General features: G+C 60.6%; 196 protein-coding genes, 1 tRNA gene, 6 pseudogenes and 1 riboswitch (2 of these 204 cut by a window edge). Of the genes and pseudogenes, 116 read left to right on the top strand and 87 right to left on the bottom strand.

All coding sequences use genetic code 11. The features are described from left to right. Together livG and OKW98_RS08050 are read left to right on the top strand one after the other, a co-directional pair. Window positions 1-567, top strand: partial view of a high-affinity branched-chain amino acid ABC transporter ATP-binding protein LivG gene (gene livG / locus OKW98_RS08055; RefSeq protein WP_122536637.1) — the 3' portion only. The gene continues 201 nt to the left of window position 1, outside the view; 567 of the gene's 768 nt are visible here — the last part of the coding sequence; its start codon lies off the left edge, out of view; its stop codon occupies window positions 565-567. Further along, a complete protein-coding gene (locus tag OKW98_RS08050) occupies window positions 568-1269 on the top strand; it encodes an ABC transporter ATP-binding protein (RefSeq protein WP_065992624.1) in 702 nt (233 codons plus the stop codon). It begins immediately after the preceding gene. 562 nt (window positions 1270-1831) lie between these two features. On the opposite strand, the gene OKW98_RS08045 is transcribed toward OKW98_RS08050, so the two are convergent. Beyond that, window positions 1832-2740, bottom strand: a complete 909-nt coding sequence (locus tag OKW98_RS08045) for a LysR family transcriptional regulator (RefSeq protein ID WP_265388692.1) — start codon at window positions 2738-2740, stop codon at window positions 1832-1834. Between the two features lie 104 nt (window positions 2741-2844). Between OKW98_RS08045 and OKW98_RS08040 the strand changes: the two genes are divergently transcribed. The 3 genes from OKW98_RS08040 to OKW98_RS08030 all read left to right on the top strand — a co-directional run bounded on the left by OKW98_RS08040 (window position 2845) and on the right by OKW98_RS08030 (window position 6017). After that, the gene (locus tag OKW98_RS08040; protein ID WP_265388691.1) at window positions 2845-3444 is read left to right on the top strand and encodes a short chain dehydrogenase; all 600 of its coding nucleotides are present in this window, start codon (window positions 2845-2847) and stop codon (window positions 3442-3444) included. 62 nt (window positions 3445-3506) lie between these two features. Further along, window positions 3507-4187 carry a COG3650 family protein gene (locus tag OKW98_RS08035; RefSeq protein WP_265388690.1) on the top strand — a complete coding sequence of 227 codons (681 nt, stop codon included), beginning with the start codon at window positions 3507-3509 and terminating at the stop codon, window positions 4185-4187. A 216-nt stretch (window positions 4188-4403) separates the two neighbouring features. Continuing rightward, window positions 4404-6017, top strand: a complete 1614-nt coding sequence (locus OKW98_RS08030; RefSeq protein WP_265388689.1) for an NAD(P)/FAD-dependent oxidoreductase — start codon at window positions 4404-4406, stop codon at window positions 6015-6017. Window positions 6018-6134: 117 nt separating this feature from the next. Here the strand turns inward: OKW98_RS08030 and OKW98_RS08025 are convergent, their stop codons facing one another. The 6 genes from OKW98_RS08025 to dinG form a co-directional block, all read right to left on the bottom strand. Next, window positions 6135-6599 carry a glycine zipper 2TM domain-containing protein gene (locus OKW98_RS08025; RefSeq protein ID WP_037012225.1) on the bottom strand — a complete coding sequence of 155 codons (465 nt, stop codon included), beginning with the start codon at window positions 6597-6599 and terminating at the stop codon, window positions 6135-6137. A gap of 193 nt (window positions 6600-6792) precedes the next feature. Next, window positions 6793-7440: a pyridoxamine 5'-phosphate oxidase gene (gene pdxH, locus OKW98_RS08020; protein WP_265388688.1), complete on the bottom strand. Its 648-nt coding sequence runs from the start codon at window positions 7438-7440 to the stop codon at window positions 6793-6795. A gap of 48 nt (window positions 7441-7488) precedes the next feature. Continuing rightward, window positions 7489-8607 carry an OmpA family protein gene (locus OKW98_RS08015; RefSeq protein ID WP_265388687.1) on the bottom strand — a complete coding sequence of 373 codons (1119 nt, stop codon included), beginning with the start codon at window positions 8605-8607 and terminating at the stop codon, window positions 7489-7491. Window positions 8608-8757: 150 nt separating this feature from the next. Next, the gene (locus OKW98_RS08010; protein ID WP_265389673.1) at window positions 8758-9906 is read right to left on the bottom strand and encodes a serine hydrolase domain-containing protein; all 1149 of its coding nucleotides are present in this window, start codon (window positions 9904-9906) and stop codon (window positions 8758-8760) included. Window positions 9907-9980: 74 nt separating this feature from the next. Then, window positions 9981-12359 (bottom strand): beta-galactosidase, encoded by a 2379-nt coding sequence (locus OKW98_RS08005; protein WP_265388686.1) that lies wholly within the window; start codon window positions 12357-12359, stop codon window positions 9981-9983. A gap of 111 nt (window positions 12360-12470) precedes the next feature. Continuing rightward, window positions 12471-14615: an ATP-dependent DNA helicase DinG gene (dinG, locus tag OKW98_RS08000; protein WP_065992603.1), complete on the bottom strand. Its 2145-nt coding sequence runs from the start codon at window positions 14613-14615 to the stop codon at window positions 12471-12473. Between the two features lie 129 nt (window positions 14616-14744). Between dinG and OKW98_RS07995 the strand changes: the two genes are divergently transcribed. Then, entirely contained in the window at window positions 14745-15209 is a 465-nt protein-coding gene (locus OKW98_RS07995; RefSeq protein WP_265388685.1) for a CopD family protein, read from the top strand. Window positions 15210-15306: 97 nt separating this feature from the next. Here OKW98_RS07995 and OKW98_RS07990 read toward each other — a convergent pair whose 3' ends face one another. The 3 genes from OKW98_RS07990 to OKW98_RS07980 form a co-directional block, all read right to left on the bottom strand. Then, window positions 15307-16080 (bottom strand): collagen-like protein, encoded by a 774-nt coding sequence (locus OKW98_RS07990; protein WP_265388684.1) that lies wholly within the window; start codon window positions 16078-16080, stop codon window positions 15307-15309. Continuing rightward, the gene (locus OKW98_RS07985) at window positions 16073-16348 is read right to left on the bottom strand and encodes a DUF1145 domain-containing protein (protein ID WP_265388683.1); all 276 of its coding nucleotides are present in this window, start codon (window positions 16346-16348) and stop codon (window positions 16073-16075) included. Before OKW98_RS07985 ends, OKW98_RS07990 begins: the two co-directional genes overlap by 8 nt. A 608-nt stretch (window positions 16349-16956) precedes the next feature. Then, the gene (locus tag OKW98_RS07980; protein ID WP_265388682.1) at window positions 16957-17658 is read right to left on the bottom strand and encodes an OmpA family protein; all 702 of its coding nucleotides are present in this window, start codon (window positions 17656-17658) and stop codon (window positions 16957-16959) included. A gap of 245 nt (window positions 17659-17903) precedes the next feature. Here OKW98_RS07980 and OKW98_RS07975 point away from each other — a divergent pair, with 245 nt between their 5' ends. Beyond that, window positions 17904-18401 (top strand): DUF6231 family protein, encoded by a 498-nt coding sequence (locus OKW98_RS07975; protein WP_265388681.1) that lies wholly within the window; start codon window positions 17904-17906, stop codon window positions 18399-18401. 10 nt (window positions 18402-18411) lie between these two features. Next, the gene (locus OKW98_RS07970; protein WP_265388680.1) at window positions 18412-18891 is read left to right on the top strand and encodes a YchJ family protein; all 480 of its coding nucleotides are present in this window, start codon (window positions 18412-18414) and stop codon (window positions 18889-18891) included. A gap of 45 nt (window positions 18892-18936) precedes the next feature. On the opposite strand, the gene OKW98_RS07965 is transcribed toward OKW98_RS07970, so the two are convergent. Continuing rightward, complete coding sequence (locus OKW98_RS07965) at window positions 18937-19542, bottom strand: hypothetical protein (RefSeq protein WP_265388679.1); 606 nt, start codon at window positions 19540-19542, stop codon at window positions 18937-18939. A 114-nt stretch (window positions 19543-19656) separates the two neighbouring features. Here OKW98_RS07965 and OKW98_RS07960 point away from each other — a divergent pair, with 114 nt between their 5' ends. From OKW98_RS07960 to pdeM, 13 genes are all read left to right on the top strand, one after another. After that, window positions 19657-20142: an LEA type 2 family protein gene (locus OKW98_RS07960; protein WP_265388678.1), complete on the top strand. Its 486-nt coding sequence runs from the start codon at window positions 19657-19659 to the stop codon at window positions 20140-20142. A gap of 4 nt (window positions 20143-20146) precedes the next feature. Then, window positions 20147-20353 carry an SEC-C metal-binding domain-containing protein gene (locus OKW98_RS07955; protein ID WP_265388677.1) on the top strand — a complete coding sequence of 69 codons (207 nt, stop codon included), beginning with the start codon at window positions 20147-20149 and terminating at the stop codon, window positions 20351-20353. 122 nt (window positions 20354-20475) lie between these two features. After that, window positions 20476-21120, top strand: coding sequence for a glutathione binding-like protein (locus OKW98_RS07950; protein WP_265388676.1), 645 nt, complete (start codon window positions 20476-20478; stop codon window positions 21118-21120). 261 nt (window positions 21121-21381) lie between these two features. Next, window positions 21382-23865, top strand: coding sequence for a penicillin acylase family protein (locus tag OKW98_RS07945; protein WP_265388675.1), 2484 nt, complete (start codon window positions 21382-21384; stop codon window positions 23863-23865). A gap of 565 nt (window positions 23866-24430) precedes the next feature. Next, the gene (locus OKW98_RS07940) at window positions 24431-25483 is read left to right on the top strand and encodes a ligase-associated DNA damage response exonuclease (RefSeq protein WP_265388674.1); all 1053 of its coding nucleotides are present in this window, start codon (window positions 24431-24433) and stop codon (window positions 25481-25483) included. Further along, a complete protein-coding gene (locus OKW98_RS07935) occupies window positions 25480-27195 on the top strand; it encodes an ATP-dependent DNA ligase (protein WP_265388673.1) in 1716 nt (571 codons plus the stop codon). The genes OKW98_RS07940 and OKW98_RS07935 overlap by 4 nt, the downstream gene beginning before the upstream one ends. A 379-nt stretch (window positions 27196-27574) precedes the next feature. Further along, on the top strand, window positions 27575-28357 hold the full coding sequence (locus tag OKW98_RS07930; RefSeq protein WP_265388672.1) for a transporter substrate-binding domain-containing protein: 783 nt from the start codon (window positions 27575-27577) through the stop codon (window positions 28355-28357). A gap of 79 nt (window positions 28358-28436) precedes the next feature. Next, window positions 28437-29165: an ABC transporter permease gene (locus tag OKW98_RS07925; protein WP_265388671.1), complete on the top strand. Its 729-nt coding sequence runs from the start codon at window positions 28437-28439 to the stop codon at window positions 29163-29165. Next, window positions 29162-29872, top strand: coding sequence for an ABC transporter permease (locus OKW98_RS07920; protein WP_265388670.1), 711 nt, complete (start codon window positions 29162-29164; stop codon window positions 29870-29872). The genes OKW98_RS07925 and OKW98_RS07920 overlap by 4 nt, the downstream gene beginning before the upstream one ends. 9 nt (window positions 29873-29881) lie before the next feature. Beyond that, on the top strand, window positions 29882-31000 hold the full coding sequence (locus tag OKW98_RS07915; RefSeq protein WP_265388669.1) for a succinylglutamate desuccinylase/aspartoacylase family protein: 1119 nt from the start codon (window positions 29882-29884) through the stop codon (window positions 30998-31000). A 12-nt stretch (window positions 31001-31012) separates the two neighbouring features. Next, entirely contained in the window at window positions 31013-31777 is a 765-nt protein-coding gene (locus tag OKW98_RS07910; RefSeq protein ID WP_192171578.1) for an ABC transporter ATP-binding protein, read from the top strand. A gap of 243 nt (window positions 31778-32020) precedes the next feature. Next, window positions 32021-34513 carry a ligase-associated DNA damage response DEXH box helicase gene (locus tag OKW98_RS07905; RefSeq protein ID WP_265388668.1) on the top strand — a complete coding sequence of 831 codons (2493 nt, stop codon included), beginning with the start codon at window positions 32021-32023 and terminating at the stop codon, window positions 34511-34513. Further along, a complete protein-coding gene (gene pdeM / locus OKW98_RS07900) occupies window positions 34510-35166 on the top strand; it encodes a ligase-associated DNA damage response endonuclease PdeM (RefSeq protein WP_265388667.1) in 657 nt (218 codons plus the stop codon). The genes OKW98_RS07905 and pdeM overlap by 4 nt, the downstream gene beginning before the upstream one ends. A gap of 120 nt (window positions 35167-35286) precedes the next feature. Here the strand turns inward: pdeM and OKW98_RS07895 are convergent, their stop codons facing one another. Then, on the bottom strand, window positions 35287-35508 hold the full coding sequence (locus OKW98_RS07895; RefSeq protein WP_074889014.1) for a hypothetical protein: 222 nt from the start codon (window positions 35506-35508) through the stop codon (window positions 35287-35289). Between the two features lie 109 nt (window positions 35509-35617). Then, complete coding sequence (gene dcd / locus OKW98_RS07890) at window positions 35618-36184, bottom strand: dCTP deaminase (RefSeq protein WP_074889011.1); 567 nt, start codon at window positions 36182-36184, stop codon at window positions 35618-35620. A 310-nt stretch (window positions 36185-36494) separates the two neighbouring features. Here dcd and OKW98_RS07885 point away from each other — a divergent pair, with 310 nt between their 5' ends. Then, window positions 36495-36704 (top strand): cold-shock protein, encoded by a 210-nt coding sequence (locus OKW98_RS07885; RefSeq protein WP_002554837.1) that lies wholly within the window; start codon window positions 36495-36497, stop codon window positions 36702-36704. 165 nt (window positions 36705-36869) lie between these two features. Here OKW98_RS07885 and apbC read toward each other — a convergent pair whose 3' ends face one another. Beyond that, window positions 36870-37964 (bottom strand): iron-sulfur cluster carrier protein ApbC, encoded by a 1095-nt coding sequence (gene apbC, locus OKW98_RS07880; protein WP_265388666.1) that lies wholly within the window; start codon window positions 37962-37964, stop codon window positions 36870-36872. A 183-nt stretch (window positions 37965-38147) separates the two neighbouring features. Here apbC and metG point away from each other — a divergent pair, with 183 nt between their 5' ends. The 4 genes and pseudogenes from metG (at window position 38148) to OKW98_RS07860 (ending at window position 42041) form a co-directional block, all read left to right on the top strand. Next, entirely contained in the window at window positions 38148-40196 is a 2049-nt protein-coding gene (gene metG, locus OKW98_RS07875) for a methionine--tRNA ligase (protein ID WP_265388665.1), read from the top strand. Window positions 40197-40263: 67 nt separating this feature from the next. Beyond that, a pseudogene (gene rsxB, locus OKW98_RS07870) lies at window positions 40264-41091 on the top strand (electron transport complex subunit RsxB); the annotation flags it as partial. A 23-nt stretch (window positions 41092-41114) separates the two neighbouring features. Further along, window positions 41115-41753 carry an endonuclease III gene (nth, locus tag OKW98_RS07865; protein WP_265388664.1) on the top strand — a complete coding sequence of 213 codons (639 nt, stop codon included), beginning with the start codon at window positions 41115-41117 and terminating at the stop codon, window positions 41751-41753. A gap of 105 nt (window positions 41754-41858) precedes the next feature. Further along, window positions 41859-42041, top strand: a complete 183-nt coding sequence (locus OKW98_RS07860) for a PA3496 family putative envelope integrity protein (RefSeq protein WP_265388663.1) — start codon at window positions 41859-41861, stop codon at window positions 42039-42041. A gap of 100 nt (window positions 42042-42141) precedes the next feature. Here the strand turns inward: OKW98_RS07860 and OKW98_RS07855 are convergent, their stop codons facing one another. Continuing rightward, complete coding sequence (locus OKW98_RS07855) at window positions 42142-42768, bottom strand: response regulator transcription factor (RefSeq protein WP_037012286.1); 627 nt, start codon at window positions 42766-42768, stop codon at window positions 42142-42144. Between the two features lie 1146 nt (window positions 42769-43914). Here OKW98_RS07855 and OKW98_RS07850 point away from each other — a divergent pair. Further along, window positions 43915-44469 (top strand): hypothetical protein, encoded by a 555-nt coding sequence (locus OKW98_RS07850; RefSeq protein WP_265388662.1) that lies wholly within the window; start codon window positions 43915-43917, stop codon window positions 44467-44469. Between the two features lie 168 nt (window positions 44470-44637). On the opposite strand, the gene OKW98_RS07845 is transcribed toward OKW98_RS07850, so the two are convergent. Next, the gene (locus tag OKW98_RS07845; RefSeq protein ID WP_265388661.1) at window positions 44638-45855 is read right to left on the bottom strand and encodes an argininosuccinate synthase; all 1218 of its coding nucleotides are present in this window, start codon (window positions 45853-45855) and stop codon (window positions 44638-44640) included. A gap of 130 nt (window positions 45856-45985) precedes the next feature. Next, on the bottom strand, window positions 45986-46972 hold the full coding sequence (locus OKW98_RS07840; protein WP_265388660.1) for a flagellar protein MotY: 987 nt from the start codon (window positions 46970-46972) through the stop codon (window positions 45986-45988). Between the two features lie 144 nt (window positions 46973-47116). On the opposite strand from OKW98_RS07840, the gene pyrC reads away from it, so the two are divergent. The 4 genes from pyrC to bfr all read left to right on the top strand — a co-directional run bounded on the left by pyrC (window position 47117) and on the right by bfr (window position 50360). Next, on the top strand, window positions 47117-48163 hold the full coding sequence (gene pyrC, locus OKW98_RS07835) for a dihydroorotase (protein WP_265388659.1): 1047 nt from the start codon (window positions 47117-47119) through the stop codon (window positions 48161-48163). After that, window positions 48160-48837: a ribonuclease T gene (gene rnt / locus OKW98_RS07830; protein WP_074888982.1), complete on the top strand. Its 678-nt coding sequence runs from the start codon at window positions 48160-48162 to the stop codon at window positions 48835-48837. Before pyrC ends, rnt begins: the two co-directional genes overlap by 4 nt. 627 nt (window positions 48838-49464) lie before the next feature. Then, complete coding sequence (locus OKW98_RS07825) at window positions 49465-49683, top strand: bacterioferritin-associated ferredoxin (RefSeq protein WP_265388658.1); 219 nt, start codon at window positions 49465-49467, stop codon at window positions 49681-49683. A 200-nt stretch (window positions 49684-49883) separates the two neighbouring features. Next, a complete protein-coding gene (gene bfr, locus OKW98_RS07820) occupies window positions 49884-50360 on the top strand; it encodes a bacterioferritin (RefSeq protein WP_065992554.1) in 477 nt (158 codons plus the stop codon). An 87-nt stretch (window positions 50361-50447) separates the two neighbouring features. On the opposite strand, the gene grxD is transcribed toward bfr, so the two are convergent. The 3 genes from grxD to OKW98_RS07805 all read right to left on the bottom strand — a co-directional run bounded on the left by grxD (window position 50448) and on the right by OKW98_RS07805 (window position 53452). After that, window positions 50448-50777: a Grx4 family monothiol glutaredoxin gene (gene grxD, locus OKW98_RS07815; protein WP_074888979.1), complete on the bottom strand. Its 330-nt coding sequence runs from the start codon at window positions 50775-50777 to the stop codon at window positions 50448-50450. A 116-nt stretch (window positions 50778-50893) separates the two neighbouring features. Next, window positions 50894-53002 (bottom strand): molybdopterin oxidoreductase family protein, encoded by a 2109-nt coding sequence (locus tag OKW98_RS07810; RefSeq protein WP_265388657.1) that lies wholly within the window; start codon window positions 53000-53002, stop codon window positions 50894-50896. Between the two features lie 147 nt (window positions 53003-53149). Further along, window positions 53150-53452, bottom strand: coding sequence for a hypothetical protein (locus OKW98_RS07805; protein ID WP_265388656.1), 303 nt, complete (start codon window positions 53450-53452; stop codon window positions 53150-53152). 450 nt (window positions 53453-53902) lie between these two features. Between OKW98_RS07805 and argF the strand changes: the two genes are divergently transcribed. Both argF and OKW98_RS07795 read left to right on the top strand, forming a co-directional pair. Next, window positions 53903-54823 carry an ornithine carbamoyltransferase gene (gene argF / locus OKW98_RS07800; protein ID WP_265388655.1) on the top strand — a complete coding sequence of 307 codons (921 nt, stop codon included), beginning with the start codon at window positions 53903-53905 and terminating at the stop codon, window positions 54821-54823. Next, window positions 54820-55899: an ABC transporter ATP-binding protein gene (locus tag OKW98_RS07795; protein ID WP_265388654.1), complete on the top strand. Its 1080-nt coding sequence runs from the start codon at window positions 54820-54822 to the stop codon at window positions 55897-55899. Before argF ends, OKW98_RS07795 begins: the two co-directional genes overlap by 4 nt. Window positions 55900-55957: 58 nt before the next feature. Here the strand turns inward: OKW98_RS07795 and OKW98_RS07790 are convergent, their stop codons facing one another. Both OKW98_RS07790 and ybaK read right to left on the bottom strand, forming a co-directional pair. Beyond that, window positions 55958-56746 (bottom strand): PhzF family phenazine biosynthesis protein, encoded by a 789-nt coding sequence (locus OKW98_RS07790; RefSeq protein WP_265388653.1) that lies wholly within the window; start codon window positions 56744-56746, stop codon window positions 55958-55960. Window positions 56747-56854: 108 nt separating this feature from the next. Beyond that, entirely contained in the window at window positions 56855-57325 is a 471-nt protein-coding gene (gene ybaK, locus OKW98_RS07785) for a Cys-tRNA(Pro) deacylase (RefSeq protein ID WP_074888961.1), read from the bottom strand. Between the two features lie 298 nt (window positions 57326-57623). Here ybaK and glpK point away from each other — a divergent pair, with 298 nt between their 5' ends. The 9 genes from glpK to OKW98_RS07740 all read left to right on the top strand — a co-directional run bounded on the left by glpK (window position 57624) and on the right by OKW98_RS07740 (window position 68823). Next, window positions 57624-59129 (top strand): glycerol kinase GlpK, encoded by a 1506-nt coding sequence (gene glpK / locus OKW98_RS07780; protein WP_265388652.1) that lies wholly within the window; start codon window positions 57624-57626, stop codon window positions 59127-59129. Window positions 59130-59224: 95 nt separating this feature from the next. After that, window positions 59225-59980, top strand: a complete 756-nt coding sequence (locus tag OKW98_RS07775) for a DeoR/GlpR family transcriptional regulator (RefSeq protein WP_265388651.1) — start codon at window positions 59225-59227, stop codon at window positions 59978-59980. Between the two features lie 216 nt (window positions 59981-60196). Then, window positions 60197-61759, top strand: coding sequence for a glycerol-3-phosphate dehydrogenase (gene glpD / locus OKW98_RS07770; protein ID WP_265388650.1), 1563 nt, complete (start codon window positions 60197-60199; stop codon window positions 61757-61759). 395 nt (window positions 61760-62154) lie between these two features. Continuing rightward, window positions 62155-63069, top strand: a complete 915-nt coding sequence (locus OKW98_RS07765; RefSeq protein WP_265388649.1) for a glutamate/aspartate ABC transporter substrate-binding protein — start codon at window positions 62155-62157, stop codon at window positions 63067-63069. A gap of 118 nt (window positions 63070-63187) precedes the next feature. Then, window positions 63188-63934, top strand: a complete 747-nt coding sequence (locus tag OKW98_RS07760) for an amino acid ABC transporter permease (RefSeq protein ID WP_265388648.1) — start codon at window positions 63188-63190, stop codon at window positions 63932-63934. After that, window positions 63931-64599: an amino acid ABC transporter permease gene (locus OKW98_RS07755; RefSeq protein ID WP_265389672.1), complete on the top strand. Its 669-nt coding sequence runs from the start codon at window positions 63931-63933 to the stop codon at window positions 64597-64599. The genes OKW98_RS07760 and OKW98_RS07755 overlap by 4 nt, the downstream gene beginning before the upstream one ends. Then, complete coding sequence (locus tag OKW98_RS07750) at window positions 64596-65330, top strand: amino acid ABC transporter ATP-binding protein (protein ID WP_065992531.1); 735 nt, start codon at window positions 64596-64598, stop codon at window positions 65328-65330. Before OKW98_RS07755 ends, OKW98_RS07750 begins: the two co-directional genes overlap by 4 nt. Window positions 65331-65420: 90 nt before the next feature. Beyond that, window positions 65421-67319 (top strand): sensor histidine kinase, encoded by a 1899-nt coding sequence (locus OKW98_RS07745; RefSeq protein WP_265388647.1) that lies wholly within the window; start codon window positions 65421-65423, stop codon window positions 67317-67319. Between the two features lie 226 nt (window positions 67320-67545). Further along, complete coding sequence (locus OKW98_RS07740; RefSeq protein ID WP_265389671.1) at window positions 67546-68823, top strand: sigma-54-dependent transcriptional regulator; 1278 nt, start codon at window positions 67546-67548, stop codon at window positions 68821-68823. A gap of 191 nt (window positions 68824-69014) precedes the next feature. On the opposite strand, the gene OKW98_RS07735 is transcribed toward OKW98_RS07740, so the two are convergent. From OKW98_RS07735 to OKW98_RS07705, 7 genes and pseudogenes are all read right to left on the bottom strand, one after another. Continuing rightward, window positions 69015-69956: a PfkB family carbohydrate kinase gene (locus tag OKW98_RS07735; RefSeq protein ID WP_265388646.1), complete on the bottom strand. Its 942-nt coding sequence runs from the start codon at window positions 69954-69956 to the stop codon at window positions 69015-69017. Then, the gene (locus OKW98_RS07730) at window positions 69946-71415 is read right to left on the bottom strand and encodes a purine-cytosine permease family protein (protein WP_265388645.1); all 1470 of its coding nucleotides are present in this window, start codon (window positions 71413-71415) and stop codon (window positions 69946-69948) included. The genes OKW98_RS07735 and OKW98_RS07730 overlap by 11 nt, the downstream gene beginning before the upstream one ends. A 159-nt stretch (window positions 71416-71574) precedes the next feature. After that, the gene (locus OKW98_RS07725) at window positions 71575-72591 is read right to left on the bottom strand and encodes an ADP-ribosylglycohydrolase family protein (RefSeq protein WP_265388644.1); all 1017 of its coding nucleotides are present in this window, start codon (window positions 72589-72591) and stop codon (window positions 71575-71577) included. Next, window positions 72588-73301, bottom strand: coding sequence for a GntR family transcriptional regulator (locus tag OKW98_RS07720; protein ID WP_265388643.1), 714 nt, complete (start codon window positions 73299-73301; stop codon window positions 72588-72590). Before OKW98_RS07720 ends, OKW98_RS07725 begins: the two co-directional genes overlap by 4 nt. 171 nt (window positions 73302-73472) lie before the next feature. Then, complete coding sequence (locus OKW98_RS07715) at window positions 73473-74141, bottom strand: DsbA family oxidoreductase (protein WP_265388642.1); 669 nt, start codon at window positions 74139-74141, stop codon at window positions 73473-73475. A gap of 110 nt (window positions 74142-74251) precedes the next feature. Continuing rightward, window positions 74252-75244 (bottom strand): alpha/beta fold hydrolase, encoded by a 993-nt coding sequence (locus tag OKW98_RS07710; protein ID WP_265388641.1) that lies wholly within the window; start codon window positions 75242-75244, stop codon window positions 74252-74254. 156 nt (window positions 75245-75400) lie between these two features. Continuing rightward, window positions 75401-76009: pseudogene (locus OKW98_RS07705) on the bottom strand (5-methyltetrahydropteroyltriglutamate--homocysteine S-methyltransferase); the annotation flags it as partial. Between the two features lie 207 nt (window positions 76010-76216). On the opposite strand from OKW98_RS07705, the gene metR reads away from it, so the two are divergent. Then, the gene (gene metR / locus OKW98_RS07700; protein WP_065992512.1) at window positions 76217-77134 is read left to right on the top strand and encodes a transcriptional regulator MetR; all 918 of its coding nucleotides are present in this window, start codon (window positions 76217-76219) and stop codon (window positions 77132-77134) included. A 386-nt stretch (window positions 77135-77520) separates the two neighbouring features. Here metR and OKW98_RS07695 read toward each other — a convergent pair whose 3' ends face one another. The 3 genes from OKW98_RS07695 to OKW98_RS07685 all read right to left on the bottom strand — a co-directional run bounded on the left by OKW98_RS07695 (window position 77521) and on the right by OKW98_RS07685 (window position 79450). After that, entirely contained in the window at window positions 77521-77925 is a 405-nt protein-coding gene (locus OKW98_RS07695; RefSeq protein ID WP_265388640.1) for an NUDIX hydrolase, read from the bottom strand. Window positions 77926-77927: 2 nt separating this feature from the next. Then, window positions 77928-79019, bottom strand: coding sequence for a D-alanine--D-alanine ligase (gene ddlA / locus OKW98_RS07690; protein ID WP_265388639.1), 1092 nt, complete (start codon window positions 79017-79019; stop codon window positions 77928-77930). A gap of 161 nt (window positions 79020-79180) precedes the next feature. Continuing rightward, entirely contained in the window at window positions 79181-79450 is a 270-nt protein-coding gene (locus tag OKW98_RS07685) for a type B 50S ribosomal protein L31 (RefSeq protein WP_265388638.1), read from the bottom strand. Between the two features lie 200 nt (window positions 79451-79650). Between OKW98_RS07685 and OKW98_RS07680 the strand changes: the two genes are divergently transcribed. From OKW98_RS07680 to OKW98_RS07655, 6 genes are all read left to right on the top strand, one after another. Continuing rightward, window positions 79651-80022 carry a hypothetical protein gene (locus OKW98_RS07680; RefSeq protein ID WP_265388637.1) on the top strand — a complete coding sequence of 124 codons (372 nt, stop codon included), beginning with the start codon at window positions 79651-79653 and terminating at the stop codon, window positions 80020-80022. Between the two features lie 275 nt (window positions 80023-80297). Then, window positions 80298-80744: a helix-turn-helix domain-containing protein gene (locus tag OKW98_RS07675; RefSeq protein WP_265388636.1), complete on the top strand. Its 447-nt coding sequence runs from the start codon at window positions 80298-80300 to the stop codon at window positions 80742-80744. Between the two features lie 141 nt (window positions 80745-80885). Next, the gene (locus OKW98_RS07670; protein ID WP_265388635.1) at window positions 80886-82028 is read left to right on the top strand and encodes an OpgC domain-containing protein; all 1143 of its coding nucleotides are present in this window, start codon (window positions 80886-80888) and stop codon (window positions 82026-82028) included. Between the two features lie 135 nt (window positions 82029-82163). Then, complete coding sequence (locus OKW98_RS07665) at window positions 82164-85286, top strand: transglycosylase domain-containing protein (RefSeq protein ID WP_265388634.1); 3123 nt, start codon at window positions 82164-82166, stop codon at window positions 85284-85286. 129 nt (window positions 85287-85415) lie between these two features. Beyond that, window positions 85416-86009 (top strand): PadR family transcriptional regulator, encoded by a 594-nt coding sequence (locus OKW98_RS07660; RefSeq protein ID WP_265388633.1) that lies wholly within the window; start codon window positions 85416-85418, stop codon window positions 86007-86009. Next, entirely contained in the window at window positions 86006-86776 is a 771-nt protein-coding gene (locus tag OKW98_RS07655) for a siderophore-interacting protein (RefSeq protein ID WP_265388632.1), read from the top strand. Before OKW98_RS07660 ends, OKW98_RS07655 begins: the two co-directional genes overlap by 4 nt. A 158-nt stretch (window positions 86777-86934) precedes the next feature. Here the strand turns inward: OKW98_RS07655 and OKW98_RS07650 are convergent, their stop codons facing one another. Continuing rightward, entirely contained in the window at window positions 86935-87597 is a 663-nt protein-coding gene (locus OKW98_RS07650; protein ID WP_265388631.1) for a Pr6Pr family membrane protein, read from the bottom strand. A gap of 33 nt (window positions 87598-87630) precedes the next feature. Next, on the bottom strand, window positions 87631-87858 hold the full coding sequence (locus tag OKW98_RS07645; protein ID WP_074888901.1) for a VF530 family DNA-binding protein: 228 nt from the start codon (window positions 87856-87858) through the stop codon (window positions 87631-87633). A 539-nt stretch (window positions 87859-88397) separates the two neighbouring features. Here OKW98_RS07645 and OKW98_RS07640 point away from each other — a divergent pair. Further along, window positions 88398-89780 (top strand): carbohydrate porin, encoded by a 1383-nt coding sequence (locus OKW98_RS07640; protein ID WP_265388630.1) that lies wholly within the window; start codon window positions 88398-88400, stop codon window positions 89778-89780. 113 nt (window positions 89781-89893) lie between these two features. Then, window positions 89894-92326: a glucose/quinate/shikimate family membrane-bound PQQ-dependent dehydrogenase gene (locus OKW98_RS07635; protein ID WP_265388629.1), complete on the top strand. Its 2433-nt coding sequence runs from the start codon at window positions 89894-89896 to the stop codon at window positions 92324-92326. A 104-nt stretch (window positions 92327-92430) separates the two neighbouring features. Here the strand turns inward: OKW98_RS07635 and OKW98_RS07630 are convergent, their stop codons facing one another. The 4 genes from OKW98_RS07630 to OKW98_RS07615 are packed head-to-tail and all read right to left on the bottom strand — an operon-like array spanning window position 92431 to window position 96780. Beyond that, the gene (locus OKW98_RS07630; RefSeq protein WP_265388628.1) at window positions 92431-92862 is read right to left on the bottom strand and encodes a group I truncated hemoglobin; all 432 of its coding nucleotides are present in this window, start codon (window positions 92860-92862) and stop codon (window positions 92431-92433) included. Beyond that, window positions 92862-93752, bottom strand: a complete 891-nt coding sequence (locus tag OKW98_RS07625; RefSeq protein WP_265388627.1) for a DUF3034 family protein — start codon at window positions 93750-93752, stop codon at window positions 92862-92864. The genes OKW98_RS07630 and OKW98_RS07625 overlap by 1 nt, the downstream gene beginning before the upstream one ends. 14 nt (window positions 93753-93766) lie before the next feature. Next, complete coding sequence (locus OKW98_RS07620) at window positions 93767-96112, bottom strand: bifunctional diguanylate cyclase/phosphodiesterase (RefSeq protein WP_265388626.1); 2346 nt, start codon at window positions 96110-96112, stop codon at window positions 93767-93769. Further along, window positions 96109-96780 carry a methylamine utilization protein gene (locus OKW98_RS07615; protein ID WP_265388625.1) on the bottom strand — a complete coding sequence of 224 codons (672 nt, stop codon included), beginning with the start codon at window positions 96778-96780 and terminating at the stop codon, window positions 96109-96111. The genes OKW98_RS07620 and OKW98_RS07615 overlap by 4 nt, the downstream gene beginning before the upstream one ends. Before the next feature lie 253 nt (window positions 96781-97033). On the opposite strand from OKW98_RS07615, the gene lon reads away from it, so the two are divergent. Next, a complete protein-coding gene (gene lon / locus OKW98_RS07610; RefSeq protein ID WP_265388624.1) occupies window positions 97034-99451 on the top strand; it encodes an endopeptidase La in 2418 nt (805 codons plus the stop codon). A gap of 411 nt (window positions 99452-99862) precedes the next feature. On the opposite strand, the gene OKW98_RS07605 is transcribed toward lon, so the two are convergent. Continuing rightward, entirely contained in the window at window positions 99863-100966 is a 1104-nt protein-coding gene (locus OKW98_RS07605) for an IS110 family transposase (RefSeq protein WP_265385193.1), read from the bottom strand. Window positions 100967-101153: 187 nt separating this feature from the next. On the opposite strand from OKW98_RS07605, the gene OKW98_RS07600 reads away from it, so the two are divergent. Next, the gene (locus OKW98_RS07600) at window positions 101154-101546 is read left to right on the top strand and encodes a protease inhibitor I42 family protein (RefSeq protein WP_265388623.1); all 393 of its coding nucleotides are present in this window, start codon (window positions 101154-101156) and stop codon (window positions 101544-101546) included. A gap of 87 nt (window positions 101547-101633) precedes the next feature. On the opposite strand, the gene OKW98_RS07595 is transcribed toward OKW98_RS07600, so the two are convergent. Continuing rightward, window positions 101634-103430: a methyl-accepting chemotaxis protein gene (locus tag OKW98_RS07595; RefSeq protein WP_265388622.1), complete on the bottom strand. Its 1797-nt coding sequence runs from the start codon at window positions 103428-103430 to the stop codon at window positions 101634-101636. A gap of 252 nt (window positions 103431-103682) precedes the next feature. Here OKW98_RS07595 and cmoA point away from each other — a divergent pair, with 252 nt between their 5' ends. Both cmoA and cmoB read left to right on the top strand, forming a co-directional pair. Continuing rightward, on the top strand, window positions 103683-104426 hold the full coding sequence (gene cmoA, locus OKW98_RS07590; protein ID WP_133772470.1) for a carboxy-S-adenosyl-L-methionine synthase CmoA: 744 nt from the start codon (window positions 103683-103685) through the stop codon (window positions 104424-104426). Further along, window positions 104423-105382, top strand: coding sequence for a tRNA 5-methoxyuridine(34)/uridine 5-oxyacetic acid(34) synthase CmoB (gene cmoB / locus OKW98_RS07585; RefSeq protein ID WP_265388621.1), 960 nt, complete (start codon window positions 104423-104425; stop codon window positions 105380-105382). Before cmoA ends, cmoB begins: the two co-directional genes overlap by 4 nt. A gap of 170 nt (window positions 105383-105552) precedes the next feature. Here the strand turns inward: cmoB and pdxJ are convergent, their stop codons facing one another. From pdxJ to rpoE, 11 genes are all read right to left on the bottom strand, one after another. After that, a complete protein-coding gene (pdxJ, locus tag OKW98_RS07580) occupies window positions 105553-106299 on the bottom strand; it encodes a pyridoxine 5'-phosphate synthase (protein WP_265388620.1) in 747 nt (248 codons plus the stop codon). Window positions 106300-106388: 89 nt separating this feature from the next. Continuing rightward, window positions 106389-107078, bottom strand: coding sequence for a DNA repair protein RecO (recO, locus tag OKW98_RS07575; RefSeq protein ID WP_265388619.1), 690 nt, complete (start codon window positions 107076-107078; stop codon window positions 106389-106391). Window positions 107079-107291: 213 nt separating this feature from the next. Beyond that, window positions 107292-108194 carry a GTPase Era gene (gene era, locus OKW98_RS07570; RefSeq protein WP_265388618.1) on the bottom strand — a complete coding sequence of 301 codons (903 nt, stop codon included), beginning with the start codon at window positions 108192-108194 and terminating at the stop codon, window positions 107292-107294. Continuing rightward, on the bottom strand, window positions 108187-108876 hold the full coding sequence (gene rnc / locus OKW98_RS07565) for a ribonuclease III (protein WP_122536062.1): 690 nt from the start codon (window positions 108874-108876) through the stop codon (window positions 108187-108189). The genes era and rnc overlap by 8 nt, the downstream gene beginning before the upstream one ends. Further along, window positions 108873-109250 carry a DUF4845 domain-containing protein gene (locus tag OKW98_RS07560; RefSeq protein ID WP_265388617.1) on the bottom strand — a complete coding sequence of 126 codons (378 nt, stop codon included), beginning with the start codon at window positions 109248-109250 and terminating at the stop codon, window positions 108873-108875. Before OKW98_RS07560 ends, rnc begins: the two co-directional genes overlap by 4 nt. A 100-nt stretch (window positions 109251-109350) precedes the next feature. Further along, window positions 109351-110205 carry a signal peptidase I gene (gene lepB, locus OKW98_RS07555; RefSeq protein ID WP_265388616.1) on the bottom strand — a complete coding sequence of 285 codons (855 nt, stop codon included), beginning with the start codon at window positions 110203-110205 and terminating at the stop codon, window positions 109351-109353. A gap of 9 nt (window positions 110206-110214) precedes the next feature. Beyond that, a complete protein-coding gene (gene lepA / locus OKW98_RS07550; protein ID WP_265388615.1) occupies window positions 110215-112011 on the bottom strand; it encodes a translation elongation factor 4 in 1797 nt (598 codons plus the stop codon). Window positions 112012-112182: 171 nt separating this feature from the next. Next, window positions 112183-113613, bottom strand: a complete 1431-nt coding sequence (locus OKW98_RS07545) for a DegQ family serine endoprotease (RefSeq protein WP_265389670.1) — start codon at window positions 113611-113613, stop codon at window positions 112183-112185. 298 nt (window positions 113614-113911) lie between these two features. Next, on the bottom strand, window positions 113912-114874 hold the full coding sequence (locus OKW98_RS07540; protein WP_265388614.1) for a MucB/RseB C-terminal domain-containing protein: 963 nt from the start codon (window positions 114872-114874) through the stop codon (window positions 113912-113914). Between the two features lie 8 nt (window positions 114875-114882). Beyond that, window positions 114883-115470, bottom strand: coding sequence for a sigma-E factor negative regulatory protein (locus OKW98_RS07535; RefSeq protein WP_237250383.1), 588 nt, complete (start codon window positions 115468-115470; stop codon window positions 114883-114885). A 33-nt stretch (window positions 115471-115503) separates the two neighbouring features. After that, on the bottom strand, window positions 115504-116085 hold the full coding sequence (rpoE, locus tag OKW98_RS07530; RefSeq protein ID WP_037014368.1) for an RNA polymerase sigma factor RpoE: 582 nt from the start codon (window positions 116083-116085) through the stop codon (window positions 115504-115506). 495 nt (window positions 116086-116580) lie between these two features. Here rpoE and nadB point away from each other — a divergent pair, with 495 nt between their 5' ends. Next, on the top strand, window positions 116581-118197 hold the full coding sequence (nadB, locus tag OKW98_RS07525) for an L-aspartate oxidase (RefSeq protein ID WP_265388613.1): 1617 nt from the start codon (window positions 116581-116583) through the stop codon (window positions 118195-118197). Here the strand turns inward: nadB and OKW98_RS07520 are convergent. Together OKW98_RS07520 and OKW98_RS07515 are read right to left on the bottom strand one after the other, a co-directional pair. After that, window positions 118166-118633 carry a protein YgfX gene (locus OKW98_RS07520; protein WP_265388612.1) on the bottom strand — a complete coding sequence of 156 codons (468 nt, stop codon included), beginning with the start codon at window positions 118631-118633 and terminating at the stop codon, window positions 118166-118168. The genes nadB and OKW98_RS07520 overlap by 32 nt on opposite strands. Next, window positions 118617-118871 (bottom strand): succinate dehydrogenase assembly factor 2, encoded by a 255-nt coding sequence (locus tag OKW98_RS07515; RefSeq protein WP_065992433.1) that lies wholly within the window; start codon window positions 118869-118871, stop codon window positions 118617-118619. Before OKW98_RS07515 ends, OKW98_RS07520 begins: the two co-directional genes overlap by 17 nt. Window positions 118872-119014: 143 nt before the next feature. Here OKW98_RS07515 and OKW98_RS07510 point away from each other — a divergent pair, with 143 nt between their 5' ends. Next, the gene (locus OKW98_RS07510; RefSeq protein WP_265388611.1) at window positions 119015-119956 is read left to right on the top strand and encodes a YgfZ/GcvT domain-containing protein; all 942 of its coding nucleotides are present in this window, start codon (window positions 119015-119017) and stop codon (window positions 119954-119956) included. 97 nt (window positions 119957-120053) lie between these two features. Continuing rightward, entirely contained in the window at window positions 120054-120875 is an 822-nt protein-coding gene (locus OKW98_RS07505) for an HDOD domain-containing protein (RefSeq protein WP_265388610.1), read from the top strand. Between the two features lie 18 nt (window positions 120876-120893). On the opposite strand, the gene OKW98_RS07500 is transcribed toward OKW98_RS07505, so the two are convergent. Beyond that, complete coding sequence (locus OKW98_RS07500; RefSeq protein ID WP_265388609.1) at window positions 120894-122318, bottom strand: sensor histidine kinase; 1425 nt, start codon at window positions 122316-122318, stop codon at window positions 120894-120896. Then, window positions 122311-122982 (bottom strand): response regulator, encoded by a 672-nt coding sequence (locus OKW98_RS07495; protein WP_265388608.1) that lies wholly within the window; start codon window positions 122980-122982, stop codon window positions 122311-122313. Before OKW98_RS07495 ends, OKW98_RS07500 begins: the two co-directional genes overlap by 8 nt. Before the next feature lie 476 nt (window positions 122983-123458). On the opposite strand from OKW98_RS07495, the gene OKW98_RS07490 reads away from it, so the two are divergent. The 4 genes and pseudogenes from OKW98_RS07490 (at window position 123459) to OKW98_RS07475 (ending at window position 127526) form a co-directional block, all read left to right on the top strand. Next, on the top strand, window positions 123459-124439 hold the full coding sequence (locus tag OKW98_RS07490; RefSeq protein WP_265388607.1) for a Bug family tripartite tricarboxylate transporter substrate binding protein: 981 nt from the start codon (window positions 123459-123461) through the stop codon (window positions 124437-124439). A gap of 74 nt (window positions 124440-124513) precedes the next feature. Then, window positions 124514-124972 carry a tripartite tricarboxylate transporter TctB family protein gene (locus tag OKW98_RS07485; RefSeq protein ID WP_265388606.1) on the top strand — a complete coding sequence of 153 codons (459 nt, stop codon included), beginning with the start codon at window positions 124514-124516 and terminating at the stop codon, window positions 124970-124972. A 1-nt stretch (window position 124973) separates the two neighbouring features. Further along, window positions 124974-126488 (top strand): tripartite tricarboxylate transporter permease, encoded by a 1515-nt coding sequence (locus OKW98_RS07480; protein WP_265388605.1) that lies wholly within the window; start codon window positions 124974-124976, stop codon window positions 126486-126488. Further along, a pseudogene (locus tag OKW98_RS07475) lies at window positions 126481-127526 on the top strand (AbrB family transcriptional regulator). Before OKW98_RS07480 ends, OKW98_RS07475 begins: the two are co-directional and overlap by 8 nt. A 141-nt stretch (window positions 127527-127667) precedes the next feature. Here OKW98_RS07475 and ung read toward each other — a convergent pair. Further along, window positions 127668-128363 (bottom strand): uracil-DNA glycosylase, encoded by a 696-nt coding sequence (gene ung, locus OKW98_RS07470; RefSeq protein ID WP_265388604.1) that lies wholly within the window; start codon window positions 128361-128363, stop codon window positions 127668-127670. A 171-nt stretch (window positions 128364-128534) separates the two neighbouring features. Here ung and OKW98_RS07465 point away from each other — a divergent pair, with 171 nt between their 5' ends. Then, on the top strand, window positions 128535-129647 hold the full coding sequence (locus OKW98_RS07465; RefSeq protein WP_265388603.1) for an enoyl-CoA hydratase/isomerase family protein: 1113 nt from the start codon (window positions 128535-128537) through the stop codon (window positions 129645-129647). A gap of 348 nt (window positions 129648-129995) precedes the next feature. Here OKW98_RS07465 and OKW98_RS07460 read toward each other — a convergent pair whose 3' ends face one another. Then, window positions 129996-130544, bottom strand: coding sequence for a hypothetical protein (locus OKW98_RS07460; RefSeq protein ID WP_265388602.1), 549 nt, complete (start codon window positions 130542-130544; stop codon window positions 129996-129998). 277 nt (window positions 130545-130821) lie between these two features. Continuing rightward, window positions 130822-130923: riboswitch (guanidine-I (ykkC/yxkD leader) on the top strand. Between the two features lie 59 nt (window positions 130924-130982). Here OKW98_RS07460 and OKW98_RS07455 point away from each other — a divergent pair. From OKW98_RS07455 to OKW98_RS07405, 11 genes are all read left to right on the top strand, one after another. Beyond that, the gene (locus tag OKW98_RS07455; protein WP_265388601.1) at window positions 130983-132050 is read left to right on the top strand and encodes a putative urea ABC transporter substrate-binding protein; all 1068 of its coding nucleotides are present in this window, start codon (window positions 130983-130985) and stop codon (window positions 132048-132050) included. Window positions 132051-132068: 18 nt separating this feature from the next. Then, window positions 132069-132884, top strand: a complete 816-nt coding sequence (locus OKW98_RS07450; RefSeq protein WP_265388600.1) for an ABC transporter permease — start codon at window positions 132069-132071, stop codon at window positions 132882-132884. Then, window positions 132881-133645, top strand: a complete 765-nt coding sequence (locus tag OKW98_RS07445; protein WP_265388599.1) for an ABC transporter ATP-binding protein — start codon at window positions 132881-132883, stop codon at window positions 133643-133645. Before OKW98_RS07450 ends, OKW98_RS07445 begins: the two co-directional genes overlap by 4 nt. A gap of 12 nt (window positions 133646-133657) precedes the next feature. Further along, entirely contained in the window at window positions 133658-134383 is a 726-nt protein-coding gene (locus OKW98_RS07440; protein ID WP_265388598.1) for an urea amidolyase associated protein UAAP1, read from the top strand. A gap of 10 nt (window positions 134384-134393) precedes the next feature. After that, on the top strand, window positions 134394-135017 hold the full coding sequence (locus OKW98_RS07435; RefSeq protein WP_265388597.1) for an urea amidolyase associated protein UAAP2: 624 nt from the start codon (window positions 134394-134396) through the stop codon (window positions 135015-135017). A gap of 144 nt (window positions 135018-135161) precedes the next feature. After that, window positions 135162-138800, top strand: coding sequence for an urea carboxylase (uca, locus tag OKW98_RS07430; RefSeq protein ID WP_265388596.1), 3639 nt, complete (start codon window positions 135162-135164; stop codon window positions 138798-138800). Between the two features lie 142 nt (window positions 138801-138942). Further along, window positions 138943-142335 carry a dermonecrotic toxin domain-containing protein gene (locus OKW98_RS07425; protein WP_265388595.1) on the top strand — a complete coding sequence of 1131 codons (3393 nt, stop codon included), beginning with the start codon at window positions 138943-138945 and terminating at the stop codon, window positions 142333-142335. A gap of 163 nt (window positions 142336-142498) precedes the next feature. Beyond that, on the top strand, window positions 142499-142717 hold the full coding sequence (locus tag OKW98_RS07420) for a cysteine-rich CWC family protein (RefSeq protein WP_265388594.1): 219 nt from the start codon (window positions 142499-142501) through the stop codon (window positions 142715-142717). Next, window positions 142707-143399: a pseudouridine synthase gene (locus OKW98_RS07415; protein WP_265388593.1), complete on the top strand. Its 693-nt coding sequence runs from the start codon at window positions 142707-142709 to the stop codon at window positions 143397-143399. The genes OKW98_RS07420 and OKW98_RS07415 overlap by 11 nt, the downstream gene beginning before the upstream one ends. Window positions 143400-143482: 83 nt before the next feature. Beyond that, window positions 143483-144367 carry an alpha/beta fold hydrolase gene (locus tag OKW98_RS07410; protein WP_265388592.1) on the top strand — a complete coding sequence of 295 codons (885 nt, stop codon included), beginning with the start codon at window positions 143483-143485 and terminating at the stop codon, window positions 144365-144367. A 184-nt stretch (window positions 144368-144551) separates the two neighbouring features. Beyond that, window positions 144552-144625 (top strand) — tRNA-Gly (locus tag OKW98_RS07405). Window positions 144626-144851: 226 nt separating this feature from the next. Here OKW98_RS07405 and OKW98_RS07400 read toward each other — a convergent pair. Continuing rightward, window positions 144852-145255 (bottom strand): annotated as a pseudogene (locus tag OKW98_RS07400) (transposase); the annotation flags it as partial. 439 nt (window positions 145256-145694) lie between these two features. Between OKW98_RS07400 and OKW98_RS07395 the strand changes: the two are divergent. From OKW98_RS07395 to OKW98_RS07370, 6 genes and pseudogenes are all read left to right on the top strand, one after another. After that, the gene (locus OKW98_RS07395) at window positions 145695-148595 is read left to right on the top strand and encodes a type VI secretion system Vgr family protein (protein WP_265388591.1); all 2901 of its coding nucleotides are present in this window, start codon (window positions 145695-145697) and stop codon (window positions 148593-148595) included. Window positions 148596-148753: 158 nt separating this feature from the next. Further along, window positions 148754-150625, top strand: a complete 1872-nt coding sequence (locus tag OKW98_RS07390) for a phospholipase D-like domain-containing protein (protein WP_265388590.1) — start codon at window positions 148754-148756, stop codon at window positions 150623-150625. Next, entirely contained in the window at window positions 150625-151680 is a 1056-nt protein-coding gene (locus OKW98_RS07385; RefSeq protein ID WP_265388589.1) for a sel1 repeat family protein, read from the top strand. Before OKW98_RS07390 ends, OKW98_RS07385 begins: the two co-directional genes overlap by 1 nt. A gap of 137 nt (window positions 151681-151817) precedes the next feature. Beyond that, the gene (locus OKW98_RS07380) at window positions 151818-152873 is read left to right on the top strand and encodes a sel1 repeat family protein (protein ID WP_265388588.1); all 1056 of its coding nucleotides are present in this window, start codon (window positions 151818-151820) and stop codon (window positions 152871-152873) included. A gap of 171 nt (window positions 152874-153044) precedes the next feature. Further along, window positions 153045-154067 (top strand): DUF6396 domain-containing protein, encoded by a 1023-nt coding sequence (locus tag OKW98_RS07375; protein WP_265388587.1) that lies wholly within the window; start codon window positions 153045-153047, stop codon window positions 154065-154067. Window positions 154068-154243: 176 nt separating this feature from the next. Beyond that, window positions 154244-155443 (top strand): annotated as a pseudogene (locus tag OKW98_RS07370) (phospholipase); the annotation flags it as partial. A 64-nt stretch (window positions 155444-155507) separates the two neighbouring features. On the opposite strand, the pseudogene OKW98_RS07365 reads toward OKW98_RS07370, so the two are convergent. Continuing rightward, window positions 155508-155744: pseudogene (locus tag OKW98_RS07365) on the bottom strand (transposase domain-containing protein); the annotation flags it as partial. A gap of 347 nt (window positions 155745-156091) precedes the next feature. Between OKW98_RS07365 and OKW98_RS07360 the strand changes: the two are divergent. The 4 genes from OKW98_RS07360 (at window position 156092) to OKW98_RS07345 (ending at window position 161827) form a co-directional block, all read left to right on the top strand. Beyond that, window positions 156092-156580 (top strand): cell division protein, encoded by a 489-nt coding sequence (locus OKW98_RS07360; protein ID WP_265388586.1) that lies wholly within the window; start codon window positions 156092-156094, stop codon window positions 156578-156580. Next, the gene (locus OKW98_RS07355; protein ID WP_265388585.1) at window positions 156573-158015 is read left to right on the top strand and encodes a TIGR01777 family oxidoreductase; all 1443 of its coding nucleotides are present in this window, start codon (window positions 156573-156575) and stop codon (window positions 158013-158015) included. Before OKW98_RS07360 ends, OKW98_RS07355 begins: the two co-directional genes overlap by 8 nt. Window positions 158016-158024: 9 nt before the next feature. Further along, window positions 158025-160460 (top strand): alpha/beta fold hydrolase, encoded by a 2436-nt coding sequence (locus OKW98_RS07350; RefSeq protein ID WP_265388584.1) that lies wholly within the window; start codon window positions 158025-158027, stop codon window positions 160458-160460. A gap of 557 nt (window positions 160461-161017) precedes the next feature. After that, entirely contained in the window at window positions 161018-161827 is an 810-nt protein-coding gene (locus tag OKW98_RS07345) for an EAL domain-containing protein (RefSeq protein ID WP_265388583.1), read from the top strand. 57 nt (window positions 161828-161884) lie between these two features. Here OKW98_RS07345 and OKW98_RS07340 read toward each other — a convergent pair whose 3' ends face one another. Both OKW98_RS07340 and OKW98_RS07335 read right to left on the bottom strand, forming a co-directional pair. Then, on the bottom strand, window positions 161885-162655 hold the full coding sequence (locus tag OKW98_RS07340; RefSeq protein WP_265388582.1) for an alpha/beta fold hydrolase: 771 nt from the start codon (window positions 162653-162655) through the stop codon (window positions 161885-161887). A 443-nt stretch (window positions 162656-163098) separates the two neighbouring features. After that, window positions 163099-163575 carry a hemerythrin domain-containing protein gene (locus tag OKW98_RS07335; protein ID WP_265388581.1) on the bottom strand — a complete coding sequence of 159 codons (477 nt, stop codon included), beginning with the start codon at window positions 163573-163575 and terminating at the stop codon, window positions 163099-163101. 406 nt (window positions 163576-163981) lie between these two features. On the opposite strand from OKW98_RS07335, the gene OKW98_RS07330 reads away from it, so the two are divergent. After that, entirely contained in the window at window positions 163982-165016 is a 1035-nt protein-coding gene (locus OKW98_RS07330) for a DUF4917 family protein (protein ID WP_265388580.1), read from the top strand. A 36-nt stretch (window positions 165017-165052) separates the two neighbouring features. On the opposite strand, the gene OKW98_RS07325 is transcribed toward OKW98_RS07330, so the two are convergent. Then, a complete protein-coding gene (locus OKW98_RS07325) occupies window positions 165053-165283 on the bottom strand; it encodes a hypothetical protein (protein ID WP_265388579.1) in 231 nt (76 codons plus the stop codon). A gap of 355 nt (window positions 165284-165638) precedes the next feature. On the opposite strand from OKW98_RS07325, the gene OKW98_RS07320 reads away from it, so the two are divergent. After that, window positions 165639-166538 (top strand): DMT family transporter, encoded by a 900-nt coding sequence (locus tag OKW98_RS07320; RefSeq protein ID WP_265388578.1) that lies wholly within the window; start codon window positions 165639-165641, stop codon window positions 166536-166538. Here the strand turns inward: OKW98_RS07320 and OKW98_RS07315 are convergent. From OKW98_RS07315 to OKW98_RS07300, 4 genes are all read right to left on the bottom strand, one after another. Continuing rightward, window positions 166535-167752, bottom strand: a complete 1218-nt coding sequence (locus OKW98_RS07315) for a class I SAM-dependent methyltransferase (protein ID WP_265388577.1) — start codon at window positions 167750-167752, stop codon at window positions 166535-166537. The genes OKW98_RS07320 and OKW98_RS07315 overlap by 4 nt on opposite strands. Before the next feature lie 276 nt (window positions 167753-168028). Then, on the bottom strand, window positions 168029-168646 hold the full coding sequence (locus OKW98_RS07310; RefSeq protein ID WP_265388576.1) for a TPM domain-containing protein: 618 nt from the start codon (window positions 168644-168646) through the stop codon (window positions 168029-168031). 27 nt (window positions 168647-168673) lie between these two features. After that, the gene (locus tag OKW98_RS07305; RefSeq protein ID WP_265388575.1) at window positions 168674-169462 is read right to left on the bottom strand and encodes a TPM domain-containing protein; all 789 of its coding nucleotides are present in this window, start codon (window positions 169460-169462) and stop codon (window positions 168674-168676) included. After that, window positions 169462-170025 (bottom strand): LemA family protein, encoded by a 564-nt coding sequence (locus tag OKW98_RS07300; protein WP_416148439.1) that lies wholly within the window; start codon window positions 170023-170025, stop codon window positions 169462-169464. Before OKW98_RS07300 ends, OKW98_RS07305 begins: the two co-directional genes overlap by 1 nt. A gap of 340 nt (window positions 170026-170365) precedes the next feature. On the opposite strand from OKW98_RS07300, the gene bglX reads away from it, so the two are divergent. The 7 genes from bglX to OKW98_RS07265 all read left to right on the top strand — a co-directional run bounded on the left by bglX (window position 170366) and on the right by OKW98_RS07265 (window position 180441). Continuing rightward, window positions 170366-172663, top strand: coding sequence for a beta-glucosidase BglX (gene bglX, locus OKW98_RS07295; protein ID WP_265388573.1), 2298 nt, complete (start codon window positions 170366-170368; stop codon window positions 172661-172663). A 43-nt stretch (window positions 172664-172706) separates the two neighbouring features. Continuing rightward, window positions 172707-174470: a sensor histidine kinase gene (locus OKW98_RS07290; protein WP_265388572.1), complete on the top strand. Its 1764-nt coding sequence runs from the start codon at window positions 172707-172709 to the stop codon at window positions 174468-174470. Further along, on the top strand, window positions 174464-175810 hold the full coding sequence (locus OKW98_RS07285; RefSeq protein WP_265388571.1) for a sigma-54-dependent transcriptional regulator: 1347 nt from the start codon (window positions 174464-174466) through the stop codon (window positions 175808-175810). Before OKW98_RS07290 ends, OKW98_RS07285 begins: the two co-directional genes overlap by 7 nt. A gap of 1004 nt (window positions 175811-176814) precedes the next feature. After that, on the top strand, window positions 176815-178137 hold the full coding sequence (locus OKW98_RS07280; protein WP_265388570.1) for an MFS transporter: 1323 nt from the start codon (window positions 176815-176817) through the stop codon (window positions 178135-178137). 248 nt (window positions 178138-178385) lie between these two features. Beyond that, on the top strand, window positions 178386-178850 hold the full coding sequence (locus OKW98_RS07275; RefSeq protein WP_265388569.1) for a hypothetical protein: 465 nt from the start codon (window positions 178386-178388) through the stop codon (window positions 178848-178850). Between the two features lie 407 nt (window positions 178851-179257). Beyond that, complete coding sequence (locus OKW98_RS07270; protein ID WP_265388568.1) at window positions 179258-179581, top strand: hypothetical protein; 324 nt, start codon at window positions 179258-179260, stop codon at window positions 179579-179581. Between the two features lie 236 nt (window positions 179582-179817). Further along, window positions 179818-180441 carry a flavin reductase family protein gene (locus tag OKW98_RS07265; RefSeq protein ID WP_265388567.1) on the top strand — a complete coding sequence of 208 codons (624 nt, stop codon included), beginning with the start codon at window positions 179818-179820 and terminating at the stop codon, window positions 180439-180441. On the opposite strand, the gene OKW98_RS07260 is transcribed toward OKW98_RS07265, so the two are convergent. After that, window positions 180442-180681, bottom strand: a complete 240-nt coding sequence (locus tag OKW98_RS07260; protein ID WP_265388566.1) for a hypothetical protein — start codon at window positions 180679-180681, stop codon at window positions 180442-180444. Window positions 180682-180800: 119 nt separating this feature from the next. After that, entirely contained in the window at window positions 180801-181154 is a 354-nt protein-coding gene (locus OKW98_RS07255; protein WP_265388565.1) for an antibiotic biosynthesis monooxygenase family protein, read from the bottom strand. Window positions 181155-181536: 382 nt separating this feature from the next. Here OKW98_RS07255 and OKW98_RS07250 point away from each other — a divergent pair, with 382 nt between their 5' ends. Further along, a complete protein-coding gene (locus OKW98_RS07250) occupies window positions 181537-182490 on the top strand; it encodes an AraC family transcriptional regulator (RefSeq protein ID WP_416148138.1) in 954 nt (317 codons plus the stop codon). A gap of 45 nt (window positions 182491-182535) precedes the next feature. Here OKW98_RS07250 and OKW98_RS07245 read toward each other — a convergent pair whose 3' ends face one another. Then, the gene (locus OKW98_RS07245; RefSeq protein ID WP_265388564.1) at window positions 182536-184167 is read right to left on the bottom strand and encodes a 5-guanidino-2-oxopentanoate decarboxylase; all 1632 of its coding nucleotides are present in this window, start codon (window positions 184165-184167) and stop codon (window positions 182536-182538) included. Window positions 184168-184312: 145 nt separating this feature from the next. Between OKW98_RS07245 and OKW98_RS07240 the strand changes: the two genes are divergently transcribed. Continuing rightward, on the top strand, window positions 184313-185200 hold the full coding sequence (locus tag OKW98_RS07240; protein WP_265388563.1) for a LysR substrate-binding domain-containing protein: 888 nt from the start codon (window positions 184313-184315) through the stop codon (window positions 185198-185200). 460 nt (window positions 185201-185660) lie between these two features. Then, complete coding sequence (locus tag OKW98_RS07235; RefSeq protein WP_265388562.1) at window positions 185661-187166, top strand: MDR family MFS transporter; 1506 nt, start codon at window positions 185661-185663, stop codon at window positions 187164-187166. A gap of 18 nt (window positions 187167-187184) precedes the next feature. Here OKW98_RS07235 and OKW98_RS07230 read toward each other — a convergent pair whose 3' ends face one another. Together OKW98_RS07230 and OKW98_RS07225 are read right to left on the bottom strand one after the other, a co-directional pair. Then, on the bottom strand, window positions 187185-188045 hold the full coding sequence (locus tag OKW98_RS07230; RefSeq protein WP_265388561.1) for a cache domain-containing protein: 861 nt from the start codon (window positions 188043-188045) through the stop codon (window positions 187185-187187). A 189-nt stretch (window positions 188046-188234) separates the two neighbouring features. Continuing rightward, on the bottom strand, window positions 188235-188879 hold the full coding sequence (locus OKW98_RS07225; RefSeq protein WP_265389668.1) for a TetR family transcriptional regulator: 645 nt from the start codon (window positions 188877-188879) through the stop codon (window positions 188235-188237). Between the two features lie 256 nt (window positions 188880-189135). Between OKW98_RS07225 and OKW98_RS07220 the strand changes: the two genes are divergently transcribed. The 3 genes from OKW98_RS07220 to OKW98_RS07210 are packed head-to-tail and all read left to right on the top strand — an operon-like array spanning window position 189136 to window position 194909. Next, window positions 189136-190308 (top strand): efflux RND transporter periplasmic adaptor subunit, encoded by a 1173-nt coding sequence (locus OKW98_RS07220; RefSeq protein ID WP_265388560.1) that lies wholly within the window; start codon window positions 189136-189138, stop codon window positions 190306-190308. A 3-nt stretch (window positions 190309-190311) separates the two neighbouring features. Further along, window positions 190312-193446 carry an efflux RND transporter permease subunit gene (locus tag OKW98_RS07215; RefSeq protein WP_265388559.1) on the top strand — a complete coding sequence of 1045 codons (3135 nt, stop codon included), beginning with the start codon at window positions 190312-190314 and terminating at the stop codon, window positions 193444-193446. After that, the gene (locus tag OKW98_RS07210; protein WP_265388558.1) at window positions 193443-194909 is read left to right on the top strand and encodes an AdeC/AdeK/OprM family multidrug efflux complex outer membrane factor; all 1467 of its coding nucleotides are present in this window, start codon (window positions 193443-193445) and stop codon (window positions 194907-194909) included. The genes OKW98_RS07215 and OKW98_RS07210 overlap by 4 nt, the downstream gene beginning before the upstream one ends. 88 nt (window positions 194910-194997) lie before the next feature. Here OKW98_RS07210 and pcaD read toward each other — a convergent pair whose 3' ends face one another. The 6 genes from pcaD to pcaR form a co-directional block, all read right to left on the bottom strand. Beyond that, window positions 194998-195786: a 3-oxoadipate enol-lactonase gene (pcaD, locus tag OKW98_RS07205; RefSeq protein ID WP_265388557.1), complete on the bottom strand. Its 789-nt coding sequence runs from the start codon at window positions 195784-195786 to the stop codon at window positions 194998-195000. Between the two features lie 87 nt (window positions 195787-195873). Next, entirely contained in the window at window positions 195874-197163 is a 1290-nt protein-coding gene (locus OKW98_RS07200; protein WP_265388556.1) for an MFS family transporter, read from the bottom strand. A gap of 169 nt (window positions 197164-197332) precedes the next feature. Continuing rightward, a complete protein-coding gene (gene pcaF, locus OKW98_RS07195) occupies window positions 197333-198535 on the bottom strand; it encodes a 3-oxoadipyl-CoA thiolase (protein WP_265388555.1) in 1203 nt (400 codons plus the stop codon). Next, window positions 198532-199311: a CoA-transferase subunit beta gene (locus OKW98_RS07190; protein WP_265388554.1), complete on the bottom strand. Its 780-nt coding sequence runs from the start codon at window positions 199309-199311 to the stop codon at window positions 198532-198534. The genes pcaF and OKW98_RS07190 overlap by 4 nt, the downstream gene beginning before the upstream one ends. Beyond that, window positions 199308-200168, bottom strand: a complete 861-nt coding sequence (locus OKW98_RS07185; RefSeq protein WP_265388553.1) for a CoA transferase subunit A — start codon at window positions 200166-200168, stop codon at window positions 199308-199310. Before OKW98_RS07185 ends, OKW98_RS07190 begins: the two co-directional genes overlap by 4 nt. 163 nt (window positions 200169-200331) lie before the next feature. Beyond that, the gene (gene pcaR / locus OKW98_RS07180; RefSeq protein WP_265388552.1) at window positions 200332-201174 is read right to left on the bottom strand and encodes a pca regulon transcriptional regulator PcaR; all 843 of its coding nucleotides are present in this window, start codon (window positions 201172-201174) and stop codon (window positions 200332-200334) included. A 574-nt stretch (window positions 201175-201748) separates the two neighbouring features. Between pcaR and OKW98_RS07175 the strand changes: the two genes are divergently transcribed. The 3 genes from OKW98_RS07175 (at window position 201749) to OKW98_RS07165 (ending at window position 203907) form a co-directional block, all read left to right on the top strand. Continuing rightward, window positions 201749-201991, top strand: coding sequence for a hypothetical protein (locus OKW98_RS07175; protein ID WP_265388551.1), 243 nt, complete (start codon window positions 201749-201751; stop codon window positions 201989-201991). A 1-nt stretch (window position 201992) separates the two neighbouring features. After that, window positions 201993-202190, top strand: coding sequence for a hypothetical protein (locus OKW98_RS07170; RefSeq protein ID WP_265388550.1), 198 nt, complete (start codon window positions 201993-201995; stop codon window positions 202188-202190). Window positions 202191-202434: 244 nt separating this feature from the next. Further along, window positions 202435-203907, top strand: a complete 1473-nt coding sequence (locus OKW98_RS07165) for an inorganic phosphate transporter (RefSeq protein WP_265388549.1) — start codon at window positions 202435-202437, stop codon at window positions 203905-203907. Window positions 203908-204087: 180 nt separating this feature from the next. Here OKW98_RS07165 and OKW98_RS07160 read toward each other — a convergent pair whose 3' ends face one another. Then, the gene (locus OKW98_RS07160; protein WP_265388548.1) at window positions 204088-205578 is read right to left on the bottom strand and encodes a helicase HerA-like domain-containing protein; all 1491 of its coding nucleotides are present in this window, start codon (window positions 205576-205578) and stop codon (window positions 204088-204090) included. Window positions 205579-205790: 212 nt separating this feature from the next. Between OKW98_RS07160 and OKW98_RS07155 the strand changes: the two genes are divergently transcribed. Genes OKW98_RS07155 through OKW98_RS07145 form a run of 3 tightly spaced genes read left to right on the top strand, consistent with a single transcriptional unit; the run spans window position 205791 to window position 208667 of the window. Further along, entirely contained in the window at window positions 205791-206903 is a 1113-nt protein-coding gene (locus OKW98_RS07155; RefSeq protein ID WP_265388547.1) for a glycosyltransferase family 4 protein, read from the top strand. Beyond that, a complete protein-coding gene (locus tag OKW98_RS07150) occupies window positions 206896-207675 on the top strand; it encodes a polysaccharide deacetylase family protein (RefSeq protein WP_265388546.1) in 780 nt (259 codons plus the stop codon). Before OKW98_RS07155 ends, OKW98_RS07150 begins: the two co-directional genes overlap by 8 nt. Beyond that, window positions 207672-208667 carry a lysylphosphatidylglycerol synthase transmembrane domain-containing protein gene (locus tag OKW98_RS07145; protein WP_265388545.1) on the top strand — a complete coding sequence of 332 codons (996 nt, stop codon included), beginning with the start codon at window positions 207672-207674 and terminating at the stop codon, window positions 208665-208667. The genes OKW98_RS07150 and OKW98_RS07145 overlap by 4 nt, the downstream gene beginning before the upstream one ends. On the opposite strand, the gene OKW98_RS07140 is transcribed toward OKW98_RS07145, so the two are convergent. Together OKW98_RS07140 and purU are read right to left on the bottom strand one after the other, a co-directional pair. Continuing rightward, window positions 208644-208832 carry a hypothetical protein gene (locus OKW98_RS07140; protein ID WP_265388544.1) on the bottom strand — a complete coding sequence of 63 codons (189 nt, stop codon included), beginning with the start codon at window positions 208830-208832 and terminating at the stop codon, window positions 208644-208646. The genes OKW98_RS07145 and OKW98_RS07140 overlap by 24 nt on opposite strands. A 93-nt stretch (window positions 208833-208925) precedes the next feature. After that, window positions 208926-209777, bottom strand: coding sequence for a formyltetrahydrofolate deformylase (gene purU, locus OKW98_RS07135; protein ID WP_265388543.1), 852 nt, complete (start codon window positions 209775-209777; stop codon window positions 208926-208928). 345 nt (window positions 209778-210122) lie between these two features. Here purU and mvaT point away from each other — a divergent pair, with 345 nt between their 5' ends. After that, on the top strand, window positions 210123-210500 hold the full coding sequence (gene mvaT / locus OKW98_RS07130) for a histone-like nucleoid-structuring protein MvaT (RefSeq protein ID WP_065992265.1): 378 nt from the start codon (window positions 210123-210125) through the stop codon (window positions 210498-210500). A 98-nt stretch (window positions 210501-210598) separates the two neighbouring features. On the opposite strand, the gene sbcB is transcribed toward mvaT, so the two are convergent. Continuing rightward, the gene (sbcB, locus tag OKW98_RS07125; protein WP_265388542.1) at window positions 210599-212029 is read right to left on the bottom strand and encodes an exodeoxyribonuclease I; all 1431 of its coding nucleotides are present in this window, start codon (window positions 212027-212029) and stop codon (window positions 210599-210601) included. 235 nt (window positions 212030-212264) lie between these two features. Between sbcB and OKW98_RS07120 the strand changes: the two genes are divergently transcribed. Genes OKW98_RS07120 through OKW98_RS07105 form a run of 4 tightly spaced genes read left to right on the top strand, consistent with a single transcriptional unit; the run spans window position 212265 to window position 216841 of the window. After that, complete coding sequence (locus OKW98_RS07120; protein WP_265388541.1) at window positions 212265-213002, top strand: RDD family protein; 738 nt, start codon at window positions 212265-212267, stop codon at window positions 213000-213002. Beyond that, window positions 212999-213979: a stage II sporulation protein M gene (locus tag OKW98_RS07115; protein WP_265388540.1), complete on the top strand. Its 981-nt coding sequence runs from the start codon at window positions 212999-213001 to the stop codon at window positions 213977-213979. The genes OKW98_RS07120 and OKW98_RS07115 overlap by 4 nt, the downstream gene beginning before the upstream one ends. Continuing rightward, window positions 213966-215624 carry a DUF4129 domain-containing protein gene (locus OKW98_RS07110; protein WP_265388539.1) on the top strand — a complete coding sequence of 553 codons (1659 nt, stop codon included), beginning with the start codon at window positions 213966-213968 and terminating at the stop codon, window positions 215622-215624. Before OKW98_RS07115 ends, OKW98_RS07110 begins: the two co-directional genes overlap by 14 nt. Then, a complete protein-coding gene (locus tag OKW98_RS07105) occupies window positions 215621-216841 on the top strand; it encodes a DUF4350 domain-containing protein (RefSeq protein WP_265388538.1) in 1221 nt (406 codons plus the stop codon). Before OKW98_RS07110 ends, OKW98_RS07105 begins: the two co-directional genes overlap by 4 nt. Before the next feature lie 50 nt (window positions 216842-216891). Here the strand turns inward: OKW98_RS07105 and OKW98_RS07100 are convergent, their stop codons facing one another. Further along, window positions 216892-218559 carry a diguanylate cyclase domain-containing protein gene (locus OKW98_RS07100; RefSeq protein WP_265388537.1) on the bottom strand — a complete coding sequence of 556 codons (1668 nt, stop codon included), beginning with the start codon at window positions 218557-218559 and terminating at the stop codon, window positions 216892-216894. A gap of 300 nt (window positions 218560-218859) precedes the next feature. On the opposite strand from OKW98_RS07100, the gene OKW98_RS07095 reads away from it, so the two are divergent. Next, window positions 218860-219936: an AAA family ATPase gene (locus OKW98_RS07095; protein WP_416148437.1), complete on the top strand. Its 1077-nt coding sequence runs from the start codon at window positions 218860-218862 to the stop codon at window positions 219934-219936. Beyond that, window positions 219933-221288: a DUF58 domain-containing protein gene (locus OKW98_RS07090; RefSeq protein ID WP_265388535.1), complete on the top strand. Its 1356-nt coding sequence runs from the start codon at window positions 219933-219935 to the stop codon at window positions 221286-221288. Before OKW98_RS07095 ends, OKW98_RS07090 begins: the two co-directional genes overlap by 4 nt. An 11-nt stretch (window positions 221289-221299) precedes the next feature. Here OKW98_RS07090 and OKW98_RS07085 read toward each other — a convergent pair whose 3' ends face one another. Both OKW98_RS07085 and OKW98_RS07080 read right to left on the bottom strand, forming a co-directional pair. Then, a complete protein-coding gene (locus tag OKW98_RS07085) occupies window positions 221300-221659 on the bottom strand; it encodes a PilZ domain-containing protein (protein WP_265388534.1) in 360 nt (119 codons plus the stop codon). Between the two features lie 314 nt (window positions 221660-221973). Beyond that, window positions 221974-222348 (bottom strand): tetratricopeptide repeat protein, encoded by a 375-nt coding sequence (locus OKW98_RS07080; protein WP_265388533.1) that lies wholly within the window; start codon window positions 222346-222348, stop codon window positions 221974-221976. A 179-nt stretch (window positions 222349-222527) separates the two neighbouring features. Here OKW98_RS07080 and pyk point away from each other — a divergent pair, with 179 nt between their 5' ends. Continuing rightward, a complete protein-coding gene (gene pyk / locus OKW98_RS07075; RefSeq protein ID WP_265388532.1) occupies window positions 222528-223979 on the top strand; it encodes a pyruvate kinase in 1452 nt (483 codons plus the stop codon). A gap of 173 nt (window positions 223980-224152) precedes the next feature. Here pyk and OKW98_RS07070 read toward each other — a convergent pair whose 3' ends face one another. Then, the gene (locus OKW98_RS07070; protein ID WP_265388531.1) at window positions 224153-224728 is read right to left on the bottom strand and encodes a hypothetical protein; all 576 of its coding nucleotides are present in this window, start codon (window positions 224726-224728) and stop codon (window positions 224153-224155) included. 398 nt (window positions 224729-225126) lie between these two features. Here OKW98_RS07070 and OKW98_RS07065 point away from each other — a divergent pair, with 398 nt between their 5' ends. After that, a complete protein-coding gene (locus OKW98_RS07065; RefSeq protein WP_265388530.1) occupies window positions 225127-226359 on the top strand; it encodes a hypothetical protein in 1233 nt (410 codons plus the stop codon). 38 nt (window positions 226360-226397) lie between these two features. Here the strand turns inward: OKW98_RS07065 and OKW98_RS07060 are convergent, their stop codons facing one another. Together OKW98_RS07060 and OKW98_RS07055 are read right to left on the bottom strand one after the other, a co-directional pair. After that, a complete protein-coding gene (locus tag OKW98_RS07060) occupies window positions 226398-227336 on the bottom strand; it encodes an iron-sulfur-binding ferredoxin reductase (RefSeq protein ID WP_265388529.1) in 939 nt (312 codons plus the stop codon). Next, complete coding sequence (locus tag OKW98_RS07055; RefSeq protein ID WP_265388528.1) at window positions 227329-228450, bottom strand: sensor domain-containing diguanylate cyclase; 1122 nt, start codon at window positions 228448-228450, stop codon at window positions 227329-227331. The genes OKW98_RS07060 and OKW98_RS07055 overlap by 8 nt, the downstream gene beginning before the upstream one ends. Before the next feature lie 327 nt (window positions 228451-228777). Between OKW98_RS07055 and OKW98_RS07050 the strand changes: the two genes are divergently transcribed. Both OKW98_RS07050 and OKW98_RS07045 read left to right on the top strand, forming a co-directional pair. Continuing rightward, window positions 228778-229785, top strand: coding sequence for a hypothetical protein (locus OKW98_RS07050; protein ID WP_265388527.1), 1008 nt, complete (start codon window positions 228778-228780; stop codon window positions 229783-229785). A gap of 81 nt (window positions 229786-229866) precedes the next feature. Beyond that, window positions 229867-230686 carry the start of an RHS repeat domain-containing protein gene (locus OKW98_RS07045; protein WP_265388526.1) on the top strand. 1814 nt of this gene lie beyond the right edge of the window, so 820 of the gene's 2634 nt are visible here — the first part of the coding sequence; the start codon lies at window positions 229867-229869; its stop codon lies beyond the right edge, outside the window.

The following is a 230686-nucleotide window of genomic DNA, read 5'->3' as shown; positions in this document are numbered from 1 at the left end:
CCGATTCAGGGCCTGGCCGGTCATGAAATCGCCCGTAAAGGCGTGGTGCGTACGTTCCAGAACGTGCGCCTGTTCAAGGAAATGACGGCGGTGGAAAACCTGCTGGTCGCCCAGCATCGCCACCTCAACACCAACTTCCTGTCCGGTTTGTTCAAGACCCCGGCGTATCGCAAAAGCGAGCGTGAGGCGATGGAGTACGCCGAGCATTGGCTGGAAGCGGTGGATTTGAAGGAATTCGCCAACCGTCCTGCCGGCACGCTGGCGTATGGTCAGCAACGCCGTCTGGAAATCGCCCGCTGCATGATGACGCGTCCGCGCATCCTGATGCTCGACGAACCGGCGGCCGGTCTGAACCCGAAAGAAACCGAAGATTTGAAAGCGCTGATCGGCGTGTTGCGCAACGAGCACAACGCGACGGTGCTGCTGATCGAGCACGACATGAAGCTGGTCATGAGCATTTCCGACCATATCGTGGTGATCAATCAGGGCACGCCGCTGGCCGATGGCACGCCCGAGCAGATCCGTGACAATCCTGAAGTGATCAAAGCCTATCTGGGGGAAGCGTAAATGCTGCAGTTCGATAACGTTTCCACGTTTTACGGCAAGATCCAGGCATTGCACGGTGTCAGCATCGATGTGCAGCAGGGTGAGATTGTCACGCTGATCGGCGCCAATGGCGCGGGCAAGTCGACGCTGTTGATGACGCTGTGCGGTTCGCCGCGCGCACACAGTGGCAGCATCCGTTATATGGGTGAGGAGCTGGTGGGTCTGGAGTCGTCGGTGATCATGCGCAAGAGTATTGCGGTGGTGCCGGAGGGTCGTCGTGTGTTCGCGCGGCTGACGGTTGAGGAGAATCTGTCGATGGGCGGGTTCTTTACGGACAAGGCCGATTATCAGGTGCAGATGGATAAGGTGCTTGAGTTGTTCCCGCGTCTGAAGGAGCGTTTCAATCAGCGTGGCGGGACGATGTCCGGGGGCGAGCAGCAGATGCTGGCGATCGGGCGGGCGTTGATGAGCAAGCCGAAGTTGTTGTTGCTGGATGAGCCTTCGCTGGGTCTGGCGCCGATTATTATTCAGCAGATTTTCGAGATTGTTGAGCAGTTGCGGCGGGATGGGGTGACGGTGTTTCTGGTGGAGCAGAATGCGAATCAGGCGTTGAAGATCGCTGATCGTGCGTATGTTCTGGAGAATGGCCGGGTGGTGATGCAGGGGTCGGGGGCGGAGTTGTTGGTGGATCCGAAAGTGCGGGATGCTTATCTCGGCGGTTGAATCTCAAGCAAGATCAGGAGCGTCGGCCTAACGGCCTCGGGTTTCGCCTTCGGCGAGTTACTTGGAAAAGCACCCCAAGTAACCAAGGGTGCCTGCTCCTGGTTGGGCCCGACTTCGTCGGGTTCCTTCACTCCGGTCTCGCTCCGTGGGCACGCTGCCATCCGCCATCCATGGCGGGGGGCAGCTCTCGCCGCATCCATGCGGCTCGGCCCACTGCGCGAGACCTGCGTTCAGCCTGCACCCAAGTCGCGATTGGCGGTGACTGGAACTTCTGTGTACGAAGATCAAAAGCAACGGCAACGGCTTCCCGGCTGGAGCCGGTCCTACGGGGTGTAAGCGGTGTCACTGGCGGAATGCATTCCTCTGTAGGAGCCGGCTTGCTGGCGAACGAGGTGTGTCATCCACGGTTGCATCGGCTGAATAGACGCGTTCGCCAGCAAGCCGGCTCCTAAGGGGCCCGCGGTTGCCTGATCGTTCCACACGCTCCGCGTGGGAATGCATCCTGTGACGCTCTGCGTCAGCTCTGTTCTCGCCCCAACAACAAAACCAATCCCCTGCGCCGTCAGAGCTGTTCCAGCGCGGCAGTGCTGCGCTCGAACCATTCATTCAGGTAATCAGCCATGACTTGTACCCGCCTCGGCAGTCGTCCTTCAAAGGGGTGGACCAGGTACAGCGATGACACCGGTGTCTGGTGGTCGCGAAGCAACCAGTGCAGCCGCCCGTCTTTCAGTTCCTCATGCACCATATAAGACGGCAGGCGGGCGATGCCGGCGCCGACGAGGGCGGCTTTTTTCAGGAGGCCGTAGTGATTGCTGGCGAAGGTGCCGCGGACGTTGACGCGGGTCAGTTCGTGTTTCTGGTGGTAGGTCCACGATTCGCGGCCAGTGTGGTGGCTGTTGAGCAGGCATCGGTGGACGCGAAGTTCTTCCGGGGTTTGCGGGGTGCCGTGTCGAGCGAGGTAGTCCGGGCTGGCGCAGGTCAGTTCCTGTAAGGACAACAACGGCTTGGCCACCAGGCGCTCGTCGATGCCCACGCTGGAACGAATGCCCAGGTCGAAGCCGTCACGGCGCATGTCGCGGAAGTGATTGTTGAGGTCCAGTTCCACCTGCACGTCGGGGTAGGTTTGGGCGAATTCGGTGAGCAGGCCTTCGAAGAAGGTTTCGCCCAATGACACCGGCACGGTCAGGCGCACGGTGCCCATCAGGCTTTCGCTCATGTAGGCCATGGCGTCGCGGACGCGGTCACGTTGGGCCAATAGCGCGCGGGCCTCGGGCAGGAGAATGGCGCCCGCCGAGGTCAGCGTCAGGCTGCGGGTGGTGCGATGGAGCAGCGTCACGCCGAAGTTTTTTTCCAGTTTGCTGATGCGCTTGGACAGTTGGCTGGTACTGGTGTCCAGCCATTGCGCGGCCAGGGTGAAGCTATTGGCCTCCACCAGCATCGCAAACGCGGCCAGGTCGTCCATTTCGCTCATGATTGTTTCCTTTCTGACAAACCGGGATTGCCGTTTAGCCCCTGTTTCCGTGGGAAAAGGCGACTCACACTGAGCGCCTGATCCTTACCAGGGGAAACCGCATCATGAAAATTCTATTGATAGGCGCCAGCGGCACCATCGGCTCGGCGATCGAGAAAGAGTTGGCGCCACGCCACGAGATCGTTCGCATCGGCAGAACCGGCGCAGACGAGCACGTCGATATTAGTGACAGCGACTCGATCCGCAAACTATTCGAACGGACAGGTCCTTTCGACGCATTGATTTGCGCCGCCGGGAATGTCACCTTCGCGCCGCTCGGCGAAATGACGGCCGATTCGTTCGCCCTGGGCCTGCGCGACAAGCTGATGGGGCAGGTCAATCTGTTGCTGATCGGCCGGGAATTTGCAAACGACGGCGCCTCGTTCACCTTCACCACCGGCATCACCAGCATCGACCCGATTCGCACCGGCGCGGCTGCCAGCCTGGTCAACGGCGCCATTGACGCTTTCGTGCGCGCTGCCGCCATCGAGATGCCGCGCGGCATGCGCGTCAATTCGGTCAGCCCCAACGTGCTGGTCGAAGCCATGGGCAGTTACGCGCCGTACTTCCGCGGCTTCAAGCCGGTTCCCGCAGCGGACGTCGCATTGGCGTACGCAAAAAGTGTCGAAGGGCTACAAACCGGACAGACGTATCACGTCGGCTAATCGCCCCTTGTGATGAGCGAGCAGGCTGAGTAACGTGGCGGCACTTGTCTGGAGACCGCCCCATGTCCGCTGCTCGTTCCGCCCTGATGTTCGCCTTGTTGCCCCTGTTTGCCGGCTGCCAGTTGATGCCCATGTCTTCCAATGACAGCAAGGTGTCGACGGCCGGCATGATCCGCATGCAGGGCACCCTCAGCGGTGATGGCGGCAAACTGTTCTTCGTCCCGTGCAACGAACAGCGCCGCTATGCAGTGACCGACAAGGGCAACACCGGTGTCTTGCAGGAAGCCGCTTCGGTGGTGGACAAGAATGGCAAGGCGTTCGCCGATGTACGCGGCAACTTCGTGGCGAGCAAAGCCCAGGGCAGTGACGGTCAGGGCGACATTTACCAGCTCTATCGCGTCGAGCGCCCGAGCGGTGCCTGCGAGGACCCCAACTTCAAGCGCCTGACGATTCATGCCAGCGGCAACGGTCCGAAATGGAACCTCAACGCCAGCGGCAAGGGTCTGGTGCTTGAGCGCGAAGGCAAAGAGCCTTTCGCCGTGCCGTACATGGAAGAGCAGATGCCCGAGGGCCGCTTCAACCTGATCACCGACGCCAACAATCAGCACGTCGAACTCTACGTCGCGCCGCTGCGCTGTGTGGACCCGTCGAACGGTTCGGTGCAGCATTTGACCGCCGAGTTGCGGGTCAATGGCCAGGTTCAGCGCGGTTGCGCGTACTTTGGTGCAATGCGCAACGATTGACCGTTCACCCTGGCCCCTTGTAGGAGCGCGCTTGCCCGCGAACGCGTTCTTACAGCCACATCCCGGACAAATGACCCACCGCAATCGCGGGCAAGCGCGCTCCTACACACGTGCGCTCGCACGCTGCGACCACCGCATCACGCGCAATGTGGCTTATAATCGCCCGCTCTTGTAGTGCTGCCGGGCCGATCCTGCGGCCCGAAACCGGATCTTTCAATGTTACGAATCACCGAATTCAAACTGCCGCTGGACCACGCGGATGACGAACTGCGCCCTGCACTTCTGCAACGCCTGGCCATCGGCAGCGACGAGCTTCTGGATTTTACCCTGTTCAAGCGCAGCTACGATGCGCGCAAGAAATCCACCGAACTGCAGTTCATTTACACCGTCGACTTCCAGGTGCGCGACGAAGCCGCCCTGCTCCGCCGCCTGAGCCACGACAAACACATCGGCCCGGCCCCAGACGTCAGTTACAAGGTGGTGGGCCACGCCCCTGCCGGTCTGAGCGAGCGCCCGTTGGTGGTGGGCTTCGGCCCGTGCGGGATCTTCGCCGGCCTGTTGCTGGCGCAGATGGGCTTCAAGCCGATCATTCTGGAGCGCGGCACGGAAGTCCGTCAGCGCACCAAGGACACCTGGGGCCTGTGGCGCAAGAACGTGCTCAAGCCTGAGTCCAACGTGCAGTTCGGCGAGGGCGGCGCGGGGACGTTTTCCGACGGCAAGCTCTACAGCCAGATCAAAGACCCGAAACACATCGGCCGCAAGGTCTTGCACGAATTCGTCAAAGCCGGCGCGCCGGACGAGATTCTCTACGTCAGCAAGCCGCACATCGGCACCTTCCGGTTGACCGGCGTCGTCGAGAACATGCGTCATCAGATCGAAGCGCTGGGCGGCGAAGTGCGTTTTCAGCAGCGCGTCACTGATGTGCTGATCGAAGACGGCCAGATGCAGGGCGTCGTGCTCGACAGCGGCGAGCGCATCGACTCGCGGCACGTGATTCTGGCGCTGGGCCACAGCGCCCGCGACACCTTCCGCATGCTTCACGGGCGCGGCGTGTTCATGGAGGCCAAACCGTTCTCGGTCGGCTTCCGCATCGAGCACCCGCAAGGCTTGATCGACCGCGCACGGCTGGGCAAGTACGCCGGCCACCCCAAGCTTGGCGCTGCCGATTACAAGCTGGTGCACCACGCCAAAAACGGGCGTTCGGTGTACAGCTTCTGCATGTGCCCCGGTGGCACCGTGGTGGCGGCGACCTCGGAGCCCAACCGCGTGGTCACCAACGGCATGAGCCAGTATTCACGTAACGAGCGCAACGCCAACTCCGGCATTGTTGTGGGCATCACCCCCGAGCAGGATTATCCGGGCAGCCCGCTGGCAGGCATCGAACTGCAGGAGCGTCTGGAGTCCCATGCCTACATCATGGGCGGCGAAAACTACGAAGCCCCGGCGCAACTGGTGGGCGATTTCATCGCAGGCAAAGCCTCAACGGCACTGGGCAGCGTCGAACCTTCCTACAAGCCGGGCGTGAAGCTGACCGACCTCGCCGACGCGTTACCCGCCTTCGCCATCGAAGCCATTCGTGAGGCGCTGCCCGCATTCGAGAAGCAGATCAGAGGATTTTCGCAGCACGACGCAATCCTCACCGGCATCGAAACGCGCACTTCCTCGCCCCTGCGCATCACCCGAGGTGAAGACATGCAAAGCCTGAACGTCAAAGGCCTGTTCCCGGCGGGCGAAGGCGCAGGCTATGCCGGTGGCATCCTGTCGGCCGGCGTCGATGGTATTCGCATCGCCGAAGGCCTGGCCCGCAGCATGCTGGGTATCACTGGATAGTCGCTGTAACGTAAAGCCCGCGCTGAAGTCGCGTGCTGAAACGCAAAACGCCCCGAATCATCGGGGCGTTTTTGCAAGCGGGCTTTTTACGGCCCGCTTCAGGTCATGCAGCGCGGTTTAATGGCTGACGCGACTGGTACCGTTGACGGTCATGATGCGAACGCGCTCACCCACACGGAAGATCTCGTTTTCCTGAACTTCCTGCACATAAGCACGCATGGTGCCGTCGTCTTCGCGCACGGTAATCTCGACGCCTTGAGCACGGGTCAGGCCGCCTTCCGCTGCTGAACCCAACAGACCACCGGCGACCGCACCGATGACGGCTGTCACGATGCTGCCGCGGCCCCCACCGATGGCGCTGCCACCCACGCCACCGACGATGGCACCGGCACCGGCGCCGATCGGGGTTTTGGTGCCTTCAATCTTCACCGGACGCAGCGATTCGATCGTGCCCAGGCGTACGGTCTGCACCTGACGAGCTTCGTCGCGCGAGTACGAGTCGCCGGTGAGGCTTGAAGTACAGCCGCCCAGCGTCAGCGCCATGGCGGTGAACGAAGCAACCAACAGAACAGACTTGCGCATAACAGTTATCTCCATAGGAACAGGTAGCCATTAGACTCTGCGACGCCAATCGATGTCACGGTCCTGTACCGATAATTTACGTTTATTCAGGCGTAATACAGCAATACGCCGACGTCTACTGCAGTGGACGACGGCGCCGGGGATTGATTCAACGAAAAGCGCAACAGAGACCCTGGGGCTGACCAACCGGCAATCAGGGTGCGAGGCGCTCGCGCTGCCACGCATCTTCAACCAGACGATAGTTCAGGCGGTCATGCAGACGGCTTGGACGTCCCTGCCAGAATTCGATGCGATCCGCCAGCAGACGATAGCCGCCCCAGTGTTCGGGACAGTCAGGCTGGGTGTCCAAGAAACGCGCTTCGGTGGCCTTGAGCAAGCCTTCGAGCTCTTCACGGTCGGCGATCACCCGGCTTTGCGGCGATGCCCAGGCACCCAGGCGGCTGCCGAGGGGGCGTACCTGAAAATAGGCGTCGGATTCTTCGTGGCTGACCTTGATCACACGGCCTTCGATGCGCACCTGACGTTCCAGTGAGGGCCAGAAAAACGTCATGGCGGCAAAAGGACGGTCGTTCATCTGCTGGCCTTTGGCGCTCTCGTAGTTCGAAAAGAACGTGAAACCCTGAGCGTCCAGACCTTTAAGCAGCAGGACCCGACAGTGCGGACGGCCGTCGGCGTCGACGGTCGCCAGCGTCATGGCGTTGGCCTCGACCGGCGCCTGCTCGGTTTCTACCGCTTCATTGAACCAGCGATGAAACAGTGCGAAGGGTTCTTCCGGAGACTGGGCTTCAGTCAACCCTTCGCGGGCATAGTTACGACGCATATCGGCCAGACGCTGGCTCATCACTGCCTTCCTCAATCGAGATCCGTGAACAGAATCCCGATCTTAACCTCAGTTGCCGGCTTGAGCATCCGGGGCAGGTTTTTTGGCCGCAGCTTTCGCAGGCGCTGCTTTGGCTTTCACCGGCGCAGCTTTCTTCACCGGTGCTTTTTTGGCCGCAGGCGCTTTGGTAGCGGAAGCCTTGGTGGCAACGGCTTTCTTGACCGGTGCAGCGGATTTGGCAGGCGCAGCAGCCTTGGTCGGCGCGGCAACCGGTGCCGGAGCCGGGGCCGGCGCGTTGGCGGTTTGCACGGCCAGCAGGGTTGGCGCTGGCGGCAGGTTGTACTTGGCCATCTCGGCAATCATGGTGTCTTGTGGGGTGAGGATGATTTCCACGCGACGGTTGAGTGCGCGACCCGGCGCGCTGTCACCGGCCGCACGAGGCATGTCGGCGCCCATGCCACGCAGGTTCAGACGGTTACGCTGCAGGCCGCTGAGGCGGAAGATCGCTGCAACCGATTGCGCGCGCTGCTGGCTGATCTTGAGATCGGCATCGCTGGCGACGTCGCTGTGGCCCAACACCAGAACGGCGGCGCGCTGATCGACTTCCACGATCTTGGCCATGCGGCTGATCGGCCCGAGGTTGGTCGGCAGGAGCATTTCCGGGCGCTTCCGGTTGAAGGTGCTGTCGACCGGCGCGGTGACCACGAGGATGTCGTCACGGCGCTCGAGCTGGAACTGGCTGTCCTTGATCGCTTCGCGAATTTTTGGCTCGTTCAGATCCAGCCAGGCCTGGGTCACTTTCGGGTCGACTTTGGGAACAGCGGGTGCGGCGTCTTTTTTGGCTTCGGTTGCGCCGAACGGCCACCACCACTTGTTGGCGTCGCCGGCCTGAGCGACGGCCGGGGCTGTAGCCGGTTGAGTGGCGGCTACTTCTGGTTTCTTGTCGGTTTCACCGTGGTCAGAGCCAAACGGCCAGTACCAGCGCGTACCGGTTTCGGCCTGGGCTTTCGCCACTTGCGCAGCCGCCGGGCTCGGCGTTGGGGCTGGCGCTACAGCAGGGGCGTCGGCGCCCTTGCCTGAACCGAACGACCACCAGTGGTCATTGCTGGCTGACTGATCCTGAGGGGTTTGCGCACAGCCGGTGACGGCGAGGCAGATGGCGAATGCGAGGCTTTTGTTAGCTGACATGGGTGACCCATATGAATAATTGATCAGAAAATGAACGAAGCAGCGCTCATATAACACGCATAAAGACCGTTTTGGAAAAAGAAACCGCCCTACGGCTCCCTTATCCAGATTTAACTGACAGTCGGTAGAACAAGCACTTAACGGCGATACTTATTGCAAACACTCACCCAACACGCGCACCAGACGCTGAGCACGCGGATCCATCAGCACGTAGGGACCGAGGGTGTTGGTCACAAACCCGAACGCCACATCGCGCTCGGGATCGGCGAAGCCCACCGAACCACCTGCACCGGGATGGCCAAATGACTTGGCACCCAGCCCGAACGTTGCGTTAGGCACCGTCGGTTGATCGAGCATGCAACCCAGACCAAAGCGGGTCTGGGTGAGCAGCGTCTTGTCCTGGCCAATGCTGTGCTCGCGCGTCAGCTCGTTGAGCAGGTCGCCTTCCAGCAGGCTGCCATCAAGCAAGCCGCTGTAAAAACCGGCCAGACTGCGTGCGTTGCCATGGCCATTGGCGGCAGGTTGCTGCATGCGCCGCCATTCCGGCTTGTTGGTGCTGGTCATGATCGACGGCGGGTTGGTGAACGCCCGCGCCGTCATGGAAGCAGGCTCGCGCATCGTGGTCTGCAACAGTCGCTGCGCGGCCTCATCACCCACATTGCCCTTGCCTCTGGCGATGTGGGCAACGCGATGAAATTCTTCATCGGCCAGACCGACATGGAAGTCCAGGCCCAACGGGCGCGCAATACGCGCAGCGATGGATTCCCCCGGCCCACGGCCGTCTGCACGACGAATCATCTCGCCCACCAGCCAGCCGTAGGTGATGGCGGCATACCCGTGGCCCTGACCCGGCGTCCACCAGGGTTGCTCGGCAGCCAATACGCTGGTCATCGCCTGCCAGTCGTAAAGCGCTTCGGCCGGCAATATTTCCCGGATCGCCGGGAGCCCGGCCTGATGGCACAGCAACTGACGCAGCGTGATGGACTGCTTGCCGTTGGCGGCGAATTCAGGCCAGAGACGCGCCACGGGCTCATCCAGATTCAGCTTGCCCTCCCCCACCAATTGCAACGCCGTGACCGCGGTAAAGGTCTTGGTGCAGGAGAAGAGATTGGCGATGGTGTCGCTGTGCCAGACTTCGCCGCCATCCTTGTCTGCTGTGCCCGCCCACAGATCCAGCACCGTCTCGCCGCCGATCTGCACGCACAGCGCAGCGCCACGCTCCTGCGGATCGTCGAACAGCGCGGCGAATGCCTCGCGTACGGCCTCAAACTGAAGCTCGAAATGGCCTTGAATCTGCACGGTCTGGCTCTCCGGTGGGGCTGCAAAAATGGCGAACATTGTTCCAGCGATTGAACGCTTTGGGAACCGCCCGGTTAAGGGCGTTTGCCGATCACATCAACGACCTGCCCATTGGCCTTGCGCACTGCTTCGACGAAGCCCTGGTAAGGGACGTCGGTGATGCCCACCAGCCCGAGATGGCCGTTTTCGCCGTCAAGCAAACGGCCAGTGACAGGCTGATCCAGATACTGGAACCAGTGCACGCCGACGATGGAAGGCTCGGCGAGCGCACTCTTCAGGAAATTGGCATACGCCGGGCCACGGTCTTCCTCACGCGGCACTTCGAGCACGCCGCCCCAGAACGGCCCGCGATCGCGGGAGCCGAAGTGAAATTCGGTGATCAGCACGGGCTTGTCGAGCACGCGCAGTTTCGCGAAGTCCACGCCGTCCTGGGGTTTGAGGGTGTAGAAGTTGAAGCTCAGCACGTCGCAGAACTTGGCGCAGGCTTCAACCGCCTCGGGGCTGGTGACGCCAAAGCGGCCGCCGAGCAGCAGGTGGTTCGGCGCATGCCACTTGAGTGCGTCGGAAATGGTTTTGAAATAGGTCTCGGCGAACACCCGCTGGAAATACCTGAAGTCGTTTTCGATCTCCGGGTGCTCTGCGCTCGGCAGCGGCGGCTCGAAGCCCGGGTCTTCCATCAACTCCCAGGCGGCGAGCTTGATGCCCCACGCTTTGGAAAGCCCTTCCTCGTTCCGGTACTTATCGCGCAGCTGCTTGAGAAACGCGCGCTTGGCCGGCACGTCGGTGGTCAGCTTCAGCGTGCCGTAGGCCAGGGCGTAGCGATCCTTCGGATCATTGCCCGGCGCCGCCCAGGCCAGTTCGTTGTCGGCGAAGTAACCGATCAGGTACGGGTCGTCGCGATGGTCGCGCGCAGCGATGGCGACCGCCCGCTCGGTGGCCATGGCAAAGCGCGGATCGAACGGATCAGGCATGCCGCCCCACCAATCCTGGCCGGTGCTGATGCTCACGTAGTCGCCAACGATGGACAGCGGCAGCGTGTAGGGCACGTGTGCTTTTTTGCTGTTTTCGAGGTTTTGCAGCGCGGGCTCGCTCCAGTTGCCGACGGTGTTGAAACCCCACGCCTGCAATCGTTGCAGGGTATGGTCGACCCAGCGTTTGCTGTCCACAATCACCGGCTTGCACTCGATTGCAGGCGCAGGCAGGGCGGGCTTTTCGGCCTGAGGCGCTGGCGCGGTCTGCTCGGTGGGGCTGTCGGCAGTCGATGCGGTCGTTGCCGGGTTAGTCGCTGCTGTCGTGGTTGCGCTCGCGTCTTCGTCGTCGGCCGGATCCACAGGCCTGGAGACTTCAACGCACTTCGGCGCACCGTACGTGCGTTGCAGGTTCGCACCATAGAAATTGAACCAGCGGCCCTGATCGAACTGCCGGTTACGGTTGGCGCCTGTCTCGCGGTTGTCGTCGCCCTTGCCGTAGAACGCGGCGAGCGGATCGTCGCTGCCGGGCAGGCCGGTGAACATGCCTTCGCGGCCTTCGACGTAGGTCTGGCTGTCGTCAGCGGAGATGGCATTCACGCCGAGGGAGTAGAACGGATGGCCTTCCGGCGTCACCAGATACCAGCGCTCATCGCGCTTCTCCGTGCGGAAAAAACCCTTGGCTTCAAACGCCGGGCCGCTGAGCAAGCCGCCGTACTTGTCGTGAGCAGGACGGTCTTTCAGCCAGGTTTGCAGCTGTTGCTGCTCCTTGCCCGCCAGCGTTTTGAGCTGATCGTCGCTGGTGACCTTCTCCGGCCACTTGCCCCGGGTGAACTGACCGTAACCGTCGACCAGGTTGCTGTAGGCAGCGGTTAGCAGCCCATCGCCCTCCTGCACGCCGAACTTCTCGATCAAGACTGACTGCGCAACGTTGGGTTGAGACATCGACACGGTGACCGATGAAACTTCAGCGCTATTCAGCTCACCTTCGGTGTTGGCCAGCAACACGCGCTGCCCCTCGTAGACCCACGGCATCGGTGGGCCGGCGCGCATGCCCTCGCTCAGCGGCGAACTGGCCTTGAGCGGCAGCACCAGAGTTTGCGCCGGACCGGCCGGCAGGTCGATGCGGCTGGTGAGAACCTTGCCGTCACGGCTTTCGATCTGCACGTACACCGTCAACGCCCAGTCCATCGCGCTTTGCAGGCGTAGGGTCATGGCGCTGTCGTGGCTCCAGTCCCAGACGCCAGTCTGCGGGGTCAGTCGCAGGCTGGGTTTGGCGACCGGATTGAAAACGACCCGGCGCAGCACTTCCCCTTCAACGGTCTGTTCGGCGTTGCCCTGTGGAAAGCCGGCATCCTGGGTCGTGACCTTCACCACGTCGGCGGGCCGCACGAAATTGAACAGCGTCTGCTGCACGTCAGGTGCGGCGTGGGCCATGCCGGCGCACAGCGTGGCAAGGATGGCGGGCAGTGAACGGCGAATCATGTGATCTGAAGCTCCTTGATCATCTAAGGCCCGGAGCACGAAAGAGGTCGCGCGCATCCGGGCGGACCGAGTTTAAGACCCGGTCAACCGTGTTTCATTTGCATCACGGATTCAGGAAATTTCGCGCCGGAATGGCGGCAGTGCGTTGAGGATGGCTTTGCCATAGCGTTGGGTCACGACCCGGCGATCCAGCAGCGTGATGATGCCGCGGTCCTGTTCAGTGCGCAGCAGACGACCGCAGGCCTGGATCAGGCGCAACGAAGCGTCGGGGACAGCGATTTCCATGAACGGATTGCCGCCTCGCGCTTCGATCCATTCCGCCAGCGCGGCCTCGACCGGATCATCCGGCACGGCGAAGGGAATCTTGGCGATCACTACGTGCTCGCAATAGGCGCCCGGAAGGTCAACCCCTTCGGCGAAACTGGCCAGCCCGAACAGGACGCTTTCATCGCCACCGTCGACCCGCGCCTTGTGCTTGTTGAGGGTTTCCTGCTTGGACAGATTGCCCTGGATGAACACCCGCTTGCGCCAGTCCCGCTCCAGCCCGTCAAACACTTCCTGCATCTGTTTGCGCGACGAGAACAGCACCAGCGTGCCTTTGGAGCCTTCAACCAGATTCGGCAGTTCGCGAATGATGGCAGCCGTATGCTCGGCCGCATTGCGAGGGTCGGCTTTCAGGTCCGGCACGCGCAGCACGCCTGCGTCGGCATGGTGGAACGGACTCGGCACCACGGCGGTGACGGCGTCTTTCGGCAGCCCGGCACGCATACGAAAACGGTCGAACTTGCCCAACGCGGTCAGCGTGGCCGAAGTCACCAGCGCGCCGTAGGCGACGTTCCACAGGTTGCGGCGCAACATTTCGGCCGCGAGGATCGGGCTGGCGTTGACCTCGATGTCGAACAGCGAGCCGCTGTCGGCCAGGGTCAGCCAGCGCGCCATGGGCGGGCTGTTTTCCGGGTCCTCGGCGGTGAAAGCGGTCCACAATTCCCAGTTGCCGTGGGCGCGGGCCAGCAAACTGCCGAACAGCGGATACCATTCTTCCGCCTGATGGCTGGCGATGCCGATGTTGACCTCGCCGTCCATGCCCTCTTTAAGCAGCTCGGTCAGGCGCGTGAACAGGTCGTCGAGCCGGGCAAAGCCTTTTTTCAGCTCGATGCCCATCTCGCGCATGTGTTCGGGGACCACACCGCCGACGAAGCGATGACGCGGACGCTCGCGGCCTTCCATGTCTTCGCCTTGCTTGAAGTCGGCCAGTTGTTCGCAGGCGGTGAACATGAACTGCTGCTGGGTTTTGATCTCGCGGGCCAGCTCGGGCACCTGCTCGATCAGCTTGCCCAGATCGCCCGGCAGCGGGTGCTGGGCGAGCAATTTTGTGAGGTTCTTGGCGGTCTGCTCCAGCCAGTCGGCGGTGGAGCGCAGGCGACTAAAATGGGCGAAGTGGCCGATCGCCTTGTCTGGCAGGTGATGGCCTTCGTCGAAGACATACAGGGTGTCGCGCGGATCGGGCAGGACCGCACCGCCGCCCAGCGCCAGGTCAGCAAGGACCATGTCGTGGTTGGTGACGATCACGTCGACTTTACCCATGCCTTCGCGGGCTTTGTAGAAGGCGCACTGCTGGAAGTTCGGGCAATGGCGGTTGGTGCACTGGCTGTGATCGGTGGTCAGGCGCGCCCAGTCCTGGTCGGCCAGTTCCTGGGGCCAACTGTCGCGGTCGCCGTCCCATTTGTTGCCGGCGAGCTTTTCGATCATGGTGGTGAAGAGCTTCTGGCTGGCTTCATCCACTTCGATCTTGAAGCCTTCTTCCTCGAAAAGCTGTGCGGTCGCGCTCTGGGCGTCGCCTTCCTGCAGCAGCATGTCGAGCTTGGACAGGCACATATAGCGGCCCCGGCCCTTGGCCAGCGCGAACGTGAAGTTCAAGCCACTGTTGCGCATCAAGTCGGGCAGGTCTTTGTAGACGATCTGCTCCTGCAGCGCGACGGTCGCGGTGGCGATGACCAGGCGCTTGCCTGCAGCCTTGGCGGTCGGAATGGCTGCAATGGCGTAGGCCACGGTTTTACCGGTGCCGGTCCCCGCCTCGACCGCCACCACGGCGGGATCACCCGAACGGCGGCCTTCTTCGTCGGTGTCGACGTCGCCCAGCACCTTCGCCACTTCAGCGATCATCAGGCGCTGGCCGTAACGAGGCTTGAGGCTCTTGGCTTCGAGGAAACGCGAGTAGGCGCCCTGAATCTGGGATTTGAGTTCGGTGCTGATCATGGGCTGGGTCGTTGGCTCGGCGTCACGGGTGCTGAATGAAAACACGAAAACCGCTGGATATATCTTCAGTAGTCGCAGCGGGCGGCTATCATACCGCGCTAATTCTTTCTGCGCAGATCGGAGTTCTCGATGTCATCTGTAGCCTTTGTCTACGCCTTGCATGTCCTGTCGACGATTGTGTGGGTAGGAGGCATGTTTTTCGCCTGGATGATTCTTCGACCGGCGGTCATCGCCGCCCTGGAGGGCCCGGCCCGGTTGAAGCTGTGGCTGCAGGTGCTGCCGCGTTTCTTCGTGTGGGTCTGGTGCGCGGTGATCATGTTGCCGGTGACGGGCATCGGCATGATCAACATCAACTTCAGCGGCTTTCAGACCGCGCCCCGCTATGTGCAGGTGATGATGGGTCTGTATGTGGTGATGGTGGCGTTGTTTCTGCGCGTCTCGACGCTGAACCTGCCGCAGTTGCGCAAGGCCGTGCTCGCCGAGCAATGGGCGGATGGCGCCGCCGCGATGGGGGGAATTCGGCGTCTGGTGGGGATCAATCTGATGATAGGGGTGGCTGTTGTGGCGATCGCGGCCATCAGGCCAATGTTCTGATGCGTGGGGAAAAACCTGCTCCCGAAAGACGGGTACACCCGCCAGGCATTTAGCGGTTTAGATACCGTCTTCGTGAGCAAGCTCACTCCCACAACGCTTATAAGTTGCGAACCACGATAGCGCCCACTGGCCCTGCTGCACCGGACTGGCCCTTGTCGCCGTTCTTGCCGGACTTGGCGCCGTCAGCACGGTAGACCACGCAGCCTTTGGACGCGCCGCCTTTGCCGCCGCGACCGCCGTCGCCGCCGATACCACCGGCACCGCCCTGTACGTTGACCTTGATGCGTTCGTTGCCGAATGTCGCTGGCAGTTCGAGACGAACGAGCGCCCCCGGCGCGCCGTCACGGCCGTTACCGCCATTGTCGCCGTCGATCCCGCGACTGGCGGAACCCCAGGTGCACCCTGGATCGATGCCGTTGCCGCCGCCTAGGCCGACGTAACCGGGCGAGCCTGCGCCGCCGCGGGCGTCGACGAAGAGTTGGTCAGCGTTGAGTTGTTCGATCCGCAGGTTGAGGTTGCGGCCTGGGGTTGGCGGTTTCTCGAAGGTGCCCGGGGCGCCCCGCGCGGTGATTTCGGCGCCGCTGCCGAGGTCGCCCTGTTTGACTTGCAGGCTGAACGGCTCGGCGCTCGGGACGATGGCGATGCGTGATTCGTGGCCCATGATGAGTTGGCCGACTTTGACTTCGGTGAGCCCGGCCGGGATCAGGAGCGTGCCGTAGTCGGCGACTTCGAGTCGATCCAGTTGCAATACGCTGGTTTTGGAGGGCAGGCGCATGAGCGAGTGGGTTTCGACGGAGAGGGTCTGGGCCATGATCCAGGGGCTGGTCAGGGCGGACAGCAGGCCTGCCGTCATCAGCATCGCGTTACGCATGGTGTACCTCCGCCTGTGGGCGTTTGAATGTGTTCAGGTGGAATAGGCCGAAGAGCAGAATCTTCAGGCGATCGCGCCAGGGGTGGGGGCGGCCGCACAGGCTGGCGTTATAGCTGATCAGTTCGATGATGTGGGTAAGCAGCAGGAGGCCGCCTGCCAGTTTGAACAACAGGTTGAAGGGGTGTGGCATGGTGATGGTCAGGCTGGTGATTATCAGTAGCCAGAATGCTGTTGTCAGTACTTTCCCTGTTCCCCAAATCACACTCATGTGGTGCCTCTGCTGTTTTTAATTTTTTGTACGGTGAAAACGGTTTGCGCACAGTACGGTGAGGCGGGGGACTATGCCAGAGGCAGGCTTTAAAGTTTCTGGTGTTTGACGGCATGGATTGAGTGAATATCCGTTATCTGTGTTTGCCGGGATTAGGGTTCCGCCCTTACGGCGGGTCACTTTTTCCAAGAGCCGAAAAAGTAACCAAAAAGGCCCTGCTCCTGGTTTGGCCCCTCGTTCCTCGGGGTCCCTTCACTCCGGTCTCGCTCCGTGGGCCCGCGCCGAACGGACATCCATGTCCTGACGGCGCTCTCGCCGCATCCATGCGGCTCGGCCCACTGCGCGAGACCTGCGTTCAGCCTGCACCCAAGTCGCGTTTCGCGGTGTCTGAAATTTTTGTGTTTGAAGATCAAAAGCTTTCCGGCTGAAGCCGGTCCTACAGCGGGCGCCGCCGGCCCCACTGACTGCATGCGGCTTTTAGTGGGACCGGCTTTAGCCGGGAAGAGGTCAGTTTGAGCACTGGCTTTTTTGAACATGAAAACTGAATGCCAGAAATAGAAAAGCCCCGGCTTTTAGAACGGGGCGTCCTTTAACGCTTCAACCTTGTCTCAACGATTGATTTTGATCTCGACGCGGCGGTTCAGCGCTCGGCCGTCGGCGGTTTTGTTGTCGGCCACCGGGCGGGCTTCGCCGTCACCTTCGACGGACGCGAACGAGGCACGCGGGATGCCGGCGCTGACGAGGTAGTCGGTCACCGATTGCGCACGTTTTTGCGACAGTTTCTGGTTGTAGGCATCGCCACCCACGCTGTCAGTGTGGCCGCTGACGTGGAGTTGCACATTCGGGGCTTCGGTTTTGAGTTTGGTTGCGACCATGTCCAGTTGCTGTTTGTCGCCTGCCGTCAGGGTGGCTTTGTTGAACTCGAAGTGCACATCACGAATGGTGATGATCTCTTCTTTCGGCAGCACCATCGGCGCGGCCATCGGTTCAGGGGCCGGTGTCACGATCGGGCAACCGGTGGCATCGACCGGGGTGCCTTTTGGCGTGTTCGGGCATTTGTCCTTGCTGTTAAGGACGCCGTCGCCGTCATCATCGCCATCCCCGTGGGTCCAGCAATACGCGCCGGCCATGACGCCCACCGCAGCACCGAAGCCTGCCGCCACCGATGCGGACTGGAAGGCGCCGATCGCCGCGCCACTCAGCGCGCCACCCGCCGCACACAGAGGCCAGTCGGTCTTTTGCAGGCCTGCACACCCCGTCAATACACTGGTCACCAAAATCAGAGGTAACGCTGTCCGAATCATGCTCATACACTTCTTCTCCTTTGGTATCGGCTAAAACCGACTGGAATGCAGTAAAGACGGGTGTTGGGCCGTTCGCCACTCTGTTGACAGGGGTTTTACGGGATTACACCGCACAATCCGGACTCTTCTTGAGCGAAACAGCTTTTTGCCTTCACGCTCAACGCTGTGTCAGATCGTGAAATGAACACGTTCAAGGACTAGGCCATTGAAGTTCAGCACGCTAACCTTGCCCGCCTGACCGAGGAACCCCAATGACCGATCGCTTTTCCAGTCGCACGCCGCAACAGGCCCTCGCCGCCCTGCTCGACCTTTATGCGCCGAAGCGTTTGCTGCTGGTTGGCGCCGAGGGTTTTCCGGCGTTGCAGGCCTTTCGCGAAGCGCACCCGCAGACCGAACTGGCCCAGGCGGCGCCCGGTCTTTTGCCGCCCGACCTGGCCGGGCAGCGCTTCGATCTGGCGTTGGTGGTCGACTGTCTGGAGCACATCCCCAAACGTGCGGGGCTGGAGTTGCTGGGCGGTATCCGCAACCTCAATGCCAGCCGGATCGCCGTGCTGGCCGATCTCGATGCCTGCGGCTGGCAGTCCACCGATTTCTACTCGCTGGCACTCCAGGCCAGCGAAAGGTTTTCCAGGGATGAACAGGTGCTCACGCTGTTCACCTACGATCTGCGCGAATACAAACAGGTGCCGGACTGGCTGAACGCGAGGTTCTGGGCCAATCCGGAGAATTACGGCAAGTATTGGTGGTGAGAATCGCATCATGAGCAGCGCAATATGCCCTTGCGGCAACGGCAATCTTCTCGACGGCTGCTGCGGTCGCTACCACGCCGGTCAGCCTGCCCCTTGTGCCGAAGCGTTGATGCGTTCGCGCTACAGCGCTTATGTGCTGGGCTTGGTGGATTATCTGCTGGACACCACGTTGCCGGCGCAGAAGGCCGGGCTGGATCGTGATGCGATCAGCCAGTGGAGCGCCCGGAGCACCTGGCTGGGTCTGGAAGTCGAGGGCGCCGAGTTGATCGGCGGTCAGCCTGAACATGCATTCGTGACCTTCACCGCCCGCTGGCACGATGCCGATGCCGATGGCGAGCACCGTCATCGCGAGCGCTCGGCGTTTGTGCAGCATGATGGACGCTGGTATTTCATCGACCCGACGGTGTCGCTCAAAGCCGGTCGTAACGACGCCTGCCCTTGCGGCAGCCAGCAGAAATTCAAGAAGTGCTGTTCGGCTTATCTCTCCTGACCTTGAGAGCGGCGACAGCAGTCACCACTCAGGGACAGGCAGTTCTCAGGCCAGTCTGATGTGGGAAACATCCGGCACCAGCACATGCTCAACCGGCGTGTCCTGACCCAGATCAGCGCCGGCCGGCGCCAGGCTCAGGCCGGACAGGTCAAGCTGCGGCGCCCGCGTCGGCATCTTCGGATCCTGCACGTCCTGGCCCGGTTCGGAGAGCGTGAAGTCAGGCGCCTCCACGTCCACAAAGGCAGCCATGTACACATCGCGCGGTTTAACGCTGGTTTTCCGTGTCGGCGTCGTGTCGCTGCGCGGCGCCGTCAGGCTTGAGGGCTTGCGCGTCCAGCTGGGTTCGTCCGGCGGCGGCGCCAGTTCAACCTCTTCCACTTCAACCAGGCCCGGCGCTTGCGCAACAGGAGCCTCCACGACTTGCGCCATGGGCATGACCTGAGCCATGGCACCGGCGCGTTCGAGGGTCGAACGGTACTTTTCGGCGGCCGCCTCATCGAGGTTGTTCTTCAGCACCAGCCGACGGCCGGAGAACAGCAACGCGATGCGCTGAGCGTCCGCCTGGAACAGCTTTGCCAGGTTGGCCTTGACCAGATCCGGCTGCGCGCCGGGCACCAGTTGGCCGGAAAATACGATTTCGTAGACCTTCATGGTCAATACTCCTTCGACACATGGCGCGAGTATGGCGCAGGCTGTGGAGAACGGCGAGTCACGTGAAGTGGCGGTCAGACCGGGCATATCAGACCGGACATAAGGGAGCGACCCATGATGTTTGCAGCACACGTCCTTAGAATCGCAGGCCTCTTCGCGCTCCTGGCGCTGTCGGGCTGCTCGACTTGGGTAACCGGCGGCTTCGAAGACCCCGACGTCAAGCTGCTGAAGGTTGAGGTGGTCAAGGCGAAGTTGCTGCGTCAGGACTTCAAGCTGCGCTTCAGGGTCGACAACCCCAACGACTCCAGCCTGTTGGTCCGCGGCCTGCGCTACAAGATCCTGCTCAACGACATGTTGCTCAGCGAAGGCGTCTACAGCGATTGGTTCATCGTCAAAGCCAACAGCCACAAAAACTTTTCCGTGCCGATCCGCACCAATCTGTGGGAACACCTCAAGGACATCTCCAAGGTGCTCGGCAAAGCCAATCAGCCAGTGCATTACCGGTTGGAAGGCAAGCTCAAAACCGGATTTTTATTCGGACACAGCGTGCGCATCGGGCGCAATGGCGACATAATCCCCGGCGATTTGATTCCGGAGTAACCCCATGAACCAGCAAGCCCACGTGCACGGTCCCGATTGTGACCACGATCACGACCATCACGATCACCAACACGACCATGGCCACGTACACGGCCCGCATTGCGGCCACGCGCCTCAAGAGCCGGTACGCAACACGCTCAAGGACGTCGGCCGCAACGACCCCTGCCCCTGCGGCAGCGAGAAAAAATTCAAGAAGTGCCACGGCGCCTAATCGCCCGAGCACGTTCCACGGCCTGAATCTTCAGGCCGTTTTCATTTGTGCGATGGACGTTTGAGGGCGTAAAACAGGTGCAGCCTTAATGGCAGTCGTGATGACTTCACCTGGAGCGCGCAATGATCGATCTGCACTACTGGACCACCCCCAATGGCCACAAAGTCTCGATTTTCCTCGAAGAAGCGGGCCTGCCGTACAAGATCTTCCCGGTCAATATCGGCGCGAACGAGCAGTTCGAATCCGATTTTCTGAAGATTTCCCCCAACAACAAGATTCCAGCCATCGTCGACCACGAACCTGCTGACGGCGGCCAACCGCTGAGCCTGTTCGAGTCCGGCGCGATCTTGCTGTACCTGGCCGAGAAGACCGGCCGGTTCATGGCAACCGATCTGCGCGGCCGCCAGGAAACCCTGCAGTGGCTGTTCTGGCAAATGGGCGGCCTGGGCCCGATGGCCGGTCAGAATCACCATTTCAACCGGTTCGCCAAAGAAAAGATCCCCTACGCGATCAAGCGCTACGTCGACGAGACCGCACGCTTGTACGGCGTATTGAACGAGCGCCTGGCCGATCGCAGCTTTGTTGCGGGCGAGGACTACGGCATCGCAGACATGGCGATCTACCCGTGGATCGTGCCGCACACGTTCCAGGAGCAGGACCTGAATGACTTCCCGCACCTCAAGCGCTGGTTTGACGCCGTGGGCAATCGCGACGCAGTGAGGCGGGCCTATGCGCTGGTCGACAAGATCAATCCGCCGAAGCCGTAATCCCAGTGGGTGTCCGACGTGCAGACACACCCTGTAGTAGCCGGCTTGCTGGCGAACCGCCTGGTTCAACTGCCATCGACATGCCTGGCGCAGCAGGTTCGCCAGCAAGCCGGCTCCTACGGACTGATAGTGTTCAGAGAGCCGCGGTGATATCCCCTCCTGAAAATCGCGAAAATAAACTCCCTCCCCCGGCTTGCGTGGCGCTCGCCTGCTCTCTAACGTAGCGCCTTTTCTACGCACACCCCCCGCAGGAGCTTCATCATGGCCTCGCCAGCCCTTTCGACGTTGAAAACGCGCATGAGCGCGGCCGCTGCCATGATCGGACTTTTGAGCCTGGCCGGGTGCCAGCTGGGCGGTGAAGACCGCGACAGCCTGCCGCCTGCCAGCGGGGTGTTTGCCATTAAAGGCCTGGCACAGAACGTCTCGATTCGCCGCAACAATCTGGGCATGCCGCTGATTGAGAGCAGCACGTTCCATGACGCGCTATTTACTCTCGGCTACGTTCACGCGACAGACCGCATCACCCAGATGATGCAAATGCGCTTGCTCGCCCAAGGCCGACTGTCGGAAATCGCGGGGCCGGGCGCCCTCGATCTCGACCGCATGATGCGCGCTGCCAACCTCAAGCAGACAGCCGGCCAGCTGTACGCGGCCTCATCGCCGCGCCTGAAACGCTTCTTCGAGGTGTACGCGCGCGGCGTCAACGCTTACCTGTTCCGCTACCGCGACAAGCTGCCGGCTGACCTCGCCGACTCGGGTTACAAGCCTGAATACTGGAAGCCGGAAGACTCGGCACTGATCTTCAGCCTGCTCAATTTCAGCCTGTCGGTGAACCTGCAGGAGGAGATTTCATCGCTGGTGCTGGCGCAGAAAGTCGGCGCCGACAAGCTGGCCTGGCTGCTGCCGACCTATCCCGACGAAGCCTTGCCCTTTGTTGAGGCCGACAAGCTCAAAGGGCTGAACCTGAGCAGCCAACTGCCGGGCCTGAGCGACCTGGACAAAGCGGCGCTGCAGCTTTCCGACCTTAATCTGCTGGGCGTTTCGGCGTCGAACAACTGGGTGATCTCACCGCAACGCGCCCGCGCGGGCAAGAGCCTGCTGGCCACCGACAGCCAACTGGCGCCAACCCTGCCGTCGATGTGGAATTTCGTGCAGATCCGCTCGCCGAAATACCAGGCCGCAGGCGCGACCGTTGCGGGCCTGCCACTGGTGTTGTCCGGCTTCAACGGCAAACTGGCCTGGGGCATGGGCCCGGCGATGGGTGACAACCAGGACCTGTTCCTGGAGAAGCTCAAGCGCGAAAACAACCGCCTGATGGTCATGGCCGACGGCAAATGGGTCGCGGCAGGCGCCCATGAGGAAAACTACTTCGTCAAAGGCCAAAGCCCGGTGCGCGAGCCCGCCTACGAAACCCGTCATGGCCCACTGCTCAACGCAAGCTCTGCGCAACTGGCCAGCGGCCTGGGCATCGCCTTGCAGACGCCGGACGCCAAAGACGACAAAACCCTCGACGCCCTCTTCGATCTGACCCGCGCGCAAAACGTGCAGCGCGCCTTCGACACCACCCGGGAGATTCGCGCCATCACCCTGAACGTGGTGTTCGCCGACGCGTCGAACACCGGTTGGCAAGTGACCGGCAAATACCCCAACCGGCGCGACGGGCTTGGCCTGATTCCTTCGCCGGGCTGGGACGGCCGGTTCGACTGGGACGGCTACGCCGAAGCGATGCTGCATCCGTACGATCAGGATTCGCAACAAGGCTGGATCGCCACCGCCAACCAGCGCACCGTGCCGAAAGGCTATGGGATGCAGCTGTCCAATTCGTGGGACTACCCGGAGCGTGCCGAACGCATCGCCGAACTGGCCAGTGCCGGCAAGCAGGACACCCGCAGCACCGTCGCCATGCAATACGACCAGACCACGACCTTCGCCGCCAAGCTTAAGAAAATGTTCTCCGCGCCGGGCATGTCTGCGCCGCTCAAGCAAGCCATCGACGCCCTGCCAGCCCCAGACCGCGACAAGGCCCGCGAAGCGCTGACACGCCTGATGGCGTTCGACGGCCGACTGTCGCCGGGTTCGGCTGATGCAGCGATTTACGAATTGTTCCTGCAAGAAAGCGCCCGCCAGACCTTCCTCGACGAACTCGGCCCGGAAACCAGCCCTGCCTGGAAAGCGCTGGTGCAAAGCGCGGACCTGTCCTACTCGCCCCAGGCCGACCACCTGCTGGGCCGTGAAGACAGTCCGTATTGGGACGACGTGAAAACGCCGCAAAAAGAAGACAAACCCGCGATCCTCGCCCGCAGCCTGGCCGCTGCAATCATCGTCGGCGAAAGCCAGTTGGGCGCTGATCACAAGGCCTGGCAGTGGGGCAAACTGCACCAGACCACCTGGACCTCCCAAAGCGCCCAACTCGCCGCCGCACTGGGCGGCAACAAGGCAAGCGTGATGAAAGGCCCGATCGCCACCGGCGGCGACCACACCACGCTCAACGCGTCGGGCTTCCACTGGGGCCAGGACTTCAACGCCGCCGTCGTCCCGGCCATGCGCATCATCGTCGACTTCGCCCAACAAGAACCGATGATGGCGCAAAACGCCTCCGGCCAATCCGGCAACCCGGCCAGCCCGTACAACGCCAACGGCATCGACCCCTGGATGAAAGGCCTGTACATGTCCGTGCCGATGCAACCGGAAAACTTCGAAAAAGCCTACGGCAAACAACGCCTGACCCTGACGCCCGGGAAGTAAATGGTCGAGCCATCCAGGATGACGCGGAGCGTCTCGGGATGCATCCCCACGCAGAGCGTGGGAACGATCAAGCAGCAAGCAGCTGACGCTTGGGAAGTGGATGGCGCCTGAACTGGCCTCTTCCCGGCTAAAGCCGGTCCCACTAAAAAGCACACCGCGTACCCTCAGTAGGACCGGCTTCAGCCGGGAAGCTTTTGATCTGCTCTTGATCTTCATACGCAAAAAGACCAATCACCGCCAATCGCGACTTGGGTGCAGGCTGAACGGAGGTCTCGCGGAGTGGGCCGAGCCGCATGGATGCGGCGAGAGCGCCGTCAGGACATGGATGTCCGTTCGGCGCGGGCCCACGGAGCGAGACCGGAGTGAAGGAACCCCGAGGTACGAGGGGCCCAACCAGGAGCAGGCACCCTTGGTTACTTGGGGTGCTTTTCCAAGTAACTCGCCGAAGGCGAAACCCGAGGTCGTTAGGCCGACGCTCTTGATCTTGATCCAGAGCCAAAACCCGGACCGAACTTCTGCGCCCCGCCACCGCTCTACCTGACAAGTCCCCAAACCCGGTCAAACCATGGATCTCGTCATTGCTCGCCCCGAAGGCCTCTACTGCCCGCCCGGTGATTTCTACATCGATCCGTGGCGCCCGGTCGAACGCTCCGTCATCACCCACGCCCACGGCGACCACGCCCGCACCGGCAACCAACACTACCTCGCCGCCGCGCCAGGCGAAGGCATATTGCGCTCCCGACTGGGCCAGGACATCAACCTCCAGACCCTCGCCTACGGCGAAAGCATCACCCACCACGGCGTCAAACTCAGCCTCCATCCGGCCGGCCACGTCCTCGGCTCCGCCCAGGTCCGCCTCGAATACAAAGGCGAAATCTGGGTTGCCTCAGGCGACTACAAAGTCGAACCCGACGGCACCTGCGAACCCTTCGAACCTGTGCGCTGCCACACCTTCATCACCGAATCCACCTTCGGCCTGCCAATCTACCGCTGGCAGCCCCAGGCGGAAATCTTCGCCGGAGTCAACGAATGGTGGCGCGCCAATGCCGCCGCCGGCAAAGCCAGCGTCCTGTTCGCCTACTCGTTCGGCAAAGCCCAACGCATCCTCCACGGCATCGACCCCAGCATCGGCCCGATCCTCGTTCACGGCGCCGTCGAACCGCTCAACCGCGTCTACCGCGAAGCCGGCGTGCGCATCCCCGAAACCCACTACGCCGGCGACTTCAAAAAAACCGACCCCGCCTTGCGCAGCGCCCTGATCGTCGCGCCGCCCTCCGCCGGCGGCAGCACCTGGATGCGTCGCTTTGGCGAATTCAGCGACGCCTTCGCCAGTGGCTGGATGATGCTGCGCGGCACCCGACGTCGGCGCGGCGTCGATCGCGGCTTCGCCCTCTCCGACCATGCCGACTGGCCCGGCTTGCTCTGGGCCATTGAAAACACCGGCGCTGAACGGGTCATGGTCACCCACGGTTCGGTGGCCGTGCTGGTGCGCTACCTGCGGGAACTGGGCCTCGACGCCCAAGGCTTTTCCACCGAATACGGCGACGAAGAGGACGACGCAGCGGCCAAGACCGAACCAGCACCCGAATCCGCATCGACAGGCGAGGCCTCCCCATGAAGGCCTTCGCCGAACTCTATTCGGACCTCGACGCGACCACCTCCAGCAATGCCAAGCTGGCGGCCATGCAAGCCTACTTCAGCAAGGCCGACCCCGACGACGCCGCATGGGCGGTGTACTTCCTCGCCGGCGGACGCCCGCGGCAACTGGTGCCGACGCGCATGTTGCGTGAGCAGGCGCTGTTGCTGTCCGGATTGCCGGAATGGCTGTTCGAGGAGAGTTACCAGGCGGTAGGCGATTTGGCGGAGACCCTGTCGCTGTTGCTCCCCAAAGCTGAACACAGTTCAGAAGAAGGCCTGGCCAGCTGGATGGAAAACCATCTGCTGCCCCTGCGCGGTCTGCCCCCGGAAGAATTGCTTGAGCGCCTGCCGACGTTCTGGTCGCAACTGGACCCGCAAAGCCTGATGGTCTGCCTGAAGCTGATCACCGGTAGCTTCCGCGTCGGTGTCTCGAAGCTGCTGGTGACCCGCGCCCTCGCCGCGCTGGCCGATATCGACAGCAAGCGCGTTGCTCAGCGACTCGTGGGGTACACCGATCTTTCCCATCGCCCCAGCGCCGAAGGCTATCTAAAACTCATCGCCGAAGAATCGGCCGACGAACACGCGCAACGCGGTGGCCAGCCTTACCCCTTCTTCCTTGCCCACGCGCTGCAGCAACCTGTCGATCAATTCGAGAACCTGCTGGGCGCTGCCGAAAACTGGCAGGTGGAATGGAAGTGGGACGGCATCCGCGCCCAGGTGGTCAAGCGCGAGGGTCGGTTGTGGATCTGGTCGCGGGGTGAAGAACTGGTCACGGATCGCTTCCCGGAACTGCACAGCCTGACTCAATGCCTGCCCGACGGCACCGTGATCGATGGCGAGATCGTGGTCTGGAAAGCCGCGACCCCGGCGAATGCCGAGGAAGGCGAGTTCGCCCTGGACACCCCCGCGCCCGGCACCCCCGGCGAAGCGACGCCGTCGGTGCAGCCTTTCGCCCTGCTGCAACAGCGGATCGGCCGCAAGACATTGGGCAAGAAGATTCTGGAAGACGTCCCGGTCGTCGTGCTGGCTTACGACCTGCTGGAATGGGAAGGCCACGACTGGCGCAGTCGCCCGCAACACGAGCGGCGCACGCAGTTGGAAAAGGTCATCGCCAACGCCCAGAGCCCGGTGTTGATGCCATCCCCCGTGCTGACTGGCACCGACTGGCTCGACCTCGGCCGGCAGCGTGAGGCGTCCCGCAGTCTCGGCGTGGAGGGCATGATGCTCAAGGCGCGGGACTCGATGTACGGCGTGGGCCGCACCAAGGACATGGGCGTGTGGTGGAAATGGAAAATGGACCCGTTCAGCGTCGACGCCGTGCTGATCTACGCCCAACGCGGTCACGGCCGCCGCGCCAGTCTGTACAGCGACTACACCTTCGCGGTTTGGGACGGCCCACCGGAATCCAGCGAACGGACATTGGTGCCCTTCGCCAAAGCGTACTCGGGGCTGACCGACGAAGAGATGCGCAAAGTCGATGCAATCATCCGCAAGACCACCGTCGACAAGTTCGGGCCGGTGCGAAGTGTTACCCCGACCCTGGTATTCGAGTTGGGTTTCGAAGGCATCGCCCTCTCGAAACGGCACAAGAGCGGCATCGCTGTCAGGTTCCCGAGGATGCTGCGGTGGCGACTGGACAAGCCCGTTGCGGAAGCCGACAGCCTGGCGACGCTCCAGGACCTGCTGGGCTGAGCACCTTCGCGGTGCAATGGCCTGGCTTCGGCCCGCGTGAGATGCACTGAAGTGGAGCGCGCCAAAACGGCGGTCTCTCAACGACAAGCCCCGCCAGGCGTTTCGAATCTCCCCTCCACCTCAACATGCATCGCTGGAGACCCCAAAGGCTGCAACTTTTTCGCCCACTCTCAACGGGATGCGGCTACTCTGCCGGTGCCTGCGGGGCCTCAAAGAAAGACAAAAGATGGCGCTAAGTCATCATTGCGACAACTCCGTACATTTAAAACGCGCGTTCGTTTGTTTGGTTCGGAAATTGCTGTCTATTTGCGGTCTGGCTTTTGCCGGTAGCAAGCCTTCGCGTGTTCCCAACGCCCAATTTGGTTTTAAGGACTGAACGATGAAAAAAGCATGGCTGACCCTTTCCGCACTCGCCATCTGTCTGGCCGCCGGTAATGCAATGGCCAAGGACTACAAGGAACTGCGTTTCGGCGTCGATCCTTCCTACGCGCCATTCGAATCCAAAGCCGCCGATGGCAGCCTGGTGGGCTTTGATATCGACTTGGGCAACGCGATCTGCGCTGAACTGAAGGTCAAGTGCAAGTGGGTCGAAAGCGATTTCGACGGCATGATCCCAGGCCTGAAAGCCAAGAAGTTCGACGGCGTGATCTCCTCCATGACCGTGACCCCGGCCCGCGAAAAAGTCATCGACTTCTCCAGCGAACTGTTCTCCGGCCCTACCTCGCTGGTCTACAAAAAAGGCTCCGGCCTGAGCACTGACACTGCGTCGCTCAAAGGCAAAACCGTGGGTTACGAGCAAGGCACCATCCAGGAAGCCTACGCCAAGGCCGTTCTGGACAAGGCTGGCGTGAAAACCCAGGCCTATGCCAACCAGGATCAGGTGTATGCCGACCTCGTTTCGGGTCGTCTGGACGCATCGGTTCAAGACATGCTGCAAGCCGAATTGGGCTTCCTGAAGTCGCCACAGGGTGGTGATTACGAAGTCAGCAAGCCAATCGACGATCCCCTGCTGCCAGCCAAAACAGCCATTGGCATCTCCAAAGGTGACAAAGAGCTGAAAGCCCTGTTGGATAAAGGGATCAAAGCGCTACACGATGACGGCAAGTACGCCGAGATCCAGAAGAAGCACTTCGGCGATCTGAATCTGTACAGCGGTAAATAAGTAAACGGACGCCCGTTAATTTCAGCCAGAATCCGCCGCTGAAGTTCACGGGCGTTTTTATTGACTGTATAGGTTGCACATGTTCGAAACCCTCCTGCAAAACCTGGGACTGTCAGCATTCAGTTTGAAGGGCTTTGGCCCGCTGTTGCTGGAAGGCACCTGGATGACCGTCAAATTATCGGTAATGTCGCTGCTGCTGGCCGTTGTGCTCGGCCTGCTGGGCGCCAGTGCCAAACTGTCCAAAGCCGCCGTGCTGCGCGTCCCGGCCCAGATCTACACCACGCTGATCCGGGGCATACCGGACCTGGTGCTGATGCTGCTGATCTTCTACAGCCTGCAAACCTGGCTGACCACGCTCACCGAAGCGATGGAATGGGATTACATCGAGATCGACCCTTTCTCTGCCGGCGTCATCACGCTGGGCTTCATCTATGGTGCGTATTTCACCGAGACCTTCCGCGGTGCGATCCTCGCCGTGCCCCGCGGTCAGGTCGAAGCCGCCACGGCCTATGGACTCAGCCGTTCGCAACGGTTTCGCGTGGTGGTGTTCCCGCAGATGATGCGCTTCGCCCTGCCCGGCATCGGCAACAACTGGCAAGTGGTGCTCAAGGCCACCGCGCTGGTGTCGATCATCGGTCTGGCCGACCTGGTCAAGGCCGCGCAGGACGCGGGTAAAAGCACCTATCAGCTGTTCTACTTCCTGGTACTCGCCGCACTGATCTATCTGGTCATCACCAGCGTGTCCAACATCGCCCTGCGCTGGGCCGAACGGCGTTACGCCGCCGGCAGCCGGGAGGCTCAACGATGATCGAGTTGCTGCAAGAATACTGGCGCGCCTTCCTTTATACCGACGGCCAGAACATCACCGGCCTGGCCATGACGATGTGGCTGCTCAGTGCCTCCATCGCCATTGGCTTTATCGTTTCGATTCCGCTGTCCATCGCCCGCGTGTCGCGTAATCCGATGGTGCGCTGGCCGGTGCAGTTCTACACCTACCTGTTCCGCGGAACGCCGCTGTATATCCAGTTGCTGATTTGCTACACCGGGATTTACAGCATCGCTGCCGTGCGTGAGCAGCCGATACTGGATGCGTTCTTCCGTGACGCGATGAACTGCACCATCCTCGCCTTCGCCCTGAACACCTGCGCCTACACCACCGAAATCTTCGCAGGTGCGATTCGCAGCATGAACCACGGTGAAGTCGAGGCGGCCAAGGCTTACGGCCTCACCGGCTGGCGCTTGTACGCCTACGTCATCATGCCGTCGGCACTGCGCCGTTCGCTGCCTTATTACAGCAACGAAGTGATCCTGATGCTGCACTCGACCACCGTGGCCTTCACCGCCACAGTGCCGGACATCCTCAAGGTCGCGCGGGACGCCAACTCGGCCACCTTCCTGACGTTCCAGTCGTTCGGCATCGCGGCGCTGATCTATCTCACGGTCACGTTCATTCTGGTGGGCCTGTTCCGACTGGCTGAACGCCGCTGGCTGGCCTTCCTCGGCCCGACTCACTAGGAACCCTGCATGCGACACCAGACCCATGATCTGCTGGCCCCGGTGCCCGGCACCGCGCGGCAGATCCACAGCTTTCACTACGGCCCGGAAAACGGCGCCTGCAAGGTTTACATCCAGTCGTCCCTGCACGCCGACGAGCTGCCGGGCATGCTGGTGTCCTGGTACTTGAAGCAGCGGCTGGCCGAGCTTGAAAACGCCGGTCAGTTGCTTGGCGAAGTGGTGGTCGTTCCGGTGGCCAACCCCATCGGCCTGGAGCAGGTCCTGATGGACATGCCACTGGGCCGTTATGAGCTTGAGAGCGGACAGAACTTCAATCGCCGCTTCGTCGACCTCGGTCAGCAAGTGGGCGATGAAGTCGAAGCGCTGCTGACCGATGACCCCAAGGGCAACGTCGACCTGATTCGCAAAACCCTGCTGGCGGCACTGAATAACTGCGTCGGCAGCACCCAGCTGGAGTCCCAGCGCCTGACGTTGCAACGCCTGGCCTGTGACGCCGATGTGGTGCTGGACCTGCATTGCGATTTCGAATCCGTCGAGCACCTGTACACCACGCCTGAAGCCTGGCCCCAGGTCGAAGCGTTGTCGCGTTATCTCGGCGCACAGGCAAGCCTGCTGGCGACCGATTCCGGTGGGCAGTCGTTCGACGAATGCTTCACGCTGGTCTGGTGGCAATTGCAGCAGCGTTTTGCAAAGCGCTTCCCGATTCCGCTGGGCAGCTTTTCCGTGACCCTGGAGTTGCGCGGTCAGGGGGATGTCAATCACGCCCTCGCCAGCCGCGACTCTCAGGCGATTATCAGTTACCTGATGCACCACGGCGCCATTGCCGGCGAGCCGGTTGCGCCACCCCAACTGATTTACCCGGCGACCCCGCTGGCGGGCGTCGAACCGGTCGCCACGCCGGTAGGTGGTCTGCTGGTGTTCTGCACACTGCCCGGCGAGTACGTCGAGGCGGGGCAATTGATCGCTGAGGTCATCGACCCGATCAGCGACACAGTGACCCCGATCCACACGGCCAACGCTGGCCTCATGTACGCCCGCTCATTGCGACGCATGGCGACCGCCGGCATGGTCATCGCCCATGTCGCCGGCAGCGAAGCCTACCGCAGCGGCTACTTACTTTCTCCTTGAGGACTGCCCTTCATGTACAAACTGACCATCGATGGCCTGCATAAAAGCTACGGTGACCACGAGGTGCTCAAAGGGGTGTCGCTCAAGGCCAGCGTCGGCGACGTGATTTGCCTGATCGGCGCCAGCGGCTCGGGCAAGAGCACGTTCCTGCGCTGCATCAATTTTCTTGAACAACCCAATGACGGCGCCATGAGCCTGGACGGCCAGCCCGTGCGCATGGTCAGCGACGCTGGCGGCATGCGCGTTGCCGACCCGGCAGAGCTGCAGCGGATTCGCACGCGCCTGGCGATGGTGTTCCAGCACTTCAACCTGTGGAGCCACATGACGGTGCTGGAAAACATCACCATGGCCCCGCGCCGTGTGCTGGGCGTGTCTAAAGCCGAGGCCGAGGCCCGCGCGCATAAATACCTGGACAAGGTCGGGCTGCCCGCGCGCGTCGCCGATCAATACCCGGCGTTTCTGTCCGGCGGTCAGCAGCAACGCGTGGCCATTGCCCGCGCGCTGGCGATGGAACCGGAAATCATGCTGTTTGACGAACCCACTTCAGCGCTCGACCCTGAATTGGTTGGCGAAGTATTGAAGGTGATTCAGGGCCTGGCGGAAGAAGGCCGGACCATGATTCTGGTGACCCACGAAATGGGCTTCGCCCGCAAGGTCGCCAATCAGGTGGTGTTCTTGCACCAGGGGCAGATCGAGGAAATGGGCCACCCGGACGACGTGCTGGGCAGCCCAAAGAGCGAGCGCTTGCAGCAGTTTTTGAGCGGGAATTTGAAGTAATTTCGCAGCGTCCTGATCTCCTGCCGCGTTCATTACATTGGCAAATGCAAATCCTGTAGGAGCGACCGGGGTGGCGCTCCACCTTGCCCGCGATAGCCATTTGTCTGCGCCCGAGCCGGTGACTGACGGAAAGCTATCGCGGGCAAGCGCGCTCCTACACATTCAGCGCCGGGCGATAAAATCCCGACCAAACTAAACCCCTCCCCCCGCGGTCTCTGACTTAACCCCTCCCAGAGCCTGCGCATGCCAAAAGCTGTCAATTTCGCCAAGCGCTGGTTTGCCGAGCGTGGCTGGAAACCCTTCCCCTTCCAGAAAGAAGTCTGGGCCGCCGTTGCTCGCGGCGAGTCGGGCCTGCTGCACGCCAGCACCGGCGCGGGCAAGACCTACTCGGTGTGGTTTGCCGCGCTCAACCAGTTCGCCCGGGCCGCACCCGAACCGACCGAGCTCAAGCCGCGCAAACGCAAGCCCGTCGCGGCGCCCCTCAGCGTGGTGTGGATCACGCCCATGCGCGCCCTCGCTGCCGACACCGCCCGGGCGCTGGAAGGCCCGTTGCAGGACTTACAGATTCCGTGGAGCGTTGGCCTGCGCACGGGCGACACCAGCAGCAGCGAACGCGCCAAACAGGGCCGGCGCCTGCCCTCCGCGTTGATCACCACGCCGGAGAGCCTCACCTTGCTGCTGACCCGTGCCGACGCCCAGGCAACGATGTCGACGCTGAAGATGGTGGTGGTCGATGAATGGCACGAGCTGATCGGCAACAAGCGCGGCATTCAGCTGCAACTGGCGCTGGCGAGGCTGCGGCAGTGGAATCCCGAGCTGGTCATCTGGGGCCTTTCCGCGACCCTCGGCAATCAGGAGCACGCGCAACAGGTGCTGGTGGGCGATCATGGCACCACCGTCCACGGCAAGGTGGTCAAGGAATTGATCGTGGACACGCTGTTGCCGCCCTCCATCGAGCGCTTCCCCTGGGCCGGGCACATGGGTTTGCGCATGCTCCCTCAGGTGCTGGCCGAGGTCGACAGCTGCTCAAGCTGTTTGCTGTTCACCAACACCCGGGCACAGTCGGAGGTCTGGTATCAGGCGTTGCTGGAAGCCCGCCCTGACTGGGCCGGCCTGATCGCGCTGCACCACGGGTCACTGTCCCGGGAGGTCCGCGACTGGGTCGAACGCGCGCTGAAAGAAGGCCACCTGAAAGCGGTGGTTTGCACCTCCAGCCTCGACCTTGGCGTGGATTTTCTGCCGGTCGAGCGCGTACTGCAAATCGGCTCGGCCAAGGGCGTCGCGCGGCTGATGCAGCGTGCGGGACGTTCAGGCCACGCCCCAGGCCGCCCGTCACGGGTCACGCTGGTGCCGACCCACAGCCTGGAACTCGTCGAGGCCGCCGCCGCCCGCGACGCCGTTAACGCGCGCCTGATCGAACCTCGCGAATCACCCCACAAGCCGCTGGATGTCCTCGTACAACATTTGGTGAGCATGGCCCTCGGCGGCGGCTTTACCCCCGACGCCTTACTCGCCGAAATCCGCACCGCCTGGGCGTACCGCGACCTGACCGATGAGGAATGGGAATGGGCGCTGGCGTTCGTGCGCTACGGCGGCCTGTCCCTGACCGCTTACCCCGACTATCGTCGCGTCGAGCCTGATGAAGACGGCATCTGGCGCGTCCCCGATGCACGCCTCGCCCGCCGCCACCGCATGAGCGTGGGCACCATCGTCAGCGACGCCAGCATCAACGTGAAGTATTGGAGCAAGGGCGGCGGCGGCGGATCACTGGGTAGCGTCGAGGAGGGCTTCATTGCCCGCTTGAAACCCGGAGATGGCTTTTTGTTCAGCGGTCGTCTGCTGGAACTGGTGCGCGTTGAGAACATGACCGCGTACGTAAAAAAGGCTACAGGCAAGAAAGCCGCCGTCCCGCGCTGGAATGGTGGGCGAATGCCGCTCTCAAACGAATTGGCCGTCGCCGTTGTCGAGAAGTTCGATGCCGCTGCCAGGGGCGACTTCAGCAGCCCCGAGATGCACATCGTCAGCCCGCTGCTGGAAGTGCAACGACAATGGTCAGCACTGCCGCGCAAGGACACCCTGCTGGCAGAAGTCTTGAAGTCTCGCGAAGGCTGGCATCTGTTTCTCTATCCCTTCGCCGGCCGGCATGTGCACTTGGGGCTGGCGAGCCTGCTGGCCTGGCGCCTGAGCCGAGACACGCCACTGACCTTCTCGATCGCGGTGAACGACTACGGCTTCGAGCTGCTCAGTGCTACGCCGATCGACTGGAACGAGCGCCTGACGACTCAGCTGTTTTCCGAGGACGATCTGCTGGCCGATATCATTGCCAGCCTGAACGCCGGCGAACTGGCCTTGCGCCGCTTCCGCGAGATTGCCCGCATTGCCGGGCTCGTGTTCTCCGGCTACCCCGGCGCGCCTAAAAGCAACCGACAATTGCAGGCCTCCAGCGGCTTGTTCTTCGAAGTGTTCAAACAGTACGACGCCGGCAACCTGCTGCTGACCCAGGCCCAGGAAGAGGTGCTGCGGCAGGAACTCGATGTCGCCCGTCTTGAACAAACGCTCAGCCGCATCAATAACCGGACCCTGGATTTGCACGTGATCAAACGCCCTACCCCGATGGCCTTCCCGCTGCTTGTAGAGCGCATGCGCGAGAGCCTCAGCACCGAGAAACTTTCCGACCGCATCGCGCGCATGGTCAGCGACCTCGAGAAAGCCGCAGGACCTGAGGTCATGACGTGAGGCCGTATCTTTCGATTCAGCTGGCAGGTGCGGAGCTGTGGTTACTGGCGGACAAAGCCATTTATTACCCGGCCGAGCGAGCGCTGTTGATTGCCGACGCCCACTTTGGCAAGGCCGCTGCCTACCGACGGCTGGGTCAGCCCGTCCCCCATGGCACAACCGACGCTAACCTTCAACGCCTGGACGCACTGCTGGCGAGCTATGACTGTGACCGGTTGATCTTTCTGGGGGATTTCCTGCACGCCCCCGAATCCCACGCGGCCGGCACGCTGTCGGCCATTCAGGCATGGCGGGACAAACATCCTGGTCTGGCAATCACATTGATTCGGGGTAACCACGACAAACGTGCAGGCGACCCGCCGTCGGAATTGCGCATCGAAATCGTCGAGGAACCGATGTTTCTGGGCCCGTATGCGCTCCAGCACGAACCTGACCCGCACCCTGATTTTCACGTCCTGGCGGGCCATGTGCACCCGGCCTACCGGCTGTACGGCCGAGGACGTCAACGATTACGGCTGCCATGCTTTTACGTGCTGCCACGGGTGAGCCTGCTGCCAGCATTTGGGGCTTTTACGGGGGGGATGAATATCGACCGCGCTGAGAACAGCAAGGTTTATGTGGTGGGAGATGGTGCGGTGTGGGAGGCAGTTTGAAGCGCGAGAACAGCCGCTTTTAATCCTGAGAGGATGACGTCAAAAAAGCAGGAGAAAACGGCGCATGACCCGGCGAGGCAGAGCGGTCCCGCCGATGCAAAGGCACCGGCGGGGCGTGACTCAGGCGACCGGCGCGGGTGGCGGCTCGTCCGGTATTGTCGGCACGCCACCCTCGTCAGGCTGAGGGTATTCGTTTGGACTGTCTGGGTCTGGCTGCCCGGGAATGCCCCCGGCGACCATATTGTTAAGGTGTGGATGCGCTAACAGCGACCAAGCCAGCAAACCAACCTGATTGGCACTCGGGTCGGGTTCCTTGCTGCTGGTGTTGATGTGTCTCTTCATAGGGCACTCCTGAGCGTTGGCCCCACCCGCATGGTGCGGATGGGAACAGTTCAGTCAATAGAGTGCGGATTCCGAGACAAATTCAGTGCCCAGCTGACAAATGGCGCGATTAGGTACGCGGCAGCGTCACACCGCGCTGGCCCTGGTACTTGCCGCCACGGTCCTTGTAGGAGACTTCACACTCTTCGTCGGATTCCAGGAAAAGCATCTGTGCGACGCCTTCGTTGGCGTAGATCTTCGCCGGCAGCGTGGTGGTGTTGGAGAACTCCAGGGTCACGTGGCCTTCCCATTCAGGCTCAAGCGGCGTCACGTTGACGATGATGCCGCAGCGCGCATAGGTGCTTTTGCCCAGGCAGATGGTCAGCACGTTACGCGGAATGCGGAAATATTCGACGGTGCGAGCCAGCGCAAAGGAGTTCGGCGGGATGATGCAGACGTCGCTTTTGACGTCTACAAAACTTTTTTCATCGAAATTCTTCGGGTCGACGGTGGCCGAATTGATGTTGGTGAACACCTTGAATTCGTCGGCGCAACGCACGTCGTAGCCGTAGCTGGAAACGCCGAAAGAGATCACTCGATCAGCGCCTTCGCCGCGCACCTGACGCTCCACAAACGGCTCGATCATGCCGTGTTCCTGCGCCATGCGGCGAATCCACTTGTCCGATTTGATGCTCATGGCGGTGTCCTGAATAGCGAGGTGAAAAAGATGTCCGGCATCTTACCGGTCGAACGCCCCGGGTTCAAAGATTGCGCGCCGTCTGAATTAAAGACGTTGAGCCACCTCAAGAAAAAATCGCAGACAGCCCCTTTGCACATCTGAAAAAGTGGGGTAAGGTGGCTCCACTGTGTTGCTTGTGTCACTGAGAATATCTACACGATGTTGAATTTCGATCCAACCATCTCCAAGAATTTTTCCTGCTCTTTGCACTCAGTCTCGGCCAGGGCACTTCCTGAGTCGCAGTTAACTTTGTCCAAGGAGATACACCATGTCTAATCGCCAAACTGGTACCGTTAAGTGGTTCAACGATGAAAAAGGCTTCGGCTTCATCACTCCACAATCGGGTGACGACCTGTTCGTTCACTTCAAAGCTATCCAATCTGACGGCTTCAAAAGCCTGAAAGAAGGCCAACAGGTCTCTTTCATCGCTACCCGCGGTCAGAAAGGCATGCAAGCTGAAGAAGTTCAAGTTATCTAACTTGTACTGATTAGCTTAAAAAACCCCGCCCTCAAAAGCGGGGTTTTTTTATGCCTGCAGAAAGGGCATTTCTACACATCCCGCCTGCAACCCCTGCCTCAACGCTTACTACCGCGACATGCCGAGCATCCGACACATCGCGTCTCCAGCCTACGCCTTAGCGCATCAGTCGTCGCTCACAGAGATACTCGGCATCTCCGCAGACGCGGCTTCCTGCAGCACGATCCGCGCGCCGACGTGACGCGCCAGCTCCTGATACACCATCGCAATCTGACTTTCGGGCTCGGCAATCGCCGTTGGCTTGCCTCCATCGGCCTGCTCTCGAATCACCATGGACAGCGGCAGCGAGGCCAGCAACTCGACGCCATATTGCGTCGCCAGCTTTTCCCCTCCGCCTTCGCCAAACAGATGCTCGGCATGACCGCAGTTCGAGCAGATATGCACGGCCATGTTTTCAACGACACCCAGCACCGGGATGTTGACCTTGCGGAACATCTCCACGCCTTTCTTCGCGTCCAGCAATGCAAGATCCTGCGGGGTCGTGACAATGACTGCGCCTGCAACCGGGACCTTCTGCGCGAGGGTCAGCTGGATATCACCGGTGCCTGGCGGCATGTCGATGACCAGGTAATCGAGATCATCCCAGGCGGTCTGGGTCACCAGTTGCAGCAGCGCCCCTGACACCATCGGCCCTCTCCAGACCATCGGCGTGTTGTCGTCGGTCAGAAACGCCATGGACATGACTTCGATGCCATGGGCCTCGATCGGCACGAACCACTTCTGATCCTTGATCTTCGGACGGGTGCCTTCGGCGATGCCGAACATGACGCCCTGGCTCGGGCCGTAGATATCGGCATCAAGAATGCCGACGCGCGCGCCTTCGCGAGAAAGCGCCAACGCCAGGTTCGCCGCCGTCGTGGATTTACCGACGCCGCCTTTACCCGACGCAACGGCCACAATGTTCTTCACATTGGCCAGGCCGGGGATCTGGCCGAGGGCTTTGTGAGGGTGAATCACCGAAGTAATCTGGACGCTGGCCGATGCCACACCGTCCAGCCCCTCGATCGCCATCTGCAGTATCTGCGCCCAGCCGTTCTTGAACAGCGCGGCCGCATAACCCAGCTCCAGCTGGACACTCACGCGGTCGCCGTCGATCTCGATGGCGCGGACACACCCGGCGCTGACCGGGTCCTGATTCAAGTAAGGATCGGTGTACTGGCGAAGGACGGCTTCCACCGTTGCGCGATTGACAGCGCTCATGGGTGACTCCCTATAAAGACTGACTAAAACAGGCGGCCATCCTACCTTGTATGCCTGATAAAGAACGCAACGGCGTTTCCTTTCAAGCACATCGGCAGATTCCGACATGCAGCGCGGGATGAAAAAAAACGCTCAGGCCTTTATAGTGGCCGACCTCCGTTTCACTTCAAGTAGCCGAGCCCAATGTCCGAGCCACGCAAGATTCTCGTCACCAGCGCCCTGCCCTATGCCAACGGTTCCATTCACCTTGGCCACATGCTCGAGTACATCCAGACCGACATGTGGGTGCGCTTTCAAAAGCACCGCGGCAACCAGTGCATTTACGTGTGCGCGGACGACGCCCATGGCTCGGCCATCATGCTGCGCGCCGAGAAAGAAGGCATCACGCCCGAGCAACTCATTGCCAACGTGCAGGCCGAGCACAGCGCCGACTTCGCTGACTTCCTGGTGGACTTCGACAACTTCCACTCGACCCACGCCGAAGAAAACCGCGTGCTGTCGAGCGAGATCTACACACGCCTTCGCGACGCCGGCCACATCGCCACGCGCTCCGTGACGCAATATTTCGACCCGGAAAAGAAAATGTTCCTGGCCGACCGCTTCATCAAAGGCACCTGCCCGAAATGCGGCACTGAAGACCAGTACGGTGACAACTGCGAAAAGTGCGGCGCGACCTACGCCCCGACTGACCTTAAAGATCCGAAGTCCGCGATTTCCGGCGCGACCCCGGTGCTCCGAGACTCCAAGCATTTCTTTTTCGACCTGCCCGCGTTCGACGCCATGCTCAAAAGCTGGACGCGAAGCGGCACGCTGCAGGACGCCGTGGCGAACAAGATCGCCGAATGGCTCGATTCCGGCCTTCAGCAGTGGGACATTTCCCGTGATGCGCCGTATTTCGGCTTCGAGATCCCCGACGAGCCGGGCAAATATTTCTACGTGTGGCTGGACGCTCCAATTGGCTACATGGCGAGCTTCAAGAACCTCTGCGCGCGCCGCCCGGATCTGGACTTTGACGCCTACTGGAGCAAAGACTCGACCACCGAGCTTTACCACTTCATCGGCAAAGACATCGTCAACTTCCATGCGCTGTTCTGGCCAGCGATGCTCGAAGGCTCAGGCTTCCGCAAGCCTACCGGCATCAACGTCCACGGCTACCTGACCGTCAACGGCCAGAAGATGTCGAAATCCCGCGGCACCTTTATCAAGGCACGCACGTACCTTGAGCACCTGTCGCCGGAATACCTGCGTTACTACTACGCGGCCAAGCTGGGCCGTGGCGTCGACGATCTCGACCTGAACCTTGAAGACTTCGTGCAGAAGGTCAACTCTGACCTGATCGGCAAGGTGGTGAACATCGCCAGCCGTTGCGCGGGCTTCATTCAGAAAGGCAACGCAGGTTTGCTGGTGGCCGGCAATGCCGAGCCCGAGCTGACCGATGCTTTTCACGCCGCAGCGCCAAGCATTGCCGATGCCTACGAGGCACGTGACTTTGCCCGTGCGATGCGCGAGATCATGGCGCTGGCCGACCGCGCCAATGCCTGGATCGCCGACAAGGCGCCCTGGTCGCTGGCCAAGCAGGAAGGTAAACAGGACGAGGTTCAGGCTATCTGCGCCCTGGGCATCAATCTGTTCCGTCAGTTGGTGATATTCCTCAAGCCTGTGCTGCCGAATCTGGCCGCAGACGCCGAGCAGTTCCTCAACGTCGCGCCACTGACCTGGGATGACCACCAGACGCTGCTGAGCAATCATCAGCTCAACCCGTTCCAGCCGTTAATGACACGCATCGACCCCGTAAAAGTGGAAGCCATGACCGACGCATCGAAAGAAGACCTGGCCGCCAGCGCCACCGACACAGGTGCGGCACCGCAGGGCAATGGTGAGCTGACCAAAGACCCGCTCTCGCCAGAGATCGACTTCGACGCCTTCGCGGCGATTGACCTGCGCGTCGCGCTGATCGAAAAAGCCGAGCACGTCGAAGGCGCCGACAAGCTGCTGCGCCTGACACTGGACATCGGCGACGAGAAGCGCAACGTCTTCTCCGGTATCAAGAGCGCTTACCCGAACCCGGCGGAGCTGGAGGGTCGATTGACGATGATGATCGCCAACCTGAAGCCTCGGAAAATGCGCTTTGGTATCTCCGAAGGCATGGTGATGGCAGCGGGCCCTGGCGGTGAAGAGATTTACCTGCTGAGCCCTGACAGCGGCGCCAAGCCCGGTCAGCGCATCAAGTAACCCGCCCCGAACCGTCACATTCTGCACGTTATCGACGGCCCGCTCGGGTCGTCGATCGGGTCCAAGCATGAGCCTGATTCAGCGCATCGACGCCCTGCTGCCGCAAACCCAGTGTGGGAAATGCGGCCACCCAGGCTGCCAGCCCTACGCCGAAGGCATTGCCAGCGGCGAAGCCATCAACAAGTGTCCACCCGGTGGCGTCGAGACCCTCGCGGCACTGGCTCGACTGCTGAATGTGCCGGTACTGCAACTGGATGTGGAACGGGGGAACGCGCCGGCGCAAGTAGCCTTCATTCGCGAGGCCGAATGCATCGGTTGCACCAAATGCATTCAGGCCTGTCCCGTGGACGCGATCGTCGGCGCCGCCAAGCTGATGCACACCGTCATCGTTGAAGAATGCACCGGCTGTGACCTGTGCGTTGCCCCCTGCCCGGTCGACTGCATCGACATGCTGCCGCTGCCGATGACATCGGTGCCGTTCAATGGCGATTGTGCGATGGATGAGGCCCAGCGATCAGCCAGAGCCTTCAAACGCGGTCGCGCGCGGCAACGCTTCGACGCGCGCTCAGCCCGCATGCAGCGCGATGAGCAGCGACGCCAGGCCGAACGCCAGGCTCGCCAGCTACGGACTGCCACGCCCGCCGTTGTCCAGCCAGACCCGGCGCAGGCCGCTTTAGCCCGCATTCGCTCAAAACCTTCGACAGGCAGTGACGCGCCGCTGAAACAGGCACGCGCCCAGGTCGCCATGAGCAGAGCTCAATTGCTGAAGTCGCTGAAAGCCTTTGGTCACCCGCCGATTGCCGAACACGCCGCACAACTCGTGCAGTTGCAGCGCGGCCTCGACGAGGCAGAGCACGCCCTCGCCCAGTTACAAAACCCGGCGCCCGCAGCACCGCCTTCTCAGGAAAAGCCTACCCCATGAACGCCGCCAAACGCCTTGAGATCTTTCGTCGTTTGCACGAAGACACTCCCGATCCCAAAACCGAACTGGCTTACACCACGCCGTTCGAGTTGCTGATCGCCGTGATCCTCTCGGCGCAAGCCACCGATGTCAGCGTCAACAAGGCCACGGCGCGTCTCTACCCGGTCGCCAATACGCCTCAGGCTATTTACGCGTTAGGTGTCGAGGGTTTGTCTGCCTATATCAAGACCATCGGCCTGTACAACAGCAAGGCGCGGAACGTGATCGAAACGTGCCGCCTGCTGACTGAACTGCACGCAGGGGAAGTGCCGCAAACCCGAGAGGCGCTTGAAGCCCTCCCCGGCGTGGGCCGCAAGACCGCGAACGTGGTCCTGAACACCGCGTTCCGCCAGTTGGCAATGGCGGTTGACACGCACATCTTCCGCGTCAGCAACCGCACCGGCATCGCGCCCGGGAAGAATGTGGTGGAAGTTGAAAACAAGCTGATGAAATTCGTGCCCAGGGATTACCTCATGGATGCGCACCACTGGCTGATTCTTCACGGCCGTTACGTGTGTATTGCGCGCAAGCCCCGGTGTGGCAGCTGCCGGATCGAGGACCTGTGCGAATACAAGGCCAAGACCTCTGACGATTGAACGATAGCGTCTCCGGGCTTCGATCGATTAAAAAAATCTTTTTTACCCGCGCGGGGTTTGTCGCTATAAGAGGCGCCAACGACTGTTCACGCCTGAGGCTGAATCATGAGCGATGAAAAAGACACCATCGAAGTTGACGATGACTTCGTGATCGAAGAGCCGGAGGAAGTCCCGCCCGTGCCGGTAGAGACCGCCAAGACCAACCTCAGCAAGCGCCGCACCATCGATAACATGCTGGAAGAGCGTCGCCTGCAAAGGCAGCTTGCAGACTACGATTTCGATCTCTGACCACTCCTCGTAACGTCCTGCCTGAAGGCCTCTCCTAGAGAGGCTTGGGCAGAATACATGAGCGGAAAACGCCGCCTGAAGCACCGTTGTCCCCCGGCAATCAAACCAGTCCATTACGCTGCGCGAGTTCGATGAGGTCGACCAGTGAATGCGCATTGAGTTTGAGCAACAGACGCGTCTTGTAGGTACTGACCGTCTTGTTGCTCAGGAACATGCCATCAGCGATTTCCTTGTTGGTCTTGCCACGGGCCAACTGCTGCAACACCATCATTTCCCTTCCCGACAGACGATCCACCATCTCCGCCTCACTGGCGTTCCCGAGACTGGAGCGCACCGTGTGCAACGCCTGATTGGGGAAATAGCTGTAACCGGACAACACCGCCTTGATGGCGCTGAGCAATTCGGTCAAATCCTGCTGTTTGCAGACATAACCCGCCGCGCCTGCCTGCATACAACGCATTGAGAAATGCCCCGGTGCCTGGGAAGTCAGGATCAGCACTTTGAAGGCCAGCGTCATTGCCGACAATCGGGCGATGACCTCCAGGCCATCGAGCTTGGGGATGCCTATGTCCAGAATGACAATGTCCGGCAAGTGCTCGCGCGCCAGTTGTAACGCATCCACGCCGTTATCCGTCTCGGCAATGACTTCGTAGCCATGGCGTTCCATCAACATGCGTACGGCGAGCCTAATGACCGGGTGATCATCCACGATCAACACTTTATTCATGAGCAGTCCATTCTTCGCTGTTCGAATTTTCAGAGTCCGCACAATAGCTTAGTCGTTTAGTGCTTTGCATGGCGCTCCTCCCTGCAGACCAGCAGGCAAAGACCTTTCTCACTCAACCAACAGAAAAATCCTACAAAACCTGCCCTATCCGCTCTATTTTTAACGATGTTCAATCCCGTCTCAGTACGTGACCGCATAATTTCCGAGACCGCAAGTGGTAATTTTTGAATCCTGAATACGCTGAGCATTTCTGATTATATGAATGCTGGTTGATAGTGCGGTTTGTCCTAAGGTAGGTCGGCGAGCCGTTGTCTCGCCGACCGGTTTGAATGTGCGGAAATCCAGGGCTTTCCGTGACGCGCTGGGAAATGTGTTTCCTCCATGCCGCACTGCCTGAGGCTAATGGCCTGTAGCCCTTTCACCATCAGGGTTATGGCTTCAGCATATGCCCATCTCACCAAGCTGCCAGCAAACAAAAATCATAAAATATTACAGGCCATGCGAGGCATGGGCGAACGCACACACTTGGTTAAATGGCACACGTGGGTTCGACGAGTTTCATTACATATTAAATGCTCGAAAGGACCTACAGCGGATTCAGAAATTTCTGAACAGCTCGGATCAACTTTCAACTGTTCTTACCCTGACACGGGGCCGAGAAGCGGGATAAGAACTTACGCCACTTAACCGCCTCCCTTCGCTGCGACCCCTTTCAAAAACGACTGCGTTACAGCGCCATTTTAAATACGGGGCTGTCCCGCCTTTCACGTAATACTATTCAGCTCATAACATCCAGCACCCTCAAGTCATTCCAGAAAAATACTACATAACTAACGGACTATTATTACCGCCGAGAACATCACCCAAAGACACTAAAAAACAAACTGCCTGTTTTTTGGCTTTTCACTTGCCAAACCTATTACCACTCGTTACTTTTTGATGAGCGAACGGTTCAGCCGCTGTTAGTTAGTGGCTTTGATCACCCTATAAGATTATTGCGTATATAAAGACTGGTGTTTCTTTTGTCAGCAGTCCATGCGCAGGCCACGCTTCGGCATGAATAAGCCATTCAGTGTTTAAACGCTCTTCAGCGTGACCGTCCCGGCAGTGAAGGCTGTTTAGTTGATATGTTCAAAGGAACCTACCATGACCAAGAAAATAAAATACTCCATTGGCGCAAGCAGCGACCCTCTCAAACTGGCGGAAGCGGTAGAGCGCTACGTTTCCCAGGGTGGCGTCATTAATGTCATTGCAGAAGGAGAGTCACGGGAGACCGAAGTGTCGCGGCAAAGCCGGGACACCGATCCGGAAGCGGACCTGTGCACCAAGGTCGATCTTCTCAAGGGGCTTGTTGCCAAGGGAGCGGGTGTCGCCGCGCTGCAATACTCGCTGCGCATGAACCAGAAGGACATCAAGCGACTGGCCAACGAGAACGGCCTGAAGATCCGCTACTGCCAACCCGTTCGCCGGTCACGCACGTCACGGCAACGAGAGCCGGCAACCCTGGACGACGCCACTGCCGGGCATGCCATGCATTACTCGGCGCTGGGTTACACCGTTCCCGAAATCGCTCAACTGCTGGGCGTCGGCGTACGGGATATCCGGGACATCGCAAAAGCCTATCGCTTTGAGTTTCGAACAACTTCGCAAGGGGATACGGCTGAGAAAACCGCTGGCGAAGAGACCGATTTGCCAACATGACGCAGGGAATAATGCAGAGCGCGAGCGCGTGTTTTAACGCCTGTAAACGGGGACACTCATCGGCGAGCGCGGGCGCGGGAAGAGTTTCGAAAGAATCCCCTGCGATAAACGAGGGACAGGTGTAGTGAGTGCAGCCCGAACAGGGCTGCACATCAATCAAGACAGCGATCAGAACAACTTGCGGCCCTTGTTCGCTGCAATGCGCATGCGCAACGCGTTGAGCTTGATGAAGCCCGCAGCGTCTGCCTGATCGTAGGCGCCACCGTCTTCTTCAAATGTCGCGATGTTGGCATCGAACAGCGACTCGTCGGACTTGCGACCGGTCACGATCACGTTGCCTTTATAAAGCTTCAAACGCACGACGCCATTCACGTGGGCCTGCGAAGCATCGATCATCTGCTGCAGCATAAGACGCTCAGGGCTCCACCAGTAACCGGTGTAGATCAGGCTGGCGTACTTGGGCATCAGCTCGTCTTTGAGGTGAGCGACTTCGCGGTCCAGGGTGATCGATTCGATCGCACGGTGACCGCGCAGCATGATGGTGCCGCCCGGGGTCTCGTAGCAGCCGCGGGATTTCATGCCGACGTAGCGGTTCTCGACGATGTCCAGACGACCGATTCCATGCTCGCCGCCAATGCGGTTCAGGGTGGCAAGGACGGTGGCCGGGGTCATTTCAACGCCGTCCAGCGCCACGATGTCGCCGTTGCGGTAGGTCAGTTCCAGATACTGCGCCTTGTCCGGCGCGTTTTCCGGCGACACTGTCCACCGCCACATGTCTTCTTCGTGCTCGGTCCAGGTGTCTTCCAGCACGCCGCCTTCATAGGAGATGTGCAGCAGGTTGGCGTCCATCGAGTACGGGGATTTTTTCTTGCCGTGACGCTCGATCGGGATCGCGTGCTTCTCGGCGTAATCCATGAGCTTCTCGCGGGACAGCAAGTCCCACTCGCGCCATGGCGCAATGACTTTCACGCCAGGCTTGAGTGCGTAGGCGCCCAGCTCGAAGCGAACCTGGTCGTTGCCTTTGCCGGTGGCGCCGTGGGAAATGGCGTCAGCGCCGGTTTCGTTGGCGATTTCGATGAGGCGTTTGGCGATCAGGGGACGCGCGATGGAAGTACCCAGCAGGTACTCGCCTTCGTAGACGGTGTTGGCGCGAAACATCGGGAACACGAAATCACGCACGAACTCTTCGCGCAGGTCGTCGATGTAGATTTCTTTGACGCCCATGGCCTGCGCCTTGGCGCGTGCTGGCTCGACTTCTTCGCCCTGACCCAGGTCAGCGGTGAAGGTCACCACCTCGCAGTTGTACGTATCTTGCAGCCACTTGAGGATCACCGAAGTATCCAGGCCACCGGAATACGCGAGAACTACCTTGTTTACGTCCGCCATGCCATCACTCCAACGCGTTGTACGGAAAACCGACGAGTTTACCGATCACGCGCGGGAATTTACAGTGTCGCGACAGCTTCTGACGACAAAGCGACAGATTCTGTCAGTCAGACGACCTGGCCGCGGAGCATCACGAGGCCTTGGCGGGAGCCGTGCTCGCCGCTGTTGCAGGCGCAGCACCCGGGGCTGGCGTCGCCGCGGGCCCAGGCAACGGAGCCGGTATCGGAGCAGGTGCAGCGGATGGCAGCACGGCTGGGGTCTGCTGCGCCACACGATCCAGGTGAATGTTCACCCGACGGTTGCGCGCGCGGTTGGCGTTGTTGGTGTTTGGCGCCAGCGGGTACTGTTCGCCGTGGAAGCGCAGGGTTATCTGCTCTTCCGGGATGCCTTGGGCTTTGAGGTAGTCCATGACCGACAGCGCACGACGCCGCGACAGATCGCGGTTGGTCAATCGGTTACCGCTGTTGTCGGAGTGACCATCGAGTTCGACGTGATTGACCGTCGGATCAGCCTTCATATAAGCCAGCACGGTGTCCAGCTTGCGCTTGGCGGAAGCGTCCAGCTCGATGCCGCCGCCGGGGAAGCCGATCTCGGACTGCCGCACTTGTTCGAAATTCATCGGCAACAGCTTCGCCGTGCACACTTGAAACTCGCCGTAGGCCTTGCTGAATTTGACCGGCAGCAGACGGACCTCCATCGCGCCGCCACCGTCACGCAGAGAGTGGCGAATCACCGGGCTGCGCCCCTCCATCAGGCCCGCAATCAGACGCGTAGCCTGAGCCTGATTGGTATTGAAAGGAATCTCGCCGCTGCCGACTTTCACCGCACCAAGATTGAGATCATTGCGGCCCGGCTGCCATGGCGCCGCAGCGGCAATCAACATGGCCGAACCGGACGCCAGACTGTAGCCATTTGCTTTCAAGCGAAACGTCGGCTGCTCACCCGCGCGGCGCACGAACTCCCCGGCACCGAAATCGGTGATCGGCTGCGTCAACCTGCACTCGAACTGATCACCTTCCACCTTCCACTCAATATTCTCCAGACGGGTCTGGAAGGTGAGCGCCATGGCTGGCAGGCTGGCAAACGCGCTGAGCAGGGCTAGATATCGCTGGCGCACGGGAGGCTCCACTAAATTCACGTGTAACAAGATTTATGACTTACACGTGGCTATCGGTAACTTGCCGCAAAACTTGATAGCGAGTGCCTGGAGGAGTCTTTTCCGGTAGCATTCCCAGCGAGTTTGACCCGCCTGGAATCCCCAATGTCCGAACGCCTGACCCTCCTGCGCCCCGACGACTGGCATATCCATCTTCGAGATGGCGCTGTTTTGCCCCACACCGTCGCCGACGTTGCGCGCACTTTTGGCCGCGCGATTATCATGCCGAACCTCGTGCCCCCGGTACGCAACGCGGAGCAAGCGGACGCCTACCGTCAGCGCATCCTCGCTGCGCGCCCGCAAGGCAGTCGCTTCGAGCCGCTGATGGTGCTTTACCTGACCGACCTGACCCAGCCCGAAGAGATTCGCGCCGCGAAGGCCAGTGGTTTCGTTTATGCCGCCAAGTTGTACCCGGCAGGCGCGACCACCAACTCCGATTCGGGCGTGACCAGTGTCGACAAGATCTTCCCGGTGCTCGAGGCGATGGCTGAAGTGGGCCTGCCGCTGCTGATCCACGGCGAAGTGACCCGCGGCGACATCGACGTGTTCGACCGCGAGAAGATTTTCATCGATGAGCACATGCGGCGTGTCGTCGAGCGTTTTCCGACGTTGAAAGTGGTGTTTGAACACATCACCACCGCCGACGCCGTGCAGTTCGTCAATGAAGCGTCGGCCAATGTCGGTGCGACCATTACTGCGCACCACCTCCTGTACAACCGCAACCACATGCTCGTGGGCGGCATCCGTCCCCACTTCTATTGCCTGCCGATTCTCAAGCGCAACACCCACCAGGTCGCCCTGCTTGATGCCGCCACCAGCGGCAACAGCAAGTTCTTCCTCGGGACGGACTCCGCGCCCCATGCGCAGCACGCGAAGGAAGCAGCGTGCGGTTGCGCAGGCTGCTACACCGCGTTTGCCGCCATCGAGCTTTACGCCGAGGCGTTCGAATCACGCAATGCGCTGGACAAGCTGGAAGGTTTTGCCAGTCTGCACGGACCGGCCTTCTATGGCCTGCCGACCAACACCGAGACCATTACCCTGGTTCGTGACGAGTGGACGGCCCCCGCCAGCCTGCCGTTTGGCGAGCTTTCTGTTATCCCGCTGCGCGCCGGTGAAAAACTGCGCTGGCGCCTGCTGGAGGAAAACGCGTGAGTGAAGAACATTACGAAGACGAGCAAGAAGGTTCCGGTGGCGGTACAGGGTCCCGACACCCGATGGCTGCCCGTTTTCGCGGTTACCTGCCCGTTGTGGTTGACGTAGAAACAGGCGGGTTCAACTGCGCCACTGATGCGTTGCTGGAAATCGCCGCCACCACTATCGGCATGGACGAGAAGGGCTTTGTCTTTCCTGACCACACGTATTTCTTCCGTGTCGAACCCTTCGAAGGCGCCAATGTTGAAGCGGCGGCGCTGGAGTTCACCGGCATCAAGCTGGACCACCCGCTGCGCATGGCCGTGAGCGAAGAAACCGCGCTGACGGACATCTTCCGCGGCATCCGCAAGGCGCTGAAAGCCAACGGCTGCAAGCGGGCAATTCTGGTCGGCCACAACGCCAGCTTTGACCTGGGCTTTCTCAACGCAGCGGTTGCGCGGCTCGACATGAAGCGTAACCCGTTCCACCCGTTCTCCAGCTTCGACACCGCGACGCTGGCGGGCCTGGCGTACGGTCAGACTGTTCTGGCGAAAGCCTGCCAGTCGGCGGACATCGATTTCGACGGTCGCGAGGCCCATTCCGCCCGTTATGACACCGAAAAGACTGCCGAGCTGTTCTGCGGCATCGTCAACCGCTGGAAAGAAATGGGCGGCTGGCACGACTTCGACAACTGAGTCGATGCGGCTGCGCGATACAAGAACCGGCCCATGTGGCCGGTTTTTTTATGGGGTGGGATCGAGAGTCAGTGACCGGCCTAAAGCCCTCAGGGTCCTGACTGGCCCCTTCCCGGCTAAAGCCGGTCCCACTAAAAAGCACACCGCGTACAACCCGTGGGACCGGCTTCAGCCGGGAAGCTTCTGCTCTGCTTTTGATCTTGACCTTCGTGCGCGATAGACCGGACACCACAAATCGCGACTTGGGTGCAGGCTGAACGCAGGTCTCGCGCAGTGGGCCGAGCCGCATGGATGCGGCGAGAGCGCCGTCAGGACATGGATGTCCGTTCGGCGCGGGCCCACGGAGCGAGACCGGAGTGAAGGTACTCCGACGCAGGAGGAGCCCAACCAGGAGCAGGGCCTTTTTGGTTACTTTTTCGGCTCTTGGAAAAAGTGACCCGCCGTAAGGGCGGAACCATAATCAGCACCACCGCAAAAACCGGATATACACTCAAGCCTAACAAGCGATCAAACCCACCCAACCACTCATCGGCAGTCACCTAAAAAAGCCTGAGTAGTTTTGACAAGCATTCTCATTAACATTAGTATCCCTCGCATTGAGCCAATCACTCAGCGACGGTTTCTTATATGTATGTCTGCCTCTGCCAAGGTGTTACCGACGGACAAATCCGTGAAGCAATCATGGAAGGATGCTGCAGCTATCGTGACGTCCGCGAAACCCTGGGTGTCGCCAGCAAGTGTGGGAAATGTGCATGCCTGGCGAAGGAAGTGGTGCGTGAAACCCTGACCGAGCTGCAAAGCAGTCACGCCGCCCTCGCCTATCCCGCAGAATTTTCAGCTGCCTGAATGACCGCTTTCAAACAAAACCGGACCTCGTCCGGTTTTTTTATGCCTTTAATTCAATCGCTTAGCCACAAGATGCGGAACACAAACATTCTTATTCCTATTTATTTTCACTTATTATTCAATAACTTAGGTTTGACAGAGTTATAGAGGGGGCTCAGACTTGCCGCCTGTATTACCTATACCTTCGACAGGACCCGATCATGAAAGGCGACATCACAGTCATCCAGCATCTCAACAAGATCCTCGGTAACGAGCTGGTCGCGATCAATCAATACTTCCTGCATGCGCGCATGTATGAAGATTGGGGCCTGAACAAGCTGGGCAAACACGAGTACCACGAATCCATCGACGAGATGAAACACGCTGACAAATTGATCAAGCGCATCCTGTTCCTGGAAGGCCTGCCAAATCTGCAGGACCTCGGCAAAATCCTGATCGGTGAACACACCAAGGAAATGCTTGAGTGTGACCTGCGCATCGAGCGCAAGGGCCACGCCGATCTGAAAGCCGCCATCGCCCACTGCGAAACCGTCGGCGACTTCGGCAGCCGCGAGATGCTGGAAGACATTCTGGAATCGGAAGAAGAGCACATCGACTGGCTGGAAACCCAACTGGGCCTGATCGACAAGGTCGGCATCGAGAACTACCTGCAATCGCAGATGGGCGAAGAGGACTGATTCCGGTCCCGCCATCGCCTAATAACGGCGCCAAATAAAAAGCCCCGCTTCTCGGCCGAGAGCGGGGCTTTTTTACGACTTCCGAAATCAGGCAGTGGCGTTTTTCGCAACAGCGGCTTTCACCAGTTCCTGCAGCGAACCGTCAGCCTGCATTTCAGTGATGATGTCGCTACCGCCGACCAGCTCACCACCGACCCACAGTTGCGGGAAGGTTGGCCAGTTGGCGTATTTCGGCAGGTTGGCGCGGATTTCCGGGTTCTGCAGGATATCGACGTACGCGAACTTTTCGCCACACGCCATCAGTGCCTGAGAAGCCTTGGCCGAAAAGCCACACTGCGGGGCATTCGGAGCGCCTTTCATGTAAAGCAGAACGGTGTTGCTGGCAATCTGGTCTTTGATCGTTTCGATAATATCCATGGAGCACCTCGGCTAAACTTTACGACTGTATGTGTCGACACGGTGGCGCATTCTAAACGATTCCCGAGCATAACGCTCGGTCTTGGCCTTGATCGCGCCTACGAGGATGATGGAGATCATGCCGCTGCAACGGTGACCGGCACCCCGTTCAGCACAGCGTTGCCGGAAATTCCATCCAGTGCCCGCTCATCAGTCAGGTCATTCGCGCTTTCACCTGGCTGGGCCGCCGCGATGTCCATTTTTACGCCCGGACGACCGTGGCCCCAGCCATGGGGCAGGCTGACGACGCCGCGCATCATCTCGGCGCTGCCCATCACTTCAACCTCGATCACGCCCACTCTTGAGCTGACCTTGACCCGCTGACCGTCCATCAAGCCGCGGCTGATCAAGTCGTCGGGGTGCATCAGCAGCTGATGCCGCGGCTTGCCTTTCACCAGGCGGTGGTAGTTGTGCATCCATGAATTATTGCTGCGCACATGGCGCCGACCGATGAGCATCAAGCCATCGGCCTGGGGCGCAGGCTGCCCGGCGAAACGGGCCAGGTCGGCAAGGATCACCGGCGGCGCTGCCTGCACCCGCTGGTTGACGGTTTTGAGGCGCGCGGCGAGGTTGGGTTTGAGCGCACCGAGGTCCAGACCGTGGGGGTGCTGGGCGAGTGTCTCCAGCGACAACTTCAACGGGGACGCATCGCCATAAAGCCCGGCGCGCAAACCGCGATCGACCATCTGCGCCGGCGGCATCGTCGGTTTCAGCTCGCGGCCGGTTTTCAGTGCGAACGCCTGGGCGAGGCCGACAAAGATTTCCCAGTCGTGCAGCGCGCCCTCGGGCTTGGCGAGAATAGCGCGGTTGAACCGGGTGACGTTGCGCACGGCGAACATGTTGAAGGTGGTGTCGTAGTGATCGTTTTCCAGCGCGGACGTCGACGGCAGGATGAAGTCCGCGTGCCGCGTGGTTTCGTTGATGTACAGATCGACGCTGACCATGAACTCAAGCCCTTCGAGGGCGGTGTCGAGCTGACGGCCGTTGGGCGTCGACAACACCGGGTTACCCGCGACCGTAATCAGCGCCTTGATCTGCCCTTCTCCCGGGGTCAGCATTTCCTCGGCCAGCGCAGACACCGGCAGCTCGCCGCCGTATTCCGGCAGCTGCGAGACGCGACTTTGCCAGCGGTTGAAGCTGCCGCCGGAGGTCGACGCCACCAGATCCAGCGCGGGCTCGGTGCACAGCGCACCGCCTGCACGGTCAAGATTGCCGGTGACCAGATTGATCAGTTGCACCAGCCAGTGGCACAGCGTGCCAAACGCCTGGGTGGAGATACCCATACGCCCGTAACACACACCGCTTTCGGCAGCGGCGAAGTCCCGCGCGAGCTGCCTGATCTGCTCGGCAGGCACGCCGCATCGAGGGCTCATGGCGTCGGCGCTCATCCCGCTGACTGCCGCGCGGACTTCCTCCAAGCCATCAACCGCAAGGTGGCTTTCACGGGTCAGGCCTTCGGCAAACAGGGTGTGCAGCAAACCGAACAGAAACGCCGCGTCGCCGCCCGGACGGATGAACAGGTGCTGGTCGGCGATCGCGGCGGTTTCGCTGCGGCGCGGATCGACCACAACGACTTTGCCACCACGGGCCTGGATCGCCTTCAGGCGCTTCTCGACGTCGGGCACGGTCATGATGCTGCCGTTGGACGCCAGCGGGTTGCCACCGAGGATGAGCATGAAATCGGTGTGGTCAATGTCGGCGATGGGCAGCAGCAGACCGTGGCCGTACATCAAGTGACTGGTCAGGTGGTGTGGCAGCTGGTCCACGGAGGTTGCAGAGTAGCGGTTACGGGTTTTCAGCAGCCCGAGAAAATAATTGCTGTGGGTCATCAGCCCATAGTTATGCACGCTGGGGTTGCCCTGATACACCGCCACCGCGTTCTGCCCATGACGCGCCTGAATGTCGGCCAGGCGATCGGCGATCAGATCAAACGCGGCCTGCCACTCGATCGGCCGCCAGTCGTCGCCAATGCGCTGCATGGGCTGGCGAAGGCGATCGGGGTCATTCTGAATGTCTTGCAGCGCGACGGCTTTGGGGCAGATATGCCCGCGACTGAACGTGTCCTGCGCATCGCCCTTGATCGAGGTGATCAGGGTGGTGGTATCGTCCTGCAGGGTGGTTTCGAGGGTGAGGCCGCAAATCGCCTCGCACAGGTGGCAGGCACGGTGGTGGAGAGTCTTGGTCATCGCCAGTCTCGAGTTTTTATAGGGCGATCAGGCCGATCGCGGATACAAAACTATGGGACCTGTCCGGGCGATGCGCCAGAAATGTCAGTGCCGTGAATCGGGCAGCATCAGGCGAGCCGATAGCTCACCCGATGATGGAAACGTCACTCAGGAGCCGACGCCACCGATGGGTGTGACCACCTTGCGCTGCATCTGCACCTCATGAACCGTTTCAATCTGCTCCTGAGACACCTGAATCCCGGTGAGTTCGCCGATCAGCCGCCAGTGTTCGTCGAGTCCGGCGCTGATGGTTGCCATGCGATCGATCATCCGGCGTCCCGCAGAACGTGTGACCTCGTCTTCGCTGCGCATCAGTTCGAACGACATCGACGTCATGGACGCCGTGAGGTGCGTAAGGGTTCGAGCCGTCAGCCCGAGCAGTTCCGTCAGTTGTTGCTCTTTTGAATCCATTCCCCACCTCTTTTGGAGGACATAAGCGGCCTTTATAACCCACGCCGATGGTTTAGGAAACGTCCGGGTTTCCGCGGCGTGAAGCATGTCGCATAAGGCTGCACAGTGGTTTGCGACTGTTGCGAATCAGGCAGTAATCGCGGCGACGCCAAAGAGCGTTACAAGCGAACTGTCTGATCAGGACTAATGCGATGGCGAATAGCCTGCGCAGTAACAGGACTGTAGCACTTCGTTACATGAAAAGCGTCCTGCGAACGCCGCTTTCAGGCTACCGAACGTCTGACGACGATTTTCCGTCACGGCGGGCCTTGGCATCAGGCGACATTTTCTTATACCCTCGCGCCTTCCCTATTCGTCGCCCCGTGCGGCTTTCGCCGCAGGTCTCGCCCGTTTTTCCGAAAAAACCCGGCTTTGAGGATCTGCGGTCTGTTGCAGACAAGGTAGTTAATGATGAGCGCAAGGCACTTTCTCTCGATGATGGACTACACCCCCGCTGAGCTGGTCGGGGTGATTCGTCGCGGCGTTGAGCTGAAGGACCTGCGAAATCGAGGCGTGCTCTTCGAGCCACTGAAGGGCCGCATCCTGGCGATGATCTTCGAAAAATCCTCGACGCGGACCCGTGTTTCGTTCGAAGCCGGAATGATCCAGCTCGGCGGCCAGGCCATCTTCCTCTCCCCTCGCGACACCCAGCTGGGCCGTGGCGAGCCGATTGCCGATGGCGCGCGGGTCATGTCGCGGATGGTCGATGCCGTGATGATCCGGACCTTCGCCCACAGCAACCTCACCGAATTCGCCGCCCATTCCCGCGTACCGGTGATCAACGGCCTGTCCGATGATCTCCATCCCTGCCAGTTGCTGGCCGACATGCAGACATTCCTCGAACACCGTGGCTCCATTCAGGGCAAGACCGTGGCGTGGATCGGCGATGGCAACAACATGTGCAACAGCTATATAGAAGCCGCGATTCAGTTCGACTTTAAGCTGCGGGTCGCCTGTCCGGAAGGCTACGAACCCAGCGCGCATTTCCTGGCCCTGGCGGGCGATCGCGTGACCTTGACCCGCGACCCCCATGAAGCGGTGAAAGGCGCGCACCTGGTCAGTACCGATGTGTGGACGTCCATGGGCCAGGAAGAAGAAGCCGCCAAGCGTCTGGCCCGGTTCAAGCCTTTCCAGGTCACCCGCGACATGCTCGACCGCGCGGCTGACGACGTGATTTTCATGCACTGCCTGCCGGCACACCGGGGTGAAGAGATCAGCGAAGACCTGCTGGATGACCCGCGCTCGGTGGCGTGGGATCAGGCGGAAAACCGGCTGCATGCGCAGAAAGCCCTGCTCGAATTCCTCGTGGCCCCGGCCTTCACAGCCCCATGAGTCAGCCCCTGCTGCTAACGCTGCATAACCTCGCCTGTGGTTATCAGGACCAACGCGTGGTGCAGAACCTCAATCTGCACCTGAATGCCGGGGACATCGGTTGCCTGCTGGGTTCGTCCGGCTGCGGCAAGACCACTACCCTGCGCGCCATCGCCGGTTTCGAGCCGGTGCATGAAGGCGAGATCAGGCTAGCGGGCGAGGTCATTTCCCGGGCCGGCTTTACCCTGGCCCCGGAGAAGCGCCGGATCGGCATGGTCTTTCAGGACTACGCCCTGTTTCCCCACCTCACGGTCGCCGACAACATCGCTTTCGGCATCCGCAATCACCCGCGCCAGAAGCAGGTGGTTCAAGAGATGCTGGAGCTGGTCAATCTCGGCGCGCTGGGCACCCGTCATCCCCATGAGCTGTCCGGTGGACAGCAGCAACGTGTGGCGCTGGCCCGTGCGCTCGCGCCGGAGCCGCAGTTGCTGCTGCTCGATGAGCCGTTTTCAAACCTGGATGGCGAGCTTCGTCGGCGCCTGAGCCACGAGGTGCGCGACATTCTCAAAGCCCGTGGCACCAGTGCCATTCTGGTGACCCACGATCAGGAAGAAGCCTTTGCCGTGAGCGATCACGTCGGCGTGTTCAAGGACGGTCGGCTGGAACAGTGGGATACGCCCTACAACCTCTATCACGAGCCGGCGACGCCTTATGTCGCCAGTTTCGTCGGGCAGGGTTACTTCATTCGCGGGCAGATGATCGATGCCGAATCGGTGCAGACCGAGTTGGGTGTGCTGCGGGGCAATCGTGCCTACGCCGGCGCGCCGGGTACGCCAATGGATGTGCTGCTGCGCCCTGATGACATCATTTATGCGCCCGACGGCCCGATCAAGGCCCGCGTTGCGAGCCTGACGTTTCAGGGCGCGGCCACCTTGTATCGCCTGCAGTTGCCGACCGGCACGCAGCTGGAAGCGTTGTTCCCCAGCCACGTGGACCTGCGCGCCGGGGATCAGGTCGGCTTCGAAGTGTCAGCCGAGCATCTGGTGCTGTTTCCAGCCTCGGGCAGCGTGCCGGTGCACAGGGCTGTGGCGGTCTGAAGGCCTATCACTCTCGATCAGGCACTTTCAGCCCCGTATCAACTATCCCAAATATCGACTACCCCAATATCAACGTGCCGCTGGCCACCAGCGTCGCGTGCCCGCCAATCTTCACGCGCTCCCCCTCCAGCCGGCAAAACAGCTCCCCTCCCCGCGCCGACGCCTGATAACCCGTCAGGCTGAATTTGTTCAGGCGCGCCGACCAGTAAGGAATCAGGCTGCAATGCGTCGAGCCCGTGACCGGGTCTTCATTGACGCCGATGCCCGGCGCAAAGTAGCGCGAGACAAAATCGTAGCGTTCGCCGTCAGCCTTGGCCGTCACGATCACCCCAGGCCAGGGCAACCGCGCGAGGGCGACAAAGTCGGGCTTGCAATCGCGCACAGCTTGCTCGGACTCCAGTACCACGAGCAATTCCGCAGCACTCAGCACGTCGACGACTTCCGTGCCGAGGGCACGCTCGATTTCCACCGTCACGCCCTGTTCAGCAGGTGGCATCGACGGAAAATCCAGCACCAGCCGGTTACCTTCACGGCTCACACTCAGAGGCCCGGATTTACCGACGAAGTGAATGACTTCGGCCTTCTCGGCGTACTTCTCGAACAGCACAAAGGCGCTGGCCAGGGTCGCATGCCCGCAGAGCGGCACTTCATGGGTCGGGGTAAACCAGCGTATGTGCCAGCCCGGGGCTTCACGGACCAGAAAGGCGGTCTCCGACAAATTGTGCTCTGAAGCAATTTGCTGCATCAATTGATCGGAAAGCCAGGCGTCAAGGCGGTAGACCATGGCCGGGTTGCCTGAGAACGGGCGGTCGGTGAAGGCATCGACCTGATGGAATTCAAGCTGCATGGAAGGCATCCCCGAGTGATTAGACGCGGCAACCCGGTTCGGGCGCTGCAGGTCTGCGGCCAGTTTCACCGCTTGAAAGGGTCTGGCATTTCTGACAAACCCGAAGAATTATTCCCGGCCAATCCGGGCAAAGGTCGCACTGGTGTGTTGTGCTAGTACGGCGGCGGGCAGCTCGACTTCAAGCCCGCGTCGACCGGCGCTGACAAAAATCGTCGCGAATGGTTGAGCGGACTCATCAATGAAGGTGCGCAGCCTTTTCTTTTGTCCCAGCGGGCTGATCCCGCCCAGTAAATAGCCGGTGGCACGCTGGGCGGCGGCCGGGTCAGCCATTTCGGCCTTCTTCGCGCCGGCGGCATGGGCCAGGGCTTTCAGGTCCAGCGATCCCACCACGGGAACAACGGCCACCAGCAGCTCGCCTTTTTCGGTGCTCGCCAGCAGGGTTTTGAACACCTGAGCGGGGGCCAGATCGAGTTTTTCTGCCGCTTCCAGGCCATACGATGCGGCTTTGGGATCGTGCTCGTAGCTGTGGACGCGATGTTCGGCGCGAACCTTTTTCAATAAATCCAATGCAGGGGTCATGTAGCACTCCAGACAGCCAGACACTTTCTCTTTTGCAGACGATACTTTAGGCCATCGGTTGTCGAAATGCCTGCATTCGCGAAGGACTTATCCACTAATATCGGCGTCTTGGAACATTCATCGATAACGTTCGCTTTCGACCTTTGACAAGGTTCGTTTACGTCTATATTTTTTCGAATACGAATATCTCGCTTGCTTCCTTGACGCCATCCCGGTATTCAGTGCGCAAAGGCACCTCGCACAGGCAACAAAACGGACGGCCGTTTCCGGAAACTCGCTACATCACCAGGCATTCACCATGACCGACACCGAAAATAAGAATTACATCATCGCTCTGGATCAAGGCACCACCAGCTCCCGCGCCATCATTTTTGACCGCGACGCCAACGTGATCAGCAGCGCCCAGAGCGAGTTCGTTCAGCATTACCCCCAGCCTGGCTGGGTCGAGCACGATCCGATGGAGATCTTCGCGACCCAGACCGCGTGCATGACCAAGGTGCTGGCCCAGGCCAATCTGCACCACAACCAGATCGCCGCGATCGGTATCACCAACCAGCGCGAAACCACGGTGGTCTGGGAAAAAGACACCGGCCGGCCGATCTACAACGCCGTCGTCTGGCAATGCCGCCGCAGCACCGAAATCTGCCAGCAACTCAAGCGTGACGGTCTGGAAGACTACATCCGCGACACCACCGGTCTGGTCATCGACCCATACTTTTCCGGCAGCAAACTGAAGTGGATTCTCGACCACGTTGAGGGCAGCCGCGAGCGCGCCCGCCGTGGCGAGCTGCTGTTCGGCACCGTCGATAGCTGGTTGATCTGGAAATTTACCGGCGGCAAGGTCCACGTCACCGACTACACCAACGCCTCGCGCACGATGATGTTCAACATCCACACGCTGGAGTGGGATCAGCGCATGCTCGACGTGCTCGACGTGCCCCGGGAGATGTTGCCCGAGGTCAAGTCGTCATCTGAGGTGTATGGCCACAGCAAAAGCGGCATTCCCATTGCCGGGATCGCTGGCGATCAGCAATCGGCGTTGTTCGGCCAGATGTGCGTCGAGCCGGGTCAGGCAAAGAATACCTACGGCACCGGCTGCTTCCTGCTGATGAACACGGGCAAGAAAGCCGTCAAATCCAGCCACGGCATGCTCACCACCATCGGCTGCGGTCCGCGCGGCGAGGTGGCCTATGCGCTGGAGGGCGCGGTGTTCAATGGCGGCTCCACCGTGCAGTGGCTGCGCGACGAGTTGAAAATCGTCAACGATTCGATGGACACCGAGTACTTCGCCACCAAGGTGAAGAACAGCAATGGCGTCTACCTGGTGCCAGCATTCACCGGTCTGGGCGCGCCCTACTGGGACCCCTATGCACGGGGCGCTTTGTTCGGCCTGACCCGTGGCGTGAAGGTCGATCACATCATTCGGGCCGCGCTGGAGTCCATCGCCTACCAGACCCGCGACGTGCTCGACGCCATGCAACAGGATGCCGGGGAGCCGCTCAAGGCCCTTCGCGTTGACGGCGGCGCAGTGGCGAACAACTTCCTCATGCAGTTCCAGGCCGACATTCTCGGCACGCCGGTGGAGCGCCCGAAAATGCGTGAAACCACGGCATTGGGTGCGGCCTATCTGGCGGGCCTGGCGATCGGGTTCTGGAGCGGGCTGGACGAGCTGAAGGGCAAGGCGGTCATCGAGCGCAAGTTCGAGCCGCAATGCGATGACGCCGAGAAGGAAAAACTCTACGCCGGCTGGCGCAAGGCGGTAGACCGCACGCGCGATTGGGAACCCCACGAAGAGGTCGAATAAGCGCGATCCTGAACGGGGCGTGAGAGGCATTTTTTCCGGCTGACAGGTAATGGCTGCCTGCGGCATCATGGGCGCCCGTGCCCGAAGGATAAAAAATGAATCTGCCACCCCGTCAACAGCAGATCCTCGAGCTGGTTCGTGAGCGCGGCTACGTCAGCATCGAGGAAATGGCGCAGCTGTTCGTCGTGACCCCGCAAACCATCCGCCGCGACATCAATCAGCTCGCGGAAATGAATCTCCTGCGTCGCTACCATGGAGGCGCGGCCTACGATTCCAGCATCGAAAACACTGCCTACGCCATGCGTGCCGATCAGATGCGCGATGAGAAGCAACGCATCGCCGAGGCCATCGCCGCGCACATCCCCGATCATGCATCGCTGTTCATCAACATCGGCACCACCACCGAATCTATCGCCCGTGCGCTGCTCAACCACAACCACTTGAAGATCATCACCAACAACCTGCACGTGGCGTCGATTCTCAGCGGCAAGGATGATTTCGAAGTGCTGTTGGCAGGCGGTAATGTGCGCCGGGATGGTGGTGTGGTCGGGCAGGCGAGCGTGGATTTCATCACCCAGTTCAAGGTCGATTTCGCGCTGGTGGGCATCAGCGGGATCGATGAGGACGGCAGCCTGTTGGATTTCGATTATCAAGAAGTGCGCGTTTCCCAGGCGATCATCGCCAACGCGCGCCAGGTGATTCTGGCGGCGGACTCCAGCAAATTCGGGCGTAACGCCATGGTGCGTCTGGGCCCGATCACGCTGATCGACTGTCTGGTGACGGACCAGACGCCTGTGCCTGCGCTGGCGCAACTGCTGACGCAGAACAAGATTCGCCTGGAAGTGGTTTAACCCCTCGATCCATGAGCGAGCGCGCTTCCGGCGCTCGCCTCACCTCCGATGTTCGCTTTTGTTCCTTTCCCCTCTCTCCCATCAGTATTTTCAATGAATACTGGGTGGCTGTGTTCGACTTATTGCGCTACTATTTTCGGAAATGAACATAAATGTTCGAATTCGCCCTCCCTGTGGCGCAGCATTCGAACGCGATCGAACACTCAGGAGGCCCCGATGGCCCAGTCCAGTTTGCCGACCCCACCCCTGTCCGAGGTCTACGACGTTGCCGTGATCGGTGGTGGCATCAATGGTGTCGGCATTGCGGCAGACGCATCGGGCCGGGGCCTTTCGGTCTTTCTCTGCGAGAAGGACGACCTCGCCAGCCACACCTCTTCGGCCAGCAGCAAGCTGATCCACGGTGGCCTGCGTTACCTGGAACACTACGAATTCCGTCTGGTTCGCGAAGCGCTGGCCGAACGTGAGGTGCTGCTGGAAAAAGCGCCGCACATCGTCAAGCCGATGCGCTTCGTATTGCCTCATCGTCCGCACCTGCGCCCCGCGTGGATGATCCGCGCCGGGCTGTTCCTGTACGACCACCTTGGCAAACGCGAGAAGCTGGCAGCGTCGAAGACCATTCGCTTTGGCGCCGACAGCCCGCTGAACAGTTCGATCACCAAGGGCTTTGAATACTCCGATTGCTGGGTTGACGATGCACGTCTGGTCGTCCTCAACGCCATGGCCGCCCGTGAAAAAGGCGCGCACATTCATACGCAGACCCGTTGCCTGGGCGCCCATCGCAGTGGCGGGCTGTGGCACATGAACATGGAGCGCACTGACGGCAGCCAGTTTTCCATTCGCGCCAAAGCCCTGGTGAATGCGGCGGGCCCATGGGTCGCCAAGTTCATTCGTGAAGACTTGAAGCTCGAATCGCAGTACGGCATTCGCCTGATTCAGGGCAGCCACCTGATCGTGCCAAAACTGTACGAAGGCGAAAACGCGTTCATTCTGCAGAACGAAGATCAGCGCATCGTGTTCGCCATTCCGTACCTGGAACGCTTCACCATCATCGGTACGACCGACCGCGAATATTCTGACGATCCCGGCAAAGTGGCGATCACCGAAGGCGAGACCGATTACCTGCTGAAGATCGTCAACGATCACTTCAAGAAGCAACTCAGCCGCGCCGACATTCTGAGCACGTGGTCAGGTGTGCGGCCGCTGTGCAATGACGAGTCGGACAACCCGTCGGCGATCACCCGTGACTACACCCTGTCGCTGTCTGGCAGTGCCCAAGAGGCGCCGATCCTTTCGGTGTTCGGCGGCAAGCTGACCACCTACCGCAAGCTGGCGGAGTCGGCGATGCAGCAACTCGCGCCGTTCTTCCCGCAGATGAAGCCCAGCTGGACCGCAAAAGCCAGCCTGCCAGGCGGTGAAAGCATGACCACGCCTGAGGCACTGGCCGCCGAACTGCAACAGCGTTGCACCTGGCTGCCGGCAGAAATCGCCAAGCGTTGGTCCATTAGTTATGGCTCACGCAGCTGGCGCATCGTCGAGGGCGTTCAGAATCTGAGCGAAATGGGCGAGCACTTGGGCGGCGGTCTATACAGCCGCGAAGTGGATTACCTGTGCAGCGAGGAATGGGCGACCAAGGCCGAAGACATCCTGTGGCGCCGGACCAAGCTTGGCTTGTTCACCACGGCTGAAGAGCACCAGAAGGTTCAGGCGTACCTGGACAAAGTGGCTGGCAGCATGAACCCCATCGACCTGATGGTCGTCACCGCGCCCCTCACGGCCTGATCGGGGTGCAGTGACCAGTCTGTGTAGGAGCGCGCTTGCCCGCGATGGCATTGGGTCAGTTGATGGAGATGTTGACTGACACGACGCTTTCGCGGGCAAGCGCGCTCCTACAGGTGACTCAAGCCCCACCCTCATTCGGATTCCCGAACATCCTGCCCCGCCCAATTCGGAATCCCGGACGGCCGACTCGCTCCTCGCACATCCCTTCCCCGTAAATATGCAGCACTTTCATACGCTTAGCCTCAGTCACCTCTCTGGCATGACTCATGCTCTACACTCCTGCACGATTGCTTCGATGTAGCGAGTCGCCTGATTGGGCCGCCGTTGAAGCGCTCTGAAACGATAGGGCCGTCCAACACCGGCCCAATAAAAAAAACAATGTCGAGGAAAACCAGATGCGCATCGTTCCCCACCTTCTGGGCGCAGCCATTGCTGCCGCTTTGATCACCACCCCTGTTTTCGCCGCCGAACTGACCGGCACTCTGAAGAAAATCAAAGAGTCCGGCACCATCACCCTCGGTCACCGCGACTCCTCCATTCCTTTTTCGTACATCGCTGATGCTTCCGGCGTGCCAGTGGGCTACTCCGCTGACATCCAGCTGAAGATCGTTGAAGCGATCAAGAAAGACCTGGACATGCCCGACCTGAAGGTCAAGTACAACCTGGTCACTTCCCAGACCCGTATCCCGCTGGTGCAGAACGGCACCGTCGACGTTGAATGCGGTTCGACCACCAACAACGCCGAGCGCGCCCAGCAAGTCGACTTCTCAGTCGGCATCTTCGAAATCGGCACCCGTCTGCTGAGCAAGGCTGACTCCTCTTACAAAGACTTCGACGACCTCAAAGGCAAGAACGTCGTGACCACGGCGGGCACCACGTCCGAGCGCATCCTCAAGTCGATGAACGCCGACAAGCAGATGGGCATGAACGTGATCTCGGCCAAGGACCACGGCGAGTCGTTCCAGATGCTGGAATCGGGCCGCGCCGTTGCCTTCATGATGGACGACGCCCTGCTCGCAGGCGAAATGGCCAAGGCCAAGAAGCCGACCGACTGGGCCGTTACCGGCACTCCTCAGTCCTACGAAATCTACGGTTGCATGGTTCGCAAGGAAGACCCTGCGTTCAAGAAAGCCGTGGACGACGCCATCGTTGCGACCTACAAATCGGGCGAGATCAACAAGATCTACGACAAGTGGTTCACCCAGCCGATTCCGCCAAAGGGCCTGAACCTGATGTTCCCGATGAGCGAACAGCTCAAAGCGCTGATCGCCAACCCGAACGACAAGCCGGCGCCGGACAAGAAGGCCTGAGTCCTTCGCTCCGCCATCCTGAAAACGTGAAAAGCCTGACTTCCGGAGACGCCCTGCGTTTCCGGAAGCCGCTAACTGGCGCGTGCGTGCATAACGATCGATAAGAGGGGAGACCCTGATGAATTACAACTGGGACTGGGGCGTGTTCTTCAAGTCCACGGGCGTCGGCAGCGAGACCTATCTGGACTGGTACATCACCGGGCTGGGCTGGACCATCGCCATTGCCGTCGTTGCCTGGATCATTGCGTTGCTGCTGGGCTCGGTGCTCGGTGTCATGCGCACGGTGCCAAACCGCATCGTTTCTTCAATCGCCGCGATTTACGTGGAAATTTTCCGTAACGTGCCACTGCTGGTGCAGCTGTTCATCTGGTACTTCCTGGTGCCGGATCTGCTGCCTGAAAACCTGCAGGAGTGGTACAAGCAAGACCTTAATCCGACGACCTCGGCGTTCCTGAGCGTTGTCGTGTGCCTGGGCCTGTTCACCGCCGCACGTGTCTGCGAACAGGTGCGCACCGGTATTCAGGCGCTGCCGGCAGGGCAGGAATCCGCCGCCCGCGCCATGGGTTTCAAGCTGCCGCAGATCTACTGGAACGTGCTGCTGCCCCAGGCGTACCGGATCATCATTCCGCCGCTTACTTCCGAATTCCTCAACGTCTTCAAGAACTCGTCCGTGGCGTCGCTGATCGGCCTGATGGAATTGCTCGCGCAGACCAAACAGACCGCCGAGTTTTCCGCGAACCTGTTCGAAGCCTTCACCCTGGCGACGCTGATCTACTTCACCCTGAACATGAGCCTGATGCTGCTCATGCGTCTGGTCGAGAAGAAAGTCGCAGTGCCGGGCCTGATCTCCGTGGGAGGTAAATAATGGACTTCTCTGGAGTGATTCCCGCTATTCCGGGCATGTGGAACGGCATGCTCATGACCCTGCAACTGATGGTCATGGGCATTGTGGGCGGCATCATCATCGGCACCATTCTGGCGCTGATGCGGTTGTCGTCCAACAAGCTGGCGTCACGTGTTGCCGGCGCCTACGTCAACTATTTCCGCTCGATCCCGCTGCTGCTGGTCATCACCTGGTTCTACCTGGCGGTGCCGTTCGTGCTGCGCTGGATCACCGGCGAAGACACGCCGATCGGCGCGTTCACCTCCTGCGTCGTGGCGTTCATGATGTTCGAGGCAGCCTACTTCTGTGAAATCGTACGGGCCGGCGTGCAGTCGATTTCCCGCGGTCAGATGGGCGCCGCTCAAGCGTTGGGCATGACCTACGGCCAGATGATGCGCCTGATCATCCTGCCCCAGGCGTTCCGCAAGATGACCCCGCTGCTGCTGCAGCAGAGCATCATCCTGTTTCAGGACACCTCGCTGGTCTACACGGTCGGTCTGGTCGACTTCCTCAACTCGGCACGCTCCAGCGGCGACATCATCGGGCGCTCCAACGAGTTCCTGATTGTCGCCGGTCTGGTGTACTTCACGATCAGTTTCGCCGCGTCGCGCCTGGTCAAGTTCATGCAAAAAAGGTTAGCCGTATGATTTCCATCAAAAATATCAACAAGTGGTATGGGGACTTCCAGGTGCTGACCGATTGCAGCACTGAGGTCAAAAAAGGCGAAGTGATTGTGGTCTGCGGCCCGTCGGGCTCGGGCAAGTCCACGCTGATCAAATGCGTCAACGCGCTGGAGCCGTTTCAGAAAGGCGACATCGTGGTCGATGGCACCTCGATCGCTGACCCGAAAACCAATCTGCCGAAACTGCGCTCGCGCGTCGGCATGGTGTTTCAGCATTTCGAGCTGTTTCCGCACCTGACCATCACCGAAAACCTGACCATCGCGCAGATCAAGGTGCTGGGCCGCAGCAAGGAAGAGGCCACCAAAAAAGGCCTGCAACTGCTCGAACGTGTCGGCCTGTCGGACCATGCCCACAAGCATCCGGGGCAACTGTCGGGCGGTCAGCAGCAGCGTGTGGCGATTGCCCGCGCGCTGGCGATGGACCCGGTGGTGATGCTGTTCGACGAACCAACCTCGGCGCTCGACCCGGAAATGGTCAACGAGGTGCTCGACGTGATGGTGCAACTGGCCCATGAAGGCATGACCATGATGTGCGTGACCCACGAAATGGGCTTCGCCCGCAAAGTGGCGGACCGAGTGATCTTCATGGACAAGGGCCAGATCGTCGAAGACTGCGAGAAGGAAGAGTTCTTCGGCGACGTCAACGCGCGTTCCGAGCGAGCTCAGCAGTTCCTCAACAAAATCCTGCAGCACTAAAAGCATTAGCCCTTCTAGGGCGTAAAAACCACCGGCCGCTCGATCATCAAAATGATGAAACGGGCGGCTGGTCGGTCCAGGACGACTGTGATGAAATGCGACCCCCCTCTCTACCGCGCCGCGCCGCCATCACTCGCCGTGAAACCCCGACTGATCCGCCATCTGTTCGTGCCGCCGCTGATCATCCTGCTGATGATTGCGCTGGGTTACGTCACGTATTTGTACAGCGAGAAGAACGCCATCAAGGCGCTGGGTGAAAACGGTCAGCGTCAGCTGGAGCTGCACGCGCGCACCGTCGAGAGCGAGATCAACAAGTACAACTACCTGCCCAGCGTGCTGGAGCTGGAATCCAATGTTTCCGACCTGCTCAACAACCCGTCTGCGGAGTTGCGCTCCAAGGTCAACGATTACCTCGAAGGCCTGAACCGGCGCAGCCGCAGTCGGGCCATCTATGTGCTGGACACCACCGGCCGGGTGCTGGCGACCAGCAACTGGCGAGACGCCGACAGTTATCTGGGTGAAGACCTGTCCTTTCGCGCTTATTATCAGGACGCGATTCGTGGTCTGCCGGGCCGCTTCTATGGCATCGGCAGCACCACCGGCGAACCGGGTTATTACCTGGCCCACGGGCTGGAAGAGAAAGGCAAGATCATCGGCGTCGCGGTGATCAAGGTCCGGCTTGAAGCCCTGGAAGAACGCTGGCAGCGCGCGCGTCTGGAAGCGTTTGTCAGCGACGAGAACGGCATCATCATCCTCTCCAGCGACCCGGCGCGACGGCTGAAATCAGTCCGCCCGCTGACCGCCGAGATCAAGGAGCGGCTGGCGCGCAGCCTGCAATATTACTGGTGGCCGCTGAACGAACTGGTGCCGCTGGAACGTGAATCGATCGCCGACGGGGTCGAGAAGTTGACCTTTCCTGCCAACACCAGCGTCGACCATGAGCACACCGTGGTGAGTTACCTGGCGCAGACCCGCGAACTGGCCGACACGCCCTGGCACCTGACCCTGCTGACGCCGCTGGAAGACCTGCGCCGTGAAGCCGCCAATCAGGGAATGCTCGTTGCCGTCGCCTGCGCACTGGTGGCGTTTCTGCTGATTGCCTGGAACGAGCGGCGCAAGGTGATTTCCACCCGCCTCGCCGCCCGTGAAGCGCTGGAGCAGGCGAACAACGAGCTGGAACGGCGCATCACCGACCGCACCGCCGACCTGCGCGCCAGCAACGAACGCCTGAAGGGCCAGATTCGTGAACGTCGCCAGGCCGAGGAAACCCTGCGTCAGGCCCAGGATGAATTGATCCAGGCCGGCAAACTCGCGGCCATCGGCCAGATGTCCACCAGCATCGCCCATGAACTGAATCAGCCACTGGCCGCACTGCGCACGTTGTCGGGCAACACCGTTCGGTTCCTCGAACGGGGCGCGCTGGACACAGCGAGTGCGAACCTGCGCACCATCAATGATCTGGTGGATCGCATGGGCCGCATCACCGCCAGCCTGCGCGCCTTCGCCCGACGTGGAGAAGACAAAGGTCAGGCGTCGCTGAGCAAGGCAGTCGACGCGGCGCTTCAATTGCTCGCGGCGCGTCTGGACAATGCGTCACTGGAGCTGCATCAGCAGATCGACGACGTTGAGTTGGCAATCGACCAAACCCGCCTTGAGCAGATTCTGGTCAACCTGATCGGCAACGCGCTGGACGCCATGCACGCACAGCCGCTGCCGACTCTGTGGCTGGAAGGTGACGTGTTCGACGGCCGCTATCGGTTGCGTGTGCGGGACAACGGCCACGGCATCGACGCCGAAGCGCGCAAGCATTTGTTTGAACCCTTCTTTACCACCAAGCCCGGCGAGCAGGGGCTCGGGTTGGGTTTGACGCTGTCCGCCAGCCTCGCCGCAGCGGCAGGCGGCACACTCAACGCTGAAGACCCGGCCGAGGGCGGCACGATGTTTGTGTTGGTGTTGCCTCTGGTTGATCGCGGGGCGGCGGGTGTATGAGAGATCAAACCATTCCCGGTCTCTGGGGGAGCGAGCTTGCTCGCGAAAGCAGAGGGGCAGTCACCTTGTTCACACCTGACACATCGCTTTCGCGGGCAAGCGCGCTCCTACAGGATTGCGCACTTCGGCCACGGAAATCCCTCGCGATGAACGCAACGCTGTCGTACTGGAATACACCATGAACACTGATCTGACAGTCCTCATCGTCGAAGATGACCCGCATGTCCTGCTCGGCTGCCAACAGGCGCTGGCGCTGGAAGACATTCATAGCCAGGGCGTGGGCAGTGCGGAAGAAGCGCTGGCGTTGGTCAGTGAGAACTTCGCCGGCATCGTCATCAGTGACATCCGCCTGCCGGGCATGGACGGGCTTGAGCTGCTCAAGCGCCTGAAAGAACGCGATCGGACCCTGCCCGTGGTGCTGATTACCGGCCATGGCGACGTGTCGATGGCCGTCGGTGCGATGCGCGATGGCGCCTACGATTTCATGGAAAAGCCCTTCTCCCCCGAGCGCCTGGTCGACGCCGCCCGTCGCGCCCTGGAGCAACGCGGGCTGGCACGGGAAGTGTGGTCGCTGCGTCGGCAGCTGGCCGAGCGCGATTCCCTGGAAGGCAAGATCATTGGCCGCTCCCAGGCGATGCAGAACCTGCGCGCGCTGATTGCCAACGTCGCGGACACCTCGGCCAACGTGCTGATCGAAGGTGAAACCGGCACCGGCAAGGAACTCGTCGCGCGCTGCCTGCACGACTTCAGCCGTCGCCATGACCACCAGTTTGTTGCACTGAACTGCGGCGGTCTGCCGGAAAGCCTGTTCGAAAGCGAGATCTTCGGTCACGAGGCCAATGCCTTCACCGGCGCCGGCAAACGCCGCATCGGCAAGATCGAGCACGCGCACAACGGCACGCTGTTTCTCGACGAAGTGGAAAGCATGCCGATCAACTTGCAGATCAAGCTGCTGCGGGTATTGCAGGAGCGCACGCTGGAGCGACTGGGTTCAAATCAAAGTGTGGCGGTGGATTGCCGAGTGATTGCGGCGACCAAGTCGGAGCTCAATGCGCTGAGCAAAGCGGGCCAGTTTCGCAGCGACCTGTATTACCGGCTGAACGTGGTGACCCTCGAACTGCCGCCCTTGCGCGAGCGCCGCGAAGACATCCTGCAGTTGTTCGAGCACTTCCTGCAGCAGTCCTCACTGCGCTTTGACCGTGAAGCGCCGCAGCTGGATGCGCAGACCCGCTCGGCGCTGCTGGCCCACGACTGGCCGGGCAATGTGCGCGAGCTGCGCAACGTCGCCGAGCGTTACGCGTTAGGCCTGCCGGCGTTCAAGACCGCCGGTGCGGAAGTGGCCACTCAACGCCTGGATTTCGCTGAGGCCGTGGAAGCGTTCGAGAAGAACCTGCTGAGCGAGGCGCTGCAGCGCAGCGGCGGGAATCTCAGCCAGGCCAGCCAGGAACTGGGCATGGCCAAGACCACGTTGTTCGACAAGGTAAAGAAGTACGGGTTGGGGTGAGCAGACTCGATGTTGTGGATACTGGCCGCAGACCGTAGGAGCGTGGCTTGTCCCGTGATCGGCTGCGCAGCAGCCGTAAAACCGGACGACTCGGTCCTTCCCGAGGAACCGCATTCAGCGGATTTGCTGCCGCTTCGCGCCAGATCGCGGGACAAGCCACGCTCCTACAGGTCATGCGATGGCGGGGATCATCAGGGTGCCAGGGGAAATTCGCTGCTGCCGACTAACTCATCCACTTCTGGCGCTGTCGGCGCAGTCGCCGGGCCCCAGCGGGTGACGGCGATGGCTGCGGCTGCATTGGCGCGCAATGCCGCTTGAGCAGCCGACAGCCCAGACGCCAATCCAGCCAGCAACACGCCTGCATGGGCGTCACCGGCGCCGTTGGTGTCGATGGCAGTGACCGGGAAGCCGCGGATGTGTCGGGCCTCGAAACCCTGACGAATCCAGCAGCCATTAGGCCCATCACGCACCACCAATAACGCGTCATCGCGCAGCCATTGCGCAAGCCTGCCGAGCGCCCCATCGATCGTCTCGCACCCGGTGAAGCGCAGCGCCTCTTCGGCATTGCTGGTCCACAGCGTAATCAGCGGCAAAACCGCCTGCATGCCGGACGCCTCCGGGGAATCGATCAGTGGCCCTGGATCAAACACCACGCCCGCCCCGGCCGGCAGCTGCACGAGCCAGTCCAGCAGCGTCGAAACCTTATTCTCGTGCAGCAAGCTGTAGCCGCTGACGAACACGTAATCCCCAGCTTGCACCTCGACGCCGCGCAGATCTTCAGCCGACAAACTGCCCTCGGCACCGACGTAGGAAATGAACGAGCGCTCGGCCGAAGGCTCGATAAGCGCCACCGACAGGCCAGTGTCCTGACCCGTCGACGCCGCAATCGCGATGTCGATACCTTCTGCCGCCATGGCCTGCCGCGCCAGATCGCCAAAACGCCCTGCGCCGTGGCGACCGAGGTACACCGTTGGCATGCCACTTCGTCGTGCGGCGGCCATCACGTTGAATCCCCCGCCGGTTTCGAAGGCCGCCGAGCGGGCGAGCACATCGCCGCCGGAGCGAGGCAAGGCGTCCAGCGCCATGACCAGATCGACCACGACCTGGCCGGTGTAGAGCAATCTAGCGGGCATGAACAACCTCTTGGGCAACAACACGACGGTCACGGGCGCCGCCCAGCAAAGCATACAGACCGCCCGCCACCACGAAGGTCACTATCCAGCCGAGCCCGTTATGGCCGAACCACGAGTCGGACAGCAAACCCTTGAAAATCACGTTCTCCGGCGTAGTCGCGACAGTGGTGAAACTGTAACCGAGCACGATGGCCAGGGCCCACGCACCCAGCGCACGCCACTCGATGCCGCCGCGGTACCAATAGGCGCTTCGCGACGAGACGTCCATCAAGTCAGCCGGTGAGTAGTAGTGGCGATGCATCAGGTCGACGATGAAGATCCCGACCCACGCAGTGATCGGCACCGCGAGCATTGAAATGAACGTGATGAACGGGCCGTAAAAACTGTCGGCGATCAGCATGAAGTAAATCGAGCCGGCGAAGATCGCCACGATGTCGACGATCACGGCGTGCACGCGCTTGATCTTCAGACCCAGCGTCAACGTGGTCAGGCCCGCCGAGTACACAGACAGATTGTTGGAGAGCAGCAGCCCGCCGAACGCTGTGATCAGGTACGGCACGGCCATCCAGGTCGGCAGCAGTTCGCGGATCGCGATGATCGGATCAGTGGCCGACGCCAGGTGGTCATTGCCTACCGACAGCAGCCCGCCCAAGGTGATCAGCAACACCAGCGGGATGCCCGCGCCGAAAGCGGCCGACGCCACCAGCCGCGTGGCCTTGACGCTGCGATGCTGATAGCGCGACATGTCGGCGCCCGCGTTGGCCCAGCCGATGCCGGTCCCCGCCGCCATGGTGCCGATGCCGATGATCATCGCGCTCACCGGTGCAGGCGCGGCATTGAACACGGCGGCCCAGTCGATGTGCGCGATCAGGAACCCGCCGACGATGACGTTCAGCGCGCCAAATATGTACGTCGCCCATTTCTGGATGACCAGCAAGGTGGCGTGGCCAAGGCCGGAAACGGTCAGCGTCATCAGCACGAAAATGGCGATGAACACGAGGGTCAGGCCCGGCGCACTCTTGGCCTCCACCGGCGTAGCGAAGAGGATCGAGCACAGCGACAGCAGTACGAAAGCGGCGGTCGTGGTGTTCACGGTTTCCCAGCCCAGACGCGACATCAGCGAAACAATGGTCGGACCAATATTCCCGCGCACCCCGAAAATCGCCCGCGACAGCGTAAGACTCGGCGCCCTGCCCCGCCGGCCGGCAATGGAAATGACCCCCACCACCGCAAAAGAACCGGCCGCGCCGAGAATCGCCACGATGATCGCCTGCCCGATCGACAGTCCGCGAAAGGCCACGAGCGTCGCCCCCAGCGGCAGACCGAGGATGCTGATATTGGCCGCGAACCACACCCAGAAAAGCTGCAACGGGTGGCCGTTGCATTCGTTTTCCGGAACCGGTTCGATGCCGCGTGTTTCAAGTTGACCTGCGCCTTGAGCGGCGTTGGATGACGTCATGTGAATGCTCCTGTGCCATTTGTTCTGGTTGTGGGCAGTGCGCAAAGCAAACGACATCCGTGTCAGCATGGGCTTTTGCAGGCTGCAAAAACCCTGACTCGCCGCTGCATAGAGCCGCGAGGTAGGTCTTGTTTTTTATACGGGCTGGCGTCGGTCGGGTCAGACCCCGCGCAGGGACAGCAGCTGCTCGACCACGGGATGAAGGTCGAGTCCGTTGACGGTCTGGATCTGTTTGATCAGCGACCCGGGCCAGGCGCCCATGCCTTCGCAGGCACCGAGCATCGCCCCGAGAATGGCAGCGATGGTGTCGGTGTCGCCGCCCAGACTCGCGGCCATGCACAGCGCATCGAATGCCGACAACTGCCCGCGGGCCACGTGATGCGCGAGCGCGAACGCGGCGACAACCGATTCCTGGGAGGCGACGGACGTGCCGATCACGTCATAAATCAATTCGGGCAGTTGTTCGTTGCTGCAGTCGGCGCACATCTGTTTAGCCCAATGGATTCGGGCGGCAATGCGACCGCCAGCGATCCAGTAACCGAATAGCTCTGCTTGCTGGGCGATGCGCGCGCCGACGTCGAGTGCTTCGCCCAGACTGGCACCGCTGATGCCCGCCGAGACAACCGCCGCGACCGCCGCTGCGCTGGAGATGCCGAGATTGGTGTTGTGGGTGACCTGGCAGGCCTGCTTGACCGCCTCGATGAGGCGCGCTTCTTTGCGCACATCGAAGGCAAGGCCCACCGGCGTAATGCGCATGGCGGCGCCATTGGTGGTACCAAAACGCCCGGATTCTTCAGGACTGTGCCCGGCCAGAATCATCTCGATGGCGCGTTTGGTCGAGGGACCCAGCAAGTCTTGCGAACCCTTGGCCTGCATTACCGCTTCCCAGTCGATCAGGCTCTGCGCCAGATCCGAAGGCTCGATGCGCCCTCCTCCAACGACCAGCAATTCAGCGACCAGGACCGCTTGTTCGGTGTCATCGGTGATCGATCCGGCGGGCATGTTCGGCGCAATCGGCTGATCGGCACCGGCGGCCTGCAGCGTGGTGATGCGGACGAATCGCTGCCTGATCTGCTCGCGACTCAGGGACTGCGTCGGCATCCCCAATGCATCGCCCAGCGCCAGTCCGTAGAAAGCGCCCAAGCCTCGGTCGCAGGTGTCGATCAGTGCGGTCATGTGGACGATCCAAAAGCCAGATGCAGACGAAAATGCACGGGGTCCAGAAGACTTTCCACGTGCTCCATGAAACGTTCGCGGCGATCAAACGTGGTACGCGTCGCCTTGAGGAACACCGAGCCCGGCTGGCGCAACATCATCGCCGCGTCGTCGTTGCTCAGGGGCTCGGCGCCGATCCACTGATCGCCGCGATCACCGACATAGCCGTGGGCGGCCAGCGTCACAGTCAGCGAGTCCTCCATCAGTCCGTCGCGGGGCAGATTTTCCAGGCCATCGCAGGCCGGAATCAGCACGCGCTCCAGGGAAACCACGCTGCCGTCGCCTGCCGTTCGACGGCGATCCAGCGCGATGAACTCGGCCGTGCCAAACCGGCCCGCCAGATCAGGCCGTTGCACCGCCACTAAACGCAGAATTTCGGTGCTGACCTTGGCCCCCGTGTCGGCCAGGGCCTGGGCCCAACCGGCGCGCTGATCCAGCGAGATGCCGTCGTAGGTGACAATCGAGCCCACGCCGGTTTGCGTGGCGATGTAGTTACGTCGCTTGAGCTCAGACAGCGCCTCGCGCAGCGTGCCACGGCTGACATTGAATTCCTGAGCGAGCAGATTCTCGCCGGGTAACAACTCGCCCGAGCCCATCTGGCCAGTCTCAATGCGTCGAGCCAGCTCATCCACCACGCGTTTTTTCTTGTCGAATCGAACCTGTCTAATCATGTACAAATTGATATCCGAAAGTGGCTGGGTGGAGCAAGTGTTTTTTGAAAAGCAATGGACGATGCGTAACAGCAGATGACGACCGAAGGCGCACAGCCATGAGAGCCGTCCGGGGTGCAAAAACCCCGGAACGACCGCCAGCGGGCTAAGGGTCAGGGCCTGATGCCCATGTCAGCCGACCGGATGAACCACACTCGATTCTTCGCCCACGATCTGACGAATGGCGCTGACGAACACGTCAACGGGTTGCCCACCGGAGACGGCGTACTGTTCATTGAAGACGATCGTCGGTACCGAACTCACGCCCCGCGACACCCACAATTGTTCGAGTTCGCGAACTTCGCTGGCGTATTGGTCGCTGCTCAGCACGGCTTCGGCGCGCACCCGGTCCAGGCCCACTTTCTGCGCGACATCCGCCAGCACCTGGTGGCTGGATACGTTGGCGTGCTGGCTGAAATACGCCGTGAACAGCGCCTCTTTCAGTGCGTGTTGCTTGCCTTCCAGCCCGGCCCAGTGCAGCAGTCGATGGGCGTCGAAAGTGTTGAAAATACGTCGCTCGCCCTGCTTGAAAACGAACCCGAGCTCAGCGCCGCGCTCGCGGATATTCTCGGCATTGGCCTGAAATTGCTCGTGCGTCGAGCCGTACTTTTCGGCGATGTGCTCGAAGATGTCCTGACCTTCCGGTGGCATCTGCGGGTTGAGTTCGAAGGGCTGGAAGTGGATGTCAGCCTGGACTTCATCGCCCAGATGCTCGAGCGCCTGGTCCAGCGCGCGCAGGCCGACGATGCACCAGGGGCAGGACACGTCGGAGATGAAGTCAATTTTCAGGGGAATGCTCATGGCAGCCTCGTGCGAGAGAGGAAAGGCTGCACGATACGCCGATCACGCCTGGGCTCAAACCCTACACCGGCGCGCCTGTCCTCAATGGGCGAGCTAAGCCCGCCGCTTCATCAGAGCTGCGCGACGTGGGAAGCGTCTTCGCGATGCTCGCGCAAATAGGGCAACACCGCCGCCAGCAACGGGGCCTTGAAGGCTTCCTGAAAACGGTGGGCCAGGCCGGGAATGAGCTTCAACTGGCTGCCTTGGATGTGCGCAGCCACATGAATGCCGTGCATCACCGGCAGCAGCGGATCCGCTGTGCCGTGGACGACCAACGTGGGCACCCGCAGACGATTCAACAGCTCCACGCGGCTGGGTTCGGCCAGGATGGCCAGAATCTGCCTTTTCACGCCTTCAGGATTGAACGCTCGGTCGTAGGAAACCGCCGCCTGATGCAACAGCATCTGCCGATCATCCTTGACCTCAGGGCTGCCCAGCGCAGCCAGCAAATCAGCCTGCTGCTCGAGCGCGGTCTGCCGGTCCGGTGCGCCGCGACGCGCCAGCAGTTGCAACAACGCCGGGCTGGGCATCGGCAGGCCGGGCGCGCCGGAGCTGGTCATGATCAGCGTGAGGCTCTCCACGCGCTTGGGCGCCATGTCCGCCAGATGCTGCGCAATCATGCCGCCCATGCTCGCCCCCAACACATGGAATTGCTGCACATGGAGCGCGTCCATCAGGCCCAACGCATCCTGAGCCATGTCGGTCAGCGAATACGGCGCCGACACCGGCAGGCCGATTTTGTAGCGCAGCACTTCGTAGGTCAGGTTGGGACTCGGCGGCGCCTGGACCCAAGTCGACAACCCGACATCCCGGTTGTCGTAGCGAATGACGCGAAAGCCCTGCTGGCACAGCGCGACGACGACTTCGTCCGGCCAGTGGATCAGTTGCCCGCCAAGCCCCATGACCAACAGCAGCGCCGGATCGGAATCACGGCCGATGCTCTGGTACGCCAGGTGCACGTCATCGAGCTCGGCCACTTGCGTGGGAACGTCAACATCGCATCGAGAGGCCGCAAAAGACGGCAGGCTGCACAAGAGCGCAGCCAGAAAAAGTAAAACCCGCATGGAAAAACACCGACACACAGAACCCCAGTAGGCCGCGAGTCTGATGAAGTTTGCTCAAGCGCGCTGCCACAGTTGCGTGACAGTTTGATGAAGAGGGCTGAGCGGTAGCAAAACGGTCATCTGGACCTGCATTCACGCTGCCGCTGTTGCCGGCGTGCTGATCGAATCTGCGACCCAGAGGTTATCGGCGAAACGCAGTTGAGCCTCTTTTACCACCTCAAGGGCGGCTTCACCGTCAGCGCCAGCAGGGTCAAGTTCGCCAACTACACCCAGCGACAGCACCTTGTAGGTCGGCAGGCGGTCCAGCACCAGTGGCATTTGTTCTGGCGCACTCAGCACATCTACGTGCAGACCCTGCACGGGCAGGCACACCGCGAGTCCAAGGTTGCTGCCCAGTCCAAGGCCGCCGCAGGAGACCGCGAGCAATTTTTTCAACGGAGAATATTGCAGGGCGTGGTAAGCGCGCTCGAAGGCATTTTTCCAGTCCTGCGGCAGGTCGAGGGTCAGGATCGGCTCGTCGATCTGCACCCACTCGATGCCCTTGCCCGCCAGCCGCCCGAGGATCTCGCCGTAAACCGGCAGCAGACGATCGAGCAGGTCGAGTTTGTCGAAACCCTCACCCTCAGCTTGCCCCAGCCACAAGTACGTCAACGGGCCGATGATCTGCGGGCGGATCGTCTGGCCTAGCGCTCGCGCTTCGTCGACCTCATCGAACAATGGCGCCCAGCTCAGTTTGAAGCGCTGGTCATGGGTGAACGTCGGCACCGAATCCACCTCAACGCCGTCACCGAGGGTTTCGAGGATGTGCTTGAAGCCCCTGGCCACGCCGATGTGAGGAAAATTCGAGTTGTTGACCAGGCCCATGCTGACTGCTCCATTCAAAAGATGGCGCCATTGTCGACACTTACCCTTACATGAGACAAACTCATTAAATTCGTGTTGATCACAAAATTTACTCATGGAGCGCCGTCGGTGCTGGAAATTCGTCACCTGAAAACCCTGCATGCTTTACGCGAAGCAGACAGCCTTGTTGACGCCGCTGACCGCCTGCATCTGACGCAGTCGGCGCTGTCGCACCAGTTCAAGGAGCTGGAAGAACGCATGGGCATGCCGCTGTTCGTGCGCAAGACCAAACCGGTGCGGTTCACCAGCGCGGGTCTGCGCCTGTTGCAACTGGCCGACTCGGTATTGCCGCAGCTGCGTCACGCCGAGCGCGATATCTCGCGGCTCGCCGGCGGTGTCGCCGGGCGTCTGCACATGGCCATCGAATGCCACAGCTGTTTTCAGTGGCTGATGCCGACGATCGACCAGTTCCGCGATGCGTGGCCGGAGGTGGAGCTTGATCTGGCCTCGGGTTTCGCCTTCGCGCCCCTGCCCGCCCTGGCCCGTGGCGATCTGGATCTGGTGGTGACCTCGGACCCTCTGGAACTGGCAGGCATTACCTATGTGCCGCTGTTCACCTACGAGGCGATGCTCGCGGTCGCCAATCAGCATCCGCTGGCGGCCAGGCCTTATGTGGTGCCGGAAGATCTGATCAATGAGACGCTGATCACCTACCCCGTCGAGCGCGACCGCCTGGACATCTTCACGCGTTTTCTCGAGCCGGCCGACATCGAACCGGCGCAGGTGCGCACGTCCGAGCTGACGGTGATGATGATGCAACTGGTCGCCAGCGGCCGCGGCGTTTGTGGGATGCCCCACTGGGCGCTGCATGAATACAGCTCACGCGGGTACGTGAAGGGCAAGCGGCTGGGGGAGAAAGGATTGTTCGCCACGCTGTACGCGGCAATTCGCGCAGACATGCTGGACGCGCCCTACATGCGCGACTTTTTGCTGACGGCAAAGGACACGTCATTTTCGACGCTGGACGGGGTGAGCGCGGTTCGTTAAGGGCCGTGCAATCGGCAAATTGTAGGAGCGCGCTTGCCCGCGAAAGATTTTGCCTGCAACACATCGGTCGCCTGAGCCACCGCCTTCGCGGGCAAGCGCGCTCCTACAATGGGGCGTGGCTTACCGACGATCCACATTGGGCGCAAAACTTGTGGAAACCGGCTTGCTGGCGAATGCAGTGGCGCAGACGCTGCACTGTCGTGAGACCCGCCGGGCTCGCCAGCAATCTGGTATCTACGAATTGCGTGTACGCCACAGATCGTGGGCGTTATCGAGATCATTGTAGGAGCGCGCTTGCCCGCGAAAAGGGTCATGTACAACCCACCTTCATGGCCTGATAAATCCATTCGCGGGCAAGCGCGCTCCTACCGTTGATGGTGTCGAACTCAGGGCCTCGCCAGGCTTCGATAGAGCGGCAATATCGAGTCCCGTGTCAGCGGCGCCAAGTGCATCTGGTCGATATTCGCACCATCGACCCACACCGCCTCTTCGATCTCCGCTGCCGGTGTGACCGGGTCCTCGACATGGACGCCATACAGCTGGCAGTTCACTTCGAAGCCCGGTTCGTTCGCCGCCACGGCCGAAAACTCACCCAGGAAACGCGCTTGCTCCGGCGCGATGACCAGGCCCAATTCTTCGTTGAGCTCCCGGGCCAGCGCATCGAGGGCCGACTCGCCTGGGTCGATTTTGCCGCCCGGCTGCATAAACGCTTCGGTCCCGCGCTTGCGCACCAGCAGTGTCTTCCCGTCAGCACGGGTCAGCAGCGCGGCGGCGATACGGAGCGTTTTCACCTTCACAGCACCACCTCGGTCTTCAGCGCCCGGGTTTCTTCAGCACGTTCCAGCGCCAGGGTGATCAACCGGTCGATCAGCTCGGCGTAGCTCAACCCGCTCGCCTGCCAAAGTTTCGGATACATGCTGATGGAGGTGAACCCGGGGAGCGTGTTGACCTCGTTGATGATGATTTCCCGCGCCTCGGTGACAAAGAAATCCACCCGCGCCAACCCGGCGCAGCCCAGCACGCGATAGGCCTGCAGCGCCACCTCACGTACGGCCTCGCTCATGTCGTCGGGCAACTGCGCGGGGATGGCGATGCGCGCCTGACCGTCGTTCAGGTACTTGGTGTCGTACGCATAAAACGCGTCATTGGCCACGACCTCACCGCACACACTCACCTTCGGCTCGTGATTACCCAGCACGGCGCATTCCACCTCACGACCGACGATGCCCTGCTCGATCAGCACCTTGTTGTCGTAGTCGAAGGCCAGTTTCAGCGCAGCGGCATAACCGGCTTCGTCGACGACCTTGCTCACGCCAACTGACGATCCCTGACACGCCGGCTTTACGAAAAGCGGCAGGCCCAGCTGCGCAGAAACGCTGACGAAGTCCACCGTCTTGCCACGGTGAAGGACCACGAACGGCGCGACCGAAATCCCGGCGTCGCGCAGCAGCCGCTTGGTGACGTCCTTGTCCATGCACGCCGCCGAGCTGAGCACATCAGGGCCCACGAACGGAATATCTAGCAGACGCAGCATGCCTTGCAGGCAGCCGTCTTCCCCGAAGCTGCCGTGGATCAGCGGGAACACCACGTCGATGCGCGGCACCTCTGCGCCGGTCTGCACCTCCACGAACTGCGGCCCGCTGGCGCCCGGCATCAGCGAAAGCAAACGGCCGGATTCACTGAGCTTGATGTGCGCAGGGTCGGTGGGGTTCTGCAGGTAATCCTGCTCGTCGAAGCGCAGCCAGTGGCCCTGCTTGTCGACGCCAATGAGGGTGATGGAAAAGTTGTTGCGATCAATCGCGTTGATCACGTTGCGCGCCGATTGCAACGACACTTCATGCTCGGAGGATTGCCCACCGAAAACGATGGCGACTGACTTTTTCAAAGGGGGATGCTCCTGAATTTCAGGTCGCAGAGCTAAAAGCAATTTGGCCCGATAGTCCAGTGCCAAGGTAGCGTGCGAGGCGGAATACAGGAAAAACCGGCAAAAAAATCCCGCGCCCGGGTGATCGACTGTCGATACCCGGAGCGCGGGAGGTGCCGCTGTCATTCCTCTTTCTTGGCGCCGGAGCCGAAGGTGGCGAAGCGCTTGTTGAAGCCGGCGATACGGCCTTCGGTGGTGGTCTTGCGCTGTTGGCCGGTGTACATGGGATGCGACGCGCTGGACACGTCGAGGGCAACGTAAGGGTAGGTGTTGCCGTCCACGTGAGTGTGCGTGCGGTCGGTGTCAACCGTGGAGCCGATCAGGAAAAACACATCGGCAGCGGTGTCGTGGAACAGCACTTTACGGTAGTCGGGATGGATGTCGGCTTTCATGGTGATTCTCCAGAATGTAAGCAATCATGTAATACGTTATACAGTATCATTTTGACGAAGTTCAATCAGAAACGATTTTGTAACCGTTACAACTTTCGGCTTTTCCCCCGCCTCCCCTGCCGCTAACGTTCGCGCCTCTGACGACCCCAGCCCGGTCCTCAACGGGAACGGAATGAACAACAACACCAGGAGGTAGTGCCATGCACTTGATCGATCGATACGAAATGAGCGTCCCAGGACACATGAAGCTGATTGACGCCCGCAGCGCGTTGAATCATCTGCAGCGTCTGGTCGAGGCAACCGACGGCAAGCCTGACGCCGAGCAACTCGTCAGCCTGCTCGCAACGATCGTGGAGGCTTTTCACGAAGCCGCTGACGACGTAATGCCCGTCAATGACCACGACGTGTTCATGCGTCAGGCGTGCGAGTGGAACTACATCGGGTTGTCTCCCAAAGAGAGCGAAGTGCTCCACGAGATCCGCTGCTGCAACGACGATGGCAAAGAAGACATCTATCGAATGATCAGCGAAACGCTGGACCGCAAGCCGATGCTGATGCCGGAAGCTCAGTAATCCAGGGTTGTATTCAGAAGCTGCGCGCAAAATAAGGGCGCCTGTGAACAGCGCCCTGCCGGGATGCTCGTCGTAACAAATGCCGGTTACACGCCAACCTGACGATGTCACACGGATGAGATCGATTGAAAGCGTGCAGCCGCCGTCGACCAGTCGATCTCGGACTGCTCTACGGCCCACAAGCCAGTACGCCAGGCTCCCCCGACTGCGCCATTGTATTTTCGTTTATTTCGAATAACATCATCAGTCCTTGCCCAAAGCGCTGGTACACCGACATGAATACATCCACTGCGTCAGCCTTTCCCGAAGCCCGAGAGGTCGCGGCCGCCGTACAGGGGCAACGCGATCTGGCGGCCTATCTCACGACCCGGACCGACACTCAGCGAATCGAAATCTACGATGCCGAGAACAAGGCACACACCGTCGACTTGCCCACCAGCGCACTTCGGCTGTTGGTCGATATTCTCGGCGAACTGGCCTTGGGCAACTCCGTCAAGGTGGTCCCGGTTCATGCCGAACTGACGACCCAGGAAGCCGCTGATCTGCTCAATGTCTCCAGACCGCACCTGGTCAAGTTGCTTGAACAAGGCGCTCTTCCTTACTTCAAAACGGGTCGCCACCGCAGGGTGTTGTTCTCTGACCTGATGGCGTTCAAGGGCAAACGCGACGACGCCAGCCGTAAAGCCATGGATGATTTGTCCCAGCTTTCAGAAGAGCTGTAGCGAGACATCCTGCAACACCCGCCCTTTGCTTTTACCCCGCAAACCCGCCACCCTGCGCGCCGCCGATCAGACCCTGCTGACGGCAGGAACCACGGCCCCACTGGCCCCTCTTCTATAAAAACCTTTGCAAGGCCCACCGTCATGACGAACGGACGCGACCCTCGGATCGACTTCTTTCGGGGTCTGGCGCTGATCTTCATTTATTGGGATCACGTGCCGGACAACCCTTTCGCGCAACTGACGCTGCGCAATTTTGGTTTCAGCGACGCGGCTGAGGTGTTCGTTTTTCTCGCGGGCTATGCCGCTGTCCTCGCTTATGGCCGGGTGGCGCAGCGTGACGGTTATGTCGTGGCTTGCCTGCGTATCCTGCGGCGCACGTGGGTGCTGTACGTCGCGCACATCTTTTTGCTGACGCTGCTAATGGGCATCGTCTTTGTCGCCAATAATCACGTCGAAACCCGCGACATGGTCCGGGAGATGGGTCTGGAGTATTTCGTCGGCAACCCGCAGCAGGCGCTGGCCGATGAACTGTTGCTGCGCTTCAAACCCAACCTCACCGACCCGCTGCCGTTGTATATCCTGCTGATGGGCGCACTGCCGCTGATTCTGCCGATCCTGCTGCGCAACGCGGCGCTGGCGATCGGCCTGTCGATCGCGCTGTACATGATGGTGCCGCTGCTTGGCTGGAACCTGCGCGCCTACGAAGGCGGCGGTTACTGGTATTTCAATCCGGTCGCCTGGCAATTGATCTTCGTGCTCGGCGGGGCCTTTGCCTTGCACACCCAACAGGCGCCAATCGCAAAGGTCCCTGCTCGCCCGCTTTGGCAACAGCCGATGTTCCTCGTCGCTGCGACCTACCTGCTGCTGGCGGGAATCATCACCGTGCTGTGGAAATTCCCCGACGTGCATGACGCGCTCTTGCCTACAGCACTCACCAAATTGATCTACCCGATCAGCAAGACCGACCTGTCGCTAGTGCGCCTGCTGCATTTCCTTGCGCTGGTGTATGTCGTCGCGAAAATGCTGCCGACATCGGTGACCTGGCTAGACAACTGGCCCGCCCAGCAGACTTGCCGGATGGGGCGGTATTCGCTGGAGATCTTCTGCCTCGGCGTGCTCCTCGCCCCGCTGGCCGACATGGCGAACGCGCTGGCGGACGATGCCTGGCAGATGCGCGTGATCACCGCGTTGCTCGGTCTGGGATTGATGCTGCTGTTGTCGAACTGGCTGGAGTTTAACAAGCGGTTGGGCAGCCCGAAGGCGGCGCGGGTGGTGGAGGTTTGATGGAGTCCATTGTGATTCGGGACTAAGGCTGCACATCGGAAAGATCCCACGCCCCAGCGTACAAAATCTCCCCCGCGCCCACCAACGTCTACGCTTGTATCAAGTGCGATGTGCAGGTGTGACCGGGCCAACGATATGGGCGCTTTTTGGCATTCCGATACGAAGAAGGCTGTGGTCAAGGCTGACAGTCAGGGGAACGGATCAATGCCAGCCAGTGCTCGCCCACGGCGTTACGTGTGGCGGTTTCTGCTGGTGGCGGTGCTGATGGCAGCGGTGATCCTGGGATTTGTGGTCTCGACCGAGGTGCGCAGCTCCCGTTTGCAGGCCCAAGAATTCAGCCATCTGGCCCAGAGCCTGAGCTACTCCGTCGAAGCCGGTCCCAGCGACGCGATTATGTATCCCGGTGACGGACCTTTTGACAAGCGTCTGGGCTATTCCGCCCTCGGCGAATTCCTGCCGCGCCTGCTCAAACGTGACTACCTGATCAGCGCCCAGGCGCGGTTTTCCCCTGAGCTTCTGTCCTACGCCAAGCGCGGTTTCTTCGTGCCTTATCAGGAGAAGATTCAGTCCGGCCTGACCATTTCTGACTGTCGCGCCGCGCCCCTGTATCAATACACCTACCCGCAGCAGTTGTATCCGAGCTTCGCCGCCATCCCGCCGGTGCTGGTTAACAGTCTGCTGTTCATCGAGAACCGCGACTTGCTGGATGATCAGCGCCCGCTGGCGAACCCGGCGGTGGACTGGCCAAGGTTCTTCAGGGCGGCGCTTTCCCAAGTGGCGAAAATGGTGGGATTGCCGGGGCAATCGGCCGGTGGCAGCACGCTGGCGACTCAGCTGGAGAAGTACCGACACTCGCCGGATGGCCTGACCCTGTCGGGCAGCGAGAAGATTCGTCAGATGGTGTCCGCCAGCGTTCGCGCCTATCAGCCGGGGCAGCAGACCCTTGAGGCGCGGCAGCGGGTGGTGCGGGATTACCTCAACAGCGTGCCGCTGTCGGCGGTCCCGGGTCATGGCGAAGTCCACGGCATGGCCGAAGGGTTGCGGGTCTGGTACGGCGCGGATTTCGACCGCACCAACCAGTTGCTGGCTTCGAACGTCAAAGACGATAAAACCCTGGCGGCGCAGGGTTTGGCGCTGCGCGAAGTGCTGTCGTTGGTGATCGCCCAGCGCAGGCCCTCACACTTTCTGGCGAAGGGGCGCAAGGAACTCGCGGATTTGACTGACAGCCATCTGCGCGTGCTCGCGCAGAACAATGTCATCGACCAACCGCTGGCCGACGCCGCTCTGGCGGCCAGCGTGACCTATCGCGACTGGGTGCAGCAGCCGACCGTGCAGCCGATTGAGAGCAACAAAGGCATCACCGTCGCCCGCACGCGGCTGTCGAACATGCTCAACCGTTCGCTCTACGATCTCGATCGCCTGGACCTTTCAGCCACCAGCACGCTGCAAAATGACCTGCAGGTCAGCGTCGGTCAGTACCTGCGCGACCTCGCCAAGCCCGAATTTGCCGGTCAGATGGGCTTGATCGGTGAGCACTTGCTGACACCCACCAGCACCCAGGCGGTGCGGTACAGCTTCACGCTGTTCGAGCGCGACCCGGATGGCTCGCGGGTGCGGGTGCAGACCGACAGCACGGATCAGCCGTTCGACATCAACGAGGGCAGCAAGCTGGAGCTGGGTTCGACGGCCAAGATGCGCGTGTTGACGACGTACTTGCAGATCATCGCCGAGCTGCACGACAAGTACGCTAATCAGCCCAATAGCGCTCTGAAAAAAGTCCCGGTGGAAGAGTCCGACCGCCTTAGCCGCTGGGCAGTGGATTACCTGATCCAGAACAACGACCGCGACCTCTCGAAGATGCTCGCGGCCGCTCTTGATCGTCAGTATTCGGCCAGCCCCGGCGAAAGTTTTTTCACCGGGGGCGGCCTGCACCATTTCAATAATTTTCGCCGGGAGGACAACGCTCGCAACCCCACTCTTCGCGAGGCATTGCGCGAGTCGATCAACCTGCCGTTCATTCGCTTGATGCGCGATCTGGTGCGCTACACCACCTATCAAGGGCCCAACAACAGCGCGGTGTTGCTCAAGGACGACAGCGATCCGAGGCGTCAGGAATACCTGGCCGATTTCGCCGACCGCGAGGGCAAGTCATTCCTGCTGCGCTTCTGGAAACGCTATAAAAACAAATCAACGCAGGACCGGCTCGACACCTTTCTCGACGGGGTACATCCCGCCGCGAGCCGACTTGCCGCCGTGCATCGCTATCTGCTGCCGGACGCCACGCAAAGCGCGTTCAATGCGTTCGTGCGGGCGCACATGGCCGGGGAAAAGGGCAACGCGGCACTGAGCGAAAAGCGCCTGGACGAACTTTATTTCGCCTACGGGCCCGGCAAGTTCGACCTGCCGGATCAAGGCTACGTCGCCCGCGTTCACCCGCTGGATCTGTGGCTGGTGGGGTATCTGCTGCAGAACCCGGACGCCACGTTCAAGGACGCCGTCGCGGCCAGCCGTTTTGAGCGTCAGGAAGTCTACAGCTGGCTGTTCAAGAGCCAGCACAAGAGCGCTCGCGACAGCCGTATTCGCACGATGCTGGAAATCGAAGCGTTTCTCGACATCCATCAGCGCTGGCAGCGGCTGGGGTATCCGTTCGATCATCTGGTGCCCTCGCTGGCAACTGCGATTGGCAGTTCCGGTGATCGACCCGCAGCGCTCGCCGAACTCATCGGCATCATCCAGAACGATGGCATCCGCCTGCCGGTGTTGCGCATCGACAGCCTGCACTTCGCCGCGCAGACGCCTTACGAAACCCAACTGATCAACAACCCCGAGCTCGGCAAACGGGTGCTGCCGTCGGAAGTCGCTGCTGCTATGCGCGAGGCCCTGTCGCAGGTGGTCGATGCCGGCACGGCAAGGCGCGTGTCCGGCAGTTTCAAAACCCATGACGGCAGCGTGCTGGCCATGGGCGGCAAGACCGGCACCGGCGACAACCGTATCGAGAGCATCGGCGCAGGCGGGCGAATCCTGGCGTCCAAGGCCATCAATCGCACGGCGACTTTCGTGTTTTTCATCGGCGACAACCATTACGGCACGCTGACGGCGTACGTCCCGGGACGCGCCGCCGAGAGCTTCAAATTCACCTCCGCCCTTCCGGTGCAAGTGCTCAAAGGCATGGCGCCGATTCTCAATCCCTTCCTGGAGCCGGGCACTTTCACGCAGTGCAAAGCGCCCGTGCCTACGAAGGTGGCAACGCGTCTGTAGACGGCTTTTCATTAAAGTCATCGAGTAACCCCCCGGAAACCGGACGACAACCGTTCGTCTTAACGCGTCTTGTGGAAACAATAAGATATATCTTAAGGTATATCTAACTTGTACCCAGAGATGAAAAAAATGAAAGACCACTCACACGATCACCCCCACCACCATCGCCCTCACTTTGGCGAACACGGCGACGGCCGCGACGGTTTCGAGAAACGTACCGGCCGTGAACGCGGCGGCCGTGGGCCTCGGGTATTTGCCCCGGGCGACCTGAAATTGCTGCTGCTGGCACTGATCGCCGATCAACCGTGCCACGGTTATGACTTGATTCGCCAGATCGAAGCGCTGTTCGACGGCGCCTACAGCCCAAGCCCCGGCGTGATCTACCCGACGCTGACGTTTCTCGAAGAGAGCGAATTGATTCTGGGCGATGCCGACGGCGGCAAGAAACGCTATCGCATCACCGAGGCCGGTCAGCAGTCTCTGACTGAGCAAGCCGTCGCCCTGGATGGCGTGAAAATGCGCATCGACGTCAGCAAGCGCTCACTGCGTGGACATGATCGTCCACCGGAAATCCACGAAGCCGTGCATAACCTGCGTCATGCGCTGCAGATGCACCACGGCCGCTGGAACCCTGAGGAAATCCTGCGCGTTCGCGACCTGCTGAACGACACCGCAAAAGCCATCGTCGACGGCCAACAACCTGCTTCGGAGAAATCGGAATGAATGCACCCCAGGGAATTCACCGCGTCAGCCACGAGATCAAACGTCGCAAGCTGCAGGTGTTGAGGGTGACCGACATTACCCCGCACATGCGCCGCATTACCTTGCACGGGCCGGAGCTCGAGGGGTTCATCAGTCTGGGCACGGATGACCACGTCAAACTGTTGTTCGCCACGACGCCTGAAGAGCAGGCCGCCCTGGACAGTGATGCGCCGTTGCAAAACGCTGAAGGCCCGCGCCCGACGATGCGCGATTACACCCCCCGCCGCTACGACCCGCAAACCGGCGAACTGGACATCGATTTCGTGCTGCATGGCGACGGTCCGGCGGCGACCTGGGCGGCTCAGGCCGAAGCCGGGCAAACGCTGAATATCGCCGGGCCTCGGGGTTCGATGATCGTGCCGGACATGTTCGACAGCTACCTGCTGATCGGCGATGAGACGGCCCTCCCCGCCATCGGTCGTCGGCTGGAAGCCTTGTCGGCCGGTCGGCGTGCGCTAGTGGTGGTCGAAATCGATAACCCAGCGGAGCGCCAGGCGCTGACCAGCGATGCGCAGATCGAGATCATCTGGGTGGTGCGTGGCGAGCAGGATCTGCTTGAAGTCACGCGCCAATTGACCCTGCCGCAAGGCAGTTTGTATGCCTGGGTGGCGACCGAGTCATCCCTGTCACGCAAGGTGCGGCGTGTGCTGCTGGATGAATTCAAGCTGGACGAAGCGGCCGTCAAAGCGGCGGGCTACTGGCGCGCGGACGGTTCGGACGAGGAATGAGGCCTACGCGCTACGAGGGGACAATTGAATGCATCTGATGCCCCTTTGCAGGTGCGCGCTTGCCCGCGAATGCGCTGGGTCAGTTCATGCAGCATCGTTTTGGAAGACTGCAACCGCGGGCAAGCGCGCTCCTACAGGATGGGCGTCAGCCTCGGGGGTTACAGGTGCGCTTTGCGCCCTAATACTCTGTCGATCATCAACACGACCAGCCCGATCCCCACGAACCCTGCCAGCACGCCCAATGCATTGGTCAGCGCCTTGGCTACTCCCAGCGTGCCGATATCGAGAAATGGATAGAGATAGTCCCCGAAGGCATTTCCGCGTAACAGCAAATAGCCGAAGTAGACGACGGGATACAGCATCCACATCAGCACATATCGGGGTTTCAGCAGGCCTTTGGGGACCAGAAATAACCAATAGCCAAGGAACAGCAGCGGCATGACGTCGTGCAGCAATTCATCGGCGATCCACTGCCAGCCCTGGGGCGTCCACAGATGGCGCAGCAGCAGGTTGTAGGCGATGCTCACCAGGACGATGCTCGTGGTAATCCCCGCGCAAATAACGGGGGAACGGAAGAACCGATACCCCGCCGAATGCCGGTCGATGACCGCACAGCTCAGCGCGACCGCCACCAGCGTGTTGGTCACCACGGTGAAGAAACTGCAGAAGCGCACCAGTCCGCCGAGGAGGCTGGCGTGGTCGATCCATCGCCCCCAGAGAATCAGGTACAGCTGCACCGCGAGCCCAAACCAGCCCAGCAAGGCGGCCGTGATGACGAAGCGGCGCCGGCCTGGGGACAGGTGCAGCGTGGGGCTGTGCATGTTGATCAGATCCTTGGCAACCGGCGAGTCAAGTCAAGGGCGCTTGGTGCGCGCCAGCTTGATGTACAACCCTTCGACCTTCTCACGCGCCCAGGGCGTCTTGCGCAAAAACGTCAGACTGGACTTGATGCTCGGGTCACTCTTGAAGCAGCGAATGTCGATCCGCTCGGCCAGCCCCGACCACTCGTAATGCTCGACCAGCGCGATGAGGATCTGCTCCAGGGTCACGCCGTGCAGCGGGTTGTTGTTGGGTGTGGTCATGACGGGCCTATGGACGCTGGTTGGGAGGGACAGTTTCGCGAGCTGCGCACCTTAGCGGACGCACTGCCGGGTGTGAAGGGTTGGGTGATAGTGGGACCGGCTTCAGCCGGGAAGGCGTCATTCGTCACGCCGTAAATCTGCGGCGTTCAATGCCGGCCTCTTCCCGGCTAAAGCCGGTCCCACATTTGGATCACGCCAGCCGCCACGCCGCAGCATCCTACAACCTGAACACTCCTGCTAAGCCCTCATCTGTGCGCGCTCTGCAAGGGTGGACACCACACTGCCTTGCCTTTGCGTGACGCGAAAGGCCGGACTGAACAACGGACAGCGCTACCCCGGCGTACTGCCACTGTTACGCCAATCGCAACGATCCATGTCGCAATTTCGACTTTTTTAAAAATCGTTAGCGTCCTATCATCGCCGCCCTAAACGCTGAACCAGTTAATTCGTCATTTGTTAAGACCTTGCAATGCCTCCAAAGCGTTGCGAGCGGCATCGCCTTTTGCTCTCGAATAACTCAAAAAGACCACACGCCCCCTATGCCCAGTCACCTGAAACGCCCGACTTGCACCCCGACCTGCCAATCGTCCCGAGGACTTCGTCATGCCAGCGCGCTGAGCCTTGCGGCGCTAGGGTTTGTCAGCTGCGCCCACGCCGCGCCGGCGTTCGACAGCACGTCACCGTGGATGCTGGGCGACTGGGGCGGCAAGCGCAGCGAGCTTTCCGAACAGGGTTACGACTTCAAGCTCGATTCAGTCGTTGAGGTGGGCTCCAACCTGCACGGCGGTTACAACCATGACAAGGCGACCCGCTACAGCGACCAGTTCGCCCTCGGCGCACACATGGACCTGCAGAAGATCCTCGGCTGGCACGACGCGGAATTTCAGCTAACCCTCACCAACCGCAACGGCGACAACATCAGCAACGACCGCGTGGGCGACCCGCGCACCGGCACCATTTCGTCGTCCCAGGAAGTTTGGGGCCGGGGCAACGTCACTCGCCTGACCGACCTCTGGTACCAGCAGAAATTTCTCGACCAGAAGCTCAGCGTCAAGGTCGGCCGGTTCAACGAGGGCGAAGATTTCAACACCTTCCCCTGCGACTTCCAGAACCTGGCGCTGTGCGGCTCCCAGGTCGGCAACTGGGGCGGCGGCATCTGGTACAACTGGCCGATCAGCCAATGGGCGATGCGCGTCAAATACCAGCTGAACCCCGAACTGTTCGTGCAAGTCGGCGCGTTCGAGCAGAACCCGTCCAACCTGGAAAACGACAACGCCTTCAAACTCAGCGGCAGCGGCACCCAGGGCGCGGTATTGCCGGTCGAGGTCGTCTGGTCGCCGAAGGTCAACGGCCTGCCGGGCGAATACCGCGCCGGTTACTACTACAGCACCGCCGACAGCAGCGACGTCTACAAGGACAGCAACGGTCGATACGCGGCCTTGAGCGGCGATGACTACGCGTCTTCGTCCAGCAAACATGGCATGTGGCTGACCCTGCGCCAGCAAGTCACGAGCGACGCCAGCGACAACAGCCGCGGCCTTAGCCTGTTCGCCAACGGCACGCTGCACGACAAGAAAACCAACATGATCGACAACTTCGTTGCCCTCGGCGCGACGTACAAAGGCCCGTTCGACGCGCGCCCCGAGGATGACATCGGCGTGGGCATCAGCCGCATCCACGTCAACCCGGCGTACCGCAAGAACATCAACCTGCGCAATCAGGCCGAAGGCGTCTCGGACTACAACGATCCGGCGTTCCTCCCCGTACAGGACACCGAATACAACGCCGAGGTTTATTACGGCGTGCACGTCGCCAACTGGCTGACCGTGCGCCCGAACCTGCAATTCATCCGTCATCCGGGCGGCGTGAATCAGGTCGATGACGCACTGGTGGCGGGGCTGAAAATCCAGTCCTCGTTCTGATCGGCCCCGCTCGTCCGTCTGCATACAGGCATCGGCATTGAAGGCATGGCTTACCCGCCGCGCCTTCACGCCAACACGCGTTAACCACCACATCGTTACGGAGTACAACACTTATGAGCACTGAGGGTGCTTTCGGTAAGGGTCGCCTGCTTCCGAGCTTGCTCGGGCTGGTGATTCTGATAATGGGCCTGGCCTTGCTGGTCGGCGGCATCAAACTGCTGACGCTGGGCGGGTCGCTTTACTACCTGCTGGCCGGCATCGGCTTCGCCATCACCGGCGTCCTGCTGATGATGGGTCGCAGCGCGGCATTCGGTCTGTACGCACTGGTGTTGTTCGCCAGTACCGTGTGGGCGCTGTGGGAAGTGGGACTGGATTGGTGGCAGCTGGTGCCGCGCCTGGCACTCTGGTTTGCCCTCGGCATCGTAATGCTGCTGCCATGGTTCCGTCGTCCGGTCCTGCGTGGCCAGGTCGGCGATACGGGTACCCGCGCATTGGGCGCCGCCGTGATTGTTGCGGGCATCGCCGCGCTGGCCAGCCAGTTCACCCACCCCGGTGAAATCAAAGGCCAGCTGGACCGCGAAACCGCCGGCACCACCAGCGCTGCCCCGGCCATGCCGGATGGCGACTGGCAGTCCTACGGCCGCACGGCCTTCGGCGATCGCTACTCGCCGCTGTCGCAGATCACCCCGGACAACGTCAGCAAGCTGGTCCCGGCCTGGATCTATCGCACGGGCGACATTCCGGGTCCGAACGATCCGGGCGAGACAACGGCCGAAAACACGCCGCTGAAAGTCAACGGCATGCTCTACGTCTGCACCCCGCACAGCCAGGTCATCGCACTCGACCCGGACACCGGCAAGGAAATCTGGCGCTTCGACCCGAAGATCAGCAGCGGCAAAGCAGCCAACTTCAAGGGTTGGGCGCACATGACCTGCCGTGGCGTGTCGTATCACGATGACGCTGCCTATGCTGCCACCGCTCCGACCGACGCTGCCGCACCTGCGCAAAGCCCGGCCGCTCCGGCGGTGGCTGGCGCAGCCAATGCCTGCCCGCGTCGCATCTTCCTGCCAACCGCCGACACGCGTCTGATCGCGCTGAACGCTGACACCGGCAAAATGTGTGAAGACTTCGGCACCCACGGTTCGATCGACCTGAGCGCCAACATCGGCACCTACGCACCGGGCGGTTACTACTCGACGTCGCCACCGGCAGTGACCAAAGACCTCGTAGTCATTGGCGGTCACGTCACCGATAACCTTTCCACCGACGAGCCTTCGGGCGTGATCCGTGCGTTCGACGTGCACACCGGCCGTCTGGTCTGGAACTGGGACAGCGGCAATCCGGACGACACCACGCCGCTTGCCGAAGGCAAGACCTACACCCGCAACTCGCCCAACATGTGGTCGATGTTCAGCGTCGACGAAAAGCTGGGCATGCTCTACCTGCCCATGGGCAACCAGATGCCTGACCAGTGGGGCGGCAACCGCACCGAGGCGTCGGAGAAATTCAGCGCCGGTCTGGTCGCGCTGGACATCGCCACCGGTCACGTGAAATGGCATTTCCAGTTCACCCACCACGACCTGTGGGACATGGACGTCGGCGGTCAGCCAACGCTCATGGACATGAAAACCGCTGACGGCGTGAAGCCTGCTGTTCTGGCTTCGACCAAGCAGGGCAGCATCTATGTGCTGGACCGCAGCAACGGTCAGCCGATCGTGCCGATCAACGAAATCCCTGTTCCCCAGGGCGCGGTTGCCGGCGATCACACCTCGCCTACCCAGCCGAAGTCCGACCTGAACTTCATGCCGCCGCCCCTGAAAGAGCGCGACATGTGGGGCGTGACGCCGTTTGATCAAATGCTCTGCCGGATCGATTTCAAATCCCTGCGGTATGAAGGCCCGTTCACCCCACCGTCGCTGCAAGGCTCGCTGGTGTATCCGGGTAACTTCGGCGTGTTCGACTGGGGCGGCATTTCGGTCGATCCGGTGCGTCAGATTGCTTTCGTGAACCCGAGCTACATGGCGTTCCGCTCCAAACTGGTACCGGCGGCTGAAGTTGAAGGCGGCCCGGGTCGCAAAAGCGAAACCGAAGGCGTGCAGCCGAACAAGGGCGCGCCTTACGGTGTGATCCTCGAAGCGCTGTTGTCGCCAATGGGCCTGCCTTGCCAGGCGCCCGCATGGGGTTACGTGGCGGCGGTCGATCTGACCAACCACCAGACCATCTGGAAGCACAAGAACGGCACCGTGCGTGACAGTTCGCCGGTTCCGATCCCGCTGACCATGGGCGTTCCAAGCCTGGGCGGCACGTTCATCACCGCCAGCGGTGTGTCGTTCCTCAGCGCCACGCTCGACCAGTACCTGCGCGCCTACGACGTTCGTAACGGCAAGCAGTTGTGGGAAGGTCGTCTGCCAGCAGGCGCTCAAACCACGCCGATGACCTACACCGGCAAGGACGGCAAGCAATACGTGCTGGTCGTTGCAGGCGGTCACGGTTCGCTGGGCACCAAGCAGGGCGATTACGTTATCGCCTACAAACTGCCGGATTGATCAGCTTCACTGATTAGCGTCGTGCAGTAACAGAAAAGGCGGTCCCTAAAGGTGACCGCCTTTTTTATGCCCGTGGTATGGGTGCCCGGCATGAAGCACGAAACCTATTTCTCGATCACCTGACCGCGCTGAGGGGCCAGCCGGGCGATGAACCGGTTCTGCGTCGTGACCGGAATGTGCTGCTCGTTCATGGCCGCAATGAGGTCCTCGACCAGCGCGTTGAAATCGCTGCGGCTGAGTTTCATGCCCTTGTGCACTTCCTCCAGGGAGTCACCCGTGTACGTGCACGGGCCGCCTGTCTCGACGCAGAACCGCTCCACCAGCTTGTCGCGCACCCGGACGATGTCGACCTTGGCGAAGTATTTATAAATACGGTCATCCTGGGCGATGTGCAGCAGCATGCCTTCAACGATTTTCTGGATGCCGGCGCGTTGGCCCAGGTCCTGATAAAGGCGGTCGTCCTTGGGTGGCTGTTGGGCGCACCCCACCAGCAGCGACAGACTGAGCCCGACGATCAGCCACAAAGACCGCCCCATCAGAAACTCCCCTGCACGGAAAGGTACGTGCCGTTCTGGTTGTCCAGCGTGGCGATTTCACCGAGCCGGGCGTAGGCCAGCACCACGGAAACATGCTTGTTGGGGAACCAGCCGACAAAGAAGTCCGCCCAGTCGCTTTCGCCGGCGAACGACAGATTGTCGGGCTTCTCGCGGTAGTCCATACCCACCGCCCAATGCGGATTGAAGAGGATCGCTGCACCGCCCTCTTTCAGTACGCTGCGGGTATCGCGCCGGTCGCCGCCAAAGCCCAGCAAACCGGTTTCGTTGGCGCGGCTGTAACGCAAGCCGGCGTTGACCACCACGTTGTAGCCAAAGGCCGCGCCCATGAACAGACGGCTCGCCGTGACGTAACCCTCGACGTCCGAATCGCGCTTGGCGCCCACCAGGCTGGGGATGAGGAAATCGTTCTGGTGTTTGTATTCCAGCCCCGCCGACACCTGCGGCAGTTGATCGTAGATCAGGTCGCCAAACAGGCGGACCTTCACGCCGAAAATGTCCTGGGTGAGGTTGTCTTCCGGCAGGTTGAACTTGCTGACCAGAGACCCAAGATCGAAGCGTTGATGGGCGTAGGAGACCTCCACGCGATTGCCATAGGACACCGCAGCGCCGACCACATCAAGGGTGTAGTCCGGCAAGTCGACATGGGTCGCGAACGCGTTGCCGCCCCACTCGCCCTGCTCGTCATACCCGGCTAACATGGCCCAGGGAATGATCCCGCCGCCTGCGCCGCCTTCGATACTGCTCGCGCCTCCGGTGGCAATCAGTCGGCCTTGCTCGGCTTGAACGGCTGGCGCCACCCACGCCGCGCAGGCCCCTACCACACTGGCGAGTACCACGGGGCTCAAACACGTCGAAAGATTTCGTGCCATAAATCCCTGTTCCATCAATGCATCGTCATACGGGGTGGAAGCTGGGCCTGCGCAATCCAGGCTTCGAATGCGCTCGCACTCAGCGGCCGGCTGATCAGGTAACCCTGTGCGGTGTCGCAGTGCCAGCGCTCCAGCAAGCGCAGGCTGTGTTCGTACTCGACGCCTTCGGCGACCACCTTCAGGCCCAGGTTGTGGCTCATCTCGATGGTCGAGCGCACGATCACGGCGTCCTCGCTGGTCTCGTCCAGATCGCGCACGAAAGATTGATCGATCTTCAATTCCTGCACCGGCAGCCGCTTGAGGTGGGCCAGCGAGGAGTAACCGGTGCCGAAATCATCCACCGACAGGCTGATGCCGAATTCGCGTAGGCGATTGAGCACTTTCAGCGACTGCTCCGGCTCGCGCATGATCGCGCTTTCGGTGATTTCGAAAATCAACTGTTCAGCCGGCACCCGGTACAGCTTGAGCAGCGCAGAAACGCGGTCAGCCAGTTCGTTGCCCAGCAGGTCGTCCGCCGAGATATTCACCGAGACCTGCAGAATCAGACCGCGCTGCGCCCACTCGGCGAGCTGGCGCAGCGCTTCTTCGATCACCCAGTTGGTGAGGATCTGAATGCTGCCGGTGCGCTCGGCCAGCACGATGAACTCGGCCGGCGACACCGAGCCGAATTGCGGGTGCTGCCAGCGCAGCAAGGCTTCGGCCTGAGTGACCCGGCCGTTGCGAATGTCCAGTTTGGGCTGGTAATGCAGTGAAAGTTCGCCGTTGCGCGCCGCCTGACGCAAGTCGCGGATCAGGCTGATCTGGCGCAAGTGGGCGACATCCCGACCGTCCACATAGACCTGCAGACGCCCCGGCAACTGCGCCGCGTCCTGCCGCGCGATGGACGCACGCCTGAGCAACTCGGTCGCCGAATCGCCATTGGCCGGGTAGGCCGCGATGCCGATGCAGGCGTCCATCGCGATGTCCTGCTCGCCGATGCGTTGCGGCTTGATCAGCAAACCCTGCAGCCGGTCAGCCACCGCGACGGCGCTGTCGGTTTCGGCGTTTTGCACCAGCAGCAGAAATTCGTTATCGGAGAGACGCGCCACCGTATCGCCGGGACGCAGCGGCTCTTGCAGCTGCGCGCTGATGATTCGCAGCAGTTGTTCGACCCCCTCCAGACCGACGTTGGCGCTGATCGCGCGGAAGTTATCGATCCCCAGATAAAGCAGCGCAACGGGCCGTTGCGCAACCACCGCGCTGCCGAGGCGTTCCATGACCAGCGCGCGATTGGGCAGCCCGGTGAGCGGATCATGCAGGGCGTTGTGCGCCAGTTGCAGCTCACGCTCGGCGATCCCGCTCTGCATCGAATTGATGGCGCTGGCGAGCAGCCCCAGTTCGTCCCTGCGGTCCAGCACCACGGGCGTTGCGTAATCGCCTTCGCCAATGCGACGGGCCGCCTGAGCCAGGGCACTCACCGGCCGCGACAGGCTGCGCGCCAGTATCAATGCGCCGACCAGGGAACAGGCCAACGCCACGACCGTGATCCAGAACAGTGTCTTATCCAGCGGCGCGAATGCCTGCATGGCTTGATCCAGCGGGCTCTGCAGCAGGGCCACGACCTCACTGTCGCTGTCGCTCCCCAGCCGCAGGGTTTTGCTCAGAAAACTCTGGTTCTGATGCTCGGTCATCTGCATCCCGTCGCTGGGCGGATTCATCATCACCCCGCGCAGGCTGTCAAACAGCGGCGCCGGCTGGGTGCTGATGAGCTGGCCCGGCTGCTTTTGCACGATCGACAGAAACGATACCTGCAAACCGCTTAACGAGCGCAGTTCCTGAGCCAGATCACCGTCCATGCTGAAGCCCATCACCACCCGCGCAATTGGCAGCGGTGCGAGCACGGTGCTTTCCACCAGCAAGTGCGGCTGGCCTTGCAACGGCACGATCAGCATCGACTGATTCTTGCCTTTCAGCTCACGCAACGCCTGGATGTAGGGGAACGGCGAGCCTTCGGGAATCTGAGCGACGGTGCTGGCCATGACCGTGCCGTCCATGCCCAGCAGAAACATATCGTTGGCGTTGATTCTGGCGCCGTGGTTGAGCAGCACCGAGCGAATGGTCGCCGAGTCTGCGGACGCCACGGCGTCACGGAAGCCGAAATCGGAGGACAGCAATTGGACCGCGTCGCGCAGCCGCTTGCCGCGCATTTCCAGCAAGCCTTCAAACACCCGGGTGCCGACTTCGAGCTGCGCTTGCGCCTGTTTGCGAACCGCGTCCTGGGTCGCCGCTCTTACTGCGATAAACACGGCGAAGACCACGATCAGCAGCAGCATGATCAACACGCCGGCAATGCGCGCCTGAAAGCTGATGCGCACCTTCATTCGTGGGCTGCCTTATGAAAGGCATCGCCGAACGCGCTGGACGGCGGTGCGGCAGGCGTGGCATCACCGTTGGACTGCACAGCAATGCTGAACCGCTGCTTGAGGCCGCCGGCCGGAATGTCGATGTCGCCACCGGACACCGGCAGCATGTCGGGCGCTTGCGGGTGCCACAGGGTGACGGTGTAGTGACCGGCGGGCACTTGATCCAGGGTCAGCGTGCCCTTGTCATTGCTCACGCCGAACCAGCCATCGTCGGTGACGTACACGTAACCGATCATATTGTCGTGCACGTTGCAGCCGAGCACGACCACGCCCGGCTTGTCGAACAGCACAGGGGCCGACGGGGTACCGCCATACAACCGCAGTTCGAAACGCTTGGGCGTCGAGAACGAATACACCTGATGGCGGATTTGGTCGCTGTTGGGGAAACTGATTTGCGTACCACTGCGCACCGCGAGCACGTGGGGGGCAAATTGCACATCGCGCTGGTCCATGTCGGCTTTCAGCGAGCCGACAGGCGGCGCCGTTGCGCCGCGCAGAGTGAGCACCGCGTCGGTGAGCGGCTTGCCCTGGGCATCGACGAATTCAGCGGTCAGGCTGGCCGCACTGGCGACAGTACCCTGCAGCGCGGTTACAACCAGCAACAATGAAATAAACACGTGGCGCATGAGATGTTCCAAAACGGCGAGGCCGGCAGAGCCTCTTTGGCGATGATTTCAGCGTAGCCCACAGATCGGCGGTCAGCGATATCGGACGGACTTCCAGCAAAGCACATGGCAGTCATTTATGGGGTACCACGGACTGGCGCAACGCCGCACATGCTTTAAAGCGGTCCCCTCAATTATTGCTATCGACCGCCACTATTGAAACCTGAGGCCGTGCGCCCCATCTAAGGCTCATCTCCATTTATGCAGGTGCCCCATGAGCGACCAGCAATCCGACGACAACCAGCCGCACGCGGACGACGACCACGAGCACGAAATCCTCGGCTCCGACAGTAAGCGTCTGGCCCTGCCCGGCCAAAACCTACCGGATCAGGTGTATATCATCCCGATCCACAACCGTCCTTTTTTCCCCGCGCAAGTGCTGCCGGTCATCGTCAATGAAGAGCCCTGGGCCGAAACGCTGGAGCTGGTCAGCAAATCTGATCACCACTCGCTGGCGCTGTTTTTCATGGACACCCCGCCTGACGACCCCCGTCATTTCGATACCAAGGCGTTGCCGGAGTACGGCACGCTGGTCAAGGTGCACCATGCCAGCCGTGAAAACGGCAAGCTGCAGTTCGTTGCCCAGGGCCTCAGCCGCGTGCGCATCAAGACCTGGCTCAAGCACCATCGCCCGCCGTTTCTGGTGGAGGTCGAATACCCGCATCAGCCCAACGAGCCGACCGACGAGGTCAAGGCCTACGGCATGGCGCTGATCAACGCGATCAAGGAGCTGCTGCCGCTCAACCCGCTGTACAGCGAAGAATTGAAGAACTACCTCAATCGCTTCAGCCCCAACGACCCTTCCCCGCTGACCGACTTCGCCGCCGCCTTGACCTCCGCCACGGGCGTCGAGCTGCAGCAGGTGCTCGACTGCGTGCCTGTGCTCAAGCGCATGGAAAAAGTCCTGCCGATGCTGCGCAAGGAAGTCGAAGTTGCGCGCCTGCAGAAAGAAATCTCCGCCGAAGTGAACCGCAAGATCGGAGAGCATCAGCGTGAGTTCTTCCTCAAGGAGCAGCTCAAGGTCATTCAGCAGGAGCTGGGGCTGACCAAGGACGACCGCAGCGCTGACATCGAACAGTTCGAAGAGCGTCTGGTGGGCAAAACCCTGCCGCCCCAGGCGCGCAAGCGCATCGACGAAGAGATCAACAAGTTGTCGGTGCTGGAAACCGGTTCGCCGGAATATGCCGTCACCCGCAACTACCTGGACTGGGCAAGCTCGGTGCCGTGGGGCGTGTTTGGCGACGACAAGCTCGACCTGAAACACGCGCGCAAAGTGCTCGATCAGCACCACGCCGGCCTTGATGACATCAAGAGCCGCATCCTCGAATTCCTCGCCGTCGGCGCCTACAAAGGTGAAATCTCCGGCTCCATCGTGCTGCTGGTCGGCCCGCCGGGCGTGGGTAAAACCAGCGTAGGCAAGTCGATCGCAGAATCTCTGGGCCGTCCGTTCTACCGTTTCAGCGTCGGCGGCATGCGCGATGAGGCCGAGATCAAGGGCCACCGTCGCACCTACATCGGTGCCCAGCCGGGCAAGTTGGTGCAAGCGCTGAAAGACGTGGAAGTGATGAACCCGGTCATCATGCTCGACGAGATCGACAAGATGGGCCAGAGCTTCCAGGGCGATCCGGCCTCGGCACTGCTCGAAACCCTGGACCCGGAACAGAACGTCGAATTCCTCGATCACTACCTCGACCTGCGTCTGGACCTCTCGAAGGTGCTGTTCATCTGCACCGCGAACACACTCGACTCGATCCCAGGCCCGCTGCTGGACCGTATGGAAGTGATTCGCCTGTCCGGCTATATCACCGAAGAAAAGCTCGCCATCGCCAAGCGCCATCTGTGGCCCAAGCAACTGGCTAAGGCCGGCGTCTCGAAAAACAGCCTGATGATCAGCGACAGTGCATTGCGCGCGGTCATCGAAGGGTATGCGCGGGAAGCCGGTGTGCGGCAGCTGGAAAAACAGCTGGGCAAACTGGTGCGCAAGGCCGTGGTCAAGCTGCTGGACAACCCGGACACCGTGGTCAAGATCGGCCCGAAAGAACTGGAAGCCTCGCTGGGCATGGCGGTGTTCCGCAACGAGCAAGTGCTGTCGGGCACCGGCGTGATCACGGGCCTGGCCTGGACCAGCATGGGCGGCGCGACGCTGCCCATCGAAGCCACGCGCATCCATACGCTCAACCGCGGCTTCAAGCTAACCGGTCAATTGGGCGATGTGATGAAGGAATCTGCCGAAATCGCTTACAGCTATGTCAGCTCCAATCTGGCGAAGTTTGGCGGCGATAAGAGCTTCTTCGACGAAGCCTTCGTTCACCTACACGTGCCGGAAGGTGCGACGCCGAAAGACGGGCCAAGTGCGGGCGTCACCATGGCCAGCGCGCTGCTGTCGCTGGCGCGCAACCAGGCGCCGAAAAAAGGCGTGGCGATGACCGGCGAACTGACCTTGACCGGTCATGTACTGCCGATTGGCGGCGTGCGGGAGAAGGTGATTGCGGCGCGGCGGCAGAAGATCTACGAGCTGATCCTGCCGGAAGCCAACCGTGGCAACTTCGAAGAACTGCCGGATTACCTGAAAGAAGGCATCACCGCGCACTTCGCCAAACGCTTCGCGGATGTGGCGAAGATATTGTTTTAAGCACAGCCTTCGCGCCCGGGGACGAACGCTGGTCGGACGATCCCGGAACTCTCAAGGACGAGGCGCATACGCTGTAGGAGCCGGCTTGCTGGCGAACGCCATTGGTGAGTCATGGATGCAGTGATTGACACGCCCGGTTCGCCAGCAAGCCGGCTCCTATGTATGGACTCGCCTCCACTGTCTACCCGCTTTTCAACACCGCCACCCGGTTGCATCTATGTATAAGGCCTGTTCGAGGAAGCCGCTCTGGGCTTCTGGCCAACATTGGTTGAGCTCGCGGTATGCCTATTACAGTCAGGCCTCAAGGGCCAGTAGGAGCCAAGGCATCTATCCGCGACGGTCTTACCTGGGGTCAATGTTTTCTAGCAGGGGCAGGAGCGCTTTTGCGCCCCGGTGGCAGAACGCTTTGGATCAGTGACTCATCGCCGCCGCCTGCCTATTGGACGGCTCACGACGATAAGTCTGATCATTCTGTAAAAGCGACCAGATGATGCGCAGGTTGCGGTTCGCCAGCCGTACGGCGGCTTTTTTGCTTCCCAGACGGCTCAGCCACTGCAACAGCCGACGGTCATCCGGCTGCTCGGAGTCGTGCCGCAGCTGCCTCAACACTGCATGAGCACCCTGTATCGCCAGGCTGCGGATGTACCCATCACCACGCTTGGTCATTCGACCCAGGCGAACCCGCTCTCCTGAGCTGTTTTGATCGGGCACCAGGCCGAAGTAGGCCGCAAACATGCGCGCGTCAGCGAATCGCTCAGGCCGGGTTTGCTTGGCTACTATCGCGGTGGCAATGATCGGCCCGACACCGCGTATGGTCATCAGCCGCACGGCGGTCTTGTCCCGTTTCGCAGCAACCTCCAGACGCCCGGTCAATACACTGACTCGCTCGCCCAAATGGCGCCATTCGCCCAGCAACTCGTCGATCAGTTCGCGCAACATCTCCGGCAACGGCTGGGTAGCGTCTTCCAGTACCCGAGGTACTTTCTGGCTGATCGCCACCTCGCCTTGCGCCATGGCGACGCCGTGCTCGAGCAGCAAACCGCGCATCTGGTTACCCACTGCTGTGCGCCGACGCACGTAACCTTGGCGAATACGGTGCAATGCCTGCATGGCCAACTCCGCGGCACTTTTGATGGGCACTGCCGAAATTCTGCTGTCGCGGCCCGCGCGCAATATTGCGAGCGCATCGTTGCGATCATTCTTGGCGCCGCTGCGATGATCAGCGACGCGCCCGGCTGGAAGTATGCGTGCCAGATTGCCCTGATCTTGCAGCTGCCGCGCCCAGGCTTGAGCGCCCGGACCGGTTTCCATGAGAACGATAACGTGCGGTTCGAGCTTGCACAAAAATGCGTAGAAGGCTTCTCGTGACTTGATCCGCTCCTCATAGAGCACCTGGCCCAAGGCATCTTCACCAGCGATCTGAAAGACCCGCTTGGCAAGATCAATCGCCACGGTGGTGCATGCCGGGAGATCGGATGAAGACAGAGACTGATTAACCGTCGTATGCTTTTTCATGGACTCGCCCTCGCTGTCGTTGGCTGTTTAGACTGCCACCGTGGCGCATTGACGCCTCGGCCTGGGCGAGTCCATCCAATTACAGAGTCCAGATTCACCGCAGGGTCTGGAGCAGTTTTAGCTTCCCGGTTTCAGCCCTGCCATCTTCGGTTATCCTGCCCTCATGTTGCCTATGACCGGAGCCTCCATGACCCCTGCCCGCCTGCTCGTCCCGCTCAGCCTCACCCTGCTTGCTGCCTGCGCCCAGACACCGAAACAGATCGTTTCCCTGGACGACCAGCAAGACTGCCCCATTACCCTCAAAACGGGCCAGACCCTCATGCTGATGCTGCCCAGCAATCCCACCACGGGTAACCGCTGGCTGGTGCAAAATCCCGCGCCGTCGATACTCGGCAGCCTGGGGCCGGAGGTGTTCAATTCTTCCAAAGACGTCGGATTGGTCGGTGAAGGCGGTCAGTCGGTCTGGCGCTACCGAGCCGCCAAACCGGGCACGGGCCACCTCATGATGGTCTATCGACAGCCCTGGGCGCCGGAAGTGACGCCAGAACGCACCTTCGATTGCGTCATTACGGTCAACTGATCGCCCGCTGACGCCACGGCCGCACGCGTAGGAACGCCTTTGCCCGCGAAGGGATAATCAGTCGCTGAGCGTGGGCGTGAGCCGCGGTCATTCGGCCAGTAATTGCGCCGCATCGAAGCCCATGCGCAAGTTGCCCCAGTGACGGCCGTCGAAGAAGAACGGCACGTCGATCTCGGTCATGATCTCGCCGGTGTCGCGCAGGTAGGTCTGCAGCAGGAAGCGCTGTTTGTTGGCGGCTGCGCGCAGGCCAATGGGGTCAGCAAACATGCGCTTGTTCCGGCACACCGGCAGGTCGATAGCCCGGTCGCCCGTAGGTTTTTTCGACACCCAGCTGTTGTTTACCGGGCAGTAACCCTTGGTGTCGACGATAAAGGTGACCTTGCCCCCCAGCGTCTCTTTGGTCAGCGCGTCGCACTCCTCCTGACAGATCTGGGCGAAGCGCTCGGAGTAGCTGGTCGTGTACTGCTTGGGATCGGTACCGGGGATCAGCTTGTAGCTCTGATCGAACAGGTTGACCCCTTCACGTTGCAGCGCGGCCAGGCGCACCTGGAGCCGGTCTCGGCAATGACTGGCGCGGGTAATGCCAGCGTCCAGCGCGCCATGCCCGAGTACAAACCGGCCCAGCAGCGCCTGGACCTTTTCCGCCACGCCCGACAAATCGCGGGTGGCGGTGGCGGAATGCTGCATGCGCTGGTCGATGGACTGGCTGTCCGCATGAATCTGCGTGACGCGGTCGTTGATGCCGGTGTTGCTGTCGGCGAACTGCAGGATGTGCGAAGCGATGTCCTCCAGCTTGGTGTGAGTGGATTCGAAGTCGCCGATCATGCTTTCGAAATGCCCCGACGCGCGCTCGACCACTTTCTGGGTCTCCCGGGCGCTGTGGCTGATCTGAGTGGTCTGCTCGTGGGTCGAGCTGACTTCCAGCAACATGGCGTCGATGTTCTGGGAGATGTCTTCGGTGGCGCGGCTGACGTTCTGGGCCAGGGTCCGGACTTCGTCGGCCACCACCGCGAAACCACGCCCGCTCTCCCCCGCACGCGCCGCCTCGATCGCCGCGTTGAGCGCCAGCAGGTTGGTCTGGGAGGAAATCTGTTGAATCAATCCAACGATGGATTTGATGCTGGATGAACGTTGGTTCAACGCCGAGACCAGCGTGCCGAACTCATTCAGGCTGGTGGAAATCTCACTGATGTTGCCGGTCACTTCCAGCAGTTCGGTGTAGGAGTCACGGGCCATGCTGAGGTTCTGCGCGGTGGTCCCGGAAATACCCTGGGTCTGCCGGGACACCTCGGCAATCCGCCCGACTGCGTCGTTGCTCTGCTCCATGACTTCCCTGGCGAAGCGCGCCTGATGGGTCGCGCTGTCGCTGGAATCGCTGATGTTTTTCAGCGAGCGCGCGGACTCCACGGCAATGTGCACGGTGAGCGCCTGAACGCTGCTGATAATCTCCCGCTGCTTGGCCAGAAACCGGTTGCAGGTGTTCGCCAGCACGCGAATCTCATCATGGGTCAACAGCGGCAAGTCCTTGGACAGGTCGCCCTCGCCATTGGCAATGCCTTCCAGCGCCAGGGTCATCTGATTCACCGGCCGCACGATCAAGTGCCGGAAATACCAGACCATGAAGCTGACCAGACACAGGGTAAACAGCGTGCTGCCCAGAATGGCGTTGCTCAGCACATCGAGCTTGCCCTCGATCATGCTCAGCGTCCCCGCCGGCACCTGCGCGGTGCGCAACTGCAGCAGAATGTCCGCGCGCAGGCTCACGGCTACCCAGTACACCACGGCGCTCACCATCACCATCAGAAAAAGGCTCGACAACTTCTTGGTCAAAGAATCGAAAAACTGCCTCTCGATGGACTCGTACAACGCCTTGAACGCATGCATGCCACGGTTCCCTGTGTCTGGTAATGAAATTGATTGCAACTAAGGTTTTTCGACTGCTGGGGGGAAACCTTTAATCCTGTGGGGTTAAAGGCGCCCAATCATGCCTTGCGTTGCAGCGATGCTCAAAGAGATCAGCAGCGTCGCGGGCATCCGTTGCGGACCAAAAGGACGTGCACGTTAAAGATCAGGTTCCAGCCGAGGGACGGAATTGGCTAAAATGCCGCACTTTTCGCTTCGTACCCCGGAATCGCCGTGAGCCCAGAACCCGACCGCCTATTCGCCCAGCCGCTGCCCCAGGTGCCCGACTTCGCCTTCAACGAAGACGTGGTGCGGGTGTTCCCGGACATGATCAAGCGCTCGGTGCCGGGCTACCCGACCATCGTCGAAAACCTCGGCGTGCTCGCGGCGCAGTTCGCCCAGCCCCACAGCGTGCTCTACGATCTGGGCAGCTCATTGGGCGCCGTCACTCAGGCGTTGCGCCGGCATGTACGCACCGAAGATTGCCGGGTGATCGCCATAGACAACTCGTCGGCCATGGTCGAGCGCTGCCGGGAATACCTCAACGCCCAGGACTCGATGTACCAGGAGCTGCTGCCGGTGGAGGTCATCGACGGCGATATCTTGAATCTCGAGTTTCAACCCGCCTCGGTGGTCGCGCTTAACTTCACCCTGCAATTCATCGCCCCGGAACAACGCCTCGCCCTGTTGACCCGCATCCGCCAGTCGCTGCTGCCCGGCGGTGCGCTGATCGTGTCGGAGAAGCTGCGTTTTGATGACACCGAAGAGCACGCGCTGCTCACCGATCTGCACGTCGCCTTCAAGCGCGCCAACGGTTACAGCGAGCTGGAGATCGCGCAGAAACGCAGTGCAATCGAAAACGTGATGAAGCCCGACAGCCTTGAGCAGCACCGCGAACGCTTGCTGGCCGCCGGTTTCAGCAAAGTCGTGCCCTGGTTCCAGTGCCTTAATTTCGCCTCGTTGATTGCCCTGCCATGATTGATCTTGCTCCTCTGGTCCGCCGTATGGCGGGCACGCCACTGTATGCCTGGGCCCAAGGCCTGCAGGCGCAACTCGACACGAAGATGGAAAAGGGCCACGGCGACCTCGAACGCTGGCAGGGCGCGCTGAATGCCTTGCCTGACCTGACGCCAAGCCGCATCGAGCTCAAGGAAGATTTCATCCTCGACGCCAACTGCGACGCCGCCACCCGTGAGCAGACCCGCGCCGCGCTGATGGGCCTGTCGCCGTGGCGCAAGGGGCCCTTTGATGTGTTCGGCGTGCACGTCGACACCGAATGGCGCTCGGACTGGAAATGGTCGCGGGTCTCGCCGCACCTTGATCTGAAAGGCAAGCGCGTTCTGGATGTCGGCTGCGGCAACGGCTATTACCAGTGGCGCATGCTGGGCGCCGGCGCCCACAGCGTCATTGGCGTCGATCCCAACTGGCTGTTCTTCTGCCAGTTCCAGGCCATGCAGCGCTACCTGCCGGACCTGCCGGCGTGGCATCTGCCGTTCACCCTGGAAGATTTGCCGGCACGTCTGGAAGGTTTCGACACGGTGTTTTCCATGGGCGTGCTCTATCACCGCAAGTCGCCTATCGATCACCTCCTGGCGCTGAAAGACTGCCTGGTCAAAGGCGGCGAGCTGGTGCTGGAAACCATGGTGGTGGAAGGCGATGCAAACCAGGTGCTGGTGCCGGAGGACCGCTACTCGCAGATGCGCAACGTCTGGTTCCTGCCCTCAGTCCCGGCGCTGGAACTGTGGCTGCGCCGCGCAGGTTTTGTGGATGTGCGCTGCGTCGACGTCAGCACCACCACGGTTGAAGAACAACGCGGCACCGACTGGATGCGCTTTCAGTCGTTGAGTGACTTCCTTGACCCGGCTGATCCCAGTAAAACCGTGGAAGGATTACCGGCGCCAAGGCGTGCGGTAATTGTGGGGCGCAAGCCGTAACCCGAAACAGTCGACACCGCGTTCGCTCGGCAAAGCTGACGACACCCCATATGTAAGCGCCGACAAATCACCTGTAGGAGCGCGCTTGCCCGCGATTGCGGTGAATCAGGTTAATTTTCACTCACTGACAGAGTGCAATCGCGGGCAAGCGCGCTCCTACACGTATTGCGTCAGGCCTTCGCTGCGGCTGCCAGTATCAAGGCCTTCATCTCCGACACCGCCGACTTGAAACCGACAAACAGCGCATGGGCCACCAGCGCGTGGCCGATGTTCAGTTCGTTGATGCCCTTGATCGCGGCCACGGCTTCAACGTTGTGGTAGTGCAAACCATGGCCGGCGTTGACGATCAGACCCTGGGCCACACCAAAGGCGACGCCGTCGGCAACGCGCTTGAGCTCTTCGGCCACTTCCGCCGGGGTTTCGGCATCGGCATAACGGCCCGTATGCAGTTCGATGGCCGGCGCGCCGACCCGGGCCGACGCTGCAATCTGGCGCTCATCGGCATCAATGAACAACGACACCTCGCTGCCGATGGCAGACAACCGCTCAACCGCCGCCTTGATGCGCGCTTCCTGACCGGCTACATCCAGCCCGCCCTCGGTGGTCAGCTCCTGTCGAGTCTCCGGCACCAGGCAGATATGCGCCGGCCGAATGCGCTCGGCGAACGCCATCATCGCTTCGGTGACGCCCATCTCGAAATTCATGCGGGTTTGCAGCACGTCTTTCAGCAGCAACACATCACGCTCCTGAATGTGCCGGCGGTCCTCACGCAAATGCACGGTAATGCCGTCGGCGCCTGCTTCTTCAGCGTCCAGCGCGGCCTTGACCGGATCGGGATAGCGCGTCCCTCGGGCCTGACGCAGGGTAGCAACGTGGTCGATGTTCACGCCGAGCAGAATGCGGGTGGTATGGGTCACGGAGTTCTCCTGATTACTGTGGCGGTGCCAGCCAGTAGTGGCTGATTGCGCAAGCGAGGATGGATTTTCTAGGTTTGCGCCGAAGGACGCTAGAGTTTGCGAAACAATTCACGGCTGACCAGCGGCCGCCCGCCCAGATGCACGGCCAAGGCCTGGCGCATCAGACGCTTGGCCGCCGACAACGCGCCCGGCGAACTCCAGTCCGCTTCAGCCATCGCCTGCAATTCGGCGCCCTGGAACAATCCCGGCTGGAACAGATAAACCCGTTCAAGGCCTGCGTCCACCTGAAGCCGGTACATGCCGTCGCTGGCCAGCGGATCGCCGTTGACGTCCGCGTCCAGCGCAAAGCCGTAACCAAGATCGTCCAGCAGCCGCCATTCGAACGAGCGCAGCAACGGTTCCAGCGCGCGCCCTTCGGCCAACGCAACGAGCGTTGCCGCGTAATGTTCGAACACGCCCGGGTGCGGGTCTTCGGCGGGCAGCAGGCGAATCAGCAGCTCATTGAGGTAAAGACCGCTGAACAGCGCCTCGCCTTCCAGCCACGTGGCGATCCCGGCGCCTTCCATCCGCCCTACATTCTTCAACTCGCCCCGCCCGCGAAACTCGACTTCCAGCGGCACGAACGGCCGCGCCATCGTGCCCGCCTTCCCCCGTGCGCTGCGCAACACCGCACGCAGGCGACCCTGCGGGGTGATGAAGTCGACCAGCGCGCTGTTTTCGCGGTACGCACGGCTGTGCAACACATAGGCGAGCTGACCGACGGGAGGGGTCTGTGACATTGCTATCTCGATGAAAGAACGCGGCCGAACGGGTAATCTCAAACGACTGTGGGAGCGAGCCTGCTCGCGAAGACCTGGTTTCATCCGCTAAATCATCAGCGGCTGAGATGCCGTCTTCGTGAGCAAGCTCACTCCCACAGGATTGCATTTGCTGCACGACAACGTGGGATCTGGCCGACGAGGCATCTCCCACAGAATCACGGTGCCGCGGTGTTACAAGTCGCCGTAACCCAGCGAACGCAATGCGCGCTCGTCATCGGACCAGCCGCCTTTGACCTTGACCCACAGATTGAGCATGACCTTGGAATCGAACAGCACTTCCATGTCACGGCGCGCATCCGAGCCGATGCGCTTGATGCGCTCGCCCTTGTCGCCAATGATGATTTTCTTCTGCCCGTCGCGCTCAACCAGAATCAGCGCGTGGATATGCAGGGTCTTGCCCTGCTGCTTGAACTGCTCGATCTCGACGGTGATCTGATACGGCAATTCGGCACCGAGCTGACGCATGATCTTCTCGCGCACCAGCTCTGCCGCGAGAAAACGGCTGCTGCGATCAGTGATCTGATCTTCCGGGAAGAAATGCTCATTCTCCGGCAGATGATCGGCGATGACCTTCTCCAGCGCCTCCAGGTTGTGCCCCTGCTGCGCCGAGATCGGCATGATCTGGGCGTTCGGCAGCTGCTCCTGCAACCAGGACAAATGCGGCATCAGCGCGCTCTTGTCTTCGATGCGGTCGGTCTTGTTCAGCGCCACGATCAACGGGCCGGTCACGTACTGCACGCGCTCGAGGACCATCTGGTCTTCTTCGGTCCATTTGGTGCGGTCGACCACGAAAATCACCACGTCGACGTCTTTCAGCGCTGCAGACGCGGTTTTGTTCATGTAGCGGTTAAGCGCTTTGTCGCTGTTCTTGTGCATGCCGGGCGTATCGACGTAGACAGCCTGAACGGCGCCCTCGGTCTTGATGCCAAGCATGTTGTGACGGGTCGTCTGCGGCTTGCGCGACGTGATGGCCAGTTTCTGGCCGAGGATGTGGTTCAGCAGCGTCGACTTGCCCACGTTTGGCCGGCCAACGATGGCAACATAGCCACAGCGTGTTGCAGGTGAATCAGTCATTGCCATTCTCCACACCCAGGGCGATAAGGGCTGCGGCCGCTGCTACCTGTTCGGCAATGCGACGGCTCACGCCCTGTCCCCGGCTTTTTTCATTCAATAAAGAGATCTCGCATTCGACGAAGAAGATTCGGCAATGCGGCTCGCCCTGGATATCCACCACTTCATAGCGCGGCAGATCGCAGGCGCGTGACTGAAGGAATTCCTGCAGTCGTGTTTTCGGGTCTTTGTTGGTGTCGACCAGCGTCAGGGTGTCGAACTCGCTGGCCAGCCAGGCGAGCACACGATCCCTTGCCATGTCCATGCCGGCGTCGAGGTAGATCGCACCGATCAGGGCTTCCAGCGCGTCGGCCAGAATCGACTCACGGCGAAAGCCGCCGCTCTTCAGCTCACCCGAGCCCAGGCGCAGGTACTCGCCCAGATCGAAACCGCGGGCCAGCAGCGCGAGGGTCTCGCCCTTCACCAGACGGGCGCGCAGACGGGACAACTGACCTTCGCGCGCCTGGGGGAAACGCTCGAACAGCGCTTCGCCGGCGACGAAGTTGAGAATGGCATCACCGAGAAATTCCAGACGCTCGTTATTGCGTCCGGCAAAGCTGCGGTGGGTCAGGGCCAGGATCATCAGTTCCTGATCCTTGAAGGTATAGCCGAGCTGACGCTCCAGGCGACTCAATGAAACGCTCACGGTTTACCCACGCTGAATTCGTGGTCGAACTTGACCACCAGATCGATGTTCTGGATCAGTGGCTCACGTTTTTCGTAGTTCAAATGGGCGAGGAACCTGTTGTTCTCCGTCGTCACAGTTAACGCCTTGTTCAAATCCAAATCCCGAATGTTATTAACCTGCATGCCTTTGGCCACGTAGGCGTAAAGGTCACCGGCGTTGGTGATGTCTGCCGTGCGGTCAGTGCCGGCACTTTCGATGATTTTCTTCATCGACAGGTAGTCCATATAATGCGGCACGATCTTGGCGGCAGCGCTTCCGGCGAAGGCCAGAATCGCCAGCAACACCAGCCAGCCGAAGAACGACAAGCCTTTTTGCGGACCGGCAGACTTCATGGTTGCTTTCAAGAGTAGCCCTTCCCTGTCACCTGCGAGATCGGCCACGCAACATGGCCCTGAATGACATACGGCGCTGCCAGTGGCAGCGCCGCATCGATTACTTGATCAGACCGACTCGCGAGAAGTTCGGGAAGTGGCTGAGCTTGGGTTCAGGCCAGCTCATCCAGACCGCAAAGGCCTTGCCGACGATGTTCTTGTCGGGGACCATGCCCAGCTCATCCTTGGGAATATTGGGGTCATCCCAGTAACGGCTGTCGTTCGAGTTGTCGCGGTTGTCGCCCATCATGAAGTAGTGCGCGGCCGGAACGGTCCATTCATGATCAGGCGGCGCGCGGTAGCGGCTCATTTCCTGACGGATCTGGTGTTCCACCTCGCCCAGCTTCTCGTTGTAGAGCTCTGCGCTGCCCAGCGTGCCCGGCTCCGAACCGATCAACTGCTTGGCCACCAACTGACCGTTGACGAACAACTGCTTGTCGTTGGTGTAGCGAATCACATCCCCTGGCAGGCCGACCACGCGCTTGATGTAGTTGACGTTGGGGTCGCTTGGGTAGCGGAACACCATCACGTCGCCACGCTGCGGGTCGCCGACCGGGATGACCTTGAGGTCGATCACCGGCAGGCGGATGCCGTAGGAGAACTTGTTCACCAGGATGAAATCGCCCACGTCCAGCGTTGGCTTCATCGAGCCCGACGGGATCTGGAACGGCTCAACCAGAAACGAGCGCAGCACCAGAACGATGAACAACACCGGAAAGAACGACTTGCCGTACTCGACGAGAAACGGCTCCTTGTTCAACCGCTCGACGACCGCGACATCAGGCTGGCTCACGCTGCCCTGATAGTTCGCTATCGCGTTACGGCGACGGGGCGCCAATATGACCAGATCGAACAGGGCCAGCAAACCGCAGACAAACACGGCGACGACCAGCAACAGCGGGAAATTTAGTGACATAGGGCCTGACTATTCCAACCTGAGCACTGCAAGGAAGGCTTCTTGTGGAATTTCCACGTTGCCGACCTGCTTCATGCGTTTCTTACCGGCCTTCTGCTTCTCGAGCAGTTTGCGCTTACGGCTGACGTCGCCACCGTAACATTTGGCCAGCACGTTCTTTCTGAGCGCCTTGACGGTTGTACGCGCGATAATCTGGCCACCAATGGCGGCCTGGATTGCCACGTCGAACATCTGACGAGGAATCAGTTCTTTCATCTTTTCAGTCAGCGCGCGGCCTTTGTAGGCGGCGTTGTCACGGTGCACGATCAGCGCCAGCGCGTCGACCTTTTCGCCGTTGATCATCACGTCCAGGCGAACCAGATTGGCCGACTGATAACGATCGAAATGGTAGTCCAGCGAAGCATAACCACGGCTGGTCGACTTCAGACGGTCAAAGAAGTCGAGCACCACTTCGTTCATCGGCAAATCGTAGGTCACTTGCACTTGCGTCCCGAGGAACAGCATGTCGTGCTGAACGCCACGCTTCTCGATACACAACGTAATGACGTTGCCCAGGTGCTCTTGAGGCACAAGGATATTCGCCCGCACGATCGGCTCGCGCATGTCCTCGATGGTGGACAGGTCTGGCAATTTCGACGGGTTGTCGACGTGAATGGTTTCACCGGTCTTCAGCAGCAGCTCGAAGATTACGGTCGGCGCGGTGGTGATCAGGTCCAGGTCGTACTCGCGCTCAAGGCGCTCCTGAATGATCTCCATGTGCAGCATTCCGAGGAAGCCGCAGCGGAAGCCGAAGCCCAGCGCGTCGGAGCTTTCCGGCGAGTACTGCAACGATGAGTCGTTCAGCGTCAGCTTCTGCAATGCGTCGCGGAAGTCTTCGAAGTCATCGGAGCTGACCGGAAACAGACCGGCGTAGACCTGTGGCTGGATGCGCTTGAAGCCGGGCAGCACTGGAACGTCCGGGGTGGTGCTCAGGGTCAGGGTGTCGCCCACTGGCGCACCGTGAATGTCCTTGATGCCGGCGATGATGAAGCCTACTTCGCCCGCTTTCAGATCAGCGGTGGCGCTGTGCTTGGGGTTGAACACGCCCACGCTGTCGACCAGGTGCATCTTGCCAGTCGATTTGACGAGGATCTTGTCACCCTTCTTGACGCGGCCGTGACGCACACGCACCAGGGAAACAACGCCCAGGTAATTGTCGAACCAGGAGTCGATGATCAACGCTTGCAGCGGGTCTTCGATGTTGCCGGTCGGCGCGGGAATGGTATGGACCAGACGCTCGAGCACTTCGTCAACGCCCAGACCGGTCTTGGCGCTACAGCACACCGCGTCAGTGGCATCGATGCCGATGATCTTTTCGATTTCTTCCTTGACGCGGTCCGGATCGGCCTGTGGCAGGTCAATCTTGTTCAGGACCGGCATGACTTCCAGGCCCTGTTCGATGGCGGTGTAGCAGTTGGCAACGGACTGGGCTTCTACGCCCTGACCGGCATCGACCACCAGCAACGCACCTTCGCACGCCGCCAGCGAGCGGCTGACTTCGTAGGTGAAGTCAACGTGGCCCGGGGTGTCGATGAAGTTGAGCTGGTAGGTAATCCCGTCCTTCGCCTTGTAATACAGGGTGACGCTGTGGGCTTTGATCGTGATCCCGCGCTCACGCTCCAGGTCCATGGAGTCAAGCACCTGAGCTTCCATTTCGCGCTCGGACAGGCCGCCGCACATCTGGATGAACCGGTCAGCCAGCGTCGACTTGCCATGGTCAATGTGGGCGATGATGGAGAAATTGCGGATATGACTCAAATCACTCACGGATCAACACTCGAAAAAGGTCGCAGGCAGACTGCCCGCCAAAAATAGCCGGGAATTGTACCTGAAGGAACGATCAGGCGTCACGTTCGCGCACAGAGCCTGCGCGCCATGCCCCGCCCGGGCACAAAAAAAGGAGCGGTCAGACCGCTCCTTTTTGCTGTTCCCGACGGGTTATTCCGCCAGCTTGAACGTGATGAACGTTGCACGGCCCTGACGCAGAACGCGCATGGAGACAGAGCGATTCTTAGGCAGGTCCTTAGCCACCTCGGTGAACTGCTTCGAGGAACTGATCGCCTGGTTATTCAAGTGAGTGATGACATCACCCGCCTGCAGACCGATCAGCGAAGCAGGACCGTCCTGAACTTCCTTGATGACGACGCCACCCTTGAGGTCCAGCGACTTCATCTGCTCGGCAGTCAGGTCGACCACCGAAACGCCCAGACGATTGCTGCTGCGCTCGACGCCGGTATCGGCTGCGCCCATCTCTTCGCCTTCGGCCGGCAATGCACCCACGGTCACGGTGAGCTTCTGACGCTTGCCGTCACGAATCACTTCGAGCTCGGCCTTGCTGCCATCCTTCAAATTGCCGATCAGGTGCGGCAAGTCTGCGGACATGACGATTGGCGTGCCATTGGCGCTCAGAATCACGTCGCCGACCTGCAAGCCGCCTTTGGCAGCCGGACCGTCTTCAAGCACTTGAGCCACCAGCGCACCGGCCGGCTTGTCCAGACCAAAGGACTCGGCCAAGTCTTTGTTCACTTCCTGAATCACGACACCCAGCCAGCCACGATTGACCTTGCCGCTGGCCTTGAGCTGATTGGCAACGTCCATCGCCACGTCGATCGGGATCGCGAACGACAGGCCCATAAAGCCACCGGAACGGGTGAAGATCTGCGAGTTGATCCCAACTACTTCGCCCGCCATGTTGAACAGCGGACCGCCCGAGTTACCCGGGTTGATCGCCACGTCGGTCTGGATGAACGGCACATACGTGTCATTCGGCAGGCTGCGGCCCTTGGCGCTGACGATGCCTTTGGTCACCGAGTGATCGAAGCCGAACGGCGAGCCGATCGCCAGCACCCATTCACCGACCTTCAGCTTGTCGGAGTTACCCAGCTTGACGGTAGGAAGGTCCTTGCCATCAATCTTCAGCACCGCGACGTCGGTACGTGGATCGGTGCCGATCAACTTGGCCTTCATCTCGCTGCGATCTGAAAGACGCACGAGAATCTCGTCGGCGCCATCGATCACGTGATTGTTGGTCAGGATGAAACCGTCAGCAGAGATGATGAAGCCCGAGCCGAGTGACTGCGCCTCACGCTGACGATCACCCTTGCCACCACCCGGTGCACGGGAGCCTGGCGGCGTGCTGCGCTCAAGGAATTCGCGAAGCATGGGGGGCAGCCCTTCCATATCAGGCATCTGACCCTGGGCAACCGAGCGTTCCGGCAGCTTCTGCCGCGTACTGATGTTGACGACTGCAGGGGAAGCCTGCTCCACCAGTGAGGTGAAGTCCGGCAAAGCTTCGGCCTGAGCGGTGACGACCTGTCCAAGCATCAGCACAGCGGCCATCCAGGCCAGGTAAGGTTTCAAGCGTGGTATCGACATATGGCTCCCGTTTACAACGAGCATGGTTAAGCGGTACGAGCCCGCAGGCTCGCGAAGCATCTGTGCGTTGCGGTTTCCCGCGACGCCTGTATCTGCTCCAGTTTCCTGGACCCTGAAACAACAAAGGCCACAGCTGCGAAGCTGTGACCTATAGAAAAAAATACATTCGATTGCAACCTACAAAGCGCACTAAACATTTCAGCAGTACCAGTGAAGCCCATATTTAAAGGCTTGTGAACGTGAGACGACCAAATGAAACCTTTTTCATAGTGGGCATCACCGGTGTGCAGAATCAGTTTTTGCTCGTGGCCGTAGCGTCGTCCCGCATGGACAGCGCGATGCGCTCGGCCGTCCCGATCGGGATCTCGCCCACCACGGTTACCATAGCATCACCCTTGGGCGTTGTTACGCGACGGGAGACAGCAACGGTTGGGCCCAGCTGAGTGCGAATGTCCGTCATCGCTGCGCCGCTTACGGGCTCGACGAACACCGAGAAGCGGGCGAGACCATCGTCATACATCAGGCTCGTCACCAGACTCTTCGAATCCGGGTCCTTGTGGGCGGCGGCGCTGCTCAGGTCAAAACCCGGAGGCAGCCAATCGGAGCGCCACGCAACCTTCTGTTTGGGCGCATCAACTTTGGACTTGACCACTTCCACCGGCTTGCATTCAGCGCCTGGCGACAGCATCTGATCGGTGAGTGACTGCGAGGTATTGAGATCAGTGAACTGAAAACGCTCGAGCAATTGGCCCTTGTCACTGAGCAACAAAGACTTCAGTGGCAAGCCGGTTTCACTGTCAAGGTGCAGTTCAATGCCATAACGGTGCTGATCACGAGGGGTGAGTGTCACAACATTGGCCAGGCGCCCGGCGACACGCGAGGTGCCCGCCGACTTGATGTCATACCAAGATGACAACTTGGCAGCATCGAAGGCTCTGGCCGGAGAATCGGGAACGCTGGACACGCCCTCCTCCAGGGTACCGCTGACGCATTGGGTTACCCCATTGACGCGCAGTACTTCCTGAGGAGAGCCGTCCAGTTGAAGAAGATGCTCACGAACCTTGCCGTCGTCGACGCGCTGCCAGATTCGATGAGTAGAGAAACTGCCGTTTCGCTCGTAAACGAACGTCCCGGTATAGCTTTGCTGCTGCTCAGCCTGCGCAAGACGTTTCAGCTGGTCTTGCGCGTCGTCCGCATGAGCTGGAAGGACCAGCCATCCACCCAGCAGAAGCGGCAGTAGAGGGATGGCGCGCATGATCCTCCTTAACGGTTTTCCAGGCTTGCAGCACGAGCGTATGGCAGAGCGCCTTCAGCGCCTTTCATAGCAGCTTGCTGAGCATGCTGACGCAGGTAACCTGGCAGACGCTGATCGTGCCAGCCGGCCTGGTTCTGCAATACACCGCTTGCCATCGGACCCGGGGACTGCTCGCCCTCGGTGTAGCCTGCCAACACTGCCGGGCCTTTGGCCTGCGGCATTGCAACGTTGCTCGGCTGCGATTGCTGGGCCAGTTGCGCCCCTGCAATTTCGTCCTGATTGTACAAACGCACGCCGGCCAGAACAGCAACGGTTACCGAGGCGGCTACCGCCAGACGACCCAGGGTACGCCAAGGACCACGACCGGCCTTGAGCGGGCTGACTTCATCAGCAATTCCGGCAGCAACAGCAGCCGAAATATCCAGATGAGGTATCAATAGTTCTTTATGCATCGCTGCACGGGCAATCTGATAACGGGACCAGGTGGCTCGTGTGTCTGCATCTTCAATGGCGCTAAGCACGCGACGCAGTTCAAGTTCATCCGCTTCGTTATCCATCACCGCGGACAGCGATTCCTGCAGGGCTTCACGACTCATGACGGTTCCTCTCTTGTGGCTATCGCCGCTGTCTCAGGTTTCCTGCAACAGAGGTTGCAAGGCTTTGTCGATTGCTTCCCGAGCGCGAAAAATGCGAGAGCGCACGGTACCGACCGGACATTGCATGACACTGGCAATGTCCTCGTAACTCAGACCGTCGAACTCACGCAACGTTAAAGCTGTACGCAAATCTTCTGGCAGTAGCTGGATAGTTCGGTGGACAGTGCCCTCGATCTCATCCCGCAACAATGCCCGTTCCGGCGACTCGATGTCCTTGAGGCCATGATCGCCGTCATAGAACTCTGCGTCTTCGGACCTGACATCGCTATCCGGCGGCCGCCGACCTCGCGACACCAGATAGTTCTTCGCCGTGTTGATGGCGATACGGTACAGCCACGTATAAAACGCACTGTCACCGCGGAAGTTACCAAGTGCGCGGTAGGCTTTGATAAACGCCTCTTGCGCAACATCCTGGGCTTCATGGGTGTCGTGAACGAATCTCACGATCAACCCAAGAATCTTGTGCTGATATTTCACCACTAGCAGATCAAATGCTCGCTTGTCGCCGCGCTGTACGCGTTCAACCAGCTGCTGATCTTCTTCCTGGGTTAGCATGAACACTCCTCATAAAGCTTAAAGGAGCATCGCATCGGCTCTTTCGCAGGCTTGCAAACATAGACTCGGGCTTTAAGCAAAAGTTCTCCCCCCTTCAAGCAAGTTTCCGGCGAGCGTCTGTTGCCCGCGCGGAAAACGCCGCTCGAACCAGGTCGGCTGCGTAGATAATCTTGTCGTCAGAAGCGTTCGTGCTGGCTGAAAACTGCCATTGCGTAACGTCGACGCTGTTCCTTTATGGGCAACCCACTATTGAACGTACAGGTTCATGAAAAGTTCCCATCGCTCATTACTGGGCGTAATACACACGTCCCGTCAGTTGTAGGACTCAATCCGTATGGAGCTGTAGGAAAGATCGCGCCCATCAAACGGGGTGCAGGACGTCGCGGGGTGGCGCACACTCCGCTCCCACCGTGAATCACCGTTGCCATAAAGCGCGGCCATTGTGCCGCTCCACCCTTGCTTATACTAGTGGCCATTTAGACGCCGGTATCTGAGATGAGTCAGCATTTCCAGCACGACGTATTGGTAATAGGCTCCGGCGCAGCCGGTTTGAGCCTTGCGCTGACATTGCCCGGGCATCTGCGTGTGGCGGTCCTCAGCAAAGGCGATCTGGCGAACGGTTCGACGTTCTGGGCCCAGGGCGGTGTTGCGGCGGTGCTGGATGACGCCGACACCGTTCAGTCCCACGTCGAAGACACCCTCAACGCAGGCGGCGGCCTGTGCAACGAGGACGCCGTCCGCTTTACCGTCGAGCACAGCCGCGAGGCCATTCAATGGCTGATCGACCTTGGCGTGCCCTTCACAAGGGATGATCCGTCGACCGTGGTAGACGGCGGGTTCGAGTTCCACCTCACCCGAGAGGGCGGACACAGCCACCGCCGGATCATTCACGCGGCCGACGCCACCGGTGCAGCGATCTTCCGCACATTGCTGACGCAGGCCAGCGCACGTTCTAATATCGAATTGCTGGAACAGCGCGTGGCGGTGGACCTCATCACCGAATCGCGACTGGGCTTTGAAGGGCAGCGTTGTCTGGGCGCCTACGTGCTGGATCGTTCGACGGGTGAGGTCGACACCCACAGCGCGCGCTTCACCGTTCTTGCATCTGGCGGGGCGGCGAAAGTCTACCTGTACACCAGCAATCCCGACGGCGCTTGCGGCGACGGTATCGCAATGGCCTGGCGCGCGGGCTGCCGCGTGGGCAACCTGGAGTTCAACCAGTTCCACCCCACCTGCCTGTACCACCCGCAAGCCAAGAGCTTTCTGATTACCGAAGCCCTGCGCGGCGAAGGCGCTTACCTGAAGCTGCCCAATGGCGAGCGCTTCATGCAGCGGTTTGACCCACGGGCCGAACTGGCGCCCCGCGACATCGTTGCCCGCGCCATTGACCACGAGATGAAACGCCTGGGCGCTGACTGCGTGTTTCTGGACATCAGTCACCGGTCCGAAGACTTCATCAAGGGCCACTTCCCGACCGTTTACGAACGTTGCCTTACGTTCGGCATCGACATCACGCGTCAGCCGATTCCCGTGGTTCCAGCGGCGCACTACACCTGTGGCGGCGTTCTGGTTGACCAACAGGGCCGCACTGACGTGCCCGGGCTGTACGCTATCGGCGAGACCAGCTTCACCGGCCTGCACGGCGCCAACCGCATGGCCAGCAACTCGCTGCTGGAATGTTTCGTGTACGCCCGCTCCGCTGCGGCAGACATCGTGACTCAGCTCGGACAAGTCCCGCAGCCGCAAAATCTGCCGGCATGGGATTCAAGCCAGGTCACCGATTCCGACGAAGACGTCATCATTGCCCACAACTGGGATGAGCTGCGGCGGTTCATGTGGGACTACGTGGGCATCGTGCGGACCAACAAGCGTCTGCAGCGCGCGCAGCATCGGGTGCGGCTGTTGCTGGACGAGATCGATGAGTTCTACAGCAACTATAAGGTCGGCCGCGATCTGATCGAGCTGCGCAACCTGGCCCAGGTGGCAGAGCTGATGATTGCTTCGGCGATGGCGCGCAAAGAAAGCCGCGGGCTGCACTACACGCTGGATTACCCGGACATGCTGCCCGAAGCGCTGGACACTATTCTGGTGCCGCCCACCTATGCCGGCTGAACTTCAGGCGTAGACGCAGGCGCCGATGGCAATCCGGCGCCATTGCGTCAGCCGGGATGCACAGGCTGCGCACCCGCACGCGGCTCAGCCAATGGCCCGTCACCACCTTGAAACGAAGGACGACCATGTGCGGCAGCGCCAGGCTGTCGGGGCGTAGCTGCACCGGTTGCCAACCACCCGCTTCGCTCCACAAGGCCCAACCGCTGCTGTCACGTCGCAGTCCGGTAGGAGACTGCGGCCGATCGAGCAGGATAAACGGGCGAAGAGTGCGGGATGCGTGCCAGGCGCACAGCAACACGCCGATGGCTTTTGCCCCCAGGGGAACTGAAAGGAGGACGGTCGACGCCAGCGCAAGGACTTGCATGGCGAGGTACGCCGTCAGCAGCACCCGGGAGGGCTGCCAACGGCATTCGAAACGATCACTTCGGCTGGACACGGTCCAGAATCATCCGAACCATGCGCTGCAGCTCCGGGTCTTCCGACTCCGCGCGCTGCATGAACCAGCCGAACATGTCCTGATCTTCACAGGTCAGCAGGCGCACATAGAGGTCGCGATCGACCTGGTTGAGCGTTGGATAGACTTCTTTGACGAACGGCACCAGCAATACGTCCAGCTCGAGCATGCCGCGACGGCTGTGCCAAAAGAGGCGATTAAGTTCAACATCTTCGACCATGGAGGGCTCCTCGAATTTGCCGGCGAGTATACAGGCGCATCGTCCTGGGGCGTACTTGCAGTTGGTCGCAGCTTTTTGCGTATACCCATTAGCGACACGCGGCACTATGATGGTGCTCCAGACTTCTACCCCTGCGATGACCCATGGCCGTTCCAGCATTTTTCTGCCCCCTGTCCCATGAAGGTGTGCTCGCCGTTCGCGGCGTGGATGCCGGCAAATTCCTGCAAGGCCAACTGACTTGCAACATCGATTACCTGAGCGAAGGCAAGGCCACCCTCGGTGCGCGCTGCACGCAAAAGGGCCGCATGCAGTCCAGCTTTCGCATCCTGCTTGAAGGCGACGGCGTGTTGCTGGCAATGGCCAGCGAGCTGATCGACGCGCAATTGCTGGACCTCAAGAAATACGCGGTCTTCTCCAAATCCAAACTGACCGACGAAAGCGCGTCCTGGGTGCGATTCGGTTTGCAAGGTGGCGACGGAGCGCTCGTCAGCCTCGGCCTCGATCTGGCCCAGGAGACCGACTCGGTCGTCCGCGCCAATGACCTCATCGCCATCCGCGTCTCCCCTGCCCGTGCCGAATTGTGGGTACGTGCCGAGCAGGCCGAGGACGTGCGCAGCCGTCTGATCGCGCACCTGCCGCAAGCGCCGCTCAACGACTGGCTGCTGGGGCAGATCCGCGCCGGCATCGGCCAGGTGTTCTCGCAGACCCGCGAAGAATTCATTCCGCAGATGATCAACCTGCAAGCCGTGGGCGGTGTCAGTTTCAAGAAAGGTTGCTACACCGGTCAGGAAATCGTGGCGCGGATGCAATACCTCGGCAAGCTGAAACGCCGGTTGTATCGCCTGACCATGGACGGCAGCGAACTGTCTGAACCGGGCGCTGCGCTGTTTTCGCCCGTTCATTCAAGCGCGGTAGGCAACGTTGTGATCGCGGCCCGGTCTGATGTAGGGATCGAGGTGCTGGCGGTCTTGCAGGCGGATGCGGCGGAAGATGGCCGGATCCACCTTGGTGCGGCAGATGGCGAGGCCCTGCAATTAAGCGAATTGCCATACATTCTCGACGCGAAGCTCGAAACACTGCGTTGAACCCGGTTGAAGCATGTGCAAGACGTCAGCGTAGTAGCCAGCGCCGTACCCTCAAGTGGACGGCCGTTGGCCGGAATGCAATGTCCAGAGATCCAATATGAGTAGCATGGCTGACGAAGTGCAGAGGGATCTGATCAAGGCGATCGACAAGGATGCTCTGTTTCTGCCAACTCTCCCCGAAGTCGCACTGAGAATTCGCCTGGCGGCGGAAGACTCGGAAATCTCCATTGCTGCGCTGAGCAAGGTTATCGGGAGCGACACCGCGTTGTCGGCCCGGCTGATCAAAGTCGTCAACAGCCCACTGCTGCGGCCCAATTTTGAAGTCAGCGACGTGCTGACGGCGGTTCGACGTCTGGGCGTGAACTACAGCTGTAACCTGGCCATCGGGCTGGTGGTCGAGCAGATGTTCCACGCCAAGTCCGACGTCATCGAAACCAAGATGCGCGACATCTGGAAACTCAGCATGCAAGTGGCCGGGGTCAGCAACGTGCTGAGTTATCGCAATGCGCGTCTCAAGGCTGACAAGGCCACCCTCGCCGGGCTGATCCACTTGATCGGCGTGCTGCCGATCCTGACCTACGCCGAGGACAACTACGAGTTGCTCTCCGACCCGATCAGCCTCAATCACGTTATCGATCGCATTCATCCGGTTATCGGTGAGCGGCTTCTGCGCTCCTGGGATTTTCCGGATGCCCTGGCGATCGTGCCTCGTCAATTCCAGAATTTCAGCCGTGTGTCGGATCAGGCTGACTACGTGGATCTGGTGCAGGTCGCGACGATTCATATTCACGAAATGAACGGCACGCCGTACTCGAATCTGCATTTCCAGTCCGTGCCGGCCGTGGCGCAGTTGGGCCTGAACATGGCCGACGGCGGGCTGATCAATGAGATGAACCAGGCGATGACGCTGCTGTACTGATCGCGCTGGACTAACCGGTCAAACCAGTCCTACCAGCCCGGACTCCGGCACCATAAAGCTGACCCTCACTTTCAAGCCCCGTTGTGCGCCGTCATGCAAGGTGATGCGCGCCAGATGTGCCCTGCAGATCTCTCCCACAATCGCCAATCCAAGGCCGGAACCCTGGCTCTGCTGATTGCGCCGGTAAAAGCGCTCGAACACTCGGTCGCGCTCGTGGGCCGGGATGCCCGGGCCGTCGTCCTCGACTTCGAGCACGCACGGCGCGTGAACACGCAGAATCACGTTGCCGCCTGCCGGGGTGTGGGCCAAGGCGTTGTCCACCAGATTGCTCAGCAGTTCGTTGAGCAACGTGGGTTCGCCGCGCATCCACACCGGCTCGTCGGCCTCCAGCGCCAACGCCACACCCCGGGCATGGGCCAGCGGCGCCATGGCCATGCCCAGCTCCCGCGCCAACTGGCTGAGGTCGAGCAATTGCGCGCCGCCTTCGGCAATGGCCCGAGCGCCGTTTTCGATGCGCGCCAGCGACAGCAACTGGTTGGCCAGGTGGGTCAGTTTGTCGGTGCCGGAGGCCGCGCTTTCCAGGGTATTACGCCACGCCGCCGGCTCCTGATCACGCAGCCCCAGCTCCAGCCGCGCCTTTAATGCCGCCAGCGGCGTGCGTAATTCATGGGCCGCGTCGGCGATGAATTGCGCCTGACGCTCGAACTGCAGGCGCAGCCGCTCGGTGAAGTGGTTGAGCGAGCTGACCAGCGGGCGCAGCTCGTGCTGCACTTCGACCAGCGGCAAGGAGCGCAAATCGTCAGGCTGGCGTTCTTCCACCGCCGTGCGCAGGCGGTCCAGTGGCCTCAATGCAGCGCTGACCGTGAACCAGACCAGCAGCAACGCGCCGCAGCCCAGCATGCCCAGACGCAGCAACGTATCGGCCATCAGTGCCTGGGCCATGTCCACCCGCGCTTCTTCGGTTTCCGCCACGCGAATCTCGGCCATGCCGTTCATGTTAGGCTCGCTCACGGCCTTGAGCAGGCTGACCACCCGCACATCCTGGCCCTGATAACGGCCGCTGTAGAACTTGGCGAGGGCCGGATAAGCGTCGGTGCGCGGCGTACCCGGCGGCGGCGCGGGGATGTTTTCGTAGCCCGAAATGAGCTTCTGATTGATGTCGTTGACCTGGTAATAAATGCGTCCCGCGCTGTCGTAGGCGAAGGTGTCCAGGGCTACGTAGGGCACGTCGGCGCTGAGGGTGCCGTCGCGTTCCGACAGCCCGGCGGCGATGGTCCGCGCCGAGGCCAGCAGGGTGCGATCGTAAGCGGTGTCTGCTGCTTCGCGTCCGTTCCAGTAGGCGCTCAGGCCGCTGGCGATCATCAGCACCACCAGCAGCAGACCCAGGTTCCACAGCAAGCGCCAGCGCAGGCTGTTTTCCGCAGCCGGAAACGGATTAAGCATCCCGGCTTTCCAGCAGATACCCCAGGCCCCGGAACGTGACAATCGCAATCGGGTGGCCATCGAGTTTCTTGCGCAGACGGTGCACGTAGATTTCGATGGCGTCGGCGCTGGCCTCTTCGTCCAGCCCAAACACCTGCGCCGCCAGTTGCTCCTTGCTCATCACCCGACCGGGCCGGGCGATCAGCGCTTCAAGCACCGATTGCTCGCGGGAGGTCAGCGTGAGGAGTTCTTCACCGAGGGTGAAGCGGCGGGTGTCGAGGTCGTAGACCAGTTCGCCACAGCGTTGCTGGCGTTCGCCGCCCAGTACGCTGCGGCGCAGCAACGCCTTGACCCGCGCTTCCAGCTCCGACAGTTCGAAGGGTTTGGCCAGGTAGTCGTCGGCACCGAGGTTCAGGCCGTGGACCCTGTCCTTGACGTCGCTGCGGGCGGTCAGCATCAGCACCGGCGTGTTCTTGCCCCGCGCCCGCAGACGCGCCAGCACTTCGAAGCCGTCCATGCGCGGCAGGCCGACATCGAGCACCACCACGGCATATTCTTCGCTGCTCAGGGCCAGATCAGCTGCAACGCCGTCGTGCAGAACGTCAACGGTCAGGCCGCTGCTCTTGAGCGCCAGCGCGACGCTTTCAGCCAGTTGCAGATGATCTTCAACGAGCAGGACACGCATCGACTTCTCCGGAGTGAGCATTTTATGGGCGGAGTTTACAGGCGCGCCGTCGTCTGTGAAGGCCCGGCGCGCCGGAACAGCCACCCTCTCCTCTTGAAGGGGATCAGTTGAAAGCTTCCTGAAAGGTCGTTGAAAGGTTCACGAAAGCTTCGCTAATTAGGATCCCGTTACGACTTGTCACGATTGCATCCCGCGTGATGCCGCTGATGCCAGGCTCGTAACGAAAAACGCCTTGATGCGTTTTCAACAATAAAAACAATATCGGAGTCATCAGTGATGCCCTCACTGCAATCCTCGGCCCTCGTGCCGCCTGAATCCCGTTGTGTTTACTGTTCACCTCGCAGCCCTGTTGCGCGGTGTTTCGTCACGTCTGAATGTTGGCTGCCCGCAGATTTGCGAAGGTATGACACGACTGCCTGACCGACCGTACAAACCGCCTGCCCCCATTAAAACAACAACTCCTCTGGAGACGGACCATGAACCTATCGTTGCGCCATTTCAGCGTTGCCGCCAGCTGCATGCTGATGGCTACCCAATTGTGGGCCGCCGAGCCCAATCGTCCTGAATGCATTGCACCGGCCTCGCCCGGTGGCGGCTTCGACCTGACCTGCAAACTGGCGCAAAGCGCATTGATCAACGAGAAGATCCTCTCCAAACCGATGCGCGTCACCTACATGCCGGGCGGCGTCGGCGCCGTGGCGTACAACGCGGTGGTTGCTCAGCGTCCGGGTGACGCCGGCACGCTGGTGGCATGGTCCAGTGGCTCGCTGTTGAACCTGGCCCAGGGCAAGTTCGGCCGTTTTGACGAGAACGCCGTGCGCTGGCTCGCCGCCGTCGGCACCAGCTACGGCGCAATCGCGGTCAAGGCCGATTCGCCCTTCAAGAACCTCGACGATCTGGTCAAAGCGCTGAAGGCCGATCCGGGCAAAGTGGTCATCGGCTCCGGTGGCACCGTGGGCAGCCAGGACTGGATGCAAACCGCACTCATCGCCAAAGCCGCCGGCATCAACCCCCGCGAACTGCGTTACGTCGCCCTCGAAGGCGGTGGTGAAATCGCCACCGCCCTGCTCGGCGGCCACATCCAGGTGGGTTCCACCGACATTTCCGACTCCATGCCGCACATCCTCAGCGGCGACATGCGCTTGCTGGCGGTGTTCTCCGAAGAGCGCCTGGACGAGCCGGAAATGAAAAACATCCCGACCGCCAAAGAGCAGGGCTACGACATCGTCTGGCCGGTGGTGCGCGGTTTCTACCTGGGGCCAAAGGTGTCGGACGAGGACTACAACTGGTGGAAAGCGGCCTTCGACAAGCTGCTGGCCTCGGAAGACTTCGCCAAGCTGCGCGATCAGCGCGAGCTGTTCCCGTTCGCCATGACCGGTGACGAGCTCGACAAGTACGTGAAAACCCGCGTCGCCGAGTACAAAACGCTGGCCAGGGAATTCGGCCTGATTCAGTGATTGAACGGCACTGACGTTCCTCGATTGACTGAGGGTTACGCCGCCTGCGCGGTGGCGTGATCCGGGAGTTTTCCATGGTGATACAACGACTTTTCGCCGTCGTGCTGCTGCTGGTCTGCATAGGGCTGGCAATGATGGCCTGGCCTTATCAGGCGCCTTTTTCCTACGAACCCGTTGGCCCTCGCGCTTTCCCGCTGCTGATGCTGGCGTTGATGGGCATCTCGCTGCTTTACATGGCAATTCGTCCGACACCGATCGTGCATTCCGAGGAAGAGCCGGCGCTGGACCGTCCGACGCTGATCAAAATCGGGATCTGCACCGTGCTGTTGCTGGTGTTCGCCGGGCTGTTCGAGCCGCTGGGCTTTGTGTTGAGCAGCATCCTGATTGGCATTCCCATGGCGCGGTTGTACGGCGGCCGCTGGCTGCCAAGCGTCGTGATCATCACCTTCATGAGCATCGCGCTGTACGTGCTGTTCGACAAAGTCATGGATGTGCCCCTGCCCCTCGGCCTGCTCGACGTTCTGGAGAAATGATATGGACACTCTCGGCTATCTCGGCCAGGGCTTCGGCGTCGCGCTGACCCCTTACAACCTGATCACCGCCCTGTCCGGCACGCTGATCGGCACCGTTGTCGGCCTGCTGCCGGGCCTCGGGCCGATCAATGGCGTGGCGCTGTTAATCCCGATCGCATTCGCGTTGGGCCTGCCGCCAGAGTCAGCACTGATCCTGCTGGCAGCGGTGTACCTGGGCTGCGAATACGGCGGCCGCATCAGCTCCATCCTGCTCAACATCCCCGGCGAAGCATCGACCGTGATGACCGCGCTGGACGGCTACCCGATGGCACGCCAGGGCATGGCCGGCGTGGCGTTGTCTCTGTCGGCGTGGAGTTCGTTCATCGGCGCGCTCATCGCCACCTGCGGCATGGTCATGTTTGCGCCGTTGCTGGCGAAATGGGCGATTGCCTTCGGTCCGGCGGAGTACTTCGTGTTGATGGTGTTCGCCATCGTCTGTCTGGGCGGCATGGCCGGCGACCGACCGCTGAAGACCTTTGTCGCGGCACTGATCGGGCTGTTTTTGTCGAGCATCGGTATCGACGCCAACAGCGGCGTGTACCGATTCACTGGGGACAACATCCATCTGGCTGACGGCATTCAGTTCGTGGTGCTGGTACTGGGGCTGTTCTCGATCAGTGAAATCCTCTTGTTGCTGGAGAAAACCCATCGCGGCCAGGAAGCGGTGAAAGCCACTGGGCGCATGCTGTTCAACGTCAAAGAGGCCAGTTCGGTGTTCTGGGTGAACATCCGTTGCGGTCTGATGGGCTTCATCATGGGCGTGCTGCCGGGTGCGGGCGCAACGCTGGCCAGTGCCGTGACCTACATGTCCGAGAAACGCATCGCCGGTGCGAGCGGCAAATTCGGGCAGGGCGACATGCGCGGTCTGGCAGCACCAGAAACTGCCATTGGTGCGGCAGCTTGCGGTGCGCTGGTGCCGATGCTGACGCTGGGCGTGCCGGGTTCGGGCACTACGGCGGTGATGATCGGCGCCTTGTCGTTGTACAACATCACGCCGGGCCCTCTGCTGTTTCAACAGCAACCGGACATCGTCTGGGGCCTGATCGCGTCGTTGTTCGTTGCCAACGTCATGCTGGTGATCCTCAACATTCCGATGATCCGTCTCTTCACCCGCATCCTGTCCGTGCCGAACTGGGCACTGGTGCCGGTGATCGCGATCATCACCGGAATCGGCGTGTACGCCGTGCATGCCACCACCTTTGACCTGTTCCTGATGGTCGGCATCGGCATCTTCGGCTACATCCTGCGCAAGCTGGATTTCCCGCTGTCGCCAATTCTGCTCGGCTTCATCCTCGGCGGCCTGATGGAGCAGAACCTGCGTCGCGCATTGTCGATCTCCAACGGCGGCCTGGAGATTTTGTGGTCGAGCCCGATCACCTTGGGCATGTGGGTGGGGACGCTGTTCATGCTGGTGTTCCCGCTGGTCCGCATCTGGCGCAAACGCGCCAGCCAGCGTCGCGCGCTGGCCGATGTCTGACCGGCCATTCAGCACGTGGTGGGGCACACCGCTGGTCGGCCTGCTGGGGGATTTCTCGCCAGTCAGGTCGGCTGGCCACTGCCCTGGATGGTCGGCTCGTTACTGGCGATCATCCTGGTCCGCTGCCTCACGCCCTGGCAGCTGGCTGAAATCCCCGGCGGCCGCAAATGCGGCCAATGGGTGGTCGGCATCGGCATCGGGCTGCACTTCACACCCGTGGTCATCGAACAAGTCCTCTCGCACTTCGGCCTGATCTTCATCGGCGCTCTGGTGACCAGCGTTTCCAGCGTGGTCGGCGTGTGGCTGATGCTGCGCACCGGCGAGGACCGCGCCACGGCGTTCTTTTCCAGCATGCCCGGCGGCTCGGGCGAAATGGTCAACCTCGGCGCACGCAACGGTGCGATTCTCAGCAACGTCGCCGCCGGGCAAAGCCTGCGAGTGCTCGCGGTAGTGCTGTGCGTGCCGGCGATCTTCAAGTATTTGATGGGCGACGGCGGCCCGCCTTCCCATGGGACGGTGGTGGATTGGCGGTGGCTGATGCTGCTGTTTCCGCTGGGCGCGCTGGTGGCGTGGGGCTGGCAGCGCTTGAAACAGCCCAATCCGTGGTTGTTCGGGCCGTTGCTGATCAGCGCGGTAATCAGCGTCAGTTTCGATTTGCACATCGGCCTGCCACAGGGTGGCAGCCAGGTCGGGCAATGGCTGATCGGCAGCGGTCTGGGCTGCCATTTCAACCGCGCGTTCTTTCGTCGTGCGCCGTCGTTCATTGGCCGCACGTTGCTGGGGACAGCGTTGACGATGAGCATCGCGGCGTTGTGCGCACTGGGGCTGAGCGCGTTGACCCATCTGGACTTGCGCTCATTGACGCTGGGGATGATGCCCGGCGGCATTGCCGAAATGAGCCTGACGGCGGAGGTGCTGCAACTGTCGGTGCCGCTGGTAACCGCGATGCAGGTGATGCGGTTGCTGTTTGTGTTGTTTCTGGCCGAGCCGTTGTTTCGGTATTGGGATCGCAAGGCCTGCGCAGGCAAAAAATTGTAGGAGCGTGGCTTGTCCCGCGATCTGGCGCGCAGCGGCAGTACAACTGCCATCGATTTTTTCCTGATCCACCGCATGCAACGATTCTGCGACCGGTTCCCGGCCGATCGCGGGACAAGCCACGCTCCTACGGTGAGTGCTGTATCAGACGCTGGCTGGCAATCGCCACTCGATCGGCGCCAGGTCGTTCTGCTCCAGAAACTTGTTCGCCAGACCAAAATGCCCGCAGCCCAGAAACCCTTTGTACGCTGACAGCGGCGACGGGTGCACGGCGGTCAGGATCAGGTGTTTGGACGCGTCGATCAGTTTTTTCTTGCTCTGCGCATGGGCGCCCCACAGCAGAAATACCAGGTGCGGCTGCTGGGCGCTGACGGCTTCGATGATCTTGTCGGTGAAATGCTGCCAGCCTTTGCCTGCATGGGAGGCGGCGTTGGCGCGTTCGACGGTGAGCGTGGTGTTGAGCATCAAAACGCCCTGCTCGGCCCACGACTGCAAATAGCCGTGGTTGGGGATGTCGATGTTCAGGTCGCGCTTGAGCTCTTTGTAGATGTTGACCAGCGAAGGCGGCGCCGGCACGCCGGGCTGCACCGAGAAGCACAGGCCGTGGGCCTGATTGGGGCCGTGATAAGGGTCCTGCCCGAGGATGACCACTTTCACGTTATCCAGCGGCGTCGAGTTCAGCGCATTGAAGATCAGCGGCCCCGGCGGATAGATTTCCTTGCCTGCCGCGTGCTCCTGACGCAGAAATTCGCGCAGCTCGCCCATGTAAGGTTTTTCGAACTCGTCGCGCAGGGCCTGCTTCCAGCTGGCCTCCAGTTTGATGCGGTCGTCGTTTGTCATGGTGTGATCCGGCAGAAACAATGCGCAACTTTAGGGACTGTGGCTGATTATTTCCAGCGCGGCGCCGTCGGATCTTCCTACACTCGTTCACAGCCGGCGGTTTGCAACTTCCGGGCGTCGAGAGCACTCACAATTCTCGATAGATCCCCGTACCACTGACAAGAGGTCACGATGAATCTGCAATTTGAAGAGCTCACCGCAACGGACGGCGCCCGCCTGGGCGTTGCCACGCTGGATGCGGAAAAATCCCTTAATGCCCTGTCACTGCCGATGATTCTGGCGCTGCAGGACCGCCTGGATATCTGGGCCAGCGACCCGCAAATCGTCTGTGTGTTGCTGCGCGGCAATGGCGACAAAGCCTTCTGCGCCGGTGGCGACGTTCGTGCGCTGGTCGAGGCCGGGAGCGGTCAGCCTGGCACGGTCCCGCCGCTGGCTGCGCAGTTTTTCGCGGCGGAGTACCGACTCGATTACACGCTGCACACCTATCCGAAACCGCTGATCTGCTGGGGCCACGGCTACGTGTTGGGCGGCGGCATGGGCTTGCTGCAAGGGGCGAACATCCGTGTCGTCACGCCAAGCAGCCGGCTGGCGATGCCAGAGATCAGCATCGGCCTGTTTCCCGATGTCGGCGCCAGTTGGTTCCTGTCGCGACTGCCGGGCAAACTGGGGCTGTTTCTTGGATTGACCGGCGCGCACATCAACGGCCGTGACGCGCTGGACCTAGGGCTCGCGGATCGTTATCTGCTGGACGATCAGCAAGAGGAAATGATCGACCGTCTGCTGCAGCTCAATTGGCAGGAGCAGACGAAGGTGCAACTGACCAGCCTGTTCCGAGCGCTGCAGCTGGAGGCGGTGGATCAGCTGCCCGCCGCGCAATGGCTGCCTCGGCGCGAGACGATCGATGAGCTGCTGGATGTCGCCGACGCGCCGAGTGCCTGGCATGCGTTGAAACATCACATGAATGCAGATGACCCGTTACTGGCCAGGGCGGCGAAAACCCTGACTGAGGGCTGCCCGATGACGGCGCATCTGGTGTGGGAGCAGATCGAACGGGCGCGGCATCTGTCGTTGGCTGAGGTGTTCCAGATGGAATACGCCATGGCCCTTAACTGCTGTCGGCATCCCGAGTTCGCCGAGGGCGTGCGCGCGCGGCTGATCGACAAGGACCAGAAGCCCCACTGGCACTGGCAGGACATCGCAACGATTCCGCTGGCGGTGGTGGACGCGCATTTCGAAAAGGCCTGGGAGGGGCGCCACCCGCTGGCGGATTTATCAGAGTATTGAGGATTTAATTCATGCCTGCATGGGTGGTGTTCAAACGGACCTCTTCCCGCACTTGGTGGGACCGGCTTTAGCCGGGAAGGCGTCAGGTGCTACACCGCAAATGTGAGGGTGCTCACACTGGCCTCTTCCCGGCTAAAGCCGGTCCCACAATTGGAATGCGTCCACCTTGTAGGACCGGCTTTAGCCGGGAAGGCGTCAGGTGCTACACCGCAAATGTGAGGGTGCTCACACTGGCCTCTTCCCGGCTAAAGCCGATCCTACAATTGGAATGCGTGCACCCTGGTGGCCAGGGTTATAAATCCAACCCCATAAAAAACGGCGCTCCTCGGAGCGCCGTTTTGTCGTTACTCAGCGGTTGCCGCCACCCGGTCCGCCGTGACCGCCACGACCGAACCCCCCGTCTCCTCGGTGACCGCCGCCACCGGGTCCAAAGCCGGGACGTGGTCCACCACCGCCACCGCCGGGATTGCCATGCCAGCCGCCACCGGGGCCGGGACCATTGCCGCCTCCGGGTCGTGGACCTTGTGGCGGTGGGCGATAGCCGTTGCCGCCACCGTTATAGCCACCCCCGCCGTGGTAGCCACCGCCTCCACCGTTCCAGTTGCCGCCGCCATAACCCGGGCGCCCGCCGTAGCCGGGACGCCCACCGCCATAACCTGGCCCGTAATAGCGGGGTGGCGGCGCGTAGTAGCGAGGCGCCGAATAATAACGAGGTGATGAGTAATACACCGCCCCTCCGGAATACACCGGAGCGGCCGGGCGATAACTGTCGTACACGTAACCGCTGCTGTAGCCACTGCTATAGATCGGCTGCGTGTAGCTTTCTGATTCGTAATAACCTCCGTAACAACCTGCCAGGGACAACGTCATCAAAGCGGTAAGCAATCGTCGATACATAGCGGCCTCCCGGACCGCGGTAGAGCTCGAACCAGCGGCGCTGGTCGGCGTCCTCGAAACTGCCGAGAACGTTAACTGAGACTGCGAATTGCAGACCTAGTGCCCCACCACGGTCCCCAAGCGCCAGACGGCGCCCTGTATCAGTGCACGCCCCGCCCTTCATAAAACCCCATGTATCTGTCCGGCTCAGGCGCCATAAGGGTTTGCGCAACTTGGCACAACTCTCGCTTGAGGGATGGTGTGCAGGAGTCATCTCAGGTTCGCGGCACCACAATTTGCAATAGCCGACTAGGGTTCCGGCTCGCGTTTAGCGAGTGGCTGGTCCGAGAGTTGGCGACCTCCAGTAGAGGTTACACGGCGGGATAAAAGCCCGGGAGACAGGACACCAGTGGTGTCGCCGTGCTCCTGACCGTCCCTTTTCGCTACTGGAGACACCCCATGCAAAAATCCCGTCTGTTCAGTCTGCTCGCCGCAGGCGTCTTTGCCGCATTGAGCCTCTCGGCCACCGCCGCCCCGAAAAAAGATTTCGACGTCTGCTGGACCATTTATGCCGGCTGGATGCCATGGGAATACGCAGGGACCCAAGGCATCGTCGACAAGTGGGCCAAGAAGTACGGCATCCACATCAAAGTCACCCAGCTCAACGACTACGTCGAATCGATCAATCAGTACACCGCCGGCCAGTTCGACGGCTGCACCATGACCAACATGGACGCCCTCACCATCCCCGCCGCCGGTGGCGTTGAAAGCACCGCGCTGGTGGTCAGCGACTTCTCGAACGGCAACGACGGCATCGTCATCAAGGGCGACGGCAAGAAAGTCACCGACCTCAAGGGCATGGACGTCAATCTGGTCGAGCTGTCGGTGTCCCACTACCTGCTCGCCCGCGCGCTGGACTCGGTGGACCTGACCGAGAAAGACCTGAAAGTCGTCAACACCTCAGATGCCGACATCGCTGCCGCTTTCAACACCAGCGAGGTCAAGGCCGTCACCACCTGGAACCCGATGCTCTCGGAGATCAAGGCCAAGCCCGGCGTCACCGAAGTGTTCGACTCCAGCAAGATCCCCGGCGAGATCATGGACATGATGGTGGTCAACACCCAGACCCTGAAAGACAACCCGGCACTGGGCAAAGCCCTGACCGGTGCGTGGTTTGAAGTGGTTGCATTGATGAACGCCAAATCCGCTGAATCGAAAGCCGCGCTGGAGCACATGGCCCAGGCGTCGGGCACTGATCTGGCCGGATTCCAATCACAACTGGACACCACCAAGCTGTTCGCCACGCCCAAGGAAGCGATGGAGTTCGCCACCAGCAAGCAGCTGCCGACCACCATGCGCAAGGTCGCGGACTTCTCCTTCGACCATGGCCTGCTCGGCGAAGGTGCCAAAGACGCCAGCGCGGTCGGCATGACCTTCGCCAACAGCGTGACCGAAGGCGACAAAGGCAACCTCAAGCTGCACTTCGACACGAGCTACGTGCAGATGGCTGCCGACGGCAAGTTGTAAACACCAAAGGTCTTCACCATGCGCTTGATAAACCGCCGCCCGGATCGCGCCAGTCGATTGATCCTGGTGCTCCTGCCGTTCGCCCTGTTGCTGTTCGCCTATTTCACGGGCTCGGCGACGCGGCTGACGGAAAACCCCAACGACAAGCTGCTGCCCAGCGCCGTGCAGATGACCGAGGCGATCAAACGGGTGGCGTTCGTGCCCGACCAGCGCACCGGCGAATACATCCTCTGGCAGGACACCGGCGCCAGTCTGCAGCGCCTGGCGATCGGGCTGGCAATCAGCGCGGTGGTTGGGTTGTGCCTGGGCATTGCGTCGGGGGTGCTGCCGTTGTTCAGCGCGCCGCTGTCGCCGTTGCTGACCGTGCTGTCGATGGTGCCGCCGCTGGCGATTCTACCGATCCTGTTCATCGTCTTCGGGCTGGGGGAGCTGTCGAAGGTGATGCTCATCGTCATCGGTATCACCCCGGTGCTGGCCCGTGATCTGGAGCAGCGCGCCCGGGAGATTCCGGTCGAACTGCTGATCAAGGCGCAGACCCTGGGCGCCTCGACCTGGACGCTGATCCTGCGGGTGGTGCTGCCGCAATTGCTGCCGCGCCTGCTGATCTCGTTGCGGCTGGTGCTGGGGTCGGCGTGGCTGTTTCTGATCGCGGCCGAAGCCATCGCTTCCACCGACGGTCTGGGTTACCGGATCTTTCTGGTGCGGCGCTATCTGGCCATGGACATGATTCTGCCCTACGTGGTGTGGATCACCCTCCTCGCCTGGCTGATGGACTGGGGCTTGAAAGCGCTCACGCGCAAGGCGTTCCCGTGGTACGAGGGGGCGCGCCCATGAGCTTTATTTCGGTCAAAAACGTCTGGCAGCAATACGGCGATCAGGTGGTGCTCGAAGGCCTGAACCTGAGCATCGCCGAAGGCGAGTTCTGCACGCTGGTGGGCGCGTCGGGCTGCGGCAAATCGACGTTCCTGCGCCTGCTGCTGGGCCAGGAAGTCGCCAGCAAAGGCACGATTTTGCTGGACGGCCAACCGCTGGCGAAGGAACCGGATTCAACCCGGGGCGTGGTGTTTCAGCGTTATTCGGTGTTCCCGCACCTGTCAGTGTTGGACAACGTTGCCCTGGGCCTGGAGTTGCCGCGCTCGGCGTTGCTCGGGCGCCTGTTCGGCGCCGCCAAGCGGGATGCCCGCGAGCAAGCGGCGGCGCTGTTGCACAAGGTCGGCCTCGATCACGCGCTGGACAAGTACCCGACGCAGTTGTCGGGCGGCATGCAGCAGCGTCTGGCCATTGCCCAGGCGCTGATCATGAAGCCTCGGGTTCTGCTGCTCGACGAGCCGTTCGGCGCCCTCGACCCCGGCATCCGCAAGGACATGCACGCGCTGCTGCTGGAACTGTGGCGGGAGACGAAACTGACGGTGTTCATGGTCACCCATGACCTGTCCGAAGGTTTCAACCTCGGCACCCGACTGCTGGTGTTCGACAAGGTCCGCATCGACCCCCACGCCCCCGGCGCCTATGGCGCGCGCATCACTTACGACATTCCCCTGAACAGCGATCGTCGCGCCGCCCGCGTGGCGCTTGATTCGCTGAAAACGGCTTGAAGGACATTGCCCATGACTGATTCAACCACGCTGTTTCCCGTGTTCGCCGAAGAGCTGCTGCCCGGCGGCGGCCACCTGTCGTTCGTGCTCAAACGTGGCGAACTGCTGCGCCTGACCGATCTGAACGGCAACGCCAACGTCAGCCTGACGCTGTTCAACGCCCACGAAAAAACCGAGCGCCTGAACCTGCCCGACAGCCTCAAGTGCCAACACACCGCCAAGCTCACCACTGGTCACTGCCTGTACTCGGACATGGGCCGCGTACTGGCGGCGATCACCGCCGACACCTGCGGCTGGAGCGACAGCATCGGCGGCGTGCTGTGCGCCGAAGAGGTCACCGAGAAATACGGCCAGGGCCGCTATCAGGAACTGCGCAACGGCTTCTTCCGAAATGGCGCCGACAACTTGCTGGTGGAAATGGGCAAGTGGGGCCTGGGTTTGTCCGACCTGTTGATGACGCTGAATCTGTTCAGCCGCGTCAACGTCGATGCTCACGGCACGCTGGCTTTCGTCCCGGGCAATTCCAAAGCGGGCGACAGCATCGAGTTGTACGCGCCGATGGACACGCTGGTGGTCATGACCGCCCTGCAACACCCGATGGACCCCAACCCCGAGTACGCGCCGCAGCCGGTCCAGTTGAGCTGGATGAAGGCCGACCCCAGCGTCGCCGAACACTGCCGCACGTCCCGCGAAGAAAACGTGCGCGGCTTCATCAACACCGATCGACTGTTCGCCTGAGGAGGCCAGTATGACCAGCACCATGACCTCTGCCCCCGTGTCCATCACCCATATCCCGGCAGGCGAGCCCTCCCTTACCGAGCTCAAGGCCGGGCAAACCCTGCGCCTGCTCGATCTCGAAGGCAATCAGGCGGTAGACACGCTGTTCTACAGCCTCGCCAACCCCCGCGAACGCTATGACGTGCAACGCACGTTGCGCCGACAAAACAACGTTTACCTGAGCAAGGGCAGCGTCCTGTATTCGAACCTGGGCAAGCCGATGCTGACCATCGTCGAAGACACCTGCGGACGCCACGACACCCTCGGCGGCGCCTGCGCCCAAGAGAGCAATACCGTGCGTTACGCGCTGGATAAAAAACACATGCACAGTTGCCGCGACAGCTACCTGCGCGCCTGCATCCATGACGGCCGGCTGGGCAAGCGCGACATCAGCCCGAACATCAACTTCTTCATGAACGTGCCGGTCACAGCCGACGGCGGCCTGACGTTCGAGGACGGCATTTCCGGTGCCGGCAAGTACGTCGAACTGCGCGCCGAAATGGACGTGATCGTGCTGATTTCCAATTGCCCGCAGCTGAACAACCCGTGCAACGGCTACAACCCGACCCCGGCTGAACTGCTCGTCTGGGACTGACCGCTGACCACGATTTCAAGGCTTCAAGACTTCAAGACTTCAAGGCTTCGGCGCGAGGGACGGCCTTCGTGCAACGCGTACCACAGCGGGACGGCCCGCTACCCAGTGTGGGGTTGATCGCTATCGGTCCCCGGGGTCTATGCCATGTTCGACAAACTGCTGATTGCCAACCGCGGCGCCATTGCCTGCCGCATCCTGCGTACCCTTCGCGACCTGCAGGTCGGCGGTGTCGCGGTGTACGCCGAAGCGGACGCTGCCAGCCTGCACATTCTGCAAGCCGATGAAGCCCACAGCCTGGGCGAAGGTGGCGCAGCCGGTACGTACCTGGCGGTGGACAAGATTCTGGCTATCGCCAAAGCCACCGGCGCCAAAGCAATCCATCCGGGTTACGGCTTCTTGTCGGAGAACGCCGCGTTCGCCCAAGCCTGTGAAGACGCCGGCATCGCCTTCGTCGGCCCGACGCCTGAGCATCTGCGGGTCTTCGGCCTCAAGCACACCGCCCGCGCGCTGGCCAAACAGCATGGCGTGCCGATGCTCGAAGGCACCGAACTGCTGGACAGCCTTGAAGACGCCTTGACCGCTGCAGAATCCATTGGCTACCCGGTCATGCTGAAAAGCACGGCGGGCGGCGGCGGCATCGGCATGCGCGTGTGCCGCAGCGCCAGCGAATTGAGCGAGTCGTTCGAGGCCGTCAAACGACTGGGCCAGAACAACTTCAGCGACGCCGGCGTGTTCATCGAAAAGTACATCCAGCGCGCCCGCCATCTTGAGGTTCAGGTGTTCGGCGATGGTTATGGCGAGGTGATCGCCTTGGGCGTGCGCGACTGTTCGGTGCAGCGTCGCAATCAGAAAGTCCTCGAAGAAACCCCAGCGCCGAACCTGCCCGCCGGCATGGCCGATGAGCTGTGCGCTGCGGCAATCAAGCTGGCGAAAGCGGTTAACTACCGCAGCGCCGGCACCGTGGAGTTCGTCTTCGACAGCGACGATCAGCGCTTCTACTTTCTGGAAGTGAACACTCGCTTGCAGGTCGAGCACGGCGTGACCGAGCAGGTCTGGGGCGTGGACCTGGTGAGCTGGATGATTCAGCTTGCGGCCGGCGATCTGCCGCCGCTCGTTGAATTGCGCGCGGGTTTACAGCCTGTCGGCCATGCGATCCAGGCGCGTTTGTACGCCGAAGACCCGGGCCGGGATTTCCAGCCGAGCCCGGGCTTGCTGACCTCGGTGCACTTCCCCGCCGCCGACGGTAAACACCTGCGCATCGACACGTGGGTCGAGGCCGGGTGTGAGATTCCGCCGTTCTTCGACCCGATGATCGCCAAGGTCATCAGTTGGGCACCGGACAGGGCGTCGGCCAGCGACGGTCTGGCCATGGCCCTGAGCGAAACCCGGCTTTACGGCATCGAGACCAATCGCGACTACTTGCGGCAGATCATCGCGGACGTGCCCTTTGCCAGCGGTCAGCCATGGACCCGGTGCCTTGAAGGGCTGAGCTATCGCGCCGACACATTCGAGGTGCTGAGCGGCGGCACCCAGACCAGCGTTCAGGATTACCCGGCGCGTCTGGGGTATTGGGCGGTGGGCGTGCCGCCGTCCGGGCCGATGGACAGCCGTTCGTTGCGCCTGGGCAATGGTCTGGTGGGTAACGCTGAAGGCTGCGCCGCGCTGGAAATCACCATGACCGGGCCGACGCTGCGCTTCAACACCGATGCTGTGATTGCCGTGACGGGCGCGGTCATTCCGCTGACGCTGGATGGCGACGCGCAGCCGATGAATCAATCGTTGCTCGTGTCTGCAGGATCGACGTTGGTGCTCGGCACGATCGCGGGCGCCGGTGCGCGCGGTTATCTGTGCGTGCGGGGCGGGCTGGACGTGCCGGATTATCTGGGCAGCAAGAGCACGTTCACCCTGGGCCAGTTTGGCGGCCACGGCGGACGGGCGTTGCGTGCGGGGGACGTGTTACATGTCGCGCCGCTGGTTGATCGCAGCGCAGGGGAACAGTTGGCGCCAGCGCAGATCGCTGAGCTGCCGGCAGTGCGAGACATTCGGGTGATCTACGGCCCCCACGGCGCCCCGGAATACTTCACCGAGCGCTATATCGAGACCTTCTTCGCCACTGATTGGGAGGTGCATTTCAACTCCAGCCGCACCGGCGTTCGCCTGATCGGGCCGAAGCCGGAATGGGTGCGCGCCGACGGCGGCGAAGCGGGCCTGCACCCGTCGAACATTCATGACAATCCGTACGCCATCGGCGCGGTGGATTTCACCGGGGACATGCCGGTGATCCTCGGGCCGGACGGGCCAAGCCTGGGCGGGTTTGTCTGCCCGGTGACGATCATCGAGGCGGATCTGTGGCAGCTGGGGCAGCTCAAGGCCGGGGATAAGGTGCGGTTTTATCCGGTGAGTGTCGAAGCAGCCCGAGAGGCGTTTTGTAGGAGCGCGCTTGCCCGCGAAGAAGAAGGTACATCCGATGAATGTCTTGCGCCTGAGCCATTGCATTCGCGGGCAAGCGCGCTCCTGCAGGGTCTAGCGTTGACATCGCCGGTGGTGCTCGACATCGGCAAGGACGACACCCGCCTCGTCGCCCGGCTTTCTGGCGACACCCATCTGTTGCTGGAGATCGGCGCGCCGGAACTGGACCTGGTGCTGCGCTTCCGCGGCCATGCGCTGATGCAGGCGCTGGAAAGCAAGCAGCTCACCGGCGTAATTGACCTGACACCCGGCATTCGTTCGCTGCAGGTGCATTACCAGCCTGAGCAACTGCCGTTGAACACCCTGCTCGATGTGGTCGCCGGGGAGTGGGACGCCGTCTGCGCCAGCAAGAACCTGGAGGTGCCTTCGCGCATCGTCCATCTGCCCCTGTCCTGGGACGATCCGGCCTGCCAACTGGCCATCGACAAATACATGACCACCGTGCGCAAGGACGCGCCCTGGTGCCCGAGCAATCTGGAATTCATCCGCCGCATCAACGACCTGCCGAACCTCGACGAAGTGCACCGCACCGTTTTCGACGCCAGCTACCTGGTGATGGGGCTGGGCGATGTCTACCTCGGTGCGCCGGTCGCCACGCCGCTGGATCCCCGACACCGGCTGGTCACCACCAAATACAACCCGGCGCGCACCTGGACCGCTGAGAACTGCGTCGGCATCGGCGGCGCGTACATGTGCGTCTACGGCATGGAAGGCCCCGGCGGTTATCAGTTCGTGGGCCGCACGCTGCAGATGTGGAACCGCTACCGCGCCGTGGCTGCGTTTGATGGCAAACCGTGGCTGCTGCGGTTTTTCGACCAGATCCGTTTTTATCCGGTCAGCGCCGCCGAGCTGCTGACCATTCGCCGGGATTTCCCCCTCGGACGATACCCGCTGCAGATCGAGCACAGCACGCTCAATCTGACGGACTATCAGGCCTTTCTCGCCGATGAAGCGCAGAGCATCGCGGCATTCCGCAGTCAGCAGCAGAACGCCTTCAACGCCGAACGCGAGCGCTGGATTGCCAACGGCCAGGCCTCGTTTGAAAGCGACGAAGCGGTGGCCGAATCCACCGAAGAAGCCCCGCTGCAAGACGGGCAGACCAGCATCGACAGCCACATTGCCGGCAATCTATGGCAGGTGCAGGTCAGCGTCGGTCAGCACGTCGAAGCAGGCGAAACCCTGGTGATCCTGGAGTCGATGAAGATGGAGATTCCGCTGCTGGCGCCCCACGCCGGTGTGGTCAGCGACGTCCGCGTGCAACCCGGCTCAGCGGTGCGCGCCGGGCAACGGGTGGTGGTGCTAGACGTTGGCTGACTGGCACTGTTGCCGCTTGCGGCTCACCGCTTGCAGCCTCCCCCCAGGCCTAAAACACGGTGGCATACGCAATACATAGATACCGCCATTGCAACCCGGCATCGCGCCATAGTGGGCACCTTTCCACGTGGCGCGATTTTCCATGAACGACAGCAGCAGCTCCCCTCCCGGGAGCAGCCTTGATCTGACCTCCAACGACAGCCTCCCCCATGGCAGCGCTTTCAGCGTTTCGCCGTTCGCGGAACGCGTGCGCCCGGCAGAACCCCTGGAGCACGCCGCCGTCGCGCCCGCCGAACCTCACACGCTCAACCACAAACGCTTGATGCGCCACGCGCTCAGCCCGGTCGCCGAATTGTTGTACGGATCGGTCTGGGTGCTGAAGGCCTGGCAAATCGATCTGGCGCTTCCGCCCTCGGTCGTGTGCCATCTGGACCAGAGGCTGGAGGAGACGTTGCGGGCCAGGTTTGGCGCGGCAATCGACATCGATGAGCTGCACCTTCGCGTGAGCACCGCGCTGGAGCCAGCTGTGGAAACCAACGGTCGGGAGCGTTTCGAGCGGCGCATGACGCTGCGCGAGCTGGGTCGGGAGACGCTGAACCCGCCCGGACTCCTCGCCCTTCAACGCTGCGCCGAGGCTGATCGCCCGCTGTCGGCCTCGACGCCCTCCCTGACCGTCTCGGTGTTTTTCGAGCTGCTCATCGAAGCCCGATGGACGCTGGAATATGAGCAGGTGCAGCGTCAGTTCTGGGAGCAGCACGGTGACACATGGGAGATGCTCACCAAGCTGGCGTTTCTCGAGGGCCTGACCCGTTTGCATTCGCGCAAGCGCATCGATAACGAGGGCCATCTGCTGGCACTCGATGTGCTGGGGCTCAAGGGTTTTCCGCAAACCCTTCAGGACTTGCAGCATCTCAGGCCATCGGGACGCTCGGAGGTGCGCGGACTGGCGCTGAACGGCGAGATCATCCCCGGTATCTTCCATGTCCGATCCAACACCACGGGGCATTGCTATGTCCATGTGCTGGGCAGCGCGCCTCACTGCCATGAGTACATCAGCGATGACGCGCCCTGGAAGGCGGACAAGGTGCTGGAGGCGATCAACGCATCGGCCTGGCATCGGTTGAATCTCTCACTCGATGGCGCGCAAACCACCCTCACGCTGGCGGATCCTCCAGACGACGTGTTCACTCAACTGCGTGTGGCCCAGCAACGGCTCTGGGCGGCACGACTGACCGGCAGCGACGCGGTTGAATCGCCCGAGGCACTCATCGACGACGACCATGCAGCACTGATGCCCATCGAACCCGCGATGGCATTGGTCAGCGCCCTCGATCACTGGCAGCACCACGAGCCGTTGCTGGCGCGAATCCCTACGCCCCTCGGGGTTGCAAACCGGCTCATGGGTCAGTGGCTCAGGCAGATGTCTCCCCGGCTCAATCGGGTCCCGTTGAAGCAAACCCACACGCTGATCACAGACCCGCAGCGGGTGTTCGTTCGCTACCTGCCCGGCACGTCGAGGACGCCTTGGGGTCAGCCGCGGATTGCCGCGGCGAACGTCATCGTCACGCCGGATGAAACGCCCGTCACGCTGAGTCAGGCACTGGTGAGCCGGTTCAGGGCACTTCAGCCTCAGGGGTACGATGATGAAGGCGGTCGCTGGGTCGTCTACGCAGACCCGAGCGGCCAAGGGACGTGGTCGCCCGGGGCGGAGTTGAATATCAGCGCGGCCAGCGTCGAGACGTACATTCAGGGCATCGACTTTCTCGGGCTCATGCAGCGCCGACTCGACCCGTTCTGGCAGCAGCAACGCGCCGACATCAAGCGCTCGCTCTGGTCGACGTTCGTCAGCCAGGCGCTACTGGCCCTGAAGAGCGGTGATCTTTGCGTGGAGAGTTTCGGGACGGTCACCGATGCCGTGGAGCAGGTTCAACGGGGTCATCTGCCGGAAATGCCGCGCTCCGTGACAGCAGGCATCCGCTGGAGCGCTGTGGGCTTTTACGCGGGCAACGGCCTGCCACTGAGCGCTGACTGCCCTCCCTGCGTCGGATTGATGATGATGAGTCATAAAAATCGCGAAGGCGGCGTGCTCTATCAGGCCGGGCAGTCCACGCCATTCGTGCCATTCAGCGATCGTCAGCAGCTCATCGACCACCTGGCTGCCGCAGCCGCCGACCCTGCATGGCGCGAGACCGCGCTCAACTACATGCCGCGCCGCTTTCACGCCAGGCTCGGCTACATCCTCGACCTGTGGGGCGGCGTTCGTGCGCCGGCCGAGCCGGTATCGATCCTGCGTCCCTGGACCGAGCCGCTGTACAACCCGGACACCCATGCGGCCCGGCAGCATCAGCTGTGCGAGCATCAAGTGTCCGGCTCGCCCATGGCATTCATCTGTGAGGGCCTGCGTCTTAACAGCCGGTACGACGCCGAGGACAGCATCGTGACCGACCGCGAGCAGGCACTCGGCGTCTGGATTCAACACCTCAATCGCCTGCAACTGCTGTTGGCACCGATGGCCCTGGTGTTGCCGGCCGCCTCCCTCGCCGCGTTGACCGCCAGCGCGGCCAGCGTTGCGTTGAATGTCCAAGCGGCGAATCTCCCGGGCGATCGTCAGCAAGAACGTCGGCAGGCGTTGTTCGCCATTCTGTCCCTGGGGCTGTTGCACATGGCACCGGCCACCCCACGCCTGTTGCAGGCGTTCAACAAACTCACCGCGCCCGCCGCAGCGCTGAGCCGTGGGCTGACCCGCGCGCACGCTGCGCCGCCGGTCCGTGGCTTTAGCGACTGGCTGCGCAGGGCGACCCACCCACGCAAGACGCTGCTCAAGCCATTCTTCAAAGGGGCAGGCCTGATGAAGACGTGGAGCGTGGCAGGCAACGCCGAATTCGGTACCTCAGCGGTTCAGGTGTGGAAGCTCGGACGCAAGTTTCTGCTGTGGACATCGGACCGCACCCAGGCGCGCACGCTGGTCGTCAGCAGCCACGGCTACTACTTGCCATGGACGCGCACCACGGCCATTCCCAACGGCACCGAACTGCGAACTTACGCCCCTCACGGTCACGAGCTGGTTGACCCGATGCTGCACCGGATTGCCAGCCAGTCGGTGCGACCGTATGCCGTGCTGACCACTGCCCGGCCGGTGCCCGGTCCGGGTGTCGGCCCCTCTCCGGACCTGCTTGCGCGAGAAACGCTAATGGCCGGCACCTCGTTACCGGGGCGCATCAAGAACTACACCCTGGCGAAATTTCAGAGCGAACACTATGAGAGTTATCGGGACATCAGCCAGATCGTGCGCAACAGTCACCAACCTCCGTTACCGAGCCCGCTCCCTGCAACGCCCATGGATGTGCTGACCGTGCGCAACCGGTTTGGCATGGCCAACCCGACCCTGCAGGACCTGTTCGGGGAACTGAATCGGCAGGGCATTCATTACGACAAGATCCTGCTGGTGCATTGTCGTTGTCCTGCGGTGGGTTCGATGCTGGGGCGCGCACCCTCTTTTGTCGCACCGCAGGGCCCTTCGCCGATCACCCCTTAGGCGCGTTGGCCGAGATCACATGCTGATGGCGCGGGACAGGGCCGCGCGCTAGCATTGGCGACATAAGAAACCCGCTTAAACCCTGATCCTACGCGCGACGAAGGCGCTGTTCGGCGCCGGTCACTGCATCGATCATCAGCAACACCCAGAGGCCGTGCCTTACATGGACACTCACATCATCGACACGAGCACCTGCCCCGTGTGCGGCGCCAGTAACCGCTGCACCCTGGCTGATCCGCGCACAGTGGATCAAGCGTGCTGGTGTTTTACCGTCGCCATTGATCCTGCGGTATTGGCAGCGTTGCCCGAAGCAGTGCGTGGGCAAGCGTGTCTTTGCCCGCAGTGCGCAGGCGTTGAGGCGAAGCGTCACGATGCGTCTTGACCGTTTCCTCAGCAACCTGCCGCACTTCAGCCGCAAAGACGTGCGCCTGGTGCTGATCGCAGGCCGCGTGCAGGTCGACGGGTTGCCGGTAAAAGACCCGCTGCATGAGGTGCGCGAATTCAGTCAGGTGCGGATCGACGACGAAGTCCTTCAGCTCGGCAAACCCGCCCGGTATTTCATGCTGCACAAGCCCCAGGGCTGCGTCAGTGCAACCGTCGATCCGCAGCACCCCACCGTGCTCGACCTGCTGGATGAACCCGACAAGGAGGATCTGCACATCGCCGGCCGCCTGGATTTCAACACCTCCGGGCTGCTGCTCATCACCAATGATGGCCAGTGGTCGCGCCGCCTGACGCAACCGACCACCAAGCTGGCGAAGGTCTATGACGTCGAAACCGAAGACGAGATCGGCGCGCATTACAGCGAGAAATTCGCTGAAGGGTTTTATTTCGCGTTCGAGGACCTGACGACACAGCCCGCCGAGCTGACGATTCTTGCCAGTCATCGCGCCCGGTTGAGCATCGTCGAAGGGCGTTACCACCAGGTCAAACGCATGTTCGGCCACTTCGACAACAAGGTGACCCGGCTGCATCGCGAGCGCATGGGGCCACTGGTGCTCGACCCCGCGCTGGCGCCCGGACAGTACAGAGCCCTGAGTGCCGACGAAATCGCGTTGATCTGAAACCTGCGCCCAATTGCCTACCTGTCACGAAACGCGTGCAACGTGTCTACGCGCACCCCGTTTTTTCGTCAGGAGACATGGAGATGAAGCCAGAAATCGCTGTGCTGGACATACAAGGCCAGTTCCGGGTTTACACGGAGCTCTATCGCGCAGACGCCGCCGAGAAGACCATCATTCTGGTCAACGGCTCGCTCGCCACGACCACCTCCTTCGCTCAGACCGTGCGCAACCTTCATCCGCAATTCAACGTCGTGCTGTACGACCCGCCTTACGCCGGTAAATCAAAACCCCACAATGCCCATGAACGCCCCCTGACCAAAGAGCTCGAAGGTCAGTTGCTTCTGGAGCTCATCGACCACTTCAACGCCGAACTGCTGCTGTCGTTCTCATGGGGTGGTGCGGCGGCGTTGGTCGCCCTGGCGCACCGGCCCAAGCGCATCGAAAAGGCCGTGATCAGCTCGTTCTCGCCCGTCATCAGCGACCCGCTGCGCGACTACCTCGAGCGCGGCCGGCAACACTTCAGCACTTACAATCGTCACGGCGTCGGGGAGTTGCTCAACAGCACGCTGGGCAAACACCTGCCTTCGCTGTTCAAGCGCTACAACCACAAGCACGTCAGCTCCCTGGACTTGCACGAGTACGCGCAGATGCACCACCACATCAACCATGTGCTGGACGCGAGCAATCATCCTCAGATGAAAGCGGCCAAGCGCATCAACGTGCCGGTGCTGTTCATGAACGGCGCGTGGGACGAGTACACCTCGGCGGCCGACGCCCGGCACTTCGCCCACTACATCCGCGACTGCCACTTCAGCACCATTCAGGATGCCGGGCACTTTCTGGACATGGAGAACAAGGCGGCGTGCCTGGCATCGAAAGATGCGCTGATCGGATTTCTGATGCCCGCGCCCGAACCCCGGCGCGTTCACTACAGAACGGATCAGTCGCAACAGGCGTTTGCGGTGTGATTGGAATGGGAGATGAAAGGGCAGCAGACGGGAGGAAAAGGGTCTGTTGCAGCCCCTGATGAGTGCCATTGGACGGCGAATCAGGGGGCGGCCGCACAGCATTTGATCGGTGCGGCATATAACGCTTCAATTAACCCGCCGCATCTGGTACAAAGTCAGCCGCGCCAAAGGCGTCGAGTTAAAAGCGGGTATAGTTTAGTGGCAAAACGAAAGCTTCCCAAGCTTTAGTTGAGGGTTCGATTCCCTCTACCCGCTCCATCTCTCACACCCTTCAAAGTCCCGTACCACATGGCCTCCGAGCCTTCTTAGAGCGTTGACATCTAGTCTTTCTGTGCCCCCAGGCCCCGTCAGCTGGCTTGCCTCCTACGCATCCACGACCTCGACTTAACACCCATGAATGTGGTGAGTAAAGAAGATGGATCGCCCTCTCCTGCAGCCTCCTTTTAATCGTGCCTGATCCTTACTCACTCCGCGAAAGACACGGCCGCAGTGACAAGCCACGGTCGCCCAGATAGCCATTGATCACGCCGAGAATACCCGTGGCCAACTCGTGTTTTTCCAGCAGGCGACGGAAGTTGAGGATGGTGGTTTCATCCGGAATTCGCTCCAGGTTTAGACCGGAAAACTGGCGCAAGATCGTCGTTTCGTACAGCGCCTCTTCCATCGCCTGATCACTGTAACCGAACCAGTTCTGTATGAGGTGAACCTGCAGCATCGCCATCAACGGATAGGCAGGGCGGCCGCCCTCGCCCTTCGGGTAATGGGATTCGCTCAGGGCAATCAAACCTTTCCAGGGCACGACCCGATCCATCTCATCAGGAACAGTTCTTTGCGGGTTTGCTTGCGCTTACCGGCGTACTCGGCATCGGCGAAGGTCATTTGCTTCATCATCGAAAAGCTCGGCGATGGGTGTCCGGGGATTTTGCCAAATCAGGAAGTCTTTTTCAGAATGTCCCCAGGCGTGTCTGTAGCTCAACTCCCACAAGATTTTCAGAAATGCAGCACACCGCCAGGCGAGCAACCAAGGCTATTAATCACCGGTTCAGACATCGATAATTACGGCCCCTGAAGCAAGATACGAACTCGTTGCGAAATGTGCTGAAATGTAGCCTTATCATCCGGCGCAGCGCGCGTTGCGCCGAAGATACTTAAGATCATGAATTTCCTGTCACTGCGGGAACTGATTCCCGAACTCGGTAACTAACAGCGCTGACGCATCGGCGGCAAACAGGATCGACGCTGAACGTTGTGTTTTTTTCAATTAGCCGCACGAAATGGCCATTTGAAAGACAGGACGTACAGTTTGCGCAAGTAAAGGAGTTACACAATGGACCTGACCTTTGGCACCCCTCTCAGCCAGAGCGGACGCTTGCTGCAACTCACCACGCCGCTGGGCGAGCATCAGCTCCAGGCGCTGCGCGTGCATGGGGTCGAGCGCATCGGGCGTGTGCCCCGCTACACCCTCGACGTGGTGGTACAGGACACCGAATACGATCCTGAAAAACTCATTGGTCAGCCGGTCAGCTTGGCGATCCTCTGTGATGACGGTTCTCCCGCGCAGCGTCATGGCCTGGTCGAGAGCGTGCGCTATCTGGGCAATGACGGTGGCCTGCACGACTGGCAACTGGTCTTCGCGCCGTGGGTCAGCCTGCTTGAATACCGCCTGGATTGCCGCATCTGGCAGGACAAGAATCTGCCGACGATTCTGGAAGCCGTTTTCTCACTGTACGAACAGGCCAAGGGCAATTACCGCCTGGACCTGCGCCGCGAATACGCACCGCTGTCCTACGTCACCCAGTTCAATGAGAGTGATGCCAACTTCGTGCAGCGCTGGTGTGAGCAGGAAGGTCTTTTCTGGTACGTCGAACATACGGCAGACAAGCATTGCATCGTCTTTACCGACACCGTCGATACCCTGCCCGCGCTGGCGCCCCAGAGCATTCGCTTTCACACCCAGAACGCCACCGAAAAGCAGGACGGCATTACCCAGTGGAGCAGTGGCTCGCAGTTGCTCAGCGGCAAGCTGCATTGGCGCAGTGTCGATTACCTGGCCCACGGCCAGCCACGGGAAACCGTGATGCCCGCCTTGCAGGCCGCTTCGGCCCCACAGGCGCTGGAGCGTTACGAGTATCAAGGCCAATACGGCTGGCAGAAGCAGGACCGTGGCGAATGGCTTAGCCGCGTGCAGATCGAGCAGCGTGAATCCCAGGCGCGTCGTATTCAGGGCCAGAGCGGCGTGCGGCAAATGGAAGCCGGACGCTGGTTTGAGCTGACCCAACATCCGCTGTACGAGCGCAAGGCGGCTGAAGAGCGTCAGTTCCTGCTGATCGAAGTCGAGATCTTCGCCGAGAGCAACCTGCCGCTGGCCAAGGAACGCCGCGAAGTGCCGGGCAGTCTGGCGGCGCTGTTCAGATCGGTGCGCCCTGAGCCTTCAGGGCTTGGCGTCGTAAACAAGGTAGCGGACACCTTGGGCGTCGGCAGCCACGGCTTCTTCCTCAATCGTTTTGAAGGCCAGTTGCACAGCGTGCCGTTCCGCAGCCCGTCGGAGCATTTCAAACCTAAAAGCCTCGGCCAACAGACCGCTGTGGTCGTCACACCCAGCGGCCATGAAGTGTTTACCGACACCCTGAACCGGATTTGCGTACGCTTCCACTGGGACCGCTTGTCTCAAGACGGCGAACTGGGTTCCTGCTGGCTGCGCATGATGCAGCAGAGCAGCGGACCGGACTGGGGCAGTGTGCACGTGCCGCGTGCCGGTGAAGAGGTGGTCATCACCTTCCTGGATAACGACATTGATCGGCCACTGGTGATGGGCCAGGTCTACGGCGGCCACAAGCCAGCCTGGCACTCCAGCGGTTTGATGGCCGGTTACAAGAGCAAGGAAGTTGGCGGCGGTGGTTTCAACCAGTGGGTGATGGACGATTCCACTGGCCAGGTTCGCACCCAGATCCACAGCAGTCACGGCCATACCCAGCTCAACCTCGGTTACCTGATCGACCAGCGCGGCAACAACCGCGGCGGCCTGCGCGGTACCGGGTTTGAACTGCGCACCGATGCTTACGGCGCCCTGCGCGCCCAGCAGGGTTTGTACCTCAGCACCTGGAAACGCAGCGGCGCCCAGGGCGCACAGATCGATGCCAGCGAAGCGCAACAGCAACTGAAAAACAGCGAACAGCGCGTCAAGACTCTGTCCGACACCGCCCAACAGCACAACGCCCTGCCCATGCAGGAAGGCCTGGACAGCCTGACCCAGCTCAACAGCGATGCCGACGTGACCTACGGCAGCGATGACGGCGCCCCGAGCCAGGGCCCCGGCGAGCAGCAACGCAACGGCGGCGACACCGCCTGGGCGATCCGCAGCGGTGGACGCGGCAAGACACCGGGCTACCAGCAACCTCTGCTGATCGCCTCGTCCCCTGCCGATATCGCCACCGCCACGCCGAAAAGCACCCACCTGCACAGCGGCAAGCACCTGACCCTGAGCACCGGTGAAGACGTCAACATCGCCAGCGGCAAATCCCTGCTGGCCAGCGTCGCGCAGAGCATCAGCCTGTTCGCGCAGAATGCCGGGGCGAAGCTGTTTGCAGCCAAGGGCAAGATCGAGCTACAGGCGCAGAGCGATGCGATGGAGCTGACCGCGCAGCAAGGGGTAAAAATTACCTCGACCGCTGCCGGAATAGAAATCGCCGCACAAGACGGCATATTGCTTACCAGCGGTGGCGGTTACATCCGCATCAAGGACGGCAACATCGAAATTCACGCGCCGGGGACGATTGATGTCAAAGGGGCGAAGAAGACTTTTAGCGGGCCAGCCCAGCTTAATCGTGACCACCCTGCCTGGCCCGAGTCCTCTGTAACCCAAGCGCTTACCTTTTATGCTGGGCAAACCAACGCCGGAAGCTCCAGTGCGTGGGCTGGTATGCCTTACACAGTGCGTGACGGGGCATCAGTCGTCCAAAAAGGCGTCATGGATAAAACCGGGGCAATTGGCATTGATCACCACCCCACAACCAGCAGATACACGCTCGAACTGGCCAATGGCGTGAGTTACGACATTCCGGTCGGCGGGCAGTACCAAGGCGAGCAAAGCAATGCCGAATTCGCCAACAGCGGATTTCATCGCCATAGCAACCAAACGGGTTCAACGAACGCTCGGGCAGGAACTGAGAGTAAGTTCCGGGCCCTGTACACCTCGCTGAACAATCCAGAGTCAGAATCGGAAACGTGAACAATGGGGACACCTAGCCCAGCCAGGAACAGGTTTGCAACCGGCACGGTTACTGTTGACCGTGCAGAACGGCCATGGCTTGTGCAATCAACTGTCAGCCATCCAGCTTGCCATCCCGGTCAGCCAGCGTGTCAGAACCTATAAGGAACGGAACTCCCATGGAATCGCCACTCCCCAGCCTCTCCAACATAACAGTGCCTGTCGCACTCTCGCACACCAACAGCGCCAGGATTGTCCAGCGCTGGTTCGTCGAGAACAGTGAATTCAGCCCGATTCCGGCCACCTATAGACCGCTGGTCAACGGCGAAGAAGCATTCAGGGCTGTCTTTGAGGCCATTGCAAAAGCCGAGAAATCCGTCGAAATCATCTGCTGGGGCTTTCAGCCTTCCATGTACTTCATCCGCGACGGATCCCACCCATGCATTGGCGAACTGCTCAGGATCAAGGCTGCCAACGGTGTGAAGGTGCGCATACTGGGCTGGGAAATGCCCTTCAACTCCGCAGGCATGGCAGGCGAAGGCAACCTGCCGGGCAAGGGCTCGCTTCGACTGAATTCTCGAGCCATGCAAAGCTCGACCAAGGATCAGTTCAAGTACGACCGCGAATGGTTCTCTGAATACGCGGTGTCCGATGGCAAGGCGGCTGAGCGAGTCAATGGTAAATCCCCCGTGTTCGTGAGTCGTGGCTTCAGCGCCAATGAAAGGTTAGAGATTAAGCACTGGGTGAAGTATGAAGCGCTCGATCCCAATATCAGCGTGGGCATGCAACTCGTCCTGAGCGCCAGCGCCTCGCACCACCAGAAAAGTGTACTGGTCGACTATGAACTGCCCAGCGCGGTCGGCTTTGTCATGGGTCACAATTCGCTGGACGAGTATTGGGACACCGATCAACACTCGGCACTGAACCGTGAAGAAGGTACCAAGCCTGCGCCCTATCTAGGCTCGCGCGGCTCTACGCCGCGCCAGGACATCTCATGCATGTTGTCCGGGCCGATCCTCCACGATGTGCACCAGAACTTTGCCATTGCCTGGCGCAAGGAAACCGGCGAGGACCTGCTCGCCTGCCGCGATTGCGATCCGACCTCCAATCGTCTCCAGTTCCAGAACGGCACGCGGTTGATGATGCAAGTGTTGCGCACCCAGGCTCAGGTGGGCCAGCCCAAAACCAACCGCAAGCACAAGGATGACGTGGGCGACCATGAAAAACCCGTTCGAGACATCCAGAGCGGTTACATGGTGGCTGCCAACAACGTCACCCAGTTCATCTATATCGAAAACCAATACTTCCGCTGGCCGCCGCTGGCTGATCACCTCAAGACACTGGCAGGGAAATACCTTAAAGCAGGCCGCAAGGAGCCCCTTTATCTCTTTGTCGTCACCAATGACACGAAGGACGGGGTTGGCATGGGCACGGCCAAGACGCAGGAAATGCTCGCCAGCCTGGGCCGGGCAGAGACCATCCCGGCCATCACCAAGCTGCGACTAATCAAGGAGATGAAAAGTGAAGCCCCGGTCAGACCTAGGCCAGATGGCCCAAATGATCGGGCCGGGCAGAGAAAGCTGGACGAATGGCAAGCGGACATGGACAGGAAAACCAAGGAGATTGAAGAAACCGAGCTACGACCGGAAACAGTGCCGGGCTTGAAGATTCATGTTTGCTCATTGGTCGCAATCGACTCGCCGACGGGCAAGCCCTGGATGCCGGTTTATATCCACTCCAAGCTGATGATCGTCGATGACGTCTACACCACACACGGCTCAGCCAACATCAACACTCGAAGCATGATGGTCGATAGTGAACTGAACATCTGCCACGAGCATCCAGAGTTTAGTCAGCCGTTGCGGCGGCGGTTGTGGAATCTGCATACGGAGGGGCAAGGGGTGCAGGATGATCCTGAAGAAGCATTCAAAGCTTGGGAAAATATAATCAGGCAGAACAACGAATCTCGAAATGACAAGTTTAAGCTTAAGCCTGTCGCCCCTCTAGTCGAATTTTATTATACCGAAACATCTATGACGGACTTTGACTGATGCGCCTGACTCTTTTGCTCTCAAGCCTGCTGTTGGTTGCCTGCAGCTCCAGCAACGCCATTACTTTACGGACAAAGGACACTCCCTTGAATCAGTTGAGCGAAGTCAACGCCAAGCTGGCATTTACCTGCGTACACGAGAAAATCCCGGCCCCTTCGGCAGAAACGGACGTGCTGTTCAAGTACGCCCGTTGGTTGCAGAAAAACAATCAGATCCAGCAGGATGAAACGGTCGATATCGAGATCGGAAGACTGTATCGCATCGCGGCAGAAAACAACCATTACAAGGCCAACGTCAATCTGCAGAACGGCGCCATGCGTGGCCATTTCAAGCTCACGGGTGGGGAACGACTACGCCTTAGCCAGCAGTTGATAGATGCACATGTGGCTTCGGGATATTACATGATCGCCATCTATCTTCAAAAGGGCGCGGCGGGTCTGCAACAAGACGAGGATATGTCCCTGCGCTACTTTCGCAAAGCGGCAGATGAGGGAAGTGCGCAAGCGCAAGCATACGTTGCCGAAAAACTCGCGCCTACTGATATTGCACCGGATATTGCAAGACAAATGCGTCGCTGTGCTGCCGAGCAAGGTAACGGCAAAGCAGCCGGAGCATTAGGTGTACATTTGAAAACGGCTAAACAATATCAGGCCGCTCTTGAAGCTTTTCAGTTAGGAGTCGCAGCAGGCGACGAGAGCTCAGCGTCTTTTTTAGAGAATGGTTTTCGCGGCCCTAAGTCAGATGATCGCTTGTATTATATAGGCCAGACAGAGGACCTTGAACGAGCGCAACGTTACAAGCAAATTGGCAAGGTATTGGGTAACTTATCCTACGCCAACCCAAGCGTCCCAGAAATCAACGAAATCGTTCCCCTGCCACCAACCAAACTCCCGGCCTGGGATGGCAAGTTGAAATGGGTTGAAGAACGTGAAGCCAACATCCCGCCGCCCAAGCCCTCCGAAGCGCTGATCGAGCAACTGGCCAAGGCCATGGTGCTTGATCCTAAAACAGGTAAGCCATTGCCGGGCTCTCCCGTTTACAACAAGGAAGACTGATCACAGATCCATTTGCCGAGCGGGGGTTTTGCATGTGCCGAGAGTGGTCTGCGCATGCAAATCTCTGCCCAAACTCAAACCCGACACGCTCTCGTTGAACCTTATTATCGCGACGCTACTATGACGGACCATGACTGATGCGCCTGACTTTGTTGCTTTCAAGCCTGCTGTTGGCCGCCTGCAGCTCCGGCAATGACCTTACCTCACGGACGAAGGACGCGCCCCTGAGTCAGTTGAGCGAAGTCAACGCCAAGCTGGCATTTACCTGCGCACACGAGAAAATACCGGCCCCTTCGGCGGAAACGGACGTACTGTTCCAGTACGCCCGCTGGCTGCAGAAAAACAATCAGATTCAGCAGGATGAAGCGGTCGACGTCGAGATCGGAAGGCTGTATCGCATTGCAGCTGAAAACAATCACTACAAGGCCAACGTCAACCTGCAGAACGGTGCAATGCGCGGCCAGTTCAAGCTCACTGGAGGGGAAAGATTACGACTTAGCCAACAGCTGATAGATGCGCATGTGGCTTGGGGGTATTACATGATCGCCATCTATCTTCAAAAGGGCGCGGCTGGGCTGCAGCAGGATGAAGATATGTCCCTGCGTTACTTTCGTAAAGCAGCGGATAAGGGAAGTGCGCAAGCACAAAGCTATGTAGCTGACAAGCTTGAGGCCGCCAATACTGCTCTTGAGATTGCTCGCAAAATGCGTAGCTGCGCGGCTGAGCAGGGCAACGGAGAAGCAGCTAGAGCTTTAGGTGTAGATCAAAAATTAAGTAAGAGCTATCGAGCTGCTCTTGAGGCTCTCCAGTTGGGCGTTGCAGCGGGTGACGAATTTTCAGCGGCTTCTTTGAGTAAAAGTTTTAGTGATCCCAGGCCAGACAATCGCATGTACTATCTTGAACAGCAGAAAGACCAAGAACGTGCTGAACGTTACAAAAGAATCAGCAAATTACTAGGCAACTGGTCCTACGCCAACCCAAGCGTCCCCGAAATCAACGAAATCGTCCCCTTGCCGCCAGCCAAGCTCCCAGCCTGGGATGGCAAGCTAAAATGGGTTGAAGAGCGTGAAGCCAACATCCCGCCGCCCAAGCCTTCCGAAGCGCTGATCGAGCAATTGGCCAAGGCCATCATGCTTGACCCTAAAACAGGCAAGCCCTTGCCAGGCTCTCCGGTATACAGCAAGGAAGACTGATGACAGCTTCAAGTGGCAGACAAGGTTTTGCATGTGCCAGCAGTGATCAGTGCATGCAAATCCGTTTGCCCCCTCTTCTCGGCATGGAACCCAGATTATGCGTTCGCTCTTTCAGAACAAGAAGTTTGCACAGCGGGTGCATCGCCTAACACCACTAATATGGATAACGCTATGCGCACCCTGATCTATTTATTGCTGGCCACTCTGCCTGCCATAGCAATGGCCGACAAAATCGAATTGTCTTCCGTAATCTCCGGGGAGCGTGCTTTACAGAACAACGTCACATTTGAATGTCATCACGAAGCTGACATGCCCCCCTCGGTTAGCCAAGACGCAGATGCGCTCTACAAATACGGCTTATTTCTTCAAAAAAGAGAAAGCCCGGGTGATTTCAGTGAAGCAGCTCGCTACTATCGAATTGCAGCTGCTCATGAGCACTACAAAGCTGCAACCAACTTACAAATGCTGATTACACAAGGCCTGGCAAGCTCTCCCAGTGGGCAAAAAGAGGTCATAGCACTGGTAGAAAAATTTATGACCCTGGGTGTTCCAAGTGCTTACTACGATATGGGCCATTACCTTGAATCTGGCTATGGCGTTGAGCAAGATCAAGAAAAATCAAATGCATATTTTCGAAAAGCAGCTGACTTAGGTAGCCCTGACGCTCAGTACTACGTCGCTACGTTACTAGGACGTATCAAAGGTGGAGCAGGCGTCATGGAGGAAATGCTGCGCTGTGCTGCCTATCAAGGCCATGCGCAATCAGCTAGAGAGCTAGCGGCTTATCTGCGTACAGGGAAAAAATATAAAGATGCTGTTGACGCTTATCAGCAGGCTACGAGATCGGGAAATACAGTTTCATCAAAGATGCTAAGTGAGGCATTCAAAGAAACCTCTTCACCAGATAGCTTGTTTTATATGAACTTGGAAGCGGACGAGGAAAGATCGAAGCGATATGACGCCGTTCATAAGTTTCTAAAAACAAATGAAGCACTGGGAGCAAAAGTTCCAGATTTAGATGTTATTGCTCCTTTACCACCAGCCAAGCTTCCCTCATGGGATGGCACCTTCCAATGGCAAAAAGAACGTGAAGCAAAAACCGTCCCCAACAAGCCCGACGATGCATTACTGCAACGACTTAGTAAGGAAAAAGACTTGGATCCTGTCACAGGGTTGCCTTTAGAACAAAGTTGATTTCTATACGCCACCAATGCCTGCTATCGTCGTTGCAGCAGACATTGAAAAAGGACCCGACATTGGCTCAGGCAGGGCGGCCAGATATGCAAACACATGGATAACGTTATGCAGACTTTGATTCATTTCCAGCAAGCACTGCTTGCTGCAACAACAGTGACTTGGAAAATCGGTCACTTATCTGCTTGGGCTTTCAGCCTTCCATGTATTTCATCCGCGACGGATCCCACCCCTGCATTGGCGAACTGCTCAGGATCAAGGCTGCCAACGGTGTGAAGGTGCGCATACTGGGCTGGGAAATGCCCTTCAACTCCGCAGGCATGGCAGGCGAAGGCAACCTGCCGGGCAAGGGCTCGCTTCGACTGAATTCTCGAGCCATGCAAAGCTCGACCAAGGATCAGTTCAAGTACGACCGCGAATGGTTCTCTGAATACGCGGTATCCGATGGCAAGGCGGCTGAGCGAGTCAATGGTAAATCCCCCGTGTTCGTGAGTCGTGGCTTCAGCGCCAATGAAAGGTTAGAGATTAAGCACTGGGTGAAGTATGAAGCGCTCGATCCCAATATCAGCGTGGGCATGCAACTCGTCCTGAGCGCCAGCGCCTCGCACCACCAGAAAAGTGTACTGGTCGACTATGAACTACCCAGCTCGGTCGGCTTTGTCATGGGTCACAATTCGCTGGACGAATATTGGGACACCGATCAACACTCGGCACTGAACCGTGAAGAAGGTACCAAGCCTGCGCCCTATCTAGGCTCGCGCGGCTCTACGCCACGCCAGGACATCTCATGCATGGTGTCCGGGCCGATCCTCCACGATGTGCACCAGAACTTCGCCATCGCCTGGCGCAAGGAAACCGGCGAGGACCTGCTCGCCTGCCGCGATTGCGATCCGACCTCCAATCGTCTCCAGTTCCAGAACGGCACGCGGTTGATGATGCAAGTGTTGCGCACCCAGGCTCAGGTGGGCCAGCACAAAACCAACCGCAAGCACAAGGATGACGTGGGCGACCATGAAAAACCCGTTCGAGACATCCAGAGCGGTTACATGGTGGCTGCCAACAACGTCACCCAGTTCATCTATATCGAGAACCAGTACTTCCGCTGGCCGCCGCTGGCCGATCACCTAAAGACACTGGCAGGGAAATACTTCAAAGCATGCCGCAAGGAGCCCCTTTATCTTTTTGTCGTCACCAATGACACCAAGGACGGGGTCGGCATGGGCACGGCCAAGACCCAGGAAATGCTCGCCAGCCTGGGTCGGGCAGAAACCATTCCGGCCATCGCCAAGCTGCCGCTGATCAAGGAGATGAAAAGTGAAGCCCCGGTCAGACCTCGGCCAGATGGACCGAACGACCGGGCCGGGCAGAGAAAGCTGGGATCAAAATAAAGATCTTCAGTAAGCGTCCGCCGAAGTCACCTTGCATGACTCAGGCAGATACCTACTGATGCGGCAGCAGTTGGTCGATCTCACTCGCTCGCTGCGTCGGCAGCCGCGTCAGCACGTATTTGAGATAAGCGTACGGATCATGCCCATTCATGCGTGCCGGCTGGATCAGACTCATGATCGCCGCCGCTCGCATGCCGCTGCGAAGCGACCCGGCAAACAGCCAGTTCGAGCGTCCAAGTGCCCACGGCCTGATCTGGTTTTCGACTGGATTATTGTCGATAGGTGTAGCGGTTCGATAACATCGGCGGCTCGACCCAATTACATCGCTCGATTCGGGACCACATTAGCTGAGAATATCGAGCCGCTCCGGCTCACAATAGGTGAGAGTGAACCCACATTACTTGAGAATGAACATCGCATCACAGCGGTACTCCAGCAACCAATAGCCGATCATGCAGTCCTTGTGTCCTTCTGCTGCGAGCTGACCGTATAGGGTGCCATTTCGCCCCCAGCTGGAACCGACCCGATTAATGTGAGATCACGGGTAGCGTCAGTCGCAGTTAATCTGAGTCGAAAATCGCGTTGATTGCGAGCACGGCTGTTTTCGATCGCAAGCCCTTACACTTAGGAAACGGTATGCCAGCCCCATCAAACGCCCTTCGCTCTGCACTAGTGCTTTGGTTGTACGCCGCGGCCCTAGTGCATCTACTAGTCAGCCTCGCGCTGACCTGGGCCGGCCATTCGGGATTACTCGACGGTTTCCTACAAACCATCGAACAAGCTTTCTGGGCAACCGACGCCGTACCCATCGCCGCCCGCGCCCAACAAGTCTGGTGGGTCGCCTTATTCGGCGCCACGCTGCAAAGCTACTCCCTCTACATGCTCGCCCTCGTGCGCATCGGCCATCGACTGAGAAGTCCCATGGCCTGGGGCTGGTTAATCGCCGGCATCGTGCTGTGGGCGCCGCAAGACATGTGGGTCTCCGCCCAGGCTCGTGTCTGGTCACACCTGTGGTTCGACAGCCTCGCGCTGCTCACCCTGCTGCCGCCGCTGTTCTGGCTCTATCGCCATGACCGCCGCACCGCCCCTTCAAACAACACGCCGAGTGACGCCAACCATGTCTGATTTTTCTCTCCTGGATTGGGCGGTCGCGCTGCTTATTGCCCAAGCCATTCTCGGGGCGCTGGATACCCTCTATCACCACGAACTCACTGTCGCGTTGCCTTATCGGCACAGCGCTCGGCTGGAGTTGTCGATCCACGCGCTGCGGTCGTGTTTCTACGGGATTCTGTTTCTGGGCATGGCGCATCTGGCGTTTCAGGGCACGTGGGCGATTGTGATTGCGTTGCTGTTCGCACTGGAGATCGGCCTGACTCTGTGGGATTTCGTGGTCGAGGATCGCAGCCGCAAACTGCCGGCCATCGAGCGGATCATGCACACCGTGTTGGCGGTGAATGGCGGGGCGTTTTTTGCTTTGTACGGGGTGCAACTGGCGCAGTGGGCGAGTCTGCCGACGGGCCTGAGCGCGATCGATTTCGGCTGGCGCGGCTGGTTGCTGACGTTGTTCGCTGTCGGCGTGACGGCCTCGGGCATTCGCGATGGATTGGCGGCGCTGCGCATGCAGAGCGAAGGCAAGCCGTCGAACCCGTTCGCGGGCGGCGCTTATAAGCGCGTGCTGGTGACCGGTGGCACCGGGTTTATCGGTGAAGTGCTGGTCAATCAATTGCTCGACGCCGGTCACACCGTCAGCGTGCTGGCTCGCGATCCGCTGAAAGCGGCGTACCTGTTTGATGGCCGCGCCCGGTGCCTGCGTTCGCTGAGCAAACTGGGCTACAACGAAACCTTCGACGTGGTGATCAATTTGGCCGGTGCGCCGGTGGCGGGGCCACGCTGGAGTGCCAAGCGCCAGGCGCAACTGATCGCCAGTCGGGTCAACACCACTGAAACATTGATCAGCTGGCTGAAGAACGTCCGGCGTAAACCGGCGCTTTGGGTTCAGGCCTCGGCCATTGGTTTTTACGGCGTGCGCGATGCTAGCGAAAGTCTTGATGAACGCGCCAGCAAGGGTGACGGATTCATGGCTGAGTTGTGCGCAAAATGGGAAGCCGCCGCGCAACCGGCCATCGAATTCGGCGTGCGTCAGGTGGTGCTGCGTCTGGGGGTGGTGTTCGGCCCCGGCGGCGCGTTGTTGCCGTTGCTGATTCCGTTCCGCCTGGGGTTTGGCGGGCGGATGGGCGATGGCCAACAGATCATGAGTTGGGTGCACCGCGATGATGTGATTCAAGTGATCGCCCGCGCATTCGCCGACGACAACCTGAGCGGCATCTACAACCTGGTGGCGCCGGACGCGGTCAGTCAGGCGGTGTTCGCCGAGCGTGTCGGTAAAGTCTTGAAGCGCCCGGTGTGGTTCCACATTCCGGCCACGCCGGTACGCGCACTGGCCGGCGAAATGGCGCAGTTGTTCTTCGACGGTCAGCGCGTAGTGCCCAGCCGTCTGACCGAGGCGGGTTACACGTTCCGTTACCCGACCCTCGACGCTGCCCTGCGCGATCTAGCCTGAGGACAACCCATGAGCAAGCCCCTGATGTACCTGCTGGCCGGCAACGGTGGTGCCGCCGATTGGTGGGATGACGCGTTGCCGCACTTTGAGCGCTATCAGGTGGTACCACTGGAACTACCAGGCTTCGGCAATAATCCTCAAGCCCCGTGCGAAGACCTTGCCGCCTACGCTCAGGCCCTGGTGACGGCGACCGTCAAAGGCAGCGCGATCATGGCGGTCGGGGTGAATGCGTTGCTGGTGTTGCATGCGCTACAACGTCAGCCGGGGCACTTTTGCCGCAGTGTTTTGTTGGCGCCGGTGGGGGCGTTTTTGTGGCAACGACGGCTGCCGGCATTGATGTCGCCGCTGCCCATTCGCAAAACCATTCACTGGCTACTGTCGAACAAGTCCGTGCTGTTTGCGCACAAGTTTTCCAACCAGACCTGGACGCCCGCGCAGTACCAGCGCATGGGCGCCGGCTATGCACGCTGCCGCGCATTTGTGCCGCACTGGGACCTGGTGCGGGCGGACACCGCGTTGCCATTGCTGGAGTGGATCACCGATCCGGTCGAGTTGGTCTGGGGCGATCAGGACAATGTGCTGGGCATCGAGCAGGCTGCCGCTTGGTCGGCGATTCTGGCTCGCGCTGATCTGACTATCAGCCTGAAAACCGGTTGGGGGCATTACCCATGGATCGACTCGCCGGCCGAGTTCGCTGAGTGGCTGGAGTCGGGTGAGTGCGGATTCGTCGCTCACACCAAGGGTGGTCGGTTGCGTCTGGCCGAGTTGGCCGGGCAAGCGGTGCCGCCAGCGCTGTCACTCAATGACTGCGATGATTCACGCTTGCCGGCGTTCCTCGCCAGCCAACCGGGCGCCACGTGGGCGGTGCGTTCCTCCAGTTACGGCGAGGATCAGGCCGATGCGGCGAATGCGGGTTTGAGCACTACGTTCCTGCGCGAATCGACTTCGAACGTGCCGGCTCGTATTACCGAATTGAGCGCCGCGGGTGTTGAAGAAGTGGTGGTGCAGCGTTTCATCACACCGCAGCTGTCCGGCATCGCTTTCGTGCGTCACCTGTCGGTGGAACTGGAATGGGTGGAAGGGCATCTTGAGTCACTGGCCGATGGTCAGGTGAGTCCCGAGCGCGCAATCATTTCCCGCCTCGGCGCCTCCTGGAGCAGCGACACCTTCAAGCCTTCACTCGGCTTGACCGCTGACCTGTTGTGGCGCTTTCTACAAGACGTTTTGCGGGTCTTTCACTACGTGCCTGGCGACGTTGAATGGGCCTGGGACGGTACGAAGCTGTGGCTGTTGCAATACCGGCCGATCAGCGACTACGGTTGGCGTCGTCACCTGACGGCCGCCAACATCGCCGAAATCCTGCCACCACAACCGAGCGTTTTCGTGGAGTACGCCCAGCGACGTGCGGCGGCGAGTATTCCGGCGATCATGGCGCGTTGGGATTCGCGGGTGTTGCAGGATAACGAGCCGTTCACCGCTGTGTTTGGCGGCGCGTCGTACATCAACAATGATCTGTTTCTCGCCCGATTGGCCGACTGGGGGATCTCTGCCAGCAGCTACGCCGGTGAAGTCGGCGGCGCGACCCCGCATCTGCCTTGGCGACCGCTGCGAATGCTGCGCTCGTTGCCGTTGTTCCTGCGTATGCAGCGTATCGCGCGCGGGCATTTGCTGACATTAGAAAAGCGCTTGCGCCGTTTCGACGAAGAACTGTCCGAGCTGATCGCCCAAGGCGCTGACGGCCAACAACTGGCCGACTGGTTCACCTGGTTTTATGTGTTCGTGGTGCAAGGCAACTTGTGCATCGCCACCTCACTGGCCAGCAGCGGCGGCGACCTGCTGGGCCGGCCGCCGACGGCTTATGACGATCTTGAAAACAGCCCGCATCGACTGCCCTGGGAAACCGATCCGGCCACGCCGCGCCCGGCCCCAACGGATCTGCCATTACAGGCCTTCCCCCAATGGCCGGGGTTTATCCGCTTAGCCCATTCGACCGGCTTGCCGGGCCTGCGTGGTTACTACCTGCAAGTGCGCGAATGGTATCGCGACAACCTGATGCGGATCTTTTTTCGCCTGCACCACGCCATGCCGATGGCGGATCGAGCGCATTGGTTTGCGCCTCATCCAGACATTCGTAGCCGCGACGGCAGCTTCTGGCAGGACGGTCGCGAAGGCACCGAACAAGCCACCGGTTTCATGATTTATCCGGGGCAGGTGCAAGGGGTTCTGGGCGACGACATTTTACTCGAAGACACCCTCGATCCGGGGCGACATGCACACTACCAAGCGGCGCGGGCGGTGATTGCGCGGATGGGCGGGCGCTTGTCCCACGGCTCGACGTTGTTGCGCGAGTTGCGCAAACCTTCAGCGATACTGCCTCAAGTAGATGTGGCGTGGTTAGGGTGTGAGGTGCTGTATCGCGATGGTGAGTTGACGTTGGTGAAGTAGGGGGTGAACGCTAACGTTCTTGTGGCATGGGCGTCCGCTTAAAAAGGCTAAAACTGGTGTCCACTTAATTTAGGTGGACACCATCGCCTCAAGCGACGGTGTCAGGAAGGTGTGTTGGAGTTCCGTGCTCACCGAATGCGCCTGATTGCGTGCGTTCTGCGCCTAAAGCTAGATCAGAGTATTCGTGCACCATGGTGCACCGTGGAAATCTGCCAGGTTGGCCTGCTGGCGCGGGGGGAAGCAAGGATTGCCGGACTAAACACATACACGCTTCAGCAAGAAATTGTCCAATAAGGGTTCGATTCCCTCTACCCGCTCCATCTCCCCCAGTGTTTTCAGGCTTTTCAAGCCGCCCTCCCCTGTTCAGATAGCACCCGCTTCAGCCCCGACCTGTCCAGGTCAATCAGTCGAAACACGCCCGCCCAACCAAAGACTTCGTTACCGCTAATCCCCTGCCCTAAATCCGCAGAACAGATTTCTCGCACGCTGCCGATACAGAGAAACCAGTCGCTAAAAATTCAGACATCGAGCGACGAACTCTCAAGGCACTGACGATCATGCAACGCATACCCCTGGCAACCTTCGAATCCATTGGCTGCGCTGAGTGTCGAAATCTGGAAGCGCTGGGTTTCGACTTCACCATGGCCTTCCAGCCTATTTTCAACGTCACCACGGGTGCGCCCTTCGCCTACGAGGCGCTGGTCCGTGGCGTCAACGGCGAGTCCGCTGCGTTCATTCTGGGTCAGGTAAACGACGGCAATCGTTACCGGTTCGATCAGGCGTGCCGGGTCAGGGCCATTGAGCTCGCGACTCAGCTGGGCCTGCCCGCGATTCCAGACTGCAAGCTGAGTATCAACTTCCTGCCTAATGCGGTGTATCGCGCCGAGACGTGCATTCGGGCAACACTTGAAGCGTCGCGGACGTTCGATTTTCCGGTGGATCGGCTCATGTTCGAAGTCACCGAAGGCGAGCGCGTGGAGGACCCGAACCACCTCAAATCCATTTTCGAAGAGTACGCACGGCAAGGTTTTACCACCGCCATCGATGATTTCGGTTCAGGTTATTCCGGCCTCAATATGCTGGCGATGTTTCAGCCACACGTCTTGAAAATCGACATGGCGCTGACCCGAAGCATTAACGAAGATCCCGTGCGGCGGGCGATTGTTGAGGGGATCGTGCTGGTGTCCAAGCGCATTGGCATCACGGTCGTTGCAGAGGGCATCGAGACCCGCGAGGAGCGCGACGCCCTGTTGGATCTGGGCGTCGACCTCATGCAGGGCTATCTGTTTGCCAGACCCATGGTTGGGCAATTGCAATCGATGCCTTTGGATCTGATATGTGCACCAGACGTTGTCGGATTGGCCTGATTTGCAAGGCATCCTGCGACGTTGCACGGGTTGCAGGTCAGCGGTAACAGCGATAGGTCAATCCGCCGCGTGGGTGGCTGCCTCTTCGATCAACGCGGCCACTTCCTGGGGACGGGACTGGTACACCGAGTGACTGGCGCCTTTGATCTCGATGCTGTGGCTGTTGGCCCGTTTGGCGTACATGCGCTCAAGGTCCGGGTTGATGATCCGGTCTGCTCCGGCCACTGCGTACCAGCTAGGCTTGGTCTTCCACGCGGGCACGCCAGCGGGTGCGGTGAACACTGACGCGGCGGTCGGTGCCTGGGAAATGGCTTCGAATTCAGCCTGAGCCTTGGGCAGGTCGGCTGCGAAGTCTGCCGGGTAGAACGCAGGGTCGAGGGACAGGAAGCCGTCAGCGGTCTTTTTCACCGCTTTGGTGGCGTTGGGGTAGAGCTTGCCGTTCTGCGCTTCGGTTTCACCCTGGTCCAGCGCGTGGGCAGCGATGTACACCAATCCCACGACGTGAGCGTCATTGCCGACATCCGTGATGATCGCGCCGCCATAGCTGTGACCGACCAGAATCGTCGGGCCGTCCTGCTGGTCAACGATGCGCTTCACCGCTGTCACGTCATCGGTGAACGACGTCAGTGGGTGCTCAGCGATCGAGACGTTGTACCCGTCCTTGCTCAGGATCTCGTAAACCGGCTTCCAGCCCGACCCGTTCACAAAGGCGCCGTGCACCAACACGATATTCTTCACCGGTGCAGCCTGCGCCGCACTCGCAACGCCCAGCGCCAGGGCGCCCGCCGTAAAAACGCTTAGCAGCAATGACGCGTTGATTCTGTTCATGGGGTGCTTCCTCAGTGTGCATTCATGGTCGGGGGCTTGGCCGGGATGGCCAAAGCCTGACTCCGCTCTTCGCTGTGAACCATTGAATGCGCTGCACGTATCTGCAATGTGTCGCTGAGGGGGAGCTTTAAATCAGCGCGTGTCGGTAGGGGGGCTGGATACACGGGTATACAAAGCTGGCGTTTTTTTGTGGGACTGGCTTTAGCCGGGAAGAGGCAAGTGTGTTCGTCATCAGTTCTGCAGCGTGTCGGCTGACGCTTTCCCGGCTAAAGCCGGTCCCACAATGGAGGCCAACGCCAGTCCAACTGGATGCATGCGATTTAAATGTAGGACCGGCTTTAGCCGGGAAGAGGTCAGCAAGTGCGCCTGACGACTGACAGACACATAAACCATCACCCAGAAAAAAGCCCGGAAAAATCCGGGCTTGTTCATTAGACGAATGCTTACGCCGCAAGGCTCGGCGACGACAGGGACTTCTTGTACTCGGCCTTCATCGCTTCCATTTGCGCGCCAAGCTCTTCCAGCTTTTTCTTGCCCAGCAACTTTTCAGCTTGCGGGAACATTTCTTCCTCTTCTTCCTCGATGTGGTGCTCCAGCAGCTCTTTGACCACTTTCACACGACCGGAAAACTCCGGTGTCCCAGGATCAGTTTGCTTGAGGTCGGGCAGCACCAGGGCGTCAACGGTGCGGTGCTCTTCCTTGGCTTCGTAATACATGATGTCCTGCTCTTTACCGCCCGCCTCTTTAAACGCCGGATAGAGAATTTCTTCTTCAATCTTGGTATGGATGGTGATTTCCATCTCCAGCTTGGCCAGCAAGTCGGTGCGCTTTTTCACGCCGCGCTCGGTCGACTCGCTCAGTTGGGTCAGAATGGCTTTGACGCGTTCATGGTCGGATTTCAACAGTTCGATGGCGTTCATATTAATTTCCTCTGGATCACGGTAAGCGGATCGATCTATGTGCCGACCCTGCAGGTTCGTGATGAGAGTTGCATCGAGCGTGCCGAAATAGGGATGTGTTGAAAAGCCCAACTAATCAGTTAATTAGAAAAACAGAGGAAACACGAAATCGTGCAAGCTGCATGAAACTTCTCAAACGGATAGTGCAGATCACGAGTTCCTATCTGCATGATTTATTACCCTCCTGAGTGCCCCATTTGTTAAACCTTACAATGGCCACACACTCTATAGACGTTACCGAGACCAGCGGCCCCCTCATCGAACGTTCGGAGCCGGCATGCCGCGTTGACAATGTCGACCTGGGTTTCTATAAGTCCCCTCCGTTCTGGCGTCCGGTCAGTACCTGCTCACCTGAAAGCGAAGCGAGATGATGGAATTCACGGATTTTGATGCCGAACTGGCCGACTGGAACACGCTGCAAGCCGCCAATCCCTGCCCGGGATTGCTGCTGGGCAACGGCGCCAGTCTTGCCGTGTGGAAGAACTTCGCCTACGACTCGTTGTTCGAGTTGGCGCAGACCACGCGCAACAAACCCCTGAGCGCGACCGAGCTGGCGCTGTTCAAATCCATGGAAACGGAGAATTTCGAACCCGTGCTCAGCGGCTTGAAAGTCGCCATGCGGGTGAATGCGGCGCTGACCATTGGCTCGTCATCGCCACGCAATCGCTATTTCGCAATCAAGGAAGCCCTGATTCACGGCATCCGCTCGGCGCATATTCCGTGGCGGCTGATGGAAGCGGCGACCATCGCCAGGATCAGCGGAGCCTTGAGCCAGTACCAGACGGTGTATTCCACCAACTACGACCTGCTGGCGTACTGGGCGGCGATGCATGGCGCGCAGCCGTTCGATGATCTGTTCGACGATGACGCTGTATTCAACCTGCACCGCACCGACAGCCATGCTACGCGCATTTTGTACCTGCACGGCGGCATGCATCTGGTGAAGAACTTCGATGGCACAGCGCGCAAGCTGATGTCCTCGGAAAGCACACTGCTGGGCAGTTTCGCCATCAACGCGCTGGAGGATGTGCCGCTGTTTGTCTGCGAGGGGCGCAGCGACGACAAGATGAAGATCATCCGCGGCTCGGACTACCTGTCGTTTTGCCACGCTCAACTGGCGCAGCACCAGGGCGCTTTGTGCGTCTTTGGCCACTCGCTGGGCAAGCAGGATCGACACATCCTCAACGCCATTCTCCAGGCCCGTCCCAAGCGTATCGCCATCTCGGTGCTGCCGCGCAGTGACGCGTTCATCCAGCACCAGAAACGCCGCTACAGCGAACTGTTTGAAGGGCAGAACATCGAGCTGACATTCTTCAACGCCACCACCCACCCGCTCGGCGATCCGACGCTCGCGGTACCGGTGGCGCGGTTGAAGGAAGCGCTGGAACTGAAGAAGAGCTGAGGGGGTATCGCTTCCAATCTTCCCAGCCCCTGCCCTTTACTCGTTACCTTCCGACAACGACCCCACCACCACTGCCCTACCCTGCGAATGTTTATTGACGCTGGTGGCGACCGATTCGGTGCTCAGGCGCATGCTGCTGAGGGCGGCGAGTCGGTCGCTGCTCGTCGTGTGCACGACGCTGCCTGACCATTGAGCCGCCGCCGTTGCCATCCATGCGAAAAGGAATACCACAACACCCTGCAACGCCCATTTTTCGATAACCGACACGATGGTTCTCCTGGCTGAATTCGACGGCACCCATTTGACATTCAAACTGTTGCAGGAACGTTGCATTCAAGTTCTGCACCAACATTTAGAACGATTCAGCCTGCAGCCACAAAATCCTCGAAAACGGCTTTTCCCCCCTCGCGCCTTGCCCTACTTCCCGGCTGAAGCCGGTCCTACTACACCGCGTTCGATTAGTAGGGCCGGCTTCAGCCGGGAAGAGGCCGGTTTGCGCGCCGCAGCATTAAAGCAGAAAGTGTACGGACGATTCCGAGCGCATCTGTAAAGGGCCGCCACTCTGGTTCTGTGGCTGAATACGCACGCGTTTCGCACCAACAAGAACAAGGCACGACCCTTTATGTCCTCTCGTGAAAACACCGGAATGGTCCTCGGACTGATCGGCGTGGTGATCTTCAGCCTGACGCTGCCCATGACCCGCATCGTGGTGCAGGAAATCCATCCCTTGCTCAACGGGCTGGGCCGCGCCTTGTTCGCGGCGGTACCGGCGGCGGCGTTGCTGCTGTGGCGCAGAGAAAAATGGCCGACCCGCACGCAGTTCAGGGCGCTGATGGTGGTCGCGCTGGGGGTGATCGTCGGGTTCCCGGTACTGTCGGCCTGGGCCATGAAAACCCTGCCTGCCTCCCACGGCGCACTGGTCAATGGCCTGCAACCGCTGCTGGTTGCCGTCTACGCCGCATGGCTCTCCCACGAACGCCCGTCGAAAGCCTTCTGGGCCTGCGCGGCCATGGGCAGCGTTCTGGTGCTGGGTTACGCGCTGATCAGCGGCGCCGGGAATCTACAGGCCGGTGACTTACTGATGGTGGGTGCGGTGGCGATTGGCGGGCTGGGGTACGCCGAGGGTGGCCGCCTGGCCAAGGAGATGGGTGGCTGGCAGGTGATCTGCTGGGCGCTGGTGATTTCGATCCCGGTGCTGATCGTGCCCGTCAGCTATCTGGCGTGGCAGCACCAGGGCCCGATCTCCCCCGGCACCTGGTGGGCGTTCGGGTACGTGTCGCTGTTCTCGCAATTCATCGGCTTCTTCGCCTGGTACGCCGGGCTGGCCATGGGCGGCATCGCGCGGGTCAGCCAGATTCAGCTGGTGCAGCTGTTCTTCACCATGGCCTTTTCGGCGCTGTTTTTCGGTGAGCATATCGACCCGACGACCTGGATCTTCGCCGCCGGTGTCGTGGTCACGCTGGCCATCGGGCGCAAAACGGCTGTGATTGCACCCAGGCCGGTGGCGGCTGCTCGGGTCTAGCCCAGCAGGCCGTCCGCCAGGAGCAGGCTTTCCAGGCACTGCTCCTGAATGCCATAGAACACTTTCAGCTCCTGAATCTTCGCCAGCAGCTCGGCAGGATTCGCCGGGGTGGCGCGCTTGACCGCCAGAATCATCTTGTTCTTGTTGGTGTGCTCCAGCGAGATGAACTCGAAGACCTTGGTTTCATAGCCGCAGGCTTCCAGCAGCAACGCGCGCAAGGCATCGGTGACCATCTCGGCCTGCTGGCCCATGTGCAAACCGTATTGCAGCATCGGCTTGAGCAGCGTCGGGCTCTGGATCTGCAGGCGGATCTGTTTGTGGCAGCACGGCGAACACATGATGATTGAGGCGCCCGAGCGGATGCCGGTGTGGATCGCGTAATCGGTGGCGATGTCGCAGGCGTGCAAGGCGATCATCACGTCCAGTTCGCTGGGCGCCACCGAACGCACGTCACCGCACTTGAACACCAGACCCGGATGCTCAAGCCGCGCGGCCGCGTTGTTGCACAGGGTGACCATGTCCTCGCGCAACTCGACGCCGGTGACATTGCCTTCGGCCTGCAAGGTGTTGCGCAGGTAGTCGTGGATGGCGAAGGTCAGATAGCCCTTGCCCGAACCGAAGTCCGCCACCGTGACCGGTGTGTCCAGCTTGATCGGTGAGGTCGCCAGCGCGTGGGAAAACACTTCGATGAACTTGTTGATCTGCTTCCACTTGCGCGACATCGCCGGGATCAGCTCGTGTTGCTTGTTGGTCACGCCAAGGTCGGTCAGGAACGGCCGGCTCAGTTCCAGATAACGCTTCTTCTCACGGTCATGCTCGGCCGTCGGGGCTTCTCGTTCTTGCTGGGCCTTGTTGCGGAACAGCGTGCTCTTGCCCTTCTTGCTGAACTCCAGCTGCACTTCATCGGTGAGCGACAGCAGATGAGCGTTCTTGAAGGACTCGGGCAGCAGGCTGGCGATCAGCGTCTGCGCCTCGGCGAGGGGGTGATTCTTGGTGATGTCGCGCGTCTTGTAGCGATAGACGAAGGACAGGCACGGCTGATCCTTGACCGTGACGGGCTTGATGATGACCCGCTGCAACTCCGCTTCACTTCCGACGTACTTGGCCAGCACCAGTTTGATCAGCGAATTTTGCGTCAGGCAGGTGTCGAGCAGACTCAGGAACTGAGCGCGGTGGTCCTGCGCAGGAACGGTGGCGGGTGCGGTAACGGACATCGGAAAGCGCCTCGGGAGCGGAAATGCGAGGCGCTATTTTAGGCGGGTCGTGAGCGGTAGGTGCAATTAATTCGGATCAGATGACATGCGGGAATCCCTATTGTCCTGACACCACGCGGTCGCACAGCGATACCCCTCTGTGGGAGCCGGCTTGCTGGCGAATACGTCTGGTCAGGCGCTGCAATATGGACTGCTCGATCAGGTTCGCCAGCAAGCCGGCTCCTACAGACAGCCGAATGGCCTGCGAAGATCTGCGCTGCAGCGATCAAGTACGACTCACTCTAAAACCACCAACCGATTTGGCAACTCGTTGCGCGCCGTGGTCACGGGCACGTGCTCGCTCAGCACGTCGCCGCATGAACGGATGCACCCTACAAACCCTTCCAGAATCCGGCCGTCCTTCACCTGCTTGGTGAACGTCTCGACCATCGCGCGCCAGACGTCGTTGTCTACGCGTCGGGCAATGCCGTCGTCGACGATGATCTCGACGTAACGCTCCGCCTCGCTGACAAAAATCAGCACGCCGGTGCCATTGGCGGTGGCATGGAGGTTCTGTTCGAGAAACTGCCGACGGGCCAGATTACCAGCCCGCCAGTGCCGCACGCGAACAGGCACCAGCCGGGTGGTGATGCCAGGCAACCGGCACACCAGCGCCACCACGATGAACGTGACGACCTGCACCAGCAGCAGATGATTGGCACTGAGCCAGCCGGTCAGCAGGTTGATCAGCCCTGGCACCAGTAACGCGACGACCCCGGCCCAGATTAGCGGCACGTAGGTGTAGTCGTCAGCGCTGGTCGCCAGCACCGTCACCAGTTCCGCGTCGGTCTGACGCTCGACGGTCTCGATGGCGTGGGCCACCCGCTGCTGTTCGTCTTTATTGAGCAATGTCATGCACGTAAACCCTTCCTGAGCGAACGACTACCAGCCACCGGAGGCACCGCCCCCGCCAAAACCGCCACCGCCACCGCGCATACCGCCCGAGCCTGAGCCTGAGCCTGAACCGCCGGAACCGAAGCCGCCTGAGCCGCCAGAACCGAAACCGCCGAAGCCGCCGCCACCGGAGCCGATGGACCTGCCCCGCCCGGAACGTGCGCTGATGTAACTGATGACCACGAACAACACCAGAAACAGAAGGATCACTTTCCAGTCGACGCCTTCATCCTCGTTCGCCGCTGCGCTGCCGGTCGCGCCGACAGCGGGCTCGGCAAGGGGATCGCCACCGAGCACCTGCACCATTGCCTCGGCGCCTTTGGAGATACCGCCGACAAAATCACCCTGCCGGAACGCTGGCGTGATGATCTGATTGATGATCACCGATGACTGCGCATCCGTCAGACGATCTTCCAGGCCGTAACCCACTTCGATGCGCACCTTGCGCTCGTCGCGGGCGACCACCAACAAGGCGCCGTTGTCCTTGCCCTTCTGCCCGATGCCCCAGTGACGACCCAGCTGATAGCCGTAGTCCTCAATGGTCGAACCCTGCAAGTCAGGCAGCGTGACCACCACCACTTGCTCGGTGGTCAGCTCTTCATGGGCGCGCAGCATCTGCTCGAGATGCTCTTTGCTCGGGCCGTCGATCATCCCGGCGGTGTCGACGACGCGCCCGGTCAGCGGCGGAAACGTGAGGTCGGCTTGCGCCCACTGGGCAAACACACCCACCGACATCGTCAGTAACGCGACCAGCACTCCCCGGCGCGCGCGTCCCATCAGAACTTCACTTGCGGCGCTTTATCAGCGTCAGCGGCAGTGGCTTCAAAGTTCGGACGTATCGGCAGATCGCTGTACATCACTGTGTGCCACAGACGGCCCGGAAAGGTGCGGATCTCGGTGTTGTAACGCTCGACCGCCGTAATGAAGTCGCGACGGGCCACCGCAATGCGGTTCTCGGTGCCTTCAAGCTGCGATTGCAGCGCGAGGAAGTTCTGGTTGGATTTCAGGTCCGGATAGCGTTCCGAGACCACCATCAAGCGGCTCAATGCGCCGGTCAGCTGACCTTGGGCGTCCTGGAACTGCTTGAGCTTGGCCGGATCGTTCAGGGTGCTGGCGTCCACCTGAATCGACGTCGCCTTGGCCCGCGCTTCGATAACAGCGGTCAGGGTGTCCTGCTCTTGCTTGGCGTAACCCTTCACCGTTTCCACCAGGTTCGGGATCAGGTCGGCGCGGCGTTGATACTGGTTCTGCACCTGTGCCCAGGCAGCCTTGACCTGCTCGTCGTAGGTCGGAATGTTGTTGATCCCGCACCCGGACAACAGGGTCGTCAGCAGCATCATCAACGCCAGTGACAATTTGTAACGACTGCCCCGGCTGTGGTCATAACGCTCTGTTTGCATGGCGTGCGTGCTCCCTGTACTCATCAATAATTAGTCCTGTCAGTCATGACTTTAGCCAAACCGGGTGATCCCCGGCATAATCGCGCACCATCGCGTTGTCAGGGCTCTGGATTGCCGGGCCACAATCAGATAAAACTCGTTGCGCTACTGATACTCATATGAGGCAGGAGTTCAGCGACGTTGCCGTCCTGACGACAATAAAACCAAAGGTTCGACACCTATAACAATGGCTGACCGGTATTACGCGCGAGTTGCCGGCAACGCCTTGAGAAAACCATACATGAATAAGCTGTGTTTCCTGAGTCTCGTCATCGGCCTGGTCAGTCAGTCCGCCTGGGCCGAAAACGCCACCACTGGCGTCGGCACCCCGTCTACGCTGCAAGCCAAGAATGCATTCATCGCCAACCTGATGAAGCAAATGACCCTCGACGAGAAGATCGGCCAACTGCGCCTGATCAGCATTGGCCCGGAAATGCCCAAGTCGGAAATCGTCAAGGAAATCACCGCAGGTCGCATCGGCGGCACGTTCAACTCCGTCGTGCTGCCGGACAACCGCGCCATGCAGGACGCTGCCGGGCACAGCCGCAACAAGATCCCGATGTTCTTCGCCTATGACGTCGTCCACGGCCAGCGCACGGTATTCCCGATCAGCCTGGGTCTCGCGTCGACCTGGGACATGAACGCCATCACCCGCACCGGCCGCGTGTCGGCGATCGAAGCCGCCGCCGACGGCGTGGACATGACTTTCGCGCCCATGGTCGACATCACCCGCGACGCACGTTGGGGCCGCAGCTCCGAAGGCTTCGGCGAGGACACGTATCTGGTGTCGCGCATCTCCGCCACCATGACCCGTGCGTTTCAAGGCACCAGCATGCAGGCGCCCAACAGCATCATGGCGGTGGTCAAGCACTTTGCCCTGTATGGCGCGGTCGAGGGCGGTCGCGATTACAACACCGTCGACATGAGCCCGGTGCGCATGCAGCAGGACTACTTGCCGCCGTATCGCGCGTCGATTGATGCTGGCGCAGGGGGCGTGATGATCGCGCTCAATTCCATCAATGGCGTGCCTTCCACGGCCAACGCCTGGCTGCTGCAGGACGTGCTGCGCCGGGATTGGGGCTTCAAAGGCGTGACCGTCAGCGACCACGGCGCGATCAAGGAATTGATCGACCACGGTGTGGCCAAGGACTTCCGCGAAGCCGCCAAGCTGGCGATCAAGGCTGGCGTCGACCTGAGCATGAACGACAAGGCCTACGGCGAAGAACTGCCGGGGTTGGTGAAGAGCGGCGAAGTGTCGGAGAAAGAAGTCGACAATGCCGTGCGTGAAGTGCTCGGTGCCAAGTGGGAAATGGGCCTGTTCGCCAACCCGTACCTGCGCATCGGCGCGGCGGTGGACGACCCGGCCGACCGTAACGCGGAAAACCGTCTGCACCGCGCCGAAGCCCGCGACGTCGCACGCAAGAGCGTCGTGCTGCTGAAGAACCAGAACGACACCCTGCCGCTGAAGAAGCAAGGCACCATCGCCGTGATCGGCCCGCTGGCCAAGAGCTCGATGGACATGCTGGGCAGCTGGTCGGCGGCCGGCCTGGCGCGTCAGACCGTCAATGCCTACGACGGCATTGCGGCGGCGGTTGGCGACAAGGCCAAGCTGATTTATGCGCTGGGCTCCAACGTCACCGACAACCAGCACGCCATCACTTACCTGAACAAGATGGACGACCAGATCGCCATCGACCCGCGTCCCGAGCAGGAGATGATCGACGAAGCGGTCAAGGCCGCGCAGCAGGCGGACGTCGTGGTGGCGGTGGTCGGTGAGTCGCGCAACATGTCCCACGAAGCGGCGAGCCGCGTCGACCTGGTGATCCCGGGCCGTCAACGGGAGCTGATCCGCGCACTCAAGGCCACGGGCAAACCGCTGGTGCTGGTGCTGATGAACGGCCGACCGCTGGCGCTGGGTGAAGAAAACGAGCTGGCCGACGCCATGGTCGAAAGCTGGTTCCTCGGCACCGAGGGCGGCAATGCTTTGGCCGACGTGCTGTTCGGCGACTACAACCCGTCCGGCAAACTGCCGATGACCTTCCCGCGTTCCGTGGGTCAGGTGCCGGCTTACTACAACCACCTGAACACCGGTCGCCCGTATCGCCCGAACGATTCGAACTACACCTCGAACTACTTCGAAGAGCCGACCAGCCCGCTGTTTCCGTTTGGTTACGGCCTGAGCTATACGCAGTTCAGCGTGTCGGACATCACCCTGTCGATCAGCAAGATGACTCGCAAGGACAAGCTGACCGCCAGCGTCATGGTCAAGAACACCGGCAAGGTCGCCGGTGAAACCGTGGTCCAGCTGTACCTGCGCGACGTCGCCGCATCGATCAGCCGCCCGGTCAAAGAGCTGAAGAACTTCCAGAAGGTCATGCTGAACCCCGGAGAAGAAAAATCCGTGAGCTTCACCTTGACCGAAGAAGACCTGAAGTTCTTTAACCCGTCGCTGAAGTACGCGGCCGAGGCGGGCGAGTTCAAGCTGATGATCGGCCTGGATTCGGAGAACGTGAAAGAGACGACGTTCAATTTGCTGTAAGGCAGGAATCCGGGGCGAATGCGCCAGCCACTGAAAGGAGGTCATGCCCATGCCCCGTTCCGTCCGCCTTGGGCTCTATGTGTCACTGATCCTCGCCGGTGCCGCCATTGCGGCGACGCTGGCGATGCATCAGGCTCAGCAGCATGCCCTGGAAGACGACGCTGAACGTTCCAGGGATCGGCTGGCGCTCTACGCCAACACGCTGCAAACCCTGATCGAGCGCTACCGGGCACTGCCGGCTGTTCTGGCCCTCGATCCGCAGCTGCGGGGGGCGCTGAGCGGACCGGTCAGCGCCGACACCACCCAGGCGCTCAATCTCAAACTGGAGCAGATCAACGGCGCTGCCCAGTCCTCCACCCTCGAACTGCTCGACCGCAACGGACTTGCCGTCGGCGCCAGCAACTGGCGTCTGCCGAGCAGCTATGTGGGCCACAACTACGGCTTCCGCCCCTATTTCACCCAAACCCGTGCCACTGGCGTCGGGCGCTTTTATGCCGTGGGCGTGACCAGCGGCATCCCGGGTTATTTCCTGTCGAACGCGGTGCGTGACGAGGCCGGGCAGTTCATCGGTGCGATGGTGGTCAAGCTGGAGTTTCCGGACCTGGAGCACACCTGGGCGCAAAACGATGACCTGCTGCTGGTCAGCGATGCCAAGGGCATCGTCTTCATCGCCAACCAGCCGGGCTGGCGCTACCGGGCCCTGCGACCCCTCACTGATCAGGACCGCGCCGAACTGGCCAGCACGCGTCAGTACGACAAGCAGCCGCTGACGCCCCTGCATCAGGAGCCGCTACGTACGTTTGGCGAGAACAGCCAGCTCAGCCGCGTCGACGCGCCCAGCGAGCAGGCCGATTATTTGTGGCAGTCGATGCCCCTGCCGACCGAGGGCTGGACCTTGCACCTGCTGCGTAAACCGCAGCCCGCCAGTGAAGATGTGCGCAATGCCGGGCTCGCGGCGGCAGGCATCTGGCTGACGCTGGTGTTTCTCGGGCTGTTTCTGTACCAGCGCTGGCGCCTTGGCCGGGTGCGCCAGCGCAGTCGCGAGGAGCTTGAACGCTTGGTCGAGGAACGCACGCGGGACCTGCAAACGGCCCAGGACGGTCTGGTGCAGTCGACCAAACTGGCGGCCCTCGGGCAGATGTCCGCCGCCCTCGCCCACGAAATCAACCAGCCGCTGACGGCGCAGCGCATGCAACTCGCCACCCTGCGTCTGTTGCTGGAGCATGGCCGTGTCGACGATGCATATAAGGCGTTGAGCCTGCTCGATCAGCAATTGACGCGCATGGCCGCGCTCACCGGTCACCTGAAAACTTTCGCCCGCAAAAGTCCCAGCGGCCTGCGCGAGTGCCTTGATCTGGCCACCGTGGTCGATCAGGCGCTGCTGTTGCTGGACGCACGGATTCGCGAAGAGCGCGTCAGTTGCGTGCTCGACCTGACGCGTCCGGCGTGGGTGCGCGGGGACGCGATTCGGCTGGAACAGGTGTTGATCAACCTGATGCGCAATGCGCTGGACGCAATGGGTGACAAACCGCTCAAGCGTCTGGAAATCCGTATCGACGAACACGGGGAGCACTGGTGCATTTCGGTCATCGACAGTGGCGGCGGAATTGCCGAAGAGCATCTGGCCAACGTCTTCGATCCGTTTTTCACCACCAAACCGGTGGGCGATGGCCTGGGCCTGGGGCTCGCGGTTTCATTTGCCATCGTCCATGAGCTGGGCGGCCGGCTCAGCGCCGAAAACGTCAATAACGGCGCGCGGTTTTTCTTCTGTCTGATCAAGGCCCCGGAGGCCGACGCCCCATGCTGAACTCGGTAATCGTAGTGGATGACGAGGCACCCATTCGGCAAGCGGTGGAGCAATGGCTCACGCTGTCCGGGTTCGAGGTGCGCCTGTTCAGCCGTGCCGAGGAATGCCTGGCGCAGCTGCCGGATCACTTTCCCGGCGTGGTCCTCAGCGATGTGCGCATGCCCGGCATGGATGGCTTGCAGTTGCTGGCCGCGTTGCAGCGGCGGGATCGCGACTTGCCGGTGATCCTGCTGACCGGCCACGGTGACGTGCCGATGGCCGTGGACGCCATGCGCGACGGCGCCTATGACTTTCTGGAGAAGCCATTCACCCCGGAAACCCTGCTCGGCAGCCTGCGGCGGGCATTGGAGAAACGCGCGCTGGTGCTGGAAAACCGCGCGCTGCATGAACGGGCGGATAACCGCTCGCGTCTGGATGCAACGCTGCTGGGTATGTCGCCGACGATGCAGACGTTACGGCGGCAGGTGCTGGACCTCTCGCCACTGCCGGTCAATGTGCTGATTCGCGGCGAGACCGGCAGCGGCAAGGAAATGGTCGCACGTTGCCTGCATGATTTCGGCCCTCGGGCAGACAAACCCTTCGTTGCGGTCAACTGCGCGGCAATCCCGGAGCAGTTGTTCGAAGCCGAGCTGTTCGGCCACGAAAGCGGCGCGTTCACCGGCGCCCAGGGCAAGCGCATCGGCAAACTGGAGTACGCCCACAGCGGCACGGTGTTTCTCGACGAGATCGAAAGCATGCCGCTGGCCCAGCAAGTGAAATTGCTGCGGGTGATTCAGGAGCGGCGCATCGAGCGACTGGGTTCGAATCAGAGCATCGATATCGATGTGCGCATCATTGCAGCGACCAAGCCCGATCTGCTCGACGAAGCCAGGGCCGGGCGTTTCCGCGAGGATCTGGCGTATCGGCTGAACATCGCCGAGTTACGCCTGCCAGCACTGCGCGAAAGGCGGGAAGACATCCCGATGCTGTTCAGCCATTTTTCGCGCCAGGCGGCAGAACGCCTCGGCCGCAGCGCGCCGGTGTTGAGCGGTGAACAACTGAGTCATCTGCTGAGCCACGACTGGCCGGGGAATGTACGCGAGCTGGCGAATGCGGCAGAGCGCCAGGTGCTGGGGCTGGACGGTCCGGCTGCGGAAGGCATCCCCGCGGGGCAGTCGCTGGTGGCGCAGCAAGAAGCGTTCGAAGCCCATTGCCTTCGTTCGGCGTTACGACGGCACCGGGGCGACATCAAAGCGGTCATGCACGAACTGCAACTGCCCCGCCGCACGCTGAACGAAAAGATGCAGCGACACCGGTTGGTGCGCGAAGACTTCCTGGCTGAAGTCAGTCCTACAGGATGAGCGCAGTGCGTCAGTAGGACCGGCTTCAGCCGGGAAGATGCCAGTGTGTACACCACGAGAATTCATCTGCCGCTGACCGGTGTAGGAGCGCGCTTGCCCGCGAAGAGGCCGGTACATCCAACGCATACGGGTCGTCCATGCCTACGCCTTCGCGGGCAAGCGCGCTCCTACATTCAGATCTGCGGCACGTCCATTCCTCTTCGGCGTGCCGCCCGGCGCATTCCCGGCTAAAGCCGGTCCCACAAGTCGGGGCCACGGCGGCTGCCGCTTGATGCGCACGATGCTTTTTGTAGGACCAGCTTCAGCCGGGAAGACGCCAGTGTGTACGCCACGAGAATTCATCTGCCGCTGATCAGTGTAGGAGCGCGCTTGCCCGCGAAGAGGCCGGTACATCCAACGCATACGGGTCGTCCATGCCTACGCTTTCGCAGGCAAGCTCCTGCATTCAGATCTGCGGCACATCAATTGCTCTGCGGCGCGGCACCCGACGCCTTCCCGGCTAAAGCCAGTCCCACTAAGGTACGCGGTGTTTCTGTAGGACCGGCTTCAGCCGGGAAGAGGTCAGTGTGTACGCCACGAGAATTCATCTGCCGCTGATCAGTGTAGGAGCGCGCTTGCCCGCGAAGAGGCCGGTACATCCAACGCATACTGGTCGTCCGTGCCTACACCTTCGCGGGCAAGCGCGCTCCTACATTCAGATATGGGGCACGTCAATTGCTCTTCGGCGTGCCGCCCGGCGCATTCCCGGCTAAAGCCGGTCCCACTAAGGTACGCGGTGTTTCTGTAGGACCGGCTTTAGCCGGGAACAGAGCTCGGTATTTTCAGATATGGGAATAAGCGGATTTTCGCTCATAGGTTTCAGACAACAAGCGGATTTCCCCTCATTCTCACCACGCCAACCCTTCTAAACCGGGGCTTTCAGCCTTTGGCACAGCTCCTGCTATCACTGTCGTCAGACCGCCTCGATGCGTTCCTTCTAACAACAATGACTTGCAGGAAATCCCATGGCCATCCCCAATTCTGCCTCCCACGGAGCGGCTGCCACGCCAGCCGCCGAAAAAACCACCGGAAGTCGCCTGAAATCCATTTTCAGCGGTTCGGTCGGTAACATGGTCGAGTGGTACGACTGGTACGTCTACGCCGCCTTCTCCCTCTACTTCGCCAAAGTCTTCTTCCCCAAGGGCGACACCACCGCCCAATTGCTCAACACCGCCGCGATCTTCGCCGTGGGCTTTCTGATGCGCCCCATCGGCGGCTGGCTCATGGGGCTCTACGCGGACCGCAAGGGCCGCAAGGCCGCGCTGATGGCGTCGGTACTGCTGATGTGTTTCGGCTCGCTGATCATCGCCCTTACCCCCGGTTATGAAACCATCGGCGTGGGCGCGCCGATCATGCTGGTGTTCGCCCGCCTGCTGCAGGGCCTGTCGGTGGGTGGCGAGTACGGCACTTCGGCGACGTACCTCAGCGAGATGGCGACCAAAGAACGCCGTGGCTTCTTCTCAAGCTTTCAGTATGTGACGCTGATCTCCGGCCAGCTCATCGCGCTGGCGGTGCTGATCGTCCTGCAACAGACACTGACCACTGAACAGCTGCAAACGTGGGGCTGGCGCATCCCGTTTGCCATTGGCGCGTTGTGTGCGGTAGTGGCGTTGTTCCTGCGTCGCGGGATGGAAGAAACCGAGTCCTTCACCCGCAAGAAAGACAAACCCAAAGAAAGCCTGATGCGCACACTGATGCGCCACCCGAAAGAGCTGATGACCGTCGTCGGCCTGACCATGGGCGGCACGCTGGCCTTCTACACTTACACGACCTACATGCAGAAGTACCTGGTGAACACGGTGGGCATGAGCATCACCGATTCGACGACGATTTCTGCCGCCACGTTGTTCCTGTTCATGCTGCTGCAACCGGTGGTCGGCGCGCTGTCTGACAAGATTGGCCGCCGCCCGATCCTGATTGCCTTCGGCGTGCTGGGCACCTTGTGTACCGTGCCGATCCTCACCACCCTGCACACCATCCAAAGCTGGTGGGGCGCTTTCTTCCTGATCATGGCCGCGCTGATCATCGTCAGCGGCTACACATCGATCAACGCCGTGGTGAAAGCCGAACTCTTCCCGACCGAGATCCGCGCCTTGGGCGTCGGCCTGCCGTATGCATTGACGGTGTCGATCTTCGGCGGCACGGCTGAATACATCGCGCTGTGGTTCAAGAGCATTGGCATGGAGACCGGTTACTACTGGTATGTCACCGCCTGCATAGCGGTGTCACTGGTGGTTTATGTGTTCATGAAGGACACCCGCAAGCACTCGCGGATCGAGACTGACTGACCTGAAACGGGGCTGGCGAGCAGCTTCGACCATCGCTTCAAGGCAGGAAATCAAGGGCAGCTCACTCACCTGAGCTGCCCTTTTGCGTTTGCATGCCCCGCTAAGTGCATGAATAACGATCACTTTTCGTAGTATCAATTTCAGCGATGACCGCTACTAATGCGATTGACTTCTTAATAATTTTGAGGCGAGTAAAGTTCACTCCATACCGAGTTACCCACTAATTAAATCGATCTGGAGCAACTACCATGAAAACTAACAAACTGATCTTCGGCCTCGCTTTTTCCCTTCTTGCCAGCAGCGCCTTTGCACTTCCCGCTGTTGATGCGCACCCCGCAGTTAATGCTGCAGTCGTTGCAGAAAACGGCTCGTCCCACACTAACATCGGTCGCGTCGCTGCTGATGGTTCTGACCACATAGGCGCAAACCGCCTTGCTGCTGACGGTGCTGACCGCGTCGGTGCCAACCGCCAGGCCGCTGACGGCTCCGACCACGTAGGTGCCAATCGCCTTGCTGCTGACGGTGCTGACCGCGTCGGTGCCAATCGCCAGGCCGCTGATGGCTCGGACCACGTAGGTGCCAATCGTCTTGCTGCTGACGGCGCTGACCGCGTAGGTGCCAATCGCCAAGCCGCTGACGGCTCAGACCATGTAGGCGCCAATCGTCTTGCAGCTGATGGGTCGGACCATGTTGGTGCAAATCGCCTGAGCTGATACACCCATGACGTTCTCTCAGCCCGGCTTTATGCCGGGCTTAATTTTTCTGCACTACAAACCCTGAAACCCTTGGTTTGACTGGGCGCATGGCGAATTTATCCAGCAACGAAGCCGGCGCACTCACCTCGAACCTACTCACTGTCTGCCCAACCACCCTTCCCTTCCCCAAACGCGCTAGCAACAAATCATTTCCGAGTCAACAAGCAAATTCGCCATCGCCGGCGCAAATTGCCCCACTCCAGCGCAAATCGCTCTGCAACGCTTTAAAACCGGGCACTCCAGCCCACTATCATTTTTAGCGATGGTCGATAGCAACAGCGTTAACTTCAACTTAATCTGCACGCGCGTAAGATTGGCTCCATACCCAAGTTGAAAACATTATTGAACTTACTGGAGCAACACTCATGAAAACGTCGAACATTATTTTTGGTATTAGTCTTTCCATTCTGGCATCGAGCGCATTCGCTCTGCCTGTTTCCGATCAGCACTCTGCATTTAACGGCACTGTCGTAGCAGAAGGCGGTTCTTCTCACACCAATGCTTCGCACACCGGTTCTTATCGTCAGGCTTCCGATGGGTCTGATCACATTGGCGCCAATCGCCTCGCCGCCGACGGCGCTGACCGCGTAGGTAATAACCGCCAGGCTGCTGATGGCGCTGACCACATCGGTGCAAACCGCCTGGCCGCTGACGGCGCTGACCGCGTCGGTGCCAACCGCGTCAGCTAAGCTAAGCGTTGCCAGCGATCCGTTTTACTGCTTCAAGTTACTGCTTCAAGTTTTGACCGCTTCATGTTCCACCTCCTGAACTCCCTTTGTAGCCCGACGCTTGTCGGGCTTTTTTTTGCCCGGGGTTCGGAGGTCGCTGGAATCCTCATTCAATGCCTTGCACTATGTCGGCCTGCATCCCGCGCACGCGCACACCGTGGCCGCCTCGCCGGCACACCCTCATTCAGGAACACACCATGTCAGACGATATTCATTTCTACGAACCGTCCAAAGGTCATGGACTGCCCCACGACCCGTTCAACGCTATCGTAGGTCCACGCCCGATCGGCTGGATCTCGTCTCAGGACGCAGAGGGCAAGCTGAACCTGGCGCCCTACAGCTTTTTCAACGCCTTCAACTATGTGCCGCCGATCATCGGGTTCTGCAGCGTCGGTCGCAAAGACAGCCTGAACAACATCGAGCAGACCGGCGAGTTCGTCTGGAACCTCGCCACGCGCAGCCTGGCCGAGCAGATGAACATGAGTTGCGCGGCAGTGCCGGCGGACGTGAGTGAGTTCGATCTGGCCGGCCTGACGGCAGAACCGTCGCGCATCGTTTCCGTGCCGAGGGTCAAAGAGACGCCGGTTTCGTTCGAATGCAAAGTGACGCAGATCATCCAGCTGCAACGCGCCGATAAGGAAGTCGTGCCGAGCTGGCTGATTCTGGGGGAAGTGGTGGCAGTGCATATTGCCAAGCGGCTGCTGAAGGAAGGTGTGTATGACACCGCAGCCGGCGAGCCCATCCTGCGCGGCGGCGGCCCGGCTGACTATTTCCAGCTGAGCGCAGAGTCGCTGTTCAAGATGTACCGGCCGAAAGTCTGATCAATCCTGGGCAAATACCAGTTCGCCCTCTTGCGTGACGTCGGCGAGACGCTCCAGCTCTGTTACGGCGGCGTCGTCAGCGGCGAGCGCGGTGGGGAATTTCTGCTCGGCGAGCACGCGGTGAAAGGTCGGAGCACCGCCCATGACCCGCGCCTTGACGGCGATGGCAGCGCTGTAGCCGTCGTCACCCGGGACTGCCGCCGAAACGGCTTCGTGATGCTGGAATTCTTTGCGTGCCATGGTCCGACGCCTTGCCTGGAAAAATGAAGGCGGGATTTTAAACACAGGCGTTCGAACACTTGAAAGGTTTTCTTCGCAGGCGTTGTCGGCTGCGCTCTTAAGCAACAGCGCATAACCGATCACCCCGCCAGGCGAGCCTCCACAGCGACAGGAGCCGTCTGTGCCTGAGCCGCCGTCACCGTGGCGAAGGTCTGAAAGTCCAGGCTCGCCACCAGCAACTCGGTCACCAGTTCGGAAAACAGGTTGAGCTCAGGCGCGGCGAACCAGTCGTTCATCGCGGAGGGGTCGGCCCAAGAGCCGGTGATGACCCAAAGGTCTTCGTCGATCAGGGATTTCTGCAGCGCGAAGTGCAGACAACCCGACGCGGCAGCGGACGGACTGATCAGGCTGCTCAAGCGGGCGCCCAGTTGCGCACTGTGTCCGGGGCGGGCGCGGACGGAGACCCAATGGCTCACGACTGAAGTATTTAGCATGCTCTGCGCTCCTTCTCTTTACGTGCTTGTCTTTTGCGTGGGCGCCGTGCTCCGGGTTTGGATATCCATGAAACAGGCTCCGGCTGGAAGTGAAGGTTAGGGGTTGGCGCACACCCTGCGGTAGCCAATTACTGCCCGGTTATTGCCTGATTCTGCGCTGACAGGTTCATGCTCACCGGTTCATAGTGACAGTCGGCCGCCCCGCTGCGCCGCGTGATGCCCATGGACTTTCGAGCAACGATCCCAAGCGAACAGGGCCCGTTCATGGCAACGCAACACATCGGTAACAGAATCAGGCAAGCATTCGGCAGGATTCGCCTAACGCTGGCGCTTGCCCAAAAATAAGCTGTGCTGCATCAACGCCCTGTCAGAGGAACTCCCCATGTCGCTGTCTGCCCTTGCGCCGCCCGCCCCGGATGCTCGACCTGTTGCCGAGTTGAGCGCGCAGATGACGCAACAGCGCGCCGAGCTGGCAGAACTGATCCGCCGGCATGCCCCCGCCGATGGCAGTTTCCAGACGGTGATCAAGCCGTTGTTCATGGTTCGCCACGATCGTCCGTCGCAATCGGTGCCGGGCTTGGTGCAACCGGCGCTGTGCATCATGGCCCAGGGCCGCAAGGACGTGACGCTGGGCGGCGAGCTGTATACCTACGACCCGCTGAACTACCTGGTGCTTTCGGTGGCGCTGCCCATCAGCGGCAAGGTCATTTACGCGACGCCGGAAGAGCCGCATCTCGCCCTGCGCCTGGAAATCGATCCGGTGGAAATCAACGCGCTGATCGCCGAGGCCGGTCCGATGAGCGTGCCGACGCGTCACAGCGGGCGTGGCATGTACGTCGAGCGGATCGACTCACAGTTGCTCGATGCCGTCATCCGCCTGATCCGTTTGCTGGACACGCCGAAGGACATACCCATGCTCGCGCCGCTGATCAATCGGGAGATTCTTTACCGACTGCTGCGTGGGAGTGAAGGGCATCGACTGTATGAAATCGCCATCTCCAACTGCCAGACACATCGTGTGACCCAGGCGATCAAATGGCTCAACGAGCATTTCCAGGAGCCGCTGCGGATTGAAGATCTGGCGAAGGAGGTGAACCTGAGTGTCTCGACGCTGCACCACCGTTTCAAGTCCGTCACCGCCATGAGCCCGCTGCAATACCAGAAGCAACTGCGCCTGCAGGAGGCCCGGCGGTTGATGCTGGCGGACGGCCTGGAAGCATCGGCCGCCGGTTACCGGGTCGGCTACGAAAGCGCTTCGCAGTTCAGCCGCGAATACAGCCGCCTGTTCGGCGCGCCACCGCTGCGGGACCTGGCACGCCTGCGCAGCACGGTTTGATGATCAGACGGCGAGTCAGTCGTCTCGGTTAGCACAAATGAAACGTCAGACGCAGCTGTTCATCCAGCGATTCTGGTCGATCTCGATCAACGTCGGGCCGTCACGTTGGCTGGCTGAGTTCAGTGCCGCCTTCAGGTGCTCAACGCTCGAAACCGCCTCCGCAGCGTATCCCAGTGCTTGGGCCACACCGATGAAATCAGGCGTGTAAATGTCCACGCCAACCGGCTCGATGGCGCGGTTGACCATGTACTTTTTGATCTCTTCGTAACCCTGGTTATTCCACAGCAGCACGACGATGGGCGTGCGCGCTTCCACTGCACTCGCCAGCTCGGACAAGGTGAATTGCAGACCGCCGTCACCGATCAGGCACACGACTGGATTGGACTCCCCGGCGTCGCGACTGCCGAGCCAAGCACCCACAGCAGCGGGCAATGCGTAGCCGAGGGTTCCGTAACCGGTGGAGGAGTTGAACCAGCGCCGGGGCTTGTCGAGGTCCAGGGTCAGGTTGCCGGTGTAGACGGGCTGGGTCGAGTCGCCCACGATCACCGCCTCCGGCAGCACTTCCAGCACCGTCTGCAAAAACAGCGTCTGCGCGCGGGTGGGCTCGTCCCAACCGGCCTCAAGACTCGCCTTCAGCGCGGCAACCCGCGCAGCGCCCCAATCCTCGCTGCGTGGCGCCAGCACTTCGCCGGCCAACGCATCCACCAAGGCCTCGGCGGCGGACTGAGCGTCTGACACCAGCCCGACCGTCGGCGCAAAGTTGCGCACGGTCTGATCGGGGTCGATGTCGATGCGCAGTAACGTACCCGGAATCTTGAAGTGGCCCTGAAAGGTGATGTCGTAATCGGTCTCGGCCAGTTCAGTGCCGATGGCCAGCACCACGTCAGCGTTTTCGATGACCTCACGGGTGGCATCGAGGGACTGCGTCGAGCCGATCAGCAGCGGGTGAGCGCGCGGCAGCATGCCTTTGGCGTTGATGGTCAGCGCGACCGGCGCGCCGAGCCGTTCGGCCAGACGCGTCAACGCCGGAGCGGCGTCAATGGCGCCGCCTCCCGCGAGAATCAACGGCCGTTGCGCCGTCGCCAACAGATGTGCCATCTGCCTGATCGCTGAGGGCGCCGGTCCCGCGCGGGTCACCGATACCGGTTGGTTGTGCAGCAGGGCGTCGGCATTTTCCACCAGCACGTCCAGCGGGATCTCGATATGCACGGGGCGGGGGCGCGCCGCTTGAAACACCGCAAACGCCCGGGCCAGCACCGACGGCAATTCAGCCGCTGACATCAGCGTGTGGGAGAACGCCGCGACGCCCGCGACCAGCGCGCTCTGCGACGGCAACTCATGCAGCTTGCCGCGACCGCCGCCCAATTGGCTGCGCGCCTGCACGCTGGAGATCACCAGCATCGGGATCGAGTCCCCATAGGCCTGACCCATCGCCGTAGTGATGTTGGTCATGCCGGGACCGGTGATGATGAAGCACACGCCAGGCTTGCCACGGGTGCGCGCATAACCGTCGGCCATGAAGCCTGCGCCCTGCTCATGACGCGGGGTGATGTGCTGGATCGACGACCCCGCCAGCCCTCGGTAAAGCTCGACCGTGTGCACGCCCGGAATCCCGAACACCCGCTCGACGCCGTAACCTTCCAGCAACCTGACCAGCACTTCCCCGCACGTCGCCATGTGTCTGCCCCTTTGTAAGTCTTGCCCGACGACGCCCGCAATTTGCCAGGCTCAGTAGGCGACCATTGGAGCCGCGCAACCGTATCGACCACAACGCATAAAATGTCATGCTTAGCCATGTCTTCAGCTCATGGCTTGCTTGCCGATGAAACGCCTTCCGCCCCTGCCCGCTTTGCACACCTTCCTGATCACAGCGAAGTGCTGCAATTTCACCCGAGCCGCCGAGGTGCTGCACATCACCCAGGGCGCGGTCAGCCGGCAGATCGCAGGCCTGGAAGCTCATCTGGGCTACCGGCTGTTCCATCGTCAGGCCAGGGGCTTGAGCCTGACAGTCCAGGGCCGTGAACTGCTGCCGCGCATCGAACAAGTGTTCAGCCTGATAGAGGAAGCGGTGGATCAGGTCGATGCCAGACAAAGAGCGCTGCAGATCAAGGCGCCGACCTGCATCAGCCGCTGGTTGTTGCCGCGCCTGATGCAGTGGCAAAAAGAACGGCCTGACGTGCCGGTGCAACTGACCACGACAAGCGCACACAGGGTGGATTTTCGGCGGGAGGATTTCGACGCCGCCGTCGTGTTTGGCGCGCACCCGGGTGACGCCACCCACGTGCAGCACCTGTTTGATGAACAACTGACGCCCGTATGCTCGCCGTCGCTGCTGTCGAGTAATCCCCTCTCCCGCCTCGCCGATCTGAAGCGGCACATGCTCCTGCACCCCACCCTCGACGAGCGTGACTGGACGCTGTGGCTGAAGGCCGCCGGTGGGAAGCTGAGCAATGTCGAGCAGGGGCAGCACTTCGACACGATGGACCTGGCGATGACCGTTGCATCACAAGGGTCGGGGGTTGCCATTGGCGACTGGTCGCTGATCGGTGAAGACCTGAGCGCCGGGCGTCTGGTGAGGCCGTTCGAGCTGAAAGTCAGGACCGGCGCGGCGTATTACTTCGTGCGTCCCAAGCGCGCCGAAATGAATGCTCCCCTTCAGGATCTGCTGGACTGGCTGTCGCTGCAGGCGGCTGAGCGGCGCATGGGCTGAGCGGCGCAATGCCGGCTCTTCCCCAAAGGCCCGACTGATACAAACATTCAATCCCCATCGCCCGGCTCGCACGCCAATAGCGACCTACACTGACAGTGTCCGCTCTGAAACAGATGTCCTACCGGATCGAGGCAAATGTCATGAGAACCACAATAAAAAGACAGTGCGTTTATGTTGTCGCCGTTGCTGCCGTGTTGAGCCTGTATGCCGCTGGTGCTTACCGAATCGAACAAATGAGGCAGACGCCACGCATGGCGGTGGTGTGCACGATGGGGCATTGCATGCCCACTGATGCAACGTTCAGTGCCCTTCGTTGACAGCAGACGCCGGTCGAACTAACGCGGGTCAACGTACTGCAAAAATCCCCACAGCCTGCTATCGATTAGCAAGCTAACGGACTAGACTTGGCGCAAATTCCTGCGTGTCTTCAGCGGGTCAATCTGCCAGTCGAGTCCCTTCTGTGACGAGCCTTAATCAACCCCGTCCGGACATCCGCAGCATTCTGTTTGCGCTGATGATGGCCGTCTTCCTCAGCGCGTTGGACCAGACCATTGTCGCGGTCTCGATGCCGGCCATCTCCGCTCAGTTCCAGGATTTCGACCTGCTCGCCTGGGTGATCTCCGCCTACATGGTCGCGCTGACCGTGGCGGTGCCGATTTACGGAAAGCTCGGGGATTTGTACGGCCGGCGCCGCTTGATGCTGTTCGGGCTGGCGACCTTTACCCTCGCCTCGCTGTTTTGCGCCATGGCCCAGAGCATGGAACAACTGGTGCTGGCGCGGGTGCTGCAAGGCATCGGCGCCGGCGGCATGGTTTCCGTGAGCCAGGCGATCATCGGTGACATCGTCCCGCCCCGGGAACGCGGTCGTTATCAGGGTTACTTCAGCGGGATGTACGCCGCGGCCAGCGTGGCCGGCCCTGTGCTTGGCGGCTTCATGACCGAGTACCTGTCGTGGCGCTGGGTGTTCATCATCAATCTGCCACTGGGACTGGCAGCATGGTGGGTGGCGCGCAAGACGCTGGTCGGCCTGCCGATTCCCCAGCGCAAACCGGTGATCGACTATTTGGGCACGGTATTGATGATCATCGGCCTGACCGCCCTGCTGCTGGGCATCACCGAAATCGGGCAGGGCCACAGTTGGCGCGACGAGTCGGTGGTCCTGCAACTGTCGGTGGCGTTGCTCGCACTGCTGATTTTTGTGCTGTATGAGCGGCGCACCCGCGAGCCTTTGCTGCCGATGCACCTGTTCGCCAACCGCAGTGCCGTGCTCTGCTGGTGCACGATTTTCTTCACCAGCTTTCAGGCCATCTCGCTGATCGTGCTGCTGCCGCTGCGTTTTCAGACCGTCACCGGCGCAGGGGCCGACAGCGCGGCGTTGCACCTGATGCCACTGGCCATCGGCATGCCCATGGGCGCGTACTTCGGCGGCCGTCGCACTTCACTGACGGGCCGCTACAAACCGATCATCCTCACCGGCGCAGCCTTGATGCCGCTGGCGATCCTTGGCATCGCCTTCACGCCGCCGCAGTCGGCCCTTCTGACGAGCCTGTTCATGGTCCTCACCGGCATCGCCAGCGGCATGCAGTTTCCGACCTCGCTGGTGGGCACGCAGAACTCGGTGGAGGTCAAAGACATGGGCGTGGCGACCAGCACGACCAATCTGTTTCGTTCACTGGGCGGCGCGGTCGGTGTAGCGACGATGTCGGCACTGCTGCTGGCAATGCTCGCCGGTTCCGGCATTGCCCAGGTCGGAGGCAGCTCAGCGGCGGGCGAAGGTTCGGGCAATTTGCTGATGGACAGCCTGCACGCCGCCAGCGGCCCCGCACTTGAAATGCTGCGCGGGCAACTGTCGATGACCTTTCAGCACCTGTTGATGGGCAGCGCGGCGGTCTCGCTGCTGGGGCTGTCGGCCGCGCTGGCGATGCCGAATAACCTGCTGCGCGGGCGAGACGACAAGGACCGGTAAACGGACCTGTCAGGGCGATCAGCCGCTGTAATAACCCACCGCCACCAACAGTTCACCGACCTTGCGCACATATGCGTGCTTGTGTTCGATCTTGCTGGTGACCGGGTTGCGCCAGCGGTATTCGTATTCGCCTTCGGACTGTTTCTTGATGAGCTCAAGCATCGGAATGCCGACCGGCTTGCCTTCCGGGTCCTTGACCTTGCTGAAGTCAGTATTCACCAGCCGCAGGTTGGTGCCGTGGGCCAGATAGCGTTTGGTGTCGACGTTCACCACGAAGACGTACAGATCATCTTGCAGAAATCCGCCCTTGAGGTCATTGATCGCGCGGAGTGTGCCGTCCTTATCCTGTTCCAGCGCCCTGGACGCCTTGTCGAGCAACGTCCTCGCCTGCTCCGGCGAAGCGCGGGGCAAGTAGTAGCCGACGGCCAGAACCCGATCGCCGATGCGCTGAAAATACACGCGCTTACGCTCGACCTTGCCGTCCCGCCAGTTCTGCCAGCGATATTCGGCCTGCTGAACGCCGGCGCTCTCAGGGGTTTGCAGCACCTGTTTGAAGTTTTTTTGCAGCTCCGGATCGAGCACCGACGAGATGTCACGGCCGATCAACGCTACCGACGGCCCGCCACTGGCGAGCATGATCCCCTTGGTGTCAGTGACAAAGACATAACGCTCGCCATCGACAAACTCGCCCTGACGGCTGAACTCGGCCAGCGCCTTGTCCCCTTGAGCACGGTAACGCGCCACGGCTTTTTCCAGTAACGCCTTGGCCCCTGCCGCCTCCTGGGCCTCGTCGCCTGCTGCCCAGCCTTGCCCGATGCAAAGGGCGGCGAGCGCAACCACGAGGAGTTTTCTGCATGCGTTTTTTGACACGACTGCCATGGCTTCGCCCCCACTCTTATTGGTTATGGGGGGAGCGTAGACGCAAGATTGCAATAAGGCAGCATTCGGCACTTCAATGGGTACCCAAGCCTGAATGAGCGCTGAATCACCGGGTTCGCTGAGTAAATCGAAGGTAAACCGCCTGTTCAGCGAAGGTCAGGCGCGGTATAGATACAGGCCAAGCGCCATTCAGTTTGCCGCGTTATCGCGCAACGCCGGGCTGAAGCGGAGCATGTCGAGAATGCCATCGACCAGACGCTCCGAATCGTCTTGCAGCGAGAAGCTTTCCGGCACCAGCAGCCACTGGCCGATGATGCCGTGGATATAAGCGTGCAGGCAGATCGCGGCGCGTTGGGGATTCAGGTCAGCGGGGAGCTGACCTTGGCGGGAAGCATTACCGAGCGCCAGTGCAATGCGCTCGTTGGCATCGAGCCAGACGAATTGGCGCTGTTGCCGCATGTCACACATTTCGTCGGTAAATTCGAATTTATGAAACAGAATTTCATTGATGCGGCGGGTTTTAGGGTCGCTGGCAACTTGTTGAAACAAATGAGTGAGAAGCTTGCGCATCCATCCCAGCGGATCCACTTCATCTTCGCTTTCGCTCGCCCTCGCCATTTCTTCAAGGGGCTCATGCAGGCTGTCGAGCATCGCCTGAACCAGGTCGGCCTTATTGCTGAAATGCCAATAGATCGCGCCGCGGGTCACGCCCGCCAAGGCCGCAATGTCGGCAAGCGTCGTGCGGGAAACCCCTCGATCGTAGAAAGCCTGTTCGGCAGCTTCGAGGATCTGCTTGCGCGTTTCCTGAGCTTCTTCTTTCGTGCGTCGGACCATGGCAGTAAAAACCTCAGTGAAAAATGCCTCAGGCGCTCTGGTCGAGTGGCCTGCACAGCACGTCGGGCGGCCTTTGTAATGCCTTGTCCCGGATCTACAATCGATGCCCTCGGTGCGTTGGAGTGTCGCACTCATGGGTGTTTACAAACAGCCGTGAATGTAAGTATATTCATTAGCATCCTACTTATCCAGCTGGAATACGTTCCCGCCCCCTTTCCACTACCCATGAGTTCAGGCTCCTGACCCGAGGATCTTCATGCAATTCAAGCCAGCTGTTACCGTACTGGTCACTGCCGTCGCCCTGGCATCGCTGCTCTCCGGATGCAGTAAGAAGGAAGAAGCGGCCCCAGCACCACCGCCTCCTCAGGTCGGCGTCGTCACTCTGAAAACCCAGGCCTACACCCTGACGTCTGAACTTCCCGGCCGGACCACCGCGTTCCGTATCGCCGAAGTGCGTCCGCAAGTGAACGGCATCATCCTCAAGCGCCTGTTCACCGAAGGTGCAGACGTCAAAGCCGGTCAGCAGCTCTACCAGATCGATCCGGCGATCTACCAGGCCACCCTGGACAGCGCCAAAGCGACCTACGAATCCTCCAACTCGCTCGCTGGCCGCTACAAGCAGCTGATCAACGAGCAAGCGGTCAGCCGTCAGGAATACGACACGGCGGTAGGTTCGGCTCGGGAAGCGAAGGCGGCGGTGCAGACTGCAGAAATCAACCTGCGTTACACCAAGGTCTACGCGCCGATTTCCGGCCGCATAGGTCGCTCCCTCGTGACTGAAGGTGCGCTGGTGAGTAACGGTCAGACCGATGCAATGGCCACCATTCAGCAGCTCGACCCCATTTACGTCGACGTGATCCAGTCTTCGGCCGAGATGCTCAAGCTGCGTCGCGAGCTGGAAAGCGGCAAGCTGCAGAAAGCCGGCGACAATTCCGCCAAGGTCAAGCTAGTGCTGGAAGACGGCAGTCTTTACCCGATCGAAGGCAAGCTTGAGTTCTCCGAAGTGTCGGTCGACCAGACCACCGGTTCCGTGTCGCTGCGCGCGGTGTTCCAGAACCCGGACCACACCCTGCTGCCAGGCATGTTCGTGCACGCACGACTGCAATCGGGCGTGGCCGAGAACGCGATCCTGGTTCCACAGCAGGGCATCACCCGCGACCTGAAAGGCACACCGACCGCACTGGTGGTGAACGCCGATAACAAGGTCGAGTCCCGCACCCTGGTTGCCAACCGCACTATCGGCAGCGACTGGCTGGTAGAAAAAGGCTTGAGCGCAGGTGATCGCGTGATTACCGAAGGGCTGCAATACGTCAAGCCAGGTGCTGAAGTGAAAGTGGCCGAAGCCACCAACGTCAATGCAGCGAACCCGGCACCGAACCCGGCAACTGCCCCGGCAACTGATAAAGCCGCAGGCAGCAAAGGGGAGTAACTCATGTCGAAATTTTTTATCGACCGGCCAATTTTCGCGTGGGTAATCGCCCTCGTGATCATGCTGGTGGGGACGCTTTCGATCCTCAAGTTGCCGATCAACCAATACCCGGCAATCGCGCCACCGGCCATCGCAATCCAGGTGACCTACCCGGGCGCTAACGCGCAAACCGTGCAGGACACCGTGGTTCAGGTGATCGAGCAGCAGCTCAACGGTATCGACAACCTGCGTTATGTGTCCTCGGAAAGTAACTCCGACGGCAGCATGACCATCACCGCGACGTTCAACCAGGGCACCAACCCGGACATCGCTCAGGTTCAGGTGCAGAACAAGCTCAACCTGGCCACCCCGCTGCTGCCCCAAGAAGTGCAGCAACAGGGTATCCGCGTGACCAAGGCGGTGAAGAACTTCCTGATGGTCGTTGGCCTGGTGTCCGAAGACGGCAGCATGGGCAAGGAAGACTTGTCCAACTACATCGTGTCGAACATGCAGGACCCGATTTCCCGTACCTCCGGTGTGGGTGACTTCCAGGTGTTCGGTGCCCAGTACGCCATGCGTATCTGGCTCGATCCGGCCAAGCTGAACAACTTCCAACTGACCCCGGTCGACGTCAAGACGGCCATTACTGCCCAGAACGTTCAAGTGTCTTCCGGCCAGATCGGCGGTCTGCCTGCGCTCAAGGGCCAGCAGCTGAACGCCACGATCATCGGTAAAACCCGTCTGCAGACCGCCGAGCAGTTCGGCAACATTCTGCTGAAGGTCAATCAGGACGGTTCGCAAGTTCGCCTCAAGGACGTGGCAGAAGTCGGCCTGGGCGGCGAGAACTACAGCATTGACGCGCAGTTCAACGGCAAGGCGGCGTCCGGTCTGGCGATCAAGCTGGCGACCGGTGCCAACGCGCTGGACACCGCCAAGGCGATCCGCGCCACGATTGCCCAGCTGGAGCCGTTCTTTCCGCCTGGTATGAAAGTGGTTTACCCGTACGACACCACGCCGGTCGTTCAGGAATCCATCACCGGGGTGGTTCACACCTTGGGTGAAGCGATCATCCTGGTGTTCCTGGTGATGTACCTGTTCCTGCAGAACTTCCGCGCCACCATCATCACCACCATGACCGTGCCAGTGGTATTGCTGGGTACGTTCGGGATCCTCGCCGCCGCCGGTTTCACCATCAACACGCTGACCATGTTCGGGGTAATCCTTGCCATCGGCTTGCTGGTGGACGATGCCATCGTGGTGGTGGAAAACGTCGAGCGGGTGATGGCGGAGGAAAAACTGTCGCCGCGGGACGCCACGATCAAATCCATGGAGCAGATCCAGGGCGCACTGGTCGGTATCGCACTCGTGTTGTGTGCGGTGCTGTTGCCAATGGCCTTCTTCGGCGGCTCCACGGGTGTGATCTACCGGCAGTTCTCGATCACCATAGTTTCGGCGATGGCGCTTTCGGTACTGGTCGCGCTGATCTTCACCCCGGCGCTGTGCTCCACCCTGCTCAAGCCGATCGACCATGAGAAGCACGGGCAGCCGAAACGTGGATTCTTTGGCTGGTTCAACCGCACCTTCGACCGCAGCGTAGTGAGCTACGAGCGCGGCGTCGGGAACATGCTCAAGCACAAGGTTCCGGCCTTCATCGTTTACGCGCTGATTGTCTGCGGCACGATCTGGATGTTCACCCGCATTCCGAGCGCGTTCCTGCCGGAAGAGGACCAGGGCGTCATTTTCGCCCAGGTGCAGACGCCACCGGGCTCCTCGGCTGAACGCACGCAAACCGTCATCGACAACATGCGTAAGTACCTGCTGGAAGAAGAATCGGGCGCGGTCAACTCGGTGTTCACCGTTAACGGCTTCAACTTTGCCGGTCGCGGTCAGAGCTCCGGTCTGGCGTTCATCATGCTGAAATCATGGGGCGATCGTGATGCGTCCAACAGCGTGTTCGAGCTGGCCAAACGGGCGCAGCAGCACTTCTTTGGTTTCCGCGATGCGATGACCTTTGCGGTCGTACCGCCTGCGGTACTGGAACTGGGTAACGCCACCGGTTTCGACGTGTACTTGCAGGATCAGGGCGGCGTGGGTCACGCCAAGCTGATGGAAGCGCGCAACCAACTGCTGGGCATGGCGGCACAGAGCAAGATCCTGGCGGGCGTGCGTCCGAACGGTCTGAACGATGAGCCGCAGTATCAACTGGTCATCGATGACGAGCGTGCGCAGGCCCTGGGCCTGAGCCTGTCGGACATCAACACCACGCTGTCCATCGCGATGGGTGGCAGCTACGTCAACGACTTTATCGATCGCGGCCGGGTCAAGAAGGTCTACGTGCAGGGCAAAGCCAGTGCGCGGATGAGACCGGAAGACCTGAAGAAGTGGTACGTGCGCAACACAGCAGGCGAGATGGTGCCGTTTTCTTCGTTCGCCAGCGGCGAATGGGTGTTCGGTTCACCGAAGCTGTCCCGTTACAACGGTGTGCCGGCCGAGGAAGTACTGGGTACTCCGGCGCCGGGTTACAGCACCGGCGAGGCGATGGCCGAGGTCGAACAGTTGGCGAAGAAGTTGCCAGCCGGCGTTGGTCTCTCGTGGACGGGTCTGTCCTATGAAGAGCGTCTGTCCGGTTCTCAGGCACCCGCGTTGTACGCACTGTCGATCCTGATCGTGTTCCTGTGTCTGGCGGCGTTGTATGAAAGCTGGTCGATTCCGATCGCAGTGTTGCTGGTCATCCCGCTTGGGGTAATCGGTGCGCTGATCGCAACGAGCCTGCGCGGTCTGTCCAACGACGTGTTCTTCCAGGTAGGTCTCTTGGTGACGGTAGGTCTGGCGGCGAAAAACGCCATTCTGATCGTCGAGTTCGCCAAGGAGCTGCATGAACAGGGCAAGGACATCGTCGAGGCGACCATCGAAGCCTGCCGGATGCGTCTGCGGCCCATCGTGATGACGTCCATGGCGTTCATCCTCGGTGTGGTTCCTCTGGCGATCTCCTCGGGCGCCGGTGCCGGCAGCCAGCATTCGATCGGTACAGGCGTAATCGGCGGTATGATCACCGCGGTTATTCTGGCGATCTTCTGGGTACCGTTGTTCTTCGTTTCGATATCCTCGCTGTTCAAAGGCAAACAGAAACACACTCCACACGATGAGGCTGGCCAATGAGCAAGTCCCTGATCTCGCTGGCGGTCACCGCGTTCATTCTCGGCGGCTGCTCGTTGATCCCCGATTACAAGCAGCCCGCCGCGCCGGTGCCCGCTCAATTTCCGCAAGGTCCGGCGTACTCGCCGGCCCAGGCGGCGAATCAGGCGGCGGCCGAACAAGGCTGGCGTCAGTTTTTCCATGACCCGGCGCTGCAGCAACTGATTCAGACGTCGCTGCAGAACAACCGTGACCTGCGCGTTGCCGCGTTGAACATCGATGCCTACCGCGCGCAGTACCGCATTCAACGTGCGGACCTGTTCCCGGCTGTGGCAGCCTCGGGCACCGGCACGCGTCAGCGCGTTCCGGGCGACCTGACGCAAACGGGCGAGTCCGGCATCACCAGTCAGTACTCGGTGGGTCTTGGCATCAGTTCCTATGAGCTGGACCTGTTCGGCCGTGTACGCAGCCTGAGTGAGCAGGCGTTGCAAACCTACTTCGCCGGTGAAGAAGGCCGTCGCAGCACGCAGATCAGTCTGGTGGCCAACGTGGCCAACGCCTACCTGACGTGGGAAGCGGACAAAGAGCTGTTGAAGCTGACCCAGGACACCCTGGGCGCCTTCGAGGAAAGCCTGCGTCTGACCTCTCGCAGCAGCGAAGTGGGTGTGGCCTCGGCGCTGGATCTTGCGCAGTCGCGCACCTCCGTCGAGAGCGCCCGCGTCAAGCTGGCTCAGTACCAGCGACTGGTCGCCCAGGACGAGAACAATCTGGTGCTGTTGTTGGGCACCAGTCTGCCGGCCAACCTGCCCGCGTCGAAGCCGTTGAGCGCTGACATGCTCAACGAAATGCCAGCGGGTCTGCCTTCCGAGCTGCTGCAGCGTCGTCCGGATATCTTGCAGGCTGAATACAGCCTGAAAGCCGCCAACGCCAATATCGGCGCCGCACGTGCGGCGTTCTTCCCGAGCATCAGCCTCACGGCCAGTGCCGGTACGGCGAGCGGCGATCTGAGCGGCCTGTTCAAAGGCGGTTCGGGGACGTGGTTGTTCGAGCCGACGATCAATCTGCCGATCTTCAACGCAGGCAGTCTGCGCGCAAGCCTCGACTACTCGAAGATCCAGAAAGACATCGGCGTCGCCAACTACGAGAAGGCGATTCAGACCGCGTTCCAGGAAGTCTCCGACGGTCTGGCGGCGCGCAAGACCTACAACGATCAGCTCAAGGCGCAGACAGACTTTGTCAACGCCAACCAGGACTACTACCGTCTGGCCGAGCGTCGCTATCGCATCGGGATCGACAGCAACCTGACCTTCCTCGACGCCCAGCGTCAGTTGTTCACCGCGCAACAGTCGTTGATCACCGACCGCCTGTCGCAGCTCAACAGCGAGGTTAATCTGTACCGCGCCCTGGGCGGCGGCTGGTACGAACAGACCCCGACCGGCGAGCGTCAGCCAACCGCGGGTGATGTACCGTCTACCCGCTTGTTCTGATCCAGCGCCCATGAAAAACCCACCGAACGGTGGGTTTTTTTTGTCTGTCACCACGGCTTTCAAGCGGTGCGAGAGACCTCCGCGCATATCACGCCAACAGAAACTCCGTCACGCGCAGGGCAAAGACGTCGCCCAGCTCGACGCTGGACAGGTGCGCGGCGTAATAGTCGGAGAGCTCGCTGCCGTGGATGTGGTTCTGCAGAAAATGCCCGTCCGCCACCGTGGTGACGGCGTCATGGCTGCCGCAAATGATCAGCGTGGGCACGGTAATCGAACCGACTTCCTTGCGCAGATCGGCATCCCGGACAGCAGCGCAGCACGCGGCGTAACCCAGCGGAGAAGTTGCCGCCAGTACATCGGTGATGGGAGTGACCTTGTCCGGGTGCTGGCTGGCAAAGCCGGGGGTAAACCAGCGACCTACAGCGCCAGCGCCAATTTCCTTCATCGCCCGCTCACCGCCCTTCTCCACCTGCGCGATGCGCGGCGACCACGTTTGCGTGTCGCCGATCTTCGCGGCGGTGTTGCACAGAATCAGCTTGTGCAGGCGGTCGTTGGCATGGATGCCCAGCCACTGACCGATCAGGCCGCCCATGGACAATCCGCAGAAATGCGCGCTGTCGATTTTCAATGCATCCAGCAGCGCCAGCACGTCTCGTCCCAGCTGTTCGATGGTATAAGGCCCCTGGGTAACAAGGGACTGGCCGTGGCCGCGCGTGTCGTAGCGCACGACGCGGAATGACCTGCTCAGCGCCGGGATCTGCGCGTCCCACATGTGCAGGTCGGTGCCCAGCGAGTTAGACAGCACCAGCACCGGCGCATCCACCGGGCCATCCATTTGATAATGCAGCTCACCGTCTTCGAGTTGTACGAACGCCATGGCAGTCGCTCCGTGAAACACGTGGAATATGTGTGATGAACATGGACAGCACGCACCCTGCAAGGACGCGCGCCTCAAGATCCGGGATCAATGATCTTCGTGCAGGTAAGCCGGCTTCTTTGGCAGTCGCAGGCTGAACAGGAAAGCCACCGCCATCATCACGGTAACGTACCAGTAGAAGGTGTTTTCCATGCCCATGTTCTTCAGGCCCAGCGCGACGTATTCCGCCGAGCCGCCGAAGATGGCGTTAGCCACCGCATAAGCCAGACCGACGCCCAGCGCACGAACCTGCACCGGAAACATCTCTGCCTTCACCAGCCCGCTGATCGAGGTGTAGAAACTGACGATGGCCAGCGCCAGGGTGATCAGCACGAAGGCCATGATCGGGTTGGTGGTGGTTTTCAACGTCAGCAGCAGCGGCACCGTGCACAGCGTACCCAGCCCGCCGAACCACAGCATTGAAGCGCGACGGCCGATCTTGTCAGCGAGCATGCCGAACACCGGCTGCATGCACATGTACAGGAACAGCGCGCCGGTCATGATGTAGCTCGCGACCTTGGCATCCATGTGCACGGTATTGACCAGGTATTTCTGCATGTACGTGGTGAAGGTGTAGAAAATCAACGAGCCGCCCGCGGTGTAGCCCAGTACGGTGATGAACGCCGCCTTGTGATCGCGAAACAGCGCAGACATGCTGCCCGCGTCCTTGTTCTGACGCACTTCGGCGGTAGTGGTCTCTTTCAGCGACCGGCGCAGCACCAGCGAGATGACGGCTGCGACCGCACCGACCACAAACGGAATCCGCCAGCCGTAGGCTCTCAGCTCATCGGCACTGAGAAATTGCTGCAGGATGACCACGGTCAGCACGGCCAACAGTTGGCCGCCAATCAGCGTGACGTACTGAAACGAAGCGAAGAACCCGCGCTGCCCCCGCAACGCGACTTCGCTCATGTACGTGGCCGTGGTGCCGTATTCACCGCCCACCGACAGGCCTTGAAACAGACGCGCCATCAGGAGCAAAAAAGGCGCCCAGGCACCGATCGACGCGTACGTGGGCAGACAGGCGATGACCAGCGAGCCTGCGCACATCATCAGCACCGAAATCATCATCGAGTTCTTGCGGCCGTGCTTGTCGGCCACGCGACCGAAGAGCCAGCCGCCGATGGGACGCATCAGGAAGCCTGCGGCAAAGACGCCCGCTGTATTGAGCAACTGAACGGTCGGGTCATCGGAAGGAAAGAATGCGGGCGCGAAATAGATGGCGCAGAAGGCGTAGACGTAAAAGTCGAACCATTCGACGAGGTTGCCCGATGAGGCGCCGACGATGGCGAAGATCCGCTTGCGCCGTTCTTCGCCGGTGTAGTGAGTCGTTGTCATTATTATCTCCCCAGGTGTTAGTAAGATCAGCCAGTCTAAGACATAACCTGCAACATTTAGACTTAAGCAGTAACGTTTCGACATCACAAGGACAACCACCCAAGTCAGCAAGTTGCCCCTTTAGTGGAGGCAACCGATGACTCGGGTGGTTGAGTTGCGGGAATGTCGTTTAGCGCGCTATCGCAAGGGCCAGCCCCTGCCCCACGCCGACGCACATCGTGGCCAACGCTTTGGTGCCGCCGGTTTTCTCCAGTTGATGCAAGGCGGTCAACACCAGACGTGCGCCGCTCATGCCCAGCGGATGCCCCAGGGAAATCGACCCGCCGTTTGGGTTCACCTGGAGTGAGTCGTCGGCGATGCCCAGTTCACGCATGACCGCCAGGCCTTGGCTGGCAAACGCTTCGTTGAGCTCAATGACGTCGAAATCACTGACCGCCAGCCCCAGGCGTGCCACCAGCTTGCGCACCGCCGGGACCGGGCCGATGCCCATGACGCGCGGTTCCACGCCGGCACTGGCCATGCCCAGCACGCGGGCGCGCGGTGTCAGACCGTGTTTCTTGACGGCTTCAGCAGACGCCAGAATCATTGCCGCCGCGCCGTCGTTCAGCCCTGCTGCGTTGCCCGCTGTGACGGTTTTGCCAGGTCCGTTGACCGGCTTGAGCTTGCCAAGCGCCTCAAGGCTGGTGTCCGCACGCGGGTGCTCGTCGGTGTCGACGACGGTTTCGCCTTTCTTGTGGGCGATGCGCACGGCCACGATCTCCTCGGCGAAGAAGCCTGACGCCTGAGCCACCGCCGTGCGCTGCTGGCTGCGCAGGGCAAAGGCGTCCTGATCCTCCCGGGAGATGCCGAAATCTTCAGCGACGTTGTCGCCGGTCTGCGGCATGGTCTCAACGCCGTAGTGGTCTTTCATCTGCGGATTGACGAAACGCCAGCCCAGGGTGGTGTCTTCCAGCTTCTGGCCGCGGCCGAATGCCGTGTCGGCCTTGCCCATCACGAACGGTGCGCGGGACATGGACTCGACGCCGCCGGCGATGGCCAGTTCCATTTCACCGCAGGCGATGGCGCGGAATGCGGAACCCACCGCGTCCAGGCCCGAAGCACACAGGCGATTGAGGGTCACGCCGGGCACGCTGGCCGGCAACCCCGCCAACAGCGCGGCCATACGGGCGACGTTGCGGTTGTCTTCACCCGCCTGATTGGCGCAGCCAAGGAACACTTCATCCAGCTCATTCCAGTTGACCGACGGGTTGCGCTCCATCAGGGCTTTTATGGGCAACGCTGCCAGATCATCCGCCCGAACGGTCGCCAGGGCGCCGCCAAAACGGCCGATGGGGGTGCGAATCGCGTCGCAGATAAAGACGTCACGCATCATGCTTCTCCCGGCGCTTGGCCATGGGCGATAGCGGTCCGCGCTTCCAGATCACGCAGCGCGGTCAGTTCGTAGTCGCTCGGCGCGTCGGAATTCACCACGGTGTCGGCAAAGCGCACGTCCCATCCGGTGGCGGCGATCACCTGCTCGCGGGTCACGCCCGGGTGCAGGGTCGTTACGACGAATTCGTGGGTGCCCGCTTCAGGCTCCATGATGCACAGGTCTGTGATGATGCCGACCGGCCCGGCCCCCGGCAGGCCGAGGCGCTTGCGGGAGTCGCCGCCTTCGCCGTGGCCGACCGAGGTCAGGAAGTCCAGCTTGTTGACGAAGGTCCGCGGCGACTGCTTGAGGATGATCAGCACTTCTTTGGCGGAGCCTGCGATTTCCGGCGCGCCCCCCGCACCCGGCAGGCGCACTTTCGGGTGGTGATAATCGCCGACCACCGTGGTGTTGATGTTGCCAAACCGGTCAACCTGAGCTGCGCCGAGAAATCCCACGTCAACACGCCCGCCCTGCAGCCAGTAGCGGAAGATCTCGCTGGTGGACACCACGGTGTCAGCGGTTTCCGCCAGTTCGCCGTCACCGATGGACAACGGCAGCACGTCAGGCTTGGCGCCGATGGGCCCTGATTCGTAAATCAGCACCACGTCGGGCGAGGAAGTGAGGCGCGCTAGATTGGCCGCTTTCGAGGGCAGGCCAATGCCGACGAAGCACACGGCGCCATTTTTCAACCGGCGCGCGGCGGCGACGGTCATCATTTCGCTGGTGGTATAGGTCATTGGGCAGCCTCCGCGGAGTGGGCCAGCTTAGTCTTGAACTCACTGAAATCACGGGTGCCATGGATGTAGTCGTCGATCCAGGCGGTAAACGCCTCACGGTCGCGGGCGATGGCGTCCCACGCTTGATAGAAACGGTTGTCGCGTTCGTAGTAGCCGTGGGCGTAGGACGGATGCGCACCGCCCGGCACGACGCAAACCGCACTCAGCGCCCAGGTCGGCAGCACGCAGGCGTTCATCGGTGCTTTGAGGTCGTCGACAATTTCCTCGACCGTGACGATGCAACGTTTTGCAGCTAACGCCGCTTCCTTCTGAACCCCAAGAATGCCCCACAGCAGCACGTTGCCTTTGCGATCGGCTTTCTGCGCGTGGATAACCGTGACGTCGGGGCGTACCGCCGGCACCGCCGCCAGCACTTCTCCGGTAAACGGGCAAGTCACCGACTTGATCAGCGGGTTGACCTTCGGCAGGTCGGAGCCGGCGTAAGCACGCAGCACCGCGAATGGCAGCCCCGATGCCCCTGCCACGTAGGCATTGGCGAGGTCGGCATGGCTGTGTTCTTCAATCTCCAGGGGCTGCGGCCATTGCCGCTCGACCGCATCGCGAAGCCTGTGCAGAGAGCCGACGCCGGGATTGCCGCCCCACGAGAAGATCAGCCGTTTCGCGCAGCCTGCGCCGATCAATTGGTCATAGATCAAGTCGGGCGTCATGCGCACCAACGTCAGATCTTTCTTCTTCTGACGAATGAGCTCGTGGCCCGCTGCGGTAGGAATCAGGTGGGTAAAGCCTTCCAGTGCAACAGTGTCGCCATCGTTGACGAACTGCTTGACGGCCTCGTGAAGGGAAAGAATCGCAGCCATGGGGTGCTCCAGGTTCACACTCGGTTGCCATGCCGTTCAAGGTTTGGCGTTGCAAATGAGGTTATGCCTGGGCACGGGGCGGAACAATCCGATAATCGACTAAGTGTTCGATCACCGAACGGAGAGTGACGGGTGCTTATGCGTTCACCAGGCCGGCACCGGGTCAGGTAAACAGCTGAGTGCTGAGGTCCCGGCTGGCATCCAGCATGATCGGCAGAAACTTCTGCTCCAGTTCGTTTCGCGTTACCCGGCCGGCACTGGTGCTGACATTCAGCGCCGCGAGCACCTGACCCGAGGCGTCGTAGACCGGCACCGCAATGGAACGCAAACCCTGCTCAAGTTCCTGATCGACAATGCACCAGCCCTGTTGTCGCACTTGCTGCAGGCATTCGAGCAAGGCTTCGGGGGTGCGCAAGGTGCGGCTGGTTTTGGGCTGCAGATCAACGTGATCCAGATATTCTTTCAGCGACACGTCGTCCAGGGCCGCCAGGAGAATCCGCCCCATTGACGTACAGTACGCCGGCAAACGCCCACCCACGGCCAGATCCACGGAGATCAATCGCTGAGTCGTGGCGGAGCGGGCTATATAAAGAATGTCGTCGCCTTCCAGCGTCGCCATGTTGCAGGCCTCGTGCAACTGATCACTCATGCGATCCAGATACGGCTGCGAAGAGACCGCCAGGGGTGTGGACGACAAATAGGCATGGCCGAGCGTCAGCACTTTAGGCAACAGCGAGTACGTGCGGCCGTCCGTGGTGGCGTAACCCAGCTTGATCAGTGTGTGCAGGCAACGACGAACTGCTGCTCTGGGGATTTCCGTGCGATGGCTGATCTGCGCGATGGTCAGGTGTCGCTTGCGCTCTTGAAACGCATGAATGACGGCCAACCCTCGCGCCAGAGAGGTCATGAAGTCCGGATCACCGGTGAGCGCCTGAATCCTTTTAGCAGGGGACGCAACAATCGGCGGCGCAAGTGACGTGAAGGAATTACGCAATTGATCGTTCATGCTGGCACCGTTCGTCGTGGCCGCGAAAGCCTTGTAGAACGCCACTCTCGCCTGTTTTCAAACCCACGGCAAGCCAGCTTTGGGCGATTATCGAACGAGTGGGCGATAATCGCAATTGACCGGCCGTACGGTTGCTTATACCTTTCACATGCCATATGAGGCTTCTTTGGATTACTGGTCAGGTACCCACTGAGAAGTCCCAGGCACGGCCTTGCTAACCCAAGGCCGTTTTTGTCTCTGCCCTCCGCATTTATGTGTAAGCGAATAAATACACGTTAGCTATTCGCGCGTTCATAACCCGTGAATTTACGTCGCCAGAAAACTGCCTGTAGCGTTAAACATTTGACTCGCCAAGTTCCGTCATAAATCGGACTGTGCAACTTAGGAACGTTCGTACATAAAAAAGCTACAAATCCTCAGTTGTCAGACTGCGACAGTCCCGACAGTTGACTCGCCCGCACATCTTCGCGATAGTGGCCGTCATTGAAGCCCAATAACGCTATCGCGTGGTTTAATTCACCGCCCTATCCGGCATGGATCCAAACTCACGCAGGCATTGCTCGACTCGATCGCAATGCTCAGCGATGGCAGGCCAACACCTTGGTCATTTGTCATCCTGCAGGCAATCAATAAAGAATGTTGCTACGACAGTTTTGTCATTCTGGTGCACGTAGCCGCCGCGGGTGGAAGTGCGAATCATCTTGCGCAGCGCTCCTGCCAGATGGTTACTCCTGATCCGATACATGCGATCGTCAGGCCTGACACTTTCACATTCGGCGTCATCACCGGAATTAAACTCGACCTGATCAGGTATTAACGTGACCAAAGATGAACTGCGCGCAGAATTAGAGCGCCAGGAACACCGTTACAAGGAAGTGTATGGCGGCGAAGTGACAACATACGCCGCTCAGCCCGAGCCAGAGCGCAAGCCCTGGCGCAAACGTGCCAGCCTGCTCGACCAGGCTTTCAAGCAAGAGCTGCAAAAGATGGAAGAAGAACTCAAGGAAGAGCCTTGAGCCGCTCGCTTGCGTGTCGCTGACTCAAACAGCAGACGGCAAGCGTTTTAAGTGCTTCAAAGGCCAGGTTTACAGACTCGTTTATGGTTAAAGGGTGATTTGCACTCGACTTCAAGACAGGAAGTCAATGGGCAGGCGGGACAGAAATTTCGTTGCAGGCTGCTACCAATGAGCCGCGCGCCTATCGCGCAGTTTTTTTTCTGTCATAATCCCGCCCCCTTAAGACCGGGTCAGAAAACCTTCCATGATCGATCTATTCAGCGGACTGGATGCTTGGGTGATTGTGAGCCTGCTGCTCGCCCTGGCGTTTGTCCTCACCTTCGAGTTCATCAACGGCTTTCATGACACTGCCAACGCGGTGGCGACAGTCATTTACACCAAGGCCATGCCGCCCCATCTGGCGGTATTTTTCTCGGGTGTGTTCAATTTCCTCGGAGTGCTCCTGGGTGGCGTCGGCGTGGCGTATGCCATCGTCCATCTGCTGCCGGTCGAGTTGTTGATCAACGTCAACACCGGTCATGGTCTGGCCATGGTCTTCTCGCTGTTGGCTGCGGCCATCACCTGGAACCTCGGCACCTGGTACTTCGGTATCCCGGCGTCCAGCTCCCACACGTTGATTGGTTCGATTCTGGGTGTAGGCCTGGCCAATGCACTGATCAATAACATTCCGTTGGCCGAAGGCGTTAACTGGCAGAAAGCGATCGATATCGGCGCTTCGCTGGTGTTCTCGCCACTGGCCGGTTTCATCGTGGCAGGTCTGGTCCTGTTGGCGCTGAAAGCCTGGCGTCCCCTGTCCAAGATGCACAAGACCCCGGAACAGCGCCGCAAGCTCGATGACAAGAAACACCCGCCGTTCTGGAATCGTCTGGTGCTGGTGATCTCGGCGATGGCGGTGAGTTTTGTGCACGGCTCCAACGATGGTCAGAAAGGCATAGGCCTGATCATGCTGGTACTGATCGGTATCGTCCCCGCGCAGTTCGTGCTGGACCTGAGCACCACGACCTACCAGATCGAACGCACCCGCGACGCCACCCAGCACCTGAGCCAGTTTTATCAGCGCAACAACGCGACGCTGGGCGAGTACCTGGCACTGGGCAAATCGGCGGCAGGCGACTTGCCCGAGCGCTTCAGCTGCAACCCTGAGCAGACCGAGCCGACCATTGATGCTCTGTTGAACAACCTCAAGGGTGTCAACGACTACCACAGCCTCGCACCGGAGCGTCGCATCGAAGTGCGTCGCTACCTGCTGTGCCTGGACGACACGGCACGCAAAGTCGGCAAGCTGCCAGCCCTGGATGCCCGTGAAAAATCGGATCTGGATAAGCTGCGCAAGGACCTGACCGCGACCACTGAATACGCGCCGTTCTGGGTCATCTTCGCCGTTGCACTGGCGCTGGGTATTGGCACCATGGTCGGCTGGAAACGCGTCGTGCTGACCATCGGCGAGAAGATCGGGAAGCAAGGCATGACCTACGCTCAGGGCATGTCCGCGCAGATCACCACCGCGAGCGCCATTGCGCTGGCCAACGTGTTCAGCCTGCCGGTTTCGACGACTCACATCCTGTCGTCCGGCGTGGCCGGGACCATGGTGGCGAACAAGAGCGGCCTGCAGGGCGGCACGGTTCGCAACATTCTGCTGGCATGGGTGTTGACCCTGCCCGCAACGGTCGCGCTGTCAGCAGGATTGTTCTGGTTGGCGTCCAAAGCGCTGGCCTGACCTGACTGCACCGCCTGACCTGAAAAGCCCATTCCTTGAATGGGCTTTTTATTGCCCGACGAGGTCCATTGTAGGAGCGCGCTTGCCCGCGATTGCGGTATGCCTGTGATCCAGATGTCACCTGTCAGGATGCGTTCGCGGGCAAGCGCGCTCCTACGGATTAGAGATCAGTTGAATTCCCTAGCGGCGTTTTTTGCTACCGCCCAGCAATGAACCCATCAACCCCCGCACCAGTTCGCGACCGATCTGGGTAGCGGCCTGGCGCATCGCGCTCTTGACCGCCTGCCCCGCCAGCCCGCCCAGAAAACCACCGGCCATGTCGGCAAAGCCGCCTTCTGATTCCTTCTCAGCGGCAGGTTTTTCTGCGGGATCTACCGATGCGCCTTTGCGCGCCAGCAGCATTTCATAAGCCGATTCGCGATCCACGGGTTTGTCGTAGCGACCGGCCAGTGGTGACCGGGCGATCAGCGCGGCACGTTCAGCCTGGGTCAACGGCCCGATGCGCGATTGGGGCGGCGCGACCAATACGCGCTGGACGATTTCAGGCGTGCCCTTCTCCTGCAGCGTGCCCACCAGCGCCTCACCAATACCCAGCTCGGTGAGCACCGAGAGCGCATCGAACTCGGGGTTGGGGCGGAAACCATCCGCAACGGCCTTCAGCGATCGTTGCTCCTTGCTGGTGAACGCGCGCAAACCATGCTGAATGCGCAAACCGAGCTGCGCCAGAATGGTGTCCGGCAGATCCCCCGGCGACTGGGTGACAAAATACACACCAACGCCTTTCGAGCGAATCAGCCGCACCACTTGTTCCAGACGCTCCTGCAGCGCTTTCGGCGTATCGGCGAACAGCAAATGCGCTTCGTCGAAGAACAGCGCCAGCACGGGTTTATCGGCATCGCCGCGCTCAGGCAATTGCTCGAACAGCTCAGCCAGCAGCCACAGCAGGAAGGTGGCATAGACCTTCGGCGACTCGTGCACCAGCCGGCTGGCATCAAGCAAATGAATTTGCCCGCGGCCGTCGCTCGCGGGCTGCAAAATGTCTTCCAGTTGCAGCGCCGGCTCGCCGAACAAGGCCTCGGCGCCTTGCTGCTCTAGTACCGCCAGCCGACGCAGCAGCGCCTGACTCGAACCCGTGGTCATCAACGCGCGGTCGTCGCCGAGCACTTCGGGGTTGTCACGCAGATGATTGAGCAGCGCTTTTAGGTCCTTGATGTCCAGCAACAACAACCCTTCCCGATCCGCCACCTTGAACGCGGCGTAGAGCGCCGACTGCTGGCTGTCCGTCAATTCCAGCAAGCTTCCCAGCAACAGCGGCCCCATTTCAGACAAGGTCGTGCGCAACGGATGGCCCGCTTCACCGTGCACATCCCATAGTGTCACCGGATAGCCCTGAGGTTTATGGTGCAGCCAGGGCATGCCGGCGATGCGCTCGGCGATCTTGCCTTGAGGTTCACCCGCAGCACCGAGCCCACAGAGATCACCCTTGATGTCCGCCGCGAACACCGCCACGCCAGCATCGCTGAAGACCTCCGCCAGGCGCTGCAACGTGACGGTTTTTCCGGTGCCGGTCGCGCCGGCCACCAGCCCGTGACGGTTGGCCAGACGCATCGCCTGCCCGATCGGCTGGCCCTTTTGGTCAGCGCCAATAAGAATCTGTTGTGAGTCAGGCATCCGTTCACCCAAGCGTCGCATTTGATATTCCCGAGGGGACGGCGGCACGGCCCGAATGGACCGCCAATCCTGATCAGCCCTCAGGCCACCTCCCTACTCTAGCGCAAGCGGCGCAACGCTCACCCGTGCGCATGGGTGCGATGATCTGCAACAGAACATCTGTACCAGTGGATGGTCAACCGCAAGTACCGACCACCGGACGGAGCCTTACTGTGCATATCGCTGACATGACCATGTTCTACGCCCCTGCCAGCGGCGGCGTGCGCACGTACCTGGACGCCAAACACCGTCGCCTCGCGCTTTACCCGGGCGTGCGACACAGCCTGCTGATTCCCGGGCCGCAAAGCAGCCATGAGGACGGCGTGTACCGCGTGCCGGCACCGCCCGTGCCGTTTGGCAACGGCTATCGGTTTCCGCTGCGCGTCGGTCCCTGGCGAGATGCCCTGCGAAGTCTGCGGCCGGACCTCATTGAAGTCGGCGATCCTTACCTGACGGCTTGGGCCGCACTGGATGCGCGACGGCAACTGGACGTGCCGGTGATTGGCTTCTACCACTCCGACCTGCCGCTGCTGGTGCGCAACCGCATCGGCACCTGGCTGGGCGCCAACGTCGAGAATTACGTGAGCAAGCTCTACGGCAACTTTGACCGGGTGCTGGCGCCGAGCGCGGCGATGGCGGACAAGCTGATCCGGCTGGGCGTGAAGAACGTTCATGTGCAACAGTTGGGGGTTGATCTGCAGACGTTTCATCCTTCTCGTCGGGATCCTGGGCTTAAGGCCGAGCTGGGCCTGACAGATGAAACGTACCTGCTTGTCTTTGCGGGCCGAGGCTCGAAAGAGAAGAACCTGACCGTTCTGCTCGACTGCATGAAGGCGCTGGGCGCGGATTACCACCTGATGCTGGTGGGTTCTCATATGCCAACCGGCGTGCCGGCCAACGTGACGATTGTGGATAAATTCCGCCCTGCCGCCGAAGTCGCGCGCCTATTGGCGAGCGCTGATGCGCTGGTGCATGCCGGGGATCAGGAAACCTTCGGCCTGGTGGTGATCGAAGCCATGGCCAGCGGTATTCCGGTGGTCGCCGTGGATGCCGGCGCGTTCCGCGAAATCATCCCCGAGCACTGCGGCCTGCTGTGCGAGCCCAATGATCCGCTGGCCATGGCGGCAGCGGTGCGTCAGCTGTTTGCCGAGAATGCGGCACGCCGAGGTGCACATGGGCGGCGTCATGTCGAGGCGCAGTACGCGTGGGACACCGTGGTCGCCAGCTTGCTCGGCCATTACCAGGCGGTGCTCGGCGCCCACCAGCCGGTGTACGCCCATGGTTGAGATTGCCGCAATCACGCAGCGCAGCCTGATGCTGGTGCTCCACGACGTGGCACCACAGACCTGGCCGGATTATCGTCCGTTTGTACAAGCCGTCGATGCGCTGGGAAACGTCCCCATCACCTGGCTGGTGGTGCCAGACTTTCACAAGCATGACCCGATCGAGGCCAACCCGGATTTCCAGCAGTTGATGCACGACCGTCTGGCACGGGGCGATGAACTGGCGCTGCACGGTTATTACCATTGCGACGACAGCCCTGCCCCGCGCACGCCACAGGATTTTTTCATGCGGCGCATTTACACCTGGGAAGGCGAGTTCTACACCCTTGACGAGCAGCAGGCGATGCGGCGGCTCGAAGCCGGCATGGAGGTGTTCCGGCGCAACGGCTGGCCGCTTCACGGATTCGTCGCCCCGGCCTGGCTGATGAGTGAAGGCACGCGCAATGCTCTGCGAAAATTGCCATTGGACTACACAAGTGATGCCCAACACTTGTATCGTCTGCCGGACTTTTCCGAGATCGATGCACCCGGTATCGTCTGGAGCGCTCGCAGCGCCTGGCGCCGGGGGGTATCGAAAATCGTCAGCAACCACCGTGAGGCTCAATTGCACAACGCCGCAACTATTCGTCTGGGTCTGCACCCTGTAGACATGCGCCACGACTTTTCCCGTCGTTACTGGCTGCAAGCCCTTGAGCGCTTGCTGAACGACGGCCGTACGCCGACCAGCAAATTTGCCTGGCTACAGGGTCTGAATGCCGCCAGGTCCGCGGCGTGAGGCGACTTGGCTGGCTCGCAGCAGCACTGATACTCGCCCTGTTGATCCCGTTCTTCATGGGCGGCGCGGACATGTTCCATCGCCTGCGCAATTTCCCGGTAATGCTCCTGATCGGCATGTTCGTCATGGTGTTGGTGGGCTGGTGCATGAACACGATGCGCTTGCGCCTGTTGCTCGGCGAGGCCGCCAGCGGGCTCGGCATGCGCAAAAGCCTCGCTGTGGTGATGGCCACGGAGTTCGCCTACTGCGCGACGCCCGGGGGCAGCGGCGCCCCGTTGACGCTGGTGGCACTGCTCTCGCGCAGCGGCATCGGCCCGGCGAAAAGCACTGCGGCCTTCGCCACCGACCAGTTGATGGATCTGGTGTTTTTCCTGCTCGCACTGATCGGCATTCTGATTTACGCGGTGTTCCATCAACTCAGCGAAAACCTCGAGTGGATGCTCATTGCCAGCGCCCTGCTGATCGGCGCCGGGCTTTGCGCCTGCGCCGGGTTCGCGCGGTATCACCGACGCATCATTCTGTTCAACGGCCGGGTGCTCAAGCGCCTGAAGCGCAAGAACAGCACGCGTATTCGCTGGGCGCGCAAGCTGCTGCATTTTCGCGACGCGCTGGCTGAAACATGGAAGATGCCGCACCGCATTCTGCTGCAAGTGTTTGCGCTGACCTGTGTGCACTGGAGTTTGCGTTACAGCGTGCTGTACCTGGCGCTGCAAGGGTTGGGCGTGAATATCGACTGGGCGTGGACGTTCCTGGTGCAGATGCTGTCGCTGAGCGCCGGGCAGTTCAGCCTGTCGCCGGGCGGTGCCGGAGCGGCGGAGTTGACGTCGGCCGCTCTGTTGGCGCCGATGGTGGGCAAGTCGACGGCAGCGGCGGCGATCCTCATCTGGCGGATCGTCACCTATTACTTCTATCTGGTGGCGGGCGGTCCGGTGTTCCTGTTGATGGTCGGGCGCCCTCTGTTGAACAAGTTACTGCGGATCAAGACTGTCTGATTCGTCTTGCCGTTGGGCAGACGTCAGTTCCTTCCATAACGCTTCGGCCCCCTCGAAGTCCGTGCCGTCTTCCGGCGACATTGCATCAACGTCATAACGGCTCAGGCATCCCTCGCCAAGGGTCGGCGGGGCTTTGGATGTGGCTTTGTCGAGGGGGTCGGTCATGGTGATTGCGCCTGTCTTGCCGGAGAAGCTTCACTGTTCGCAGACAATCGTGTTGCGGTAAGCCGCTGAACTTCAGCGGCTCACCCAAACCGATTAATCAAATACAACAGTCTTGTTGTCATGCACCAGCACGCGGTCTTCCAGGTGAGCGCGCAGGCCGCGAGCGAGCACCATCTTTTCCACGTCGCGACCGAAACGCACCATGTTTTCGATGCTGTCGCGATGGCTGACGCGCACCACGTCCTGCTCGATGATCGGACCGGCGTCCAGTTCTTCAGTGACATAGTGGCAAGTTGCGCCGATGAGTTTCACGCCACGCAGCGAGGCTTGGTGATACGGCTTGGCGCCGACAAACGAAGGCAGGAAGCTGTGGTGAATGTTAATGACCTGGTGCGCGTACTCCCGGCACAGTTGCGGCGGGAGGATCTGCATGTAACGCGCCAGCACAACAACGTCGGCTTCGTGGTGTTTGACCAGACGCGAGACTTCGGCGAACGCAGGCTCTTTGTCTTGGGGATCAACCGGTACGTGGTAATAAGGAATGTTGTGCCACTCGACCATGCTGCGCAGGTCCTGGTGGTTGGATATCACGCAGGCGATTTCGCAGTCCAGTTCGTCGCTGTGCCAGCGGTGCAACAGGTCAGCCAGGCAATGGGACTCCCGGCTTGCCATGAGCACGACGCGCTTTTTCTGCGCGGAATCAGTAATGCGCCAGTCCATCGAAAACTCTTCGGCGATGGGCGCAAAGGCTTCACGGAAACCTTCGAGGTCGAAAGGCAGGGTGTCCGCGCGCATTTCATGACGCATGAAAAACCAGCCGCTGAGATTGTCAGAGTGATGGCTCGCTTCGGTAATCCAGCCGCTGTACGACGCCAGAAAGTTACTGACCTTGGCAACGATACCGACACGGTCCGGGCAAGCAATCACCAGACGAAAAGTGCGCATGTGAAAAACTCCAGAACTTCGCAAAGGCCGCCATTCTAGCGATTACCTGAGGACTGTGCAGTACCCGTATGCTGCTCATTTCAGGCGGCAAAAAAGCGCACCCGGCGGGATTAATGCGCAAGTGCCGGATCGGGTCATCGGCGACGGAAACTCGACGCCAGACACTTCACTAAAAACGGCACGGTGATTGGCGTTCTATAACGCAACATGTGTATCTAAATCGAGGGTATGTCTGCGGCTATTTCAAAATGCTACGGATAAAACTTTTCTTAAATGTTTACTTGCGCAAATACTCTGATTATTATGCGCCATCGCATCATGTCCATCACAACATAGGTAACCCCCATGTCACTGATCAACGAATACCGCGCAACAGAAGAAGCTATCAAAGAACTGCAAGCCCGCCTGCAAAACCTGCAACAAGACGACAAACTGCAGAAAGAACTTGAGTTCGAAGGCAAACTGCGCACGTTGATGGGCGAATATCAAAAGTCCCTGCGCGACATCATCGCGCTGTTGGATCCAGAGTCCAAAATGAAGGCGCCACGTGGCGCTGCTGTAAAGCCGGTCGGCACCAAGCGCGCTCGCAAGGTCAAGCAATACAAGAACCCGCACAACGGTGAAATCATCGAAACCAAAGGCGGCAATCACAAGACGCTGAAAGAGTGGAAAGCCAAGTGGGGCGGCGACGAGGTTGAAGGCTGGGCAACTCTGCTGGGTTAATTCCCGGGTTTAGAGTCAGCCGTCGTGCAGAGATGTTCGACCCAAAAAGACGCCAGCTTACGCTGGCGTTTTTTATTGGCCGACAATTGCCCCGCGGCTTAAAGCCCCAGGCGCTGTTTCAACACCAGCGAGTATTCCTGCCACTGGGCGAGCACCTTGAGTTGCTCGGGTGTGGCGTTCAGCGAGCGTTCGACCAGCGCACGGCTGAACGCCTTGAGCGTATTGGGCGCGCCGGCCTGAGGATCGCTCAGGCGCAACTGACAAAACGCCAACCAGCGCTGTTGCTCTGCAACACTCAGGGTTTCGGCAAAGTTGCGGGCGCGGTACCGGAATAACAACTCAGGCAGCCGGGGATCATCGAACGGCCAGACATCGGTAGCCAGTTGCTGCGGCTCTGCAATTCGCACCTGCTCGCAGAGACGACGGTCCCGATCATTGATGAAGCCATCGTATAACTGCTGCTCCGGATCCTCACTGGTGGCGAAGTTGTCGTTGGCGTACACGCTTTTCAACTTGTCCTGCCAGTTCGTCTGCCCTTCGTTCAATGCGGCGACGCGCATTTTATAAACACTCATGTCCAGTTGCAGACGCTGGCGGTCCTCCTCCCGGAGCACACTCAGCGGGGCAATGACCGGGCATTTATTAACATGCAGCAATTTGAGCGGGACCGGTAACTGGCCTTCGAGCAGATCTTCGCGACGGGTATATAGACGCTGACGCAAGGTCTCGCCGTCTTCGTCCAGCAACGGGCTGTGGTCATGGAACAGGTCACAGACAATCAATGCGTTCCGGTTGACCGGATGCCAGGCCAGCGGGAGTACGACGCTCACGTAACTTCGGGCCGCGGAGAACCGACCCGATATATGCACAAGCGGCTGCATCAATCGAATCTGATCCTGCACCTTGTGCTTGAAGCGCAATTCAAAAAGGTAATCGTAAAGTTTGGGTTGCTTATCGCGGACCAGACGCGCCAGCGCGATGGTTGCGCGGACATCGGAGAGCGCGTCGTGGGCATGGCCATGATCAATGCCGTTGGCCGCCGTCAGCCGCTCGAGCTTCAGCGTGACCCGTCCCTCTTCTTCCGGCCAGACAATGCCCTCCGGACGCAACGCATAAGCCGTGCGCACCACGTCGATCAGATCCCAGCGGCTGTTACCGCCCTGCCATTCGCGGGCGTAGGGATCGAAGAAGTTTCGGTAAAAACTGTAGCGGGTCATCTCATCGTCGAAACGCAACGTGTTGTAACCCGCGCTGCAGGTGCCGGCGAGAGACATCTGCGCGTGCAATCGCGTCATGAAATCTGCTTCACACAGCCCCTTTTCCGCGAGCCGGTCAGGCGTGATGCCTGTTACCAGACACGCCGCCGGATGGGGCAGGATGTCATCGCCGGGCTGGCAATAGAGGTTGATCGGTTCGCCGATCTCGTTGAGCTGATCGTCCGTACGAATGCCCGCCACTTGCAGCGGGCGGTCGTTGCGTGGATTGATCCCGGTGGTTTCGTAGTCGTACCAGAAGATGCTGGAAGTCACGGGCTGATCCTGAACAAAAGACCGGGCGAGTTTAACAGATGCCCTTGCGCGTCTGATGCCAGCGAATACACCCTACGACCCGGGATACTGCGACACAGTTTGTGCGAAAGTGTCGGCCGTCGATGGGCAGCAAGTTGTAACAGGACCCTTCCCACATAGTGTCCAGAATCATCCTGTTGCTTAGCGACTCAGGCGTGGCTAGCATCAAACCTCTTTCACCGGCGTACCTTTCCTTATGTCCCTTTCCCATGCAGAGCCAGGATGTGCTGCACCGCTTGCCCTGCTGGACACTCGTGTGCGCATGGAAACGCCCGAAGGTATAGACCTCATCCTGCGCCCCGCCGGCTTACTGTCCCGTTCAATTGCTTTCGGCATCGACCTGATGATTCGTGGCGTATTGCTGGGTGCGCTGTTTTTTGTGCTGGGCACACTGGGCGACTTCGGCACCGGGTTGTTCATGCTCGCGCTGTTTATCGGGACCTGGGGCTATATGGTGCTCTTCGAGGTGCTGCACCAAGGACGCACGCCGGGGAAACAGATCATGGGGCTGCGGGTCATTCACGATGACGGCACGCCGATTGGCTGGTCGGCCTCAGTGCTGCGCAACCTGCTGCGCTTTGTCGACATGTTGCCGTTCGGCTACTGCGTTGGCGCGTTTACCTGTTTGCAGCACCCGCTGTTCAAGCGGCTTGGGGATCTCGCCGCCGGCACGCTGGTCATCTATCGGGATCTTCCCCCGCAGCGGCCGCCACTGGCTGAAGCCACCGCGATCAATCCGCCGCTGCCCCTCTTGCTGGAGGAGCAGCGCGCCATACAGGCCTTTGCCGAGCGGCAAAACACACTTTCTCCGGCGAGGGCTCAGGAACTCGCCGCCATCGTCACGCAGCCCTTGCAGTTGTCTGCATCGCCAGACCCGCACTCTCCGGTCCGGCAATTGAATGGCATAGCCCGCAGCCTGGCCGGTTCGTCATGAAGCAGAGCCTGTTCGAACAACGTCATGCAGAAGACTGGCAGCGTTTTGCAACGCGTCTTGAGGCGCTGGAAGGGAACCGCGGTAAAAGCGAATCCTGCGCGGGCTTCAGCCGCGAATACCGTCAGATCTGCCAACACCTTGCGCTGGCGATTGACCGTGGGTACGCCAGTCATCTGGTCGAGCAACTGCAACAGCTTGCGATGCGCGGCCACCAGCAGTTGTATCGCCACCGAAGCCAGTTCACTGCACAATTGTTGAGCTTTGTGCTGGCAGACTTTCCACGGCTGGTGCGTGCTGAATGGCGATGGGTCGCCCTCGCCGGCCTGCTGTTTTTTGGCAGCCTGACGCTCATGGCGCTGCTGGTCTACGGCTATCCGGACTTGGTGTACAGCGTCGTCAGCCCCGCCGATGTCGCCGACATGCACGCGATGTACGAGCCCGCCGCACGGCGCATCGGGCAGACGACCGAGCGCGCATCGAGCACTGACTGGCTGATGTTCGGCTACTACGTCATGCACAACGTCGGCATTGCTTTCCAGACCTTCGCCAGCGGCCTGTTCTTCGGTGTCGGCAGTCTGTTTTTTCTGTTCTTCAACGGGCTGATGATTGGCGCGGTTGCGGGCCATCTCACTGACGCAGGCATGGGCGCAACCTTCTGGCCGTTCGTGGTCGGGCACAGCGCCTTCGAGCTGACCGGCATCATGCTGGCGGGTGCGGCGGGGCTGAAGCTCGGTTGGGCGCTGGTTGCTCCCGGTAGACTGCGTCGAGGCGAAGCGCTTCGCCGCGCTGCACAGATCAGCGTGCGACTGATTGCCGGGGTCATGATCTTCCTGCTCATGGCTGCATTCATTGAAGCGTACTGGTCTTCGATGAGCTGGCCGCCAGCCACGGCCAAATATGGGGTCGGCGCTTCGTTGTGGCTGCTGGTCGGCGCCTACCTCACTCTTGCCGGACGCACGCCCCATGCGCCTGACTGACGCCAGCGTTGTCATACGCCCACGTACGAACTGGGAGGCCATCGACCTGGGCGTTCTCCTGGCGCAACGGCACCGCGCCTTGCTGATGACCAGTTGGGCGATCGTCACCTTGCCTATCTTCGCGCTCTTGACCCTGCTGCTGTGGGATTACCCGTCAGTGGCAGTGCTTGTGTTCTGGTGGCTGAAGCCAGCCTACGAACGGCTGCCGCTGCTGATTCTGTCCCAGGCGCTGTTCGGCCCGGCACCTTCGCTCAGGCAGGCACTGAAAAGCCTTCCGTCCGCACTCAAACCGCAGCTGATAGCGACCCTGACCTGGCGGCGTCTGAGTCTTAGCCGCAGCTTCTACCAGCCGGTGCAGCAATTAGAGGGGCTAGACGGGCTGCCTCGCGCGCAACGGATCGCCGTGCTTGGCCAGAAGGATTCCCGGGCGGCGCGTCTGCTGACCGCGCTGGGCAGCACCCTTGAAATGACCTTCTGGATCGGCCTGATGGTGCTGTTCTACGCCATGATTCCGCCGCAGATCGAAGCCGACTGGTCATGGCGCAGCCTGCTGGACATCGAGGGTGAGTGGAACTGGCTGGAGCATCTGACCAACGGGTTTTATGCCCTGGTGCTGATCGTGTGGGGGCCAGTGTATGTGTCGTGCGGGTTTGCGCTGTACCTCAATCGCCGAACCGCATTGGAGGCGTGGGACATCGAACTGGGTTTGCGCAAGCTGCGTCAGCGTGTGCTGGGCAGCGCACTGGCGTTGTTACTGGGGGGCGTCTTGGCGCTGGCGTTTCTGCCGTCTTCAGCCATGGCAGAGTCGACCGCAAACCAGTCGATGACAGATCAGTCGATGGCGGACGAAATCCCCAGCGAGTCGGGCAACAGCTGCCCGCTGCCGCCGCTGGACAACCCGCAGACTGACGAAGACGTTGCACCGCCCGACTCACCACGCCTGCTTAACCAGCCGCTGACCAGCCAGGCGTCGCAGAGCGCCATCGATGCCGTGCTTGAACAACCGCCGTTCAAAAATCCCAAACCAGTGTCCGGGTGGCGCATCGCCCAGCCCACTTACGATGCCAAGCATGACGCCAAGCATGATGCCAAGTCAGCCGAGACACCGAACTGGCTGGCGCAGCTGGTGGTCGGCGCGCTCAACGTGGGCAAGACCCTGTCGACGCTATTTGGCGCGTTGCTATGGACGCTGCTCGGCCTCACGGTTGGGTGGGTGATCTGGCGTTATCGGGCCTGGTTCGCCACCTTCGTAAGTAAAAGCCCACCCAAGGCACCTGCACCACAAGACATGCCTCACCAACTCTTTGGCTTACAAGTCCGCGCTGAAAGCCTGCCGGCGGATGTCGCCGATGCTGCGGAGAGGCTGTGGCAGCAGTCACCGCGCGAGGCATTGAGTCTGCTTTACCGCGCACTGCTGAGCCGCCTGTTGACCGATTACCACTTGCCGCTGAAAAGCGCAGACACCGAGGGCCAGATACTGGCGCGTATCGCCGAGCTCAAGCAGTCATCCCTCGATGACTTCAGCCATGAGCTGACGCGCCACTGGCAGAACCTCGCCTACGGTCACCAAGTGCCGCCGGATCAGGCGCGACAGACGCTGTGTTCAGGCTGGCGTAAGTTGTTCGCGCCGGGGGCAGGCGCATGAGCCGGCGGTGGATCATCGGGCTGGTCGCCGCGCTGATGCTGGTGAGCATCGTCATCGCCAGTGTGCCCGTGCTGAAGCGGCTCGAGCGTTATCAGGAAACTGTCGACCAGGGCCCTTCGCCTGAAGCGCTGGCCAACCCTTACCTCGCCGCTCAGACCTTCCTGCGTCAGCGAAACATTCAGGTGAAGACGGTTGAAACGCTCGCCACTCTCCCTGACATCCAAGACCAGCCGCAAACGCTCATGCTGCTGGATTTCCGCGAGAAGATGACGCCGTCCGAGGTAAAGCGCTTGCTGGCCTGGACCCGCTCAGGTGGCCGGCTTCTGTTTGTTGCCGAACAGTTGTGGGACCCAACCAAGGGAAGCAGCGGCGACCTGTTGCTGGATCAATTGCAGATTCATCAATTCCTCACCCAGGATCTGCAAGAGCAGGACCGCGAACGGCAACGCGAACAGCTCAAGCCGGTCATCCCGCTGAGCACGCCGGACATTCAAGGCCCAGAAACGCCATGGCCAGAATTGACCCGGATGTTCGTGCAAAACGAAAACGACCCCGCCTACATGAGCTTCGACCCCGCCTTCCACCTGGATGACCCCGAGGACCATGCACAGTCATGGGCCAACAGCGCTGACGCCACGCACTTGCTGCAAATGGTGTACGGCTCTGGATTGATCACCGTCGTCACCGACGCCGACCTCTGGAAAACCCACGCCATCGGCGAATACGATAATGCCTGGCTGCTCTGGTACCTGAGCCAGGACAGCACCGTGACGATGGTGCTGCGCACTGAACACGACAACCTGTTCGGGCTGCTCTGGAAATACTTCCCACAGGCCCTGCTCGCCCTGGCGCTGTGCCTGATCGCGACGCTGTGGCATGCAGGCATTCGCCATGGCCCGATGCTGCCAATCCTGTCGCGCGGCCGCCGTCAGCTCAGCGAACACCTGCGCGCAAGCGCCGACTTCATGCTCCGCCGCGAGGGTCAGCACGCCGCGTTGCGCGCCTTGCAGCAGGACATACTGCGCCGCGCCCGGCAACGGCATCCCGGTTTTGAAACCCTCGCCGTTACCGAGCAGTGGCAAACGCTGGCACGCATGACGCGTCAGTCCACCAGCAACATCGGCCAGGCGCTGCGACCCCGGCCGGAGCAGCGCCTGTCCAGCAGCGAATTCACCCGTCAGGTTGCCTACCTGCAAACCCTGAGAAATGCCTTATGAGCGGGCGCCTGGGACATCAACTCCAACACCATCGGCCCACGAATCCATCTTCAGGAAAGGCCATCTAAGCGTTTTACGCATCGGAAATCAGAAAGGCCGGTGATATCGTAAAACTGCGCCTGAGCTTTTCCTGCACGTTTGGCCCGATAGAGCGCCTCATCCGACTGCGCCAGAACGTCGGCAAAAGCACCGCCGGTCCAGATCGCCCCGCCCACGCTGCAACTGACGTTAATGACCTCGCCAGTGAGCGTCATCGGTTCCTCAAGTTTCGCTATCACCCGCTGAGCGGCGCGCTGAACGCTGGATAAGGACTCACCTGGGCGCAAGGCCAGGAGAAGCACGAATTCGTCGCCACCGTGACGCACGGCAATGTCCCCATCACGTACCGTGGCCAAAAGCCTCATCCCGACTTGCTGAAGCAGCGCATCACCCATGGCATGCCCGAAACGGTCGTTGACGGACTTGAATCCGTCCAGGTCCAGACACAGAACGCCGTAGCTAAGTCCGTCCCTCCATTCGCTGCGCACCGCCTCGACATATTTTTCCAGCGCCGCTCGGTTAGGCAGGCCGGTCACCCCATCTCGGTAGGCAATGCCTTCAACCATCGCCAACTGGCTTCTCTTCGACGTCAGACTGTCGACGAGGTGGCGGATCGCGACACTCAGTGTCTCTACTTCCCGCGAACCGTGGAGTAACGGAATACGCACATTGGCGCCCTCAGAAAGGCGAGCAGCGGCGTCGGCAATTTTGTTGACCGGCTTGGTGATCATGCCTGCTGCAAACCAGCCGATGACCGCAAAAGCGATGGAGAGGGCACTGCCCCAGGCAAAGATTTCACTGCGAACCTTCAGGGCTTCGGCAAACGCAACGGACACCGGTTGCCTGGCAATGACAGTCCAGCCCAGGCCGGGATAATCGCCAATTCCCACACTTTTGGCGGCGCCGGTCAGGTATTGGATACCGTCCGGCCAGGTTTCAACCGAGCCGCTTTTGCTGACCACCCGTGGGAGCTGGAGGCCAAGGGGTTTGCCAATCAGTTGCTTGGGCCCGAGCAACACTGTTCCGTCCTCGCCAATGACCAGGAACTCCAGACTCGGCAAGCGTTGCTGCAAAGGCTCCAGTAGCGTTCTCCCCACTTCATAGGCCCAATTCCAGGACAGGTGCGTGGCGAGAACACCTGCAAGCCGTCCGGTCTCATCCCGCACCGGCATACTGATGTCGACAAACTTCATGGCTTCCCCGGAGGGATTGGGAAGGAGTTTTGCGAGCATTACCGCATCATGAACATCGCCGACAAAGGTCTTTTCGAGACCATTGGCGAAAACGGGTCGCTTCGAAATGTTAACGCCCTCCAGCACGCTGTCGGTAGACGCGACCACCGTGCCGTGCGCATCGGTAAGACCGATCCAGGAATAACTGGGAAAGTTGTCGCTGAGGCTATTCAAAAGCTTGCGCGCCTGGCCGGCGCGTGCAGGGTCACGAAGCGCTTCCAGGTCACTGAGCACTGCAAGCTCTTTGGCACGGGCGCTCATGTCGTAGTCGAGACGATCTACCATCAAATACGCTGACTCGGTGAGCTGCAACCCGGTCTGCTCCTTCAGACTGGAAATCGAGGATTCACCGATGACGGCGCCAAATATGCAGCTCAGGACAAGCACGAGGATGGCCACGACGATAGCGACCTGCGCCCGTAAACTATGGAGAGAAGCAAGAATCATCGCGTTTACACCGTACCGGAGATCGGAAGGGCCGCCGTCCTTAGGCAGTCTTCTACACAGTATCGGCTGCAAACCGGGCTTCTGGAGGGGTGGCGGTGGAGGCTGATCGGCACGCCCATCGGTCGCGCTTCTGCCTACACCGTGCAATCAGTAAATTCGCGGCGGGTTCGAGTGATGCCGCGTGGTATTTCGGATTGCGTTGATAAAGTGCGATTACACTCTCAAAACCCGCTGAATTAGGTAAGCACCTGATCAATGACAGATAAAACAGATTCAACCGTCGGCACGGTTCGGGAATCGCTGAGCGATCAACCGACCGAGCCAGGCCACGCGGCCAATCACCTTCCCATCCCTGAACCCGCAGCCGTGGACCACAAGCACAGCGAGCCGGCCACCGCTTCGGGCAGCCATCCGGCGCAGCAGCGCCAGCGTGCGATTCACCTGGCGCAGGCGGTGCGGCACGAGTTGCAAAAAGCGGTCATCGGCCAGGACGCCGTCATTGATGATGTCCTGACGGCGCTGATCGGCGGTGGCCATGTGTTGTTGGAAGGCGTGCCCGGGCTGGGCAAGACGCTGCTGGTGCGGGCGCTCGCCCGGTGTTTCGGCGGCGAGTTCGCGCGCATTCAGTTCACCCCCGACCTGATGCCCAGCGATGTCACCGGCCATGCCGTGTACGACATGCAGAGCGAACAGTTCAAGCTGCGCAAGGGGCCGCTGTTTACCCATCTGCTGCTCGCGGACGAGATCAACCGCGCACCGGCCAAGACTCAGGCCGCGCTGCTTGAGGCGATGCAGGAACGTCAGGTCACCCTGGAGGGCCGCGCGCTGCCCGTGCCGCAACCGTTCATGGTGCTCGCGACGCAGAACCCGATCGAGCAGGAAGGCACTTACCCACTGCCCGAAGCCGAGCTCGACCGCTTCATGCTCAAAGTGCGTATGGATTATCCCCAGGCTGATCAAGAGCTGGATATGGTCCGCCAGGTCACCCGTTCGACGCGCTCCGACATGCTCGACGTCCAGCCCCTGCGAACCTTGATGCAGGCAAAAGATGTGCTGGCGCTGCAACGCATCGCTGGCGATCTGCCGGTGGATGAACAGGTCCTTGATTACGCCGTGCGGCTGGCCCGCGCCACCCGCACCTGGCCGGGCCTGACACTCGGCGCAGGGCCGCGTGCGTCCATCGCACTGATTCGGGGAGCCCGTGCGCGGGCACTGTTGCGTGGCGGCGAGTTCGTGGTGCCCGACGACGTCAAAGGCTGTGCCCTGGCGGTGCTGTGTCATCGCGTGAGGCTTGCGCCGGAGCTGGACATCGAAGGGTTGTCGGTGGATCAAGTGCTCAAGCAATTGCTGGATCAGGTGGCAGCGCCGCGTCGATGAAGCAACTGCTCAAGCCGTCGACACGGATGCTCTGGTGGCTGGCCGTTCTGCTCGGCGTCTCGGTGCTGCTCGGTATTCTGCAGGCATTGGGACGAGGTCCCATTGCGCGGCTGGACGGCCTTTTCTGGACCCTGCTGTGGGGAATGGCTGCCCTTGCGGGGCTGGATGCGGCCTGGCTGTGGCGCCTGCCCTCCCCTCGAGTCAAGCGGCACTTGACCGGCAGTCTGGGAATGGGACGCTGGAGCGAGGTGCGGGTCGAGCTGGAACACGATTCACCCCGCGCGCTGCACATAACTCTTTTTGATCATGGCCCCTCAGAGCCGGACGCCCGCTATGAAACCGAAAGTCTGCCTCAGGACGTCGTGCTGCGCCCGCAACGCACGGCCCAGTTGACCTATCGACTGCGCCCGGCCAGTCGGGGGGATTTCACCTTCGAACGGACCGAGGTCCTCATGCGAAGCCCGTTGCGCCTGTGGTCATCCCGGCGCTATGTGCCCAACCATGACGTCGTGCGGGTGTACCCGGACTTCGCGCGTTTGCAGAACGGGCAACTGCTGGGCGTCGAGAACTGGCTCAGGCAGATCGGCATTCGCCAGCAACCGCGTCGGGGACTGGGCTTGGAATTTCATCAACTGCGTGAATTTCGTGAAGGCGACAGCCTGCGGCAGATCGACTGGAAGGCCACGGCCCGGCATCGTGCGCCCATTGCGCGGGAATATCAGGATGAGCGCGATCAGCAAATCCTGTTCATGCTCGACTGTGGCCGACGCATGCGCAGCCACGACGGGGAGCTGACCCACTTCGACCACGGGCTGAACGCTTGTCTGCTGCTGAGCTACGTGGCCTTGCGTCAGGGCGATGCGGTCGGTCTTTCCACCTTCGCGGGCGCACAGGACCGACATCTGCCGCCCGCCAAAGGCGCCAGCCAGCTGAACGTGCTGTTGAATCACCTCTACAACGTCCACGCGACCCAGCGCCCCGCCGATTACGCGGTGGCGATGCGAAACATCCTCGCGCGGCAGAAGCGCCGGGCGTTGGTGGTGTTGATCACCAACCTGCGGGACGAGGATGACGAGCAGTTACTGGAAGCGGTAAAACAGCTGAGTCGCCATCACCGGGTGCTGATTGCCAGCCTGCGGGAGGCCGTGCTGGACGATCTTCGTCAAACGCCGGTGCAGATCTGGCAACAGGCCGTTGACTATTGTGGAACGGTCGACCTGCTCAACGCACGCAGCGGACTGCACGAGCGTTTGATCGCCCATGGAATCCCTGTGCTGGATGTGCGCCCCAGGGAGTTGGGGCCAGAGCTGGTGAGCCGATACATGAGCTGGAAAAAAGCCGGCGCCCTGTAGGGCGACTGGCTTCAGGCGGACGCTTCCAGCGGATAGAAACTGAAGTAGTGCTGCAAGGCCTGAATGAGAACGAAGTATTCCGCAGGCGCCGCTTGCAGGCGGAAGCCGGAATCGAAGATGCGCGGGGTTTCGTCCTCATGACACCACAGACAGCTGGCGTCGATATCGATGTTGTAGAGGCCGTTCTTGCCGTCGGGCACTTTAAGGCGCAGCTGAAAATCGGCCCCCACCAGAATGGGCAGATCGCTGATCAGCATCAAGCCCTGCTCTGACACGTTCCCCAGGCAACCCAACGGTTTATCGGTGTACCGGTTGAACACTTGCAGGTAGTAAGGCAGTTGGTGACGTTCTATTCGTCTTTCATTAAGCATTCGGACACTCGCCCTGAGATGACCATTGAGCATGGCCGCGCTAGTGCTTTGGGATTCGGTTGCACGGAACTGCCAGACCCGTATTGCCAGAATCCATCAGTGGAAAAACCGATGACGACATCTGACTCATTCGGCACTGGCAAAAGTCACTGATCCACGTGGCCAGTCGGCGCTAATCACGCTTATCGCCCTGGCTTTCGGATCAGTGGCGCTGCCGCCTTCGTCAAAACACTTAGGTCCCTACTCATCCCAGCCTAGCTCAGGTTTGGGCGATATCCACTCGCGAACGTGACCGCATATCCACTCGGGTGTATCTAGCGTGAAGCAGCGCGCGGTGTGGCGGGCGGGGCCAGGTTGTCATGGCCCAGCTGATGCAGGGTGTCCAGGCGGGCCTTGGCACGGAACGCATACTCGCTTTCCGGGAACTGGATGATGATGTACTGGTAGGTCTGCACCGCATCCATGTAGAACTTCTGGCGCTCCAGGCACTGACCACGCAACATCGACACTTCGGGCTGCACGTAGCGACGCGAACGGCTCTCCCGATCGACTTTCGACAGGTTGTACATCACCGCGTCACAGTCGCCCTGGGCGTAGGCGCGGTTGGCATTGTTCAAATGGCTGTTCATTGCCCAGCGGGTGCAACCACCCAAGGCAAGCAGCGCTACTAATATCATCACGATTCGCATGAGAGTCTCCTGTGCTCAGCCCTTGTATCGGCGTATTCCGGGATTTCTTCAAGGCCGATTTGAGCCCCGCCGGCCTGCCGATTGCCCAGCGATATGGGGGTCAGGTAGTGCAAAGGAACAATGACTACAGAGCAATACAGTAGTAGCCTCTCGCTGCGCTTCATTTAAGGAGTTTGTGCATGACCGTTCGCCGCACCAAAATCGTAGCCACACTGGGCCCTGCCAGTAATTCGCCAGAAGTCATCGAGAAGCTGATTCTTGCTGGCCTGGACGTCGCCCGCCTGAACTTCTCCCACGGCACGCCCGACGAGCACAAGGCTCGCGCGAAGCTGATCCGCGACATCGCCGCCAAGAACGGCCGGTTCGTCGCGTTGCTGGGTGACCTTCAAGGCCCGAAAATCCGCATCGCCAAATTCGTCAACAAGAAGATCGAGCTGAAGGTAGGTGACAAGTTCATCTTCTCCACCAGCCATCCTCTGACCGACGGCAACCAGGACATCGTGGGTATCGATTACCCCGATCTGGTCAAGGACTGCGGCGTCGGCGACGAGCTGCTGCTGGACGATGGGCGTGTGGTCATGCGCGTCGACACGCAAACCGCCGATGCACTGCATTGCACCGTGACCATCGGCGGCCCGCTGTCGGATCACAAAGGCATAAACCGTCGCGGCGGCGGCCTCACAGCTCCGGCGCTGACCGAGAAAGACAAGCAGGACATCAAACTCGCTGCCGAAATGGACCTGGACTACCTGGCCGTCTCGTTCCCGCGTGATGCGGCCGACATGGAATACGCGCGCAAGCTGCGTGACGAGTCCGGCGGCACGGCCTGGCTGGTGGCGAAGATCGAACGCGCCGAAGCCGTCGCCAACGACGAAACCCTCGATGCGCTGATCCGCGCCAGTGACGCGGTCATGGTTGCCCGTGGCGACCTGGGCGTGGAAATCGGCGATGCCGAGCTGGTGGGCGTCCAGAAGAAAATCATCCTGCACGCACGTCGCCATAACAAGGCGGTGATCGTTGCTACGCAGATGATGGAATCGATGATTTCCAGCCCGATGCCAACCCGCGCTGAAGTGTCCGACGTGGCCAACGCCGTGCTCGACTACACCGACGCCGTGATGCTGTCCGCTGAAAGTGCCGCTGGCTCTTATCCTGTTGAAGCCGTTGAGGCGATGGCGCGCATCTGCGTCGGCGCTGAACGTCATCCGACCGGCAAGACCTCCAGCCACCGCGTCGGTCACTCCTTCACCCGTTGTGACGAAAGCATCGCGCTGGCCGCCATGTACACCGCCAACCACTTCCCTGGCGTGAAAGCGATCATCGCGCTGACCGAAAGCGGCTACACCCCGCTGATCATGTCGCGGATTCGTTCCTCGGTACCGATCTACGCGTTCTCCCCGCACCGCGGCACCCAGGCGCGCGCGGCGATGTTCCGTGGCGTTTACACCATTCCGTTCGACCCGGCGGCATTGCCGCCAGGTCAGGTCAGCCAGTCGGCTGTGGACGAACTGGTCAAGCGCGGTCTGGTTGAGCAAGGCGACTGGGTCATCCTGACCAAGGGCGACAGCTATCACACCATCGGCGGCACCAACGGCATGAAGATCCTGCACGTCGGCGACCCAATGGTTTAAGCGGCACCGCAACACCAAAAAGCCCCGCCTCGTGAGAGTGCGGGGCTTTTTTATTGCTGTCGTGATAGTCGCTCACTGATACGCCGGCGCGCTGTGAGCACTAGCAGAATTATTTTTTTTACTGCCAGCGTTCATGGGCATGAACAACGTCCCATGCAGCAATCAAGTGGCGCTCAGGGTTTATTTGGTCTGTGACACGCATAGACTTTTGAGTGCACCCCCTCAACCTGGCATTGAACCTCTTCGCATTTAATCTCAAAGGATTTAAACGGAATTTGTGAGTTGTGCGCGGACACAGGGCGCGTGGATCCAACCGTCCGAAATTGCGGACGGAATACAATGTTCCTGCCCGAGAAATCAATAGACCGAGTATCGACAACGAGTTCCAACGTGAATTTGTCACCTTTGGTCACTGAAGGAGCTGAATACTTATGCTCGAAATAAGGGATTGCGAAGAGTGGGTCCTCCCTAAGGGGCACCACTGTCAAGTCATCACCTTCTGAGGGGGATGAATCCTTATCCAAGGCATAAGGGATTTTGAGGAGTAGGTCCTCCTCCTCTTGAGGATTGAGCATCATCCAGACATGGGGATTAGCCAAACTAGAATCATCTGACAATAGATACTGGTATGTCACTTTTATAACTATTATTCCGCTCGATGCCCCATCGAAATTTTCAGTACTTAGCGCCCAATCGATATTTGAGCTGCCAAGCTGTATCGGACAAACAAACTGGTTTTTATTTTCCATAACATCGATTCTCCTTAGTAAAACTTGAGGTGCCAAACAAGCCGCGCCTGGCGCTCACTATAGTCACTCATCGCTTACTTGCGATTCACGAAGAACAATTCGCCCCCCACGCCGACCAATGGTCGAATATTTAAGAAATAGTGACAATGCCGAAATAAGAGATCAGTTATTAATTGCGTCGTGAACTATCAATCCCCTCAAACCGTCATGCTTTCTTGATGAAGGCATCAGCAGGCGCTTGGCCTCTGGGCAGCCTGTACACGAACTGGTCAAGCGCGGTCTGGTTGAGCAAAAGTCAGTTCAGACACGCGCTTTCGACTGTCATTTATGCCAGTAGATTCGGCACAGGCACAGGCCTACAGTCAAGTTTTCAAAACGCCATCGGAAGGGGAAATCAAATGAACAAGGACGCACTTGTCAGTGGAGGGCCGGATCCGGACTTTGGTACTGATGGACTGGCCAACTTACCGGCTTCCATGGGATATGCAGGCAATTTGACGTGGGCGCCTGGGATTAGCCCATCGGTTGCGGGCTCTTCAAGTACTGAAGAAGGGAAGTTTCTTGTAACGCGCTTGCTGAACACTGGCACCGTTGACGCCAGCTTCGGCAAAAACGGCGTTATTCAAGATCAGGTCATGGCGCAACAGAGATCTGTGGCAATCGGCGCTTTCGAGGTCGAACAGGATAAGACGTTAATTGTGGTGACCACCACGACCCTTGGTAGCCCGATTATTCCCTGTGCAACGCGATACTCACACGACGGCACCCTGGACCCGGACTATGGACAAGGCGGCATCATGCAGCTCCCTTATCCTGGCACCCTAAGCAACGACGGAATACCGGATAACGACCCTATGCCGGATGTTGAAGGCCAACGTTATTCACTCCCGTCACCCATGCGAACCGGATTAACACCCTCTGGCAAGCTCATAGTCGGTTGGTGGTACTCCGTCGAGAAAAGAACGGTTATTTACCGGATTAATGACACCGGCCAACTGGACACTTCCTTCAATGAGGTGGGCTACGTGCATTACCCTGAGGCGCTGGGGTCCAGCTCACTGGGTGCGTTATTAGTCTTGGCGTCGGGAAAGGTCTTGGCCGTCGGCGAGCATAGAAGTGAATCCGGCGACTTCTATCCGTTTTTGGTCAGGTACACCGACACGGGGGCATTGGATGTTGGATTTGGAAATGGCGGAAGCGGTTTCATAGAACTTCCACTGCAGGACTATGCCGGTTTTCGTGTGAGCGCCTGCGTTGAAACAACGGAGGGGAACCTGATTATTTGCGGTCGGGGTGCAAACGGCAATGCAGCGCTTATTGGTCTTGATAAGGACGGTAGAATTGATGAGTCGTTTAACCCCGACCCAGTCCCCGATCTGTTCCAATGGCTCAGTGCAGCGTACGACGGAGACAAACTCGTCGCCGCAGGGCATACGTCTAACCCCCGCTACCTCATTGTCGCGCGCTACAACACGGATGGCTCTCTCGATCGTGCCTTCGGGACCGATTCAGGCTGGGTACGCCTCGACTACCCCGGCATACCCGAGTCTTCAACTCCGTATGACGTAAAAGCCGTCGATGAAAGGATTCTGGTAGCCGGCGGCAGCTTCGTCACGCGTATTCTCGCCTGAGCGAATGGTGTGACGAGCCGGCAAACGGTTGGCGGACTTCAGCCTCTCTCGACAAACTCGTCAGAGAGCACCTGACCACGGGGCAACCCCGTGATAAACAGCCGTTTCGAAAACGCCTCGACGCTGACAGGCGACCCGCACACCAGCGCGATGGTCTGGCGTGATGTCACGCGCAATCCGCCCAGCACAGCCGCAAAGGCTGACAGTTCGATCGACTCCACGTAAAGATTTGAGTGCCGGGCCGCCAGCTCGCTCAAGGCGTCCGTCAGGTAATGCTCCTGAGCATCGCGCGCCAGATGCAGGACGCGAATGTCTCCCTGATGATCCTGCCGCAACGCTTCGCGCAGCACTCCCCACAACGGCGCTAATCCGGTACCCGCCGCCAACAGCCATAACGGCCGGTCCTGCCAGTCGGGGTCGTAACGCAGCGCGCTGCCCTGCAGTTCGCCGAGGCGGACCGGATCGCCGTTTTTCAGCGTACGCGCCACATCAGTGAAAGCGCCCGGGCGCTGGCAATCGATATGAAACTCCAAAAAGGGATCGTCCCCTGGCACGCTCGCCAACGAGTAAGGTCGCGCTACGCCGCTCTCGGTCCACAGCACCAGATGCTGGCCGACGCGATAGCGCAACGATCGTTCGGGGTCTAGTCGCAGGCGCAGCACCGACGGACTCAGCCAGTCCGCACCGACGACGGTCGCTGGCAGGCCATCGCGCAACGGGTCGAAGACTTCCACCGTCAGATCGCCAACCACCTGACACTGGCACGACAGCCGCCAGCCCTGGCCGCGCCTCGCCGGGTCCAGTGCTTCAGGTTGTGCATCCAGAGGCTCACCGCTGACGCAGCGCACCATGCAGGCATGGCAACTGCCGGCACGGCAGCTGTAGGGGACGGACAGACCGGCGTCGTTCAAGGCGTCGAGCAAATGAGTCCCGGGTGCAACCGACCATTTCCGGTCGCCGACTTGCAACTCAGGCATCGGCGTAATCCCAGGCGCCGTGGCAGCGATTGCGGCCTTGGTGCTTGGCGCGATACAGCGACTGATCGGCACGCTGTAAAGCGCGGTCCATGCGGTCACCGCGCTCAATGATAGCCATGCCGATCGACAGGCTCAGATCCAGCTCTGGAAATTCAGGCAGCGTGACGTGGGTGAAGGCCAGGCGGATGCGTTCGCAGCAGTCGATCAGTTGAGCGCGGGTACAGCGCGGAATGAGCAACACGAACTCTTCACCGCCATAGCGGGCCAGAATGTCATCGGCCCGCAGGCACTGAGCGGCGGTTTGGCCAAAGATCTGCAGCACCCGGTCGCCCGCAGCATGACCATGAAGATCGTTGACTCGCTTGAAGTGGTCCAGGTCGATCAGCGCCAGGCCTGCGGTGTAGTTGCCGTTCATAAGCTCGAGTTCGCGGGTGGCGATGCGCAGGAAGTGCCGGCGGTTATAGAGGTTGGTGAGCTCGTCGGTGGACGCCAGCTCTTCGAGCTGCAACATCATGCCGCGCAAGGTTTCCTGATGCGCCTGCAGGGTGATCCGGCGCTGGTGCATGCGGTTGCGCGAGTTCTGGACGAAGCGCGCGAACAGGCACAGCCAGGAGAAAATGATGAACAGCGCGCAGGTCTGCAGCGCGGCGAGCCCCGGATCGTCGAGATGGCCGTGCGCGGCATCCCACAGGTTCAGCCCTATGAAACCCAGCAAGGCGAGCACTGAGCAGCGGAGGAAGACTTTCGGCCTCAAGTGAAAGAGACCGAACAGCAAGACCAGCACATAGAACACCAGAAACGTGCCTCGGGCCGAATCCATATGGGCGAGCACAAACGTCTGCCAGGCCAGTCCCATCAGCACTTGAAATTCGGTCAGGCTGGGATCTTTGAAACGCTGGTTGTAGCCGCAGAAGAACACCAGGCTCAGCACGGCCTGCATCAGAAGCACAGACACACTGGCGAGCCAGACGCCAAAAAAAGTCGCGTGATAGTAGCCGGTGCAATACGCAACCATGACGAGCACGATCAGTAGCACGTAGGTGCCGGTTGCCAGGCCAAAACGCTTTAGGCGCAAGCGTTGGATAGATCCGTCTAAAAGAGGCTGGTTGGTCATCGTGTAGGGTTTCGTCCTGTCCGGCCACAGGGGCCTGCTTCGCGCCGCTGGTCGAAGATGTTCAGCGAACGCTTCGATCATCCGGGAAGAGTGCCAATGTAGAGGAAACGGCGCGTTTCGCCAACGCGCCCGTCGCCCGACGCGAAGATACTTCCGTTTGAGTGTAAGGAATCTGGTACGACTCGACGCGACCGTGTCCGGTTGGGGGCGACTTCCCTACGAAACATCACGTTAAACCTCGTGACGTACCCAATATATATTTATGCCAACGCGGACGACTCATACGCGTAACCTCAGGTTGCACCCAACAACCACGGAAGGTTACCCATGCGAATCGAATTCAAAGATGACGCCAAATGGCTGAGCAAATTCAAGATTGACGTCACGTCCAACTCGAACAAGCTTTACAACAATGGCAATCAGCAAGTCAAAGTCACGGTCAGCCTGACACCGATCAAAGGCCAGGAAATTACCAATCAACAGATGGACAGCATCTGGATCTTCCTGATAAAGGACGGCAGCGACTATCGCGATCTGGGCGGTGGCTTCGGCCAAGGTGCCGGGCGTTCAGAATGGGCGAATAACAATAACGCCGAGCCGGAAGATTTTTTCAGGGTATCGCTCAAAAAGAATACACAGTTTGAATACTACGCCGCGTCGGGTTTTGCGCCTCACAATCTGCTTGAATCCGCAGCGCGGAGCCGGGATTTCTATATCTCCACACTGGCCCATGGTGGCGAACGTTACAAGATTTATGCGGCAATCATGAAAGAAGAGGGGGTTCAGTACGCTACCAGCACGTCACGTTTCAACTCGCATGTAGAACTGGAGACCGTCAGCTCCCCGCGCCGCAGACGCACCGACTTTACGCTGGAGCGAGTCCATGCTTTCGAAGGCTCCACCGACAACGAGAAGACCGCCGTAGACATCGACGTCTATTACTTGCAGTTTGCGGAGCGGACGTTGCGGATTGTCCACGCCGTCCCGCTGGATGGCGACCAGAGCACTTATTATTACGAAGACTGGAAAAGCGCCGACCCGCTTTTTTCACTCACCGGCATCCACTACAACGAAACCCAGTTTCACTATGGATTCAAACCTGGAGCTGCACGAGACTTCAGCTATCAAAATGTTTCCGTCGCAATAAACAGTCGTCCCGGGGCGATGAGCTTTTTACGCATGGAGCTGATCGGTCCTGCCGGTTTGGCGCCCGACGCCCCGGCGTACGGTCCTAAGCGCTGGATAGTGTTTGACCAATTTGGTAATTGGCACGGCATTGAAATGACCCAAAAGAATTCGGGCAACGAGATAGATTTCATCATGCATGACATGTAAGTCGAACTTGCGCCAGCGCGTCATATCGCCCCTCTTGACGCGCTTTTTTCACTTAATGGCTTACCACTAAAGAGAATTCGCATGTCCAGCATTCATACCCAAGCCAGCAACTTCATGGACTGTATAAAGACGGGTGTCGATGTCCGCACCGGACAATTCACTGTCGTTTTCAAACTGCCTCTATTGCCGGCCAACAATCTGGCCGGCCCCGCTCTCACGCCCACCCTCACTTTCGGTGTACTCGGCTCAACCCGCAACAAAGGGTTCGGACTGGGCTGGTCGCTGGACTTGAGCGAACTCGATCTGCAACAGGATGCGCCGTCGTTGCGCCTGTCGACGGGTGAACAGTTCGCCGTCGACCTGGACGACACCACTTTCACGCCGGGCACTGAGCTCAAGCTGTTCGACGCCAAACTCAAATCCATGGTGGTGACGTGCGAGCAGGAAGATGGGTTCCGCGTGGATCAGAAAAACGGTCAGACCGAAATACTCACCCGACAGCACGACAGCGCGCGCTACCTGACCACCGAGCTGCGAAGCCCGGAAGGCAATCGCGTATTCGTCGAATGGGCGCCTCATGGCAATGACGATTTCATCCTTGAAACGATCCGCGATGAAGCCCGGGTTCTGCTCGAGGTGAAAACCGATGGAGCCGAAGTCGTATTTTCGGTGCCGGGACGCGAGGACGAGACGGTGCGCCTGCAACTGGCCAACGACAAACTGAGTGACATCTACCTGCCTGGAATCGAGACGCCCTTCTCCATTGTCTACGACCATCATGCCCTCGACGCCCAGAACCACCTTCTGCTGCCAACCCGCCTTTCCAGCCCGTTGGGCACGACCGATTCAGTGATCTGGGCCACCGGCGAAGAAGGCCATCGTCTGCCGCCCGGTGCACCCT

This window comes from Pseudomonas sp. KU26590, from assembly GCF_026153515.1.
Taxonomy (GTDB): Bacteria; Pseudomonadota; Gammaproteobacteria; order Pseudomonadales; family Pseudomonadaceae; genus Aquipseudomonas.
Note: the sequence above shows the minus strand (reverse complement) of the source record. Positions and strands in the feature narration are given on the sequence as shown.

Bases quoted from the DNA above. Each gene is read 5' to 3' on its own strand.
- OKW98_RS08050 (WP_065992624.1), top strand. From the start codon at position 568: ATGCTGCAGTTCGATAACGTTTCCACGTTTTACGGCAAGATCCAGGCA.
- OKW98_RS08045 (WP_265388692.1), bottom strand. From the start codon at position 2,740: ATGAGCGAAATGGACGACCTGGCCGCGTTTGCGATGCTGGTGGAGGCC.
- OKW98_RS08040 (WP_265388691.1), top strand. From the start codon at position 2,845: ATGAAAATTCTATTGATAGGCGCCAGCGGCACCATCGGCTCGGCGATC.
- OKW98_RS08035 (WP_265388690.1), top strand. From the start codon at position 3,507: ATGTCCGCTGCTCGTTCCGCCCTGATGTTCGCCTTGTTGCCCCTGTTT.
- OKW98_RS08030 (WP_265388689.1), top strand. From the start codon at position 4,404: ATGTTACGAATCACCGAATTCAAACTGCCGCTGGACCACGCGGATGAC.
- OKW98_RS08025 (WP_037012225.1), bottom strand. From the start codon at position 6,599: ATGCGCAAGTCTGTTCTGTTGGTTGCTTCGTTCACCGCCATGGCGCTG.
- pdxH (WP_265388688.1), bottom strand. From the start codon at position 7,440: ATGAGCCAGCGTCTGGCCGATATGCGTCGTAACTATGCCCGCGAAGGG.
- OKW98_RS08015 (WP_265388687.1), bottom strand. From the start codon at position 8,607: ATGTCAGCTAACAAAAGCCTCGCATTCGCCATCTGCCTCGCCGTCACC.
- OKW98_RS08005 (WP_265388686.1), bottom strand. From the start codon at position 12,359: ATGATTCGCCGTTCACTGCCCGCCATCCTTGCCACGCTGTGCGCCGGC.
- dinG (WP_065992603.1), bottom strand. From the start codon at position 14,615: ATGATCAGCACCGAACTCAAATCCCAGATTCAGGGCGCCTACTCGCGT.
- OKW98_RS07995 (WP_265388685.1), top strand. From the start codon at position 14,745: ATGTCATCTGTAGCCTTTGTCTACGCCTTGCATGTCCTGTCGACGATT.
- OKW98_RS07990 (WP_265388684.1), bottom strand. From the start codon at position 16,080: ATGCGTAACGCGATGCTGATGACGGCAGGCCTGCTGTCCGCCCTGACC.
- OKW98_RS07985 (WP_265388683.1), bottom strand. From the start codon at position 16,348: ATGAGTGTGATTTGGGGAACAGGGAAAGTACTGACAACAGCATTCTGG.
- OKW98_RS07980 (WP_265388682.1), bottom strand. From the start codon at position 17,658: ATGAGCATGATTCGGACAGCGTTACCTCTGATTTTGGTGACCAGTGTA.
- OKW98_RS07975 (WP_265388681.1), top strand. From the start codon at position 17,904: ATGACCGATCGCTTTTCCAGTCGCACGCCGCAACAGGCCCTCGCCGCC.
- OKW98_RS07970 (WP_265388680.1), top strand. From the start codon at position 18,412: ATGAGCAGCGCAATATGCCCTTGCGGCAACGGCAATCTTCTCGACGGC.
- OKW98_RS07965 (WP_265388679.1), bottom strand. From the start codon at position 19,542: ATGAAGGTCTACGAAATCGTATTTTCCGGCCAACTGGTGCCCGGCGCG.
- OKW98_RS07960 (WP_265388678.1), top strand. From the start codon at position 19,657: ATGATGTTTGCAGCACACGTCCTTAGAATCGCAGGCCTCTTCGCGCTC.
- OKW98_RS07955 (WP_265388677.1), top strand. From the start codon at position 20,147: ATGAACCAGCAAGCCCACGTGCACGGTCCCGATTGTGACCACGATCAC.
- OKW98_RS07950 (WP_265388676.1), top strand. From the start codon at position 20,476: ATGATCGATCTGCACTACTGGACCACCCCCAATGGCCACAAAGTCTCG.
- OKW98_RS07945 (WP_265388675.1), top strand. From the start codon at position 21,382: ATGGCCTCGCCAGCCCTTTCGACGTTGAAAACGCGCATGAGCGCGGCC.
- OKW98_RS07940 (WP_265388674.1), top strand. From the start codon at position 24,431: ATGGATCTCGTCATTGCTCGCCCCGAAGGCCTCTACTGCCCGCCCGGT.
- OKW98_RS07935 (WP_265388673.1), top strand. From the start codon at position 25,480: ATGAAGGCCTTCGCCGAACTCTATTCGGACCTCGACGCGACCACCTCC.
- OKW98_RS07930 (WP_265388672.1), top strand. From the start codon at position 27,575: ATGAAAAAAGCATGGCTGACCCTTTCCGCACTCGCCATCTGTCTGGCC.
- OKW98_RS07925 (WP_265388671.1), top strand. From the start codon at position 28,437: ATGTTCGAAACCCTCCTGCAAAACCTGGGACTGTCAGCATTCAGTTTG.
- OKW98_RS07920 (WP_265388670.1), top strand. From the start codon at position 29,162: ATGATCGAGTTGCTGCAAGAATACTGGCGCGCCTTCCTTTATACCGAC.
- OKW98_RS07915 (WP_265388669.1), top strand. From the start codon at position 29,882: ATGCGACACCAGACCCATGATCTGCTGGCCCCGGTGCCCGGCACCGCG.
- OKW98_RS07910 (WP_192171578.1), top strand. From the start codon at position 31,013: ATGTACAAACTGACCATCGATGGCCTGCATAAAAGCTACGGTGACCAC.
- OKW98_RS07905 (WP_265388668.1), top strand. From the start codon at position 32,021: ATGCCAAAAGCTGTCAATTTCGCCAAGCGCTGGTTTGCCGAGCGTGGC.
- OKW98_RS07895 (WP_074889014.1), bottom strand. From the start codon at position 35,508: ATGAAGAGACACATCAACACCAGCAGCAAGGAACCCGACCCGAGTGCC.
- dcd (WP_074889011.1), bottom strand. From the start codon at position 36,184: ATGAGCATCAAATCGGACAAGTGGATTCGCCGCATGGCGCAGGAACAC.
- OKW98_RS07885 (WP_002554837.1), top strand. From the start codon at position 36,495: ATGTCTAATCGCCAAACTGGTACCGTTAAGTGGTTCAACGATGAAAAA.
- apbC (WP_265388666.1), bottom strand. From the start codon at position 37,964: ATGAGCGCTGTCAATCGCGCAACGGTGGAAGCCGTCCTTCGCCAGTAC.
- metG (WP_265388665.1), top strand. From the start codon at position 38,148: ATGTCCGAGCCACGCAAGATTCTCGTCACCAGCGCCCTGCCCTATGCC.
- nth (WP_265388664.1), top strand. From the start codon at position 41,115: ATGAACGCCGCCAAACGCCTTGAGATCTTTCGTCGTTTGCACGAAGAC.
- OKW98_RS07860 (WP_265388663.1), top strand. From the start codon at position 41,859: ATGAGCGATGAAAAAGACACCATCGAAGTTGACGATGACTTCGTGATC.
- OKW98_RS07855 (WP_037012286.1), bottom strand. From the start codon at position 42,768: ATGAATAAAGTGTTGATCGTGGATGATCACCCGGTCATTAGGCTCGCC.
- OKW98_RS07850 (WP_265388662.1), top strand. From the start codon at position 43,915: ATGACCAAGAAAATAAAATACTCCATTGGCGCAAGCAGCGACCCTCTC.
- OKW98_RS07845 (WP_265388661.1), bottom strand. From the start codon at position 45,855: ATGGCGGACGTAAACAAGGTAGTTCTCGCGTATTCCGGTGGCCTGGAT.
- pyrC (WP_265388659.1), top strand. From the start codon at position 47,117: ATGTCCGAACGCCTGACCCTCCTGCGCCCCGACGACTGGCATATCCAT.
- OKW98_RS07825 (WP_265388658.1), top strand. From the start codon at position 49,465: ATGTATGTCTGCCTCTGCCAAGGTGTTACCGACGGACAAATCCGTGAA.
- bfr (WP_065992554.1), top strand. From the start codon at position 49,884: ATGAAAGGCGACATCACAGTCATCCAGCATCTCAACAAGATCCTCGGT.
- grxD (WP_074888979.1), bottom strand. From the start codon at position 50,777: ATGGATATTATCGAAACGATCAAAGACCAGATTGCCAGCAACACCGTT.
- OKW98_RS07810 (WP_265388657.1), bottom strand. From the start codon at position 53,002: ATGACCAAGACTCTCCACCACCGTGCCTGCCACCTGTGCGAGGCGATT.
- OKW98_RS07805 (WP_265388656.1), bottom strand. From the start codon at position 53,452: ATGGATTCAAAAGAGCAACAACTGACGGAACTGCTCGGGCTGACGGCT.
- argF (WP_265388655.1), top strand. From the start codon at position 53,903: ATGAGCGCAAGGCACTTTCTCTCGATGATGGACTACACCCCCGCTGAG.
- OKW98_RS07795 (WP_265388654.1), top strand. From the start codon at position 54,820: ATGAGTCAGCCCCTGCTGCTAACGCTGCATAACCTCGCCTGTGGTTAT.
- OKW98_RS07790 (WP_265388653.1), bottom strand. From the start codon at position 56,746: ATGCAGCTTGAATTCCATCAGGTCGATGCCTTCACCGACCGCCCGTTC.
- ybaK (WP_074888961.1), bottom strand. From the start codon at position 57,325: ATGACCCCTGCATTGGATTTATTGAAAAAGGTTCGCGCCGAACATCGC.
- glpK (WP_265388652.1), top strand. From the start codon at position 57,624: ATGACCGACACCGAAAATAAGAATTACATCATCGCTCTGGATCAAGGC.
- OKW98_RS07775 (WP_265388651.1), top strand. From the start codon at position 59,225: ATGAATCTGCCACCCCGTCAACAGCAGATCCTCGAGCTGGTTCGTGAG.
- glpD (WP_265388650.1), top strand. From the start codon at position 60,197: ATGGCCCAGTCCAGTTTGCCGACCCCACCCCTGTCCGAGGTCTACGAC.
- OKW98_RS07765 (WP_265388649.1), top strand. From the start codon at position 62,155: ATGCGCATCGTTCCCCACCTTCTGGGCGCAGCCATTGCTGCCGCTTTG.
- OKW98_RS07760 (WP_265388648.1), top strand. From the start codon at position 63,188: ATGAATTACAACTGGGACTGGGGCGTGTTCTTCAAGTCCACGGGCGTC.
- OKW98_RS07750 (WP_065992531.1), top strand. From the start codon at position 64,596: ATGATTTCCATCAAAAATATCAACAAGTGGTATGGGGACTTCCAGGTG.
- OKW98_RS07745 (WP_265388647.1), top strand. From the start codon at position 65,421: ATGAAATGCGACCCCCCTCTCTACCGCGCCGCGCCGCCATCACTCGCC.
- OKW98_RS07735 (WP_265388646.1), bottom strand. From the start codon at position 69,956: ATGCCCGCTAGATTGCTCTACACCGGCCAGGTCGTGGTCGATCTGGTC.
- OKW98_RS07730 (WP_265388645.1), bottom strand. From the start codon at position 71,415: ATGACGTCATCCAACGCCGCTCAAGGCGCAGGTCAACTTGAAACACGC.
- OKW98_RS07725 (WP_265388644.1), bottom strand. From the start codon at position 72,591: ATGACCGCACTGATCGACACCTGCGACCGAGGCTTGGGCGCTTTCTAC.
- OKW98_RS07720 (WP_265388643.1), bottom strand. From the start codon at position 73,301: ATGATTAGACAGGTTCGATTCGACAAGAAAAAACGCGTGGTGGATGAG.
- OKW98_RS07715 (WP_265388642.1), bottom strand. From the start codon at position 74,141: ATGAGCATTCCCCTGAAAATTGACTTCATCTCCGACGTGTCCTGCCCC.
- OKW98_RS07710 (WP_265388641.1), bottom strand. From the start codon at position 75,244: ATGCGGGTTTTACTTTTTCTGGCTGCGCTCTTGTGCAGCCTGCCGTCT.
- OKW98_RS07685 (WP_265388638.1), bottom strand. From the start codon at position 79,450: ATGAAAGCCGACATCCATCCCGACTACCGTAAAGTGCTGTTCCACGAC.
- OKW98_RS07680 (WP_265388637.1), top strand. From the start codon at position 79,651: ATGCACTTGATCGATCGATACGAAATGAGCGTCCCAGGACACATGAAG.
- OKW98_RS07675 (WP_265388636.1), top strand. From the start codon at position 80,298: ATGAATACATCCACTGCGTCAGCCTTTCCCGAAGCCCGAGAGGTCGCG.
- OKW98_RS07670 (WP_265388635.1), top strand. From the start codon at position 80,886: ATGACGAACGGACGCGACCCTCGGATCGACTTCTTTCGGGGTCTGGCG.
- OKW98_RS07665 (WP_265388634.1), top strand. From the start codon at position 82,164: ATGGGCGCTTTTTGGCATTCCGATACGAAGAAGGCTGTGGTCAAGGCT.
- OKW98_RS07660 (WP_265388633.1), top strand. From the start codon at position 85,416: ATGAAAGACCACTCACACGATCACCCCCACCACCATCGCCCTCACTTT.
- OKW98_RS07655 (WP_265388632.1), top strand. From the start codon at position 86,006: ATGAATGCACCCCAGGGAATTCACCGCGTCAGCCACGAGATCAAACGT.
- OKW98_RS07650 (WP_265388631.1), bottom strand. From the start codon at position 87,597: ATGCACAGCCCCACGCTGCACCTGTCCCCAGGCCGGCGCCGCTTCGTC.
- OKW98_RS07645 (WP_074888901.1), bottom strand. From the start codon at position 87,858: ATGACCACACCCAACAACAACCCGCTGCACGGCGTGACCCTGGAGCAG.
- OKW98_RS07640 (WP_265388630.1), top strand. From the start codon at position 88,398: ATGCCCAGTCACCTGAAACGCCCGACTTGCACCCCGACCTGCCAATCG.
- OKW98_RS07635 (WP_265388629.1), top strand. From the start codon at position 89,894: ATGAGCACTGAGGGTGCTTTCGGTAAGGGTCGCCTGCTTCCGAGCTTG.
- OKW98_RS07630 (WP_265388628.1), bottom strand. From the start codon at position 92,862: ATGGGGCGGTCTTTGTGGCTGATCGTCGGGCTCAGTCTGTCGCTGCTG.
- OKW98_RS07625 (WP_265388627.1), bottom strand. From the start codon at position 93,752: ATGGCACGAAATCTTTCGACGTGTTTGAGCCCCGTGGTACTCGCCAGT.
- OKW98_RS07620 (WP_265388626.1), bottom strand. From the start codon at position 96,112: ATGAAGGTGCGCATCAGCTTTCAGGCGCGCATTGCCGGCGTGTTGATC.
- OKW98_RS07615 (WP_265388625.1), bottom strand. From the start codon at position 96,780: ATGCGCCACGTGTTTATTTCATTGTTGCTGGTTGTAACCGCGCTGCAG.
- lon (WP_265388624.1), top strand. From the start codon at position 97,034: ATGAGCGACCAGCAATCCGACGACAACCAGCCGCACGCGGACGACGAC.
- OKW98_RS07605 (WP_265385193.1), bottom strand. From the start codon at position 100,966: ATGAAAAAGCATACGACGGTTAATCAGTCTCTGTCTTCATCCGATCTC.
- OKW98_RS07600 (WP_265388623.1), top strand. From the start codon at position 101,154: ATGACCCCTGCCCGCCTGCTCGTCCCGCTCAGCCTCACCCTGCTTGCT.
- OKW98_RS07595 (WP_265388622.1), bottom strand. From the start codon at position 103,430: ATGCATGCGTTCAAGGCGTTGTACGAGTCCATCGAGAGGCAGTTTTTC.
- cmoB (WP_265388621.1), top strand. From the start codon at position 104,423: ATGATTGATCTTGCTCCTCTGGTCCGCCGTATGGCGGGCACGCCACTG.
- recO (WP_265388619.1), bottom strand. From the start codon at position 107,078: ATGTCACAGACCCCTCCCGTCGGTCAGCTCGCCTATGTGTTGCACAGC.
- era (WP_265388618.1), bottom strand. From the start codon at position 108,194: ATGACTGATTCACCTGCAACACGCTGTGGCTATGTTGCCATCGTTGGC.
- OKW98_RS07560 (WP_265388617.1), bottom strand. From the start codon at position 109,250: ATGAAGTCTGCCGGTCCGCAAAAAGGCTTGTCGTTCTTCGGCTGGCTG.
- lepB (WP_265388616.1), bottom strand. From the start codon at position 110,205: ATGTCACTAAATTTCCCGCTGTTGCTGGTCGTCGCCGTGTTTGTCTGC.
- OKW98_RS07540 (WP_265388614.1), bottom strand. From the start codon at position 114,874: ATGCGCGCCATCCCTCTACTGCCGCTTCTGCTGGGTGGATGGCTGGTC.
- OKW98_RS07535 (WP_237250383.1), bottom strand. From the start codon at position 115,470: ATGAGTCGTGAAGCCCTGCAGGAATCGCTGTCCGCGGTGATGGATAAC.
- rpoE (WP_037014368.1), bottom strand. From the start codon at position 116,085: ATGCTAACCCAGGAAGAAGATCAGCAGCTGGTTGAACGCGTACAGCGC.
- nadB (WP_265388613.1), top strand. From the start codon at position 116,581: ATGAGTCAGCATTTCCAGCACGACGTATTGGTAATAGGCTCCGGCGCA.
- OKW98_RS07515 (WP_065992433.1), bottom strand. From the start codon at position 118,871: ATGGTCGAAGATGTTGAACTTAATCGCCTCTTTTGGCACAGCCGTCGC.
- OKW98_RS07510 (WP_265388611.1), top strand. From the start codon at position 119,015: ATGGCCGTTCCAGCATTTTTCTGCCCCCTGTCCCATGAAGGTGTGCTC.
- OKW98_RS07505 (WP_265388610.1), top strand. From the start codon at position 120,054: ATGAGTAGCATGGCTGACGAAGTGCAGAGGGATCTGATCAAGGCGATC.
- OKW98_RS07500 (WP_265388609.1), bottom strand. From the start codon at position 122,318: ATGCTTAATCCGTTTCCGGCTGCGGAAAACAGCCTGCGCTGGCGCTTG.
- OKW98_RS07495 (WP_265388608.1), bottom strand. From the start codon at position 122,982: ATGCGTGTCCTGCTCGTTGAAGATCATCTGCAACTGGCTGAAAGCGTC.
- OKW98_RS07490 (WP_265388607.1), top strand. From the start codon at position 123,459: ATGAACCTATCGTTGCGCCATTTCAGCGTTGCCGCCAGCTGCATGCTG.
- OKW98_RS07485 (WP_265388606.1), top strand. From the start codon at position 124,514: ATGGTGATACAACGACTTTTCGCCGTCGTGCTGCTGCTGGTCTGCATA.
- OKW98_RS07480 (WP_265388605.1), top strand. From the start codon at position 124,974: ATGGACACTCTCGGCTATCTCGGCCAGGGCTTCGGCGTCGCGCTGACC.
- ung (WP_265388604.1), bottom strand. From the start codon at position 128,363: ATGACAAACGACGACCGCATCAAACTGGAGGCCAGCTGGAAGCAGGCC.
- OKW98_RS07465 (WP_265388603.1), top strand. From the start codon at position 128,535: ATGAATCTGCAATTTGAAGAGCTCACCGCAACGGACGGCGCCCGCCTG.
- OKW98_RS07460 (WP_265388602.1), bottom strand. From the start codon at position 130,544: ATGTATCGACGATTGCTTACCGCTTTGATGACGTTGTCCCTGGCAGGT.
- OKW98_RS07455 (WP_265388601.1), top strand. From the start codon at position 130,983: ATGCAAAAATCCCGTCTGTTCAGTCTGCTCGCCGCAGGCGTCTTTGCC.
- OKW98_RS07450 (WP_265388600.1), top strand. From the start codon at position 132,069: ATGCGCTTGATAAACCGCCGCCCGGATCGCGCCAGTCGATTGATCCTG.
- OKW98_RS07445 (WP_265388599.1), top strand. From the start codon at position 132,881: ATGAGCTTTATTTCGGTCAAAAACGTCTGGCAGCAATACGGCGATCAG.
- OKW98_RS07440 (WP_265388598.1), top strand. From the start codon at position 133,658: ATGACTGATTCAACCACGCTGTTTCCCGTGTTCGCCGAAGAGCTGCTG.
- OKW98_RS07435 (WP_265388597.1), top strand. From the start codon at position 134,394: ATGACCAGCACCATGACCTCTGCCCCCGTGTCCATCACCCATATCCCG.
- uca (WP_265388596.1), top strand. From the start codon at position 135,162: ATGTTCGACAAACTGCTGATTGCCAACCGCGGCGCCATTGCCTGCCGC.
- OKW98_RS07425 (WP_265388595.1), top strand. From the start codon at position 138,943: ATGAACGACAGCAGCAGCTCCCCTCCCGGGAGCAGCCTTGATCTGACC.
- OKW98_RS07420 (WP_265388594.1), top strand. From the start codon at position 142,499: ATGGACACTCACATCATCGACACGAGCACCTGCCCCGTGTGCGGCGCC.
- OKW98_RS07415 (WP_265388593.1), top strand. From the start codon at position 142,707: ATGCGTCTTGACCGTTTCCTCAGCAACCTGCCGCACTTCAGCCGCAAA.
- OKW98_RS07410 (WP_265388592.1), top strand. From the start codon at position 143,483: ATGAAGCCAGAAATCGCTGTGCTGGACATACAAGGCCAGTTCCGGGTT.
- OKW98_RS07395 (WP_265388591.1), top strand. From the start codon at position 145,695: ATGGACCTGACCTTTGGCACCCCTCTCAGCCAGAGCGGACGCTTGCTG.
- OKW98_RS07390 (WP_265388590.1), top strand. From the start codon at position 148,754: ATGGAATCGCCACTCCCCAGCCTCTCCAACATAACAGTGCCTGTCGCA.
- OKW98_RS07385 (WP_265388589.1), top strand. From the start codon at position 150,625: ATGCGCCTGACTCTTTTGCTCTCAAGCCTGCTGTTGGTTGCCTGCAGC.
- OKW98_RS07380 (WP_265388588.1), top strand. From the start codon at position 151,818: ATGCGCCTGACTTTGTTGCTTTCAAGCCTGCTGTTGGCCGCCTGCAGC.
- OKW98_RS07375 (WP_265388587.1), top strand. From the start codon at position 153,045: ATGCGCACCCTGATCTATTTATTGCTGGCCACTCTGCCTGCCATAGCA.
- OKW98_RS07360 (WP_265388586.1), top strand. From the start codon at position 156,092: ATGCCAGCCCCATCAAACGCCCTTCGCTCTGCACTAGTGCTTTGGTTG.
- OKW98_RS07355 (WP_265388585.1), top strand. From the start codon at position 156,573: ATGTCTGATTTTTCTCTCCTGGATTGGGCGGTCGCGCTGCTTATTGCC.
- OKW98_RS07350 (WP_265388584.1), top strand. From the start codon at position 158,025: ATGAGCAAGCCCCTGATGTACCTGCTGGCCGGCAACGGTGGTGCCGCC.
- OKW98_RS07345 (WP_265388583.1), top strand. From the start codon at position 161,018: ATGCAACGCATACCCCTGGCAACCTTCGAATCCATTGGCTGCGCTGAG.
- OKW98_RS07340 (WP_265388582.1), bottom strand. From the start codon at position 162,655: ATGAACAGAATCAACGCGTCATTGCTGCTAAGCGTTTTTACGGCGGGC.
- OKW98_RS07335 (WP_265388581.1), bottom strand. From the start codon at position 163,575: ATGAACGCCATCGAACTGTTGAAATCCGACCATGAACGCGTCAAAGCC.
- OKW98_RS07330 (WP_265388580.1), top strand. From the start codon at position 163,982: ATGATGGAATTCACGGATTTTGATGCCGAACTGGCCGACTGGAACACG.
- OKW98_RS07320 (WP_265388578.1), top strand. From the start codon at position 165,639: ATGTCCTCTCGTGAAAACACCGGAATGGTCCTCGGACTGATCGGCGTG.
- OKW98_RS07315 (WP_265388577.1), bottom strand. From the start codon at position 167,752: ATGTCCGTTACCGCACCCGCCACCGTTCCTGCGCAGGACCACCGCGCT.
- OKW98_RS07310 (WP_265388576.1), bottom strand. From the start codon at position 168,646: ATGACATTGCTCAATAAAGACGAACAGCAGCGGGTGGCCCACGCCATC.
- OKW98_RS07305 (WP_265388575.1), bottom strand. From the start codon at position 169,462: ATGGGACGCGCGCGCCGGGGAGTGCTGGTCGCGTTACTGACGATGTCG.
- OKW98_RS07300 (WP_416148439.1), bottom strand. From the start codon at position 170,025: ATGATGCTGCTGACGACCCTGTTGTCCGGGTGCGGGATCAACAACATT.
- bglX (WP_265388573.1), top strand. From the start codon at position 170,366: ATGAATAAGCTGTGTTTCCTGAGTCTCGTCATCGGCCTGGTCAGTCAG.
- OKW98_RS07290 (WP_265388572.1), top strand. From the start codon at position 172,707: ATGCCCATGCCCCGTTCCGTCCGCCTTGGGCTCTATGTGTCACTGATC.
- OKW98_RS07285 (WP_265388571.1), top strand. From the start codon at position 174,464: ATGCTGAACTCGGTAATCGTAGTGGATGACGAGGCACCCATTCGGCAA.
- OKW98_RS07280 (WP_265388570.1), top strand. From the start codon at position 176,815: ATGGCCATCCCCAATTCTGCCTCCCACGGAGCGGCTGCCACGCCAGCC.
- OKW98_RS07275 (WP_265388569.1), top strand. From the start codon at position 178,386: ATGAAAACTAACAAACTGATCTTCGGCCTCGCTTTTTCCCTTCTTGCC.
- OKW98_RS07270 (WP_265388568.1), top strand. From the start codon at position 179,258: ATGAAAACGTCGAACATTATTTTTGGTATTAGTCTTTCCATTCTGGCA.
- OKW98_RS07265 (WP_265388567.1), top strand. From the start codon at position 179,818: ATGTCAGACGATATTCATTTCTACGAACCGTCCAAAGGTCATGGACTG.
- OKW98_RS07260 (WP_265388566.1), bottom strand. From the start codon at position 180,681: ATGGCACGCAAAGAATTCCAGCATCACGAAGCCGTTTCGGCGGCAGTC.
- OKW98_RS07255 (WP_265388565.1), bottom strand. From the start codon at position 181,154: ATGCTAAATACTTCAGTCGTGAGCCATTGGGTCTCCGTCCGCGCCCGC.
- OKW98_RS07250 (WP_416148138.1), top strand. From the start codon at position 181,537: ATGTCGCTGTCTGCCCTTGCGCCGCCCGCCCCGGATGCTCGACCTGTT.
- OKW98_RS07245 (WP_265388564.1), bottom strand. From the start codon at position 184,167: ATGGCGACGTGCGGGGAAGTGCTGGTCAGGTTGCTGGAAGGTTACGGC.
- OKW98_RS07240 (WP_265388563.1), top strand. From the start codon at position 184,313: ATGAAACGCCTTCCGCCCCTGCCCGCTTTGCACACCTTCCTGATCACA.
- OKW98_RS07230 (WP_265388561.1), bottom strand. From the start codon at position 188,045: ATGGCAGTCGTGTCAAAAAACGCATGCAGAAAACTCCTCGTGGTTGCG.
- OKW98_RS07225 (WP_265389668.1), bottom strand. From the start codon at position 188,879: ATGGTCCGACGCACGAAAGAAGAAGCTCAGGAAACGCGCAAGCAGATC.
- OKW98_RS07220 (WP_265388560.1), top strand. From the start codon at position 189,136: ATGCAATTCAAGCCAGCTGTTACCGTACTGGTCACTGCCGTCGCCCTG.
- OKW98_RS07215 (WP_265388559.1), top strand. From the start codon at position 190,312: ATGTCGAAATTTTTTATCGACCGGCCAATTTTCGCGTGGGTAATCGCC.
- OKW98_RS07210 (WP_265388558.1), top strand. From the start codon at position 193,443: ATGAGCAAGTCCCTGATCTCGCTGGCGGTCACCGCGTTCATTCTCGGC.
- pcaD (WP_265388557.1), bottom strand. From the start codon at position 195,786: ATGGCGTTCGTACAACTCGAAGACGGTGAGCTGCATTATCAAATGGAT.
- OKW98_RS07200 (WP_265388556.1), bottom strand. From the start codon at position 197,163: ATGACAACGACTCACTACACCGGCGAAGAACGGCGCAAGCGGATCTTC.
- pcaF (WP_265388555.1), bottom strand. From the start codon at position 198,535: ATGATGCGTGACGTCTTTATCTGCGACGCGATTCGCACCCCCATCGGC.
- OKW98_RS07190 (WP_265388554.1), bottom strand. From the start codon at position 199,311: ATGACCTATACCACCAGCGAAATGATGACCGTCGCCGCCGCGCGCCGG.
- OKW98_RS07185 (WP_265388553.1), bottom strand. From the start codon at position 200,168: ATGGCTGCGATTCTTTCCCTTCACGAGGCCGTCAAGCAGTTCGTCAAC.
- pcaR (WP_265388552.1), bottom strand. From the start codon at position 201,174: ATGAACGATCAATTGCGTAATTCCTTCACGTCACTTGCGCCGCCGATT.
- OKW98_RS07175 (WP_265388551.1), top strand. From the start codon at position 201,749: ATGCTCAGCGATGGCAGGCCAACACCTTGGTCATTTGTCATCCTGCAG.
- OKW98_RS07165 (WP_265388549.1), top strand. From the start codon at position 202,435: ATGATCGATCTATTCAGCGGACTGGATGCTTGGGTGATTGTGAGCCTG.
- OKW98_RS07160 (WP_265388548.1), bottom strand. From the start codon at position 205,578: ATGCCTGACTCACAACAGATTCTTATTGGCGCTGACCAAAAGGGCCAG.
- OKW98_RS07150 (WP_265388546.1), top strand. From the start codon at position 206,896: ATGGTTGAGATTGCCGCAATCACGCAGCGCAGCCTGATGCTGGTGCTC.
- OKW98_RS07140 (WP_265388544.1), bottom strand. From the start codon at position 208,832: ATGACCGACCCCCTCGACAAAGCCACATCCAAAGCCCCGCCGACCCTT.
- purU (WP_265388543.1), bottom strand. From the start codon at position 209,777: ATGCGCACTTTTCGTCTGGTGATTGCTTGCCCGGACCGTGTCGGTATC.
- mvaT (WP_065992265.1), top strand. From the start codon at position 210,123: ATGTCACTGATCAACGAATACCGCGCAACAGAAGAAGCTATCAAAGAA.
- OKW98_RS07120 (WP_265388541.1), top strand. From the start codon at position 212,265: ATGTCCCTTTCCCATGCAGAGCCAGGATGTGCTGCACCGCTTGCCCTG.
- OKW98_RS07115 (WP_265388540.1), top strand. From the start codon at position 212,999: ATGAAGCAGAGCCTGTTCGAACAACGTCATGCAGAAGACTGGCAGCGT.
- OKW98_RS07110 (WP_265388539.1), top strand. From the start codon at position 213,966: ATGCGCCTGACTGACGCCAGCGTTGTCATACGCCCACGTACGAACTGG.
- OKW98_RS07105 (WP_265388538.1), top strand. From the start codon at position 215,621: ATGAGCCGGCGGTGGATCATCGGGCTGGTCGCCGCGCTGATGCTGGTG.
- OKW98_RS07100 (WP_265388537.1), bottom strand. From the start codon at position 218,559: ATGATTCTTGCTTCTCTCCATAGTTTACGGGCGCAGGTCGCTATCGTC.
- OKW98_RS07090 (WP_265388535.1), top strand. From the start codon at position 219,933: ATGAAGCAACTGCTCAAGCCGTCGACACGGATGCTCTGGTGGCTGGCC.
- OKW98_RS07085 (WP_265388534.1), bottom strand. From the start codon at position 221,659: ATGCTTAATGAAAGACGAATAGAACGTCACCAACTGCCTTACTACCTG.
- OKW98_RS07080 (WP_265388533.1), bottom strand. From the start codon at position 222,348: ATGCGAATCGTGATGATATTAGTAGCGCTGCTTGCCTTGGGTGGTTGC.
- pyk (WP_265388532.1), top strand. From the start codon at position 222,528: ATGACCGTTCGCCGCACCAAAATCGTAGCCACACTGGGCCCTGCCAGT.
- OKW98_RS07070 (WP_265388531.1), bottom strand. From the start codon at position 224,728: ATGGAAAATAAAAACCAGTTTGTTTGTCCGATACAGCTTGGCAGCTCA.
- OKW98_RS07065 (WP_265388530.1), top strand. From the start codon at position 225,127: ATGAACAAGGACGCACTTGTCAGTGGAGGGCCGGATCCGGACTTTGGT.
- OKW98_RS07060 (WP_265388529.1), bottom strand. From the start codon at position 227,336: ATGCCTGAGTTGCAAGTCGGCGACCGGAAATGGTCGGTTGCACCCGGG.
- OKW98_RS07055 (WP_265388528.1), bottom strand. From the start codon at position 228,450: ATGACCAACCAGCCTCTTTTAGACGGATCTATCCAACGCTTGCGCCTA.
- OKW98_RS07050 (WP_265388527.1), top strand. From the start codon at position 228,778: ATGCGAATCGAATTCAAAGATGACGCCAAATGGCTGAGCAAATTCAAG.